General features: G+C 72.2%; 208 protein-coding genes, 4 tRNA genes and 1 pseudogene (1 of these 213 running past the window's edge). 133 read left to right on the top strand and 80 right to left on the bottom strand.

Annotated features, from left to right (window positions below):
- The 4 genes from H8838_RS13395 to H8838_RS13380 all read right to left on the bottom strand — a co-directional run.
- Positions 1–1052 carry the 5' portion of a trans-sulfuration enzyme family protein gene (locus H8838_RS13395; protein WP_185995765.1) on the bottom strand. The gene continues 58 nt to the left of window position 1, outside the view, so the window shows 1052 of its 1110 coding nt (coding positions 1–1052); its start codon is at positions 1050–1052; the stop codon falls past the left edge of the window.
- A gap of 104 nt (positions 1053–1156) precedes the next feature.
- Positions 1157–1879, bottom strand: coding sequence for a tryptophan synthase subunit alpha (gene trpA, locus H8838_RS13390; protein WP_224766123.1), 723 nt, complete (start codon positions 1877–1879; stop codon positions 1157–1159).
- A gap of 68 nt (positions 1880–1947) precedes the next feature.
- Positions 1948–3204 (bottom strand): tryptophan synthase subunit beta, encoded by a 1257-nt coding sequence (gene trpB / locus H8838_RS13385; RefSeq protein ID WP_185995767.1) that lies wholly within the window; start codon positions 3202–3204, stop codon positions 1948–1950.
- Positions 3205–3211: 7 nt separating this feature from the next.
- Positions 3212–4411, bottom strand: a complete 1200-nt coding sequence (locus H8838_RS13380) for an amidohydrolase family protein (RefSeq protein ID WP_185995768.1) — start codon at positions 4409–4411, stop codon at positions 3212–3214.
- Between the two features lie 335 nt (positions 4412–4746).
- On the opposite strand from H8838_RS13380, the gene H8838_RS13375 reads away from it, so the two are divergent.
- The 5 genes from H8838_RS13375 to H8838_RS13355 are packed head-to-tail and all read left to right on the top strand — an operon-like array spanning position 4747 to position 10883.
- Entirely contained in the window at positions 4747–6450 is a 1704-nt protein-coding gene (locus H8838_RS13375; protein WP_185995769.1) for a thiamine pyrophosphate-dependent enzyme, read from the top strand.
- A 2-nt stretch (positions 6451–6452) separates the two neighbouring features.
- On the top strand, positions 6453–7577 hold the full coding sequence (locus H8838_RS13370; RefSeq protein ID WP_185995770.1) for a Glu/Leu/Phe/Val dehydrogenase: 1125 nt from the start codon (positions 6453–6455) through the stop codon (positions 7575–7577).
- 2 nt (positions 7578–7579) lie between these two features.
- The gene (locus tag H8838_RS13365) at positions 7580–8536 is read left to right on the top strand and encodes an NAD(P)-dependent oxidoreductase (RefSeq protein WP_185995771.1); all 957 of its coding nucleotides are present in this window, start codon (positions 7580–7582) and stop codon (positions 8534–8536) included.
- Complete coding sequence (locus H8838_RS13360; protein ID WP_185995772.1) at positions 8533–9726, top strand: acyl-CoA dehydrogenase family protein; 1194 nt, start codon at positions 8533–8535, stop codon at positions 9724–9726. The genes H8838_RS13365 and H8838_RS13360 overlap by 4 nt, the downstream gene beginning before the upstream one ends.
- A 5-nt stretch (positions 9727–9731) precedes the next feature.
- Positions 9732–10883, top strand: a complete 1152-nt coding sequence (locus tag H8838_RS13355; RefSeq protein WP_185995773.1) for an acyl-CoA dehydrogenase family protein — start codon at positions 9732–9734, stop codon at positions 10881–10883.
- Between the two features lie 352 nt (positions 10884–11235).
- Here H8838_RS13355 and H8838_RS13350 read toward each other — a convergent pair whose 3' ends face one another.
- Complete coding sequence (locus H8838_RS13350) at positions 11236–11631, bottom strand: hypothetical protein (RefSeq protein WP_185995774.1); 396 nt, start codon at positions 11629–11631, stop codon at positions 11236–11238.
- A gap of 890 nt (positions 11632–12521) precedes the next feature.
- The gene (locus tag H8838_RS13345; protein ID WP_185995775.1) at positions 12522–13349 is read right to left on the bottom strand and encodes a hypothetical protein; all 828 of its coding nucleotides are present in this window, start codon (positions 13347–13349) and stop codon (positions 12522–12524) included.
- A gap of 732 nt (positions 13350–14081) precedes the next feature.
- Here H8838_RS13345 and H8838_RS13340 point away from each other — a divergent pair.
- The 3 genes from H8838_RS13340 to H8838_RS13330 all read left to right on the top strand — a co-directional run bounded on the left by H8838_RS13340 (position 14082) and on the right by H8838_RS13330 (position 17121).
- Positions 14082–14573: a nuclear transport factor 2 family protein gene (locus H8838_RS13340; protein ID WP_185995776.1), complete on the top strand. Its 492-nt coding sequence runs from the start codon at positions 14082–14084 to the stop codon at positions 14571–14573.
- A 435-nt stretch (positions 14574–15008) separates the two neighbouring features.
- Positions 15009–16262 carry an acetamidase/formamidase family protein gene (locus H8838_RS13335; RefSeq protein ID WP_185995777.1) on the top strand — a complete coding sequence of 418 codons (1254 nt, stop codon included), beginning with the start codon at positions 15009–15011 and terminating at the stop codon, positions 16260–16262.
- A gap of 43 nt (positions 16263–16305) precedes the next feature.
- Positions 16306–17121 carry a DNA/RNA non-specific endonuclease gene (locus H8838_RS13330; protein ID WP_185995778.1) on the top strand — a complete coding sequence of 272 codons (816 nt, stop codon included), beginning with the start codon at positions 16306–16308 and terminating at the stop codon, positions 17119–17121.
- A 23-nt stretch (positions 17122–17144) separates the two neighbouring features.
- Here the strand turns inward: H8838_RS13330 and H8838_RS13325 are convergent, their stop codons facing one another.
- Positions 17145–17540 (bottom strand): (R)-mandelonitrile lyase, encoded by a 396-nt coding sequence (locus H8838_RS13325; RefSeq protein ID WP_185995779.1) that lies wholly within the window; start codon positions 17538–17540, stop codon positions 17145–17147.
- A 214-nt stretch (positions 17541–17754) separates the two neighbouring features.
- On the opposite strand from H8838_RS13325, the gene H8838_RS13320 reads away from it, so the two are divergent.
- The 6 genes from H8838_RS13320 to H8838_RS13295 all read left to right on the top strand — a co-directional run bounded on the left by H8838_RS13320 (position 17755) and on the right by H8838_RS13295 (position 23428).
- Complete coding sequence (locus H8838_RS13320; RefSeq protein ID WP_185995780.1) at positions 17755–18417, top strand: TetR/AcrR family transcriptional regulator; 663 nt, start codon at positions 17755–17757, stop codon at positions 18415–18417.
- Between the two features lie 81 nt (positions 18418–18498).
- Entirely contained in the window at positions 18499–20211 is a 1713-nt protein-coding gene (locus H8838_RS13315; RefSeq protein WP_185995781.1) for a phytoene desaturase family protein, read from the top strand.
- 76 nt (positions 20212–20287) lie between these two features.
- Positions 20288–21469 (top strand): YibE/F family protein, encoded by a 1182-nt coding sequence (locus H8838_RS13310; protein WP_181312389.1) that lies wholly within the window; start codon positions 20288–20290, stop codon positions 21467–21469.
- A gap of 51 nt (positions 21470–21520) precedes the next feature.
- Positions 21521–22474, top strand: a complete 954-nt coding sequence (locus tag H8838_RS13305) for a sensor histidine kinase (RefSeq protein ID WP_185995782.1) — start codon at positions 21521–21523, stop codon at positions 22472–22474.
- On the top strand, positions 22471–22650 hold the full coding sequence (locus tag H8838_RS13300) for a DUF1059 domain-containing protein (RefSeq protein ID WP_181312391.1): 180 nt from the start codon (positions 22471–22473) through the stop codon (positions 22648–22650). The genes H8838_RS13305 and H8838_RS13300 overlap by 4 nt, the downstream gene beginning before the upstream one ends.
- Before the next feature lie 25 nt (positions 22651–22675).
- Positions 22676–23428: an MOSC domain-containing protein gene (locus H8838_RS13295; protein ID WP_185995783.1), complete on the top strand. Its 753-nt coding sequence runs from the start codon at positions 22676–22678 to the stop codon at positions 23426–23428.
- Between the two features lie 98 nt (positions 23429–23526).
- On the opposite strand, the gene H8838_RS13290 is transcribed toward H8838_RS13295, so the two are convergent.
- The 5 genes from H8838_RS13290 to H8838_RS13270 all read right to left on the bottom strand — a co-directional run bounded on the left by H8838_RS13290 (position 23527) and on the right by H8838_RS13270 (position 30452).
- On the bottom strand, positions 23527–24591 hold the full coding sequence (locus H8838_RS13290) for an OmpA family protein (protein WP_185995784.1): 1065 nt from the start codon (positions 24589–24591) through the stop codon (positions 23527–23529).
- Between the two features lie 32 nt (positions 24592–24623).
- Complete coding sequence (locus tag H8838_RS13285; protein WP_181312394.1) at positions 24624–25961, bottom strand: UDP-glucose dehydrogenase family protein; 1338 nt, start codon at positions 25959–25961, stop codon at positions 24624–24626.
- Positions 25962–26050: 89 nt separating this feature from the next.
- Positions 26051–27265, bottom strand: a complete 1215-nt coding sequence (locus H8838_RS13280; RefSeq protein WP_181312395.1) for a right-handed parallel beta-helix repeat-containing protein — start codon at positions 27263–27265, stop codon at positions 26051–26053.
- Positions 27262–29148 (bottom strand): right-handed parallel beta-helix repeat-containing protein, encoded by a 1887-nt coding sequence (locus H8838_RS13275; RefSeq protein WP_185995785.1) that lies wholly within the window; start codon positions 29146–29148, stop codon positions 27262–27264. Before H8838_RS13275 ends, H8838_RS13280 begins: the two co-directional genes overlap by 4 nt.
- The gene (locus H8838_RS13270) at positions 29145–30452 is read right to left on the bottom strand and encodes a glycosyltransferase (RefSeq protein ID WP_185995786.1); all 1308 of its coding nucleotides are present in this window, start codon (positions 30450–30452) and stop codon (positions 29145–29147) included. Before H8838_RS13270 ends, H8838_RS13275 begins: the two co-directional genes overlap by 4 nt.
- A 446-nt stretch (positions 30453–30898) precedes the next feature.
- On the opposite strand from H8838_RS13270, the gene H8838_RS13265 reads away from it, so the two are divergent.
- The gene (locus tag H8838_RS13265) at positions 30899–31885 is read left to right on the top strand and encodes a Gfo/Idh/MocA family protein (RefSeq protein ID WP_185995787.1); all 987 of its coding nucleotides are present in this window, start codon (positions 30899–30901) and stop codon (positions 31883–31885) included.
- On the opposite strand, the gene H8838_RS13260 is transcribed toward H8838_RS13265, so the two are convergent.
- The gene (locus H8838_RS13260) at positions 31870–32337 is read right to left on the bottom strand and encodes a hypothetical protein (RefSeq protein ID WP_185995788.1); all 468 of its coding nucleotides are present in this window, start codon (positions 32335–32337) and stop codon (positions 31870–31872) included. The genes H8838_RS13265 and H8838_RS13260 overlap by 16 nt on opposite strands.
- Positions 32338–32564: 227 nt before the next feature.
- On the opposite strand from H8838_RS13260, the gene H8838_RS13255 reads away from it, so the two are divergent.
- The 3 genes from H8838_RS13255 (at position 32565) to glsA (ending at position 36478) form a co-directional block, all read left to right on the top strand.
- On the top strand, positions 32565–33995 hold the full coding sequence (locus H8838_RS13255; RefSeq protein ID WP_224766122.1) for an MDR family MFS transporter: 1431 nt from the start codon (positions 32565–32567) through the stop codon (positions 33993–33995).
- A gap of 161 nt (positions 33996–34156) precedes the next feature.
- Positions 34157–35389: an IS30 family transposase gene (locus H8838_RS13250; RefSeq protein WP_185995629.1), complete on the top strand. Its 1233-nt coding sequence runs from the start codon at positions 34157–34159 to the stop codon at positions 35387–35389.
- A 147-nt stretch (positions 35390–35536) separates the two neighbouring features.
- Positions 35537–36478, top strand: coding sequence for a glutaminase A (gene glsA / locus H8838_RS13245; protein ID WP_185995789.1), 942 nt, complete (start codon positions 35537–35539; stop codon positions 36476–36478).
- A gap of 80 nt (positions 36479–36558) precedes the next feature.
- Here the strand turns inward: glsA and H8838_RS13240 are convergent, their stop codons facing one another.
- The 5 genes from H8838_RS13240 to H8838_RS13220 are packed head-to-tail and all read right to left on the bottom strand — an operon-like array spanning position 36559 to position 40511.
- Positions 36559–37419, bottom strand: a complete 861-nt coding sequence (locus H8838_RS13240; protein ID WP_185995790.1) for a hypothetical protein — start codon at positions 37417–37419, stop codon at positions 36559–36561.
- 50 nt (positions 37420–37469) lie between these two features.
- A complete protein-coding gene (locus H8838_RS13235) occupies positions 37470–38525 on the bottom strand; it encodes a sulfate/molybdate ABC transporter ATP-binding protein (protein ID WP_181312897.1) in 1056 nt (351 codons plus the stop codon).
- Positions 38522–39313: an ABC transporter permease gene (locus H8838_RS13230; protein WP_181312896.1), complete on the bottom strand. Its 792-nt coding sequence runs from the start codon at positions 39311–39313 to the stop codon at positions 38522–38524. Before H8838_RS13230 ends, H8838_RS13235 begins: the two co-directional genes overlap by 4 nt.
- Entirely contained in the window at positions 39310–40113 is an 804-nt protein-coding gene (modA, locus tag H8838_RS13225) for a molybdate ABC transporter substrate-binding protein (protein ID WP_185995791.1), read from the bottom strand. The genes H8838_RS13230 and modA overlap by 4 nt, the downstream gene beginning before the upstream one ends.
- Positions 40110–40511 carry a TOBE domain-containing protein gene (locus H8838_RS13220; protein WP_181312894.1) on the bottom strand — a complete coding sequence of 134 codons (402 nt, stop codon included), beginning with the start codon at positions 40509–40511 and terminating at the stop codon, positions 40110–40112. The genes modA and H8838_RS13220 overlap by 4 nt, the downstream gene beginning before the upstream one ends.
- A gap of 186 nt (positions 40512–40697) precedes the next feature.
- On the opposite strand from H8838_RS13220, the gene H8838_RS13215 reads away from it, so the two are divergent.
- The 3 genes from H8838_RS13215 to H8838_RS13205 are packed head-to-tail and all read left to right on the top strand — an operon-like array spanning position 40698 to position 46503.
- A complete protein-coding gene (locus H8838_RS13215) occupies positions 40698–42209 on the top strand; it encodes a DUF3375 domain-containing protein (RefSeq protein WP_185995792.1) in 1512 nt (503 codons plus the stop codon).
- Positions 42206–42985 carry a DUF4194 domain-containing protein gene (locus H8838_RS13210; RefSeq protein ID WP_185995793.1) on the top strand — a complete coding sequence of 260 codons (780 nt, stop codon included), beginning with the start codon at positions 42206–42208 and terminating at the stop codon, positions 42983–42985. The genes H8838_RS13215 and H8838_RS13210 overlap by 4 nt, the downstream gene beginning before the upstream one ends.
- Positions 42982–46503, top strand: coding sequence for an ATP-binding protein (locus H8838_RS13205; RefSeq protein WP_185995794.1), 3522 nt, complete (start codon positions 42982–42984; stop codon positions 46501–46503). Before H8838_RS13210 ends, H8838_RS13205 begins: the two co-directional genes overlap by 4 nt.
- On the opposite strand, the gene H8838_RS13200 is transcribed toward H8838_RS13205, so the two are convergent.
- A complete protein-coding gene (locus tag H8838_RS13200; RefSeq protein ID WP_185995795.1) occupies positions 46490–48553 on the bottom strand; it encodes an APC family permease in 2064 nt (687 codons plus the stop codon). The genes H8838_RS13205 and H8838_RS13200 overlap by 14 nt on opposite strands.
- Before the next feature lie 137 nt (positions 48554–48690).
- Here H8838_RS13200 and H8838_RS13195 point away from each other — a divergent pair, with 137 nt between their 5' ends.
- From H8838_RS13195 to H8838_RS13185, 3 genes are all read left to right on the top strand, one after another.
- A complete protein-coding gene (locus H8838_RS13195) occupies positions 48691–50121 on the top strand; it encodes a sensor histidine kinase (protein ID WP_185995796.1) in 1431 nt (476 codons plus the stop codon).
- Entirely contained in the window at positions 50118–50786 is a 669-nt protein-coding gene (locus tag H8838_RS13190) for a response regulator (RefSeq protein WP_185995797.1), read from the top strand. The genes H8838_RS13195 and H8838_RS13190 overlap by 4 nt, the downstream gene beginning before the upstream one ends.
- Before the next feature lie 76 nt (positions 50787–50862).
- Positions 50863–51180 carry a hypothetical protein gene (locus H8838_RS13185; RefSeq protein WP_185995798.1) on the top strand — a complete coding sequence of 106 codons (318 nt, stop codon included), beginning with the start codon at positions 50863–50865 and terminating at the stop codon, positions 51178–51180.
- Between the two features lie 14 nt (positions 51181–51194).
- Here H8838_RS13185 and H8838_RS13180 read toward each other — a convergent pair whose 3' ends face one another.
- On the bottom strand, positions 51195–52214 hold the full coding sequence (locus tag H8838_RS13180; RefSeq protein WP_185995799.1) for a patatin-like phospholipase family protein: 1020 nt from the start codon (positions 52212–52214) through the stop codon (positions 51195–51197).
- A gap of 104 nt (positions 52215–52318) precedes the next feature.
- Between H8838_RS13180 and H8838_RS13175 the strand changes: the two genes are divergently transcribed.
- Both H8838_RS13175 and H8838_RS13170 read left to right on the top strand, forming a co-directional pair.
- Positions 52319–54013 (top strand): long-chain-fatty-acid--CoA ligase, encoded by a 1695-nt coding sequence (locus H8838_RS13175; protein WP_185995800.1) that lies wholly within the window; start codon positions 52319–52321, stop codon positions 54011–54013.
- Between the two features lie 55 nt (positions 54014–54068).
- Positions 54069–56276 carry a catalase gene (locus tag H8838_RS13170; protein ID WP_181312884.1) on the top strand — a complete coding sequence of 736 codons (2208 nt, stop codon included), beginning with the start codon at positions 54069–54071 and terminating at the stop codon, positions 56274–56276.
- Positions 56277–56327: 51 nt separating this feature from the next.
- Here H8838_RS13170 and H8838_RS13165 read toward each other — a convergent pair whose 3' ends face one another.
- Positions 56328–57950, bottom strand: coding sequence for an MXAN_6640 family putative metalloprotease (locus tag H8838_RS13165; protein ID WP_185995801.1), 1623 nt, complete (start codon positions 57948–57950; stop codon positions 56328–56330).
- A 61-nt stretch (positions 57951–58011) separates the two neighbouring features.
- Positions 58012–58407 (bottom strand): adenylyltransferase/cytidyltransferase family protein, encoded by a 396-nt coding sequence (locus H8838_RS13160; protein WP_181312882.1) that lies wholly within the window; start codon positions 58405–58407, stop codon positions 58012–58014.
- 38 nt (positions 58408–58445) lie between these two features.
- On the opposite strand from H8838_RS13160, the gene H8838_RS13155 reads away from it, so the two are divergent.
- Both H8838_RS13155 and H8838_RS20000 read left to right on the top strand, forming a co-directional pair.
- Positions 58446–59732, top strand: coding sequence for a DUF445 domain-containing protein (locus H8838_RS13155; protein WP_181312881.1), 1287 nt, complete (start codon positions 58446–58448; stop codon positions 59730–59732).
- 17 nt (positions 59733–59749) lie between these two features.
- Positions 59750–59935 (top strand): annotated as a pseudogene (locus H8838_RS20000) (RNA-binding S4 domain-containing protein); the annotation flags it as partial.
- A 142-nt stretch (positions 59936–60077) separates the two neighbouring features.
- Here the strand turns inward: H8838_RS20000 and H8838_RS13145 are convergent.
- From H8838_RS13145 to aroA, 5 genes are all read right to left on the bottom strand, one after another.
- Positions 60078–60446, bottom strand: coding sequence for an FKBP-type peptidyl-prolyl cis-trans isomerase (locus H8838_RS13145; RefSeq protein ID WP_181312879.1), 369 nt, complete (start codon positions 60444–60446; stop codon positions 60078–60080).
- A 56-nt stretch (positions 60447–60502) separates the two neighbouring features.
- Positions 60503–60934 (bottom strand): CBS domain-containing protein, encoded by a 432-nt coding sequence (locus tag H8838_RS13140; protein ID WP_185995802.1) that lies wholly within the window; start codon positions 60932–60934, stop codon positions 60503–60505.
- Between the two features lie 87 nt (positions 60935–61021).
- Entirely contained in the window at positions 61022–61906 is an 885-nt protein-coding gene (hisN, locus tag H8838_RS13135; protein WP_181312877.1) for a histidinol-phosphatase, read from the bottom strand.
- Positions 61907–61915: 9 nt separating this feature from the next.
- Entirely contained in the window at positions 61916–62935 is a 1020-nt protein-coding gene (gene rsgA / locus H8838_RS13130) for a ribosome small subunit-dependent GTPase A (RefSeq protein WP_185995803.1), read from the bottom strand.
- 37 nt (positions 62936–62972) lie between these two features.
- Positions 62973–64259, bottom strand: a complete 1287-nt coding sequence (aroA, locus tag H8838_RS13125) for a 3-phosphoshikimate 1-carboxyvinyltransferase (RefSeq protein WP_224766121.1) — start codon at positions 64257–64259, stop codon at positions 62973–62975.
- A 101-nt stretch (positions 64260–64360) separates the two neighbouring features.
- Here aroA and H8838_RS13120 point away from each other — a divergent pair, with 101 nt between their 5' ends.
- From H8838_RS13120 to rsrA, 4 genes are all read left to right on the top strand, one after another.
- Positions 64361–65152, top strand: a complete 792-nt coding sequence (locus H8838_RS13120) for an SOS response-associated peptidase (RefSeq protein WP_181312875.1) — start codon at positions 64361–64363, stop codon at positions 65150–65152.
- Positions 65149–65796: an alpha/beta hydrolase family protein gene (locus H8838_RS13115; protein WP_185995804.1), complete on the top strand. Its 648-nt coding sequence runs from the start codon at positions 65149–65151 to the stop codon at positions 65794–65796. Before H8838_RS13120 ends, H8838_RS13115 begins: the two co-directional genes overlap by 4 nt.
- Before the next feature lie 66 nt (positions 65797–65862).
- Positions 65863–66477 carry a sigma-70 family RNA polymerase sigma factor gene (locus H8838_RS13110; RefSeq protein ID WP_181312873.1) on the top strand — a complete coding sequence of 205 codons (615 nt, stop codon included), beginning with the start codon at positions 65863–65865 and terminating at the stop codon, positions 66475–66477.
- Positions 66474–66734 carry a mycothiol system anti-sigma-R factor gene (gene rsrA, locus H8838_RS13105; protein WP_181312872.1) on the top strand — a complete coding sequence of 87 codons (261 nt, stop codon included), beginning with the start codon at positions 66474–66476 and terminating at the stop codon, positions 66732–66734. Before H8838_RS13110 ends, rsrA begins: the two co-directional genes overlap by 4 nt.
- An 80-nt stretch (positions 66735–66814) precedes the next feature.
- On the opposite strand, the gene H8838_RS20340 is transcribed toward rsrA, so the two are convergent.
- The 4 genes from H8838_RS20340 to H8838_RS13085 all read right to left on the bottom strand — a co-directional run bounded on the left by H8838_RS20340 (position 66815) and on the right by H8838_RS13085 (position 70037).
- Positions 66815–66889 carry a 50S ribosomal protein bL37 gene (locus H8838_RS20340; protein WP_369759046.1) on the bottom strand — a complete coding sequence of 25 codons (75 nt, stop codon included), beginning with the start codon at positions 66887–66889 and terminating at the stop codon, positions 66815–66817.
- Between the two features lie 65 nt (positions 66890–66954).
- A complete protein-coding gene (locus H8838_RS13095) occupies positions 66955–67377 on the bottom strand; it encodes a thioesterase family protein (protein WP_185995805.1) in 423 nt (140 codons plus the stop codon).
- Between the two features lie 89 nt (positions 67378–67466).
- A complete protein-coding gene (locus H8838_RS13090; RefSeq protein ID WP_185995806.1) occupies positions 67467–69125 on the bottom strand; it encodes an acetolactate synthase in 1659 nt (552 codons plus the stop codon).
- 66 nt (positions 69126–69191) lie between these two features.
- On the bottom strand, positions 69192–70037 hold the full coding sequence (locus H8838_RS13085) for a DUF2785 domain-containing protein (RefSeq protein ID WP_185995807.1): 846 nt from the start codon (positions 70035–70037) through the stop codon (positions 69192–69194).
- Positions 70038–70110: 73 nt separating this feature from the next.
- On the opposite strand from H8838_RS13085, the gene H8838_RS13080 reads away from it, so the two are divergent.
- The gene (locus H8838_RS13080; protein ID WP_181312868.1) at positions 70111–71622 is read left to right on the top strand and encodes a sensor histidine kinase; all 1512 of its coding nucleotides are present in this window, start codon (positions 70111–70113) and stop codon (positions 71620–71622) included.
- Positions 71623–71675: 53 nt separating this feature from the next.
- On the opposite strand, the gene H8838_RS13075 is transcribed toward H8838_RS13080, so the two are convergent.
- Positions 71676–71927 carry a WhiB family transcriptional regulator gene (locus H8838_RS13075; RefSeq protein WP_181312867.1) on the bottom strand — a complete coding sequence of 84 codons (252 nt, stop codon included), beginning with the start codon at positions 71925–71927 and terminating at the stop codon, positions 71676–71678.
- 219 nt (positions 71928–72146) lie between these two features.
- Between H8838_RS13075 and H8838_RS13070 the strand changes: the two genes are divergently transcribed.
- Entirely contained in the window at positions 72147–72545 is a 399-nt protein-coding gene (locus H8838_RS13070; RefSeq protein WP_185995808.1) for a hypothetical protein, read from the top strand.
- A 7-nt stretch (positions 72546–72552) separates the two neighbouring features.
- Here the strand turns inward: H8838_RS13070 and H8838_RS13065 are convergent, their stop codons facing one another.
- The 3 genes from H8838_RS13065 to sodN form a co-directional block, all read right to left on the bottom strand.
- Entirely contained in the window at positions 72553–73341 is a 789-nt protein-coding gene (locus H8838_RS13065; protein ID WP_224766120.1) for an RNA polymerase sigma factor SigF, read from the bottom strand.
- A gap of 13 nt (positions 73342–73354) precedes the next feature.
- Complete coding sequence (locus H8838_RS13060) at positions 73355–73759, bottom strand: ATP-binding protein (RefSeq protein ID WP_181312864.1); 405 nt, start codon at positions 73757–73759, stop codon at positions 73355–73357.
- A 111-nt stretch (positions 73760–73870) separates the two neighbouring features.
- On the bottom strand, positions 73871–74272 hold the full coding sequence (gene sodN, locus H8838_RS13055) for a superoxide dismutase, Ni (RefSeq protein WP_181312863.1): 402 nt from the start codon (positions 74270–74272) through the stop codon (positions 73871–73873).
- 66 nt (positions 74273–74338) lie between these two features.
- On the opposite strand from sodN, the gene H8838_RS13050 reads away from it, so the two are divergent.
- The 5 genes from H8838_RS13050 to gdhA all read left to right on the top strand — a co-directional run bounded on the left by H8838_RS13050 (position 74339) and on the right by gdhA (position 79118).
- On the top strand, positions 74339–74704 hold the full coding sequence (locus H8838_RS13050; protein ID WP_224766119.1) for a S24 family peptidase: 366 nt from the start codon (positions 74339–74341) through the stop codon (positions 74702–74704).
- Positions 74705–74775: 71 nt separating this feature from the next.
- Complete coding sequence (locus tag H8838_RS13045; RefSeq protein WP_181312862.1) at positions 74776–75963, top strand: NAD(P)-dependent malic enzyme; 1188 nt, start codon at positions 74776–74778, stop codon at positions 75961–75963.
- A 73-nt stretch (positions 75964–76036) separates the two neighbouring features.
- Positions 76037–77014 (top strand): zinc-binding dehydrogenase, encoded by a 978-nt coding sequence (locus tag H8838_RS13040; RefSeq protein WP_185995810.1) that lies wholly within the window; start codon positions 76037–76039, stop codon positions 77012–77014.
- Entirely contained in the window at positions 77011–77721 is a 711-nt protein-coding gene (locus H8838_RS13035; RefSeq protein WP_219924492.1) for an SDR family oxidoreductase, read from the top strand. The genes H8838_RS13040 and H8838_RS13035 overlap by 4 nt, the downstream gene beginning before the upstream one ends.
- Before the next feature lie 47 nt (positions 77722–77768).
- Positions 77769–79118 carry an NADP-specific glutamate dehydrogenase gene (gene gdhA, locus H8838_RS13030; RefSeq protein ID WP_185995811.1) on the top strand — a complete coding sequence of 450 codons (1350 nt, stop codon included), beginning with the start codon at positions 77769–77771 and terminating at the stop codon, positions 79116–79118.
- On the opposite strand, the gene H8838_RS13025 is transcribed toward gdhA, so the two are convergent.
- From H8838_RS13025 to H8838_RS13015, 3 genes are read right to left on the bottom strand one after another with little or no spacing between them, the layout of a single operon-like run.
- Positions 79115–79717 carry a hypothetical protein gene (locus H8838_RS13025; RefSeq protein WP_185995812.1) on the bottom strand — a complete coding sequence of 201 codons (603 nt, stop codon included), beginning with the start codon at positions 79715–79717 and terminating at the stop codon, positions 79115–79117. The genes gdhA and H8838_RS13025 overlap by 4 nt on opposite strands.
- Positions 79718–79733: 16 nt before the next feature.
- A complete protein-coding gene (locus H8838_RS13020) occupies positions 79734–79913 on the bottom strand; it encodes a DUF6104 family protein (RefSeq protein ID WP_181312858.1) in 180 nt (59 codons plus the stop codon).
- 6 nt (positions 79914–79919) lie between these two features.
- Positions 79920–83717 (bottom strand): multifunctional oxoglutarate decarboxylase/oxoglutarate dehydrogenase thiamine pyrophosphate-binding subunit/dihydrolipoyllysine-residue succinyltransferase subunit, encoded by a 3798-nt coding sequence (locus H8838_RS13015; RefSeq protein WP_181312857.1) that lies wholly within the window; start codon positions 83715–83717, stop codon positions 79920–79922.
- 194 nt (positions 83718–83911) lie between these two features.
- On the opposite strand from H8838_RS13015, the gene H8838_RS13010 reads away from it, so the two are divergent.
- Both H8838_RS13010 and H8838_RS13005 read left to right on the top strand, forming a co-directional pair.
- A complete protein-coding gene (locus tag H8838_RS13010; RefSeq protein WP_181312856.1) occupies positions 83912–84562 on the top strand; it encodes a hypothetical protein in 651 nt (216 codons plus the stop codon).
- Positions 84559–85470 carry an LCP family protein gene (locus H8838_RS13005; RefSeq protein WP_185995813.1) on the top strand — a complete coding sequence of 304 codons (912 nt, stop codon included), beginning with the start codon at positions 84559–84561 and terminating at the stop codon, positions 85468–85470. Before H8838_RS13010 ends, H8838_RS13005 begins: the two co-directional genes overlap by 4 nt.
- A 58-nt stretch (positions 85471–85528) precedes the next feature.
- Here the strand turns inward: H8838_RS13005 and H8838_RS13000 are convergent.
- Positions 85529–85601 (bottom strand) — tRNA-Arg (locus tag H8838_RS13000).
- 83 nt (positions 85602–85684) lie between these two features.
- Between H8838_RS13000 and argS the strand changes: the two genes are divergently transcribed.
- The 23 genes from argS to H8838_RS12885 all read left to right on the top strand — a co-directional run bounded on the left by argS (position 85685) and on the right by H8838_RS12885 (position 107673).
- Positions 85685–87364, top strand: a complete 1680-nt coding sequence (gene argS / locus H8838_RS12995; protein WP_185995814.1) for an arginine--tRNA ligase — start codon at positions 85685–85687, stop codon at positions 87362–87364.
- Entirely contained in the window at positions 87361–88767 is a 1407-nt protein-coding gene (gene lysA / locus H8838_RS12990) for a diaminopimelate decarboxylase (RefSeq protein ID WP_181312853.1), read from the top strand. The genes argS and lysA overlap by 4 nt, the downstream gene beginning before the upstream one ends.
- Positions 88764–90056 (top strand): homoserine dehydrogenase, encoded by a 1293-nt coding sequence (locus tag H8838_RS12985; protein ID WP_181312852.1) that lies wholly within the window; start codon positions 88764–88766, stop codon positions 90054–90056. Before lysA ends, H8838_RS12985 begins: the two co-directional genes overlap by 4 nt.
- Entirely contained in the window at positions 90053–91120 is a 1068-nt protein-coding gene (gene thrC, locus H8838_RS12980; protein ID WP_181312851.1) for a threonine synthase, read from the top strand. The genes H8838_RS12985 and thrC overlap by 4 nt, the downstream gene beginning before the upstream one ends.
- 2 nt (positions 91121–91122) lie before the next feature.
- Positions 91123–92028, top strand: coding sequence for a homoserine kinase (gene thrB / locus H8838_RS12975; RefSeq protein WP_181312850.1), 906 nt, complete (start codon positions 91123–91125; stop codon positions 92026–92028).
- A 174-nt stretch (positions 92029–92202) separates the two neighbouring features.
- Positions 92203–94251 carry a transcription termination factor Rho gene (gene rho, locus H8838_RS12970; RefSeq protein WP_185995815.1) on the top strand — a complete coding sequence of 683 codons (2049 nt, stop codon included), beginning with the start codon at positions 92203–92205 and terminating at the stop codon, positions 94249–94251.
- A 105-nt stretch (positions 94252–94356) separates the two neighbouring features.
- Positions 94357–94728, top strand: a complete 372-nt coding sequence (locus tag H8838_RS12965; protein WP_181312848.1) for a response regulator transcription factor — start codon at positions 94357–94359, stop codon at positions 94726–94728.
- 143 nt (positions 94729–94871) lie between these two features.
- On the top strand, positions 94872–95087 hold the full coding sequence (rpmE, locus tag H8838_RS12960; RefSeq protein ID WP_181312847.1) for a 50S ribosomal protein L31: 216 nt from the start codon (positions 94872–94874) through the stop codon (positions 95085–95087).
- Between the two features lie 84 nt (positions 95088–95171).
- Positions 95172–96245 carry a peptide chain release factor 1 gene (prfA, locus tag H8838_RS12955; RefSeq protein WP_181312846.1) on the top strand — a complete coding sequence of 358 codons (1074 nt, stop codon included), beginning with the start codon at positions 95172–95174 and terminating at the stop codon, positions 96243–96245.
- Positions 96242–97120 (top strand): peptide chain release factor N(5)-glutamine methyltransferase, encoded by an 879-nt coding sequence (gene prmC / locus H8838_RS12950; RefSeq protein WP_181312845.1) that lies wholly within the window; start codon positions 96242–96244, stop codon positions 97118–97120. The genes prfA and prmC overlap by 4 nt, the downstream gene beginning before the upstream one ends.
- A gap of 5 nt (positions 97121–97125) precedes the next feature.
- Positions 97126–97869 carry an L-threonylcarbamoyladenylate synthase gene (locus H8838_RS12945; protein ID WP_224766118.1) on the top strand — a complete coding sequence of 248 codons (744 nt, stop codon included), beginning with the start codon at positions 97126–97128 and terminating at the stop codon, positions 97867–97869.
- The gene (locus H8838_RS12940) at positions 97869–99149 is read left to right on the top strand and encodes a glycosyltransferase family 4 protein (RefSeq protein WP_185995816.1); all 1281 of its coding nucleotides are present in this window, start codon (positions 97869–97871) and stop codon (positions 99147–99149) included. The genes H8838_RS12945 and H8838_RS12940 overlap by 1 nt, the downstream gene beginning before the upstream one ends.
- Positions 99150–99302: 153 nt before the next feature.
- Entirely contained in the window at positions 99303–99773 is a 471-nt protein-coding gene (locus H8838_RS12935; protein WP_185995817.1) for a hypothetical protein, read from the top strand.
- 30 nt (positions 99774–99803) lie between these two features.
- Positions 99804–100058 carry an AtpZ/AtpI family protein gene (locus H8838_RS12930; protein WP_181312841.1) on the top strand — a complete coding sequence of 85 codons (255 nt, stop codon included), beginning with the start codon at positions 99804–99806 and terminating at the stop codon, positions 100056–100058.
- Between the two features lie 31 nt (positions 100059–100089).
- A complete protein-coding gene (atpB, locus tag H8838_RS12925; RefSeq protein ID WP_309136430.1) occupies positions 100090–100926 on the top strand; it encodes a F0F1 ATP synthase subunit A in 837 nt (278 codons plus the stop codon).
- A gap of 91 nt (positions 100927–101017) precedes the next feature.
- Positions 101018–101224 (top strand): ATP synthase F0 subunit C, encoded by a 207-nt coding sequence (locus H8838_RS12920; RefSeq protein WP_309136429.1) that lies wholly within the window; start codon positions 101018–101020, stop codon positions 101222–101224.
- A 47-nt stretch (positions 101225–101271) separates the two neighbouring features.
- Positions 101272–101805, top strand: a complete 534-nt coding sequence (locus tag H8838_RS12915; RefSeq protein WP_181312840.1) for a F0F1 ATP synthase subunit B — start codon at positions 101272–101274, stop codon at positions 101803–101805.
- The gene (locus H8838_RS12910; RefSeq protein ID WP_181312839.1) at positions 101805–102614 is read left to right on the top strand and encodes a F0F1 ATP synthase subunit delta; all 810 of its coding nucleotides are present in this window, start codon (positions 101805–101807) and stop codon (positions 102612–102614) included. The genes H8838_RS12915 and H8838_RS12910 overlap by 1 nt, the downstream gene beginning before the upstream one ends.
- A 60-nt stretch (positions 102615–102674) precedes the next feature.
- On the top strand, positions 102675–104315 hold the full coding sequence (atpA, locus tag H8838_RS12905; protein WP_181312838.1) for a F0F1 ATP synthase subunit alpha: 1641 nt from the start codon (positions 102675–102677) through the stop codon (positions 104313–104315).
- A gap of 3 nt (positions 104316–104318) precedes the next feature.
- A complete protein-coding gene (locus H8838_RS12900) occupies positions 104319–105248 on the top strand; it encodes a F0F1 ATP synthase subunit gamma (protein ID WP_181312837.1) in 930 nt (309 codons plus the stop codon).
- Between the two features lie 5 nt (positions 105249–105253).
- Positions 105254–106711, top strand: coding sequence for a F0F1 ATP synthase subunit beta (gene atpD / locus H8838_RS12895; protein WP_181312836.1), 1458 nt, complete (start codon positions 105254–105256; stop codon positions 106709–106711).
- Positions 106711–107106: a F0F1 ATP synthase subunit epsilon gene (locus tag H8838_RS12890; protein ID WP_181312835.1), complete on the top strand. Its 396-nt coding sequence runs from the start codon at positions 106711–106713 to the stop codon at positions 107104–107106. The genes atpD and H8838_RS12890 overlap by 1 nt, the downstream gene beginning before the upstream one ends.
- 111 nt (positions 107107–107217) lie before the next feature.
- A complete protein-coding gene (locus tag H8838_RS12885) occupies positions 107218–107673 on the top strand; it encodes a DUF2550 domain-containing protein (protein ID WP_181312834.1) in 456 nt (151 codons plus the stop codon).
- Positions 107674–107691: 18 nt separating this feature from the next.
- Here the strand turns inward: H8838_RS12885 and H8838_RS12880 are convergent, their stop codons facing one another.
- Positions 107692–108267, bottom strand: coding sequence for a cob(I)yrinic acid a,c-diamide adenosyltransferase (locus tag H8838_RS12880; protein WP_185995818.1), 576 nt, complete (start codon positions 108265–108267; stop codon positions 107692–107694).
- A 280-nt stretch (positions 108268–108547) separates the two neighbouring features.
- Between H8838_RS12880 and H8838_RS12875 the strand changes: the two genes are divergently transcribed.
- From H8838_RS12875 to H8838_RS12865, 3 genes are all read left to right on the top strand, one after another.
- Positions 108548–108859, top strand: a complete 312-nt coding sequence (locus H8838_RS12875; RefSeq protein ID WP_181312832.1) for an STAS domain-containing protein — start codon at positions 108548–108550, stop codon at positions 108857–108859.
- Positions 108860–108916: 57 nt separating this feature from the next.
- Positions 108917–110926, top strand: a complete 2010-nt coding sequence (locus tag H8838_RS12870; RefSeq protein ID WP_181312831.1) for a protein meaA — start codon at positions 108917–108919, stop codon at positions 110924–110926.
- Positions 110927–111008: 82 nt separating this feature from the next.
- The gene (locus H8838_RS12865) at positions 111009–111233 is read left to right on the top strand and encodes a hypothetical protein (RefSeq protein WP_181312830.1); all 225 of its coding nucleotides are present in this window, start codon (positions 111009–111011) and stop codon (positions 111231–111233) included.
- A gap of 23 nt (positions 111234–111256) precedes the next feature.
- On the opposite strand, the gene nucS is transcribed toward H8838_RS12865, so the two are convergent.
- Positions 111257–111949 (bottom strand): endonuclease NucS, encoded by a 693-nt coding sequence (gene nucS, locus H8838_RS12860; protein WP_181312829.1) that lies wholly within the window; start codon positions 111947–111949, stop codon positions 111257–111259.
- Between the two features lie 172 nt (positions 111950–112121).
- On the opposite strand from nucS, the gene H8838_RS12855 reads away from it, so the two are divergent.
- On the top strand, positions 112122–113306 hold the full coding sequence (locus H8838_RS12855; RefSeq protein ID WP_185995819.1) for a 3-hydroxyacyl-CoA dehydrogenase NAD-binding domain-containing protein: 1185 nt from the start codon (positions 112122–112124) through the stop codon (positions 113304–113306).
- Between the two features lie 37 nt (positions 113307–113343).
- On the opposite strand, the gene H8838_RS12850 is transcribed toward H8838_RS12855, so the two are convergent.
- Positions 113344–115740 (bottom strand): helix-turn-helix transcriptional regulator, encoded by a 2397-nt coding sequence (locus tag H8838_RS12850; protein WP_185995820.1) that lies wholly within the window; start codon positions 115738–115740, stop codon positions 113344–113346.
- Between the two features lie 279 nt (positions 115741–116019).
- Between H8838_RS12850 and H8838_RS12845 the strand changes: the two genes are divergently transcribed.
- Both H8838_RS12845 and H8838_RS12840 read left to right on the top strand, forming a co-directional pair.
- Positions 116020–116781, top strand: a complete 762-nt coding sequence (locus H8838_RS12845) for a hypothetical protein (RefSeq protein WP_185995821.1) — start codon at positions 116020–116022, stop codon at positions 116779–116781.
- 1 nt (position 116782) lies between these two features.
- Positions 116783–117607 (top strand): alpha/beta fold hydrolase, encoded by an 825-nt coding sequence (locus H8838_RS12840; protein ID WP_185995822.1) that lies wholly within the window; start codon positions 116783–116785, stop codon positions 117605–117607.
- A gap of 67 nt (positions 117608–117674) precedes the next feature.
- Here the strand turns inward: H8838_RS12840 and H8838_RS12835 are convergent, their stop codons facing one another.
- From H8838_RS12835 to mce, 3 genes are all read right to left on the bottom strand, one after another.
- Positions 117675–119033 (bottom strand): coiled-coil domain-containing protein, encoded by a 1359-nt coding sequence (locus tag H8838_RS12835; RefSeq protein ID WP_185995823.1) that lies wholly within the window; start codon positions 119031–119033, stop codon positions 117675–117677.
- A gap of 141 nt (positions 119034–119174) precedes the next feature.
- Positions 119175–120515, bottom strand: a complete 1341-nt coding sequence (ccrA, locus tag H8838_RS12830) for a crotonyl-CoA carboxylase/reductase (protein WP_181312823.1) — start codon at positions 120513–120515, stop codon at positions 119175–119177.
- Positions 120516–120651: 136 nt separating this feature from the next.
- Positions 120652–121107: a methylmalonyl-CoA epimerase gene (gene mce, locus H8838_RS12825; RefSeq protein WP_181312822.1), complete on the bottom strand. Its 456-nt coding sequence runs from the start codon at positions 121105–121107 to the stop codon at positions 120652–120654.
- A 126-nt stretch (positions 121108–121233) separates the two neighbouring features.
- On the opposite strand from mce, the gene H8838_RS12820 reads away from it, so the two are divergent.
- The 4 genes from H8838_RS12820 to H8838_RS12805 all read left to right on the top strand — a co-directional run bounded on the left by H8838_RS12820 (position 121234) and on the right by H8838_RS12805 (position 124269).
- Positions 121234–122427 (top strand): acetyl-CoA C-acetyltransferase, encoded by a 1194-nt coding sequence (locus tag H8838_RS12820; protein ID WP_181312821.1) that lies wholly within the window; start codon positions 121234–121236, stop codon positions 122425–122427.
- The gene (gene meaB / locus H8838_RS12815) at positions 122424–123401 is read left to right on the top strand and encodes a methylmalonyl Co-A mutase-associated GTPase MeaB (protein ID WP_181312820.1); all 978 of its coding nucleotides are present in this window, start codon (positions 122424–122426) and stop codon (positions 123399–123401) included. Before H8838_RS12820 ends, meaB begins: the two co-directional genes overlap by 4 nt.
- A gap of 141 nt (positions 123402–123542) precedes the next feature.
- Entirely contained in the window at positions 123543–123716 is a 174-nt protein-coding gene (locus tag H8838_RS12810) for a hypothetical protein (RefSeq protein WP_181312819.1), read from the top strand.
- A gap of 37 nt (positions 123717–123753) precedes the next feature.
- Positions 123754–124269, top strand: coding sequence for a PH domain-containing protein (locus H8838_RS12805; RefSeq protein WP_185995824.1), 516 nt, complete (start codon positions 123754–123756; stop codon positions 124267–124269).
- A gap of 12 nt (positions 124270–124281) precedes the next feature.
- On the opposite strand, the gene H8838_RS12800 is transcribed toward H8838_RS12805, so the two are convergent.
- Positions 124282–125022, bottom strand: coding sequence for an SDR family NAD(P)-dependent oxidoreductase (locus H8838_RS12800; RefSeq protein WP_185995825.1), 741 nt, complete (start codon positions 125020–125022; stop codon positions 124282–124284).
- Between the two features lie 156 nt (positions 125023–125178).
- Here H8838_RS12800 and H8838_RS12795 point away from each other — a divergent pair, with 156 nt between their 5' ends.
- Entirely contained in the window at positions 125179–126387 is a 1209-nt protein-coding gene (locus H8838_RS12795; protein WP_181312816.1) for an acetyl-CoA hydrolase/transferase family protein, read from the top strand.
- An 80-nt stretch (positions 126388–126467) separates the two neighbouring features.
- Entirely contained in the window at positions 126468–127427 is a 960-nt protein-coding gene (locus tag H8838_RS12790; protein ID WP_185995826.1) for a tetratricopeptide repeat protein, read from the top strand.
- Positions 127428–127443: 16 nt separating this feature from the next.
- Here H8838_RS12790 and ppdK read toward each other — a convergent pair whose 3' ends face one another.
- Genes ppdK through H8838_RS12760 form a run of 6 tightly spaced genes read right to left on the bottom strand, consistent with a single transcriptional unit; the run spans position 127444 to position 138068 of the window.
- Positions 127444–130134, bottom strand: a complete 2691-nt coding sequence (gene ppdK, locus H8838_RS12785) for a pyruvate, phosphate dikinase (protein WP_185995827.1) — start codon at positions 130132–130134, stop codon at positions 127444–127446.
- Positions 130135–130194: 60 nt separating this feature from the next.
- Positions 130195–130971, bottom strand: coding sequence for an NUDIX hydrolase (locus H8838_RS12780; RefSeq protein ID WP_224766117.1), 777 nt, complete (start codon positions 130969–130971; stop codon positions 130195–130197).
- A 38-nt stretch (positions 130972–131009) separates the two neighbouring features.
- Positions 131010–132881: a 1,4-alpha-glucan branching protein GlgB gene (glgB, locus tag H8838_RS12775; RefSeq protein WP_185995828.1), complete on the bottom strand. Its 1872-nt coding sequence runs from the start codon at positions 132879–132881 to the stop codon at positions 131010–131012.
- Positions 132878–134344 (bottom strand): maltokinase N-terminal cap-like domain-containing protein, encoded by a 1467-nt coding sequence (locus H8838_RS12770; RefSeq protein WP_185995829.1) that lies wholly within the window; start codon positions 134342–134344, stop codon positions 132878–132880. The genes glgB and H8838_RS12770 overlap by 4 nt, the downstream gene beginning before the upstream one ends.
- Positions 134341–136065: a maltose alpha-D-glucosyltransferase gene (treS, locus tag H8838_RS12765; RefSeq protein WP_224766530.1), complete on the bottom strand. Its 1725-nt coding sequence runs from the start codon at positions 136063–136065 to the stop codon at positions 134341–134343. Before treS ends, H8838_RS12770 begins: the two co-directional genes overlap by 4 nt.
- A 20-nt stretch (positions 136066–136085) precedes the next feature.
- Entirely contained in the window at positions 136086–138068 is a 1983-nt protein-coding gene (locus H8838_RS12760; RefSeq protein WP_185995830.1) for an alpha-1,4-glucan--maltose-1-phosphate maltosyltransferase, read from the bottom strand.
- Positions 138069–138219: 151 nt separating this feature from the next.
- Between H8838_RS12760 and glgP the strand changes: the two genes are divergently transcribed.
- Positions 138220–140802, top strand: a complete 2583-nt coding sequence (gene glgP / locus H8838_RS12755; protein WP_181312809.1) for an alpha-glucan family phosphorylase — start codon at positions 138220–138222, stop codon at positions 140800–140802.
- Between the two features lie 31 nt (positions 140803–140833).
- On the opposite strand, the gene glgX is transcribed toward glgP, so the two are convergent.
- Positions 140834–142987, bottom strand: coding sequence for a glycogen debranching protein GlgX (gene glgX / locus H8838_RS12750; protein WP_185995831.1), 2154 nt, complete (start codon positions 142985–142987; stop codon positions 140834–140836).
- Between the two features lie 119 nt (positions 142988–143106).
- On the opposite strand from glgX, the gene H8838_RS12745 reads away from it, so the two are divergent.
- From H8838_RS12745 to H8838_RS12720, 6 genes are all read left to right on the top strand, one after another.
- Positions 143107–143886, top strand: coding sequence for an enoyl-CoA hydratase/isomerase family protein (locus tag H8838_RS12745; protein WP_185995832.1), 780 nt, complete (start codon positions 143107–143109; stop codon positions 143884–143886).
- Between the two features lie 21 nt (positions 143887–143907).
- On the top strand, positions 143908–144237 hold the full coding sequence (locus tag H8838_RS12740; protein WP_185995833.1) for a hypothetical protein: 330 nt from the start codon (positions 143908–143910) through the stop codon (positions 144235–144237).
- A 163-nt stretch (positions 144238–144400) separates the two neighbouring features.
- A complete protein-coding gene (locus H8838_RS12735) occupies positions 144401–145294 on the top strand; it encodes a hypothetical protein (protein ID WP_185995834.1) in 894 nt (297 codons plus the stop codon).
- Between the two features lie 272 nt (positions 145295–145566).
- On the top strand, positions 145567–146664 hold the full coding sequence (locus tag H8838_RS12730; RefSeq protein WP_181312804.1) for an Ig-like domain-containing protein: 1098 nt from the start codon (positions 145567–145569) through the stop codon (positions 146662–146664).
- Between the two features lie 158 nt (positions 146665–146822).
- Positions 146823–147593, top strand: coding sequence for an electron transfer flavoprotein subunit beta/FixA family protein (locus H8838_RS12725; RefSeq protein WP_224766115.1), 771 nt, complete (start codon positions 146823–146825; stop codon positions 147591–147593).
- 11 nt (positions 147594–147604) lie between these two features.
- Entirely contained in the window at positions 147605–148558 is a 954-nt protein-coding gene (locus H8838_RS12720; RefSeq protein ID WP_181312802.1) for an electron transfer flavoprotein subunit alpha/FixB family protein, read from the top strand.
- 76 nt (positions 148559–148634) lie between these two features.
- Here H8838_RS12720 and H8838_RS12715 read toward each other — a convergent pair whose 3' ends face one another.
- Complete coding sequence (locus H8838_RS12715; protein ID WP_185995835.1) at positions 148635–150146, bottom strand: lysyl oxidase family protein; 1512 nt, start codon at positions 150144–150146, stop codon at positions 148635–148637.
- Between the two features lie 116 nt (positions 150147–150262).
- On the opposite strand from H8838_RS12715, the gene H8838_RS12710 reads away from it, so the two are divergent.
- The 6 genes from H8838_RS12710 to H8838_RS12685 all read left to right on the top strand — a co-directional run bounded on the left by H8838_RS12710 (position 150263) and on the right by H8838_RS12685 (position 153566).
- The gene (locus H8838_RS12710) at positions 150263–151525 is read left to right on the top strand and encodes a glutamate-5-semialdehyde dehydrogenase (protein WP_185995836.1); all 1263 of its coding nucleotides are present in this window, start codon (positions 150263–150265) and stop codon (positions 151523–151525) included.
- 33 nt (positions 151526–151558) lie between these two features.
- Positions 151559–151705 (top strand): hypothetical protein, encoded by a 147-nt coding sequence (locus H8838_RS12705; protein WP_181312916.1) that lies wholly within the window; start codon positions 151559–151561, stop codon positions 151703–151705.
- Positions 151706–151707: 2 nt separating this feature from the next.
- Positions 151708–152355, top strand: coding sequence for a nicotinate-nucleotide adenylyltransferase (nadD, locus tag H8838_RS12700; RefSeq protein ID WP_224766114.1), 648 nt, complete (start codon positions 151708–151710; stop codon positions 152353–152355).
- On the top strand, positions 152352–152792 hold the full coding sequence (gene rsfS / locus H8838_RS12695; protein WP_181312799.1) for a ribosome silencing factor: 441 nt from the start codon (positions 152352–152354) through the stop codon (positions 152790–152792). Before nadD ends, rsfS begins: the two co-directional genes overlap by 4 nt.
- Positions 152785–153411: a histidine phosphatase family protein gene (locus H8838_RS12690; protein WP_185995837.1), complete on the top strand. Its 627-nt coding sequence runs from the start codon at positions 152785–152787 to the stop codon at positions 153409–153411. Before rsfS ends, H8838_RS12690 begins: the two co-directional genes overlap by 8 nt.
- Positions 153412–153493: 82 nt before the next feature.
- Positions 153494–153566 (top strand) — tRNA-Ala (locus H8838_RS12685).
- A 139-nt stretch (positions 153567–153705) separates the two neighbouring features.
- On the opposite strand, the gene H8838_RS12680 is transcribed toward H8838_RS12685, so the two are convergent.
- Entirely contained in the window at positions 153706–154806 is a 1101-nt protein-coding gene (locus H8838_RS12680) for a phosphatase PAP2 family protein (RefSeq protein WP_224766113.1), read from the bottom strand.
- A gap of 178 nt (positions 154807–154984) precedes the next feature.
- On the opposite strand from H8838_RS12680, the gene H8838_RS12675 reads away from it, so the two are divergent.
- Positions 154985–156280 (top strand): oxygenase MpaB family protein, encoded by a 1296-nt coding sequence (locus H8838_RS12675; RefSeq protein WP_185995838.1) that lies wholly within the window; start codon positions 154985–154987, stop codon positions 156278–156280.
- 26 nt (positions 156281–156306) lie between these two features.
- On the opposite strand, the gene H8838_RS12670 is transcribed toward H8838_RS12675, so the two are convergent.
- A complete protein-coding gene (locus H8838_RS12670; RefSeq protein WP_181312796.1) occupies positions 156307–156783 on the bottom strand; it encodes a (2Fe-2S)-binding protein in 477 nt (158 codons plus the stop codon).
- 12 nt (positions 156784–156795) lie between these two features.
- Positions 156796–159093, bottom strand: a complete 2298-nt coding sequence (locus tag H8838_RS12665; protein WP_224766112.1) for a molybdopterin cofactor-binding domain-containing protein — start codon at positions 159091–159093, stop codon at positions 156796–156798.
- Positions 159094–159306: 213 nt separating this feature from the next.
- Here H8838_RS12665 and H8838_RS12660 point away from each other — a divergent pair, with 213 nt between their 5' ends.
- The 6 genes from H8838_RS12660 (at position 159307) to holA (ending at position 167964) form a co-directional block, all read left to right on the top strand.
- On the top strand, positions 159307–159684 hold the full coding sequence (locus H8838_RS12660; RefSeq protein WP_181312794.1) for a DUF4870 domain-containing protein: 378 nt from the start codon (positions 159307–159309) through the stop codon (positions 159682–159684).
- A 159-nt stretch (positions 159685–159843) separates the two neighbouring features.
- The gene (gene leuS / locus H8838_RS12655) at positions 159844–162366 is read left to right on the top strand and encodes a leucine--tRNA ligase (protein ID WP_224766111.1); all 2523 of its coding nucleotides are present in this window, start codon (positions 159844–159846) and stop codon (positions 162364–162366) included.
- 78 nt (positions 162367–162444) lie between these two features.
- Positions 162445–163302: a DegV family protein gene (locus tag H8838_RS12650; RefSeq protein WP_181312792.1), complete on the top strand. Its 858-nt coding sequence runs from the start codon at positions 162445–162447 to the stop codon at positions 163300–163302.
- Positions 163303–163424: 122 nt separating this feature from the next.
- Positions 163425–164555, top strand: coding sequence for a ComEA family DNA-binding protein (locus tag H8838_RS12645; protein ID WP_185995841.1), 1131 nt, complete (start codon positions 163425–163427; stop codon positions 164553–164555).
- Positions 164556–164692: 137 nt separating this feature from the next.
- On the top strand, positions 164693–166900 hold the full coding sequence (locus H8838_RS12640) for a ComEC/Rec2 family competence protein (RefSeq protein WP_224766110.1): 2208 nt from the start codon (positions 164693–164695) through the stop codon (positions 166898–166900).
- Between the two features lie 77 nt (positions 166901–166977).
- Positions 166978–167964 (top strand): DNA polymerase III subunit delta, encoded by a 987-nt coding sequence (gene holA / locus H8838_RS12635; protein ID WP_185995842.1) that lies wholly within the window; start codon positions 166978–166980, stop codon positions 167962–167964.
- Between the two features lie 94 nt (positions 167965–168058).
- On the opposite strand, the gene rpsT is transcribed toward holA, so the two are convergent.
- Entirely contained in the window at positions 168059–168319 is a 261-nt protein-coding gene (gene rpsT, locus H8838_RS12630; RefSeq protein WP_181312790.1) for a 30S ribosomal protein S20, read from the bottom strand.
- A gap of 147 nt (positions 168320–168466) precedes the next feature.
- Complete coding sequence (locus H8838_RS12625) at positions 168467–169426, bottom strand: phosphotransferase family protein (protein WP_185995843.1); 960 nt, start codon at positions 169424–169426, stop codon at positions 168467–168469.
- A 115-nt stretch (positions 169427–169541) separates the two neighbouring features.
- On the opposite strand from H8838_RS12625, the gene lepA reads away from it, so the two are divergent.
- The 6 genes from lepA to hemW all read left to right on the top strand — a co-directional run bounded on the left by lepA (position 169542) and on the right by hemW (position 177842).
- The gene (gene lepA, locus H8838_RS12620) at positions 169542–171410 is read left to right on the top strand and encodes a translation elongation factor 4 (RefSeq protein ID WP_185995844.1); all 1869 of its coding nucleotides are present in this window, start codon (positions 169542–169544) and stop codon (positions 171408–171410) included.
- A 2-nt stretch (positions 171411–171412) separates the two neighbouring features.
- Complete coding sequence (locus tag H8838_RS12615; protein WP_185995845.1) at positions 171413–172330, top strand: aminoglycoside phosphotransferase family protein; 918 nt, start codon at positions 171413–171415, stop codon at positions 172328–172330.
- Between the two features lie 43 nt (positions 172331–172373).
- The gene (locus H8838_RS12610; RefSeq protein ID WP_181312905.1) at positions 172374–173021 is read left to right on the top strand and encodes an MOSC domain-containing protein; all 648 of its coding nucleotides are present in this window, start codon (positions 172374–172376) and stop codon (positions 173019–173021) included.
- Positions 173022–173051: 30 nt separating this feature from the next.
- Positions 173052–174518, top strand: a complete 1467-nt coding sequence (locus H8838_RS12605; protein WP_181312786.1) for a peptide MFS transporter — start codon at positions 173052–173054, stop codon at positions 174516–174518.
- 148 nt (positions 174519–174666) lie between these two features.
- On the top strand, positions 174667–176487 hold the full coding sequence (locus H8838_RS12600) for an AMP-dependent synthetase/ligase (RefSeq protein WP_185995846.1): 1821 nt from the start codon (positions 174667–174669) through the stop codon (positions 176485–176487).
- A 128-nt stretch (positions 176488–176615) separates the two neighbouring features.
- Positions 176616–177842, top strand: a complete 1227-nt coding sequence (gene hemW, locus H8838_RS12595; RefSeq protein ID WP_185995847.1) for a radical SAM family heme chaperone HemW — start codon at positions 176616–176618, stop codon at positions 177840–177842.
- Between the two features lie 24 nt (positions 177843–177866).
- Here the strand turns inward: hemW and H8838_RS12590 are convergent, their stop codons facing one another.
- Genes H8838_RS12590 through H8838_RS12580 form a run of 3 tightly spaced genes read right to left on the bottom strand, consistent with a single transcriptional unit; the run spans position 177867 to position 179882 of the window.
- Complete coding sequence (locus H8838_RS12590) at positions 177867–178721, bottom strand: DUF3097 domain-containing protein (RefSeq protein ID WP_181312783.1); 855 nt, start codon at positions 178719–178721, stop codon at positions 177867–177869.
- Positions 178722–178780: 59 nt separating this feature from the next.
- A complete protein-coding gene (locus H8838_RS12585; protein WP_185995848.1) occupies positions 178781–179080 on the bottom strand; it encodes a hypothetical protein in 300 nt (99 codons plus the stop codon).
- A 52-nt stretch (positions 179081–179132) separates the two neighbouring features.
- On the bottom strand, positions 179133–179882 hold the full coding sequence (locus H8838_RS12580; RefSeq protein WP_181312781.1) for an MBL fold metallo-hydrolase: 750 nt from the start codon (positions 179880–179882) through the stop codon (positions 179133–179135).
- A 147-nt stretch (positions 179883–180029) separates the two neighbouring features.
- Between H8838_RS12580 and hrcA the strand changes: the two genes are divergently transcribed.
- The 12 genes from hrcA to era all read left to right on the top strand — a co-directional run bounded on the left by hrcA (position 180030) and on the right by era (position 191169).
- Entirely contained in the window at positions 180030–181061 is a 1032-nt protein-coding gene (gene hrcA / locus H8838_RS12575) for a heat-inducible transcriptional repressor HrcA (RefSeq protein ID WP_181312780.1), read from the top strand.
- Between the two features lie 37 nt (positions 181062–181098).
- Positions 181099–182268 carry a molecular chaperone DnaJ gene (dnaJ, locus tag H8838_RS12570; RefSeq protein WP_181312779.1) on the top strand — a complete coding sequence of 390 codons (1170 nt, stop codon included), beginning with the start codon at positions 181099–181101 and terminating at the stop codon, positions 182266–182268.
- 11 nt (positions 182269–182279) lie between these two features.
- Positions 182280–183026 carry a 16S rRNA (uracil(1498)-N(3))-methyltransferase gene (locus H8838_RS12565; RefSeq protein ID WP_185995849.1) on the top strand — a complete coding sequence of 249 codons (747 nt, stop codon included), beginning with the start codon at positions 182280–182282 and terminating at the stop codon, positions 183024–183026.
- A 68-nt stretch (positions 183027–183094) separates the two neighbouring features.
- The gene (locus tag H8838_RS12560; protein ID WP_181312777.1) at positions 183095–183454 is read left to right on the top strand and encodes a histidine triad nucleotide-binding protein; all 360 of its coding nucleotides are present in this window, start codon (positions 183095–183097) and stop codon (positions 183452–183454) included.
- A 97-nt stretch (positions 183455–183551) separates the two neighbouring features.
- Positions 183552–184556 carry a PhoH family protein gene (locus H8838_RS12555; RefSeq protein WP_181312776.1) on the top strand — a complete coding sequence of 335 codons (1005 nt, stop codon included), beginning with the start codon at positions 183552–183554 and terminating at the stop codon, positions 184554–184556.
- A complete protein-coding gene (gene ybeY, locus H8838_RS12550) occupies positions 184553–185017 on the top strand; it encodes an rRNA maturation RNase YbeY (protein ID WP_181312775.1) in 465 nt (154 codons plus the stop codon). Before H8838_RS12555 ends, ybeY begins: the two co-directional genes overlap by 4 nt.
- A gap of 28 nt (positions 185018–185045) precedes the next feature.
- On the top strand, positions 185046–186371 hold the full coding sequence (locus H8838_RS12545; protein ID WP_224766108.1) for a hemolysin family protein: 1326 nt from the start codon (positions 185046–185048) through the stop codon (positions 186369–186371).
- Positions 186364–186729 carry a cytidine/deoxycytidylate deaminase family protein gene (locus H8838_RS12540; protein ID WP_181312774.1) on the top strand — a complete coding sequence of 122 codons (366 nt, stop codon included), beginning with the start codon at positions 186364–186366 and terminating at the stop codon, positions 186727–186729. The genes H8838_RS12545 and H8838_RS12540 overlap by 8 nt, the downstream gene beginning before the upstream one ends.
- Before the next feature lie 79 nt (positions 186730–186808).
- Entirely contained in the window at positions 186809–188179 is a 1371-nt protein-coding gene (locus H8838_RS12535; protein WP_224766107.1) for an FAD-binding oxidoreductase, read from the top strand.
- Positions 188176–189456: an SAM-dependent methyltransferase gene (locus H8838_RS12530; RefSeq protein ID WP_185995850.1), complete on the top strand. Its 1281-nt coding sequence runs from the start codon at positions 188176–188178 to the stop codon at positions 189454–189456. Before H8838_RS12535 ends, H8838_RS12530 begins: the two co-directional genes overlap by 4 nt.
- Before the next feature lie 13 nt (positions 189457–189469).
- The gene (locus tag H8838_RS12525; protein ID WP_185995851.1) at positions 189470–190243 is read left to right on the top strand and encodes a siderophore-interacting protein; all 774 of its coding nucleotides are present in this window, start codon (positions 189470–189472) and stop codon (positions 190241–190243) included.
- Positions 190240–191169, top strand: a complete 930-nt coding sequence (gene era, locus H8838_RS12520) for a GTPase Era (protein ID WP_181312771.1) — start codon at positions 190240–190242, stop codon at positions 191167–191169. Before H8838_RS12525 ends, era begins: the two co-directional genes overlap by 4 nt.
- Positions 191170–191229: 60 nt before the next feature.
- Here era and H8838_RS12515 read toward each other — a convergent pair whose 3' ends face one another.
- Entirely contained in the window at positions 191230–192087 is an 858-nt protein-coding gene (locus H8838_RS12515; RefSeq protein WP_185995852.1) for a septum formation family protein, read from the bottom strand.
- Entirely contained in the window at positions 192084–192575 is a 492-nt protein-coding gene (locus H8838_RS12510) for an NAD(P)H-dependent oxidoreductase (RefSeq protein ID WP_185995853.1), read from the bottom strand. The genes H8838_RS12515 and H8838_RS12510 overlap by 4 nt, the downstream gene beginning before the upstream one ends.
- A gap of 182 nt (positions 192576–192757) precedes the next feature.
- Here H8838_RS12510 and leuA point away from each other — a divergent pair, with 182 nt between their 5' ends.
- Positions 192758–194530, top strand: coding sequence for a 2-isopropylmalate synthase (gene leuA, locus H8838_RS12505; RefSeq protein WP_185995854.1), 1773 nt, complete (start codon positions 192758–192760; stop codon positions 194528–194530).
- 9 nt (positions 194531–194539) lie between these two features.
- Here the strand turns inward: leuA and H8838_RS12500 are convergent, their stop codons facing one another.
- Positions 194540–197323, bottom strand: a complete 2784-nt coding sequence (locus tag H8838_RS12500) for a sensor histidine kinase (protein WP_181312767.1) — start codon at positions 197321–197323, stop codon at positions 194540–194542.
- Between the two features lie 78 nt (positions 197324–197401).
- Here H8838_RS12500 and H8838_RS12495 point away from each other — a divergent pair, with 78 nt between their 5' ends.
- Positions 197402–198259, top strand: a complete 858-nt coding sequence (locus tag H8838_RS12495; RefSeq protein WP_185995855.1) for an alpha/beta fold hydrolase — start codon at positions 197402–197404, stop codon at positions 198257–198259.
- Positions 198260–198310: 51 nt separating this feature from the next.
- Positions 198311–199039, top strand: a complete 729-nt coding sequence (recO, locus tag H8838_RS12490; protein WP_185995856.1) for a DNA repair protein RecO — start codon at positions 198311–198313, stop codon at positions 199037–199039.
- A gap of 39 nt (positions 199040–199078) precedes the next feature.
- Here recO and H8838_RS12485 read toward each other — a convergent pair whose 3' ends face one another.
- From H8838_RS12485 to H8838_RS12465, 5 genes are read right to left on the bottom strand one after another with little or no spacing between them, the layout of a single operon-like run.
- On the bottom strand, positions 199079–199855 hold the full coding sequence (locus tag H8838_RS12485) for an isoprenyl transferase (protein WP_185995857.1): 777 nt from the start codon (positions 199853–199855) through the stop codon (positions 199079–199081).
- A 9-nt stretch (positions 199856–199864) separates the two neighbouring features.
- The gene (locus H8838_RS12480) at positions 199865–200311 is read right to left on the bottom strand and encodes a Fur family transcriptional regulator (RefSeq protein ID WP_185995858.1); all 447 of its coding nucleotides are present in this window, start codon (positions 200309–200311) and stop codon (positions 199865–199867) included.
- Positions 200298–201317 (bottom strand): metal ABC transporter permease, encoded by a 1020-nt coding sequence (locus H8838_RS12475; RefSeq protein ID WP_185995859.1) that lies wholly within the window; start codon positions 201315–201317, stop codon positions 200298–200300. The genes H8838_RS12480 and H8838_RS12475 overlap by 14 nt, the downstream gene beginning before the upstream one ends.
- Positions 201314–202138, bottom strand: coding sequence for a metal ABC transporter ATP-binding protein (locus H8838_RS12470; RefSeq protein WP_185995860.1), 825 nt, complete (start codon positions 202136–202138; stop codon positions 201314–201316). Before H8838_RS12470 ends, H8838_RS12475 begins: the two co-directional genes overlap by 4 nt.
- A complete protein-coding gene (locus H8838_RS12465) occupies positions 202132–203082 on the bottom strand; it encodes a metal ABC transporter substrate-binding protein (RefSeq protein WP_185995861.1) in 951 nt (316 codons plus the stop codon). Before H8838_RS12465 ends, H8838_RS12470 begins: the two co-directional genes overlap by 7 nt.
- A 90-nt stretch (positions 203083–203172) precedes the next feature.
- Between H8838_RS12465 and H8838_RS12460 the strand changes: the two genes are divergently transcribed.
- The 5 genes from H8838_RS12460 (at position 203173) to H8838_RS12440 (ending at position 208592) form a co-directional block, all read left to right on the top strand.
- Positions 203173–203490: an antibiotic biosynthesis monooxygenase family protein gene (locus H8838_RS12460; RefSeq protein WP_181312902.1), complete on the top strand. Its 318-nt coding sequence runs from the start codon at positions 203173–203175 to the stop codon at positions 203488–203490.
- Positions 203491–203539: 49 nt separating this feature from the next.
- Entirely contained in the window at positions 203540–204937 is a 1398-nt protein-coding gene (locus H8838_RS12455; protein WP_181312759.1) for a glycine--tRNA ligase, read from the top strand.
- A 35-nt stretch (positions 204938–204972) separates the two neighbouring features.
- Positions 204973–206121, top strand: a complete 1149-nt coding sequence (gene dusB, locus H8838_RS12450; protein ID WP_185995862.1) for a tRNA dihydrouridine synthase DusB — start codon at positions 204973–204975, stop codon at positions 206119–206121.
- A gap of 217 nt (positions 206122–206338) precedes the next feature.
- Complete coding sequence (locus H8838_RS12445; protein WP_181312757.1) at positions 206339–207262, top strand: hypothetical protein; 924 nt, start codon at positions 206339–206341, stop codon at positions 207260–207262.
- 67 nt (positions 207263–207329) lie between these two features.
- A complete protein-coding gene (locus H8838_RS12440) occupies positions 207330–208592 on the top strand; it encodes a deoxyguanosinetriphosphate triphosphohydrolase (protein WP_185995863.1) in 1263 nt (420 codons plus the stop codon).
- A gap of 43 nt (positions 208593–208635) precedes the next feature.
- On the opposite strand, the gene H8838_RS12435 is transcribed toward H8838_RS12440, so the two are convergent.
- The 4 genes from H8838_RS12435 to H8838_RS12420 are packed head-to-tail and all read right to left on the bottom strand — an operon-like array spanning position 208636 to position 210703.
- Complete coding sequence (locus tag H8838_RS12435; RefSeq protein WP_181312755.1) at positions 208636–208977, bottom strand: YtxH domain-containing protein; 342 nt, start codon at positions 208975–208977, stop codon at positions 208636–208638.
- 22 nt (positions 208978–208999) lie between these two features.
- On the bottom strand, positions 209000–210034 hold the full coding sequence (locus H8838_RS12430; protein ID WP_185995864.1) for a YihY/virulence factor BrkB family protein: 1035 nt from the start codon (positions 210032–210034) through the stop codon (positions 209000–209002).
- Between the two features lie 2 nt (positions 210035–210036).
- Positions 210037–210273, bottom strand: coding sequence for a DUF3618 domain-containing protein (locus tag H8838_RS12425; RefSeq protein ID WP_185995865.1), 237 nt, complete (start codon positions 210271–210273; stop codon positions 210037–210039).
- Positions 210266–210703, bottom strand: coding sequence for a phage holin family protein (locus tag H8838_RS12420; RefSeq protein WP_185995866.1), 438 nt, complete (start codon positions 210701–210703; stop codon positions 210266–210268). Before H8838_RS12420 ends, H8838_RS12425 begins: the two co-directional genes overlap by 8 nt.
- 51 nt (positions 210704–210754) lie before the next feature.
- On the opposite strand from H8838_RS12420, the gene dnaG reads away from it, so the two are divergent.
- The 10 genes from dnaG (at position 210755) to H8838_RS12370 (ending at position 219790) form a co-directional block, all read left to right on the top strand.
- Positions 210755–212686 (top strand): DNA primase, encoded by a 1932-nt coding sequence (dnaG, locus tag H8838_RS12415; protein WP_185995867.1) that lies wholly within the window; start codon positions 210755–210757, stop codon positions 212684–212686.
- A 5-nt stretch (positions 212687–212691) separates the two neighbouring features.
- Positions 212692–213207: a hypothetical protein gene (locus H8838_RS12410; RefSeq protein ID WP_181312750.1), complete on the top strand. Its 516-nt coding sequence runs from the start codon at positions 212692–212694 to the stop codon at positions 213205–213207.
- Between the two features lie 92 nt (positions 213208–213299).
- Positions 213300–213372: transfer RNA gene (locus tag H8838_RS12405), tRNA-Asn, on the top strand.
- Positions 213373–213517: 145 nt separating this feature from the next.
- Positions 213518–215494, top strand: coding sequence for a CotH kinase family protein (locus tag H8838_RS12400; RefSeq protein ID WP_185995868.1), 1977 nt, complete (start codon positions 213518–213520; stop codon positions 215492–215494).
- Positions 215495–215543: 49 nt separating this feature from the next.
- Positions 215544–215963, top strand: coding sequence for a hypothetical protein (locus H8838_RS12395; protein WP_181312748.1), 420 nt, complete (start codon positions 215544–215546; stop codon positions 215961–215963).
- Positions 215960–216913 carry an ABC transporter ATP-binding protein gene (locus H8838_RS12390; protein WP_224766106.1) on the top strand — a complete coding sequence of 318 codons (954 nt, stop codon included), beginning with the start codon at positions 215960–215962 and terminating at the stop codon, positions 216911–216913. Before H8838_RS12395 ends, H8838_RS12390 begins: the two co-directional genes overlap by 4 nt.
- On the top strand, positions 216903–217799 hold the full coding sequence (locus tag H8838_RS12385) for an ABC transporter permease (protein WP_185995869.1): 897 nt from the start codon (positions 216903–216905) through the stop codon (positions 217797–217799). Before H8838_RS12390 ends, H8838_RS12385 begins: the two co-directional genes overlap by 11 nt.
- Positions 217796–218716, top strand: a complete 921-nt coding sequence (locus tag H8838_RS12380) for an ABC transporter ATP-binding protein (protein ID WP_181312746.1) — start codon at positions 217796–217798, stop codon at positions 218714–218716. Before H8838_RS12385 ends, H8838_RS12380 begins: the two co-directional genes overlap by 4 nt.
- A complete protein-coding gene (locus H8838_RS12375; RefSeq protein WP_181312745.1) occupies positions 218713–219420 on the top strand; it encodes an ABC transporter permease in 708 nt (235 codons plus the stop codon). The genes H8838_RS12380 and H8838_RS12375 overlap by 4 nt, the downstream gene beginning before the upstream one ends.
- A 37-nt stretch (positions 219421–219457) precedes the next feature.
- Positions 219458–219790 carry a hypothetical protein gene (locus tag H8838_RS12370; protein ID WP_181312744.1) on the top strand — a complete coding sequence of 111 codons (333 nt, stop codon included), beginning with the start codon at positions 219458–219460 and terminating at the stop codon, positions 219788–219790.
- Positions 219791–219817: 27 nt separating this feature from the next.
- On the opposite strand, the gene H8838_RS12365 is transcribed toward H8838_RS12370, so the two are convergent.
- The gene (locus H8838_RS12365; RefSeq protein ID WP_181312743.1) at positions 219818–220558 is read right to left on the bottom strand and encodes a PIG-L deacetylase family protein; all 741 of its coding nucleotides are present in this window, start codon (positions 220556–220558) and stop codon (positions 219818–219820) included.
- Between the two features lie 30 nt (positions 220559–220588).
- Between H8838_RS12365 and H8838_RS12360 the strand changes: the two genes are divergently transcribed.
- Positions 220589–220662 (top strand) — tRNA-Ile (locus H8838_RS12360).
- A 107-nt stretch (positions 220663–220769) separates the two neighbouring features.
- Here H8838_RS12360 and H8838_RS12355 read toward each other — a convergent pair.
- From H8838_RS12355 to H8838_RS12335, 5 genes are all read right to left on the bottom strand, one after another.
- Complete coding sequence (locus H8838_RS12355; protein WP_181312742.1) at positions 220770–221384, bottom strand: DUF3618 domain-containing protein; 615 nt, start codon at positions 221382–221384, stop codon at positions 220770–220772.
- Positions 221360–221809: a phage holin family protein gene (locus H8838_RS12350; RefSeq protein WP_181312741.1), complete on the bottom strand. Its 450-nt coding sequence runs from the start codon at positions 221807–221809 to the stop codon at positions 221360–221362. The genes H8838_RS12355 and H8838_RS12350 overlap by 25 nt, the downstream gene beginning before the upstream one ends.
- Positions 221806–222603: a hypothetical protein gene (locus H8838_RS12345; RefSeq protein WP_185995870.1), complete on the bottom strand. Its 798-nt coding sequence runs from the start codon at positions 222601–222603 to the stop codon at positions 221806–221808. Before H8838_RS12345 ends, H8838_RS12350 begins: the two co-directional genes overlap by 4 nt.
- A gap of 81 nt (positions 222604–222684) precedes the next feature.
- Entirely contained in the window at positions 222685–223326 is a 642-nt protein-coding gene (locus H8838_RS12340) for a NifU family protein (protein WP_191465631.1), read from the bottom strand.
- A 239-nt stretch (positions 223327–223565) separates the two neighbouring features.
- Complete coding sequence (locus H8838_RS12335; RefSeq protein WP_181312738.1) at positions 223566–225203, bottom strand: serine/threonine-protein kinase; 1638 nt, start codon at positions 225201–225203, stop codon at positions 223566–223568.
- Positions 225204–225298 lie beyond the last annotated feature (95 nt).

Below are 225298 nucleotides of genomic sequence, written 5' to 3'. Positions count from 1 at the left end.
GCGCTCAGCCGGATCAGTGTGCTCGGCGCGGTCTCGGCCGCCCAGCGGTCTCGCCTTTCCCACGCGGACTTGATGCCGCCGAAGCTCGTCGAAGGCACGATCAGCCTAGCCGCGGCCACGACGGCGTCCGCCTCGGCGACGCTGCCCTCCAGTTGGAAGGCGAGGAGGCCCCCCGCGCCGTGGGGCAGCTGCGACTTCACCAGCGGGTCGTCGTAGGTACGGGGGTAGTGGACGGAGGCTACCCGCGGGTGCGTGTCCAGGAACTCGGCGACGGCCAGGGCGTTCTCACACTGACGGGCGAGGCGGAGCGGCAAGGTCCTAAGCCCTCGCAGCGCCAGCCACCCCTCGAACGGCCCGAGGACGGCGCCGCTGGTGCTGCGCCAGCTCCGCAACGCGTCCGCCAACTGGGGGGAGCGGGTCACGAACGCGCCACCCAGGACGTCCGAGTGGCCGGAGAGCGACTTGGTCAGGGAGTACACCGAGGCGACCGCCCCGAAGTCGAGTGGCTTCTGCAGGAACGCCGTGGCCACGGTGTTGTCGACCACCAGGAGCGAGTTGGCGTCCCCCGCGATGCCGGCGAGGCGGGCCAGGTCGGCCACCCGCAGAAGGGGGTTCGCGGGGGTCTCGGCCCACAGCACCGCGGGTCCGGCGCCGAGCGCTGCCGCCACCGCGTCATAGTCGAGGAGATCGACCGTGACGATCTCGGCCCCCCCCGGGCGCACCCGGTGCGCCATGTCCCTAGTCTTGTAGTAGCAGTCGTCGGGCATCACGACGCGCGGGCGACCGTCGGCGAGGACCGCCATCGTGGCCATGGAGGCGGCCTGGCCCGACGGGAACGCCACGGCGTGGCAGCCCGGGCCCTCGAGGACGGCGAGGGCGTCCTCGAGCGCCTCCCAGCCCACGTTGGTGTTGCGACCGTACTGCGGCAGGGCGGGGTTCGGGGCGCCCTGGGACACATAGGTGCTGGTCGGCACGAGCGGCGGTCCGAACGGCGCGCCCGGCGTCCGCTCGGTCCCGGCGTGGATGAGTTGCGACTCGGTGCTGAGCTCCAAGGGTCAGACTCCTTCTGTGAGGTGGCTGCTGGGGTAGCGGCAGAGCGATCCGTCGCGCTGCGGCGGGCGGGGTCGCCGCCCGGGTCGTGCCCGGACGCCGGCCTTCACGTCGCCTCGGCCACGAGGCTGTCGAGGTACGGCTCGTAGCCGGTCAGGCCCTGCTCGAGCCAGACCTCGGTCCCGGCGGTGCCGACGATGGCGATCTCCGCCGACCCCCTCAGCGCCCGGATGTCGTCCGGGGTCCTGATACCGAACCCGACGCCCAGGGGCACCGAGGTCGCCTCCCGGCAGCGCCCCAGGAAGTCCCCCAGGCCTTGCGAGACATCCGTCTGTCGTCCCGTCACGCCCGTGCGTGCGGCGCAGTACACGAACCCCGAGGCGTGGCGCCCGATCTCCTGCAGCCGGGCCCGCGAGTTGGTGGGGGTCATGATCTGGACCGGGTCGAGCTCGAGGCTGCGGGCGACGGCGTACAGCTCGCCACCCTCCTCGGGCGGCAGGTCCGGGACGATGAAGCCGGACATGCGGCCCTTCGCCAGCTGCTCGCAGAACTGCGCGGCGCCCATCTGGACGACGCTGTTGTAGTAGCCCATGAAGAGGGTGGTCAGGTCGAGCTCTGCGGCGGCACGGCCCGCGAGGTCGAAGTACTCGCGCCACCCCGTCCCGCTGCGGATCGCCTCGTGGTTTGCCCGGACGAAGGAAGGTCCGTCGGCGATCGGCTCGCTGAAGGGCAGCTGCAGCTCGACGAGATCCACCCCGGCCCGGTCCATCGCCTGCAGCATCGACCAGTTAGCATCGAGGGAGGGGTAGCCCACGACCAAGTGGGTCATGAGGAGGATGGGCCTGGTCTCGAGCCGGGCGCGCACGTGGCGCTCGAGTGGGGAGCGCTGGTCCGCCGTCATGCGTCGTACCCGGCAGCCCGCTGCCGGAGGAACTCGCGCCACTCCTCGTCGCCGAGCGCATCGGCGACGGTGAAGATGTCTTTGTCGCCACGGCCCGACTGGTTGATCAGAACGGTGTCCTGCGGCGAGAGGTCCGGCACCTCCCTGAACGCGGCGGCGAACGCGTGGGCGCTCTCCAGTGCCGGGACCAGGCCCTCGTGGCGCATGGCGAGCCGCAGGGACTCGACCACCTCGTCGTCGGTCGCCGACTCAAAGCGGACCCGGCCGGTCTGGTGAAGGTGCGCCAGGAGCGGGCCGATCCCGATGTAGTCCAGGCCGGCGGCCACCGAGTAGGTGTCGTGCATGAGTCCTTCCTCGTTCTGCAGGAAAACCGTCCGGTAGCCCTGGGCGACCCCCGAGGTTCCCTGCCCGCCTGCAAGCCGCGACGCGTGCAGGCCCGTGTCGGGGCCGCGGCCTCCGGCCTCGACCCCGATCAGCTCGGTGGCCGGGTCGTCGAGGAAGCCCGTGAAGATGCCCGAGGCGTTCGAGCCGCCGCCCACGCAGGCGTAGACCCGGGAGGGCAGTTGCCCCGCGACCTCCAGCATCTGTCCTCGCGCCTCTTGGCCGATGATGGACTGGAAGTAGGTGACGATCTGGGGGAACGGGTGCGGTCCGCAGACGGTGCCCAGCACGTAGAGCGTGTCGTGCATAGACTCCGCCCAGTCGCGCAGGCACGCGTTGATGGCGTCCTTGAGGGTGCGGTTGCCCTCCTTGACGGCGACCACCTCGGCCCCGAGCTGCCTCATCCAGAAGACGTTCGGGTACTGACGAGCGACGTCCTCCTCACCCATGTAGATGGTGCACGCGAGCCCGAGCCGAGCGGCCATGGTCGCCGTCGCCACTCCGTGCTGGCCGGCGCCTGTCTCGGCGATTACTCGACGTTTGCCCATCCGCTGGGCGAGCAGGCCCTGTCCCATCACGTTGTTGACCTTGTGCGCCCCGGTATGGTTGAGGTCCTCGCGTTTCACGTACACCTTCGCCCCGCCGAGCAGGCGCGTGAGGCTGGGGCAGTGGGTGACGGGCGTGGGGCGCCCGGCGTAGCCGCTCATCAGGTCCGTGTAGGTGCCCCAGAACGCCGGGTCCTGCCGAGCCTCGTCGAAGGCCTCGCGCAGCTCGGCGAGCGTCTCGTGGAGAATCTCCGGGACGAAGGACCCGCCGAACTCCCCGTAGTAGCCGCCCGGGCCCGGCTCCCAAGATGCGTGCTCCGCAGCCATGGTCTCCTCAGATCGCTGTCGTGGTCGTGGTGGTCGTCGGGCGGACGTCGTCCTCCTGGCTGAAGGCGTTCCCCAGGCCGAGGAGCGCCGCTGCGTTGTCGTGCGTGAGCTTCCTGCGCAGCTCTGCCGGGAGGTGCCCCATCTGCCGCTCGATGGCCTCGCGGGAGTACGGCCAGACGCTGTCGGGGTGGGGGTAGTCCGAGGCCCAGAGGAGGTGGTCCTCGCCGAAGAACGGGATGAGGGACATCGCCACCGTGTCGTCCTGAAACGTCACGTACACCTGCCGCCTGAAGAGGTCGCTGGGCTTGGTGACCAGCTCGCTGCCCCCCTTGTTGGACCAGAACTCCTCTGCCTCCCACATCTTCCAGTGGTGGTGGTCTAGCTCCTGGACGAGCCAGGGGAGCCATCCGGCGCCGCCCTCGGCCAGCACGAGGCGTAGCCGGGGGTGCCGTTCGAGAATCCCCCACGAGAACAGGTCGACGAAGGGCTCGACGAAGTTCTCGAGGAAGAGCTTGGTGTTCTCGAAGACGCTGGCGGCCTTGCCCGCCACGCGCTCGTTCGGCCTGGCGAAGGCGGTGATGTGCCAGGAGAGCACGACGCGGCTGTCTTCGAGCGCCTGCCAGAGCGGCTCCCAGGCGGGGTCGTCCAGCTTGGGGTGGATGTTGGCCACCATAAGCACCACCTGGCGGACGCTCCCGACCGAGCGGACCCGCTCGAGCTCGGCGAGCGCCGCGTCCGGCGTCTCCGGCAGCATCGGCAGGCCGACGAGCCGGTCGGGAGCGGCCTGGCAGAACTCCAGCAGCCAGTCGTTGTACGCGCGGTAGCAGGCCGCGCGCAGCACTGGGTCGTGTGCAGCGATCTGCCGGACCGGGCCGTAGATGACCTGGGTGTGCACACCATCGCGGTCCATGTCCGCCAGGCGCAGCTCGGCCACCGCGGCGCGCCGCGGGCTCGGATCGTGGATGCCACCCCGGTCAAACGCGTCGTAGATCGCCTTCACGGGCCGCCCTTCGACGCCACCTGCGGGCGGCCGGCCCACCCACCGGCCCCAGACTTCGCCCTCACAGACCCAGACCGGCTGTCCGGCGCGCTCCTCGACGCGCGGGGCCCGGTGGCGCAGCGACTCCGGTAACCGGGTGGTCCACAGGTCGGCGGGCAGCTGGCTGAGGTCCATGTGGTCGTCGCAGGAAATGAGTCGATCGGTCATCCGGCTCTCCAGTCGTGGTCTGGTCTCGTGCCGCCACGGGAAGCGCGGGTGCGAGCCGGGTGAGCGGTCCTTCGACCCGAGTCGGACCTCTGAGCGTCCTGGGCGTTGCTGAGGAGCCTGGACTGCGGTCCAAGACCCTCCCTCTGGCGAGGAGGCTCACAGGCGACGGGGTCCGGCGCAAGGGGCCTCGAAGGTTTTTGGACAGCGCTCGTGCGCCCCCGCCCGATCCACCATGATGACCGCTGAATGGGATCAGCCGGTGCGCCGGCGGCGCATTTGCTCGCGGCTCTGGAGGGACCCGCGGGAGGGACGGAAGCGGGGGACGGGGGAAAGGGATGGCGTTTGCGCCACGGGTTGCCGACCTGATCGTGGGAGCTCTGGCCGGGCACGGCGTGGACCGGACGTACTGCGTCGCGGGAGAGAGCTTCCTGGGACTTCTGGACGCGCTGGTCGACAGCTCCGTCGACGTGGTCGCGTGCCGACACGAGGCCTCCGCCGCCTTCGCCGCGCTGGCGGACGGCAAGATGACCGGGCGGCCTGGGGTCTGCCTGGTCAACCGGGGCCCCGGAGCGTCGAACGCCGCAATTGCCGTCCACGCGGCCCACCAGGACGCCACACCCCTGCTGCTCGTGGTGGGACAGGTGACGCGCGGCGACCTGGGCCGGGACGGCTTCCAAGAGATGAACTACGACCTTGCCTTCGCCGACCAGGCGAAGGGCGTCCTCACCCTGATCGAGGGTGGCCACGCCACGGAGACGACCATCCGGGCGCTGCTACTAGCCACCGAGGGCCGGCCCGGCCCCGTGGTCCTCGTGCTGCCGGAGGACGTGCTCACCGAGCTCGCGCCGGGGGGGCGTCCCGTGCCGGCCGCCGCACCTGGCGGCTGGGTGGCCCGCCCGGACGAGGAGGCGGTGCGTGAGGTGGTCCGGCGGGTGTCACGGGCGCGCCGTCCCCTACTCTTGGCAGGCGGGGCGCTGGTCGGGGCGCGGGGTCGGCGGGTGCTCCGCGAGGCAGCAGAACGCCTGCAGGTGCCGGTCGCGGTCAGCAACAAGCACCAGGACTTGGTCGACAACGCGCACCCGCTATACGCGGGGCACCTCCACCTGGCGACCCGGCCCGAGCAACGCGAGCTGTTCGCGAGCGCCGACCTGGTCCTGGCCGTGGGTACCCGGCTCGACGTGGTGACGACCCAGGACCGGACGCTTCCGGCCCCCGGCCAGTCGTTGCTGCACGTGTACTCGGGCGAGCGCGGCACGCCCGGAGCCGCCGGACAGGTCGAGGAGATGCGCTGCGACCCGGTGCTCTTCCTGGAGCTCCTGGCGGACTGCCGACCGGACGCGGAGCCACCTCCCGGCCGCGGCGAGTGGGCCGCGTCGCTGCGCGAGGCGGAGTGCCAACTGGCGACCTGGGTCCCCGTCCCGGACCCCGGCGATGGGGTCCCGTTCGGCGCGGTCGTCGCGTCGTTCTCCTCGCTCGCCGACGACGACGCCATCGTCACCCTGGACGCCGGGAACTTCTCCAGCTGGGTACACCGGTACTACCGCTTCGGCGGTGCGGGCTCGCTCCTGGGGCTCGGTTGCGGAGCCATGGGCTTTGGGGTGCCGTCCGGCCTCGCGGCCGCACTGCGCCACCCCGCTCGGCAGGTCATCACCTTCGTCGGGGACGGCGGCTTCCTGATGACGGGCAACGAGCTCGCCACTGTGGTCCAGCGTCGTGCCCGCCTCGTGGTTGTCATCTCCGACAACGGCAGTTACGGCACCATCCGGCAGCACCAGGAGCGGGCGTACCCCGGCCGGGTCGTCGCAACCGAGCTCCACAACCCCGATTTCGTCGCGCTCGCCGACGCCTTCGGTGCGCGGGGGATCGAGATCCGTGATGAGGGGGACGTCTCGTCAGCGGTGGGGGCTGCCCTGGCCGGTGACGGGCCTGTCGTGGTCTCGGTCCGTTCGAGCCTGTCATGGATCTCGGCCCACCAACGGATCGATCTTAAGACGTCCGGCTCGATCGGACACCACGCCACGGGAGGAAACAGATGCTAGGGATGCCTGCGCGGACGGCCGGTCAGGGCGAGCCGGGGCCGCTGCTCGTGGCGGAGGTCTCGTCCCAGCCGGAGGCGCTCGCGGGATGGGTGGTCGTCGACTCGCTCGTCGATGGGATGGCGATGGGCGGCACCCGGATGACGGAGGCCGTCACCCGGCAGGAGGTCGAGCGGTTGGCCCGGGCGATGAGTGAGAAGCTCACCCTGGTGGGGCTGCCGATCGGTGGGGCGAAGGCCGGGATCGTGGCGGGCCCTGGTGAGCGCGACGAGGTGCTCCGGGCGTTCGGCAGGACCGCGGCCCCGCTGCTGCACGGTGGCATCTACCTGGGGTGCGACCTGGGCACGACGCACGAGGACCGGGACGTGTTCCTGGCTGCTGCCCGGTACGACGTGCGCGACCACCCCAGGGTGAAGCGGCTGCCCGTGGACTGGGGCACCTTCTGGACGCACCTACGCGACATCACGGGGCACGGTGTTGCGGAGGCCACCGCTGCCGCGATCACGGCTCGCTTCGGGACCCGGGGCTGCCGGGTGGTGGTGCAGGGGTTCGGAACCGTCGGACGGGCGGTGGCGGCGAGCCTGGAGCAGCGCGGCCACCGGGTCGTGGCCGTCGCGGACGTCCTCGGGACGATCGCGGCGCCCGCTGGCTTGTCCGTGGGCGAGCTCGTCGGTCGCACCACGCCTGCCGGCACCGTGGAGAGGGCGGGCCTGCCGGACGGGGTTGCCGTCCTGGACGGACCGGAGGCTTGGCTCGACGTCGACGCGGACGTGTTGGTGCTGGCGGCCGCCGGGGACGCGATCCGCGGGGACAATGTGCACCGGGTCGTCGCGGAGGTCGTCGTCGAGGGGGGCAACCTGTGTTGCACCACGGCGGCGAAGGATGGCCTCGCCGCACGCGGGGTGCTCCTGGTGCCGGACGTGGTGGCGAACGTGGGTGGTGCTGCAGTGACCGGCTGCGTGCTCACCGGGACCGTCCCGTTCGACCTTCCCCTGTCCCAGATGGTGGCGTGGTTCTTCGACTGGGTCGGGACCCAGGTGCGTGCCAACACCGCCCAGGTCCTCGAGGTCGCCCACGGCAGGGACCCGGTGGCGGAGCTGCTCGCGCAGCGGCGCCGGGCCCAGGTGTAGGCATGGGTGCAGGCACGGGTCGCCCGAGTGCGGCGCGCTGGGACGAGGTGTCCGTCTGCGTCGGTTGGTCCTCGATCGCCGCGGAGGTCGCGGAGCGCCTCGCGAGCGCGCCCGGCCTGCGGGTTCGGCTGGCGGAGGACGGAGCGCCCCCGGACCCCGCAGCCAGTGTGCTCGTCGGTCACCACTTCCCGCCCGGCAGCCTGGCCGGACTGCCACGCCTGCGCTGGGTGCACCTCACGGGGACGGGCGCGGACCACCTCGCCGCGACGGGGTTGGCGGACGGCGTCCTGGTGACCTGTTCCGCGGAGGTCCCCGTCGTCGCGGTGGCCGAGTACGCCGTGTCGGGACTGCTCCATGTGATCAAGGACCTGCCTCGACTGGCGGCGCCGCGGAGCGCCGAGTGGTTTTACTCGGAGGCGACGCTGCTCGCGGGGAGCGCCGTCGGGGTCGTCGGGGCCGGGCGCATCGGTAGGGCGGTGATCGCGCGGCTGGCGGCATGGGGGGCACTCCCCGTCGCGGTGACCCGAGACGGTCTAGCACCCGTCGTGGGGGCCCACCGGACGATCGGGACGCAGGCCCTGGAGCGCGAGGCGCGGCACCTCGACCACCTGGTTGTCTGCCTTCCAGGTGGTCCGGCGACCAGGCGGTTGGTCGGTCGTGCCGTGCTGACGGCACTGCCGGCGCACGCGGTCGTGGTGAACGTGGGCCGGGGGGAGACGGTGGCCAACGACGTCCTCTACGAGGAACTCCGGGCAGGGCGTCTCCGAGGCGCCTTCGTCGACGTCCACGAGCAAGAGCCGCTGCCGGAGGACGCCGAGGAGTGGGACGTCCCGGGACTGACCGTCTCGCCCCACCGCGGCTTCGCATTCCCGGCGGAGGCGGCCGAGGTCGCCCGGACGTTCCTCGACCGCCTGGCCGCGCTGCGGCGAGGAGCGTCCGTCGGGGAGGTGCGCCGGTGACGAGGGCCGCAGCCGCGCGCCAGGTCCGGCAACGCGCCGCCGAGCTGGTGCCGACGCTCAAGGAACGCGCCACGGTCGCGGAGCAGCTGCGCCGGGTCCCGCCGGAGTCCGTGCAGGACCTGGTCGACTCCGGCCTGCTGCGGGTGGGCAACCCGGACGGGTACGGCGGGCCGGGCCTCGACATTGACGCGGCGTTCGCTGTCGCCGCCGAGCTCGGTCGCGGCTGCGGGTCGACAGCCTGGTGCTACGCGGTGTGGACAGCGCACAACTGGTGGCTCGGGCACTTCCCGGCGCGCTGCCAGGATGAGTACTTCGCCAGCGGCCCCGACGTCCTCTGCAGCAGCGCCCTGAACCCGTCGAAGGGCGTGGCGGTGCCGGTGGACGGCGGGTTCCTCGTCTCGGGAAGATGGACGTTCTCCAGCGGGTGCGACTCCGCCAGTTGGGTGATGCTCGCCTGCCGCACCGGCACCGGCACCGGCACCGGCGCCGGCGCGGTCGTGTGGCTGCTGCTGCCCCGCGAGAGCGTCAGCGTGCTGGACACGTGGTTCGCCGTCGGGCTCCGGGGCACGGGCAGCAAGGACGTGCTGGTGGACAACGTCTTCGTGCCCGGGCACCGGGTCATCTCCCCGGACGACGCGGGCGTCGGTGACCGCACCGGCTGGCAGCTGCACCGGCGCGCCAGCTACCGCGCGCCCTCGAAGATGTTCGTCGAGTGGGCCCTCGCGGCCCCGGTCATCGGGATGGCACAGGGAGTGGTGGACGAGTTCATGGCGCAGTCGTGGCGCCGACCCGTGGCCGGGACGGGACGCGAGGTTAGCCAGACCTCCCGGCGGCTGCGCCTGGCCCGGGCCGCGGCGGAGGTCGACACCGCTCGCACGCTGCACCTGGTGCGCGTACGAGAGATCATCGACCGGGCCTCGTCGGGGGCGGCTTTTTCCCGGTTGGACCGCGCCCGGCTCTCCCGGGACGCCGCCTTCACGGTCGATCTCTGCGTCCAGGCCGTCGACGGCCTGTACGCGGCGAGCGGTGCGCGGGCGCTCATGGAGGCCGATCCGGTCCAGCGGCTCGCGAGGGATGTGAACGCCGCGGCCCACCATGCCTCGTTGGGCTGGGACGCGGCCGCGGAGCGCTTCGGAGGCCTGTCCCTGGACGGGCCCCCGCTGCCGACGACGAGGGACCGTGAGGAGTGAGGGTGATGGGTGATCCGAGGGACTGGCAGGAGCGCCTGCCGGGCGTGGTGGAGGTGCTGGCCGGGAACGCCGGGCGCCACGATCGGGAGGCTAGTTTCCCGGAGGACAGCATCCGGGCGATCCACGAGGCGGGGCTGCTGACGCTCACCGTGGCAGAGCGCCACGGCGGCCCCGGGGCCGGGCTTGCCGACACGGTCGCGGTGCTGCGTGCGCTGGGGCAGGGCGACCCGTCGGCTGGGCTGGTCGCGGCCATGACCATGTTCACCCACGCCATGGAGAGCAGGCAGCCGACCTGGCCCGAGGACGTCTACGCCGCGGTGGTACGCGAGTCCGCGATTCGACCGGTGCTGATCAACGACCTCCAGGTGGAGCCGGAGCTCGGCACCCCGGTCCGCGGTGGTCTGCCGGCCACGGTAGCGAAGCGCACCGACCAGGGACACGAGGTGACCGGGCACAAGATCTTCTCCACAGGGGGCGAGGCCCTCTCCTGGATGGTCGTGTGGGCCCGCGACGGGGACTCGGACGAGGCACGGGGCTTCCTGGTACGTGGCGGAGCGCCGGGGGTCACGGTCCGCCGTACCTGGGACCATCTCGGTCTCCGGGCGACCCGGAGTGACGACGTGGTGTTCGACGGCGCAGCCGCCGTTGCGACGGGGAAGATCGCTCCGCGTGGGCCCCTACTCAACGCGTGGAACGCGCTGGGGCTGTCAGCCCTCTACCTCGGCGTCGCGCAGGCCGCTCGGGACTGGTTGGTCAGCTTCCTCATCGACCGTCGGCCGGCCTCGCTCGGGGCCCCGCTGGCGACCCTGCCGAGGTTCCGGGCCGCGGTGGGGGAGATCGACGTCGCGCTCGGCACGTCGTGGCAGCTGCTGTCATCGCTGGCGTCGCGCGTGGACCACGGCGACGAGGCGGCGGCAGGCCAGGCCGCCTCGGCGAAGCTGGTCGCCACGCGGGCCGCGATCAGGGCGGTGGAGGAGGCGGTCGGCTTGGTGGGCAACAACGCCCTGACCCGACGCAACCCACTGGAGCGGCACCTGCGGGACGTCCTGTGCGGGCGGGTGCACACTCCCCAGGACGACTCGATCCTGTCGGCCATGGGTCGGGGCGCCTTCGCGGGCCGGCTGGCGCCACCGACCGGGCGCGATGGCCCCGGCTGATGGGCGTCCGGGGGCCTGCCCACACCGGGCGGTCGAAGCCGGATCGGTGGACCTCTGGTCCGGGGGTCTTTGTCCTTGGGGGAGGTCACAGGTCGTGGAAAAGCGCGTCATCCTGCCTGGGGATCTCGGTGAAAGGCAATCTGCTCTGCAATCCGTGTGGCCGCCAGACTGCGCGAGCGGCCCAGAGGCCATCACGCCAGACCGGGCTCTCAGTGAATGACTCCGGCGCACCGACTCGTTGGTGACGCGCACGGCGAAGAACGAGGCCAGGATCTTTATGGTCTCTGCACTGAGGCCAAGCTGTGCAGCGATCTGACGGCGCGTCAGGCCCGAGTCGTACAGGCGAACCGTTTCAGCACACCGGGCGAGACGTTCTAGGCGCACGTCGGTGTTGAACGTGTTCCGTCCCAGGGCGTCGGCGTTCGGATCTCTGTTCTTCTGTTCGCGTGCGGGCGGCTGGGGCGGGGATGAGCCGGATGCCGTTCTTTGCCGCGAGCATCTCCTTCTCGCGCATGCGGGCTGCGTACATCGGGTCGTTGGGCATGCCCCACATCTCAACGAGGGTGCCGTTGGCGAGGAGCCAGTCTCCGCGCAGTCTCGTGCGCGGGTTCAACTCCGGGTTAGGTGGGTAGAAGGGTTCGCGCTCGTGGGTGATGCCGTGCTGGTGGAGGAAGTCGTCCACGATCTTTTCCTGCATGGACAGGCACAGGTGCCCATCCATCGCGGTCATGATCGTTCCGCGTGCCATGCGGAGCCCATCCCCAAGCAGTCCGGCATCTGCGAGGAGGATGGTCCACGGCCACGTGCCGCGCCGGATCGCGAACCGGGCAAGCAGAGCAACGTCGACCTTGTCCGGCGCCCATGGTGCCTCCGGGTCGAGATGCGCGCGCTAGCTGCCTTTCGACGGGTCCGGCGCCGGCGAACTCGGTCTTGGCTAGATGCTGGAGCGATGACGGCCTGGTCCCGCTCTCCGGCGACACCGTCGTGGGCGTGGTCCAGGCGCCAGTGGCAGTACGACAGCGCGCCCGTGCATCCAGGGGTGGTGAGTTCGGCCCCGGGTGAGCCGCATAGGCGACATGCCACTACCCGGCCGATCAACTCGTGGGTGGGGAACAGTTCCTTGCGGGCCGCGACCAAGCGCTCATAGAGGAGGAAGTCAGGCTCCAGGGAGCCGCGGTATGAGGTGGTGTCAGGGGAGTGAGCGTGAATGGACTTGATCAATAAGCCAAGGTGCGCGGGTTCAAACAGTGCCCCCGCTACAAAGGACAAGGCCGGATCTGCAGAGATGCAGATCCGGCCTTGTTGCTGTTTTTGGCGGCTCCTAGAAATCCCATTGAACGGCGCGGAGTCGCGTCGTGACTCTCGGCAAACCCATGAGGTAAGCCGCTCGCGCTGGTTGCGTTCTGCGGCCGAGACACCCAGTGGCGACGTTTGTGCCTGAGTGACCCGGATTTCTGGCGGGTGCCGTCGTGATGCGAGGCCGGCACCGGTAGCGATGCGGTGACTCTGACCCTGAACCTGCGCCCCGACGTCGTCTTGATGGAGATCAGGGTGCCGACTACCGACGGCCTCGAGGCGACTCGACGGATCGTCGCTGCCGATGGATCGGACGGCGGCCGGCTTCCGACAGACGTACTCCTATCGCTCGAGCCCTGGCAGGAGCGCGACCAGCGGGGCGTTCTCCTCGTCCAGGGTGAGCGCGCCCTCCCGCGCGGACCGTCTCGTCCATCCGGCGTACTGGTTGCTGCCGTAGAGGACCCGGTCCACGAGGGCGAACTGGTACAGCACACCGAATTTGTCATGCCGATCCGACATCGGCACCCGATCCGATGCCCTGAACGTGTACGCGAAGGTGAACGTCGTCGTCCCGGCGCGAGCGTTGGCTTCGTCGATCGCGTCGTAGACCTCGGCTGAATTGGCCTCGTCGCTTGTGTAGGGGCTGCTGTAGGTGCCGCAGTCGGTCACCGCGGCGCGCAGCGCCCGGAAGGTGGCTCGTGCGGCGCTTGCGTCCGCGAAGCCCAGAATTGCGCGGTTGCGGCTGCCCTCATCGTCGGAGACGTAGGTCCAGAGCCTGTCCTGAGCGTCGGAGTGGTAGAGGATCCCTTCGTCGCAGTGGCCCTCCGGCATGAAGATGACGCCCTTGCTGGGGCCGGCGACCATGTTGCTGCCGTAGGTCTCGGCCCACCCAAGGTCGAGCGGGAACTCTGCGAACTGGAGGGTGGTTCCGCCCTCGGTCACCTCGGTCACCTCGCTCGCCGGCGTCTCCTCCGCGGCGCCGGCCCGGGGAGCGGGCTCCGTGCTCTCTGCGGCGGTGGACGGTCGGGGGTCGGGGTCCTCCTGGATCCCCGCACGCAGCGCGAACGTGACGGCGGCGATCGCGAGGACCACCGCGGCCCCCACGATCAGCGGGCGGCGTAGTCGGTTGACGTGGTCGGGACGGGTGGCCGTGCTCGGCTCTGGCTCCATGGTGGTCCTTTTCCTGGCGTGCGGCGGATGCTATCGGTGAGATGGCGTCACCGCGTTGACAGTTGCCGGAGCGAAGATTCGAACTGCCCTCGTCGCAGCCGCGGCGTGAGCGCTGGCTGCTCGGAGAGGGGCGAGTGGTCGCCTCGTGGAGCCCGAGGTGGCGGGCGACCTGGACGACGGTCGACCCGAGCCCGCCGGCGCCGGCGTGCACGAGGACCCGCTGTCCGGGTCGGACGTGAGCGACGTCGACGAGCGCCTGCCAGGCCGCGAGCGCCACCAGGGGGGCGGCCACGGCCTCGGCGAACGACAGGAGGCGGGCTCGAGCCCGTTGTCCGTGGCGTCGCTGGCGATGGACTCGGCGAAGGTCCCGATGCGGTGGTCTCGGCACGTGATTGCTCCTGTGCGTTCCAAAGCTGGGACTGTGACACGTGTAGCTCCCGTTCGAGCTCGTCACGAGCAGCGCGAGGTACGACCTGCGCTGCAGAGGGAACCAACCGAGGTGGCCGCGGTCGAATGTCCCGGCTGTGTGCTTTGATCCGGCCATGACGAACGGGTGGCAGATGCCCTGGCAGGCGCCAAGCACCGCAGGGGAGAGAGGACAGCCAACGGGACGAGCGCAAGTTTGGAGCGTCCCCCCCGCTACAAAGAACAAGGCCCGATCTGCGGAGACGCAGATCGGGCCTTGTTGCTGTTGGGGTCTCGTTCCCGAAGTCATCGGCGAGAAACTTCGCGGTGCGTCCACCTGACTGCTCGCGCAATCGCCGCGAGCGCTGGCCGCCTGCGATCGGCCAGCGGTCAGCTGCGGTCGCGGATCGACTCCCAGAACGCGCGATACTGATCGTCATGCGACCCGAGGAACCCACCGAGAGCGCGGAGCTGGAGGAGGTGGTCCGTGCGTGGGACACCGCGATGGTGAGCAACGACGCCACCTCGATCGGCGGCTTCATGACCGACGACTGGATGATTGTCGGACCGGACGGCAGTAGCGACGGACGCGAGCGTTTCCTGTCGCTGATCGCTTCGGGAGACCTGACCCACCACACCATGACCAGCGAGGACCTCGTGATCCGGGTGCTCGGGGACAGCGCGATCGTGGTCGCTGCGGGCAATTCGGCCGGAACGTTTCGAGGTCAGCCTTTCAGCGAGCGCGAGCGGTCCTCGAACGTGTTCGTCCGCCGCCACGGGCGGTGGCTCTGCGCTCACACTCACCTGTCCACGATCTAGCGCGGCTAGCGGGTCCTCAGCCCCGTCGTGGTCCGGTCATCCCGCACGGGAGTGATCTCTCGTGCGGGAGGTGAGCACGCCACGTCGTTCAGCGACGTACGCGTCGGAGCCACCCGGCCAGGAGCGGGATCACCACCGCTGCGGCGACGACGTGCAGGCCGATCAGCGCAAGGGTGGCGGTGGCGCTCGCGGCGCTCAGGCGGGGCCGATGGTCGGTTTCATTGTTCGCGGCACACCCCACGTGAACCTGGACGGTTGGCACCCGCACGAGGCTGTCACGTCCGCTGCCGCGGTCGTACTGGTCGGTACAGGCAGGTTTCCCGCTGTTTGCACTGCCGTGCCTCGGCTGAAACACCGCGACGAAAGGGTGGGGTTCCCACCAAGCGCGCGGCCCCCACCCTCGCGTCCCGCGCGCCCCTTGTCGAAGGAGTACGAGTGAGCAACCACTGGAGCTCGGCCAGTCGTCGCAGCCTGCTGGCAGCCGGAATTGTCAGCCCGATCGCCGCCGGCATCGCATCCCCAGCCCAGGCACACGGCGGCCGCGGCGGCGGACGGCCACGTCACAAGACGAAGTGGGACTACCACCTGCGGTCGACCCCCGAGAACCTGCACTGGGGCGGCTTTCCGATCGACTGGGACCCCGCGCTGGTGGTCCGATCGGGCAAGACCGTCCGCGTGGACATGCTCTCCCACCAGGGAGCCACCCAGGCGACCCATCCGCTGGAGTACTTCGCCGCCTTCGGTGCGGGCCCGAGCGCCGTCCTGCCCGATGCCGTGGAGTTCTGGAAGACGCGCGGAGAGCGCCAGGCGAGCAACCGCCAGTACGGCGGCCACGTGCTGACCGGCCCGATCTACATCGAGGACGCCGAGCCGGGCGACACCCTGGTCATCGACATCATGGACGTCGAGACACGGACGCCCTTCGGCTTCAACAACACCGCACCGACCGGCGGGGTGATGGCGACCTTCTACCCCGGGTGGCGCGAGGGGGACGTCGGGCTCGACATCCCCGCGGAGATCCCGGCGGACAAGCCGGCCGGGGTCTGGCCTGACGTCCGCACCCACATGTACCGCGTAGCCAAGCACCGTGGGGAGGACGTCGTCCACTTCTCCGACCACCTCAAGATCCCCGCCCAGCCGTTCCCCGGCATCGTCGCGGTGGCGCCTCAGAGCGGGGTGTTCATCGGCAACACCGAGGATGCGGCGCCACCGGCCACCGGCGTGCAGAACTCGACTCCGCCCTGGACCTTCGGCGGAAACATGGACGTTCGCGACCTGTGCTCAGGCTCGACCCTCTACCTCCCGGTCTTCCAGCCCGGGGCGCAGGTCTTCCTGGGAGACCCGCACAGCTGCCAGGGCGACGGCGAGGTCAGCGGCACCGCCGTGGAGCACTCGTGTGTCGGCAACTTCCGTTTCACCCTGATCAAGAGGACCGAGACCGAGCTGCCGTGGGCGGAGAACGACACCCACTGGATCATGATGGGCATCCACTGGGACCTGGACCGGGCGATGCGGATGGCCGTGGAGAAGACCGTCGACTTCCTGGTGACGACCCAGGGCATGACCGCCCCGAAGGCCTACTCCTTCGCCTCGATCGCGGTGAACTACCACAACGCCGAGGTCGTCGACCGCACCCAGGTGGTGACCGGCTACATCCCCAAGGACGTCTTCGGCCGCCGCGGCCGCTGAGCGCGGGCGGCCCCGGGGTGAGAAGTTGCCGCACACTCGAGGCATGGCCTCTCTCGGATACGACGCCGACTTCTTCGGCATCCCACTCGCGCCCCCGACGACGCCCGGGGGAGTGCTCGAGGCTGAGCTCGACGCTGAGCTCGACGCTGAGCTCGAGTACATGCACTTCACCGTCCGGATGCACCCCACGCGTCGGCTCGCGTGGTGGGTCGCCTGGAACATCGACGGCCTGCGGCTGTTCCCCGGCGACAGCATCAGCCGCGCCGGCGAGCGGTTCCGCGCCGACCCGCGCATCCCCGAGAGCGCGCAGACCCTGGAGGAGGCGTACGTCGGGAACGACCTCGACCGCGGACACGTGGCCCGTCGCTCCGACCTGCTCTGGGGCACCCTGCCCGAGGCCCTGCAGGCGAACTCCGACTCGTTCTTCTTTCCCAACATCACCCCGCAGCTCCAGAACTTCAACCAGTCCGGCCGCGGCGGCCCCTGGGGCCTGCTGGAGAACGCGGTGCTCGCCCAGGAGGGGCTCGAGGAGCGACGCCTCACCCTGTTCGCCGGCCCGGTCCTGGCAGCCACCGATCCTCCCTACCGGGGCATCGTCCAGCTGCCCCGCGAGCACTGGAAGACGGTGGTGTACCGCATCGACGGCCAGCTGCGGTTCAAGTGCTTCGTGCTCTCCCAGGACCTCGACGAGGTCTCCCGCACCTACCTCGACGAGTTCGACACCTACCTCGTGTCGCTCGACTTCCTCGAGGAGCGGACCGGCCTGACGTTCCCGAGCCTGCGCGAGCACGTCGTCCCGGAGGCCGACCGGCAGCGGAGCCCGGTCATGGTCTCGGACGTCGACCAGGTGGACTGGTAGCTCCCGGCGACCCTCGTGGGCACCTAGGCGCCGTACTCCTCGTCGCTGACGTGCTCGAGCCAGGTGACGACCTCGCCGTCGGCGGCCGCCTCCTGGATGGCGACGTGCGCCATGAAGCGCCCAGGCGTCGCCCCGTGCCAGTGCTCCTCGCCGGGCTCGATGTAGACCACGTCGCCCGGGCGGATCTCCTGCGGCGCGGCGCCGCGGGTGGCGACATACCCGAGGCCGTCGGTGACGTAGAGCGTCTGACCCTTCGGGTGGCTGTGCCACGCGGTGCGGGCGCCGGGGGTGAACCGGACGTGCCCGCAGCCGACGGCCGACTGGTCGTCCGGGTTGCGGATGCCGTCGATGAAGACGGTGCCGGTGAACCAGTCCGCGGGGCCGGTGCTCGTCTCCCCGCCGCTTCGGGTGAACTTCATCTCCAGGCTCCTCTCTGAGCCGGTCGCGGTCACCGGGTGACCACGACCCTGCCGTGGGCCTTGCCCTGCTCGACGTAGGCCGTCAGGGGACGCCTGGGTGGTGGCGCCCCGCGGGGCTCAGGCACGAGCATGCGCCACGAGGACGAGCCGCGGCACCGCCGAACGACCCGGGCACCTGGCCCGAGAGGCACGCACTCAGCCCTAGGGTGGCGGCGTGGACGACGCCGAGCGCACGGACGAGCGCAGCACCGACGCTGCTGCGCGCGGCTCCCGGCGGCGCGAGCGCACCCGAGCGCTGGTGCTGGACGCGGCCGAGCAGCTGCTCTCCCGGCGCGCCGCCGAGGAGATCCGGGTGGAGGACGTCGCCGCCGCGGCGGGGATCTCGCCCGCGTCGGTCTACGTGCACTTCGGCACCAAGGACGGACTGCTGGCGGCCGTCGCCGAACGCGTGCTGGCGGTCGCCACCGAGGCGCTGCGCACGGCGTACGCGGCCCAAGCGCCGCCGCTCGAACGGTTCGCCGGTGTCGGCGCGGCCTACCTGCGGCTGCTGCTGGACCACCCCGCGGTGCTGAAGTACCTCACCGCGACGGGGGAGCGGGGCCCGCGGACGCCGGTGGAGAGCGAGGTGGTCACCCGGTTCGGGGAGCTGCGCCGGGAGTTCGAGGAGAGCATCCGCGACGCGGTCGGCTCGGGCGCCATCCGCGAGGTCGACCCCGAGCTGATGTCCTACTTCCTGTTCGGCGCGTGGAACGGCGTGGCGGCGCTGGCGCTGCGCCGCGACGCCCTCGTGCTGGCTCCGGAGCGCGTCGAGCTCGCGGTGATCGAGGCCGGTCTGACCCTGCTCGACGGCCTGATGCTGCGTCCGCCGGCTACCTGACGGGCGCGGCGAGGTGGCGCCGTAGCCCCGCAGCGAGTTAACTGGAGTCCGACTCCAGATCACTTTCGAAAGCGGTGCGCCATGACGCAGACCAGCACGCCCCCCACCCCGGGCTCGCACGAGGACCCCGAGACCTGGGACGTGGTCGTCGTCGGCGCCGGCCCCGGCGGTCTCACCACCGCGGCCTACCTCGCGGCCAACGGCAAGAAGGTGCTGGTGCTCGAGGCCAACCAGGTCGTCGGCGGCAGCACCCAGGTCTTCCGCCGCGCCGGCAACAAGTTCGAGTTCGACGTGGGCACCCACTACGTCGGCGAGTGCGGTCCCGGCGGCCGGATGCAGACCACGCTCTCGGGGCTCGCCCTGACCGAGCGGATCAACTGGCTGCGTCAACGCGCCGAGGGCCACTGCCAGATCATGATCCCTGGGACGACGTTCCAGACCCCGACCGGCTGGGACACCTACCTCGAGCGCCTGATCGCCGCCTTCCCCGACGAGGAGGAGGGGCTGCGCCGCTGCGTCGACATCATGCGGGGCATCGCCACCAACGACCGGCGGTTCAAGCGGCCGCTGGCGCTGCTGCGCTGGGGCGTGCGACCGATCACCACGCTGATGAAGGCCTGCGGGCTCAGCGCTGACGCGCAGGCGGTGATCCTGGCGGAGAACGGCGACTACACGTGGCCGCCGCACCGGACGCCGGCCGCCTTCCACGCCGGCTTCCTCGACCACTACCTCCAGACCGGCGCCTACTACCCCCGCGGCGGGGGTCAGATGATCGGTGCCCACCTCACCGACGTGATCCAGACCCACGGCGGCCGGGTCCGCACGAAGACCCGGGTCGAGCGGATCCTGATCGAGGACGGCCGAGCGGTCGGCGTCCGGCTCCGCGACGGGGAGGAGATCCGGGCCGAGGCCGTGGTCTCCGCGGCCGACTTCAAGAAGACCTGGGCCGAGCTGGTCGGTGACGAGCACCTGACCCGCCGGCTGCGGCGCCGGGTGAAGAACCTGGAGATGACCCTGCCCATGTTCGCCGTCTACGTCGCCCTCGACGTCGACCTGCGCGAGCGCGACACCCCGCCGCTGGCCTGGGTCTGGCCGACCAACGACATCGACGGCTACTACCGCGAGGTTGCCGCCGGCCGGTGCCCTGAGCAGATGCCGGTCGGCATCAGCTGCCCGACGGCCAAGGACCCCGAGGGGACGCACTCCGCGCCGCCCGGCTACTCCACGCTCGAGCTGGTCAGCTGGGCCCCGAAGGAGTACGAGTTCTGGAACGTCGAGACCGGGCCCGCCGACGGTGGCAGCTACGGGCGCGACGAGCGCTACCTGGCGCTCAAGGAGGAGCTCACCCAGCGCGTGCTTGACACCGCCGAGCTGATGATCCCCGACATCCGGGAGCGGCTGGTCTTCTGCGAGGCCTCCACCCCGATCACCCAGGAGCGGTTCACCCTCACCACCGACGGCAACTGCTACGGCATCGCGCCGCTGCTGAAGAACCTCGGCCCGTTCCGGCCGCGGGTCAAGACCCACATCCCCGGCCTCTTCCTGGCCGGCAACAGCACCGAGCACCTGTTCGGCATCAACGCCACCATGTACGGCGGGATGGGCACCGCCGGCGCCGTGCTCGGCCGCGACCTGGTCCAGGAGGTGCGCGACGGGGCGGTCTTCGTCGACGAGAGCCGGCTCACCCCGGTCACCGAGGACTTCGACCCGCTGCTGGCCTCCAAGCCCGGCTCGGTGATCCGCCGCGCGGTGCGGCGGCGTCCCCGGGCCGAGGAGCCGCTCAGCACGCCGTGACCCGTCGCTGACGAGCCGCCGTACGATGGGGGCGTCGGCCAGTCGCATTCGAGAGAGTCCGGAGGACCGCCTCACCATGCACGTGCACTCGCACTCCGCGCGTCACGCAGCAGGGGACTCGCGACGGGTGCAGGTCGCCGCCGCGCTGGTGATCGTCCCGATCGCCCTGCTGACCCTCGTCTCGCTGGTGTGGCTGTGGCCGTCCAGCGAGCCGATCGAGACCGAGCAGGTTCCCGGGGTGACGCAGTTCGAGGGACGGGTCACGGCGATCGAGCGCGAGGCCTGCGCCCAGGAGCTGCCCGACGACGTCAACGGCTGCGGCTCCGCCGAGGTGGAGCTGAGCGAGGCCGACGACTCCGACCGCCGGGTCGAGGCGCCGCTGCCCAACGGGCCCGGTGCGCCGGAGGTCGACGAGGGCGACGACGTCGTGATGATCGTCAGCGAGACCCCCGACGGGGAGGTCTACTCGATCGTCGACCACCAGCGGGCCTCCGAGCTCTGGATACTGCTCGGTGCGTTCGCGCTCGCCCTGGTCGCGTTCGGCCGGTGGCGCGGGCTCACCGCCCTGGTCGGCCTCGCCGTCACCTTCGGGCTGCTGGTCTTCTTCGTGGTGCCGGCCATCCTGGCCGGCGAGCCACCGCTCGCGGTGGCGATCGTCGGCTCCTCGGCGATCATGCTGACCGTCCTCTACCTCACCCACGGGTTCTCGCTCTCCACCACCGTGGCGCTGCTCGGCACCCTGGCCAGCCTGACGTTGACCGCGGCCCTGTCGGCGTTGGCCGTGGCCGGGCTGCACCTGAGCGGCATCACCGACGACATCTCCACCGCGGTGGGGATGACGCACCAGGTCAACATGGAGGGCCTGCTGCTGGCCGGCATCGTCATCGGCTCACTCGGTGTCCTGGACGACGTCACCGTCACCCAGGCCAGCACCGTGGGGGAGCTGGCCCGGGCGAACCCGGCGTACACCGTCGGCCAGCTCTACCGCGCGGGCAGCCGGGTGGGCCGCTCGCACATCGCCTCGGTGGTCAACACCATCGTCCTGGCGTACGCCGGCTCCGCGCTGCCGCTGATCATCCTGCTGGTGGCGGCCAGCGAGCCGCTGGGCGGCGTGGTCACCGACCAGGTCATCGCCCAGGAGATCGTGCGCAGCGTGGTCGCGACCCTCGGCCTGGTCGCTGCCGTGCCGATCACCACCGGCCTCGCCGCGCTCGCCTCCCGCCGGGCGGCCGAGGTGGAGGAGACGGCGCGGGCCTGACCGGGCTAGCCCAGGGCTCAGGTCCGCCCCGGTGCGGCCGATATGGGACGGGTGAACGCCGCCCCTCTGACGCTCGTCCCGGAGCACGTCCCGGAGCACGTCCCGGTGGCCGAGGACCCGCGGGTGGCGGCGGTGCTCGAGGTGCTGGCCGGCAGCGATCCCAGTGCCGCGGCGCGGCGATGGGCCGTCGACCCGGCCGTCCTGCAGCGGTGGGTGCGTGCCTTCGTGGACGCCGGCACCGGGGCGGTGACCAACCGCCCGGACCCGGACGCGGCGAGGCAGCGGGACCGGTTCCTGGCCGCCTTCGCCCATGAGCTGCGTACGCCGCTGGCCGTCGCCCAGGGCTGGGTGGCGATGCTGGGGGACGAGGAGCTCGACCCGATGCTCACCCGCACCGTCGGGCGGCTGGGGGAGGCGCTGACCCGGCTGGCCGAGCGCACCTTCGACGTGGAGCTGTTGGCCGCGGCCTCCCTGGGCCTGCTGCGCCTGGCCCCGCGCACGGTCACGGTGCGCGAGCTGGTCGAGGGGCTGAGCGACGTGCCGGACGGTGCTGCACCGGAGACCGGCCTGGACGTGCCGGTCACCGTGGACCCCACCCTGTTCGCCCGGGTGCTGCGCGACCTGTGGCACGCGGGCCGGTCCCTGCCCGAGCCCCGGTCGCTGCGGCTGGAGGTCGTCTCCGTGCCGCCGTGGACCGAGCTGCGGGTGGTCCGGGACGCCGACCCCATCGACCCGGGGGTGCTGCAGGCGCTCTTCGAGCCGTTCGACCTCAACGACGACGCCACCGGCGTGACCATCGGGCTCTACCTGGCCCGCGCGCTCACCGTCGCGCACGGGGGCACGCTCGGGATCGAGCAGGACGACCGGGGCGCGGTGCTCTGGGTCCGGGTCCCGGCCAGCGTCCCGCCCGAGCCCGATTCGGAGCCCGACTTCGAGCGCGGCTCCGGGCCGGACATCAGCCAGCACGTCCAGTCCCACACCCATCAGCACGAGGAGACACCATGACCTTCACCCTGGCCTGCGGCGACGTGATGCCCGGCTGCGCCGCCCGGTTCGAGCACACCGACAAGCAGGCGCTGCTGGGTCAGGTCGCCGCGCACGCGGCCCAGGCCCACGGCCTGGTCGACCTCACCCCGGAGGTCGTGGCCCAGGTGGAGAGCCGGATCCTGCAGAGCGCCTGAGCCGTCCGGCTGGCAGAGTGCCGGCATGGAGGTCACTCGACTCGGGCTCACCCCGCTCAAGGGCGCGCGGCACGAGACCAGGCAGTCCGTGTCGCTCGCCGGGACGGGTGCCGTCGGCGACCGGATCTTCTGCCTGGTCGACCCGGCCACCCAGCGGTGCCTGCGTACCGTGGAGAACCCCCGCCTGCTCCAGGCGCGCGTGACCTGGGACGGGACCAGCCTCGGCGTCGTCCTTCCGACCGGGTCGGCGCAGGACCGACCCCGGGGCAGCGGGCAGGTCCTCGAGGTCGACTACTGGGGCCGCCCGGTCCGGGTCGAGGTGCAGGACGGTCCCTGGGCCGCGCTCTTCTCCGCCCACCTGGGTCGCGAGGTCGCGCTGGTCAGCGCGCCACCGGGTCAGGTGGTCTACGGCGGCGCGGTCACCCTGGTCACCCGGCCCTCGCTGCGCCGGCTGGGGGAGCGGGTCGGGGTTCCCGTGGCGGGCGCACGCTTCCGGGCCACGCTCGAGCTGGACGGTCCCGACCTGCCGGCCGGTGCGGAGGACACCTGGACCGGACGTCGGCTCCGGGTCGGCCAGGCCGAGCTGACGGTGACCGGTCCGGTCTACCGGTGCGCCGTGATCGACCTGGACCCGGAGACCGCGGTGCGTGACCTGACGCTGCTCAAGACGCTGGCGGGCGAGCGCCCGCCCGGCGCCGGGCTGGCCTTCGGGGTCGAGGCCGAGGTGTCCGTGCCGGGACAGGTGCGCACTGGGGACGCCGTCGTCCTCGACGGCTGAGCTCTCGCGGCCGGGACCAGCGTCGAGGCGAGGGCGACGACAGGCGCGCTGGTCGTCCGCAGGAGCGAGGCGTACCAGCAGGGGGCCATGGGAGCCCCTCAGCGCCCTGCGCCCACGACCGTGATGACCACCCGGCGGTTCCGGGCCCGGTTCGCCTCGCTGTCGTTGGGGTGGGCCGGCCGGGTCTCGCCGTACCCGCGGGTCGTCACGTCGTCCGCCTCCAGCCCTGCCTCGCGCACCAGCCAGTCCGCCACCGCGCTCGCCCGCGCCCGGGAGAGACGCATGCCGTAGGCCTCGTCACCGCGGTCGTCCGTGTGCCCCTCCACCAGCACCCGTTCGCCGGCGACGGAGCGGCCGATCTGGCGCGCCATCGCGAGCAGCGAAGCCCTGGACTCGGGACGCAGGGCGGCGCTGTCGCTGTCGAACAGGACGCCCGAGGAGGCGACGTACGACGTGGTGCCGGAGCCCTGGAGGACGCTGACCCCGTCGGCCTCACGCAGCCGGCGGGACTCCAGGCGCTCGGGATCCACGTCGACGTCCGGCACCCGCACGGGCGCCAGGCGCACGGTCGGGACTCGGTCGTCCCCCGGTCGCGCGGCTCCGTCGCGGGCGAACCCCTCGCGGACCACCCCGGCCCGGGTCACGCCGACGAGCTGGTCGTCCCGCTCGACCCGGCAGACCTGGGGGGCGCGAGCTCCCGGCACGCTCGCGCCGGGGACCAGCACCTCGGGATAGACCCGTCCGTCCAGCTCGGCCCCGGGGATCACGGCCGGGGGGATCGTGGCTCCGGTGACCTCGACCGCGCCGAGACAGCCGCCGGGCGCGTCGTGGTGGACCACGCAGCCGCCGTCGACCTCCTGGGCGGGGATCGTGAGCGCCGGGACGAGCACCTCGCCGTCCTCGCCCACCACCGCGGGGACCTCGACGGCGGGCACCAGCACGTCGGGGACGGTCTCGACCCGGCGCCCAGGCCGCGGCGTGCAGGCGGGGTCCGGCGCCGCGGTGCCGGAGGCCACGGTGGGCTCGCCGGTGGCGGGGGAGGGGACGACTCCGCGGTCCTCGCCTCCCTGGCCGTCACGGCAGGAGCCGGCCAGGAAGGCGACGAGCAGCGCGAGCAGGACCGGTCCCGCCGCCGACGGCCCGCGCCGGTACCCGTCGGGCACGTCCGGGTCCCTCCTCCGCCGCTGCACCGCGGTCAGCTCGCCCGACCCAGCGCCCGGTAGGTCCAGCCCGCCGTGCGCCAGCCCGCCGCGTCGAGAGCGTGCCGGCCGTCGACCACCGTCCGTCCCGCCACCACCTGCCCGAGCAACCACGGGTCGATCTCCCGGAAGACCTCCCACTCGGTGAGCAGGACCACGACCGCAGCGCCCTCGGCCGCCTCCATCACGCCCGAGGCGTACTGCAGGTCGGGGTAGGTGCGGCGGGCGTTCTCCATCGCCTCGGGGTCGTAGACGGAGACGACGGCGCCCTCCTGCTGCAGCATCCGGGCGACGTCCAGGGCGGGTGCGTCGCGGATGTCGTCGGAGTTGGGCTTGAACGCCGCTCCCAGGCAGCACACGCGGACACCCCGCAGGTCGCCTCCTGCCTCCTCGCGGACCAGGTCGACCGTGCGTGCCCGTCGGCGCTTGTTGATCGCGTCGACCTGGCGCAGGAAGGCCACCGACCTCCCGACGCCGAGCTCCTCGGCGCGGTGCACGAAGGCCCGGATGTCCTTGGGCAGGCAGCCCCCGCCGAACCCCAGCCCGGGCTGGAGGAAGCGACCGCCGATCCGGGAGTCGTGGGAGAGGGCGCGAGCCAGGTCCTGGACGTCGGCCCCGGTCGCCTCGCACACCTCGGCCATGGCGTTGATGTAGGAGATCTTGGTCGCGAGGAAGGAGTTGGCAGCGACCTTGACCAGCTCGGCGGTCGCCAGGTCGGTGACCACGACCGGCACCTCCTCGGCGAGCAGGGGGGCGAAGACCTCCTCCAGGCACTCCTGGGCCCAGGCGGAGGCGACCCCGAAGACCAGCCGGTCCGGGTGCAGCGTGTCCTCCACGGCGTACCCCTCTCGCAGGAACTCCGGGTTCCACGCGAGCTCGACGTCAGTCCCGGCGGGCGCGTTGTCCTGCAGCAGCGTGGTCAGGCGAGCCGCCGTCCCGACCGGCACGGTGGACTTGCCGACCACCAGGCACCGTCGGCGCAGGAACGGGGCGAGGTCGCGCGCCACTCCCTCCACGTAGCGCAGGTCCGCGGCGTCCGAGCCGGCCTTCTGCGGGGTGCCGACGCAGATGAAGTGGACGTCGCCGAACTCCCCGGCCTCGGCGAGGTCGGTGCTGAAGGAGAGGTGGCCCGAGTCGAGCGCCTTGCGCAGCAGCTCCGGCAGCCCGGGCTCGAAGAAGGGCACCTGGCCGGAGGCGAGCGCGTCGATCTTGGCCGGGTCGGTGTCGACGCCGAGGACGTCGTAGCCCAGAACAGCCATGCAGATGGCGTGGGTCGCCCCGAGGTAGCCGGTGCCGAGGACGGTGATGCGCGGTCGTTGCTCGGTGCTGCTCATGGTTCCCCCTGTGGTTGGTGCGCGCGGTCCTGGTGGTGGCACTGCTCGTGGTGGCGGTGCCGGTGGCGACGGTGCCGGTGTGCAGGCGCTCAGCCGCACGGGATGTTGCTCAGGCCCTCCCCGGCGTCGGTGAAGGTGTTGTCGCAGCGGACGACGTTGGACTCCTCCGGCCACGAGGCGATCGCGTGCCCGGGCCCCTGGACGTCGGCGTGGTTGCCGGTGAAGACGTTGTGGTCACCCCACCCGTCGAGGATCTGATGGGTCTGGAAGCCGTCCTCGGTGGCGTGGGTGCCGGTGTTGCCCTCGATCAGGTAGTTGTTGCCCTTGACGTCGACCCACGAGTCGGCGCCGCTGAGCGAGGAGCCGTCGAAGGTGTTGCCGGAGACGACGCCGCCGGTGGTGCCCTCCTTGAGGTCGATCGCCTCGGAGGTGGTCTTCGAGATCGTGTTCCCGTCGATCACGTTGCGGTCGCTCCGGTCGGCCTCGCACCCGGTGTAGGTGCACCAGTTGCTCACCGCCGAGCCGATGTAGACGCCCTCCCCGTACTCCTCGTTGCGCAGCCCGGTCTCGCGGATCGTGTTGTCGAGCACCGCGTTGTCGGTGCTGTGCGAGCGCAGGTGGATCGCCTCGTCGCCGGTGCCGGTGACGGTCAGCCCCTGGATGACCGAGCCGACCGTGCCGTCGGCCATCACGCCCTTCTGGCCGCCGGAGACGGTGAAGCCGACCAGCCGCCAGTGCGTTGCCCCGTCCAGGTGGAAGGTGTAGCCCCCCTCGACGTCGCCGCCGTCCAGCACCGCGTCCGCAGGGCCGCACAGGAAGATCGGGTCCGCCTCGGTGCCGGAGGCGGAGGCGACGAACTCGCCGGAGTAGGTGCCCTCCGCCAGCGCGATGCTGTCGCCTGGCGCCGCGTCGTCCAGAGCGGCCTCCAGCTCTTCGGCCGAGCTCACGGTCGTGGTGGCCGGCGGGCAGTCGACCCGGTCGGTCTCCGGCAGGGGACCGGTGCCGGCGGGCGCGGCGTTCGGCAGGACCGGCGCCTCGGAGGGCTCCCCACCGTCCTCCTCCTCGACCTCCTCGGGGGTGGCGGTGGGCTCGGTGGCCGCCGGGACGGGCGTGGGATCGGTCGTCGGCGCCGGGGGGACGCTCACCGCCGGCGGGGCACCGCCCTGGTCGGCGCCGGTGCGGGAGGTCTCCGGCCAGGCCAGGGCCGCGACCAGGGCCGCGACGAGGGAGGTGAGCAGGATCCCGGCAGCAGCACCGGCGGCCACGTCCCGGACCCGGTCTCGCGACCACTGCGGAGCGCTCATCGGCCGGCCTCCTGGGGCACCCGGTCCGGCACCACGACGGCCGACGGGTCGTGGAGCGGTCGCTTGTCGGCGTAGGGATGGAGCTTCTCGGGGCGGGCCCGCGCGCCTCGGACCGCGGTGAACAGCAGCAGCGCCCCCAGCAGCAGCCACATCAGCGTCAACGGCTGGAGGAAGCGCTTGAGCGTCACCAGGAACGGCGTGGTGTCGTGCCACCCGCGAGTGTCGTTGTCCCACCCGGTGCGGTCGACGTCCTCGGCCCGGTTGGTCTCGATGGCGCTGGGACCCCGGCCGGTGAGGGTGTTCGCGTCGACCACGGTGTCACCCGCCCGCCCGACGATGCTGACAGCGTGGTTCGAGGCGCCGGTCAGGGTGTTGTGCTCCACGTCGGCCTCCGAGTCGCGGATGTAGAGGCTGGTCTCGCCTCCGTCGACCAGGTTGCCCGAGACGACGCCGTCCGTCACCCCGTCCCGTACGGCGATCCCCTGGGTGCCCGAGGCGTTGACGGTGTTGCCGATCACCGAGACCTCCTGAGCCAGGTCCCGGACCACGATCCCCACCGAGTTGGCGCGCACCTGGTTGGCCAGCACCCGGACCCTGGTGCCGCCGATCACCTCGACGCCGTACCGGCCGTTGTCGTCGGAGACGCTGTTGGTGATCGTGTTGTTGCCGTAGCTGCCGACGCTGGTGCCGGTGGCGCTGGGCCCGTCGGCGAGCGGGCGCCCGGAGATGGTCACCCCGTTGCGGGCGTTGCCCTCGGTCCGCACCTCGGAGAGGACGATCCCGGTGGTGGCCCTGGCCAGCACGATCCCGTCCTGGCCGTTCTCGCCGGCCGAGGTCCCCTCCACGACCGCGTTCACGACGTACCGGTGCAGCACGAGGCCGGAGACTAGGTTGCGGTCGAACGTGCTGTCCCGGACGTCGAGCCCCGAGGCCCCGGAGACGAACAGGCCGAAGGCGCTCTGCGTCACCGACGTGCGGTCCAGGGCGGCGGAGACGAAGCTGTAGCGCGGGGCGTCCACGTCGACCACCGGCAGGGGCAGGTCTCCGGCGGGCAGCACCTCGCCCAGGGCGGAGTCGCGGTTGCCCTGCACGGTCGGTCCGGTCCCCGGCACGGCCCCGATCTCGAGGGAGTCGGCCAGCCGGTCCAGCGAGCCGCTGTTCGGCCGGTCCGTGCCGGTGAGGGAGAGGCCCCCGGTGCGACCGCTCCAGAAGCCGAGCGCCCGCAGCTCGGCGTCGGAGATCGAGACCTGCCCGCCGATCGAGCGGATGTAGGCACGGCCGTCGTCGGTCAGGGTGTCGGTGGCCTCGTCCTCCCGGTCGAAGCTGGTCACGACGGCGGGCGACCCCTCGGTGCCCGCGATGTTGAGGCGGCCGCCGTCGTTGATGATCGAGACGAAGCCGTCCGCGTCGCTGGCCAGCAGGAGCCGGAGGCCACCGGGATCGGCGAGGTTGAGCGTGGCGCCCGACTCCACGACGACGTGCTCGGAGAGCAGGAAGGCGCCGTCGGGCTGCCGGACGAAGGTCTGGGGAGCAAGGTCCAGCAGGTCCTCGACCGTGTACGGGTCGGAGCGCTCGGTGAGCACGAGGGTGTAGGCACCGCCGGTGGCGAGCCGGTAGGGGCTCTTCACGGGCTGCTGCTTCCAGCGGGCCAGGACCCCCACGGTGCGCACCTCGATCAGCCGCGAGTCCTCGGCGGCCACGAGGGCGGACTCCTTCTCCGGGTCGCCCGGATAGGCGCGGCCCTCCGAGGCGACCGGGGAGCCCTGGGTGCCCCCGTCGCTCGCGGCGGCGGCCGGGGCTGCCCCCAGGGACGGCCCGGAGGCGAGCAGCAGGGACGTGACCGCGGCGGTCAGTGGCGCGACCGCCCGGGCCCGGCGGGTCACCGGGGGCCGCCCGCGAGCTCCACGGCCCTGCTCCGTCCTTGCGCGGGCACGGCCGGCGCGCCGGCTGGGTGCTCGAGCGTCGCCGCAGTCTGGCCCTCGCCCCCGACGGTCTCCGCGCTCCGGGTCAGCCACCCCTGACGGTTCATGGTGAGGAACGCGTAGAGCTTGATCGGCAGCGCGACGAAGATGACCACCAGCGTCATCACCGGCAGCAGGAAGAGGTCGCCGGGGTGCCGCCGGAGGTGGGAGAACCCGCGGATGCCCCGCCCCACCACCAGCCAGGTGGCCGCCAGCGCGGCGCTGGTGGTGGTCGGCTCGAGCCGGCTGAGGAGCAGGTAGCCCAGGGTGATCCCCATGGTCACCGGGGTCAGCAGGATCTGGAGCACCGTCACCTTGGTGACGAACGGGACCTTCCAGAGCCAGCCCTTGTAGATCGCGGTGAGGTAGCACCGGTACGAGTTGCGGCTCCAGCGGACCCGCTGCTTGACGAAGGCCCGGAACGTGTCGGGGAACATCGACAAGGCCTTGGCCGAGGACTGGTGGACGGTCTTGTACCCCGAGGAGAGCACCAGCCAGGTGAGCCGCCCGTCGTCCCCGGCGATGCACCGCCGGCCGAGGAAGAACTCGTTCTCGAGGTTGTCCAGCACCGGCATCACCACGCTGCGCCGGTAGACCCCGGTCCGTCCGGAGATGCAGGCGACGGCGCCGGCCGCGCCCATCGCCGGGACGTAGTTGTAGTAGCGCAGGTTGACCATCCAGTCGGCGATCCGCCGCCACAGGCTGGTCCGGCGCTGGAAGACGTTCTGCTGGGTGCTCACCCCACCGACCTCGGGGTCGGCGAACGGGCGCTGGACGTTCTCCAGCAGGCCGGGCAGCCACTGGGTGTCGGAGTCGGTCAGCACCAGGAGCTCCGAGGTGGCCATCCGGATCCCGACCCCGAGCGCCGAGCGCTTGCCCGAGTGCTTGAAGAGCACCGGGCGGATCCTGGGGTCCGCCAACCGGCTCAACCGCGTGTAGGCCTCGGTGTCGGCCACGTCCAGCACGATGATGATCTCGGTCGGATCCTGGGACCGCCAGTTGGCCACGCACTGCATGAGGATCTCCGGGTCCTCGTGGTAGGACGGCACGACGACGGAGGTGGTGGTGCTGAAGTCGTTGACGACCGGCTTGGCGCGGGCCGAGAGGATGCAGCGGTAGAGCCACAGCGACCAGACGATCAGGCCGGCGACGGCGAGCGGGAACACCGCGCGCAAGGTCGCGACGTCGAGGTCCTGGAGACTGAGTGGGTCGAGCAGTGCGTCCATTGCGTGTTCCCCCGGGGATGCGTGGAGGAGCGCGCCGACCGGCACGGCCCCCCGACTGTGATGAGTGACGCTGCCCGAGCGGCGCCGTCCCATCCTGGAACTCCGGTGCGATCTGCTGGCTTCGACCGCGAGAAGCCTGGGTTAACTCCGTGTCTCCCGCGGTGACCGGCGGATTCGGACCGCCCGGGGGTCCGCGAGGAAGGGGCAGGGGACGAACATCCCCACGATGGGGTAGAGAGATCCCCAAGTTGGGTGGTCCGAGGCCCACCAGGCTTCCTGCCGACGATGCTGGGTGGGGCCTCAGGCCGGACCCCGGGTGGGCTGGTGCTGTTACCTGCCGGACACGTGAGCCCGCCGCTCGGGAGGCGACGCCGGACGCGGGGCTGCGTACGGTGTCCCTGGTTCTTCCCGGCACCTCGTGCCGGGACCACGTGGGAGGTTGCTCGATGTCGGCTGGGTTGCGTTGGGGAGTGCTGGGAGCCGGGGGAATCGCCCGGCAGTTCGCCGAGGACCTGAGGAGCGACGGCCTGGGCCTGCAGGCCGTCGGGTCTCGTACCCGGGAGGGCGCCGAGAGGTTCTCCACCCAGCTGGGCGGCATCGCGTCGGTCTACGGGAGCTATCAGGCTCTCGTCGAGGCCCCGGAGGTCGACGTCGTGTACGTCGCGACGCCGCACCCGCTGCACGCCGAGCACGCGCTGCTGGCGCTGCGCGCGGGCAAGCACGTGCTCGTGGAGAAGCCGTTCGCCCTCAACGCCGCCCAGGCCCGGGCCGTGGTCGCCGAGGCCCGGGCCCGCGGGCTGGTGGTCCTGGAGGCCATGTGGACCCGCTTCCTCCCACACATGGTGCGTCTGCGCGAGCTGGTCGCCGACGGCGCGCTCGGCGAGGTGATGACGCTGGTGGCCGACCACAGCCAGCAGCTCTCGGCGGACCCCGCGCACCGGATCCAGGACCCGGCCCTGGGCGGGGGCGCGCTGCTGGACCTGGGGATCTACCCGGTCTCGTTCGCCTGGGACCTGTTCGGCGCTCCCCTCACCATCGACAGCCGGTCCGTCCCGACGGCCACCGGCGTCGACCGCCAGACCGCCGTGGTCCTCACCTACCCCGGCGGAGCACAGGCCGTGCTGCACACCGCCCTGGACCTGGCCGGCCGCAACGACGCCGTCGTCCTCGGCACCGACGCCCGGGTCGAGATCGCCCCGACCTGGTACGCGCCGAGCACCCTGCGGGTGGTCCGGCCCGACGGCACCGTGCTGGAGGAGTTCGACGGGCGAGGGCCGGGCCGCGGCATGCAGTACCAGGCGCGCGAGCTCGAGCGGCTCGTGCGCGAGGGCCACCAGGAGTCACCGGTGCTGCCGCCCGGCGAGAGCATCGCGGTGATGGAGACCCTCGACGAGGTCCGTCGGCAGATCGGGCTCGCCTACCCGGGGGAGTGACGGAAGCCCAGCGTCAGCACCAGGGTCAAGGTGCCGCTCAGGGCCACCGCCAGGGCGACGATCCGGACGACCAGGAAGGTCGGGTCCAGCTCGGTGGCCTCCACCACGTAGCCCGTGACCAGCCAGCCGGCGAGTGCGGCGAGGAAGGACGTCGGTGCCAGGGCACCCGGGTGGCGGTCCTCGCGCAACGAGCGCAGGCCACGGGTGGCGCCCCGCGCGAGCGCCGCACAGAGCACCCCGAGCAGGGCCCCGACCAGGAGGAGCAGGCCACCGAGGAAGAGCCCGAGGCCGTCCCAGTCCTCCCCGGTCGCGGACAGGTCGGCGGCCATCACCCAGCACCCCAGACCGGCGGCGCCCAGGCTCAGCAGCGTGCCCGCCCAGCACGACCCGACGAGGACCCGGGCGGCTGCGGCGAGTCCGGGGCGGGGGCGGCCGGTCGGTGAGGTCGTCATGCCTCGGATCCTCGCAGCGGTGGCCGGGGCTGCGCCTGAGCACCGCTACCCAGTCCACGCGCTCGGGAGGAGAGGGGGAACAGAAGTACCGACCCGCGCGTTGGGCCCCTGGCCGTCCGAACAGGGCGGTACCTCGATCTCGAAGGACCCCGGTGACCTCCGTTCCCTCCCCAGACAGCACCACGTCCGATCCCCAGGCGGGCACAGACCACGCGACCCCGCCGCACGTGGGCCGCCTCATCGCCCTGCTGGTGGCTGCCGCCTTCGTGGTGATCCTCAACGAGACGATCATGAGCGTCGCGCTGCCCAAGCTGATGGTCGAGTTCGACGTCGGGGCGGCCACCGCCCAATGGATGACCACCGCGTTCATGCTCACCATGGCCGTGGTCATCCCCGTCACCGGCTACCTGATGACGCGGCTCTCGCTGCGCACGGTCTTCCTGATCGCGATGTCCAGCTTCCTGGTGGGCACGCTGATCGCGGCCTCTGCGCCGGTCTTCCCGGTGCTCGTCGCCGGCCGGGTCGTGCAGGCGGTCGGCACCGCGCTGATGATGCCGCTGCTCTTCACCACCGTGCTCAACGTGGTCGCGGTCGAGCGCCGGGGCCGCACCATGGGGCTGATCTCGATCGTCATCGCGGTCGCGCCGGCCGTCGGACCCACCATCGGCGGCGTCGTCCTCGACCAGCTCAGCTGGCGGTGGATGTTCTGGCTGGTGCTGCCGATCGCCGGCCTCGCCACCTTCTTCGGCGGCCTGTGGATCCGCAACGTCACCGAGCCCCGTCGAGTGCCGCTCGACTCGCTCTCGGTGGTGCTGTCCGCGTTCGCCTTCAGCGGTCTGGTCTTCGGCCTGAGCAGCATCGGCGAGGCCGCCGAGGGCGACCCGCTGATGCCCATCTGGATCCCGCTGACCGTCGGGGTGCTGGCGCTGGCGGCGTTCGTCGTCCGCCAGGGCGCGCTGGGCGACCGCGCGCTGCTCGACCTGCGCGCCTTCCTGACCCCGGCGTTCTCGCTGGCCACCGTCCTGGTCGCGGTCAGCATGATGGCGCTGTTCGGCACCCTGATCCTGCTGCCGATCTACCTGCAGAGCGTCCTGGGCCAGACGCCGCTCGAGGCGGGCCTGATGCTGCTGCCGGGCGGGCTGACCCTCGGCGCCCTCGGCCTGGTCGTCGGTGGTCTCTTCGACCGGTACGGCGCACGGCCGCTGGTCCCGCCGGGCGCCGCGGTGGCGAGCGCCGCACTGTGGGGGATGACCACGCTGGGCGCCGACTCGACGGTCCTCACCGTGATCGGCTGGCACGTGCTGCTCAACATCGGTCTGGCCTTCATGTTCTCGCCGCTGCTGACCGCCGCGCTGGGCTCCCTGCCCCGGGCGCTCTACTCGCACGGCAGCGCCATCGTGAGCACCCTCCAGCAGGTTGCCGGAGCCGCCGGCACCGCGCTGTTCATCACCGTGATGACCCGGACCACCGTCGACGGCGCCGAGCGCGGCGTCGAGGAGGTGACGGCGCTGGCCGACGGGATCCACGCCGCCCTCGTCTGGGGCGCGGGGATCTCCCTGCTGGCCGTGGTCGGCGCGCTGTTCGTGCGTCGTCCCGACCCGGTCGTCGAGCCGGGGCTGGAGGCCGACGAGGGCTCGCTGGTCGACTCCGCGGTCTGACTGCCCGTCGTACGCCGGCCGCGAGCTCGTCGTACGCCCGTCCGCCCCGCCCCCCACCGCTGCCCCTGCCCGACCTCGCACGTGTAACGCGGCGTTATGGCGTCCACCGCTGCGGCGGAGTCAGTCGGTCGAAGCAACGCCAACGAATGGTGGTGTTGTAGATGCCGAAGCGGCATGTGTCTTACGAGCAACGCGAAGAGTTCTTCGAGCTGGTGTGCGCGGGGCTGTCGATCAAGGCGGCCTGCCGTGGTGCCGGTGTGTCGGAGCGGGCCGGCACGGTGTGGTGGCAATCCTCGGGGCTTGTGAGTCCAGTGATCCAGTACGGCACGGTGGGTGGTCTGCCCGGCACCGCGCCTGCCCGCACGCCGGGCGGGCGCGGCGCCGACGAGCTGCCACGCCCGCGACGGCCCTTGAGTGGTGAGGACCGGGCGGTGATCGCGGCAGGTCTGCAGGCGAGCTGGTCCTACGGCCGGATCGGGCGGGCGATCGGACGGGACAAGTCAGTGGTCAGTCGCGAGGTCACGCGCAACCGTGGCCCCGACGGCACCTACTGGGGGCCGGTGGCGCACCGTGCCGCGCACGAGCGTCGTCGTCGTCCCAAGGAGTTCCGGCTGGTCGAGAACCCCGGCCTGTGCCGGCGGATCGAGGACTGGATGGACGCCGGGTGGTCCCCGCGGCTGATCGCCCGGGTGCTGGGTGAGGAGTCGCCGCACGTGATCATGGGTCGGGTGTCGCACGAGACGATCTACCAGGCCTTGTACGTCCAGACGCGTGGGTCGTTGCGCCAAGACCTGCACCGGCAGCTGTCGACCAAGCGGGCCCGTCGCAAACCCCAGGGCGGGGCCAAGAGGTCCAACAGCCCGTACCGGGATGCGTTCACGATCAGCCAGCGCCCACCCGAGGTCACCGACCGGGCCGTACCCGGGCACTGGGAGGGCGATCTGGTGATGGGCATCAACGGCGGGGTCGCGGTCGGGACCCTGGTCGAGCGGTCGACCCGGTTCACGATGCTGCTGCACCTGCCCGGCCGGCACGACTCCGAGTCGGTCGCCCAGGCGATGATCGCTGAGATGTCCGCGCTGCCCGAGCACCTGCGTCGCTCGCTGACCTGGGACCGTGGCGTCGAGATGGCCCGCTACGACCAGATCCAGCTCGCGTTGAACATGCCGGTCTACTTCTGCGACCCGCACTCACCTTGGCAGCGCGGCACCAACGAGAACACCAACCGGCTGCTGCGGCACTGGCTGACCAAGGGCACCGACCTGTCCCGATTCACCGCCGTAGACCTGCAACAGATCGCAGCCAGCCTCAACGCCCGACCACGCCCTACCCTCGACATGCGAACCCCAGCCCAAGCGCTGGACCAACTGCTGACCAAACCGGCAGCAGCCTGACCCGTTGCTTAGACCGATAGACCTCGCCTGCGCTATGACGCGTGGTCAGACGTCACAACGCAGCGTTACACGGGGTCAGGCCGGGCGGAGGGGGCGGGCAGGGCGGCTCCTCGTTTGCCCGGCCAGCAGGCGGGGCACTCGGAGGCCATGACGCAGACCGGGGACCTGGCCGGCTGGCTGGAGGCCGAGCGGGAGCGCCTCTTGCCCGAGCGTTCGGGCGAGGTGGGGGACCCGAGCGTGGACACCGAGGGCGCGGCCGACCACTTCGCCCTGGCGGTGCGGACGGTCGAGGGCGAGCTCACCGCGACCGCGGAGGGCGACGTCGAGTTCGCGATCCAGTCCGTGGTCAAGCCGTTCCTGTACGCCGTCGCGCTGTGCGACCGGGGCGAGGAGGTGCGCCGGTCGATCGGCGTCGAGCCGACGGGCGAGCCCTTCGACGCGCTGGTGCTGGAGCAGGAGACGGGCCGCCCGCCCAACCCTATGGTCAACGCCGGGGCGCTGATGGCGGCCTCGCTGGTCGCCGGCTCCGGGGTGGAGGAGCGGGTCGCCCGGGTGCTGGAGGTCTGCTCGGCCGCGGCCGGACGCGACCTGCACGTCGACGAGCAGGTGGTGGCCGCCGAGCTCGAGCACGCGGACCGCAACCGCGCCCTGGGCTATCTGATGCGCGGGGGCGGGACGCTGCACTGCGAGGTCGAGCACGCGGTCGAGACACTGGCCCGGGTCTGCTCGGTCCAGGTCACCGTGGCGGACCTGGCCACGATGGGCGCGACGCTGGCGGGCTGGGGAGAGGTCCCCGGGACGTCCCGGCGGGTGATGGAGGCCCACGCGGCCACCGAGGTGCTCAGCGTGATGGCCACCTGCGGCATGTACGACGGCAGCGGACGCTGGATCCACCGCGCCGGGATGCCGGCCAAGTCAGGTGTCTCCGGCGCCCTGCTCGCGGTCGCCCCGGGGCGGCTCGGGTTCGCCGCGTGGAGCCCTCCGCTGGACGAGCACGGGAACAGCACCCGCGGGATGCAGGCCGGGGAGGCCTTCTCCGAGGCGTGGGGCCTGCACCCCTTCGCCCAGGTCCCGCGCGACGCAGGTTGACCGGACCCAGCCAGCCGCACCAGGCCCGCCAGGGTCGCCAGGGCCGACCCGACGCCGGTTGATGGCCGGGTGCCGCGAGATCAGCTGGCGCCCGACGCGGTCGGGCTGGGGGCCGGCTCGGAGGGGGTGGGCTGGTCGGTCGGCGTCGACTCCGGGGTGGAGCCCAGGGTCGGCTCCGACGGCGTGGGGGAGGACCCGTCGGTCGGGGTCGAGCCGGAGCTGGGGCTGGGCGTCGGGGTGGCCGGGGCGCTCGGGCTGGAGCTCTCGCTGGGCGTCTCGCCCGGCTCGCGCTCGCGGGGCTCGCGTCGGGCGGGCCGGTCCACGTCGGAGACCTCACGGCTCACCTGCCCGATCGTGGTACCGCCGTCGCCACCGCCGGTGCGCGAGGAGACGCTGCGGCCGGTCACCAGCTCGAAGGCCGTGATCGCGCCCAGCGCCACCACGAAGACCAGGACGGCCATCAGGGTGACCCGTTTCCAGGGCAGGGCACGCAGCCGGTCGCCGAGTGAGGCGGACTCCTGGTCCGGGTCCGAGCCGGCTGGGTCGAGGTCGGCTGGGTCCTGGTCCTGCCGGTCCGCCTCGTCCTGCCGGTCGGCGTCACCGTAGAGGTCCGGCGCGGTCCGCCCGGCGGACCCGTCGTCCGCCGGTGGGTTCGCCGTCCCGGGCTCCGGGTTCTCGATCCGGCGCATCTCCAGTCCCGGCCGCGCGCGCAGCGCGACCGCCCGGGCCTGGGCGACCGTGTCCTTGCTCTTGGCGAGCCCGCGTGTGTAGAGGGCGGTGCCCACGGTGGCGGCGACGCTGCCCAGTGCCGCGCCGATGATCGTGCCGGCGGCGCCGAGGGTGGACAGCAGGACGGCGCTGGTCACCGCGGCCATCGCGCCGCCGACGGTACGCAGCCAGTCGATGTCCAGCCCGGAGCTCTTCTCGTCGTTCTCGGCCATCACCCTCCACCATGCCAGCCCGGTCCCACCCGCCGCGTCGGCGGTGTCTCTCACCCGGCGTAGACGGCGACCTCCTGGGCCTTGACCACGAAGACCGCCTCGGAGCCGGTGGCCAGATCGAGCTCGGTCAGGGCGCGGGCGGTCACGTCGGCGGTCAGGTCACCGGCCCGCAGCCGGACCTGCGCGCCGTGCGGCTCGAGCGCGGTGACGGTCACCGGCAGCACGTTGCGAGGGCTGCCCCCGGGCTGCTGGAGGAAGACCGAGACGGCCTGGGGGTGGAAGACGGCGACGGCGGGCTCGCCCTCGCCCGGGGTGGAGCCGTCCGGGACCCCCTCGACGCGCAGGCCGGCGGGGGAGTGGACGGCGCCCTCGCGCCACGTACCCCGGACCATGTTGAGACCCGCGATCCTCGCCGCGAAGGCGCTGCGCGGCCGGGAGAGCACCTCCTCGCACGGCCCGTCCTCGACGACCCGCCCGTGCTCGAGGACGACGACCCGGTCGGCCAGCAGCAGGGCGTCGAGCACGTCGTGGGTGACCAGCACCACGGTCCGGTCCGCGAGCACCCGGCGCAGGGTCTGGCGCAGCACGGTGGCGTGCGAGACGTCCACGGCGGCCAGGGGCTCGTCGAGCAGGAGCAGCCGGGGGTCGGTGGCCAGGGCTCGGGCCAGCGCGACCCGCTGCGCCTGGCCGCCCGAGAGGCCGGCGGGCCGCCGCCCGACCAGCGCCGGGTCGACCCCGACCTCGCGCAGCCAGTCGCGTGCCCGGACGCGGGCCTCGCGCCGGGGGGTCCCGGTGCTGCGGGGACCGAACGCCACGTTCTCCTCGACACTCAGGTGCGGGAAGAGCAGCGGGTCCTGGGCCATCAGCCCGACGTGCCGCTCGTGCGGCGGCACGTGCTTCCGGTCCTGGTGACCGGCGGCCGTGAGCACCCGCCCGTCCAGCACCACCCGGCCCCGGTCGGGGGTCAGCAGGCCGGCTGCCACCGCCAGGAGCGTCGACTTCCCGGCGCCGTTGGGTCCGAGGAGGGCCACGGTCTCCCCGGTGGACACCTCCAGGGACACCTCGACGCCGCGCTCGTCGACCACCGCCTCCAGCTGCAGGCTCACAGGCTGCTCCTGCCCTGGCGGGCCAGCCCGATGACCAGCACCGCCACCATCACCAGTACCAGGGAGAGGGCGACCGCGGCCTCCGCGTCGGTCTCGCGGCGCAGGTAGATCTCCAGCGGCAGGGTCCGGGTCACGCCCTGCAGGCTGCCGGCGAAGGTGATGGTGGCGCCGAACTCGCCCAGCGCCCGGGCGAACGCCAGCACCGCGCCCGAGACCAGGCCGGGGAGGACCAGGGGCAGGGTGACCCGCCGCAGCACCGTGCTGGGCCGGGCGCCCAGGGAGGCCGCCACCACCTCGTACTGCTGGCCGGCGGTGCGCAGCGACCCTTCCAGGCTGACCACGAGGAAAGGCAGCGCCACGAACGTCTGGGCCAGCACCACGGCGGTGGTGGAGAAGGCGACCTGGACGCCCAGCAGCTCGAAGGTCCCCCCGAGGAGCCCCCGCCGGCCGAAGGTGTAGAGCAGCGCGATGCCGCCCACCACCGGCGGCAGCACCAGGGGGAGCAGCACCAGCGAGCGCAGCAGGCTCTGCCCGGGGAACCGGGTGCGGGCGAGCACCACCGCCATCGGGCCCCCGAGCAGGACGCAGAGCAGCGTGCTGACCGCCGAGGTGCGCAGGCTCAGGGCGAGCGCGTCGCGGGAGGCCTCGGAGGTGATCAGCTCGAGGAAGTCTGCCCACGGCGTACGCAGCACCACCGCCACCAGCGGCAGCAGCACGAACGCCGCGCCTCCGGCGGCGGGCAGGTAGAGCCACCGGGGGACGTCGACGTGGCTGTGCCGACCGCTCATGGTGCGTCGGTCCTGCCGGGCGACGGGTCGAAGCCGGGGCGCGGCGGGCCGAAGCCGGCGTCGGCAAGGATCGCCTGGCCTCGCTCGCCCAGCACCAGCGCGACGAACTCCTCGGCCAGCCTGGCCCGGGCGCTGTCGGCGACGGGCGCGATCGGGTAGTGGTTGACCGACTCCTCCGACTCCTGGAAGTCGATGCCCTCGACGTGGTGGCCGGCCGCGAGCACGTCGGTCACGTAGACCAGGCCGGCGTCGGCCTCCCCGGAGGTGACCTTGGCCAGCACGTCGGTCACCGACTGCTCCTCGCTGACGGGGGCGAGCGTGACGCCCGCGGCCTCGGCCGCCTCGGTGGCGGCCGCACCGCACGGCACCTCGGGGGCGCAGACGACCAGCTGGAGGTCTGGGTCGGCGAGGTCGGCGAAGGTGGCGACGCCGGCGGGGTTGCCCGGCGGTACGGCGATCCGCAGGGTGTTGGTGGCGAACGGCTGCGGCTCCTCGGCGACCAGGAGCTCGTTGAGCAGCCTCCGCATGGTGGCGGTGTCCGCGGAGGCGAAGACGTCGGCGGGCGCGCCCTCGAGGATCTGCGCGGCCAGGTCGGAGGAGCCGGCCAGGTTGAGCTGCACCTCCACCCCGTCGTGGTCGGCCTCGAACTCCTCGGCCAGCTGCTCGAACGGCCCGGCCAGCGACGCCGCGGCGTAGACCCGCAGGGTGGTCGCGTCGGGGTCGTCGCCGTCCGGTGAGCAGCCGCCAGCGAGGAGCGCGAGCGCGAGGGCGAGCACCCCGGTCAGTACGCGGCTTCTCACCGGTCCGCCGTCGTCTCGACGATCACGGTGGTCGACTTGATCACCGCGACCGCGGCGGAGCCGAGCTCGAGGCCCAGCGCGCGCACCGACTCGCTGCTCATCAGCGAGACCACGCGGAACGGCCCGCACTGCAGCTCGACCTGGGCCATCACCTCGTCGACCTTGAGGTCGGTGACCAGGCCGACGAACCGGTTGCGGGCCGAGCTGAGGACGTCCCCGGGGGGTCCTGGGGGCGTGGCCTGCTGCCGGGCCACCTGGGCGACCTCGTAGCCGTCGACCGTCTTGCGGCCCGCCTCGTCGGTGGACTCGCTGAGCAGGCCGCGGTCGACCCAGCGTCGGACGGTGTCGTCGCTCACGCCGAGGTAGGACGCGGCGTCCCTGATCCTCATGTGCGGCATGAACGGCAGCCTAGAGCCGCATCTGCGCCATTGAACACCCCACACGGGCGCGCACCGGCGCGCGGTGGGATGCTGTCTCGTTGCCGAGCGGGCGCAGACCGGTCGCGGACCCCCGCGGACGGGCCGCGGTGCCAGCCGCACGGGCGCACGACAGGCACACGACAGCGACAGGACAGAAGGAGCACGATGAGCGAGGTGGCCAGCGAGCTGGCTCGCGTGCGCGGCGCCTTCCGCCAGCCCACGCTGACCCTCCTGCACCAGCGTCAGGCGCCCGTGGTGATCGCGGTGTTCCGCGCGGCGTTCGGACGCGACAACCGCCCGGTGCCGACCGCCCGGCTGCACGCCCAGGTCGAGGACCACCTGGGCCGGCTGCGTGGCGCCGGGGAGCCCGACGTCCCCGTGGGCAGCGGACGCGAGGTGTGCCTGCGGTGGATGCGCGGCCAGTGGCTGGTCCGGACCCTGGACGACAGCGGCCGCGAGGTCTACGCGCTGACCTCGCACGCCCAGCAGGCGCTCGAGCTGGTCAAGGCGCTCTCCCGCGACCGGGCGACGCTGAGCGAGCACCGGATCGCCACCCTGCTCAGCACCGTACGCCGGTTCAACAGCGAGGCGAACCCGGACCGGACGGCGCGGGTCACCCTGCTGAACGCCGAGATCGCCCGGCTGACCGCGGAGCGGGACCGGCTGGTCGACGGCGCCGAGCTGGAGCCGGCCACGCCCGACTACATGCTCGAGGGGTTCACCGAGCTCCAGCTGCTGATCTCCGCCCTGCCCAGCGACTTCGCCCGGGTGGAGGAGCGGTTCGCCCAGATCCGGGCCGAGATCCTCGCGTCGTTCCGCTCCGAGGCGCGTCCGGCCGGTGAGGTGATCGACGACTACCTCGCCCGCGCCGACGCACTGATGACCGCGACCCCCGAGGGGCGCGCGTTCGAGGGGGCGTTCGCCCTGCTGCGCGACGACTCGATGGTCGGACAGCTCCGCGACGACCTGGCGGCGCTGCTCGAGCACCCGCTCTCGGACCAGCTGCTGGCCGACGGTGAGCGGGCCGAGCTGCGGGGCACGGTGCGACTGATCCGCGAGGGGCTGGACCGCGTGCTCTCCCAGCGCTCCCGGGTGACCTCCACGCTCAAGGAGTACATCGTCTCCCACGACGCGACCCGCGACCGTGAGCTGGAGCAGACGCTGCGCCGCATCGAGTCCGAGCTGATGACCTGGATGGCCCACAGCGGCCCGCGCGCCACCGTCGACCTGCCGCTCCTGCCTGCCCGGGTCGAGGTCGAGCACCTGCGCGAGCGCTTCCACGACCCGGCGGACGACGTGGTGCCCACCCGGCTGGCCGACCTCGCACCGCCCGAGACCGCGGGCCCCTCCCGCCAGGACCTGATGGCCCTCGGCGGCCCCTCGCTGGCCGACCTCCGCGAGCGGCTCGACCGGGCGATGGGCTCCCCGGACCCGGCGGCGTCGCTGGGCGACCTCTTCGACTCCCTCGACCCGTCGCTGCGCCGACCGGTGGAGATCCTCGGGCTGCTCCACCTGGCCGCCGACCGCGACCTGGCCGCCGAGGAGCGCACGGAGCCCTACCGGGCCGTGCGCCCCGACGGCTCGCAGCGCACCTTCCGGGTGCCGCTGGTCCCGCTGCCCGGGACGGACCCGTCCGCACCAGACCTCGACCGCACGCCGCAGGAGGACGCACGATGAGCACCCTCGAGGACCAGCACGAGCACCTGGCCGACGACGAGTACGCGGCCCTGTCCCAGGACGAGCACGCGGACCAGGACCAGGACGAGCCGGCCCACGACACCGCGTCGGTCTCCCTCTTCGAGGGCGACGAGGGCGAGCTTGAGTACGCCGAGCGCCGGGCTCTGGTGGCGCTGCTCAAGCAGCGCTTCATCAGCGCGCGCACCCACCCCCAGGCCTGGCGGGCGCTGACCGGCAACGAGCGGGTGATCCGCTCCAGGCTGCACGAGCTCTTCCTCGACCTGCAGGTCGACCCGGTCCGCGAGGTGGCGTGGAAGCGTCAGGCCGTCCCGGAGACCGGTGGGCGCTTCCCCACGTTGCTGCACGACGTGGCCTGGTCCCGGGAGGAGACGGTGGTGCTGGTCCACCTGCGCGACCGTTACCGGGTCGCCACCGCGGCCGGGGAGGAACGGGTCTTCGTGGACCGCGACGACGTCGTCGACTACGTCGCCGGGTTCCGCCCGCCGCACGCCACCGACGTCTCCGGCGACGAGAAGCGGGCCCGCAACGCGGTGAGCAGCATCCAGAAGGCGGGGCTGCTGATCGGCGCTCCCACCGACCACCGCTTCGAGATCAGCGAGGCGATCGAGTCGCTGCTGCCGCTCGAGCGGCTCCAGGAGCTGCTGGTCAGCCTCCAGCAGACCAACGACCCCGAGGCCCCGGCCGAGGACCCCTTGTTCGCCGACGACCGGGCGAGCACGACACCGCAGGTCACGGACGAGGAGGACCGGGGATGACGCAGGGCACCGAGGTCGCGGGGGCGATCGAGCCGGACGAGCTGGACGGACTGGACGAACTGGAGTCCTCGCTCGACGAGGACGAGGACGAGGCCGCGCACAGCGACGGCCTCTTCGCCCACGAGAGCGTGGCCACCCCCTCCGACGACACCGAGCAGTGGCGGATCGAGACGTTGCAGCTGGTCAACTGGGGCGGCTTCTCCGGCCGGGTCGCGATCGACCTCAGCGGCGACACCACGATGATCTCCGGCGCCTCCGGCGTCGGCAAGAGCACCGTCCTGGACGCCTACACCGCCCTGATGATGCCCTCGGACACCAAGTTCAACGGCGCCTCCAACGACGCCACCGCGGGCCGCGCCCGCAGCCTGGGCCAGCGCAACCTGCTCTCCTACCTGCGGGGCGCCGTCGACCTGGTGGACGACCCCCGCACCGGCCGACCCACCGAGCGGCTCCTGCGCGGGCGCTCCAGCGACACCTGGGGCGCGGTCTCGGCGACCTTCGTCAACGACGGGCAGCGGCGGTTCACCGTGCTGCGCACCTACTACGTGCCCCGGCGGGCGACCAGGTCCAGCGACGTCTCCATGCAGCTGGTCACCCTGGACTCCGGCCTGGACCTGGCGACGCTGGAGGCCGCGGTCCCGGACCGCTTCCACGCCAACACCCTCAAGAAGGTGCACCCGGGGGCCCGGGTCCACCGCACGTACGCCGAGTTCGCCGCGACGCTGCACGCCCGGCTCGGGATCGGGGCCAACGGCGACGGCGCCAAGGCCCTGCGGCTGCTCGCCCGCATCCAGGCCGGCAACCAGGTGCGCAGCGTCGACGAGCTCTACAAGGAGATGGTCCTCGAGCGCCCGGCGACCTTCGCCGCCGCGGACCGCGCGGTGGAGCACTTCGACGACCTCGAGTCCGCCTACGTGGCGATGCAGACCGAGGAGCGCAAGCAGGAGCTGCTCGCGCCGGTCGTCGAGCTCGCGGCCCGCAAGAGCGCCGCGCTCTCCCAGGCCGGCGAGCTCGACGCGTTCGGGGTCACGGCGCAGGGCGACACCCCGGTGCGCCTGTGGATGCTGCGTACGCACGCGCGGCTGCTGGCCGCGGCGGTCACCGGCAACCGGCGGGAGCGCGGCCGGGTCGCCGACGAGCTCAAGACCAGCAGTCGCGAGGTCGCGGCACTGACCGCGGACCTGGAGGCAGCCAAGGAGGAGCACCGCCAGGCCGGCGGAACGACCCTGGAGCGGCTCGCCGCGGACATCGAGCGGGAGCAGGCGCTGCGGGCCGAGCGCGCGGCCCGGCGCGACGCCCTGCTGCAGCGGACCGGGGCACTGCTCGACCTGGAGACCGACGGCGAGCCCGGCGACCCGCTCGGCTCCCGGGAGGCCTACCACGCCCTCGTCGACCGCGCGGAGCGCTGGCTGGCCCAGCACCCCGCCGAGCTCGCGGGACTGGTCGCCGAGCGCGACGAGGTGATGGCCGCGCGCTACCCGCTGATGGCTCGGCGCAAGGCGCTGGGCGAGGAGCGGGCCTCGCTGGAGGGCCGGGCCGGCCGGGTGCCCGCACACCTGCACGCGATCCGGCACGAGGTGGCCCGGGCCAGCGGGCTCAGCCCCGCCGAGCTGCCCTTCGTCGCCGAGCTGATCGACGTCGCGCCCGGTGAGTCGCGGTGGCGCACCGCCATCGAGACCGTGCTGGGCTCCTCGGCCCGGCTGATGCTGGTGCCGCTGGAGCGGCTCGACGAGTTCTCCGCCGCGATCGACTCGCTCTCGCTGCGTGGCCGTCTCACCTTCGAGGGCGCCGAGCTCGACCTGGAGGAGCCGGGCACGCCGGACCCCGACCACGTGGCCGGCAAGCTGCTGCTCCAGGAGTCGCCGTTCCGCGGCTGGGTCGCCGAGCACGTGGCCCACCCCTCCCGCAACGCCCTGTGCGTCGAGGACGCCGCGGACCTGGCGGGCGGCGGTCTGCGGGTGACCCTGGCCGGGCAGACGCGCTCGGGACGCCGTGGTTCCCACGGCTCGGGGGAGCAGCGCAGCATCATCGGCTTCAGCAACCGCGACTCCCTGGCCGAGATCGACCAGGAGCTGGCCGGGATCGAGGAGTCGCTGGACGAGCTGGACTCGCGGCTCGCCGCCGTCGAGCAGGCCACCCGGTTGCTCGACCTGCGCCGCGCCGCCCACGAGGCGGTGCGCAGCCACGGCTTCGACGACCTGGACGTGCCCTCCTGCGACCAGCGGATCGAGGAGCTGACGCAGCGGCGGGGCGCGATCCTGGGCTCCGACGACCGGCTGACGATCCTCGAGGAGCAGATCGAGCGTCTCGGCGCGGACCTGGAGGAGGCGCGCCGGCTCCGCTACCAGCTCGAGGAGCGCCGGGCGGCCCTGGACGCCGAGCACGGCGAGATGGTCGAGGCCGAGGACCAGGTCAACGACGAGCTCGAGCGGATGGAGCGCGTCGGCGGGGTGCGGCTGAGCGAGGAGCAGCTGGTCCGCCTGGACGAGGAGTTCGCCGCCGCCTGCGCCCCCGAGGACCCCGACGACCTGGCCCGCTTCCACGAGAACACCGGCCGGCTCCAGGCCCGGCTGCACGCGGCCGTCACCACGGCCCAGGTCGAGGTGGAGCACGTTGACCGCGAGCTCTCCGCCATCTTCCGCGCCTACCAGCTGCAGTGGGAGGACCCCAACCTGGGCACCACCCCCGACTCGTGCGCCGACTACGCGCGCATCCTGGCCGAGATCGAGGCGACCGGGCTGGCGAAGCGGCGGGCGGAGTGGCGCCGTCGCCTCACCGAGTGGAGTGGCCAGGACCTCGTCCCGCTGGCGGGGGCGATGTCGGCCTCGGTCGAGGAGATCGAGGACCGGCTGGAGCCGATCAACGCGATCCTGCGACGCCTGGAGTTCGGCGCGGAGAAGGACAGGTTGCGGATCCGGCTGCGCCGGCTGACCCCGGCGCACGTGCAGGTCTTCGTCCGCGACCTGCGCGAGCTCTCCCGCGGTTCGGCGAAGGACCTGGACGAGGAGCAGATGGAGGCGCGCTTCGCCGACCTGCGCCGGTTCATGGCCCAGCTGCGGCCGACCGAGGCGGGCCTCGACGGCGCCGACCGCGACCGGCTGCTCGACGTACGGCGGCACGTGGAGATCAGCGCCGAGCGCTACGACCGGCTCACCGGCGAGCTCAAGTCGACCTACCGGACCCTGGGGGAGAAGAGCGGCGGCGAGAGCCAGGAGCTGGTGGCCTTCATCGTCGGCTCGGCGCTGCGGTTCCGGCTGGGCGACGAGCTGCGCTCGCGGCCCCGGTTCGCCCCGGTGATGCTCGACGAGGGCTTCGTCAAGGCCGACTCGGAGTTCGCCGGGCGCGCGGTGCAGGCGTGGACGGGGCTGGGGTTCCAGCTGGTCATCGGCGTCCCGCTGGACAAGGTCACCGGCCTGGAGCCGCACATGGAGACCCTGCTGCTGGTCACCAAGAACACCGAGACCCACCTCTCGGCGATCCACGCGATCACCGACGAGGAGTCCCTCAGCGCCGGGTGAACGACCGTGGGGGCCGCCCCTGCCGCACGTCCCCGGGCCGGGCCCGGTCCAGGTCCCGCTCGCGCCGCTGCAGGGCGGCGTGCGAGGAGCTGAGCTGGAAGGGCACCGAGGTGACCATGACCGCGGGCCGGAAGAGCAGCCGCGCCTTGAGCCGCAGCGCGGTCTGGTTGTGCAGCAGCTGCTCCCACCACCGGCCCACGACGTACTCCGGGATGTAGACCGCGACGACACCGCGCGGGTTCGCCGCCCGGAGCTCGGCGGTGTAGGCGACCACCGGGCGCACCAGCTCGCGGTAGGGGGAGTGCAGCACCCGCAGCGCCACCTCCTGCCCGGACTCCTGCCACTGCCGCATCAGCTCCCGGGTCTCCTCGGTGTCGGTGTCCACGTGCAGGCACTCGAGCACGTTGGGCCGCGTCGCCCGGGCGTAGGCGATGGCGCGCAGGGTCGGCTTGTGCAGCCGGGAGACCAGCACGACGGCGTGCACCCGGGTGGGCATCACGCTGTCCTGCTCGTCGGACTCCAGCTCCTCGGCGACCTGGTCGTAGTGCCGGCGCACCTGGAGCATCAGGAAGTAGAAGATCGCCATCGCCAGGATCGCGATCCACGCCCCGGCCAGGAACTTCGTCACCAGGATCACCACCAGCACGACGGAGGTCAGGGCCAGGCCGAAGGCGTTGATCGCCCGGGAGCGGAGCATCCGGTGCCGGGTGCGGGGGTCGTGCACCTCGCGCAGCCGACCGGTCCAGTGCCGCAGCATGCCGAGCTGGCTCATGGTGAAGGAGACGAAGACCCCGACGATGTAGAGCTGGATCAGGCGGGTCGTCTCGGCGTCGAAGGCCAGGATCAGCACGATCGCGAGACCGGCCAGGAAGACGATGCCGTTGCTGAACGCCAGCCGGTCGCCCCGGGCCCCGAGGGCGCGGGGGGCCAGGCCGTCGCGGGCCAGGATCGAGGCGAGCACCGGGAAGCCGTTGAACGCCGTGTTGGCGGCGAGCACCAGGATCACCCCGGTCATCGAGACCACCAGGTAGAACGCCGGAGGGAAGTCGGCGAAGAGCGCTCCGGCGATCTGGGCGATCACCGTGTGCTGGTCGTAGCCCGCCGGCAGCGCGGAGCCGTCGGCGGTGCGCAGCTGGTCGAGCTGGTGCGGGTCGACGTACCGCATCCCCATCTGGTTGGCCAGCACGATGATCGAGACCATCATCGACACCGCGATCAGCCCGAGCAGCAGCAGCGTGGTGGCGGCGTTGCGGCTCTTGGGCTTGCGGAACGCCGGGACGCCGTTGGAGATCGCCTCCACCCCGGTCAGGGCGGCACAGCCCGAGGAGAACGCCCGGGCGAGCAGCAGCAGGAGACCCAGGGTGGTGAGCGGCTCCTCGAACCCCGCCGCCGGCACGACCTGCAGCTCGGCGCTCTCCACCTGGGGCAGGGTCCCGGTCAGGAGCCGGAACAGTCCGACGGCGGCCATCCCGAGGAGCGCCGCCATGAACGTGTACGTCGGGACCGCGAACAGGGCGCCGGACTCCCGGACCCCGCGCAGGTTCACCGCGGCGAGCACCACCACGAGCGCCACCGCCACCGTCGGCTCGTGCCCGGACAGGGCGGGCAGCGCGGCGGCAGCGTACTGGGAGCCCGAGGAGATGGAGACCGCCACCGTGAGCACGTAGTCGACCAGCAGGGCGCTGGCCACCGTCACCCCCGCCCGGCGCCCGAGGTTGACCGTGGCGACCTCGTAGTCGCCGCCGCCGCTGGGGTAGGCGTGCACGGTCTGCCGGTAGGAGGCGACCACCGCCATCAGCACCACCGCGACCGCGAGCGCGACCTTCCACGACCAGGCGTACGCCGTCGCGCCGGCGACGGCGAGCATGATGAAGACCTCGTCGGGGGCGTAGGCGACCGAGGAGAGGGCGTCGCTGGCGAAGATCGGCAGTGCCACCCGCTTGGGCAGCATCGTCTCGTCCAGCTGCTCGCTCTTGAGCCGGGTGCCCAGGAAGAGCTGCTTGGAGCGCCGGGCCAGGGACGGTGAGGCGATGAGGGAGGAGCTGTCCATGTCGCCTCCATCCAACGCCGGGCACCGGCCGCGTGGAAGGACATGCGGTGTCAAGGAACCGTCAAGACCGGCTGGGCGGGTGCTCCCTGGCGCACAATGGTCCTCGTGACGACGCGCCCGCTGCCGACGGTGCGGACGTGAACGCCCGGGCGGGCGACGCGGGTCGCCTGGGACCGGGCCGGCACGCGGGCGGCTGGGTGCTCGCGCTGGCCGGACCGGTGGTGGTCACCGGGGCGCTGGCTCGCGAGGAGCCCGCGGCGTCGACCCTGGCCCTGGGCGCGATGACACTGCTGGCCATGACCGTGGCCAGCGCCCTGGCCGGCGGGTGGTGGCCCGCGCTGGTCAGCGCGACCACCGGGACCCTGGCCCTCAACTGGTTCCTCACCGCGCCGTCGCGGACCCTGGAGATCGACCGTCGGGTCGACGCCCTGGCACTGGTCATCTTCGTCCTCGTGGCCGTGGCCGTCGCCTCGGTGGTGCAGACCGCGGCGCGGCGCAGCGCCCAGGCGCAGGCAGCGCGCGCCGAGGCCGACAGCCTGACCGCGCTGAACACGGCGCTGCTCAGCGGTGAGCACGACCCCGCCGCGCTGCTGGCCCAGCTGCGGGGCACCTTCGACCTGGACGGGGTCTCGCTGCTGCGGCGCACCGGCCCGGACGGCTGGTACCTGGTGGCCGCCGTGGGCGACCGGCCCCCGGCGCGTCCGGACCAGGCCGGCGAGGTGGCCGAGCTGACCCCCGACCTGGTCGTCGCCACCAGCGCCCCGAGCCGACTCCCGCAGCACCACCGCAACGTCTTCACCGGGTTCGCCACCCACCTGGCGGTGGCCGTGGAGCGGCAGGAGCTCGAGCAGCGGCGGGTGGAGACCGAGGGCCTGCGGGAGGCCGACCGGGTTCGCAGCGCGCTGCTCGCGGCCCTCTCGCACGACCTGCGCACCCCGCTGGCCTCGGTGAAGGCGGCGGTCTCGAGCCTGCGCAGCCCCGAGGTGCACTGGAGCGCCGAGGACGAGGCCGAGCTGCTGGCCACGATCGAGGAGGGGGTGGACCGGCTGCACGCGATCATGGCCAACCTGCTGGACCTGGGCCGGCTGCAGGTGGGGGCCGTGCAGCGTGCGGACCAGGTCGTGGGCATGGACGACGTGGTCAGCCGGACCGTCGGCAGCATGCCGGGTGCCGGCTCGGTTCGCCTGGAGCTGCCCGAGGAGCTGCCGCCGGTGCGCGCCGACGCGGGACTGCTGGACCGGGTGGTGGAGAACCTCGTCGACAACGCCCTGCGGCACGCGGGCCCGGACGCCGAGGTGCGGGTCTCCACGGCGCCCGGCCCGGGACTGGTCCGGCTGCTGGTGGCGGACCGCGGCCCAGGGGTGCCCGACGACCGCAAGGAGGAGATGTTCCGACCGTTCCAGCGGCTGGGGGACCGGCACGGCCCCGCGGGCGTCGGCCTCGGCCTGGCGGTCGCGCGTGGCCTCACCGAGGCGATGGGCGGCACCCTGCACGCCGAGGACACCCCCGGCGGCGGGCTCACGATGGTCGTGGAGCTGCCCGCGGTGGCCGAGGAGGTGCGCACGTGACCCAGGTGCTGGTGGTCGACGACGAGCCGGCCATGCGCCGCACGCTCTCCCTCAACCTGCGCGCCCGCGGCTACGAGGTGGAGGTCGCGGGCACCGGCGAGGAGGCGCTCGCCCGGCTGCGCGCCGGCGGGACCGACCTGGTGCTGCTGGACCTCGGACTGCCCGACCTCGGCGGCCTCGAGGTGCTCACCCGGCTGCGGACCTGGAGCCAGGTGCCGGTGATCGTGGTCTCGGCCAGGCACGCCTCGGAGGAGAAGGTGGCCGCCCTGGACGCCGGGGCCGACGACTACGTCACCAAGCCGGTCGGGGTGGACGAGCTGCTGGCCCGGATCCGGGCCGCGGTCCGCCGGGTGCCGGAGCCGGAGCGGGTGGTCGAGGCCGGGGAGCTGCGGATCGACCTGGACGCGCGCCGGGTCTCGGTCGCGGGGGAGGCGGTGCGCCTGACGCCGACCGAGTGGCGGATCCTCGACGCCCTGGTCTCCCGACCGGGGCGGCTGGTGCCTCAGGGGGAGCTGCTGCGGACCGTGTGGGGCCCGGCGTACGAGAAGGAGACGAACTACCTGCGGGTCTACCTCTCCACGCTGCGGCGCAAGCTGGAGGCCGACCCCTCCCGGCCGCGGCACCTGGTGACCGAGCCCGGGATGGGTTACCGGTTCGTGCCCTGAGCGGTGGTCTGGACACCCGCCCCGCACTTCGCTGCTTTCACCGCGAGCCGGCTGGGCGGCGTTCTACCGTCCTCGCGTGACCCTTGAGATGGCGGTCCCCGCGGCCGGTGCACGCGGGCGGGAGCGGCACGTGCTGCCTGTCCGGGCGGTGCGGCGTGCCTGGGACGAGACCCCGGAGGAGACCCGCCGGACGCTGCGCAGGACGCTGCCCGCCCCGCTGACGACCGCGCTGCTGCGGCTGGTCGACCCGCACGGGCTGCACGGTCACAGTGACGCGTCGGCGCTGGCGGAGGCCTTCCGCCGGCTGGGGGAGGACGAGGTCGAGGCGCTCAGCGGTGCGATGCCGTTCTCCCTGTTCTGGGCGGTCGCCCGGCTCTCGCAGAACCTGTACTGAGGGCGGGTTCTGCCTCACCCCGGCTCGCTGGTCGATCCGGGTGCCGGGGGAGGCGCCAGGCGTGCCAGGGCGTCGGTCGCGACCGACCGGCCGAGCGCCATCATCTCCGCCGCCCGGTGGAAGTCGAGGGTCCGGCAGGAGTTCTTCGGCACCGAGATCTGCAGGTCCGGCGGGTAGCCGGCCATCTGGTACCGGGCGACCACGCGCTGCAGGGAGTCGATCGACAGCTCCATCACCCGCAGCACCCCGAGGTCGTCGGGGAGGTCGTCGTACGGCGAGACCATCTCCGGCAGCTCGGGCACGCTCCCGGCGGCAGCGGCGGGGTCCTCGCCCCGCCTGGCGGCGAACCAGCGCGAGACCCGTCGGCCGGCCTCCAGCTCGAGGACCTGCGAGGCGGTGTGCCGCAGCCGTTCGTACCACTCGCTGAGCGGCCGGTCCTCGGCGGACTCCTGCGTCGGACCGGCGTCCGGAGGGTCGGTCTCCTCGCCCGAGAGCGTCACCGCGATCCGCAGGTCGGCGGGGAGCCCGCCGAGCGGAGTCATCGGCACGGGGTTGCACATCCCGCCGTCCGCGAGCAGCCGGCCGTTGAGCATCACCGGGGTGAAGAAGCTCGGCAGGGCGATCGAGGCCCGGACGGCCACCTCCACCGGTCCGCGCTGGAACCACACCTCGCGATGGGCCAGCAGATCGGTGGCCACGGCTGTGAAGGGGATCGGCAGGTCCTCGATCCGGGCGCCGTCGAGCAGGTCGGCGACCCTCCCCATCACCCGCTCGCCCCGGATCATCCCGGGGGTGCGCAGCGCCGGGTCGAGCAGCCGCAGGACGTCGCGCTGCGACAGGTTGCCCACCCACTCGGTGTACCCGTCGAGGCAGCCCGCGGCGTGCAGCCCCCCGACCAGGGCTCCCATCGAGGTGCCGGCGATGCCCACCACCTCGTAGCCCTGCTCCTCCAGCACCTGGATCACGCCGATGTGCGCGTACCCGCGGGCACCGCCGCCACCGAGCGCGAGCACGACGCGGCCCGACCTGGTCATCCCCCGAGCCTAAGGGCCCGGGTGGGCGACGCAACCCCCCGTGGCCCGGCGTATTTTGGTGCCGTCGAGGCACGGTGCCGACGGCGGAGAGGCCAGGACGACAGATGAGTACGAAGCCGCGATGGGCCGACGCGTACGGACCCGGGGTGCCGCTCCACCTGGAGTACGGCGACACCACCGTGCTGGACCTGCTGGAGCGGTCGGTCGACCGCTTCGGTGACCGGGACGCGATCGACTTCCTCGGCCGCAGCACCACGTACGCCCAGGTCGGCGACCAGGTCGACCGGGTCGCCGAAGGGCTGCGCCGGCTCGGCGTCGGCCCCGGGGACCGGGTGGCCCTGGTGATGCCCAACTGCCCGCAGAACCTCGTCGCCTTCTTCGCCGTCCTCCGGCTCGGGGCCACCGCGGTCGAGCACAACCCGCTCTACACCGCCGCCGAGCTCCGGCCGGCCTTCGTCGACCACGGTGCCAAGGTCGCCGTGGTGTGGGACAAGATCGCCCCGGTGGTCTCGGAGCTGCGCGGCTCCAGCGCGCTCGAGCAGGTCGTCGCCGTCGACCTGACGGCCGAGCTGCCCCTGCTCAAGCGGGTCGCGCTCCGGCTCCCGGTCGCCCGGGCCCGGGCCTCGCGCGAGCAGCTCACCGGCCCCGCGCCGGGCACCATCGCCTGGTCCTCGCTGCGCGGCTCGGAGCCGCTCGACCCGGCCCACCCCAGGCCGGTCGCCGAGGACGTCGCCCTCCTGCTCTACACCTCCGGCACCACCGGCTCGCCCAAGGGAGTCGAGCTGCGCCACCGCAACCTGGTCGCCAACGTCACCCAGGGCCGGGCCTGGGTGCCCGGCCTGGTCGAGGGGGAGGAGACGTTCCTGGTCCCGCTGCCGCTCTTCCACGCGTACGGCGTGACCGTGAGCATGCTGCTCGGGGTCGCCCTGGCGGCACGCCTGGTGCTCCTGCCCAAGCCGGAGACCGACCTGGTGATGGAGGCGATCGCGCGCCGCGTGCCCGGCTTCCTGCCCGCAGTGCCGCCGCTCTACGCGCGCATCCTCGACGAGGCCGAGCGGCGTGGGATCTCGCTGCAGGGCATCCGGTTCAGCCTCTCGGGGGCGATGCCCCTGACCGCCGAGCTGATCGACCGGTGGGAGGCCGCCACCGGCGGGCTGCTGGTGGAGGGGTACGGCCTGACCGAGACCTCCCCGGTGATCGTGGGCAACCCGATGACCAAGGGCCGCCGGCCGGGGTCGATCGGGGTGCCGTTCCCCGACACCGAGGTGCGGGTGGTCGACCGCGAGGACCCGGACCGCGAGGTGGAGCTGGGGGAGAGCGGTGAGCTGCTGGTGCGCGGCCCCCAGGTCTTCTCCGGCTACCGGGGACTGCCGGAGGAGACCGCCGAGGCCTTCCACGACGGCTGGTTCCGCACCGGCGACGTGGTGACGATGTCGCCCGACGGCTACCTGACCGTGGTGGACCGGGTGAAGGAGATCATCATCACCGGCGGCTTCAACGTCTACCCCTCCGAGGTCGAGGCGGTGATCCGCACCCACGGCGGTGTGGTGGACGCCGCGGTGGTCGGGATCCTCCAGCCGGGAGGCGGTGAGGAGGTCGTGGCCGCCGTGGTGCAGGTCGAGGGGGTCTCTCTGCACGCCGACGAGCTGCGGGAGCACGCGCGGGCCGGGCTGACGCCGTACAAGGTGCCGCGCCGGGTCGTCTTCGTCGACGAGCTGCCGACCAACCCGATGGGCAAGGTGCTGCGCCGCGAGGTGGTCAAGGTCGTGACCGAGGAGGGTCCGCCTGCGGGTGCATGACTCCCCCGGAGTGGGTACGGGACCTGCCCGTCCACCTCCGGAAGGACCTTCCCGCATGAGCAAGCACGACCCTGTCGTTCCCGGCGTCCCCGCCCCGGAGCCGCCGTCCCTGACCGAGCCGACCACGCCGCGCGAGCCGTTGCCGCCCAAGCCCGACCAGCGGGCCCCGCAGGTGGAGACCGCGACCGGCCGCGCGGTGGGCGAGCCGACCGACCGCACCCAGAACGGTCCCTGGCTGACCACGTCGACCGGGACCCGGATCCGCGACACCGACCACTCCCTGAAGGCCGGGGAGCGCGGACCGACGCTGCTCCAGGACCACCACCTGCGGGAGAAGATCACCCACTTCGACCACGAGCGGATCCCCGAGCGCGTGGTGCACGCCCGCGGCGCCGCGGCGCACGGCTACTTCGAGGGCTACGGCACCGCGGAGACCATCTCCATGGCGGGGCTCTTCGCCAAGGGGAAGCGGACGCCGGTCTTCACCCGGTTCTCCACCGTGCTGGGCTCGCGCGGGTCGGCCGACACCGTCCGAGACACCCGCGGGTTCGCCACGAAGTTCTACACCGACGAGGGCGTGTGGGACCTGGTGGCCAACAACATGCCGGTCTTCTTCATCCAGGACGGCATCAAGTTCCCCGACATCATCCACGCCGCCAAGCCGCACCCGGACCGGGAGATCCCGCAGGCGCAGAGCGCCCACGACACCTTCTGGGACTTCGTCTCGCTGCACACCGAGGCGCAGCACCACACCATGTGGAACATGTCCGACCGGGGCATCCCGCGCTCGTACCGGATGATGGAGGGCTTCGGCGTCCACACGTTCCGGTGCATCAACGCCGAGGGGGGCACCTCCCTGGTCAAGTTCCACTGGAAGCCGAAGCTCGGCGTGCACTCCCTGACCTGGGAGGAGGCGCAGATGATCAACGGCATCGACCCCGACTTCCACCGTCGCGACCTCTACGACGCGATCGAGGCCGGCGCCTTCCCCGAGTGGGAGCTCGGCGTGCAGGTCTTCCCCGACGAGCCCGACCAGATGTTCGCCGGCATCGACCTGCTGGACCCGACCAAGATCGTCCCCGAGGAGCTGGCCCCGGTGCAGCCGATCGGCCGGCTGGTGCTCGACGCCAACCCGACGAACTTCTTCGCCGAGGTCGAGCAGGTGGCCTACCACGTGGGCCACGTGGTCCCCGGGATCGACTTCACCGACGACCCGCTGCTGCAGACCCGGCTGTTCTCCTACGTCGACACGCAGCTCTCGCGGCTCGGCGGGCCGAACTTCAACCAGATCCCGATCAACCGCACCCACGCGCCGGTCAACGACATGCTGCGTGACGGTTTCCACCAGCACGCGGTGCACGCCGGGGTTGCGCCGTACAAGCCGAACTCGCTGGACGGCGGCTGCCCGTTCCACGCGGGCGCCGACCTCTCCGACGAGGAGACCCGGGCGTTCGTCGACGCGGCGGTCACCGTGGCGCAGGCGGGCAAGGTCCGGGCCAACCCGGCGTCGTACGACGACCACTTCAGCCAGGTGCGGCTCTTCTGGCGGTCGATGACGCCGGTGGAGAAGGAGCACATCATCCGGGCCTACTCCTTCGAGCTCGGCAAGTGCTACGAGCAGGCGGTCAAGGAGCGCCAGCTGCAGTGCCTGGCCAACATCGACCCGGTGCTGTGCCAGGAGGTGGCCACCGCGCTCGGACTTCCTGCGCCCGAGCCCACCGTGCCGCTGGAGGACCCGGAGCCGAGCCCGGCGCTGTCGCAGGTCGGCCAGACCTGGCCGGCCGACGGCCGGATCGTCGGGATCCTGGTCGACGACGCGGACGACCTCGACGAGGTCGCGCGGGTCCGCACGGCCATCCACGAGGCCGGCATGGTGGCCTTCCTGATCGGCCCGCACGGCGGGATGATCGGGGGCCTTCCGGTGCAGCGCACGTTCGCCACCGGACGCTCGGTCGAGCTCGACGCGCTCCTGGTGGCACGCACCCCGGTGCCTGCGCCGGACGCGCTGGTCGCCCGGGACGAGAAGGCCGGGGCTCCGACGGCGACGGCGGACCCCCGGGCCGTGATGCTGGTCCAGGAGTGCCTGCGGCACTCCAAGGCGGTCGCCGCCTGGGGCGCCGGCAGCGACCTGCTGGAGCAGGCCGGCGCCACCGGTGCTGCTGGTGTGGTCGTGGCCGAGAGCGGCGAGCAGGCCCTGGCCGAGCTCACCGGGCTGATGGCCGCGCACCGGGTCTGGGAGCGGTTCCCCGCCCAGGTCGCCTGAGCACGACCCCTCGGTCCGGGCCTGGGCCGTGCGGCACTCGCGCCGCGCGGCTCAGGCCGGACGGACCACAGCGGCTGGCCGCGCCACGGCCGTCAGGGTGAACCGCTGGTCGTCGTCGACGGCCTTGCCGCCGCAGGCCCAGGCGCTCGGGCCACCGCACCCGCGGTAGCGGGTGGAGGTGTTGCTGAGCACCACCACGATCTTGCGGATCCGGCCGCGCTGGAGGCCGACCGTGCGCGAGCCCCGCCCCGAGCGGTCGAGCCGGACGTCGAAGCGCCTCAGCCCGCCGTCCGTCTTGTGCACCAGCACCCGGGCGACCGGGTCGGCGGCGCGCCCCTTGGCCGCCTCGACCCGGAGGTGGAGCCGGGCGCGGGGGTGCAGAGCCCGACCGGCGCGGAGCTGGACGGTGTGCGCGGCCAGGTGGGGGACCCGGACCGAGACCTTCCGGGTGGGACGACCCGGCTGGATCCGCAGCTTGCGGCCCAGCGGGGCCTTGCGATAGGCGCGGCCCTCGTCGTAGTACCGCCGCGGGGAGAGGTTGGACTCCACGAACCGGGCGTAGAACTTCCCCCAGCTCCGGTTCCGGCTGGCCAGGTAGCGACGGATCCCCTGGACCGAGTACTCGTCGCGACCCGCGGAGTCCAGGCGGGTCCAGATCTGCCTGATCGAGTCCTGCCCCAGCGACTGGGCGAGTCGCTGGACGAAGATCCAGTTGCCGTACATGGCCTGGTCTGCGGAGTAGCTGTCGAGCGAGACCCCGGGGCGGCCCAGCTGCCCGGCGCTGAGGAACTGCCGGTTGTCGTTGACCGAGTCGGCGAGCACCTCCTCCATCCAGGTGGCGGTCGCCTCCATCCACCAGCGGTCCTCGCGGACGTCGACGTTGAACTGCACGGCGTGGAAGAACTCGTGCACCGCGGTGACGTGCAGGCTCGCCGACGGGGTGTCGGAGAAGCCGACCATGTCGTTGTCGAGCACGCAGTACGAGGATGACTTGCCCGGCTGCCCGGGCACCCGGCCCTCCGGCACGCAGTAGCCGTACAGCCCCTGGTCGGAGATGTTGGCCAGGTAGACGTCGAACCGGGCGTCGCCGCCGGCGGTGCCGTCCGAGGCGGGCGCGGGGTAGCCCATCCGGTCCACCTGACCGGTCCAGGCCTCGTCGACGGCGGCCAGCGTCTGGTCGGCCCAGGCAGGCGTGGCCCGGTCGTTGCCCCCGGTCACGTAGGTGACGCAGATCCGGGCGTTGCAGCGCTGGGCGGTGGGCTGCTCCGGGTCGTACGAGGCCCAGGTGTCGGTGCCGGGCACCGTGGGTCGGGCGAGCAGGCGGGTCGCGAGCCGGCGGTCCTCGCGATCCATCCCCGGGCGGGCCAGGAACAGGTCGCGCAGCACCATCGTGACGTCGGCGGCGTCCTCCCGTACGTCCGGGGCCTGGGGGGCGTTGCCGTCCGGGGTGTTCTCCCCGGCGTCGGCGAGCAGCAGCTCCTGGGCCTCGGCGAGCTCCGGCGGAGGGCCGTCCCCTGCTGCGTCGCCCTCCCCGTCGGCTGTCCCGTCCACCACGTCCACCATGTCCACCACGTCCACCGCCTCGCCCGGGAGGGCGCCCTGCGCGGGAGCGGTCACGAACCCGGTCAGCAGGAGCGGCAGGGCAGCGAGGAACGCGGCGGCGGGTCGGCGCAAGGGGTGCTCTCGATCGTGGTGGAGGACTAAGCCAGGCTACGTGCCGGCCGGGGACCCGACCTCACAGGTCGGCGATGTGCTCGATGATCGCGGTGGTGGAGATGGCCGGGGTCCGGGGGAGGTAGACGACCTCGCAGATGTCGGACAGGTCGTCGAACCTGCCGGCCCAGTCGTCGCCCATCACCAGCACGTCGGCGCCGTGCTCGAGCAGGTACTCGCGCTTCTGCTCCAGGCTCTCCTCGACGAAGACCTCGTCGACGACCTTGAGCGCCGACACGATGGCCAGGCGCTCGGCCTGGCTGAAGACCGGGACCCGGCCCTTCTTGCGCTCGTTGAGGGCGTCGGCCGAGACACCCACGACCAGCCGGTCGCCCAGCGCGGCAGCACGTTCGAGGACCCGGAGGTGGCCGAGGTGGAACACGTCGAACGTGCCGAAGGTGACGACGGTGCGAGCCATGGGCGGCATTCTGGCATGCACCGTGGAAGATGGGTCCGATGAACGACACCGTGCCGAGTCCCCGCCCCCTGCCGATCGTCACGGCCGCCCCGGAGGCGGACGCGGCACGCCGCCGCGGCCTGCGCCGGATGCGGACGCTCGCCGTCTCGCTGCTGGTCTTCGCCGCCGTGGTCTACGTGGCCACGCTCGGGCAGGACGGGTTCTGGGGCTTCGTCAACGCCGGGGCGGAGGCGTCGATGGTGGGCGCGATCGCCGACTGGTTCGCCGTGACCGCGCTGTTCAAGCACCCGCTGGGGCTGCCGGTGCCGCACACGGCCTTGATCCCCAGGCGCAAGGACGAGCTGGGCAAGAGCCTGGAGGAGTTCGTGGGGGAGAACTTCCTCCAGGAGGACATCATCCGCGACCGGGTGGCCAACGCGGCCGTCTCCGCCCGGGTGGGCGCCTGGCTCGCGGAGCCGGCGCACGCGCGGCGGGTGGTCGACGAGGCCGCCGAGGTGATCGCCATCGGTCTGGCGAAGGTGCGCGACGAGCACGTGGCCGACCTGGTCACCGAGGCGTTGGTGCCCCGGTTCCGCGACGAGCCGATCGCGCCGCTGGCCGGCACCCTGCTGGCCGAGGTGGTGCACGACGGCACCCACCACGGGCTGGTGGACCTGGGGATCGAGGAGCTGCACCGCTGGCTGGTGCGCAACCCCGAGACGTTCACCGAGGTGCTCTCCCAGCGCGCCCCCTGGTGGACCCCGGTCCGGCTCAACGAGGCGGTCACCTCCCGGGTGCACGTGGAGGTGGTGCGCTGGCTGGAGGACATCCGCGACGACCCGGAGCACCAGGCACGGGTGGCGCTCGACTCGATGCTCACCCAGCTCGCCCAGGACCTGCAGTCCGACCCGGCGACGCAGCAGCGGGCGGAGTCGCTCAAGGAGCGGCTGCTGGACCACCCGCAGGTCAGCGCGACCGCGGTGTCGTTGTGGAACTCCCTGCGCCGCGCCTTCCTGGGCTCGTTGCGCGACCCCCAGGGCGAGGTGCGGGCACGGGCGCTGCGCGAGCTCGAGGCGTTCGCGCTGCGGCTGCGGGAGGACGCCGGGCTGCGGGAGCGGCTGGACCGCGGCGCCGCCGACCTGGCGGTCTTCACCGTCGAGCGGTACGGCGCGGAGATCACCGCGGTGATCACGCACACGGTCGAGCGCTGGGACGGCAAGGAGGCCGCGCGGCGGATCGAGCTGCACGTCGGGCGCGACCTGCAGTTCATCCGGATCAACGGCACCCTGGTCGGCGGCCTGGTCGGGGTGCTGATCCACACCGCGAGCGTGCTGCTGGGGCACTGATGAGCGACGATGGGCAGATGAGCGCACAACCGGTGGACGTCCCGATCCGTGACGAGTCGATCAGGCTCGGTCAGTTCCTCAAGCTCGCCAACCTGGTGGAGCACGGGTCCGAGGCCAAGACGCTGCTCGCGGCGGGCCTGGTCCGGGTCAACGGGGAGCCGGAGACCCGGCGGGGTCGTCAGCTGGTCGTCGGCGACGTCGTCCTCCTGCTGCCGCAGCGCGACGCGGAGGAGGGCGAGGCGGGGGAGAGCACCGAGCCGGGAGCGGGCGAGGACGCCGCAGGACAGGCCGCCCGCGTGGCCACGGGGGACGTGGCGGACGACCTGCCCTGGTGAGACGTACGGGTCAGCGGACCTCGAGCAGGTCCACGACGAAGATCAGCGTCTCGCCGGGGGCGATGGCGCCGGGGGCTCCGCGGTCGCCGTAGCCCAGGTGCGGCGGGATGACGAGCCGGCGGCGGCCGCCGACCTTCATGCCCTGGACACCCTGGTCCCACCCGGCGATGACCTGGCCGATGCCCAGGCGGAACTGCAGCGGGGCGCCGCGGTTGTAGGAGGCGTCGAACTCCTCGCCGGTCGAGTGGGCGACCCCGACGTAGTGGACCGAGACGGTGTTGCCGGCGCCGGCCTCGGCGCCGTCGCCCTCGACCAGGTCGGTGACCTCCAGGTCGGTGGGGGCGTCTCCCATGTGCGGGTCGACCTCGGGCTTCTGCATGGGCGTGCCTGCCTGTCTGCCGGCCCGGAGCCGGCGGTGCGGGCCGAGCGGGGCGCTCAGCTCTGGTGGACGTAGCTGTCGAGCTGGTCTCTCTCGAACTCCAGCTCCTGGATCCGATTCTTCACCACGTCCCCGATGCTGATGATGCCGACCAGTCCTCCGTCCTCGACCACGGGCACGTGGCGGATCCGCCGCTGGGTCATCAGCAGCATCAGGTCCTCCAGCGACTGGGTGGTCTCGCAGGTGTGCACGTCGGTGGTCATGATCGTCCGCACGCTGTGCGTGAGCAGGTCGGGGTCGGAGGCGAGCCGCCGCACCACGTCCCGCTCGCTGACGATGCCGTCCAGCGCCTGGCCGTCGTGGCTGACCACGAGGGCGCCGACGTTGTGCTCGGTCAGCAGGTCCACCAGGTCGCGTACCGGTGCGTCGGGCGGGACGGTGATGACTTCCTTGATCGACTTGCCGTTGAGTACGTCGCTGATGCGCATGGTGACCTCCGTGGCAGCCGGGTCGTCTGGGACGCGGCGGTGGGTACGTGGCTCCACGCTAGTGGCCGCCGAGGTGGCTGAACAGGCTCAGGACGGCGGGCGGCGCCGCAGCTCGTGCACCGAGCCGTTGCCGGAGGGGCGCGCGTCGGGGTCGGTCTCGTCGTCGGGCGAGGTGCCGAGGAAGGCCAGCGCGGCCTCGTGCAGGTGGCCGTTGGAGGCCACGGCGTTGCCACCGAAGGGGCCGTCGTCGCCGGCCAGGGAGGTGAACCGGCCGCCCGCCTCGCGCACGATGATGTCCAGCGCCGCCATGTCGTAGATCTCCAGCTCGGGCTCCGCGGCCAGGTCGACGGCACCCTCGGCGAGCAGCATGTAGGACCAGAAGTCGCCGTACGCCCGGGTCCGCCAGCAGCGTCGGGACAGGGAGAGGAAGTCGTCGAGCCGGCCGCGGTCCTCCCAGCCCGACAGCGAGCTGTAGGACAGGGAGGCGTCCTCGAGCCGGCGTACGTCGGAGACCTCGCACCGGGTGGCCTTCATCAGGGAGCGACCGGTCCACGCGCCGTTGCCCTCCGAGGCCCACCAGCGGCGCTGGAGCTGCGGCGCCGAGACCACGCCCAGCACCACCCGGCCGTCGACCTCCAGGGCGATCAGGGTGGCCCAGACCGGGACGCCGCGGACGAAGTTCTTGGTGCCGTCGATCGGGTCCACGATCCACCGGCGCTGGCTGTGCCCGCTGGAGCCCTGCTCCTCGCCGAGGACCGCGTCCCGGGACCGGACGCGCGACAGCGTGCGGCGGATGCCCTCCTCGACCGCGCGGTCGGCGTCGGTGACCGGGGTCAGGTCGGGCTTGCTCATCACGTGCAGGTCCAACGCCTTGAACCGGGACTCGGTCAGCGAGTCCGCGTCGTCGGCCAGCAGGTGGGCCAGACGGAGGTCGTCGGTGTAGTCCGGGGTGGCGTTGCCGTGGGGGGACATGGGCACAGGCTATTCCCCCGCCGCCGTCGATCCGCCAGGGTCGGCTCCGTGGCCCTCCCGGGCCGCCAGCAGCCGGCGGAAGGAGTCGACCCGCTCGGGCTCGGCCTCGCCGGCGGCCAGTGCCTCGTCCAGCCCGCACTCGGGCTCCCCGGCGCCGTGCGTGCAGCCGCGCGGGCAGCCCTCGGTCATCTCGTCCAGGTCCGGGAACGCCTCGATCAACCGCTCGGGGCGGACGTGGGCCAGGCCGAAGGAGCGGATGCCCGGGGTGTCGATGATCCAGCCCTCCCCGTGCGGCAGCGGCAGCAGGTAGGCCGAGGTCGAGGTGTGCCGGCCCCGGCCGGTGACGGCGTTGACGTGCCCCACCAGGCGGTGGGCGTCGGGCACGAGGGCGTTGACCAGGGTCGACTTGCCCACGCCGCTGTGGCCCACCAGGACACTGGTGCGGCCGCGCAGCCGGTCGCGCAGCTCGCTCAGATCGCCCCCGCGGGAGGTGACCACCCACGGCACGCCCAGCGAGCGGTAGGTGGAGAGCAGGACCTCCGGGTCGGCGAGGTCGGCCTTGGTCAGGCACAGCAGCGGGGCCATGCCGGCGTCGTACGCCGCCACCAGCGCCCGGTCGATCAGTCGCGGCCGGGGCTCGGGGTCGGCCAGGGCGGTGACCACCACCAGCTGGTCGGCGTTGGAGACGATCACCCGCTCGACCGGGTCGTCGTCGTCCGCGGTACGCCGCAGCGTGGTCGTGCGCGGGATCACCTCCACGATCCGCGCCAGCGAGCCGTCGCGGCCGCTGACGTCGCCCACCACCCGGACCCGGTCGCCCACCACGACGCCCTTGCGGCCCAGCGGCCGCGACTTCATCGCCATCACCGTGCGGTCCTCGATGAGCAGGGTGAACCGGCCGCGGTCCACGGTGACCACCACGCCGTCGACCGCGTCGTCGTAGGAGGGCCGTTCCTTGGTCCGGGGCCGGGTACGGCGCCGCGGACGCTCGTAGTGCTCGTGGTCGGTCTCGTCGTAGCGGCGGCTCATCGGGTGCCCAGCTCCCCGGCGAGCCTCGAGGACGCGGTCACCACAGGCCCGACCAGAAGGCGGCGAAGTCGGGGAAGGTCTTGCTCGTGGTGGCCACGTCCTCGACCTGCACGCCGTCGACCGCGGCCCCGAGGATCACCCCGGCGTGCGCCATCCGGTGGTCGGCGTAGGTGTGGAAGACCCCGCCGTGCAGCGGAGCCGGGGTGAGGGAGAGACCGTCCTCGCGCTCCACCACGTCGGCCCCCAGGGCCGCGAGCTCGGTGGCCAGCGCGGCGATCCGGTCCGTCTCGTGACCGCGGATGTGCGCGATCCCGCGCAGGTGCGAGGGGGAGTCGGCGAGCGCGCAGAGCGCCGCGACCGCGGGGGCCAGCTCGCCCACGTCGTGCAGGTCCAGGTCGACCCCGTGCAGGACGCCCGTGCCCTCCACCACCAGACCGGCGTCGGTGAGCTGGACCCGGCACCCCATCAGGGTGAGGATCTGGCGCAGCGCGTCCCCGGCCTGGGTGGTCCGGCGTGGCCAGTCGCGGACCATCACCCTCCCGCCGGAGACCGCGGCCAGGGCCAGGAAGGGCGCCGCGTTGGACAGGTCCGGCTCGATGGTGTGGTCGACGGCGCGGATGGCCCCTGGCCGCACCCGCCACCGGTCCGCCTCGCCGTCGTCGACCTCGACCCCGTGCTGGCGCAGCATCTGGACCGTCATCTCGATGTGCGGCAGGGAGGGCACCGGCTTGCCCTCGTGCACCACCTCCACGCCCTCGGCGTAGCGGGCACCGGCGAGCAGCAGGGCCGAGACGAACTGCGAGGAGGCCGACGCGTCGAGCACCACCCGGCCGCCCGGCACCGAGCCCTTCCCGCGCACGGTGAAGGGGAGCGAGCCGCGTCCCGCGTCCTCGACCCCGACGCCGAGGGCGCGCAGCGCCTCCAGCACCGTGCCGACCGGGCGGTTGCGCATGTGGGCGTCACCGTCGAACGTCGTGTCCCCCTGGGCCAGGGCGGCCACCGGGGGCACGAACCTCATCACGGTGCCCGCCAGCCCGCAGTCGACCTGGGCGCCGGCCACCAGGGGGGCGGCGGGGCTCACCTGCCAGTCGTCGCCGTCGGTCTCCACTCGGGTGCCGAGCGCGCGCAGCGCCTCGGCCATCAGCAGGGTGTCGCGCGAGCGGAGCGCGCGGCGCACCACGCTGGGACCGTCGGCGAGCGCGGCCAGCACCAGCGCGCGGTTGGTCAGCGACTTGCTTCCGGGCAGCGAGACGGTGAGGTCCACCGGGCGACGGACACGGGGCGCGGGCCAGGGGTCCACGTCGCGGAGCGGCTGCGAGGTCACCCGGTCACCCTAGTAGGGCCCGCTCCCGCGGGCACCTGGTGTCCGGTCGGGAGCCCCGCGCCTGCACGACGGGCTCGCCCGGCGGCCCTAGGGTGGGACGCATGTGCGGTCGCTATGCCTCCAGTCGGGCCCCCGAGGACCTCGTCGAGGAGTTCGAGGTGGTGACGCCCCGGGTCGCCGAGGCGCTGGCGCCGGACTGGAACGTGGCGCCCACCAAGGAGGTCTACGCGGTGCTCGAGCGCCCCGCCCGGCGCGACGAGGGGGAGCAGGAGCCCGAGCGCCAGCTGCGGGTGCTCACCTGGGGACTGGTCCCGTCCTGGGCGAAGGACCCGGCCATCGGCAACCGGATGATCAACGCCCGGGTGGAGACCGTGGCGGAGAAGCCCGCCTTCCGCAAGGCGTTCGCGTCCCGCCGCTGCCTGCTGCCCGCCGACGGCTACTACGAGTGGTACCCGACGTCGGTCCTGACCGCGGCCGGCAAGCCGCGCAAGCAGCCCTTCTTCATCCGGCCCCGCGACCACGGGGTGCTGGCGATGGCCGGGCTCTACGAGATATGGCGCGACCCCGCCCGGGCGGACGACGACCCGCACCGCTTCCGCTGGACCTGCACCGTGATCACCACCGAGGCCGAGGACGAGCTGGGCCACATCCACGACCGGATGCCGATGATGCTGGACCAGGCGCGGTGGTCGGACTGGCTCGACCCGGGCGCCTCCGGCGACGACCTGCGGGCGCTGCTCCAGCCGGCGTCGCCCGGGCGGCTGGAGGCCTACCCGGTCTCGACCCTGGTCAGCAACGTCCGCAACAACGGCCCCGAGCTGGTCGAGCCGCTGCCGCTGACCGACCTGGATCCGGCCGTGGTCGACGAGGTCGCGTCCCGGGAGTCGCGATGAGCGGCGCCGAACGCCTCGTGCAGACTCCGCGCGGTGAGGCACGCCTGGTCACCCACCGCTCCCGACGGCCGGTGGCGACCCTGCTGCTGAGCCACGGGGCCGGTGGCGGGCTGGAGGCCCCCGACCTCCAGGCGCTCGCGGCGGCACTCCCGTCCGTCGGCGTGACGGTCGTCCTGCTGGAGCAGCCCTGGCGCCGCGCCGGACGCAAGCTCGCCGGGCCGCCGGCCACCCTGGACGAGGCACTGCGGGTGGCCTCCGACCAGCTCCGGGTGCGTACGCCGCTGGTGGTGGGTGGTCGCTCGGCGGGCGCGCGGTCCGCAGCCCGCAGCGCCCGGCGGCTCGGCGCCTCGGGCTGCCTGGCCCTCGCCTTCCCGCTGCACCCGCCCGGGAAGCCGGAGAAGTCCCGCGTCGAGGAGCTGCTCGGGGTCGGCCTGCCCACCCTGGTGGTGCAGGGGGAGCGGGACCCGTTCGGGCGGCCGGAGGAGTTCCCCGCGGGCGTCGACCTGGCCGTGGTGCCCGACGCGGACCACTCCTTCAAGGTCCCGACCCGGTCACGGATCAGCCGGGACGAGGCCCTGGGGATCCTGGTCGAGTCGACGGTGGAGTGGATCGTCCGGGAGATCTCGGGGAATGGAGCGGGCTGAGGTCGTGTTGACCCCGACGTGCTCGCAACAGTCCCCGAATCCGGTGTCCCGCTAGTGTGGGACCCGATGAATGACGCCCTGACGGAAGAGACCGACGCGCAGCGCACCGAGCGGTTCGAGCGCGATGCTCTCCAGTACCTCGACCAGCTCTACTCGGCCGCGATGCGGATGACCCGCAACCCCGCGGACGCCGAGGACCTCGTCCAGGAGACGTTCGCCAAGGCGTTCGCCTCCTTCCACCAGTTCAAGCCGGGCACCAACCTCAAGGCCTGGCTGTACCGCATCCTCACCAACACGTTCATCAACACCTACCGCAAGAAGCAGCGGCAGCCCCAGCAGTCGATGGCCGAGGACGTGGAGGACTGGCAGCTGGCTCGCGCCGAGTCGCACAGCTCCAGCGGCCTGAAGTCGGCTGAGACCGAGGCCCTGGAGCACCTGCCCGACTCGCAGGTCAAGGACGCCCTGCAGCGGCTCCCGGAGGAGTTCCGGCTCGCGGTCTACCTGGCCGACGTGGAGGGATTCCCCTACAAGGAGATCGCGGAGATCATGGAGACGCCGATCGGGACGGTCATGTCCCGGTTGCACCGCGGTCGCCGGCAGCTGAGGGACATGCTGAGCGACTACGTGACGGAGCACGACCTGCTGAGCGCGGGCTCGGTCGAGAAGGGGAAGAAGTCATGAGCCACGAGCACGGCGAGGACTGCGCCGACTACCTCGAACGGATCGTCTACTTCCTCGACAACGAGCTCGACGACGCGGACTGCGCCGCGGTGCAGCGGCACCTCGACGAGTGCGGGCCCTGCCTGAGCCGCTTCGACCTGCAGCGCACGGTGAAGACCGTGGTGGCCCGGTCCTGCCAGGAGCAGGCGCCGTCCGCGCTGCGCGAGCGGGTGCTGATGCAGATCCGCGAGGTCCAGGTCCGGATCACCGAGGGCTGACCTCAACCCGGCGCGGACCAGCGCAGGAAGCAGCGAACCCCCGGGCCGGAACGGCGCGGGGGTTCAGTGCTAGAAAGCGCTCAGGCGTTGGGGCGCTTGCCGTGGTTCGCGCCCTTCTTCTTGCGAGCGCGGCGCTTGCGGCCGGTCTTGCCCATGGTGTCCTCCTGCGGTCGGGTCGACCCTGCGAACAGCGAAGGGCCAAGGGTCAGTCTCTCAAAGGTCACCCAGCCGGAGAAATCCGGGCCAGGAATCGGGTCGCGTCGACCACGACGCGGGTCACCTCGCCGGTGCCCACGACCGCCCCCGCCCGCCCGTCCGTGACGTGCCGGGCCGCCACCGAGAGGCGGTGCAGCCGCCCGTCGGTGTACGTCGTGGTGGCCGTGACCTCCACCTCCTGACCGACCGGGCTGGGGGAGAGGTGCTCCAGCTCGACCCGGGTGCCGACGCTGGTGGACCCCGGCGTCAGCGCCGGCTCGAGCGCCGCGCAGGTGGCCGCCTCGCACCAGGCGAGCAGGCGAGGCGTGCCGAGCACGGGCAGCGACCCGCTGCCGACCGCCAGCGCCGTGTCCGTCTCGGAGACCGTGAAGCGCAGCGTCGCGCTCCCGGGCGTCTCGGGCTGGGCATCGGGCTGACGGTCGGTCACGGGCTCTCCTGCGGTGTCGGTGTCCGGCGGGTGCCGGATGGTGTCGATCGGTGTGCGGTGTCGGGGTGGGGGGTGGGGAACGAGCCTGCTCAGATCCCGAACGTGTTGCGCGGGTACGCCGCGTCCACGTCGGTGATCACGTTGACCAGGTAGGGCACCCCCGAGGCGTACGCGCGGTCCAGGGCCGGGCCGATCTGGCGCGGGTCGGTGACGGTCTCGCCCGCACCGCCCAGCGACTTGACCACGTCGTCGTAGCCGGTCCGCTGACCCAGGTCGGCGGCCACGTCGTAGCCGTAGAGCATCTGCATCGGACCCTTCTCCAGGCCCCAGGCGGAGTTGTTGCCCATCACCATCACGACCGGCAGGTCGTGGCGGACCAGGGTGTCCACGTCCATCAGCGAGAATCCTGCGGCCCCGTCGCCCAGCAGCAGCGTGACCTGTGCCGAGGGACGGGCCAGCCGCGCCGCGATCGCGGAGCCCAGTCCGGCGCCCAGGCAGCCGTACGGCCCCGGGTCGAGCCACCCGCCGGGCCGCTGGGGCTCGACGAACTTCCCCGCGAAGCTGACGAAGTCACCGCCGTCCCCGATCACCACGGAGTCGTCGGCCAGCCGGGGGAGCAGCTCGCCGTAGATCCGCGCGGGGTGGATCGGGTCCGCCTCGGCCCCCAGCAGCGCGCGGTCGCGCTCGGTGGCGGAGGCCACGGTCGCCTGGAGGTCCGAGACCCAGGCCGACCAGTCGGGACGGCGGGGGGCACGCTCGAGCGCCGCGACCAGGCCGTCGAGGACCAGCGAGAGGTCGCCGCTGACCGAGGCGGCCAGCTTCGCGTGGCCGGAGAGCTGCCCGGGAGAGTCGGCCACGTGCACGACCTGCGCCTCGGGGGCACCGTCCTTGCCGCCGAAGGCGCCGTAGCCGAGCCGGAAGTCCAGCGGGGTGCCGACCACCACGACCAGATCGGCCTGCCCCAGGGCCTGTCCCCGGGCCTTGGTGACCAGCAGCGGGTGCCTGCCGGGGACGATCCCGCGGCCCATGCCGTTGGTCAGCGTGGGCACGCCCGTGGACTCCACCAGCCGGAGCGCGGCGTCCTCGGCCCTGTCGGCCCACACGTCGGTGCCCAGCACGAGGACCGGGCGGGACACGGCCGCCAGCAGCCCGGCGATCCGGGCCACGGCGTCGGCGTCGGGCTCCACGGGGGCGGGGCGCGCACCGGTGGGCGCGGGACCCGAGGCGGAGCTGAAGAACTCGTCCATCGGCACGTCCACGAAGACCGGTCCGCGGTGCGAGCTGCCGGCCACCCGGAAGGCCTCGTCGATCCCGCCGAGCACGTCCCCGGCGGTGTGCAGGGTGCGGGCCAGCTTGGAGACGGGAGCGATCAGCGGCGGGTGGTCCAGCTCCTGCAGGCTGCCGGTGCCCCACCGGTTCGCCGGCGCGCGGCCGCCGACGACCACCATCGGCGACCCGGCGAACTGGGCCTGGGCGATCGCGCTGATGCCGTTGGTGACGCCCGGCCCGGCGGTCAGCACGGCCAGCCCGGGGGTCCGGGTGAGCTTGCCGGTGGCCTCGGCCGCGAACGCCGCGGTCTGCTCGTGCCGGACGTCGAGCAGGCGCATCGGCGGGTCGGCCTTGACGGCGCCGTCGTACATCGGGAAGACGTGGGCGCCCGAGAGCGTGAACATGGTCTCGACGCCGTGGGCCCGGGCGGCGGCGACGGCCAGCTCGCCCGCGTGGCCGGAGATCTCTTCGTTGGTCATGTGACGCAGGTTACTCACTCGTAGAAGGCGCGGAGGGATCTCAGCCCAGAGCACCTCCTGCGCAGCTCACAGGAGATGGTCGGCGTTCGTCTCGCGCAGCGCCGCCACCACCACCAGGAGCAGGTCGGAGCGGACCGAGGGCGGCTCGGGGGCCAGCAGCAGCTGGAGGTGGAGCGCCCGGAGGAAGGCCTGGGAGGCCGCGGTCCGGGCGAGGGGGTCTCCCACGGGGCCGCCGAGAGCGCCGTACGGCGAGGCGTGCGCAGCGATCCGGGCGACCCAGGGCTCGAGCACCTTGAACGGGACCAGCTCACGGCGCAGCACCGCCATCGTGGCCCGGGCCAGGCGGTCGGTGGACCCGTCGACCGGCACCTGGTCCTGGGTCAGCACCAGCCGGTCGGCCACGACGTCGAGCAGCACGGTCTCCTCCGGCGCCCCGAGGTGTGGCGAGGCGGCCAGGGCGGCCAGTGCGTCGGCTCCGTGAGCGAGGGCCCGCGCCCACCCCTTCTCCGGCACCCAGCCGCGCAGGTCCTGCTCGCGCACCAGCCAGGTCGCCACCCGGTCGCCCCAGCGGACGACCTGGTCGGCGGTGAGCAGGCGCATCTCGTTGTCGCGGGCGAGCACGTCGCCCAGCACCCGCACCGACCAGGCGCGACGGAAGACCGAGTCGTCACCCCGGCCGCCGAGCCCGACCTCGAGCCCGGTCGCCATGCCGTCGCCGAGGCCGGCCAGCAGGTCGTCGTAGACGCCGCGGGCGATCCAGGTGGAGAGGGCGGGATAGGCCAGGCCGTCGCGCAGTGCCGGGTCGGGGGAGCCGAGCATGCTGGTCAGCTCGGCGGTCAGCTCGTCGAGCGGCCGGTCCGTCGGCACCGGGAGCCCCCCGGACATCACGTCGCGCCAGTACCCCGCTGCCATGCACCCATCCTGCCAGCCGTCCGGATCCCAGCGCGCGTGCCGGTCGCCCGTCGGCGGGGCCTAGGGTGATCGGGTGCCTTCGCTGACCGAACTGGTGCGCGCCCACACCGACCTCGACGACGACGACGTCGCCTGGCTGTCGCTGTTGATGGCCGACTGGCAGATCATCGCCGACCTCTCCTTCGCCGACCTGGTCATGTGGCTGCCGGACCGCGAGCGCCGCGGGTTCTGGGCGGCCGGCCAGATGCGGCCCACGACGGGACCCACCGCCCTGGTCGACGACGTGGTCGGGACGTTCATGCCGGCCGGTCGGCGGCGGATGCTGGACATGGCGCTCGAGCAGGGGCGGCTGGTCCGCGAGGGGGACCCGGAGTGGCGCGACGACGTGCCGGTGCGGGTGGAGACCATCCCGGTCCGGCGGGACGGCCGGGTGATCGCGGTGATCGCGCGCAACACCAACCTGCTGGGGGTGCGCACGCCGAGCCGGCTCGAGCTCGCCTACCTGGAGACCGCCTCGGACCTCACCCAGATGATCGCCCAGGGGTTCTTCCCGCCGCCGGGCCAGCGCAGCGACCACGCGGACACCCCGCGAGTGGGTGACGGGTTCCTCCGGGTGGACGCGGCGGGCAGGGTCACCTACGCCAGCCCCAACGCGCTGTCGGTCTACCGCCGGCTCGGGCTCGCCGGCGACCTGGCCGGGGTGGTCCTGGCCGACCTGACCCGGGACCTGGTGCCGCCGCGCCGCCGCCCGGACGAGGAGACGCTGAGCGCCGTGCTGGGCGGCCGCGCGCACCGCGACACCGAGCTGGGCACCGACCAGGTCTCCCTGGTCGTGCGGGCGATGCCGCTGATGCCGCGAGGCGAGCGGATCGGTGCGCTGGTGCTGCTGCGCGACGTCACCGACCTGCGGCGTCGCGAGCGCGAGCTGGTCACCAAGGACGCGACGATCCGCGAGATCCACCACCGGGTGAAGAACAACCTGCAGACGGTCGCGGCGCTGCTGCGCCTGCAGGCGCGCCGCATCGACGAGCCCGCGGCCAAGCTCGCGCTGGAAGAGGCGGTACGCCGCGTCGGCTCGATCGCCATCGTGCACGAGACGCTGAGCCAGGCGGTCACGGAGCGGGTCGACTTCGACGAGATCGCCGACCGGCTGGGCCGGATGGTCACCGACGTGAGCGTGGCGGGCGACCGGGTGCGGGTGCTACGACGGGGATCCTTCGGCAGCCTCGACTCCGAGGTCGCGACCCCGCTGGCGATGGTGCTGACCGAGGTCCTGCAGAACGCGGTCGAGCACGGCTACCCGGAGGAGGGCACGGCGTCGGGCACGATCCGGGTGGAGGCCAGGACGGGCCTGGGTCGCCTGCACGTGGTGGTGACCGACGACGGACGAGGGCTGCCCGCCGACTTCGATCTCGACGTCTCCACGAACCTGGGGCTCTCCATCGTGCGCACCCTGGTGGAGTCGGAGCTGGGCGGGCAGCTCGCGGTGGTGCGAGCCGCCCACACCGGCGGGACCCGGGTCGTGGTCGACGTCCCGGCCGAGAAGCTCCCCGTCGAGGGGGGAGCCCAGCCGGGCCGCCGGTGACGGCTCAGGTGGAGCGGACTCAGAAGTGGAACGAGCTCGGAGGTGGAACGAGCTCAGGCGGTACGGACCCGGGTGCGGGCGTTACGACGCTTGAGGGCCCGGCGCTCGTCCTCACTGAGTCCCCCCCAGACTCCGTGGTCCTGGCCGGCCTCCAGCGCCCACGCGAGGCAGAGCTCGCGCACCTCGCAACGGCGGCACACCTGCTTGGCCTCCTCGATCTGAAGGATGGCCGGACCGGTGTTGCCGATCGGGAAGAACAGCTCCGGGTCCTCGTCGAGGCAGGCAGAGCGGTGGCGCCAATCCATGGCTGAGTTTCCTCATTCCTGGGGTCGGGGGGAGGGCGACCGGTCCGAGACATCTGGTCGCACAGTAGGGGGGACTCGAACTGCGGCGCGGCAAGAGACGCCGTGACGAGCGCGACAACAAGCCTCGCAAGAGATGGCTCGCCGCACAACCCCCCGAAGTAGTCACATCCATCACAGCCGTTCCCTCTTGCCTGGAGGCCCCGGACTAGACTCGAGCCTGTGAAGAGCCCCGCTTCGACCTCCCCGACCCTCCCCGTCCCGCTGGTCATGGCGCTGGTCCTGACCGGCCTCGAGGGTGTGGTGATGCTGGGTCTGGCGGTCGTGGAGCTCTTCTCGCTCGACCTGGGGCGCCTGGCGATGGGGCTGACCACCACCGCCTTCTTCGTCGGGTACGGCGTCGGCCTGCTGTGGTGCGCCTACGGCGTCTGGCAACGCGAGACCTGGGGGCGGAGCCCGGTCGTGCTCGCCCAGCTCATCCAGCTCGGCGTGGCCTGGAGCTGGTTCGGCGGGACGCCTCGCCTCTCGGTCGCCCTGGCGGTCGTGGCGGCGCTGGTCCTCGTGGGGATCTTCGTCCCCGCCAGCCTGCGTGCCCTGGAGGAGGAGCACCAGCACGCCTGAGCCTGGCTCAGTCGCTCTCCAGCGAGCTGCGCAGCTGGTCGAGGGTCCGGGTGAGCAGGCGGGAGACGTGCATCTGCGAGACGCCGATCTCCGCGGCGATCTGCGACTGGGTCATGTTCTTGAAGAACCGGAGCAGCAGGATTTTCTTCTCCCGCTCGCCGAGGCTCTCCAGCAGCGGCTTGATCGACTCCCGGATCTCCACGTTCTCCAGGTTGTCGTCGTCGACGCCCAGGGCGTCCAGGATCGAGGGCCCCTCGTCGTCGCCCTCGCCGGCGTCCAGGGACAGCGTGGAGTAGGCGTTCGCGGACTCGATCCCCTCCACGATCTCCTCGACCGTGCAGCCGATCGACTCGGCCAGCTCGCGGGGGGTGGGGGAGCGGCCCAGGGTCTGCACCAGCTCGCCGGTGGTGGTGGCGATCTGCATCCGCAGCTCCTGGAGCCTGCGCGGGACCCGGATCGCCCAGCCCTTGTCGCGGAAGTGCCGCTTCACCTCGCCGATGATGGTGGGCGTCGCGTAGGTGGAGAACTCGACCCCGCGGTCGCGGTCGAAGCGGTCCACGGCCTTGATCAGGCCGATGGTGCCGACCTGGACGAGGTCCTCGAACGGCTCGCCGCGGTTGCGGAACCGTCGGGCGCAGTGCTCGACCAGGGGGAGATGGAGATGCACCAGCTCGTCGCGCGCCCAGGCGGCGGTCGACGACTGCGGCTCGGCGCCACGCAGTGCGTCGAAGAGCTCAGCGCTGCGACGACGGGTCAGGTCGAGCGCGGAGAGCGACGCTTCAGTGGAGTCCCCCATCTCCAGGACCATCTCAGGTGTCGGCCTCGCTCACGCTCGAGGCCACGCTCACCCGGACGGTGAACCGGTCGTCCTCGGTCGAGACCGCGATGTCCCCGGCCAGGGAGCTGAGGACCTGCCAGGCGAAGGAGTCGGGGTCGACCTCGGGCGGGTCCGAGCACTGCACCGAGATCTCGATCGTCATCGAGTGCGGCTCGAGGAAGAAGCGGCAGGTCAGGTCGGACCCGGGATCGGCCTCGGGCAGCATCATGGCGCTGGCCTCGCCGATGGCGATCCGCAGGTCCTCGATGTCGTCGAGGGTGAAGTCCAGCCGTGCGGCGAGTCCGGCGGTCGTGGTGCGCACGACGGAGGCGTAGGCGCCGTCCGCCGGGATCCTGAGCTCGACCTCGGCCTTGCGCGCCATGGTGATCTCACTCATCGCTGATGCCGCTCATCGTGATGTCAACCGTCCTTGCTCTGTCGAACGAGGCGAACCCTAGTGGGGCGGGCCACCGAGGTGGAACCCGCCCCCCTGGGGTGGACGCCGAGGTCAGGCCTTCTTGGTCTCCCAGAAGATGGCGGCGATCTCGTCGATCTTGGCCAGCAGCTCGTCCGCCTTGGCGGCGTCCAGCTCGCCCTTGGTGCCGGAGGCGCCGGCCAGCTTGGTCGCCTCGTTGACCAGGGTGTGCAGCTGCGGGTACTTCTCGAAGTGCGGGGGCTTGAAGTAGTCGGTCCACAGCACCCACAGGTGGTGCTTGACCAGCTCGCTGCGCTGCTCCTTGATCAGGATGGCGCGGGTGCGGAAGTCGGGGTCGTCGTTGTCCGCGACCTTGGCGATGATCGCCTTGATGGACTCGGCCTCGATGCGGGCCTGCGCGGGGTCGTAGACGCCGCAGGGCAGGTCGCAGTGGGCGGAGACCTCGACGGTGGGGGCGATGAAGCGGGAGAACATCAAACGTTCCTCTCGGTCGTGCAACTGACGTGCAACGGCGGATGTCGGACTGCGACACTACTCGGCGTGGACAGCAGGGCTCAGGAGGGCGGTACCCGGTCTCGGCGGGGTCATGCGATCGGGCTGGCGCGGGTCAGCGGTGCCTCGATGCTCCCGGTGCTCGCGCCCGGGGACCGGATCCTGGTCCGGTACGGGGCGCGTGTCCGGCCCGGGGACCTGGTGGTGGCCACCCTGCCGGACGGGACGCTCGCGGTGAAGCGCGCCGTCTCCCGGCGGCCGTTGCGCGACGGCCGACCGGGCTGGTGGCTGCTGAGCGAGGACCCCACCGTCGGCGTGGACTCCCGGCACCGTGGGCCGGTGGGTGACGAGGCGGTGCACGGCGTGGTCCTGGCCCGGCTGTGGCCGCGCCCGCGGTGGGGGCGTGGCCGCTGAGACAGGCGGTGTGACGGACCCGGGTGGACACCTGCGTCGAGGTCGGAGTGGCACGTGAAAGAATCTTCATCATGGTTGCCACACCCGATCCAGCCCACCCGTTCCTCGGCGATCCGGTGTTCGACCTCCACGTAGGCGGCAAGCTCGAGACCGTCTCCACGGTCGAGCTCGACGGCCCCGAGGCCCTCTCCCTGGCCTACACCCCGGGCGTCGCCCGGGTGTGCGAGGCGATCGCCGAGGACCCGGCGATGACGCAGCACTACACCTGGGTCCCGAACACCGTCGCGGTCGTCACCGACGGCACCGCCGTCCTCGGGCTGGGAGACATCGGCCCCGCCGCGGCGATGCCGGTGATGGAGGGCAAGGCCGTGCTGTTCAAGCAGTTCGGCGGGGTCGACGCGGTCCCGATCTGCCTGGCGACCACCGACGTCGAGGAGATCATCGAGACCGTCGCCCGGCTGGCCCCCAGCTTCGGCGGGATCAACCTGGAGGACATCTCCGCCCCGCGCTGCTTCGAGATCGAGGACCGGCTCAAGGAGCTGCTCGACATCCCGGTCTTCCACGACGACCAGCACGGGACCGCGGTGGTGGCCCTGGCCGCCCTGAAGAACGCGCTGAAGCTCACCGGACGCTCCGCCCAGGGGACCCGGGTGGTCATCTCCGGCGCCGGCGCGGCCGGCGTCGCGGTGGCTCGCATCCTGCTCGAGGCCGGCATCGAGGACCTCGCGATCGTCGACCGCCAGGGCGTGCTCAACTCCGAGCGCGCCGACCTCACCCCGGTCAAGGCCGCCCTGGCCCGCGACACCGCGGACCGCTTCGGGCGCACGGGCACGCTCGCCGAGGTCATGCAGGGGGCCGACGTCTACATCGGCGTCTCCGGCGGCACGGTGCCCGAGGAGGTCGTGGCGACGATGGCCGACGACGCGATCATCTTCGGCCTGGCCAACCCGCACCCGGAGGTCCACCCCGAGGTGGCGCACCGGCACGCGAAGGTGGTCGCCACGGGCAGGTCCGACTTCCCGAACCAGATCAACAACGTGCTGGCCTTCCCCGGCATCTTCCGGGGAGCGTTCGACGTCCACGCCACGGCGATCACCGAGGGCATGAAGCTCGCCGCGGCCGAGGCGCTCGCCGCCCTGGTCGGCGACGAGCTGGCGCCGGACCTGATCATCCCCTCGCCCTTCGACCCCCGGGTCGGGCCGGCGGTGTGCGCGGCCGTCTCCGCGGCCGCACGTCGTGACGGGGTCGCCCGGCGCTGACGGCCGGGCGGCGGGACGCCCGCGTGGCGTGGGTCGCGGAACGGGTGACGAAGGCCACGGGTAATCTCGAAGCATGTTCGCCGTCTACGCCGAGTCCTTCGCCCCCCGCGACGCCGCGGACCCCCTCGCCGGCCTGGTGCTGGGGGAACGCCCCGACCCGGAGGTGCCGGAGGGCTGGACGACGGTCACCGTGCGCGCCGCGTCGCTGAACCACCACGACCTCTGGTCGCTGCAGGGTGTGGGGCTGCGCCAGGAGGCGCTGCCGATGATCCTCGGCTGCGACGCCGCGGGCATCGACGAGGACGGCAACGAGGTCGTCGTGCACGCGGTGATCAGCGATCCCTCGTGGGCCGGGGACGAGACCCTGGACCCGCGCCGTTCGCTGCTCTCGGAGCGCTACCAGGGGACCTTCGCCGAGAAGGTGGCCGTGCCGCGCCGCAACGTGGTGCCCAAGCCCGCGTCGCTCTCCTTCGAGGAGGCCGCCTGCCTGCCCACCGCCTGGCTGACCGCCTACCGAATGCTCTTCACCCGCGGCGACCTCAAGGCCGGCGACTCCGTGCTGGTCCAGGGTGCCGGTGGCGGGGTCGCCACCGCCCTGATCATCCTGGCCCGGGCCGCGGGCCTGCGGGTGCTGGCCACCTCGCGCGAGGAGACCAAGCGCGCCCGGGCGCTGGAGATCGGCGCCCACGAGGTCTTCGAGTCCGGTGCCCGGCTCCCGGGCAAGGTGGACGCGGTGATGGAGACGGTCGGCCGGGCGACCTGGTCGCACTCGATCCGCGCGCTGCGTCCCGGCGGCAAGATCGTCATCAGCGGGACCACCAGTGGCCCGCAGCTCGACGACGCCGAGCTGACCCGGATCTTCTTCCTGCAGCTCCAGGTGATCGGCTCGACGATGGGGACGCGGGCGGAGCTCGCCTCCCTGCTCTCGCTGCTCGACGCCACCGGGACCAAGCCGCTGGTCGACCGCACCGTGCCCATGGAGAAGGCCCGCGACGCGTTCGAGGCGATGTCGCGCGGTGACCTGTTCGGCAAGGTCGTCCTGACTCGATGACCGTGCGCACCCACCTGCTCACCGGGGGCGGCTCGGGGATCGGTCGCGCGCTGGCGCAGCGGCTGCACGCACGCGGAGACCGCCTCGTCCTGCTGGCCCGTAGCCCGGAGCGCGCCGCCGAGCTCGGCGCGGAGCTGCCCGGCTCGACCTGCCTCGTCGTCGACCTCGCCGACCCGGCGGCGGTGACCGCCGCCGGCCCCGAGCTTGCCGGGCTCGGCCCGCTGGACTCGGTGGTGCACTGCGCCGGCGTGGTCGAGCTCGCGCGGGTCTCCGAGCTCGACGACCGGGCCTGGGCAGAGCAGCTCCAGGTCAACCTCACCGCCCCGGTGATGCTCACCCGGGCGCTGCTCCCCGCCCTGCGCGCGACCCGCGGCACCGTGGTGCTGGTCAGCTCCACCGCGGTGCGCTCGGGCAACCCCCGCTGGTCGGCGTACGCCGCGGCCAAGGCCGGCCTGGGCTCGTTCGCGGAGGCCCTGCGTGCCGAGGAGGCCGAGCACGGCGTGCGCGTGAGCACCGTCTACCCCAGCCGGACCGCGACCCCCATGCAGGAGCTCGTGCACGACCAGGAGGGTCGCCCCTACGACGCCTCCGCGTTCCTGCGACCCGAGTCGGTGGCGGCCTCCCTCTGCCACGTGCTCGACCTGCCCGCCGACGCGACCGTCACGGACCTGACCGTGCGGACCGCGCCCTCACCCACGACGGCCTAGCCGGCCGCCCAGACGATCCCCCTCCCCCCGAACCAAGGACCCTCCCCATGATCTCCCTGCACCCCTCCCTCCAGCCGGTCTACGCCGAGGTCCTGCACCGCAACCCCGGGGAGATGGAGTTCCACCAGGCCGTGCACGAAGTCCTCGAGAGCCTGACCCCGGTGGTGCGCAGACGCCCGGAGTACGTGGAGGCCTCGATCATCGAGCGGATCTGCGAGCCCGAGCGGCAGATCATCTTCCGGGTGCCGTGGGTCGACGACCAGGGCGTCGTGCGGATCAACCGGGGCTTCCGGGTGGAGTTCAACTCCGCCCTCGGCCCGTACAAGGGTGGGCTGCGCTTCCACCCGAGCGTCTACCTGGGCATCGTGAAGTTCCTCGGGTTCGAGCAGATCTTCAAGAACGCCCTCACCGGCATGCCGATCGGCGGCGGGAAGGGCGGCTCCGACTTCGACCCCAAGGGCCGCTCCGACCGGGAGATCATGCGGTTCTGCCAGTCCTTCATGACCGAGCTCTACCGGCACCTGGGGGAGTACACCGACGTCCCCGCCGGTGACACCGGCGTCGGCGGGCGGGAGATCGGCTACCTGTTCGGCCAGTACAAGCGGATCACCAACCGCTACGAGTCCGGCGTGCTCACCGGCAAGGGAGTCACCTGGGGCGGATCGCTGGCCCGGACCGAGGCCACGGGCTACGGCACGGTCTTCTTCGTCGACCAGATGCTGCGCGCGCGGGGCTCGGCGTTCGACGGCAAGCGGGTCGTCGTCTCCGGCTCCGGCAACGTGGCCATCTACGCGGTGCAGAAGGCCTACCAGCTCGGCGGCACCGTGGTCGCGGTCTCTGACTCCGGCGGCTACGTGGTGGAGGAGAGCGGCATCGACTTCGAGCTGCTGCGCGAGGTCAAGGAGGTCCGCCGCGGCCGGATCAAGGAGTACGCCGAGGAGCGGGGCTCCACGGCGCGCTACATCGAGGACGGGTCCATCTGGGACGTGCCCTGCGACATCGCCCTCCCGTGCGCGACGCAGAACGAGCTCGACGTCGACGGCGCCCGCGCGCTGGCCGGGAACGGCGTGCAGGTGGTCGGGGAGGGTGCCAACATGCCCACCACGCCCGGTGCGGTCGACCTGCTCCGCTCGGCCGGCGTGCTCTTCGCCCCGGGCAAGGCGGCCAACGCCGGCGGGGTCGCGACCAGTGCCCTGGAGATGCAGCAGAACGCCTCCCGGGACCGCTGGTCCTTCGAGTACACCGAGGAGCGGCTCGCCGACATCATGGCCGGCATCCACGAGCGCTGCCTGACCACCGCCGAAGAGTACGGCGTGCCCGGGGACTACGTCGCCGGGGCCAACATCTCCGGGTTCTGCCAGGTGGCGGACGCGATGCTGGCGATGGGCGTCATCTAGGCGAAGGCGACCGAGAAGTCGCGCAGCCGGAAGGAGACCATCGGGGAACGGCCCGCCAGCCACCCCAGGCGTCCTTCCGGCTCGAACGACCAGCTGGCCAGGCAGGGGCTCGTCCGCGCCGAGCCGCGGATGGTCGCCACCCGGACCCGGGACGTCCCGGTCGGTTGCCGGGTGCTGCCCCGCAGCGGCACGCGGGGCGCCAGCGCCGAGGCGTCCAGGAACTCCGCAGCCAGCACCGGGCCCCGCTTCTCCTCGACGCGCCAGGCGGTCCGGTGGACCGGGCCGAGACCACCGGGGGAGCGGGTGAAGGTGCCCAGCTCCTTGGGCAGCCCCCACAGGCCACGACCGCCCTCGCGCGACTCCGCGGAGTCGACGAGGAGGTCACGGACCGTCAGGGCCAGGCCCCAGCCCGACGCCAGGGCGCCGCGGTCGTCGGCCCGGCGGGCCACCACGAGCTCGGAGTAGCTCAGGGTGCCGCCGGGCCGGTACGCCACGAGGGCGACGGCGTAGAGCCCGTGGGGCCCACCCGGGGGCTGTGCCCGGAAGAGCGAGCCCCACAGGTCGCCGTACAGCTGCCACGGGGGTGACGGAAAGGCCATCGGCGGTCGACTCCCCTCAGTCGTCGTCGGGGTCGTCCTCGCGTGCCAGCCAGGTGGCGAACCGCTCCACCGCGGTCTCGAACTCCGGATGCACGTCGACGAACTGCTGCAGGCGGTCCGCGACCCACGCCAGGGTGACCTCCTCGTCACCCCGGCGCCGCTCCAGCTCCTCGATCCCGCGGTCGGTGAAGTACATCGCGGCTCAGTAGTCGGACGCGACCTGGTCGGTGGCCGGCGCGAACGCGTGACCGATCAGGTTCTTCTGCTCCTCGGTGTGCCGCTTGAGCGTGCCCACCGACGGCGAGGCGGAGGCTTCCCGGGTGACCGGCTCCACGTCGACGTCCAGCTCCGGCCACACGTTGAGCGCGTAGTGCGGCCACGGGCCCATGTTGCGGGGCTCGTCCTGGACCCAGCGCACCTTCTTGAGGTTGGGGTACTTGGCGATCTCCGCCTTGATGTCCTCGACCGGGCGCGGGTAGAGCTGCTCGACCCGGCCGATCGCGAACTTCGCCCCGTCCTCGCGCTTGCGCCGCTCCACGACCAGGTCCCAGGTCACCCGGCCCGAGCAGAGCAGCAGGGTCTCGACGGCGGCCGGGTCGGCCTCGTCGTCCCCGATGAACGGCCGGAAGGTGCCCTCGGTGAAGTCGCTCGGCTGGGAGGCGGCCTCCTTGCGCTTGAGCATCGACTTCGGGGTGAAGACGATCAGCGGACGGTGCTCCTCACCCAGCGAGTGGGTGCGCAGCAGGTGGAAGTGCGAAGCGGGGGTGGAGGGCTGGGCCACCACCATCGCGTCCTCGGCGCACATGGTGAGGAAGCGCTCGATCCGGGCCGAGGAGTGGTCCGGGCCCTGGCCCTCGTAGCCGTGCGGCAGCAGCAGCACGACGCCGGACTGCTGGCGCCACTTGGTCTCACCGGCGCTGATGAACTCGTCGATCACGGTCTGGGCGCCGTTGACGAAGTCGCCGAACTGGGCCTCCCACAGCACCAGCGTGTCGGGACGCGCCACGGAGTAGCCGTACTCGAAGCCGAGGGCGGCGTACTCGGAGAGCAGCGAGTCGTAGACGTAGAACTTCGCCTGGTCCTCGCTGAGGTTGGTCAGCGGGGTCCACTCGTCGGCGTTCTTGCGGTCGATGATCGTGGCGAACCGCTGCACGAAGGTGCCGCGCCGCGAGTCCTGGCCGGCGAGGCGGACCGGACGGCCGTCCATCAGCAGGGAGCCGAAGGCGAGGATCTCACCGGTGCCCCAGTCGATCGGGCCGTCGGTGATCGCGGCCGCGCGCCGCTGGAGCTGCGGCATCACCTTCGGGTGGACGGTGAAGCCCTCCGGCGGGGTGATGTAGGCGTCCGAGATCCGCTTGAGCACGTCGGGGGAGATCGCCGTGGTCCGTGCCCCGGCCGACTTCTCCGGGTAGTCGGGGACGGTCGTCCACTCCGAGGGGGTGGAGCTCGCCTCCCGGACCTCGGTGAAGACCCGCTCCAGCTGCTGCTGGTAGTCGCGCAGGACCTGCTCGGCCTCCTCCAGGGTGATGTCGCCCCGGCCGATCAGCGACTCGGTGTAGAGCTTGCGCACCGAGCGCTTCTGCTCGATCAGGTCGTACATCAGCGGCTGGGTGTACGACGGGTCGTCGCCCTCGTTGTGCCCGCGCCGGCGGTAGCAGACGAGGTCGATGACGACGTCCTTGTGGAAGGCCTGGCGGTACTCGAAGGCGAGCCGGGCCACCCGGATGCACGCCTCGGGGTCGTCGCCGTTGACGTGGAAGATCGGGGCCTGCACCATCCGGGCGACGTCCGTGGCGTAGAGCGACGAGCGCGATGCGCCGGGCGAGGTGGTGAACCCGACCTGGTTGTTGACCACGACGTGCACGGTGCCGCCGGTGCGGTAGCCGCGCAGCTGCGAGAGGTTGAGCGTCTCGGCGACCACACCCTGGCCGGCGAACGCGGCGTCGCCGTGCACCAGCAGGGGCAGCACCGGGTACTCGGCGCCGCGGTCCAGCACGTCCTGCTTGGCCCGGGCGATGCCCTCCAGGACCGGGTCGACGGCCTCGAGGTGCGAGGGGTTGGCCGCCACGGAGACCTTGATGGTGTCGCCGCGCCCGGAGACGAACTCGCCCTCGGCGCCGAGGTGGTACTTGACGTCGCCGGAGCCCTGGACCGTCCGGGGGTCGATGTTGCCCTCGAACTCACGGAAGATCTGGGAGTAGCTCTTGCCGACGATGTTGGCCAGCACGTTGAGCCGGCCGCGGTGGGCCATGCCGATGGTGACCTCGTCCAGCGAGGCCTCGGCGGCCGCCTCGCAGATCTCGTCGATCAGCGGGATGGTGGTCTCGCCGCCCTCGAGGGAGAAGCGCTTCTGCCCGACGAACTTGGTCTGCAGGAAGGTCTCGAAGGCCTCCGCCTGGTTGAGCTTGAGCAGGATGCGCAGCTGCTCCTCGCGCGGGGTCTTGGTGTGCGGCTGCTCCACGCGCTGCTGGATCCACCGGCGCTGCTCGGGATCCATGATGTGCATGTACTCGATGCCGATGGTGCGGCAGTAGGAGTCGCGCAGGATGCCGAGGATGTCGCGCAGCTTCATGAACCGGCGGCCCTCGCCACCGAACGAGCCGGTGGCGAACTCGCGGTCGAGGTCCCACAGGGTCAGCCCGTGCGACTCGATCTCGAGGTCGGGGTGCGAGCGCTGCCGGTACTCCAGCGGGTCGGTGTCGGCCATCATGTGGCCGCGCACCCGGTAGGCGTGGATCAGCTCGAGGATCCGGGCCTGCTTGCTGATGTCCTCGTCGTGCGAGGTGGCGATGTCGGAGGACCAGCGGATCGGCTCGTACGGGATGCGCAGCGAGCGGAAGATCTCGTCGTAGAACCCGTCGCCGCCCAGCAGCAGGGAGTGCAGGCGCTTGAGGAACTCACCCGACTGCGCACCCTGGATCACCCGGTGGTCGTAGGTGGAGGTCAGGGTCATCACCTTGCTGATCGCGTTGCGCGCGATCGCCTCGGCCGAGGCGCCCTGCCACTCCGGCGGGTACTCCATCGCGCCGACGCCGATGATGGCGCCCTGGCCCTTCATCAGCCGCGGGACGGAGTGGCTGGTGCCGATGCCGCCGGGGTTGGTCAGCGAGATCGTGGTGCCCTGGAAGTCGGTGACGCCGAGCTTGCCGTCGCGAGCCTTGCGAACGATCTCCTCGTAGGCGGTCCAGAAGCCCGCGAAGTCCATCGACTCGGCGGCCTTGATCGAGGGCACCAGGAGCTGGCGGCTGCCGTCCTTCTTGGGGACGTCGATGGCCAGGCCGAGGTTGATGTGCGCCGGGGTGATGAGGTTCGGCTTGCCGTCGACCACGTCGAAGCCGACGTTCATCTCCGGCATCGCCTTGACCGCCTGCACCATGGCGTAGCCGATGAGGTGGGTGAAGGAGACCTTGCCGCCGCGCGCCCTGGCCAGGTGGTTGTTGATGACGGTGCGGTTGTCCCACAGGAGCTTGACCGGCACCGAGCGGACCGAGGTCGCGGTGGGCACGGTGAGGGAGGCGTCCATGTTCTGGGCGGTCCGCGCCGGGGCGCCGCGCAGCACCGTGTAGGTGGGCTCGTCGCTGGCCTGGGCCGGCGCGGGCGGACGCGCGTCCTTGGCGACCGGCTTGTCCTTGCCCGTGGCCGGCTCGGCGGCCGCCGCGGCGGGCCGGGGCGTCGCCTTCGGGGTCGGGGCGGCGGACCCGTTGCCGGTGGGTGCGGGCTTGGCCGGCGCGGACTGCTGGGCGGGGGCGGCCTGCTTGGCCGGGGCGGACTCCTGCTTCACCGCCTGCTGTGCCGCCGGCTTGGCCGCGGGGGTCTGCGCCGCCGAGGACTGGCCGCTCACCGCCGCGTGATCCTTGAAGTAGTCGGACCAGGCAGGGCCGACACTGGCCGGGTCCTTCTGGTACTGCTCGTACATCTCTTGGACCAGCCACTCGTTGGCGCCGAAATCGGCGTCCGCGGAGGAGTTGGAGGACTGGTCAGAGCGTGGGGACTGCGGCACGGCTTGGTTCGCCTCTTCCGGGTAAGCGCGCGGTAACGGGATGAGTCCCGACAAGGCTAGACCCCCGCCCTCACAAATGCAGTGGCAAGGGTGGTCATTGGGGCAGGGTGTCCCCAGTGATGCTCATGACGGAGCCGCCGCAGACCCCGCCGTGCCGACCTGCCAGACCTGCCAGACCTGAAGGACACCGTCCCGTGCCACGTCCCGTTCTCACTCGCGCCCCCCGCCGCACCCGGGCTCGCACCCGGTCGCGCGCGGGCCTGCGCGCGGTCGCCCTCGTCCTCCCGCTCGCCCTGGTCCTGGGCGCCTGCTCGGGCGACGACGAGCCCGCGGCCGACCCGTCGCCCTCGCCGACCGGCGACACCGCCACCGAGGCGCAGGAGGAGGTCGTCCCCAGCAAGCACCTGCTCGGCCAGGTGGTCGGGCGGCTGCCCCGGAAGGGTCGCGAGCGGCTGCTGCGTCGGGTCACCCCGGTGGTCGACCAGTGGCTGGACGAGGGGTTCGTCGCCGGCACCTTCCCCCGGGAGGTGACCGGGGCGTGGGCGGGCTTCACCCCAGGCGCGGCCCGGTCGGCCCGGCAGGAGCGCGGGCTGACCAGCCTGGCCGGTCTCTCCGAGCGGATCGACGGGGTCGAGGTCACCAGGCGTGCCGTCCGGTACGTCGTCCTGGCACCCGGCGGCCGGGCGGCCGGGGTGACCGCCCGGATCACCCTGGACCTGCACACCTCCGGCGAGGTGGAGACGAAGGTGTCGGTGCGCGGCCGGCTCTTCCTCACCCCGGTGCGCGCGGGCGGGCGCCAGGAGTGGAAGGTCTTCGGCTACGACCTGACCCGGGGCCGGCGATGAGCGCGCGGCGGTGGGTCCGTGCCCTGCGGCTCGCGCTGCTGGCCGGCGTCCTGGCGGTGGTGGGCCTGGTGGTGCCCGACTCCACGGTCGCGCCCACGGAGGTGGCCCTGGTGAAGGTGAAGCGGGCCCAGGGGGTGGACCTGAGCCCCGACGTGGTCTGGATCCTGGCCCTGGGCTCGGACGCCCGGCCGGGACAGGTGATGACCCGGACCCGGGCCGACGCGATCCAGCTGGTCGGGATCAACTCCAGGACGGGGGCGGCCACCGCCATCGGCGTCCCCCGGGACGCCTGGGTCGACCTGCCCGGCTACGGCCGGAACCGGATCAACGCCGGCCTCGTCTACGGCGGCCCGCAGCTGATGGCCGCGGCCATGCGCAACCTCAGCGGGGTGGAGGCCGACTACGTGATGGTCACCCGGTTCCCGTTCTTCGAGGACATGGTCGACGACATCGGCGGCATCACCGTGGTCAACCCGCGCCGCTTCGCCGACCCGAACCTGAAGAAGGAGGGCTTCGCCCGCGGCCGGATCCGACTGGGCGGCTACGACGCGATGGCCTTCAGCCGGATCCGCAAGGGGCTGGTGGACGGCGACTTCGGTCGCTCGGCCAACCAGCAGCGGACCCTGCGCGGCATCCACGCCAAGATCGTCGCCTCCAAGGACCGGCCCGGGTTCCTGGAGCGCGGGGTGATGACGGTGCTGCAGCACACCGCGACCGACGCGGGTCCGGTGGAGCTCTTCCGGATCGCCCAGGCGGTGGCTCAGGTCGACGGCCGGAAGATCACCACCTGCGTGGTCCCGGGCCGGCTCGGCACGGCCGGCGCCGCGAGCGTGGTCTTCCCGGACGTGGCGGCGGCCCGGCGCTGGGGGAGGCAGGCGGGGCGGGATGCCACCCTCGCGCGCTGCTGAGACCCGCCCGGACAACGGCAGCGGCCCCGACCGATGGTCGGGGCCTCTGGCCTGATCGTGCCTCCGGCAGGATTCGAACCTGCGGCACCTGGTACCGGAAACCAGTGCTCTATCCCCTGAGCTACGGAGGCAGCGCATCACTACGTTGCGAGTGGGGAGACTACCTGTCGAACCTGCCGGAGTGGAAACCGGGCCCCGCAGATACCCTAGTCAGGTGACCCCTGACCAACTCTCCACCATCATCGTCGACGCGCTCAAGGCCCTGGTGGCCGAGGGGGCGGTGACCCTGCCCGACGACGTTCCCGGGACGGTCACGGTGGAGCGACCACGTCAGCAGGGTCACGGCGACTACGCCACCAACGTCGCGCTCCAGCTGGCCAAGAAGGCGGGCACGAACCCGCGGGCGTTCGGCGAGCTGCTGGCCGAGCGGCTGCGGCAGGTCGACGGGATCGACGCGGTCGAGGTCGCCGGCCCCGGCTTCCTCAACATCACCGTCGGTGCCGCTGCCCAGGGCATCATCGCGGCCCGGGTGGTCGCCGGCGGCGAGCGCTACGGCACCACCGACACCCTCGCCGGGCAGAAGATCAACGTCGAGTTCATCTCGGCCAACCCGACCGGTCCGCTGCACCTGGGACACACCCGCTGGGCGGTGCTCGGGGACGCGATCGGCCGGGTGCTGGCCGCGGCCGGCGCCGAGGTGACGCGCGAGTTCTACATCAACGACCGCGGCGTGCAGATGAACCACTTCGCGGCCTCGATCATCGCCGCGGCGCTCGGCGAGCCCACGCCGCAGGACGGGTACGCCGGCGCCTACATCCAGGACCTGGCCCGCAAGGTCGGCGAGGCCCAGCCCGGGATCTTCGAGCTGCCCGCCGACGAACGGCTCGCGGCGGTGCGGGAGAAGGGCTACGAGCTCCAGCTCAAGGAGCAGCAGGACCAGGTGGCCCTGTTCAACACCCACTTCGACGTCTGGTTCTCCGAGCGCAGCCTGCACGACGGCGGCGAGGTGCCCGAGACCCTGGCGCGGCTCAAGGGCCTGGGCCACGTCTTCGAGGACGGCGGCGCGCTGTGGATGCGCACCACGGACTTCGGCGACGACAAGGACCGGGTGCTGATCAAGTCCGACGGCGAGCTGACCTACTTCGCCTCCGACACCGCCTACTACCTGAACAAGCGGGCCCGCGGCTTCGACCACTGCATCTACCTGCTCGGCGCCGACCACCACGGCTACGTGGGCCGGCTCCGGGCGATGGCCGCCTGCGTGGGCGACGACCCCGACCTGACGCTCGACGTGATGATCGGGCAGATGGTGAAGATCCTGCGCGACGGCGAGGAGATGCGCCTCTCCAAGCGGGCGGGCACGATCGTCACGCTCACCGAGCTGGCCGAGGAGATCGGCGTCGACGCGCTGCGCTACTCCCTGGCCCGCTACCCGGCCGACAGCCCGCTGACCCTCGACGTCGCGGAGATCACCCGGGCCTCGGCGGACAACCCGGTCTACTACGTGCAGTACGGCCACGCACGGACCTGCCGGATGATGGAGAACGCCGGCGAGCTCGGGATGAGCCTGCCCGAGGACCCGACCGAGGGGTTCGATCCCTCGCTGCTCAGCCACGAGTACGAGGGCCGGCTGCTGCGGGCCCTGGCCGAGTTCCCGCGCGTGGTGGCCAGCGCTGCCGAGCTCCGTGAGCCGCACCGGGTCGCGCGCTACCTCGAGGACACCACCTCGGTCTTCAACAAGTGGTACGACACCCGCGAGTGCCGGATGCTGCCCCAGGGCGACGAGCCGGCCGGTCCGGTCAACCAGGCGCGCCTGGTGCTGGTGGCCGCCACCCGCACGGTGCTCGCCAACGGTCTGGGACTGCTCGGGGTGTCCGCTCCGGAGCGGATGTGAGCACCACCCACCAGGCCGGGTGGGCGCACGCCGCCGGTGCCCTGCGGGGTCCCTCGTGGTTGCGCGAGCCCGCTGACCCCAACGCCCTGGTGCCGCTCCTGTGGTCCGGCTCGGCGCGCAAGGTCGACGGCGTCCTGGAGGTCGGGGGAGTCCGGCTGACCGACCTGGTCGCCGAGCACGGCAGCCCGGCGTACGTCCTGGACGAGGCGGACTTCCGGGCACGTGCCCGGGCGTTCCGCGACGCGTTCGACGACTTCGACGTCTTCTACGCCGGCAAGGCGTTCCTCAGCACCGCCGTGGCCCGGTGGGTCGCCGAGGAGGGGCTGTGCCTGGACGTGTGCAGCGCCGGCGAGCTGCTGGTCGCCGAGCGGGCCGGCTTCGACATGGCCCGGGTGGGATACCACGGCAACAACAAGTCGACGGCCGAGCTGGCCCGGGCCATCGAGCTCGGCGTGGGCCGGATCATCGTCGACTCCTTCGACGAGCTCGAGCGGCTCGTCCGGCTGGCCGCCGACCACGACGGCGACCCGGTGCGCCTGATGGTCCGGGTCACCGCCGGTGTGGAGGCGCACACCCACGAGTACATCGCCACCGCGCACGAGGACCAGAAGTTCGGCTTCTCGATCACCTCCGGCGACGCCCTGGAGGCGGTACGCCGCGTGCTCGCCGCCCCGGGCCTGGAGCTGCTGGGCCTGCACTCGCACATCGGTAGCCAGATCTTCGACTCCTCCGGGTTCGAGGTCGCCGCCCGCCGGGTGCTCGCGCTGCACGCGACCGTGGCCCGGGAGCTCGGCGTGGCGATGCCGGAGATGGACCTCGGTGGCGGCTTCGGCATCGCCTACACCACCCAGGACGACCCGGCCGAGCCGAGCCGGCTGGCCGCGGAGATGCGGGCGATCGTCGACCACGAGTGCCGCGCCCTCGGGGTCGAGGCCCCCCGGCTCTCCATCGAGCCGGGCCGCGCGATCGTGGGTCCGTCCATGTGCACCGTCTACACCGTGGGCACGGTCAAGGAGGTCACCCTCGACGGTGGCGCCCGCCGGACCTACGTGAGCGTCGACGGCGGGATGAGCGACAACATCCGCACCGCGCTCTACGACGCCGACTACTCCTGCACGCTGGCCAGCCGCGAGTCGACTGCTCCAGGCCGTCTGTCCCGGGTGGTCGGCAAGCACTGCGAGGCCGGCGACATCGTGGTCAAGGACGAGTTCCTGCCCGCCGACGTGGCTCCCGGCGACCTGGTGGCGGTCCCCGCCACGGGCGCCTACTGCCGCTCCCTGGCCTCCAACTACAACCATGCGCTGCGGCCCCCGGTGGTCGCGGTCCGAGACGGCGCGTCCCGCGTCGTCGTACGACGTGAGACTGAGGACGACCTGTTGGCAACCGACGTGGGTGACGAATGAGCGACAAGCCGCTGAACGTGGCGCTCCTGGGCTGCGGCTCGGTGGGCTCCCAGGTGGTCCGACTGCTGACCGAGCAGGCCGACGACCTCGAGGCCCGGGTGGGTGCACCGGTCAGGCTGGTCGGCGTCGCCGTCCGGCGCCTGGACGCCCCGCGTGAGGTGGAGGTGCCCGAGGGGCTGCTCACCACCGACGCGGAGTCGCTGGTGGCGCGCGAGGACGTCGACGTGGTGGTCGAGGTGATCGGCGGCATCGAGCCCGCCCGCTCGCTGATCCTGCGGGCCCTCGAGCATGGCGCCTCGGTGGTGAGCGCCAACAAGGCGCTGCTCGCCGAGGACGGTCCCACGCTCTTCGAGGCGGCGGGCAAGGCCTCGCGCGACCTCTACTACGAGGCGGCCGTGGCCGGCGCGATCCCGATCCTGCGGCCCCTGCGCGAGTCGCTGGCCGGTGACCGGGTGACCCGGGTGCTGGGCATCGTCAACGGCACCACCAACTTCATCCTGGACAAGATGGACACCTCCGGCGCCGGGTTCTCCGAGGCGCTGGAGGAGGCCCAGGAGCTGGGGTATGCCGAGGCCGACCCGACGGCCGACGTCGAGGGGTTCGACGCCGCGGCCAAGGCCGCGATCCTGGCCAGCCTCGCCTTCCACACCCGGGTGACCGCCTCCGACGTGTACCGCGAGGGGATCTCCGAGGTCACCGCGGCGGACGTCGCCTCGGCCCGCGACATGGGCGCCGTGGTCAAGCTGCTGGCGATCGCCGAGCTCTCCGACGAGCGGGTCTCGGTGCGGGTGCACCCGGCGATGATCCCGCGCAGCCACCCGCTGGCCAGCGTGCGCGAGGCCTACAACGCCGTCTTCGTGGAGTCGCAGGCCGCCGGCCAGCTGATGTTCTACGGCCCGGGCGCGGGTGGGGCTCCCACCGCCTCGGCGGTCCTCGGCGACCTGGTCACGGTGGCCCGCAACCGGCTCACCGGCACCACGGGCGCGGGGGAGTCGGCGTACGCCGAGCGCGAGGTGCGGCCGATGGGCGAGACCACGACCCGCTACCACGTGGCGATCGACGTCGACGACCGCGCGGGCGTGCTGGCCGAGGTGGCCCAGGCGTTCGCCGCGCACGACGTCTCGATCCAGACGGTGCGCCAGGAGGGCCGCGGCGCCGACGCGCAGCTCGTGGTCGTCTCGCACCAGGCCACGGACGCACAGCTGGCGGCGACCGTCGACCGGCTCAGGCAGATGGAGATCGTCCGCGACGTCACCTCGGTGATGCGGGTGGAAGGAGACGCGGAGTGAGTGCCCACCAGTGGCGAGGCGTGATCGAGGAGTACCGCGAGCTGCTCGACATCCCGGCCGGGACGCCGGCCGTCACCCTGGGGGAGGGCGGCACCCCCCTGGTGGACTCCCAGTGGCTCTCCGGCCTCACCGGGGGACAGGTCTGGCTCAAGGTCGAGGGTGACAACCCCACCGGCTCCTTCAAGGACCGCGGCATGACCACCGCCATCTCGGTCGCCAAGCACGAGGGCGCCGAGGCCGTGGTCTGCGCCTCCACCGGCAACACGTCGGCCTCGATGGCCGCCTACGCCGCCAAGGCCGGCCTCAAGCCGCTGGTGCTGGTGCCGGAGGGCAAGATCTCGCGCGGCAAGATGGCGCAGGCGATCATGCACGGGGCGCAGGTGATCATGGTCCGCGGCAACTTCGACGACTGCCTGCGGCTCTCCCGCGGTCTGGCCGAGGAGTACCCGGTGGCCCTGGTCAACTCGGTCAACCCGGTGCGGCTCGAGGGCCAGAAGACCGCGTCGTTCGAGATCGTCGACCGGCTCGGCGACGCGCCGGACGTGCACCTGCTGCCGGTCGGCAACGCCGGCAACATCTCCGCGTACTGGCTGGGCTACCGCCAGTACGCCGAGCGCGGGGTCAGCACCCGCAAGCCGGTCATGCGCGCCTTCCAGGCCGAAGGGGCGGCGCCGCTGGTGACGGGCGAGCCCTTCCCCCACCCGGAGACCCTGGCCACCGCGATCCGGATCGGCAACCCCGCCTCCTGGAAGCTGGCCGTGGCCGCGGCGCAGGAGTCCGGCGGCCGGTTCGCCTCGCTGACCGACGAGCAGATCCTCTCCGCGCAGCGCGAGCTCGCACGCCGCGACGGCGTCTTCGTGGAGCCCGCCTCCGCGGTCGGCGTGGCCGGGATGCTGCAGGAGCTGGAGCAGGGTGAGTCCTACCGCGGCAAGACCGTGGTGATCACCGTGACCGGGCACGGCCTCAAGGACACCGACACCGCCCTGGAGGGGCTGGGCCCGGTGGTGGACACGGTGGTTGACGCCGACGTCCTCGCCGCCGCCTCGGCAGCCGGACTGGTCTGAGGGTGGCCACCTTCGTGCCGGGGCCGGTCGCGGTGACCGTCCCCGCGACCTCGGCCAACCTCGGGCCCGGGTTCGACACCCTCGGACTGGCGCTGTCGCTGCGCGACGACCTGGTCGGAGAGGTCACCGAGGGTGGTCTCCGCGTGGAGGTCCACGGCGAGGGCAGCGACGGGGTCCCGCGCGACGAGAGCCACCTGGTGGTCCGGGCGATGCGGATCGCCTTCGACGCGATGCGGGCCGACCCGCCCGGCCTCGCGCTGTCGTGCCGCAACGAGATCCCGCACGCCCGCGGCCTCGGCTCGTCCTCGGCCGCGATCGTCGGGGGCCTGGTGCTGGCCAGGGCGCTGGTGGCCGGCGGTGCGCTGCTGCTCGACGACGACGCACTCCTGACGCTGGCCGCGGACCTGGAGGGACATCCCGACAACGTGGCGCCCGCCCTGTTCGGCGGCTTCACGATCGCGGGGGCAGAGGGCGACCGGTGGTTCGCGGTGCCCGCGCCGGTGGACCCGCGGATCACCACCGTGGCGTACGTGCCGTCGGCCCCGGTCTCCACCGAGGCCGCCAGGGGGCTGCTGCCCGCCGTGGTGAGCCACGCCGACGCCGCCCGGAACGCGGGCCGTGCCGCACTCCTGGTGGCGGCGCTCGCGGGACGTCCCGAGAGCCTGCTGCCGGCCACCGAGGACCGGCTGCACCAGGACCAGCGGGAGCCCGCGATGCCGGAGTCCCTGGCCCTGGTCCGCGCTCTGCGCGCGACCGGGATCCCCGCGGTGGTCTCCGGAGCAGGGCCCACCGTGCTCGCCCTGACCGACGCCGCCTCGGTGCCGGAGCTGCTCGCCCGGTGCCCGGCCGGCTGGCGCGCCTGGCACCTCGAGGTCGACCAGCGCGGCGCTCGCGTCCTCGGCAGCTGAAGGAGTGGTAGCGTGAGCGCGCGCCACTCGGCGTACGCACCGACCGTGGACTCAACATCCCGGGTGCACCCCCTCCACGTCCAGCACCGCGCGGCTTTCCGCCGGGGCGGGCGAGGGGCCCACGAGACGCCCACGGCACGGGCCGTGCGGCACTGACACTGGGTAGGACCTCACGTGAGCGAAACCACCGACTCGACCCTCCCGGCCGGGACCCCCTCGCAGGACGCGCCGAAGAAGCGCGCGGGGAGCCTGAACGGGATGCTCCTGGCCGACCTGAAGGCGATGGCCGAGGCCCTGGGGATCGCCGGCGCCGCAGGCATGCGGAAGGCGCAGCTCGTCGAGGCGATCCGCGCACTGCAGGCCGGCGTGAGCGCGCGGGGATCCGCCGCCGCCCAGACCGCTCAGTCCGCTCAGTCCGCTGAGTCCACCCAGGCCCCCCAGTCCAGCAAGGCCGCCCCCCAGTCCGGTCCGTCCGGGGCAGGGGACCAGAGCAGCGACGCACCGGCGACAGCCTCGGCTCCGACCCGCGCGGCGAGAAGCCGCGCCCGGGCCACCCAGGAGGCTCCGGTGGAGCGCGCCGCCGAGCAGGGCCCGAGCAGGGGCGGCGATGCGCAGGAGCCCACCCGCCGGGAGCGGACGCGCCGGCGCGAGCAGCAGGACGCCTCGTCGGCGGACCGCACCGAGGACGGCGCCGCGCAGCGCCCGGGCCGCGAGCGGGCCGGCGAGTCGCGCCAGGCCGAGCAGAAGCAGGGCGACCAGAAGCAGTCGGAGCAGAAGCAGGCTCGGGAGAAGCAGGCCGACAAGCAGGCCGACAAGCAGGGCGAGAAGCACGGCGACCGGGAGAAGCAGGGCGGCCAGAAGCAGGGCGACCGGGACAAGCAGGGCGACCGCGACAAGCAGGGCGACAAGGGCGGGCGTACCCGTCAGGACCCCCAGGAGAAGCGGTCCCGTCCCGAGCACGACCAGCACGACCAGCACGACTCCCGCGACGACCTCGGCGACGACGAGCTCGGCAGCCGCCGCAACCGTCGCCGGCGCGGACGTGAGCGGAGCGCCACGGGTCGCCCCGGCCGCGGGAGCGAGCCCGACACCACGATCCTCGAGGACGACGTCCTGGTGCCCGCCGCGGGCATCCTGGACGTCCTGGAGAACTACGCGTTCGTCCGCACCAGCGGGTACCTGCCCGGCGCCGACGACGTCTACCTGTCGCTGTCGATGGTGCGCAAGTACGGCCTGCGCCGCGGTGACGCCATCGTCGGGCAGGTGCGGCAGCCCCGGGAGGGGGAGCGCCGGGAGAAGTTCAACCCGATGGTCCGGATCGACACCGTCAACGGCGCGGACCCGGAGGCCTCCCGCGACCGGCCCGAGTTCGGTGCCTTCGTCCCCGTGCACCCCGAGGACCGGCTCCGCCTGGAGACCGGCCCCGAGGACCTGCTGGGCCGGGCCATCGACCTGCTCGCGCCGATCGGCAAGGGGCAGCGCGGGCTGATCCTCTCCCCGCCGCACGCCGGCAAGACCACGGTGGTGCAGTCCCTGGCCCGCTCGATCAGCACCAACAACCCCGAGTGCCACCTGATGGTGGTGCTGGTCGACGAGCGCCCCGAGGAGGTCACCGACTACCAGCGCTCGGTGAAGGGCGAGGTGATCGCCTCCACCTTCGACCGTCCCGCGACCGACCACACGATGCTGGCCGAGCTGGCCATCGAGCGCGCGCAGCGCCTGGTCGAGCTGGGGCACGACGTGGTCGTCCTGCTGGACTCCCTCACCGGCCTGGGCCGGGCCTACAACCTCGCGGCTCCCGCCAACGGCCGGGTGCTGGAGGGCGGGGTCGACGCCAGTGCGCTCTTCCCGCCGAAGCACTTCTTCGGGGCTGCGCGCAACGTCGAGGACGGCGGGTCGCTGACCATCCTGGCGACCGTGCTCGTCGAGACCGGCTCCCGCACCGACGAGGTGCTGCTCGAGGAGCTCGCCGGCACCGAGAACATGGAGCTGCACCTGCACCGTGCGCCGGCCCGCAAGGGACTCCTGCCCTCGATCGACCCGGTCCGCTCCGGCACCCGGCACGAGGACCGGCTGATGGGGGAGCAGGAGCTGGCGATCGTGTGGAAGCTGCGCCACCAGCTCGCCGAGCTCGACCAGCCCGAGGCCCTGGCCCTGCTGACCGAGCGACTGGGCTCCTCGCAGAACAACATCGACCTCCTCACCCGGGTGCAGAAGTCGTAGCCCTCCGGGGTGGAGAGACGGTCCGGACGTCGTCGTTTCGGCCCGCCGCAGGCGCGGAGCGCCTAGGCTGGGTCGGACATCCCTGCAGGAGGACCGAGAAGAGACATGGCACGCATTCTTGTCGCTGACGACGACGTCGACATCCGCGAGCTGGTGGAGTTCAAGCTCTCCACCCTCGGCCACGACGTGGTCGCCGTGGCCGACGGGGCCTCCGCGGTGGACGAGGTGCAGCGGCAGCGGCCGGACCTCGCCGTCCTGGACGTGATGATGCCGGGGATGTCCGGCCTGGACGCCGTCCGGGTCATCCGCAGCGACCCGGCGCTCTCCGACCTGCCGGTCATCCTGCTGACCGCGCGGGCCCAGGAGTCCGACGTGGAGACGGGCTTCGACTCCGGCGCGGACGACTACATCACCAAGCCGTTCAGCCCCCGCGAGCTCGCCTCGCGGGTGCAGGCCCTGCTTACCCGCACCCGCTGACCCACGCCCGCCGACCTTGCTTCTCCCCGGGGGAATGCCCTGATTTCCCCCGGCGTTGGCGAAGGTGGCACACTTGCACGTCGGTTCCGGTTCACGTGCCCGCACCAGGCGACACGACCCGGCGACCCCGAGAGGACACGGACATGAAGAAGGACATCCACCCGGCGTACGTCGAGACCCAGGTGACCTGCACCTGTGGCGCGACGTTCACCACCCGCAGCACTGCCACGTCCGGCAAGCTCCACGCCGACGTGTGCTCGCAGTGCCACCCGTTCTACACCGGCAAGCAGAAGATCCTCGACACCGGTGGCCGCGTGGCCCGGTTCGAGGCGCGCTACGCCAAGGCTGCCAAGAAGTAGCTGCTCTCCGGACGCCGGTCCCCACCGTGAGGTGGGTGGCCGGCGTTCGTCATTTCGTCGTCGGCACCAGGTGAAGGAGCAACAGTGTTCGAGGCAGTCCAAGGCCTCGTCGAGGAGCACGCACAGCTGGAGGAGCAGCTCGGCGCGCCCGAGACGCACGCGGACCAGCGGCTGGCCAAGCGGCTCAACCAGCGCTACGCGGAGCTGTCCTCGGTGATCAGCGCCTGGCGCGACTGGAACCGGTTGGGCGAGGACGTCGTCGCGGCCCGCGAGCTCGCGACGCAGGACCCGGACTTCGCCGCCGAGGCCGACGAGCTGGAGGACCGGAGGCTCGCCGCCGAGGAGCGGCTGCGCAGGCTGCTGGTCCCGCGTGACCCCGCCGACGCCAAGGACGCGATCCTCGAGGTGAAGTCGGGGGAGGGCGGCGAGGAGTCGGCGCTGTTCGCCGGGGACCTGCTGCGGATGTACACCCGCTTCGCGGAGCAGCGGGGGTGGCGCACCGAGATCCTGGACGCCACCGAGTCGGACCTGGGCGGCTACAAGTCGGTGACCGTGGCGGTCAAGGCGAAGGGCACGCCGGAGCCCGGCGAGGCGCCGTACGGGATGCTGAAGTTCGAGGGCGGCGTGCACCGGGTGCAGCGGATCCCCGTGACGGAGTCGCAGGGGCGGGTGCACACCTCCGCCGCCGGCGTCACCGTCTTCCCCGAGGCCGAGCAGGTCGACCTGGTCGTCGACGACAACGACCTGCGGATCGACGTCTTCCGCAGCTCGGGGCCCGGCGGTCAGAGCGTCAACACGACCGACTCCGCGGTGCGGATCACGCACGTGCCGACCGGGATCGTGGTGAGCTGCCAGAACGAGAAGTCCCAGCTCCAGAACAAGGAGCAGGCGATGCGGATCCTGCGCTCGCGGCTGCTCGCCGCGGCCCAGGAGGAGGCCGACGCGGAGGCCAGCGCGGCCCGCCGTACGCAGGTGCGCACCGTCGACCGTTCCGAGCGGATCCGTACCTACAACTTCCCGGAGAACCGGATCAGCGACCACCGCACCGGCTACAAGGCGCACAACCTCGACCAGGTGCTCGACGGGGACCTCCTTCCGGTCCTGTCCAGCTCCCTGGACGCCGACCTGGCGGCGCGCCTGGACGCGCTCGAGCAGTGAGCGCCGACCACGACGGGGGAGTCAGCGCACGCAGCCTGCGTCGCAGCGCCGGCGCGCGGCTGTCCCGGGCCGGCGTGGCCAGCCCCGAGCGCGACGTCGACGAGCTGCTGGCCTCGGTGCTCGGCCTCTCCCTGGGGCAGCTCCCGCTGGCCGAGGAGGTGAGCGCGGACCAGGTGGCGCGCTTCGAGGAGCTGCTCGCGCGGCGCGAGGCGCGTGAGCCGCTGCAGCACCTGCTGGGCACCGCGGCGTTCCGCTACGTCGAGCTCGAGGTGGGGCCCGGGGTCTTCGTGCCGCGGCCCGAGACCGAGCTGCTGGCCGGCTGGGCCGTCGACCAAGCACGCGCCGTCGAGGCGGAGCACGGACGCGGTGCGGTCGTGGTCGACCTGTGCACGGGGTCCGGGGCGATCGCCCGGGCGGTGGCGCACGAGGTCCCCTCCGCCCGCGTGCACGCCGTCGAGCTGGACCCGGCCGCGCTCCGGTGGGCGGCGCGCAACCTCGCCGAGACCGGCGTCGACCTGCGCCAGGGCGACATGGGGGAGGCCTTCGACGACCTGCTCGGCGAGGTCGACGTGGTGGTCTGCAACCCGCCGTACATCCCCCTGGAGGCGTGGGAGTCGGTGGCCCCCGAGGCCCGGGACCACGACCCCCACCTGGCCCTCTTCTCGGGCGCCGACGGACTGGACGCCTTCCGGGTGCTGGAGCGGCGCGCCGCCCGGCTGCTCCGTCCGGGAGGGGTGGTGGGTGCCGAGCACGCCGACGCCCAGGGCGAGAGCGCGCCGGCCGTCTTCGCCGGCACCGGGCGCTGGTCGCAGGTGCGCGACCACCAGGACCTGGCCGGGCGTCCGCGCTATGTGACGGCGCGACTGGCACGATGAGCACCATGCGATTCCCGACCTCCACCGACCAGGCTCGCGAGGAGGCGGTCGAGGCGGCCAGTCTGGCGGTCCGGCGTGGCGACCTGGTCGTGATCCCCACCGACACCGTGTACGGCGTCGGGGCGGACGCCTTCGACGAGGCGGCGGTGCGCGCCCTGCTCGCGGCCAAGGGCCGCGGCCGGGAGAAGCCACCCCCGGTCCTGGTCAGCAGCCCGACCACCCTGCAGGCGCTCGCCAGCCGCGTCTCGCCGTACGCCCAGGCGCTCGTCGACGCGTTCTGGCCGGGGCCGCTCACCCTGGTCTGCCACCAGCAGCCGTCGCTGCAGTGGGACCTGGGGGAGACCCGCGGCACGGTCGCGGTCCGGATGCCCGACGACCCGGTGGCCCTGGCGGTGCTGGAGCGCACCGGTCCACTGGCGGTGAGCTCGGCCAACCTGACCGGTGAGCCGGCGGCGCGCGACGCCGACGAGGCGGAGCGGATGCTGGGCGAGAAGGTCGCGGTGGTCGTGGACGCCGGGCGCACCGCGGGCGCCGCGCCCTCGACCATCGTCGACGTCACCGGGCCCCGTCCGGTGGTGCTGCGCTGGGGTGCCCTGGGTGCCGACGAGCTCAACGTCGTCCTCGAGCCGCTCGGTCTGGCGGTCGCCTCGCCGGAGCAGGTCACCGAGCCGGTGCAGCCCCAGCAGCAGACCCCCGAGCCGGAGCAGCCCCAGGAGCCGGGCGCCCCGGCCGAGCGAGACGGAGACTGATGCGCGAGTACCTGCTGGTCTTCCTGGTCGCCGCGGCGAGCACCTACCTGCTCACCGTGATCGCCCGGGAGATCGCCCTGCGCACCGGCGCCGTGGCGGCCGTGCGCGACCGCGACGTGCACGCCGAGCCGATCCCCTACCTGGGCGGTCTGGCCATGCTCGGCGGGCTGGTCGCGGCGTACCTGGTCGCGCGCGAGCTCCCGTTCCTCTCCCGCAGCGACCCCTTCGTCTTCCGCGACGCCGCCGTCGTGCTGGCCGCGGGCGCACTGATCTGCGCCGTGGGTGTCCTCGACGACATCTTCGACATCGACGCCCTCACCAAGCTCGGCGGCCAGGTGCTGGCCGCGGGACTGCTCGTCTACTTCGGCGTGAAGTTCTACTTCCTCCCCGACTCCGGCGGGGGCCAGCTCATCCTGGACCCGGCGCAGGGAGCGTTGATGACGGTGGTGGTGGTGATCGCCACCGTCAACGCCGTCAACTTCGTCGACGGCCTGGACGGCCTGGCCTCGGGCGTGGTCGGCATCGGCGCGTGCGCCTTCTTCCTCTTCTGCTACCAGCTCTCCGACATCAACGGGGTCACCCTGGCCACCACCGGCGCCCTGCTCAGCGCTGCGCTGGCGGGGGCGTGCGCGGGGTTCCTGCCGCACAACTTCAACCCCGCCCGGCTGTTCATGGGCGACAGCGGGTCGATGCTGATCGGGCTGGTCCTCTCGGCCAGCGCGCTGACCCTGACCGGGCAGTTCGACGGCACGGAGGTGACGATCGGGCGTGACGGGACGGCAGCCGGCTGGGTGGTGATGTTCCCGCTGCTGCTCCCGGTGTCCCTGCTGCTGGTGCCGATGGCCGACCTGGTGCTGGCCGTCGTACGCCGCACCCGCGCCGGCCGGTCGCCGTTCGCCCCGGACAAGCAGCACCTGCACCACCGCCTCCTGGAGATCGGTCACTCGCAGCGTCGCGCCGTCTTCATCATGTGGACCTGGGCGGCCCTGCTGGGCTTCGGGGGCGTCGTCGCCACCCTCTACTCGGGTCCGGCGGTCTGGGCGGGGCTCCTGGTGGCCACCCTGCTCGCGGTCGGGCTCACCTTCCTGCTGCCCAACGTCCGCGCGAGCGTGCTGGAGCCGACCGGCGCGGACGGAGCCGTGCCGGACGCCGGGGTGCCGGACGCTGCCGTGCCGGACGATGTGGTGTCGGAGGGCGGGGCGCCGGACGGTGCCGCACCCGAGGGCGTCGAGGCGCAGGACCCCGTACCTCCCGACGGCCCCCTGCCCGACCAGTCCTGAGCCCGGGGCGGGCGGCGATGGAGCGTCGATGGAGCGTCGACCAGCGCCGGTACCGCAGATTTCGGCCACCCGGAGCCCTTGTGATAGTTTTCACGAGCGCTCGGACCTGGTCCGGACGCCCTTCTGACTGACCTCCACAGGAACGGCCGCCACATGTCGACCGAGACGACGCAGGACCATCGGGACCCCGGTCTCGCAGTCCTGCTCGCGGCGGCTCTCGCCGCGGTCGGTGTCGGTCTGCTCGCCGTGGCCGCGGCCGCCGTGGTCGATGGTCGTCCCGCCGCCCTCGGCGCTGCGGTCGGAGCGGGAGCGGTGCTCACCGTCCTCGTGTTCGGCTCGTTCGCCGTGCACGTCGTGGCGCAGGCGATGCCCTCGGCCTCTCTGCTGGTGGCCATCCTCACCTACGGGCTCCAGATCGTCGCGCTGACCGCGGTCATGACGTCGCTGGACCGCAATGGCAGCCTGGGGGAGACGGTGTCCGGCGGATGGCTGGTGGTCGGTGTGGTCGCCATCACCCTGGCCTGGGTGATCGCCCAGGTCTGGTTCGGCGCCCGCGCCCGGATCCCGGCCTACGACCTCCGCGAGCCGGCGACCGACGACCGGCAGGAGGCGGGTGCGAGGTGACGTCTCTCGACTGCTATTGTCCGGATCGCGATGGCTCAAGAAGACACCCCCAAGAGCCGCGCCGAGGAACCGAGCGGACCGCCGAGCCAGGACCCCTGGCGGGCGTTCAGCTATGTGCTCACCGGCGTGATGTTCTACGGACTGGTGGGTTGGGGCCTCGACCGGTGGTGGGGAACCACGTACCTGGTCGGCATCGGCATCGTCGTGGGAGCGGTCCTGGGTCTGTACCTGACCTGGAAGGCCTTCGCGGCGCCCGGTGCGCAGGACCAGAAGGACACGAAGTGAATTCAGCAGCGCGGCAGACACAGGAGACAGCGTGAGTGCGATCGCGATGAACGCGATTCCGACCGAGGGGTTCACTCCTCCGGGCCCGGGCGACTTCAACCTCCCCCCGATCGGTTACACCCAGGAGAACGCTCCGACGTTCAACTTCCTGGGCGAGACGATGTACTGGGGCGTCACCAAGCCGATGCTGCAGCTCGCGCTGTCCGTCGTGGTGATCTTCGCCTTCTTCTACTACGCCTCGCGGAAGCGGGCGATGGTCCCCGGCAAGCTCCAGTTCGTCGGTGAGATGGGCTACGGGATGGTCCGCAACAGCCTCGCCCGGGACAACATCGGCAGCCACGACTTCATGCGGTTCGTGCCGTTCCTGGTCTCGCTGTTCTTCTTCATCCTGGTCAACAACTACTTCGGGCTGATCCCCTTCATCCAGTTCCCCTCGATGTCGCGGATCGGCATCGCCGCCACCCTGGCCGTCATCGCCTGGGGCGTCTACAACTGGGTGGGCGTGCGCAAGCACGGGTTCCTCGGATACCTCAAGCTGCAGACGGTGCCCAGCGGCATGAAGGGCCCCGTCCTGGCGCTGCTGATCCCCCTGGAGTTCTTCTCCAACATCCTGGTCCGCCCGGTCACGCTGGCTCTGCGTCTGTTCGCGAACATGTTCGCGGGCCACATCCTGCTGCTGCTGTTCGCCCTCGGCGGCGAGTACCTCATCGCCGAGATGGGCGGCATGTACATCGGCGCGGGCATCCTCTCGTTCGCCATGTTCATGGTCATCTGCGTCCTCGAGATGCTGGTCATGTTCCTGCAGGCCTACGTCTTCGTCCTGCTGACGTCGATGTACATCGCCGGCGCCCTGGCCGACGAGCACTGATCCTCCAGACCCAGGTCCGGCTCGCCGGACCGGTAGAACCAACCGAACACCAACACACTCCCAAACCTGGGAACTACGAAAGGAAGAAGCCGTGGGTGGCTCTCTCAACATGCTCGGTTACGGCGTCGCGACGATCGGTCCCGGTCTCGCCGTCGGCCTGATCTTCGCCGCGTACATCAACGGTGTGGCCCGCCAGCCCGAGGCTCAGGGTCGCCTGCAGCCGATCGCCATCCTGGGCTTCGCCCTCGCGGAGGCGCTGGCCATCATCGGCATCGCCCTCGCCTTCGTGCTCAGCTGACGCTGACCACACCGTTAACCGACTGATCCGAACCAAAGGACCTGCCCATGCAGAATGAGGTCATCCGGGCGGCGGGTGGGGAGCTCAACCCCCTCATCCCGCACCCGATCGAGATCGTCCTCGCCGCAGTCTTCTTCACCATCCTCGTGGTGCTGGTGAAGAAGTTCGTGATGCCTGCCTTCGAGGAGACGTACGCCCAGCGCACGGCTGCCATCGAGGGTGGACTGTCCGCGGCCGAGACCAAGCAGGCCGAGGCCGACGCCAAGCTGGCCGAGCTGGAGAAGCAGCTCGCCGACGCCCGGCACGAGGCCGCGCGCATCCGTGAGGAGGCGCGTGAGCAGGGTGCTGCGATCGTGGCGGAGATGCGGGAGCAGGCCCAGGCCGAGGCCACCCGCATCGTCGAGCACGGCAAGACGCAGATCGAGGCCGAGCGCCAGCAGGCGGTCACCTCCCTCCGCGCGGAGGTCGGGACCCTGGCCACGGGTCTCGCTGGTCGGATCGTCGGTGAGAGCCTGGACGACGAGGACCGGCAGCGCCGGGTCGTCGACCGCTTCCTCGCTGAGCTGGAAGGCGCCAGCTGATGTCCTTGCGAGGTGCTTCTGCCGAGACGTACGCCGCACTGTCCGGGGCGGTCGACACCGCCCTGGCCGGTGGGGCGGACGCGGCGCGGGTCGGCGACGACCTGTTCTCGGTGGCCGAGGTGCTCCGCAGCGAGCCGGGCCTGCGCCGGATCGCGACCGACGTGTCGGTCGACTCCTCGGCCAAGGCCGGGCTCGCGCGGCAGATCTTCGGTGGCAAGCTCTCCGACGACGCACTCGTCGTCGTGGAGTCGGCCTTCGCCCGCCGGTGGACCCAGGTCCGCGACCTGGCCTCCGCGCTGGAGGAGCTGGGTGTCCGTGCGGTCGTGACCTCGGCCGGCTCGGACTCCGGTCGGCTCGCCGACGAGCTGTTCGCACTCTCCGAGCTGCTCGACGCCAACCCCGAGCTGCGCAGCGCGCTCGCCGACCCGGCCCGGAGCCGGGAGGACAAGCGGGCGCTGCTCCGCGGTCTGCTGGAGGGCCGGACGCTGCCGTCCACCCTCACCCTGGCGGACCAGGCGCTGGCCGGGACCTACCGCACCGTGGTCGCGGCGCTGGACAGCTACCAGCAGCTCGCCGCCTCGATCCACGGCCAGAAGGTCGCGACCGTGCGGGTGGCCAGGCCGCTCGACGAGCGTGACACCGAGCGTCTGGAGGCGGCACTGCGCCGCCAGTACGACCGCGAGATCCACCTCAACATCGTCGTCGACCCCGAGGTCATCGGCGGGATCCGGGTCGAGATCGGTGACGACATCATCGACGGCACCGTCTCCACGCGTCTGGACGACGCTCGTCGCGCACTCGCCGGCTGAGCCGGCCCACCAGGGCCAACACACCAAGAACTTCGAGCACACGAAAGTTAGGATGAGGAAATGACGGAGCTTTCGATCCGTCCGGACGAGATCCGGGACGCGCTGCAGCGCTTCGTGTCGGACTACAAGCCCGAGACTGCAAGCCGCGAAGAGGTCGGCACCGTGGCCGAGGCCGCGGACGGTATCGCCCGCGTGACCGGCCTCCCGTCCGTCATGGCCAACGAGCTGCTCGAGTTCGAGGACGGCACGCTCGGCATCGCGCTGAACCTCGACACCCGCGAGGTCGGCGTCGTGATCCTGGGCGACTTCGACAAGATCGAGGAGGGCCAGCCGGTCCGCCGCACCGGGGAGATCCTCTCCGTGCCGGTCGGCGACGGCTACCTCGGCCGCGTGGTCGACCCGCTCGGCAAGCCGATCGACGGGCTCGGCGACATCGAGACCTCCGGTCGTCGTGCGCTCGAGCTCCAGGCGCCGGACGTGATGCAGCGCAAGTCGGTGCACGAGCCGCTCGCCACCGGCATCAAGGCGATCGACGCGATGACCCCGATCGGCCGCGGCCAGCGCCAGCTGATCATCGGCGACCGCGCGACGGGCAAGACCACCATCGCGATCGACACGATCATCAACCAGAAGCAGAACTGGGAGTCCGGCGACCCGGACAAGCAGGTCCGCTGCATCTACGTCGCCATCGGTCAGAAGGGCTCGACCATCGCCTCCGTGCGTGGCGCCCTCGAGGAGGCCGGTGCCCTGGAGTACACGACCATCGTGGCCTCCCCGGCGTCCGACTCGGCCGGCTTCAAGTACCTGGCGCCGTACACCGGCTCGGCCATCGGCCAGCACTGGATGTACGACGGCAAGCACGTCCTCATCGTCTTCGACGACCTGACCAAGCAGGCGGAGGCCTACCGCGCCGTGTCGCTGCTGCTGCGCCGCCCGCCGGGCCGTGAGGCCTACCCGGGTGACGTCTTCTACCTGCACTCGCGGCTGCTCGAGCGTTGCGCCAAGCTCTCCGACGAGATGGGCAAGGGCTCGATGACCGGCCTGCCGATCATCGAGACGAAGGCCAACGACGTCTCGGCGTTCATCCCGACCAACGTCATCTCGATCACCGACGGCCAGATCTTCCTGCAGTCCGACCTGTTCGCGGCCAACCAGCGCCCGGCGATCGACGTGGGTGTCTCGGTCTCGCGCGTGGGTGGCTCGGCGATGACCAAGGCGATGAAGGCCGTCACCGGCTCGCTCAAGGTCGACCTGGCCCAGTTCCGGGCCATGGAGGCGTTCGCGATGTTCGCCTCGGACCTCGACGCCGCCTCGCGTCAGCAGCTCGACCGCGGTCAGCGCCTGATGGCCCTGCTCAAGCAGCCGCAGTACTCGCCGTACCCGCTGGAGGAGATGACCGTCTCCCTGTGGATCGGTACGTCGGGTCGCCTGGACAAGGTGCCCACCGACGACGTGCTGCGCTTCGAGACCGAGTTCCTCGACTACCTGCGCCGCTCGCACGAGGGCATCCTCGCGGGCATCCGCGAGACCCAGAAGTTCGAGGACTCGACCGAGTCGCAGCTGGCGTCGGCCTACGACTCCTTCCTCGACCAGTTCGAGACCTCGGACGGCCAGTCGATCAAGGCCGGCAAGGAGGAGCACGTCGCTCTCGAGGACGAGGACGTCGAGCAGGAGCAGATCGTCAAGCAGAAGCGGGGCTGAGGCATGGCTCTCTCGGTACGCGAGTACCGCGCGCGGATCAAGTCGACGGAGTCGATGAAGAAGATCACGCGTGCCATGGAGCTCATCGCCGCGTCTCGGATCATCAAGGCGCAGCAGCGGGCCCAGTCGGCCGCGCCGTACGCCCGGGAGTTGACTCGTGCGGTCTCGGCGGTGGCGACGTTCTCCAACGTCGACCACCCGCTCACCACCGAGCCGGCGGAGGCCCGGCGGGCTGCGGTGCTGGTCGTGACCAGCGACCGCGGCCTCGCCGGGGCGTACTCCTCCAACGTGCTCAAGGAGGCCGAGCGCCTCGTCGAGCGGCTCCGCGAGGAGGGCAAGGAGGTCGACCTCTACGTCACCGGTCGCAAGGCGGAGGGCTACTACAAGTTCCGCCAGCGTGAGGTGGCGCAGGCCTGGACCGGCTTCTCGGACCAGCCGACCTACGACGCGGCCGCCGAGATCGGCGCCACCCTGATCGGGGCGTTCCTCAACGAGGATCCCGACGCCGACGGGGACGTGGCGAAGCCGGTCGACGAGGTGCACGTGGTCTTCACCCGGTTCCGCTCGATGCTCATCCAGGAGCCGCAGGCCGTGCGCATGCTGCCGCTGGAGGTCGTCGAGGGCGGGGAGCCGGGCTCGCACGTCGAGCTGCTGCCCCTCTACGAGTTCGAGCCCTCGGCCTCGGAGGTGCTGGACGCCCTGCTGCCGCGCTACGTCCAGAGCCGGATCTACTTCGCCCTCCTGCAGGCGGCCGCCTCCGAGCTGGCCGCACGGCAGAAGGCGATGAAGTCGGCGACCGACAACGCGGACGAGCTCATCAAGAAGTACAAGCGAATCGCCAACCAGGCACGCCAGGCTGGCATTACCCAGGAAATCAGCGAGATCGTCGGTGGCGTCAACGCCCTCGCCGACGCCAACGCCGGGAGTGAGTGAGAAGAATGACTGCCACTGTGGAAGAGACGAACGCCACCGGCGCAGCCGGCGGCATCGGACGGATCTCGCGCGTCATCGGCCCGGTCGTGGACATCGAGTTCCCGACCGACGCGATGCCGGCGATCTACAACGCGCTCAAGGTCGACCTGACCCTGGGTGACCAGACCCAGACCATCACCCTCGAGGTCGCTCAGCACATCGGGCACGGCATGGTCCGTGCCATCTCGATGAAGCCGACCGACGGCCTGGTCCGCGGCGCGCAGGTCACCGACACCGGGGGCCCGATCTCGGTCCCCGTCGGCGACGTGACGCTCGGCCGGGTGTTCAACACCACCGGTGACTGCCTGAACCTGGCCGAGGGCGAGACCCTCGAGGTCAAGGAGCGGTGGGGCATCCACCGCAAGGCGCCCGCGTTCGACCAGCTCGAGTCGAAGACCCAGATGTTCGAGACCGGCATCAAGGTCATCGACCTGCTCACCCCGTACGTGCAGGGTGGCAAGATCGGCCTGTTCGGTGGTGCGGGCGTCGGCAAGACCGTCCTCATCCAGGAGATGATCGCCCGCGTCGCCAAGGACCACGGCGGCGTCTCGGTGTTCGCCGGTGTCGGTGAGCGCACCCGTGAGGGCAACGACCTCATCGTCGAGATGGAGGAGGCCGGCGTCATCGGCCAGACCGCCCTCGTCTTCGGCCAGATGGACGAGCCGCCGGGCACGCGTCTGCGGGTCGCCCTCGCCGCGCTGACCATGGCGGAGTACTTCCGCGACGTGCAGCAGCAGGACGTGCTCCTGTTCATCGACAACATCTTCCGGTTCACCCAGGCCGGCTCCGAGGTGTCGACGCTGCTCGGCCGGATGCCGTCCGCGGTGGGCTACCAGCCCAACCTGGCCGACGAGATGGGTCAGCTCCAGGAGCGGATCACCTCGACGCGTGGTCACTCGATCACCTCGATGCAGGCGATCTACGTGCCGGCCGACGACTACACCGACCCGGCGCCGGCGACCACGTTCGCGCACCTGGACGCCACGACCGAGCTCTCCCGTGAGATCGCGTCGCTCGGCATCTACCCGGCCGTGGACCCGCTGACCTCGACGTCGCGGATCCTCGACCCGCAGTACATCGGCAAGGAGCACTACGACTGCGCCATCCGGATCAAGCAGATCCTGCAGCGCAACAAGGAGCTCCAGGACATCATCGCCATCCTCGGTGTCGACGAGCTGTCCGAGGAGGACAAGGTCATCGTGTCCCGGGCGCGCCGCATCCAGCGGTTCCTGTCCCAGAACACCTACGTGGCCAAGCAGTTCACCGGCATCGAGGGCTCGACCGTCCCGGTCAAGGACACCATCGAGGCGTTCAACAAGATCGCCGACGGTGACTACGACCACGTGGCCGAGCAGGCGTTCTTCATGTGCGGCGGTCTCGACGACGTCGAGGCCAAGTGGGCCGAGATCCAGAAGAACCTCTGATGGCTGACTCGCTGCTGCAGGTTGAGCTCGTCGCCGCCGACCGCCTCGTGTGGTCGGGCCAGGCGAAGATGGTCATCGCCCGGACCACGGAGGGTGACGTCGGCATCCTGCCGAGCCACGCCCCGATGCTGGCGCTGATCATCGAGGGCGTCGTCGACGTGCAGACCGCCGAGGGAGAGACGTGGGTCGCGGCTGTCGACTCCGGCTTCCTGTCGGTGGCCGACAACCGGGTCTCGATCCTGTCGGAGCGCATCGAGCTCTCCCACGAGATCGACCTGGAGAAGGCACGCCAGGACTACGAGCGGGCCAAGTCCGCCGGCGAGAACGACGACGAGGCGGCCGAGGCCGTGCGTCGCGCCGAGGCTCGGATCCGCGCGGTGGAGAGGGCTTCCTGACGGAGCCGAAGTACGTCCCAGTAGGGTGAGCACGCACGGGTGACCGGTGTGCTCACCCTGCTGCATTTGGTCCAGCAAGACGACGGGGTACAGCCCCCGCAAGGAGGTGGGATGCCGGCCTGGCTCGTGGCGCTGGACGTCGTGGGCGTCCTGCTGCTCCTGGTGCTGTGCTACGGGATCGCGCTGGTGGTGCGACGGCGGACGCTCTCGCGGCACGGAGGCACGTTCGAGCTCAGCTACCGCGCGCGCAGCACGGACCGGCAGGGCCGGGGCTGGGTGCTCGGCATGGGCCGCTACACCGGTGACTCGCTCGAGTGGTTCCGGATCTTCTCCCTCTCGCCGCGTCCCTCTCAGGTCTGGCAGCGCGACCACATCAGCTACGCCGGGCAGCGCCGGACCGAGGGTGCGGAGCAGGTGTCGCTCTACGCCGACCACGTCGTGGTCTCCTGCAGCACCACGCAGGGGACGGTCGAGCTGGCGATGAGCCCCTCGTCCCTCATGGGCTTCCAGGCATGGCTCGAGGCGGGACCGCCCGGGACGAACTGGGACCTCCGGCCGGTCCGCTGACCGGCCGGGCCCTCCGCCTCAGTCGCGCTCGCCCCCCGGCACCCACAGCACGTCGCCCTGGGCGGTGTTGGCGTGCCGGGCCAGGATGAAGAGCAGGTCCGAGAGCCGGTTCAGGTACTTGATGGCCAGCACGTTCATCGTCTCCTCGTGCTCGGCCCAGGCCGCCCAGGCGGAGCGCTCCGCGCGGCGAGCGACGGTGCGGGCCAGGTGCAGGTACGCCGCTCCCGGGGTGCCCCCGTTGAGGATGAACGAGCGGAGGTTGGGCAGGTCGGCGTTGAACTCGTCGCACCACGCCTCCAGGCGGTCGACGTACTCCTGCTCGATGCGCAGCGGCGGGTACTCGGGGTCGGGGACGACGGGGGTGCAGAAGTCGGCGCCGACGTCGAAGAGGTCGTTCTGGATCCGGGTCAGCACCCGCTGGACGGGCTCGTCCAGCCCGCCTGCGGCCAGCGCGACGCCGATCGCCGCGTTCGCCTCGTCGACGTCGGCGTACGCCGCCAGTCGAAGGTCGGTCTTGGAGGTCTCGCTCATGTCTCCGAGACGGGTCGAGCCGGCGTCGCCGGTGCGGGTGTAGATGCGGGTGAGGTTGACCATGGCGTTGAGCGTACCTGCGCGAAGTGCGGTCCCGAACACCTGAGAGGGCACTGTCACATACGCCTCGTCCGTCCCAGTATCGCCCGAGATCGGGGATGTCTGGTCGGTAATCGGACGGGGAGTTCCGCCGACGAAATTACTTGGTGGCGGCGGACAACCCAAACAGGGTACGAACACGTCTAGGTGATTGAGTTCACATTGCTGAGTGGGCGGTGACCGGGGGCGCGGTTCCCGGGACGGCTCCAGCAACCGGCGATCGGGCGCCGGGAAAGGGGTGACCATGGAGATCATGGCGGAGGGTGCGACGCTGGTGCTGAGCGGGGACTTCGACGTACGCAGCACCTGGGAGGTGCGCGACGCGGTGTACCGGCACCTGGAGCAGTACCGGGACCAGGACGTGGTCGTGGACCTCTCCGGCGTCCGCTCGGTGGACGTCACGGCCCTGAGGCTGCTCGCGGTGGCCACGCGCCAGGCGGTCCGGGACGGTCATCGGCTCACGCTGCGCGGGTGCGGTCCCGCGGTCCGGCGGATGCTCCACGTCTCGCGGCTGATCCGGGTCGTGGAGGTCGAGCGGGGCGCGGTCACGGCCTGAGCGCCGGAGGAGCGAGACTGCGCGCGCACGCGCGTGAGGTGGTCGTAGCATCCTCCTATGACTGAGCCCCAGCACGCCAAGGACCGTCCCTGGGTGATGCGCACCTACGCCGGCCACTCGACCGCCGCGGCGTCCAACGCGCTCTACCGCAACAACCTGGCGAAGGGTCAGACCGGTCTGTCGGTCGCCTTCGACCTGCCGACCCAGACGGGCTACGACCCGGACTCCCCGCTGAGCCGGGGCGAGGTCGGCAAGGTGGGCGTGCCGGTGCCGCACCTGGGCGAGATGCGGCGCCTGTTCGAGGACATCCCGCTCACCGCGATGAACACCTCGATGACCATCAACGCCACCGCGATGTGGCTGCTGGCGATGTACCAGGTGGTGGCGGAGGAGCAGAACCCCGAGCTCGAGCCCACCGAGGTGGCCGCCCAGCTCGCCGGGACCACCCAGAACGACATCATCAAGGAGTACCTGTCCCGGGGGACCTACGTCTTCGGGCCCGAGCACTCGCTGCGCCTGACGGCGGACATGATCGCCTACACCGTCAACAACATCCCGCAGTGGAACCCGATCAACATCTGCAGCTACCACCTGCAGGAGGCCGGGGCGACGCCGGCGCAGGAGCTGGCGTACGCGTTGTGCACCGCCATCGCCGTCCTCGACCAGGTGCAGGAGAGCGGCCAGGTCTCCGAGGCCGACTTCGAGCGCGTCGTCGGGCGGATCTCCTTCTTCGTCAACGCCGGGGTGCGGTTCGTGGAGGAGACCTGCAAGATGCGGGCCTTCGTCCAGCTCTGGGACGAGATCACCCGGGAGCGCTACGGCGTCCAGGACCCCAAGATGCGGCGCTTCCGCTACGGCGTCCAGGTCAACTCGCTGGGGCTGACCGAGGCCCAGCCGGAGAACAACGTGCAGCGGATCGTGCTGGAGATGCTCGGCGTCACGCTCTCCAAGAACGCCCGCGCCCGGGCCGTGCAGCTGCCGGCCTGGAACGAGGCGCTCGGCCTGCCGCGGCCCTGGGACCAGCAGTGGTCGCTGCGCCTGCAGCAGGTGCTCGCCTTCGAGTCCGACCTGCTGGAGTACGAGGACATCTTCGACGGCAGCCACGTGATCGAGGCGAAGGTCGCCGAGCTGGTCGCCGGTGCCCGGGCCGAGATGGACCGGGTGCAGGCGATGGGCGGCGCCATCGCGGCCGTCGAGTCGGGCTACATGAAGTCCGAGCTGGTCTCGGCACACGCCGCGCGCCGGGCCCGGATCGAGGCCGGCGACGAGGTGATCGTCGGGGTCAACAAGTTCGAGACCACCGAGCCCTCCCCGCTGACCGCGGACCTCGACGGCGCCATCCAGACCGCGGACCCGGCAGCCGAGCAGGCCGCGCTGGACAGCGTGCGGGCGTGGAAGGCGGGGCGCGACGAGGCCGAGGTGGCCGAGGCGCTCCAGCGTCTGGCCGCCGACGCCAAGACCGACAAGAACCTGATGGAGGCCACGCTGGCCGCGGCCCGGGCGGGTGTCACCACGGGGGAGTGGGCGGGCACGCTGCGCGAGGTGTTCGGCGAGTTCCGCGCCCCCACCGGTGTGACCGGGGCCGTCGGCGTGGCCGAGGCGGGCGACGAGCTGACCGCGGTACGCGACCGGGTCGCGGCGACGGGGGAGGAGCTGGGCGGCCGGCTGCGGCTGCTGGTCGGCAAGCCGGGGCTCGACGGTCACAGCAACGGCGCCGAGCAGGTCGCCGTCCGGGCCCGCGACGCGGGGTTCGAGGTGGTCTACCAGGGGATCCGGCTCACCCCGGAGCAGATCGTCGCCGCGGCCGTGGCCGAGGACGTGCACTGCGTGGGGCTCTCGATCCTCTCGGGCTCGCACATGGAGCTGGTCCCGGCCGTGCTCGAGGGGCTGCGCGAGGCCGGCCTCGGCGACCTGCCGGTGATCGTGGGCGGGATCATTCCTGAGTCCGACGGCAAGGCGCTGATCTCCGCGGGTGTTGCGGCGGTCTACACGCCCAAGGACTTCGGGCTCACCGAGATCATGGACGGCATCGTCGACGTGATCCGGCGCGCGAACGACCTGGACTGACGCACCGGGCTCACCTGCGCGGACCTGAGACGGTTCGCGCAGGTGAGGTTAGGCAACCCTTCTCTCTGCTACCGTCGGGGGCATGGGGAAGAGCAAGCAGAAGCGGGCCGACGAGTCCGTGGCGCGCCTGCCCAAGAAGAAGTGCTGCGAGTCCAAGGACCGCTGCGGCCGCTGCCCCCTGCGGATGCTCAAGGAGGGCACGCTGCCCGAGGGCTTCACCGTGCACAAGCGTCGCCTGGTCCGGGTCGAGGACAAGCCGGTCAAGGGGAGCAAGAAGAGCAAGTCCCCCAAGAAGACCGCGGCCTGACCCGGCGGCCGGCCGCCCGGAGCTCAGAAGAGCCGGTGCTCCGCGTCGTCCATCCCACGCAGGGCGTCGTAGTCGACCACCGCACAGGCGATGCCGCGGTCGGTGGCGAGCACCCGCGCCTGGGGCTTGATCTCCTGGGCCGCGAAGACACCGCGGACCGGCCCCTTGGCGGTGAGCAGAGGGTCGCGGTTGAGCAGCTCGAGGTAGCGGGTCAGCTGCTCGACGCCGTCGATGTCGCCGCGGCGCTTGATCTCCACCGCCACGCTGAGACCGTCCCGGTCCCGGCACATCAGGTCCACCGGACCGATGGCGGTGGGGAACTCCCGGCGTACCAGGGTCAGGCCGTCCTGGAGGGTCTCCGGGTGCTCGGCGAGCAGCTCCTGCAGGTGCTTCTCCACCCCGTCCTTGACCAGGCCGGGGTCGATGCCGAGCTCGTGGGTGGACTCGTGGTGCACCTCCTCGATCAGGATCCGCAGGGTGTCGCCGTTCTTCCCGGTCACCGTCCACTCCAGCCGCGGCTCGCCGTCGACCTCCGTGGTGCCCTCGCGCACCGTGCACGGCGGCGACATCCAGTTCAGCGGCTTGTAGGAGCCGCCGTCGCTGTGCACCAGCACCGAGCCGTCGGACTTCAGCATCAGGACCCGGGTGGCCATCGGCAGGTGGGCGGTCAGCCGACCGGCGTAGTCGACCTGGCAGGTGGCAACGACGAGTCTCACGGGCGTGCAATCTACCCGCCCTGGTCCGGGAGCCCGGCGCGGGCAGGTGAGGCGGCACAAAAGTGTGGGCCATCGTCGACTATGTTCGTTTATCGGACAATAGGTGGCAGTGATCTCCGTCCACCAGGTGATTCATCGCTACTGGCCAGTAGGTGCGTGTCATCATGCCGCCATGACTGAGACCGCCGCCTCCCACGAGCAGATCAGCAGCACGCTGGTCCTGCCCTACCTGAACCACGCGCTCCGGATGTTCGCCGAGGGCTACGCCTCGCGCGCCGACATCGACGCGGCCATGCGCTTCGGCTGCGGCTACCCCCAGGGCCCCCTGAGCACCGTCGAGGAGCTGGGCCTGGAGAGCGTCCGGGACCAGCTGGCCGCGATGTACGCCGACTCCGGGGACGAGCTGCACCGGCCGGCGGGCCTGCTGGAGAGCCTGGTCGCCGCGGGCGGTGGCACGGTGGAGTCCCAGGACGGGGCTGCCGTCTCCGCGGAGCCGCAGCTGCGGCACGAGATCCGCACGGTCGGCGTGGTCGGCACCGGCACGATGGCCTCGGGCATCGTGGAGGTCTTCGCCAAGAGCGGCTACGACGTGGTCTTCGTCGGCCGCAGCCAGGAGAAGCTCGACGGGGTGCTCGCGCTGATCGCCAAGTCGCTGGACAAGGCGATCTCGCGCGGCAAGCTCGACGAGGCGACCAAGGGCGACGTGCTCGGCCGGCTCACCGGCGCGACCGAGCGCGAGGCCCTGGCGGACGTCGACCTCGTGGTCGAGGCGATCGCGGAGGACCTGGCGATCAAGACCGAGCTCTTCGGTGACCTGGACCGGATCTGCAAGCCGGGGACGATCCTCGCGACCACGACCTCCTCGCTGCCCATCTCCGCCTGTGCCGCTGCGACGTCGCGTCCGGAGTGGGTCATCGGCATGCACTTCTTCAACCCGGCGCCGGTGATGAAGCTGGTCGAGGTGGTCACCACCGAGCTCACCGACGCCGACGTGGACGAGAGCGTCCGGGCGCTGTGCGCCAAGGTCGGGAAGGTCGCGGTCTCCTGCGGCGACCGGGCCGGGTTCATCGTCAACGCGCTGCTCTTCCCGTACCTCAACGACGCGGTGAAGATGCTCGAGAGCGGCCAGGCGGACATGACCACGATCGACACCGCGATCAAGGAGCAGGCGGGCTTCCCGATGGGGCCCTTCGAGCTGCTCGACGTCGTCGGCAACGACGTCTCGCTGGCCATCCAGAAGGAGCTGCACGCCGAGTTCAAGCACCCGGGGTTCGCGCCCGCCCCGATGCTGGAGACGGTCGTCGCCGACGGGCACCTGGGTCGCAAGACCCGCCGCGGCTTCCACGACTACTCCTGATCCGCGCTCCTGGTCGTGACCGACGCCCGGGCTGGGATCAGCGCCGCGCGTCGGTCACGATCGCGGCCAGCCGAGCCCGGGTGTTGATGTCCAGCTTGCGGTAGATGTGCGTCAGGTGGGTGTCCACCGTGCGCGGGGAGACGAAGAGCTCCTCGGCGATCTGCCGACTGGTCAACCCGTCGGCGACCCGCTCGGCCACGATGAGCTCGGCCTTCGTCAGCGCGGCCAGCGCCGAGGAGGTCGGCGACGCCCCGCTGGACGGGACAGGAGCCGACCGGCCCAGCACCAGGTCCGCGACCTCCGCGACCCCGGCGGGCGTGAGGTGGCCCTGCTCGAGCCACCCGGCGGGGAACGTGCGGGCCGGCGTCGGCCGGCGCCGGGCGGTGAGCCCCCACGCGGCCGCCTGGCGGTGCTGACGGATCTGTGCCGCGGCGGCGGCCAGGTACGGGGCTTCGGGCTGCCCGGTCTCCTCCGCGAGCCCGGCGAGCCCGTCCAGGGCGTCGGCGACCCGCAGCGGCATCGGCATGCTGGCGGCCCGCTCCAGCGCGGCCAGGAAGGTGTGCGCAGCCTGCACGAGGTCGCCTTCGGCGAGCAGGGCGTGAGCGAGCATGAGGCGGGCTTCGACGCCGTCGCGGCCGAGCTGACTGCCGTCGGCCAGGACCACCACGTCGGCCGCCAGGCCGGCGGCGTGCGAGGCGTCGCCGGCCTCCAGCAGGTCCCGTGCGTCCTGGGCCAGGACCGGGAGCCGCACCGCCCAGGGGAGGACCTCGCGGTCGACCGTGGTCACCGGCGCCGAGGGGTCGACCTGCCGCAGCAGGGTCTCGGCCAGCAGGCGTACCCGGTCCTCGGCGAGCTGGCGGGACTCCGCGATGGCGGTGCGCGCCGCGGCCTCAGCCTCTGCCAGGCGGCCTCGTTCCAGAGCGACCCGGCCGAGCAGGGTGCGGGCGGAGAGGCTGATCCAGCGCTCCTCGTTGCCGTCGTGGGTGGGGATGATCCGGGCCGCCAGGGTCGCGGCCTCGGCGAGCTCGCCGCGCGCCACCAGGACGTCGACCAGGGTGCGGGTGGCCTGCCGGACGATGGAGCGGCCGCTGGGGTCGAGCTCGATCGCCCGGCGTGCCTCCTGCCGGGCGCGGGTGAAGTCGCCGGCGTCCAGGTGCATCTCCGCCCGGATGGAGGCGGTGCGCGCCAGCTCCAGCCCCGGGTCCGTCGCGGCCCGGGCGTGCTCGTCGGCACGGTCGAGCAGCCACAGCCCCTCGTAGGTGCCGCGCACCTCGGAGGCGGCGATGCCGGCGCGGCGGGCCACCTGGGCGCCGATCGCCCCCGGACCGTCACCACTGACCAGGACCCCCTCCAGGATCTCCACCGCCTCACGGGCGCGCATAGCGGTGTAGAGGGAGGAGAAGACCCGGTTGGCCAGCTCGTAGCCCAGGTCCCGTGTCTCCGGCTCGGAGGCCGCGGCCTGGATCGCCGCCCGCATCGCCGGCAGGTCGCGCAACCAGGGCGCGTCCCCCGCGCCGAAGTTGGTGTCCTCGGGGGCGACGGAGTCGGCCCACGCGACCAGCGCCCGGCGGGTGGCGGGGCCGTCGCCGTGCTCCTCGCCCAGGGAGGCGCCGTGCTGACGGATGGGGGAGAGCATGTCGAAGCGGCCGTCCGGCAGCAGCTCCACCAGGCTGCGACGGACCAGGGCGGCCGCCAGCTCGCCGGTGCAGCCCCGGTCGACCTCGGTGATCGCGGCGAGGACGTCGATCGAGATCGGGAACGGCACCTGGGCCAGCCGGCGGAAGCACCGCTGCTGCTGCGGGCGGAGCAGGTCGTAGGAGGCCTGGACGGCGGTGGACAGGGTGGTCGCGGGGGCGGCGTTGGCCGCGCCGAGCAGCGCGATCTGCACCGCGGTCTGCTCGATGATCAGCGGCAGCCCGCCGGTCGCGCGCAGGAGGCGGCGTACGGCGTCGGGGTGTGCCAGCAGGTCCTCGGTGCGTCCGCCGGCGGCGGCCACCCGGGCGGTCAGCAGCTCGACCGCGGGCCCGGTGAGCGGGTCGCCCCGGCCGGGGACCGGCAGCGGGCCGAGGCGGAGGACCCGCTCATGCGCCTGGCCCGAGGAGGCCCGGGCGGTCACGGCGAGCCGGCCGCCGCTGGTCGCCTCCACCACCTCCTGGAGCAGCGGGCCGAGGTCCTCGTGCTCGAGCTCGAGGCCGTCGACCACCAGGACCGACCCGCTCCCGTCCAGGGCGCGGCCCAGGGCTCCCTCGGCGCTGTCGCCGGGGGCGGACTCCGCGTCGAGCTCGCGCAGGCACGCGGCCAGCACCTCGTCGCTGCTGCGCAGGCCCGCGGCGTTGACCCAGGCGACGCGCTCGTGGTCGGCCAGCGTGTGCCTGAGCAGGAAGGTCTTGCCGCAGCCAGGCGGCCCCACGAGGCTGACCCAGCGCGAGGACACCAGCGCGGACTCCAGAGCGCTCCTGGCCCTGGATCGTCCGAGACACGGTGTCAGCACCCTGCAGAACCTATCGGTACTGCTGACGCGATTACGTAGGACTACCGATGTCCGAAGGTCCCGAGTCGGGGGAGAGTTGGGGCAACGCTCGCCAGAGCCGGCCCGATCGGGGGACAGGCCGGCCCGGGGGAGTCGTGACAGGTGGCCGCGGGCGTCGGGGGGATGGCCGCGGCCACCTTGCGGTCCGGTGACGGCCCTTCCCGCGCCGCGTACGCTTGGGCCATGGAATACCTCCTCCTGGTGCTCGTCGTGGTGGCTGCCGTGGGTGTGGTGGCAGCGACGTCCCGTTCCTCGCGCCGGCGCGCCGAGGAGCGGGCCGCGGCGGAGCTCGCTCCCGTCCGGCGGCTGGTCGACGAGGACGTCACCGCGCTGGGGGTCGAGCTGCAGGAGCTCGACCTGGAGATGGCCGGGCGCGAGCTCGAGGCGGGGGCCAACGCCGACTACCAGCGGGCCCTGGACGCCTACGAGTCGGCCAAGCTGGCCGCGGAGAGCCTCACGGCGCCGAACCAGGTGCGACACGTGACCGAGATCCTCGAGGACGGCCGGTACGCGATGGCCTGCGTGCGGGCCCGGGTTGAGGGCGAGCCGCTGCCGACCCGACGTCCTCCCTGCTTCTTCGACCCGCGCCACGGCCTCTCGGTCGCCGACGTCTCGTGGACCCCGCCCGGCGGAGCGACCCGCGACGTCCCGGCCTGTGCGCTGGACGTCGAGCGTGTTCGCGCCGGGGCCGAGCCCGACATCCGCAAGGTGATGGTCGGCGCCCAGCGCGTGCCGTACTGGCAGGGGGGCAAGGCCTACCAGCCCTACGCGATGGGCTACTACGGCTCGTTCGGACCCATGCAGTGGATGTTCGTGGGCATGCTCTTCAGCGGTGGGCTCGACGGCCTGGGTGAGGGCCTGGGCGCCCTGGGCGAGGGTGTCGGCGACATGTTCGACGGCCTCGGCGAGGGCCTGGGCAACATGTTCGACGGCTTCGACTTCTGAGGTGACTCGGACGACAGGGCCCGCGCCGGCCCGCACGAGCCTGCACACGACCGTCCTGGGCGAGGGGGAGCCCCCCGTGGTCTTCTGCCACGGACTCTTCGGCCAGGGACGGAACTGGACCCAGATCGGCAAGGAGCTCGCCGCCGACCACCACCGGGTCACCCTGGTCGACCTGCCCAACCACGGACGCTCCGGCTGGACCGACGAGGTCGACCTGGTCGCGGACGCGGACCGGGTGGCCGACCTCCTGGCCGAGGGCCCGCCCGCCGTGCTGGTCGGGCACTCCATGGGCGGCAAGGTGGCGATGCTCACCGCGCTGCGGCACCCCGAGGTCGTGGAGCGGCTGTGCGTCGTCGACATCGCTCCCGTCTCGTACCGCCGGGTGGGCGAGTTCGCCGGTTTCATCGAGGGGATGCTCGGGCTCGACCTGACCAGCGTGGAGCGACGCAGCGACGCGGACGAGCAGCTGGCGAGCCACGTCGAGGACCCCAGCGTGCGGGCCTTCCTCCTGCAGAACCTCCGCCGCGAGGGGGACGGCTGGCGTTGGCAGGCCAACCTTCCGCTGCTGGGGGAGCAGCTCGGGGCGATCGGTGGCTGGCCCGAGGATCGGCTCGGCGACGTCTCGCCCTATCCAGGCCCGGTGCTCTGGCTGGCAGGAGCGAACTCCGCCTACGTCCGTGACGAGCACGCCCCGGCGATGGAGCGGTGGTTCCCCCGCGTGCGCCGGGTGACGGTGAAGAACGCAGGCCACTGGGTGCACTCCGAGCAGCCCGAGGTGTTCCTTGCCGTGCTGCGGCGGTTCATCGCCGCCGGCCGCGAAGACTGACCGGCCCGGCCCCCGCGGGGGGCCGGGCCGGTCGATCGGGTTCGTCCGACGCGCTCGGCGGTTCCGCTCAGTCCTCGTCGGCGAAGCCCGCGACCACGTCGCGCAGGGCTCCGAGCTGCGCGGTGATGGCGTCCCGGCGCTTCGACATCCGGTCGACCTCGGCCCTGATCGCGGCCAGCTCACGCTCCGCCTCGGCGTGACCGCTGGTGGCGATCGACTCGGCCTGGGTCTTGGCGGAGGTCACGATCTGCTGGGCCTCGCGGCGGGCCCGGGACAGCATGGCGTCCGCCTCGTGCTGCGCCTGCTGCCGCTGGCTGGTGGCCTGGGTGATGGCCTCGCGGGCCCGCTTCTCCGCGGCCTCGGCCCGCTCCTCCGCCTCCTTGACCAGCCGCGCGGTCTCGGCGGTGGCGTTGGAGTGGTGCTCGGTCGCCTCGCGCGCCAGCCGCTCCTTCTCCACGGCCAGGGTGCGGCGTGCCTCCTGCACCTCCCGGTCGGCCGCAGCACGCGCCTGCTCGGCCTCCCGCTTGGCGGTGGTGCGCAGGTCGTTGGTCTCCTGCTGGGCGGCCAGGCGCAGCTGCTCCGCCTCGCGCTTGGCGGCGGCCCGCAGGTCCTCCGCCTCGGCCCGGGCGAGCGTCCGCTCCTGCTCCGCGTCGGCCATCATCCGGGTGCGGCTCTCCTCCAGCTCCTTGAGCTGGACGATCCGCATGTCCTCGGCCTCGCGAGCGGCCTCGGCCTTGATCGCGCGGGCGTCGCGGTGCGCCTGGTCGCGGATCTCCTGGGCGTCGCGCTCGGCCGCGGCGCGGACGTCGGCGGCCTCGTCCTCGGCCAGCTTGAGCATCGACGCGGCGCGCCCGCCCAGACCGGCGTACGTCGGGGTCTCGACCTCGGCCAGGGAGCGGCGCACCTGCTCGAGCTCGGCCTCCAGGCTCCTCATCCGTTCCTGGGCCTCGCTGAGCCCGGAGACCGCGGAGGTCCGTTCGGCCAGCAGGCTGCGGACGGCGCGGTCCACGGCGTCCTTGTCGTAGCCGCCTCGCCGCACCATCGGGAACTCGGGGGCGGACAGGGCGGCGGTCGGTGCCTGACGCGCTGCTGCCCCGGCCTGGATCCCGGTGCTCTGGGTCGCGATGGCCTGGGTCGCGGTGGCCTGGGTCTCGGTGGCCTGACCTCCCGCGGACTGGCCACCGGTGGGCCGGCTCGCGGAGGCGGCGGGCGCCTTCGCTGAGGGCGTCTTGGCTGCCGGCGTCCTGGTGGTGGACGGCGCGGCCGGGGCCGCCTTCACGGCGGGCTGGACCTGGGTCCGTTCGGCGGCGGACTCGGACGACGCTTTCGCGGTCGCGGGCGTCTCGAGACGCTGGGTGGGCTGGTCGTCGGGGAGCTCCCCGGACTCGTCCTGGTCGAAGATGGACAGGCCCTCGTCGCGGCTCATGTGCAGGGCACCCCTTCTGGGTTCGGCGCGGTTGTGATGCTCGGTCCAGTGTGACTGATGCAGACAACGAAAACACCCCGGCTCGCGGGACTTCCAGGGCAGGAGGTCCCCGGGCCGGGGTGTTCTCGGTAACAGTCGGGATCAGACGCCGCGGAACCGGTTGATCGCGGTCTCGTGCTCGGCCCGCATCTCCGGGTTCCGGACGCCCATGCCCTCCTCGGGGGCCAGGCAGAGGACGCCGACCTTGCCCTGGTGGGAGTTCTTGTGCACGTCGAGCGTGGCCTGCCCGACCTCGTCCAGGGTGTAGGTCCGCGACAGCGTCGGGTGGATCTTGCCCTGGGCGATCAGGCGGTTGGCCTCCCACGACTCGCGGTAGTTCGCGAAGTGCGAGGAGATGATCCGCTTGAGGTTCATCCACAGGTAGCGGTTGTCGTACTCGTGCATGTAGCCCGAGGTGGAGGCACAGGTGGTGATGGTGCCGCCCTTGCGGGTGACGTAGACGCTCGCGCCGAACGTCTCGCGGCCCGGGTGCTCGAAGACGATGTCGATGTCCTCGCCGCCCGTGAGCTCACGGATCTTGGCCCCGAACCGCTTCCACTCCTTCGGGTTCTGCTGGGTGCCCTCCTCGTTCCAGAACTTGTAGTCCTCCTCGGAGCGGTTGATGATCAGCTCGGCCCCCATGGACCGGGCGATCTTCTCCTTCTCCTCGTTGGAGACCACGCAGACCGGGGTGGCGCCGCCGTTGAGGGCGTACTGCGTGGCGAAGCCGCCGAGGCCGCCCGAGGCGCCCCAGATCAGGACGTTGTCGCCCTGCTTCATGTTGCCGCCGTTGGCGCTGACCAGCTGGCGGTAGGCGGTGCAGTTGACCAGCCCGGGGGAGGCGGCCTCCTCCCACGTCAGGTGCTCCGGCTTGGGCATCAGCTGGTTGGCCTTGACCATGGCGACGTCGGCCAGGCCGCCGAAGTTGGTCTCGAAGCCCCAGATCCGCTGCGAGGGGTCGAGCATGGTGTCGTTGTGGCCGTCGGGCGCCTCGAGCTCCACCGAGAGGCAGTGCGCCACGACCCGGTCGCCCGGCTTCCACTTGGTCACGCCGGCACCCACCGCGAGCACGACGCCGGACAGGTCGGAGCCGACCACGTGGTAGGGCAGGTCGTGCCGCGCGCCCAGGTCGGACTCCCGGCCGTAGCGCTCCAGGAACCCGAAGGTCGAGACCGGCTCGAAGATCGAGGTCCACACCGTGTTGTAGTTGATCGCGGAGGCCATGACCGCGACGAACGCCTCGCCTGGCCCGAGCTCGGGCAGGGCCACGTCCTCGACGTGGATCGACTTGCGGGGGTCCTTGTCCCGGGTGGCGATGCCCTCGAACATGTCGACCTCGTCCTTGTGCACCGTGGCGGCGCGGTAGGACTCGGGGAGCTCGAGGTTGGCGAAGTCCTCCGGGGCCGTGTCATCGGCGAGGATCGCGTCGAGGATGTTCTGCACTGGATTCGTCTCCTAGGGCGGGTGGTGAGGTGCGGCGAAGATTACCGGTCGGTAACCGGACTGGAACCGATTGTGCGTCAGGTCATACCCATTTCTGGGTGACAGCCCGCATGGATGGCCGGGCGGCGAGGCGGAATCAGTGCGCGGCGGGGTCCGCAGCGGGCTCGACGAGCTCGACCAGGACGCCGCCGGCGTCCTTGGGGTGGACGAAGTTGATCCGGGAGCCGGCCGTGCCCCGCTTGGGTGCGTCGTACAGCAGGCGCACGCCGCGGCTGCGCAGCACCTCGCTGACCGCCTCCACGTCGGTGACCCGGTAGGCCAGCTGCTGCAGGCCGGGGCCGGAGCGGGCGAGGAACTTGGCGATCGTGGAGCTGTCGTTCAGGGGCGCGAGGAGCTGGATGGCGGAGCCGGAGTCGCCGACGGCGACCATCGCCTCGCGCACGCCCTGCTCCTCGTTGGTCTCCTCGTGCGTGACGTGCATGCCGAAGGTGTCGCGGTAGAACGCGATGGCCTCGTCCAGGTCCGGCACGGCGATGCCGACGTGGTCGATGGCGGTGAACAGGTGGTCCGGGATCTCCAGCGGTGTGCTCATGGCGCCTATGGTCGCCTCTCGTCCCGGGCCACGGACAGTGGGTCCACATCAGGGACATCCCGGGCACCCCGCGGGGACCGGGTTAGGCTCGCTTCATCCACACGCCAGCACAGGAGGCATCTGAGCATGTCAGGCACCACTTCCGTCATTGTCGCGGGGGCGCGCACCCCGATCGGTCGCCTCCTGGGCGGCCTGAAGGACCAGAGCGCGGCCGACCTGGGCGGCGTCGCGATCAAGGGCGCCCTGGAGAAGGCCGGTGTCTCCGGTGACCAGGTCGAGTACGTCATCATGGGCCACGTGATCCAGGCCGGCACCGGCCAGATCAGCGCTCGTCAGGCGGCCGTCAAGGGTGGTGTGCCGATGGCCGTCCCCGCGCTGACGATCAACAAGGTGTGCCTCTCCGGCATCAACGCGATCGCCCTGGCCGACCAGCTGATCCGCGCGGGCGAGCACGAGATCGTGGTGGCCGGCGGGATGGAGTCGATGACCCAGGCCCCGCACCTGCTGCCGAAGTCGCGCGAGGGCTTCAAGTACGGCGACACCACGCTGGTCGACTCGATGGCCTACGACGCCCTCTTCGACCAGTTCACCAACCAGGCGATGGGGCTGCTCACCGAGGAGTGCAACGCGGCGAGCGCCAACCTGACCCGCGAGGAGCAGGACATCTTCGCCGCGCGCAGCCACCGGCTGGCGGCCGAGGCGCAGAAGAACGGCGTCTTCGACGCGGAGATCGTGCCCGTCACCGTCAAGTCCCGCCGGGGCGAGGTCACCGTCGACACCGACGAGGGCGTGCGGGCCGACACCACCGCCGAGTCGCTGGCCGGACTGCGTCCCGCGTTCTCCAAGGACGGCACCATCACGGCCGGCACGGCCTCGCAGATCTCCGACGGCGCCTGCGCCGTCGTGGTGATGAGCAAGGCCAAGGCCGAGGAGCTCGGGCTGACCTGGCTGGCCGAGATCGGCGCCTCGGGCCAGGTCGCCGGCCCCGACTCGACCCTGCAGCTGCAGCCCGCCGCCGCCATCGCCAAGGCGGTGGAGAAGGAGGGCATCTCCGCCCAGGACATCGACCTGTTCGAGATCAACGAGGCGTTCGCAGCCGTGGGGATCTCCTCGGCCCGCGAGCTCGGCGTCGACGAGGAGAAGGTCAACGTCAACGGCGGCGCCATCGCGCTGGGCCACCCGGTCGGCATGTCCGGGGCCCGGATCGTGCTCCATCTGGCGCTGGAGCTCCAGCGCCGCGGCGGCGGCACCGGCGCGGCCGCGCTGTGCGGCGGCGGCGGTCAGGGCGACGCGCTGATCATCCGGGTCCCGCAGGCGTGACCTCGCAGACCGGGGGCCGACGCCGCACGGCGTCGGTCCCCGATCTCGTCTCCGGGGCCAGGGCCGGCGACCCCCGGGCGGTCGCCCGGCTGGTCTCGCTGGTCGAGGACGAGTCGCCCTGGCTGCGCGAGGCGATGGCGGCCCTGGCGCCCCACGCCGGCCGGGCACACGTCGTGGGGATCACCGGCTCGCCGGGGGTGGGCAAGTCCACCTCGACGAGCGCGCTGGTCGGGGCGCTGCGGCGGGCCGGCAAGCGGGTGGCGGTGCTCGCCGTCGACCCGTCCTCCCCGTTCTCCGGCGGCGCGCTGCTGGGGGACCGGGTGCGGATGGCCGACCACGCCACCGACCCCGGCGTGTTCATCCGCTCCATGGCCTCCCGCGGGCACCTCGGCGGCCTCTCCTGGGCCACGCCCCAGGCCGTCCGGGTCCTCGACGCGGCGGGCTACGACGTGGTGCTGGTGGAGACCGTCGGGGTCGGTCAGAGCGAGGTGGAGGTGGCCGGTCTGGCCGACACCACCCTGGTGCTCCTGGCCCCGGGCATGGGGGACGGGATCCAGGCTGCGAAGGCCGGGATCCTGGAGATCGGTGATCTCTACGTGGTCAACAAGGCCGACCGGGACGGAGCGCACCAGGTACGCCGCGACCTACGCACCATGCTCTCGCTCGGTGACCGGCGCGAGGGCGACTGGAAGCCCCCGGTGCTGAGCACGGTCGCGCGCACCGGCGAGGGGATCGACGAGGTGGCCGAGCAGGTGCGGGCACACCTGGAGTGGTCCACCAGCACCGGGAGCCTCGCGGCGCGTCGCCGGCGACGGGCCCGGCGCGAGGTCGAGGCGATCGCCGTGGCCTCGCTGCGCGGCCGGTGGGCCGGGCTGCACGGGCACGCCTCGCTCGACGCCCTCGCCGAGGAGGTGGCCGACGGGCGCACCGATCCGTACGCCGCCGCGGACCGCCTGCTGGACGCGGTCCCCTGACTAACGGGGCGCCGACCGGTACCTGACGGGTGTCCGCCTGCTGATCAGGCGCGCAGATTGCACGCGCGCCTGCAGACCGGGATGCCCGCGAGGTGGTAGCAATGGCTCGTTCTGTGGTCTGGACCGGATGGAGACTCCGACATGAACGCCAAGAAGGCGATCCTCGCGCTGCTCGTGGTCTTCCTCGGGTTCTGGATGTTCACCGACCCCGACGGCCTCGCCGAGGCCGCGGAGTCGACGGCCAGCACCCTGTGGGACCTCCTGATCGACCTCTTCGAGGCGGTCATCGCCTTCTTCGGGGAGCTGGGGCAGTGAGCCCCGCGCCTCGCCGCCGGGCGCGCCCGAGGCCGTGATGGGCGGGCTCACCGACCCCGACATCGGGCAGTACCTGCTGCGGGACGAGGGCGAGGTGGTGGTCGACGAGGTGCGCCACCACTGGACGGCCTACGTGCGCGCCGTGCTGGAGCTGGCCCTCGCGGGAGCCCTGCTGGCCACCACGCCGTTCGTGCACATCGACCTCGCCTGGCTGCCGATGCTGGTGGCCGGGGCGATCGCCCTGCACGGGACCTACCTGGCGCTGGGCGAGCACATGGACCGGTTCGTGATCACCAACATGCGTGTCTTCCGGGTGCACGGGGTCTTCTCCCGGCAGCACGCCACGATGCCGCTCTCCCGGATCCTCGACATCACCGTGAGCAAGCCGTTCGTGGGGCGGATCTTCGGCTACGGACACTTCTGCTTCGAGTCCGCCGCCCAGGAGCAGGGACTGCGGGACATCCGGTTCGTGGGGCGGCCCAACGAGCGGGACCACGCGATCCAGCGGGTGGTGCAGCGCTCCGGGCTGCGGGGCCCGAAGGTCATCAACTAGCCCGGGGGACGGCTACCTGTCCTGGGTGAAGATGGTCTGCCCGCTGACCGCGGCCGAGCCGCTGCTGGCCAGGAACAGCGTGACGGTCGCGACCTGCTCCGCCCGGGGAGAGGCGGAGATCCGGCGCAGCGTCATCAGCGACCCCTCGTCCGCGGCACTCGTCGATGCGGCGTGCGGCCGGGGCTGGGCGGGGACGGTGAGGCGTCCGGGGGAGAGCACGGTGTTGACCCGAGCCCCCAACCGGGACCAGGCACGGCCGGCGCGCTCGGTGTGCGCGACCAGCTCGGACTGGGCGTCCGCCGGGGTCTGGGTCAGCTCGAGCCAACGCAGGGTGGCGGCGGTGTGGATCACCGCGCCGCCGCCCGGGGCGGCGGAGGAGTAGAGACGCTGCCTCAGCTGCTGGGTGAGTCGCATCGGGCCGACGAACCCGAGGCGGGCCGAGTGCGCCATGAACTCGCGCTCGTGCTCCTCCAGGGTGTTGTCGAGCCGGGCGCCGGCGGCGTTGACCAGGACGTCGACGGCACCGATCCGGTCGACGAACGAGTCGATCGCATCGCTGCTGGTCAGTCGCAGCTGGTGATAGTCGAAGCGGGACAGGTCCGCGTCGTAGAGCGACGGCAGGATCTTGCAGCCGGTGATGGAGACGCGGGCGCCGGTCTCCAGGAACGCCTGCGCGATGACGAGGCCGAGGCCGCGCGTCCCGCCGGTGACCAGCACGTGTCTTGAGCTGAAGTCAAACCCGACGTCGATCACGACATCCCCTCCAGGAACGACGAATGACGCAGGGCGGCATGGCCAACCCTGCGGCTATGAGAAGACCCACCTTGCGGCAGTAGATGGGCTCGGGAGTTTCTACCACTCTGGGAGGGTCGCTGGGAAGGGTCGGTCCAGACCTGATGGAATGAGTCGGTGGACCTCTCCCAGCTGCTCGCCGACCTCCCCGACAACCCTCGCGTGGTGGTCACCGGCAACCACGCCACCCCGTGGCACCTGCTCGAGCAGGTGGACGCGGCGCTCGAGAGGTACAAGCTCTGGGCACTCAACGGTCAGCCCCGGCTGCCGGACCGGCCCGGGGTGGTCCTGGAGACCTCGTTCGTGGGTCCCGGCCAGCGTCGCCGGGCCGGCCTGCGCTACATCCCCTCGCGGCTCTCCCTGGTGCCGATCCAGTTCCACGGGCTGCTGCCCCCCGACCTGGTGGTGCTGCACACCACGCCCCCGCGGGACGGGTTCGTCTCCCTCGGCGTGGAGGTCAACGTGCTGCCCGCCGCGATCGAGGCGGCGCGCGCCCGGGGCGGGAAGGTGATCGCGCAGGTCAACGACCAGATGCCCTGGACCTACGGCGACGCGATGATCCCGGTCGACCACCTGGACCTCCTCGTTCCCGCCGACGGCCCGCTCCAGACGGCGCCCGCGCTGCCGATCGACGAGGACGCCGCCCGGATCGGGGCGAGGGTCGCGGAGCGGGTCATGGACGGGTCGACCCTCCAGGCAGGCATCGGTGCGGTGCCCGACGCCACCATGCGCGGGCTGACCGGGCGCACGGGCCTGAAGATCTGGACCGAGATGTTCTCCGACAGCGTGCTCGCCCTGGAGCGCGCGGGGGCCTTGGACACCGAGGTGCCCGTCCGCTCGTCGTTCCTGTTCGGCTCGCCCGAGCTGCTCGAGTGGGTGCACGACAACCCGCGGGTGGAGATGCTGCGCACCGAGACCACCAACGACCCGGCCCGGATCGCCCGGAACCACGCCATGACCAGCGTCAACACCGCGCTCCAGGTCGACCTGTTCGGCCAGGCCAACGCGTCGCGGATCAACACCCGGATCCACTCCGGCTTCGGCGGCCAGACCGACTTCATCGTGGGCGCCCTGCACGCGCCGCGCGGGCAGGCGCTGATCGCCCTGCGCTCCTGGCACCCCAAGGCCGGCGTCTCGACCATCGTGCCGATGGTGGAGGACCCGCTCACCTCGTTCCAGATGAGTGCGGTGGTCACCGAGCAGGGCGTGGCCGAGGTCTTCGGTCACGACGAGCGGGACCAGGCGAGGAACATCATCGAGCAGGCCGCTCACCCGTCGGTGCGCGACGAGCTCTGGGAAGAGGCCGCGGAGCTCGGCCTGGCCTGATCCGTGCCTGGTCCGCGCCTGATCCACCGGGTGGACGACCCCGGGTGGCGTCTCAGGCGCCGTCCGCGACAATGGGGCGCATGACGCAGCAGCCGTTCTCCCGCCCCGGTGCCATCGACCTCTCCGCGCTCAAGCGCCCCGCACCTCCGGCCGGTGCTCCCGGGGCAGGCGCCCCGGGTGCTCCGGGAGCAGCCGGTGCCCCGGGTGCCTCGGCAGCCGGCTCGGCGTACGCCGTGCAGATCGACGAGGCGAACTTCCAGCAGGTGCTCGAGTCCTCGATGACCGCGCCGGTGCTGCTGGTGTTCTACTCGCGCACCCGGATGCCGGAGAGCGGTCAGCTGGCCGACGACCTGACCATGCTCTCCGACGAGCTGGACGGTCGGTTCCTGATCGGCCTGGTCGACGTGGACGCGGTGCCGCAGATCGCCCAGGCGATGCAGATCCCGACGATCCCGCTGGTGGTGGCGGTGATCGACGGTCGTCCGATGCCCCTCTTCCAGGACGTCGTCCCGCTCGACGAGCTGCGTGCCGCGCTGACCCAGGTGGCCCAGCAGCTCACCACCCAGGGGATCACCGGGCGCCACCAGCCCCGGCACGCCGTCGCGGACTCCGAGGACGGACCGGTGGAGGACCCGCGGTACGCCGCGGCGCAGGACGCGCTGGGGGAGGGTGACATCGACCGGGCGGTCGCGGAGTACCAGAAGCTCGTCGACGGCAACCCGGCCGACGTGGAGGCGGCCGCCGGGCTGGCGATGGCCAAGGTGCTCCAGCGCACCCAGGGCGTCGACCTCAACGCCGCTCGCCAGGCCGCGGCCCAGGCCCCGGACGACGTGGACGCCCAGACGATGGTGGCGGACCTGGACATGCTCGGGGGCCACGTGGAGGACGCCTTCGGCCGCCTGGTCGAGCTGGTGCGCCGCACCTCTGGCACCGACCGGGACCGGGCGCGCGACCACCTCCTGGGCCTCTTCGCCGCGGTGGGCAACGACGACCCGCGGGTGCTGCGCGGCCGGCAGAACCTGGCCTCGGCCCTGTTCTAGGCCGCGCCGACCCCCGCTACGGCTGGTCGAGCACGGCGGCTCGACCAGCCTCGAGCCGGGCCACGGGCACCCGGAAGGGTGAGCAGGAGACGTAGTCGAGACCCGTGCGGTGGAAGAAGTGGATCGACGCCGGGTCCCCGCCGTGCTCCCCACAGACCCCGACCTTCAGGTCGGGCTTGGTGCTGCGGCCCTTCACGGTGCCCATCTCCACCATCCCGCCCACGCCGAGGGTGTCCAGGGACTCGAACGGGGAGACGTCGAAGATCCCGTGGTCGAAGTAGCGTGCGAAGAACGCCGACTCGACGTCGTCGCGGGAGAAGCCCCACGCCATCTGGGTGAGGTCGTTGGTGCCGAACGAGAAGAAGTCCGCCGAGCGGGCGATCCGGTCGGCCAGGAAGGCGGCGCGCGGCAGCTCGATCATGGTCCCCACCTGCACGTCGACCCGGACCCCGCGGGCCGTCTGCACCTCCTCGGCGACCGCGAGGATCTGGCGCCGGACCACCTCGAGCTCGCGCACGCTGGCCACCAGCGGCACCATGATCTCGGGCAGCGGCGTGCCGCCGGCGGCCACCCGGTCGGCAGCCGCCTCGACGATCGCGCGGGCCTGCATCACGAACAGCCCCGGGATCGCGATGCCCAGCCTGACCCCGCGCAGGCCCAGCATCGGGTTCTGCTCGTGCAGCCGGCGGACGTGCTCGAGCAGCCGGCTGCGGTGCTCGTCGACCTCGCCGCGCTCGGCCGCGACCGCGACCTCGACCGCGAGGTCGGTGAAGTCGGGGAGGAACTCGTGCAGCGGCGGGTCGATCAGCCGGATCGTCACCGGCAGCCCGTCCATCGCCTCCAGGATGTCGACGAAGTCGCGCCGCTGCAGGGGCAGGAGGGCGTCCAGGGCGGCCTGCTGCGTCTCCTCGTCCTCAGCCACGATCAGGCGCTCCACCAGCTCGCGACGGTCGCCGAGGAACATGTGCTCGGTGCGGCACAGGCCGATCCCCTCGGCGCCGAACCGGCGGGCCCGGGCGGCGTCCTCGGCGGTGTCGGCGTTCGCGCGGACCTGGAGCCGCCGGCGTACGTCGGCATGCGCCATCACCTGGGAGACCGCCTGCACGACGTCCGCGCCGGCGTCCTGCTCCGGGTCGCCGACGGTCTCGTCCCCCTCGAAGTGACGCACCACCAGGGAGTCGACCACCGGCACGTCGCCGAGGAAGACCTCGCCGGTCGCTCCGTCGATCGAGATCACGTCGCCCTCCCGCAGCACCCCGCCGTCGCGCACGCGTGCCTCGCGGGCGGCGGCGTCCACGTCGAGCGACTCGGCGCCGCACACGCAGGTGCGGCCCATGCCGCGCGCGACCACGGCGGCGTGGCTGGTCTTGCCGCCGCGACTGGTCAGGATGCCCTGGGCGACCATCATCCCGGCCAGGTCGTCGGGGTTGGTCTCCTTGCGCAGCAGGATCACCTGCTCGCCGCGCTCGGTCCACTGCACGGCGGTGGGGGAGTCGAAGACGACCTTGCCCACGGCGGCGCCGGGGGAGGCGTTCATGCCCCGGGCCACCAGCCTGCGCTCGGCCGAGGAGTCGAAGCGGGGGAACATCAGGCTCGCCAACTGGTCGCCGGTGACCCGGCGCAGCTGCTCGTCGGCGTCGACGAGGCCTTCGTCGCGCATGCTGCTGCCGATCCGGAAGGCGGCCTCCGGGGTGCGCTTGCCCACCCGGGTCTGCAGCATCCACAGGGTGCCGCGCTCGACGGTGAACTCGATGTCGCACATGTCCCGGTAGTGACGCTCCAGGGTCGCCATGATCTCCATGAGCTGGTCGTAGGAGCGGGGGTCGAGCCGGGCGAAGTCCGCCAGGGCCACGGTGTTGCGGATGCCGGCCACCACGTCCTCGCCCTGGGCGTTGGCCAGGTAGTCGCCGTACACACCGTGGCTGCCGGTCGCCGGGTCACGGGTGAAGGCGACCCCTGAGCCGGAGTCCATGCCGAAGTTGCCGAACACCATCGTCTGCACGTTGACCGCGGTGCCGAGGTCCTCGGGGATGCGCTCCTGGCGACGGTAGAGCCTGGCCCGCGGGGTGTTCCAGGAGTCGAAGACCGCCCGGACGGCCAGCTCGAGCTGCTCGCCGGGCTCCTGCGGGAACTCCCGCCCGCCGTGCTCGGCGATGACCTGCTTGAACTGCTCGACCAGGCGCTCGAGGTCGTCGGCGTCCAGGTCGAGGTCGGAGTCGGTCCCCTTGTCGGCCTTGGCGCGGTCCAGGAGCTCGGAGAAGCGCTCGGCGTCGACGCCGAGCACCGTGGCGCCGAACATCTGCAGCAGCCGGCGGTAGGAGTCCTGGGCGAAGCGGGGGTTCCCGCTCTGCTCGGCCAGGCCGCGGACCGACCGGTCGTTGAGACCGATGTTGAGAACCGTCTCCATCATGCCGGGCATGGAGAACTTCGCGCCGGAGCGGACGCTGACCAGCAACGGGTCGTGGGCGTCGCCGAGGGTGCGGCCCATCCGCCGCTCGAGGCCACGCAGGTGCTCGGTGATCTCCTCGCCGAGCCCCTCCGGCTCCCCGCCCGCCTGGAGGTAGGCGCGGCACGCCTCCGTGGAGATGGTGAACCCCGGCGGCACCGGAAGCCCCAGGTTGGTCATCTCCGCCAGGTTGGCGCCCTTGCCGCCCAGCAGGTCCTTCTGGCTCTTGTCGCCCTGGCTGAAGTTCGTCACCCATCGCATGGACCCATGAAACACCCCGTGGGGCTCCGTAGGCAGCGGACGCTCAGGAAGGGACGAGGGTCACCGACCGGACTCGGTGTACGTCGTCCCGTCGACCAGCGCGGCGAGCGCGGCCTCGACCCGTCGGGCGGTGAAGTCGGCGGCGTGCGCGCGCACGTCGGCGGGGTCGCAGAACTGGACCCCGGCGATCTCCCGCTCCTCGCGCACCACCGCGTCCAGGGCGGAGGTCGACACGACGCCGCCGTCGAAGACCAGGCACAGCGCGTCGTCCCAGCCGCTCCACGACGGCAGCCAGTCGGTGAGCAGGAGCCGGCCGGGGGTGACCTCGAGCCCGAGCTCCTCCAGCACCTCGCGACCCGCGGCCAGCTGCGGGGACTCACCGACCTCCACGACCCCGCCGGGGAGGTCCCAGTCCTTCTTGTAGGTCAGCCGGCACATCAGCACCCGGCCGTCCGGGTCGCGCACCAGGAGCTGGCTGATCGCCCGCTTGCGGGGGAGGAAGGAGTTGAGCAGGGCCCGGAACCCGGCCGGCTCGCCGAGCGGGGCGTCGCTGGCCAGCCGGGCGTAGACGATCCGGTCCCGGTGCTCGCCGTCGGCCAGCACGCCGCCGCGCATCACGCCCTCGCGGTGCATCCCGGACCAGGTGGCCAGCCGGTGGCTCACGGTGTCCTCGGGGTCGAGCCACGCCTCGACGCGACCGTGGTCGGCCAGTGCGCGCTCGACCGCACCGCTGATGCTGGCCACGGCCGCGCGGAAGTCGCCCTCCTCCGGCATGGCCGGCCAGGAGACTCGCGCCACCCCGTCGCTCACGGTTCGCACGGTCGGCTCGGGGATCACGGCGTCACCCTAACCTCGCCCCCCCAGCCGACCGGCGCTCACTGCGGAGTACGGCGCAGCCAGACCGTGCCCAGCGGTGGCAGCCGCAGCACCACGCTGGCGGGCTGGTCGTGCCACGGGTCCTCGGTGGCCTCGACCGTGCCGAGGTTGCCGACGCCGGAGCCGCCGTACGGGTCGGCGTCGGTGTTGAGGACCTCCGACCAGGTGCCGGCGGTGGGCAGCCCGAGGCGGTAGTCCTCGTGCGGGACGGCGGCGAAGTTGGCCACGCAGACCAGGTCGTCCGCGCCGGGGGTTCGGCGCAGGAACGCGAAGACGTTGCGCCCGGCGTCGTGCGACTCCAGCCAGCTGAACCCGTGCGGGTCGTTGTCCTGCCCGTAGAGCGCGGGGGTGTCGCGGTAGACCTGGTTGAGGTCGCGGACCAGGTCCCGGACGCCGCGGTGCTCCGGGTGGTCGAGCAGCCACCAGTCGAGCTCGCGGGACTCGGCCCACTCCGCCTCCTGGCCGAACTCGGTGCCCATGAAGAGCAGCTGCTTGCCCGGGTGCGCCCACATGTAGGCCAGGTAGGCCCGCAGGTTGGCCAGCTGGCGCCAGCGGTCGCCGGGCATCTTGCGCAGCAGCGAGCCCTTGCCGTGCACGACCTCGTCGTGGCTGATCGGCAGCACGTAGTTCTCCGACCAGGCGTAGACCAGCGGGAAGGTGAGCTCGCCGTGGTGGTGTGCGCGGTAGATCGGGTCCCGCTGCATGTAGGAGAGGGTGTCGTGCATCCAGCCCATGTTCCACTTGAAGCCGAAGCCGAGGCCGTCGTCCGAGGTGGGGCGGGTGACCCCCGGCCACGAGGTGGACTCCTCGGCGATGGTGAAGGCCCCGGGGACGCGCTTGTAGACGGTCGCGTTCATCTCCTGGAGGAAGCCGACCGCCTCCAGGTTCTCCCGGCCCCCGTGCACGTTGGGGGACCACTGGCCGGGCTGGCGGGAGTAGTCGAGGTAGAGCATGGAGGCCACGGCGTCCACCCGCAGCGCGTCCACGTGGTACTCCTCGAGCCAGAACAGGGCGTTGGCCACCAGGAAGTTGCGCACCTCGCGCCGGCCGAAGTTGAACACGTAGGTGCCCCAGTCGGGGTGCTCGCCCCGGCTCGGGTTCGGGTCCTCGTAGAGCGGGGTCCCGTCGAAGCGCGCCAGCGCGAACTCGTCCTTGGGGAAGTGCGCGGGCACCCAGTCGACGATCACGCCGATCCCGGCCTGGTGCAGCCGGTCGACCAGCAGGCGGAAGCCGTCCGGGTCGCCCATCCGCGCGGTGGGGGCGAAGTACGAGGTCACCTGGTAGCCCCAGGAGCCGCCGAACGGGTGCTCCATCACCGGCATCAGCTCCACGTGCGTGAAGCCGAGGTCCTGCACGTAGGGGACCAGGCTGTCGGCGATCTCCTCCCAGGTGTAGATGCGCCCGTCGGGGTGGCGTCGCCAGGAGGCCAGGTGCAGCTCGTAGACCGACATCGGCCCCTCGACCGGCTGCCGCAGCCCGCGGGTCTCCATCCACTCCTGGTCGCCCCACTCGTGCCGCGAGGTGTGCACCACCGACGCGGTCTCCGGCGGGACCTGGGTGCGGAAGGCCATCGGGTCGGCCTTGTCGCGCCACACGCCGTCGGCGCCACGGATCCGGAACTTGTACAGCGCCCCGTCGCCGACGCCGTCCACGCGGGTGTACCAGATCCCCGAGGAGCCGATCGGGGCCAGCGGCGCGGAGCCGCCGTCCCAGCCGTTGAAGTCGCCGACGACCTGGACCTCCTGAGCGTTCGGCGCCCAGACCGAGAACGTCGTCCCCGTCTGGTCGGCCTGGGCCCCGAGGACCTGCCACAGCTCCTCGTGGCGGCCCTCGTTGATCAGGTGGATGTCGAGCTCTCCAGGTCCACTCATGCAGTCGCTCCGCTCGGGTCGGTCGGGTCGGTGTGGTCAGTGGGGTCGGTGGGGGTGGAGTCGCCGGTCCGGGCGACCCGCTCGGCGAGCTGGTCCAGGCCCGAGAGCGGGATGTCGACCCACCCGGGACGGTTGCGTGCCTCGTACCCGGTCTCGTAGACCGCCTTGTCCGCGACGTACGCCGCCAGCAGCACCCGGTCCTCGGGGGAGAGGCCCTGGTCGGCGTAGGCGTCGAGGAAGGCCGTCTGGTTGCGGGCCGACCACTCCTTGGCCCGGTAGGCACGCTGCTCGCGTCCCTCGTCACCGGGGTGGTTCATCGCCGCCACGCGCGGGGCGTAGTCGAAGGAGCGCAGCATGCCCGCGACGTCGCGCCAGACCGAGTCCGGGCGCAGCCGCTCGGCCAGCGGGCGGGCGGGCTCGCCCTCGAAGTCGACGATCTTCCAGCCGCGCACGGTGCGCAGGGTCTGGCCCAGGTGCAGGTCGCCGTGGATCTGCTGCACCCGAAGGCCCGGCAGCTGGGCCAGGCGGTCGTAGGTCTCACGGACGAAGGCCTCGTGCCGCGCCAGCTCCGGATAGACCGCCAGCGACTCGTCGAGCCGACGGCGGAGCTGGTAGGCGAGCACCGCCAGCTGCGCCGCGTCGTGCTCCTGGACCGGGAAGTACTCGGCCAGCACCTCGTGGGTCTCGCGCAGGGCGGTGCCCAGGCGGGCGGCCTCCCCGGCGAAGTCGCCGCCCACCTCGTTGGGGTGCAGGTCGCCCTCGGCGAACAGGTCCCGCACGCTGACCTGGGCCAGCTCCCAGCCGTCACTGGCGGTGCGCAGGTACTGCTGGAGCATCGCCAGCTGGATGATCGAGTCCGCCTCGGTGTCGAGCACGTCCAGCCAGCCGTAGAGCGCGGCCACGTGGTCCGAGCCGGCCTGGGTGAGCACCTCGTGGACGGCGATGTCGGGGTTCACCCCCGGGGTGACCTTGCGGAACACCTTCATCACGGTGTCCTCGCCGAAGCGCACCGAGGAGTTGGACTGCTCGCCGGTGAAGAGCGTCGAGTGCGCCTCGAGGTCCAGCTCGTGGTCGCCCACGCTGTGGAACAGCAGCGGGCCGGGGGACGCCTGGCCCTGCGCGGTGCCGGCGAAGGCCTCCAGCCACCGCGCCATCGCCTTGCGGTCGTGCAGCGCGTCGTAGGCGTGCCGCAGGCGGCCGGAGTCGTCGGGGTGCGCCCAGGTGCCGACGTGGGCGTGCCCGATCCGCTCCTCGGGGTGGTCGTAGTAGGCCAGCGGAACCTGGTAGAGCTCCGGCTGCCCGCCGTCGGCGTAGGCCACCTCGACCAGCAGGATCTCGACCTCGGGCTCCTGGCCGGGCAGGACCCCGGCGAGCCGGGTGCGGGAGACGGAGAAGTCGCGGCCCTTCCCGGCGAACCACCGGGCTCCTGCCATCATCTCGGCCAGGTCGTCGTACTGGGTCATGAGGTGCTCTCCTCGCTCGGCGCGTTCAGGACGAACCAGTAGAAGCCGTAGCCGCCCATGGTCAACAGATAGGGCATCTCGCCCACGGCTGGGAAGGGCACGCCGCCGAGCAGCTCGACCGGGGTCATCCCCTCCCAGCGGCGCAGGTCCAGCTCGACCGGCTGGGGGAAGCGGGAGAGGTTGTTGACGCAGAGCAGCACCTCGCGGTTGCCCTGCTCGTCGACGTGCTCGCGGGCGTAGGAGAGGACCGCGGGGTTGGAGCCGCCCAGGTCGGTGAAGTCGCCGAGGCCGAACGCCGGGTGCTGGCGACGGGCGTGGATCATCCGCCGCGTCCAGTGCAGCAGGGACGAGGAGTTGGCGAGCTGCGACTCGACGTTGACCGACTGGTAGCCGTAGACCGGGTCCTGGACCGTGGGCAGGTGCAGCTTGCCGGGGTTGGCCGCGGAGAAGCCGGCGTTGCGGTCCGGGGTCCACTGCATCGGGGTGCGGACCCCGTCCCGGTCGCCGAGCCAGATGTTGTCGCCCATGCCGATCTCGTCGCCGTAGTAGAGCACCGGCGAGCCGGGCAGCGACAGGAGCAGGGCGGTGAAGAGCTCGATCTGGTTGATGTCGTTGTCCAGCAGCGGGGCGAGCCGTCGGCGGATCCCGATGTTCGCCTTCATCCGGGGGTCCTTGGCGTACTCGTCCCACATGTAGTCGCGGTCCTCGTCGGTGACCATCTCCAGGGTCAGCTCGTCGTGGTTGCGCAGGAAGATGCCCCACTGGCAGTTGTCCGGGATCTCGGGGGTCTGCTCGAGGATCTCCGAGATCGGGAAGCGGGACTCCCGGCGCACCGCCATGAAGATGCGCGGCATCACCGGGAAGTGGAACGCCATGTGGCACTCGTCGCCGCCGACGGCCGGGTCGCCGAAGTACTCGACCACGTCGCTGGGCCACTGGTTGGCCTCGCACAACAGCACCCGGCCGGGGTAGTTCTCGTCGACGAAGCGGCGGCACTTGCGCAGGAACTCGTGGGTCTCGGGGAGGTTCTCGCCGTTGGTGCCGGGCCGCTCGTAGAGGTAGGGCACCGCGTCGAGCCGGAACCCGTCCAGGCCCATGTCGAGCCAGAACCCCATGGCGTCGAGCATCGCCTCCTGCACCTTCGGGTTGTCGAAGTTGAGGTCGGGCTGGTGGGAGAAGAACCGGTGCCAGTAGTACTGGCCGCGGACCGGGTCGAAGGACCAGTTGGAGGGCTCGGTGTCGACGAAGATGATCCGCGCGTCGGCGTACAGCTCGTCGGTGTCGGACCACACGTAGAAGTCGCCGTACGGGCCGTCGGGGTCGGTGCGGCTGGCCTGGAACCACGGGTGCTGGTCGCTGGTGTGGTTCATGACGAAGTCGATGATCACGCGGATGTCGCGCTTGTGGCACTCGTCGAGGAACTGGTGGAAGTCCTCCACCGTGCCGCACTCGGGGAGGATGTTGTTGTAGTCGGCGACGTCGTAGCCGCCGTCGCGCAACGGCGAGGTGAAGAACGGCGGCACCCACAGGCAGTCCACGCCGAGCCACTGCAGGTAGTCGAGCTTCTCGATCAACCCGCGGAAGTCGCCGGTCCCGTCGCCGTCGGAGTCGCGGAACGAGCGGACCAGGACCTCGTAGAAGACCGCGCGCTTGAACCAGTCGGGCTGCTCGGCGGTGTTGCTGGTGTCCTCGAAGTCGTTGGTCGCCCCTCGCTCCTCGATCGTGTCGGTCGAGATGTCGGTCACCGGGGGCTCCTCAGGTGGAAGATGTGGGCGGGTTCGTGTCCGGGGTCGAGCCGGACGTAGTTGTGCTGGTTCCAGCTCCACTCCTGCCCGGTGAGCTCGTCGTGGGCGATGAAGGAGTCGTGCCAGCCGAACCCGAGGGCCGGCATGTCCAGGTGGACCATTGTCTCCCGGGTCGCGTGCGGGTCGAGGTTGACCACCACCAGGACGGTGTCCTCGCCGTGCTCGTCGGCGCGCCGCTTGCTGTAGACCAGGATCTGGTCGTCGTCGGAGGCGTGCACGCTGAGGTTGCGCAGCAGCTGGAGGGCCGGGTGCCGGCGGCGCAGCTCGTTGAGCCGGGTCAGGTACGGCGCCAGGGTGCGGCCCTCCTCGGCCGCGCCCTCCCAGTCCCGGATCCGCACCTGGTACTTCTCCGAGTCCAGGTACTCCTCGCTTCCCGGCCGGACCGCCACGTGCTCGAACAGCTCGTAGCCGGCGTAGACGCCCCAGGACGGGGAGCCGGTGGCCGCGAGCACGGCGCGGACCTTGAACGCCGGCGGGCCGCCGTACTGCAGGTAGGCGTGCAGGATGTCGGGGGTGTTGACGAAGAAGTTCGGCCGCATCAGGTGGTCGGACTCGTGCGAGACCTCGCGCAGGTAGTCCTCGAGCTCGCGCTTGCCGGTGCGCCAGGTGAAGTACGTGTAGGACTGGTGGAACCCGATCGCGCCCAGGCCGTGCATCATTGCCGGCAGCGTGAACGCCTCGGAGAGGAAGATGACGTCCGGGTCGGTGCGGCGGACCTCCTTGATCAGCCACTCCCAGAACGCCAGCGGCTTGGTGTGCGGGTTGTCGACCCGGAAGATCCGCACGCCGTGCGCCATCCAGTGCCGCACCACCCGCAGGACCTCGCGGCAGATGCCGTTCGGGTCGTTGTCGAAGTTGATCGGGTAGATGTCCTGGTACTTCTTGGGCGGGTTCTCCGCGTAGGCGATGGTGCCGTCGGCCCGGGTGGTGAACCACTCCGGGTGACTGGTCACCCACGGGTGGTCGGGGGCGGCCTGCAGGGCGAGGTCGAGCGCGACCTCCAGGCCGAGCTCGCGGGCGCGGGCGACGAAGGCGTCGAAGTCCTCCAGGGTGCCCAGGTCGGGGTGGACGGCGTCGTGGCCGCCGTGCCGGCTGCCGATCGCCCACGGGGATCCCGGGTCGTCGGGGCCGGGGGTGAGGGTGTTGTTCGGTCCCTTGCGGTTGACCTCGCCGATCGGGTGGATCGGCGGCAGGTAGACGATGTCGAAGCCCATCTCGGCGACCGCGTCCAGCCGCTTGCTCGCGGTGGCGAAGGTGCCGCTGGTCACCTTCCCCGTCCTCGGGTCCCGGGTGGCGCCCTCGGAGCGCGGGAAGAACTCGTACCAGCTGCCGTAGAGCGCAAGGGTCCGGTCGACCCACAACGGGTAGGGGCCCTCGACGGTGGCCAGGTCGCGCAGCGGGTGCTCGCGCAGCACGCGCGTCAGCTCGGGGGAGCGCAGCAGGGCGAGGCGGGCCTCAGCCGGGCGGGCCTCGTCCTCCGCGCTCCGCGCCGCCGAAGCGACCAGCGACCGGTCGGCGCCGGTCAGGTCGCCCGCCTCCAGGACCCGCTCCAGGAGGAGCCGCATCTCGGTGAACATCAGCTCGACGTCCACGCCGGCGGGGATCTTCAGCGACGCGTCGTGCTCCCAGGTGGCGAGCGGGTCGGACCACGCGTGGATCTCGAAGCCCCACGCGCCGACCTCGTCGGGCACGACCTCGGCGCCGTAGCGGGTCCGCCCCTCGGGGAGCGGGCTCATCCGCACCGGGCGGCGCCGGGTGCCGTCGGGGGCGACCAGCACCACCTCGGCGCCGAGCTGGTCGTGACCCTCGCGGAACACGGTGGCGCGGACGGGCAGGGGCTCGCCCACGGTCGCCTTGGCCGGCTGACGACCGAGGTCGACCACCGGATGGACTGCCATGACGGGAATTCGACCAACCATGTTCCCCACACTCGTCGAGACCAGGAGCCCACGCAAACCGCGTGGGGCACGGATATCGGAACGGTCGTCCTGCTCCGAGAACAGGCTGGTACCCAGATCCCCGGGTCCGGTATGCGTTGGATCGATCAAAGAAATGGCCTACGGTCGGAACATGCGTGCGATTCGTCGAATCACCGTCCGTCCCGTCCTGCCCGAGCCGCTCGCCGACCTGAGCGTGCTCGCGCACAACCTGCGCTGGTCCTGGCACCCGCCGACCCAGGACGTCTTCGCCGCCGTCGACCCGGTCCTGTGGGACCGCGTCGGCCACGACCCGGTGCGGCTGCTGGGGGAGGTGGGCCGGGACAGGCTGGACCAGCTCGCCGCCGACCCGGAGTTCACCGACCGGCTGGCGCAGGCGCGCAGCTCCTTGGACGACTACCTGCGCGGGGACCGCTGGTACGGCCGGCACGCGGGGCCGGACGCGCCCCGCTCGATCGCCTACTTCTCCCCGGAGTACGGCATCACCGCGGTGCTGCCCCAGTACTCCGGCGGCCTGGGCATCCTCGCGGGGGACCACCTCAAGGCGGCCTCCGACCTCGGCATCCCGTTGACCGGCGTGGGACTGCTCTACCGGCACGGCTACTTCAAGCAGTCGCTCAACCGCGACGGCTGGCAGCAGGAGACCTACCCGGTCCTGGACCCCGACGAGCTGCCGCTGGTCCCGCTGCGCGAGGCCGACGGGACGCGCACCACCGTGCGGATCGACCTGCCCGACGGCCCGCTGCTCGCGCGGGTGCACGTGGCCCAGGTCGGCCGGGTCCCGCTCCTGCTGCTCGACTCCGACATCGAGGAGAACCCCGAGCACTACCGGGACGTGACCGACCGGCTCTACGGCGGCAACTCCGAGCACCGGCTGCGCCAGGAGCTGCTCCTGGGCGTCGGGGGAGTGCGGGCGCTGCGCGCCTGGTCGCGGATCACCGGGGCGCCGGAGCCGGAGGTGTTCCACACCAACGAGGGACACGCGGGCTTCCTGGGCATCGAGCGGATCCGCGAGCTCACCTCGGCCGAGGCGGGGCCCGGCCTGGACTTCGACGAGGCGCTCGAGGTGTGCCGGGCCGGGACCGTCTTCACCACCCACACCCCGGTGCCGGCCGGCATCGACCGGTTCCCGCGGACCCTGGTCGAGCAGTACTTCGGCGGCGGCTCCAGCCCGGCCCCCGGGGTCCCGGTCGAGCGGGTGCTCGCCCTGGGCGCCGAGGACTACGCCGGGGGCGACCCGGGGGTGTTCAACATGGCGGTGATGGGATTCCGGCTGGCTCAGCGCGCCAACGGCGTCTCCCGGCTGCACGGGCATGTCTCCCGGGGGATGTTCAACGGCCTGTGGCCGGCCTTCGACGAGGCCGAGGTGCCGATCACCTCGATCACCAACGGCGTCCACGGACCGACCTGGGTGGCGCGGGAGATCTTCGAGCTCGCCGCCGAGCTCGGCGCCGACGTGGACGACGACGACACCGACAGCCTGTGGCCGCTGGTGGACCAGGTCCCCGACCGCCGGCTGTGGGACCTCAAGCGCACCCTGCGCGCCCGCCTGGTCGCCGACGCGCGCACCCGGCTGGCCCGGTCCTCGGCGAAGCGGGGGATGGCCCCCGCCGAGACCGGCTGGGTGGAGGACGTGCTCGACCCCGACGTGCTCACGATCGGCTTCGCCCGACGGGTGCCCTCCTACAAGCGCCTGACGCTGATGCTGCGCGACCCGGAGCGGCTCAAGCGGCTCCTGCTCGACCCGGAGCGCCCGATCCAGCTGGTGATCGCCGGCAAGTCGCACCCGGCCGACGACGGCGGCAAGCGGCTGATCCAGGAGATGGTCCGGTTCGCCGACGACCCTGAGGTGCGCCACCGGGTGGTCTTCCTGCCGAACTACGACATCGCCATGGCGCTCCCGCTCTACCCGGGCTGCGACGTGTGGCTGAACAACCCGCTGCGTCCGTACGAGGCGTGCGGCACCTCGGGCATGAAGGCGGCGCTGAACGGCGGACTCAACCTCTCCATCCTCGACGGCTGGTGGGACGAGTGGTACGACGGCAGCAACGGCTGGGCGATCCCGTCGGCCGACGGGATCGACGACCCCGACCGCCGCGACGACCTCGAGGCGGCGGCCCTCTACGACCTGATTGAGCACGAGGTGGCACCGCGGTTCTACGACGTGGACGACGACGGCGTGCCCACCCGCTGGCTGGAGATGGTGCGGCACACGATCACCTCGCTGGGCCCGAAGGTGCTGGCCACCCGGCAGGTGCGCGACTACGTGCGCGAGCTCTACGCGCCCGCGGCCCGGCAGGCGAGGCTGCTGGACGGGGCGTACGAGGGCGCCCGGGACCTGGCCTCGTGGAAGCAGCGGGTGCGTGAGCAGTGGCCCTCGGTGCACGTGGAGCACGTGGAGTCCGTCGACCCGGGGGACTCCGCGGAGGTGGGCAGCGAGCTGAGCCTGCACGCCTACGTCGCGCTCGGCGGGCTCGCTCCGGACGACGTCGAGGTCCAGGTCGTGCACGGCCGGACCGGCCACGAGGACGAGCTCACCGACTTCTCGGTCGTCCCGATGAGCCTGGTGGAGTCCTACGAGAACGGCCGGCACCGGTTCGACGCGGCCCTGGCGCTGGACCACGCGGGTCCGTTCGGCTACACCGTCCGGGTGGTGCCGAAGCACCGGGCACTGGCGTCGGTGGCCGAGCTCGGCCTGGTCGCCCTGCCCGGCTGAGGCCCGTTCGCCCGCCCGGCGCCGGTGCTGCTCAGACCTCGCGCACCACCAGCGCCGAGCGGGCCTCGAGCTCGACGACGTCGCCGGCCAGCACGACGCTGCCCGCCGGATGGGCGGCGTCGGTGGAGAGCACGACCTCCCCCTTCTGCACCCACTCGTTCTGGGGGAGCGTGACCCGTACCGGGTCGGCGGAGCTGTTGAGCCACATCATGAACGACCGGTCGTGCAACTGCTCCCCACGCGGCCCGGGGGAGCGCAGGGGGTCGCCGGAGACGAACATCCCGACCACCTTGAGCGAGCGGTCGTGCCAGTCCTCGGTGGTCATCTCGCGACCGTCGGGGTGCAGCCACGCCAGGTCCCTCGGCCCGCCCTTGATGGTGGGACGTCCCTCGAACCAGTGCCGCTGCCGGAGCGCGGGGTGCTCACGGCGCAGCCGCAGCGCGGCCTTGGTGTGCTCGTAGACGTCGAGCCACGCGTCGTCGGGGTTCCAGTCGACCCAGGAGACCGGGTCGTCGTGCACGTAGGCGTTGTTGTTGCCCCGCTGCGTGCGGCCACGCTCGTCGCCCATGGTCAGCATCGGGACGCCAGCGCTGAAGCAGAGCGTGGTCAGCAGGTTCTTCGCCTGGCGCCGGCGCAGGGCGCGGACCTCGGGGTCGTCGGTCTCGCCCTCGACCCCGCAGTTCCACGAGCGGTTGTTGTCGGTGCCGTCGCGGTTGTCCTCGCCGTTGGACTCGTTGTGCTTGCGGTCGTAGCTGACCAGGTCGCGCAGGGTGAAGCCGTCGTGGGCGGTGACGAAGTTGACCGAGGCGTACGGCGAGCGCCCGTCGTCGGCGTACAGGTCGCTGGACCCGGCGAGGCGGGTGGCGATCGTGCGGATGCCGTCGCTGTGCCCGCGCCAGAAGTCGCGCACGGTGTCGCGGTACTGGTCGTTCCACTCCACCCAGGGCGGGGGGAACCGGCCGACCATGTAGCCGTCCATGGAGGCGTCCCAGGGCTCGGCGATCAGCTTGACGTGCCGCAGCAGCGGGTCCTGGCCGATGGCGGTGAGCAGGTGGCTGCCCATGTCGACCGCCTGCTGGGTGCGGGTCAGCGCGGAGGTCAGGTCGAAGCGGAACCCGTCGACGTGCATCTCGGTGACCCAGTAGCGCAGCGAGTCCAGGACCAGCCGCAGCGACTGGGTGTGGGTGGTGTCGACGGTGTTGCCGCAGCCGGTGACGTCCCAGTAGGTGTCGGGCACCGCCGGGTCGCCGTGGCCGTCCAGCACCCGCTGGTAGTAGCCGAGGTCGTCGAGCCCGCGGAAGCTGAGCGTCGGCCCCTGCGGCCCGCCCTCCGCGGTGTGGTTGTAGACGACGTCGAGGATGACCTCCAGCCCGGCGCGGTGCAGGGCCTTGACCATCTCCTTGAACTCCGTGACCTGCTGGCCGCGGTCCCCGCTGGCGGAGTACGCGTTGTGCGGGGAGAAGTAGTTGAGGGTGTTGTAGCCCCAGTAGTTGACCTGCCCGCGGGCCGCGACCCCGGGCTCGGTGGCGAACTGGTGGATGGGCAGCAGCTCGACCGCGGTCACGCCGAGGTCGCGCAGGTAGTCGGTGACCGCCGGCGTGGCCAGGCCGGCGTACGTGCCGCGCAGCTCCTCGGGCACCCGGTCGTGCAGAGCGGTCATGCCCTTGACGTGCATCTCGTAGATCACCGTGTCGCGCCAGCGCCGGCGCATCGGGACGTCGCCCTCCCAGTCGAAGTCGCGGGCGACCACCACGCTGCGCGGCACGTACGGGGCGGAGTCCGCCCGGTTCGGGAGGGAGGGGTCGTGGAGCTCGTGTCCGTAGACGGCCGGGTGGTCCTGCACCGTGCCGGAGACCGCCAGGGCATAGGGGTCGACGAGCAGCTTGTGCTGGTTGAAGCGCAGGCCGCGCTCGGGGTCCCAGGGGCCCTCGACCCGGTAGCCGTAGCGGGCGCCGACCGGCACCCCGGGGATCTCGGCGTGCCAGATGCCCAGGGACTGCTCCAGCAGCTCGACCCGCCGCTCCGTGCCGTCGTCGTCGAACAGGCACAGCCAGACCCGGTCCGCCCGGGGGCAGTAGACGGCGAAGTTCGTCGCCTCGGGGGTCCAGGTCGGACCCAGGGGCCAGTTGCGTCCCGGCCAGACGCTCGCCTGCTCGTCCTGGTGGTTCCACATGCGCGGTGTCATCTCCTCCATTGTGTCCGATGGGGTGGTCTCGCGGAGCGGGAGCGCGGGATGACACGATCCCGGGACCGATCACCAAGGCAGCCACTACGGCAGATCACAACGACTGAGCGGAGAGACAGATGGGCGAGTTCGTCAACCTCGAGGTGTCCGACGGTGTGGGGACGATCCGGCTGGACCGTCCGAAGATGAACGCCCTCAACATGGTCGTGCAGGAGGAGATCCGTGCGGCTGCCCAGGAGGCGACCGACCGCGACGACGTGAAGGCCGTGGTGGTGTGGGGCGGCGAGCGCGTCTTCGCCGCCGGCGCCGACGTCAAGGAGATGGCCGAGATGTCGCACACCGACATGGTCAAGCGCTCCGGCGGCCTGCAGTCGGCGATCTCCGCCGTGGCGCGGATCCCGAAGCCTGTCGTGGCCGCCATCACCGGCTATGCGCTGGGCGGCGGGTGCGAGCTCGCGCTCTGTGCCGACGTGCGGTTCGCCGCCGACAACGCGGTCCTGGGTCAGCCCGAGATCCTGCTCGGGATCATCCCCGGCGCCGGGGGCACGCAGCGGCTCGCCCGTCTGGTGGGTCCGGCCAAGGCGAAGGACCTGATCTTCACCGGGCGGTTCGTCAACGCGGACGAGGCCCTGGCGATCGGGCTGGTCGACCGCCTGGTCCCCGCGGACCAGGTGTACGCCGAGGCCGTCGCGTGGGCCTCCCAGTTCTCGAAGGGCGCGACCTTCGCGCTGCGCGCCGCCAAGGAGAGCATCGACCGAGGGCTCGAGGTCGACCTGGAGACCGGGCTGGAGATCGAGCGCCAGCAGTTCGCCGCCCTCTTCGCGACCGAGGACCGTAGCCTCGGCATGGGGTCCTTCGTTGAGCGTGGTCCGGGCAAGGCCGAGTTCGTCGGCCGCTGAGGACCGACGAGAGGAACCCGCGTGACCGAGGGCAACGGGCTGGACCGGCGCGTCCCACGGGTGCGTCAGCGGCTGGGCCTGCTGGTCTGGCTGGTGTGCGCGACCTGTGCGCTGGTCCTGGCCCTCGGCGCGTTGCTGGTCGCCCTCGAGGCGGACCAGCGCCTCGTCCTGGTGGACGCCGTGACGTCGGGGGCCGCCATGGTCGACCTGGCGGTCTTCGACGCCGGCTCCGGGGTGGTGCAGTTCACCGGGGAGGACGCGGCGGTCAAGAACGCCCTGGTCAACTGGGGCCTGGCCGCCGCCGTGTGGCTGCTGCTGGGCCGACTGCTGGACGGTCTGCTCAGCCGATGAGGTGGCCGGGAGCCCGGGGTCGGCGGCCGAGAGTCCTTTTCTGAGGACCTTGGTCCCGTGACGCGCGCCACGTTTGGCAACGGGCCCATGCGTGATTAGAGTCACCCGAAGTTACGGGAGGGTAACCGGACTCCCGTCCTCAACGCCTTTGGGAGGCACCCACATGCACCAGTCTGTTATTCGCCGCACCCTCGCCGCCGGCGCGTCCGCCGCCGTCGCAGTCACCGGCCTGGCCGCCTTCGCGGCCCCGGCCAGCGCCCAGAGCGCTCCCATCACCTTCAACTGCAACCTGTACGGGGGGCTTCTCACCTCGCAGTTCACGGCCGTTGCCGACACGAACGTGCCGGCCACCGTCGCGACCGGGTCGAGCACGGCGATCGACTTCACCGCCACCATCACGGTCCCCGTGGAGACCGCGACGACGGCCCGCGCCCTGGGTAGCAGCGTCTCCGGGACCGCGAAGACGGCCACCACGATCGACGGCGCCGCGGCGCCGGCCACGGCCACCTTCTCGCAGTCCACGGGTACCTCGGGTCCGCTCGAGATCAAGGTCGCGGGCAAGGGCGACGCCCCCTACGTGGCGGCGACCGCGGGCACCAAGGCGATCAAGCTGGCCGGCTTCACGGCCACGCTGGCGCTGAAGAACGACGCGGGCACCGTCACCGAGGTCCCGGTCGACTGCACGGCCGTGTCGGGCGCCGACACCACCGTCGACACCTTCACGGTGGCCGACGGCGCGACCCCGCCGCCGCCGCCCGCGGCCGAGGTCCAGGCGACCAAGACCAAGGCGACCGCGACGTACAAGAAGAAGGCCAAGAAGGCCGTCGTCAAGGTCTCCGTGGCCAACGCTGACGGCACCGCCGCCGCCGGCGACGTCAAGGTCGTGATGAAGAAGGGCAAGAAGAAGTTCAAGTCCACCGTGACCCTGAACGCCAAGGGCAAGGGCAAGGCCGCCTTCAAGAAGGTCGCCCCGGGCAAGTACAAGCTGACCGTGAAGTACACGGGCAGCGACGCGTCGAAGAAGTCGCAGAAGAAGAGCAACGTCAAGATCAAGTGATCTGACTGATCCAGGCCCCGTCCCCGGTTCTCCGGGGGCGGGGCCTGCTGCTTTCCCGACGGCATCGGACGGTGCGGCCGAGCCCCTGACGACGTCGTGGCGGCGCGCTCAGGTGCATAACCGAGCGTTGCCCGCTTGTCATCAGATTTTGGTAATCGGTCCATTTCTGTGATGGAGGTCTCGTCAACGGAGCGCGATGTGGCTAGTGTCACAGCCGAGTTACGGTCGAGTAACCTACCGACTCGTAACGGATTCCTTGGGAGGGAAAACACATGCGGAACCGTTCCTTCAAGCGCCCCATGGCGCTGGCTGCCTCGGCAGCCATCACCACGGCCGGACTGGTCGCGTTCGCGCCCAGCGCCACCGCCGTGAGTGCCGAGCTCAGGTTCGACTGCCAGACCGCGGCCGGTGCCTCGGTGTTCACCAACGTCACCGACACCGACCTGCCCGCCTCGGTGCCGTTCGGCAAGACCGTGCCGGTCAACGTCACCTCCAAGGTGACCGTGCCGGAGAACACCGTCCAGCTGCTCCGTCTTCTCGGTGCGACCACCGTGCAGGGGACCTCCGTGAGCGAGTCCACCCTGAACGGCAGCCCGCTGACGACGACCGTCAACGTGCCGACCACCCAGGTGGGCACCGCCGGCGCGCTGGTCGTCAACGCCGCGGGCAAGGGCGCCGACTTCACCGCCAGCAAGCTGGGTGCGAACACCCTCGCGCTGGTCCGCTACACCTCGACCCTGCGTTACCTGAAGGCGGACGGCACCGAGCTGTCGATCGGCAGCGGCACCCCGGTGCCCTGCGAGCCGCAGCCCGGTCAGAACATGACCATCGACACCGTTGAGGTGGTCCAGGCCACCACCACGACCGCGCTGGCGATCGCCGGCAAGACCGCCACCGCCACCATCACCTCCAACGGCGGCACCCCCGCCGGCTCGGTGGACTTCGTGGTCAACGGTCAGACCGTCAACGGCACGGTCTCCGGCGGCAAGGCCACCGCGACCCTGCCCGACCTGCCGGCCGGGTCCTACACCGTGACCGCCAACTTCAAGCCGGCCAACGCCGAGGGCTACAAGGCCAGCAGCGGCACCGCGTCCTACCAGGGCACCGTGACCCCCACGCCGACCCCGACGCCTACCCCGACGCCGACGCCGACCCCGACGCCGACCCCCACGCCGACGCCGACCCCCACCCCCACGGTGACGCCGACGCCGACCCCGACGCCGACCCCCACCCCCACGGTGACGCCGACGCCGACCCCGACGCCGACCCCGACGGTCACCCCGACCCCGACGCCCGACCCGATCGGTGACTTCTTCGCCAACCTGCTCAAGCTCCTGAAGAAGATCGGCTGCAAGATCTTCAAGTGCTGATCAGCACCTGAAGGAGCGACACCGCCCCGAGATGCGGTGTGAGAGACCCCATCGTGGACCTCCGTCCACGGTGGGGTCTCGTGCTTGGTAACCTCGCGAACACATTCGAGTGCACAGGAGGGGCCCCCGGGCCACACACCATGAACATTGTTGTCTGTGTGAAATACGTCCCCGATGCAACCGCTGACCGCCACTTCGAGGGCGACAACACCGTCGACCGCGTGGGCGTCGACGGTCTGCTGTCCGAGCTCGACGAGTACGCCGTCGAGCAGGCCCTTCAGATCAAGGAGAAGGCCGGCGACGACGTCGAGGTCACGGCGCTCTGCGTCGGCCCGGAGAAGGCGGTCGACGCGGTCCGCAAGGCTCTCCAGATGGGCGCCGACAAGGGCGTCCACGTGGTCGACGACGCGATCGCCGGATCCGACGCCATCGCCACCTCGCTGGTGCTGGCCAAGGCCGTCGAGAAGATCGGCCCCGCCGACCTCGTCATGTGCGGCATGGCCTCCACCGACGGCGCGATGAGCGTCGTGCCGGCCATGCTGGCCGAGCGGCTCAACCTCCCGCAGGTGACCCAGGCCTCCGTCGTGGAGACCCAGGGCGACCAGGTGCGGATCAAGCGCGACGGCGACTCCGCCACCGAGGTGATCGGCGGCACCATGCCGCTGGTGCTCTCGGTGACCGACCAGTCCGGCGAGGCTCGCTACCCGTCCTTCAAGGGGATCATGGCGGCCAAGAAGAAGCCGCTCGAGACGTTCAACCTGAGCGACCTGGGTGTCGACGCCGGCGAGGTCGGCCTCTCCGTCGCCTGGTCCGCGGTCGAGGAGACCAACGCCCGCCCGCCGCGCACCGCCGGCGAGATCGTCACCGACGAGGACGGCTCCGGCGCCAAGGCGCTGACCGACTTCCTCGCCTCGAAGAAGTTCATCTGAGGAGCTGAGCCATGTCTGAAGTTCTCGTTGTCGTCGACCACGTCGACGGTGCGGTCAAGAAGCCGACCTACGAGCTGCTCACCCTCGCCGCGCGCCTCGGTGAGCCGTCCGCGGTCTTCATCGGCAGCGCCGACCAGGGTGCCCAGGTCGCCGAGGCGGTCAAGAAGTTCGGTGCGGAGAAGGTCTACGTCGTCGACGACGCCCAGATCAAGGGCTACCTCGTCGCGCCGAAGGCCGAGGCCCTGCAGCAGCTGGTCGAGAAGACCTCGCCTGCCGCGGTGCTGATCCCGTCCACCGTCGAGGGCAAGGAGGTGGCGGCTCGCCTGGCGATCAAGACCCAGTCCGGGCTGATCACCGACGCCGTCGACGTCCAGGAGGGCCCGGTCACCACCCAGTCGGTCTTCGCGGGCAACTACACCGTGACCGCGAAGGTCACCAAGGGCACGCCCATCATCACGGTGAAGCCGAACTCAGCCGCTCCCGAGGAGAAGGCCGGCGCCGGCGCGGTCGAGGAGTTCGCCGCGACGATCTCCGACGCCGCCAAGTCCGCCCAGATCGTGGCCTCGCAGCCGCGGCAGGCGACCGGCCGCCCCGAGCTCACCGAGGCCGCGATCGTGGTCTCCGGTGGTCGTGGCACCGGTGGCGACTTCGAGCCGGTGGAGAACTTCGCCGACGCTCTCGGTGCAGCGGTCGGCGCCTCGCGTGCCGCCGTCGACTCCGGCTGGAAGCCGCACACCTTCCAGGTGGGCCAGACCGGCAAGACCGTCTCGCCGCAGCTCTACGTGGCGGCCGGCATCTCCGGGGCGATCCAGCACCGCGCCGGCATGCAGACCTCCAAGACCATCGTGGCGGTCAACAAGGACGAGGAGGCCCCCCTCTTCGAGCTGGTCGACTTCGGTGTCGTGGGCGACCTGCACTCGGTCCTCCCGGCGGCCACCGAGCAGATCAACGCCCGCAAGGGCTGAGCACCAGACGCTCGACGTACGACGCCCCGCCACCTTCGGGTGGCGGGGCGTCGTGCCGTTCCGGGGACTGTGGACCTCAGGGGGTCGTGGCCTCCTCCCGGACCTGCCCGACCGGGGGCACCTTGACCGTCCGGGCGCCCGGACGTCCGCCCAGGTGCAGTCGGCGCAGGCTCACGTTGTCGGTGGTGTCGTGCTCCACCAGCCGGCCCGACGGGTTCGCCTCGACCGCGATCCAGTACCAGCCGTTGGGCAGGTCCTCGATCCGGAACGCCTGGCCGGCCCGGAACTGGGCGTAGGTGTCGCCCGAGCCCGAGGCCAGGACCTCGCGGATGGCCAGGGAGCCCGGGTCGCCGCACGCGGTGCTGAGGTCAGTGCCCTCGGGCTGCCAGTCGGCGCCCGGCACGGTGTAGTCGATCGCGTCGGTGTTGGCCAGGCAGAAGGAGACCTTGCCGGAGGTGGCGGCCTGCGACCCGTCGGCCCGCAGCAGCCGGTAGCGCGCGAAGTCCTGGAAGTGCCAGTGCTGGTGGTTGGCGCCGTGGAAGAGCATCTCCCCGACCACCTGGTGCCCGACCTGCTCGCCCTCAGGGTCGAAGAAGTACTGGTAGGCGTCCATCACGTCACCCCGGCCCCGCCGGAAGCCGTCGACGACCAGCGGGGAGTCCCCGGCGTTCCACACCGTGGCGGAGAACCGGAGGTGGGTGCTCTTGGCGTTCAGCTCGATCCCGAAGGCGGGCAGCGAGCGCAGGTCCGGCCGCGGGCCGTCGGCCCGTCCGGCCGACTCGGTGGTCGGCGCCGAGGCGGCCGGCCCCGCGAGGAGCTTGCCGACGCCCGGGGAAATCGCCCGCCTCGGTGCGTCGCCGTGGCGGTGCGTGTGCCCGTCCGCCTGGGTGACGGTCAGCCTCGTGGACAGGGAGCGATCCTCCGCGGCGAGCCCGAAGGCGTCCGCCCAGCGCGGGTTGACCTGCACGCCCACGTCGTACCGTCCCGGGGACAGGCGCAGTGGCCGGAAGTCCCAGGCCAGCGGGGCCGCCCAGCCTGCCTGGATCCCTTGCACGGACCCGACCGTGAACGCGTTCATCGGGCAGCCGAAGGGGTAGGGCGACGTGGCCGGGGCGTCCGGGCGGGCTCGTTCGCCCCCGTTGTTGAAGCAGACGTCCATCCGGCGGGTCTTCACCACCCGGCCGCGGCGGTCCCGGTACTCGACCTTGAGGAAGTTCGTCAGGCCGCTGAAGTCCCGCTGCAGTCCCGGCGGCAGGGTGCCGCCGAGCGGGCCGGCGCTCCACGTGCCGGTGAGCGGCGACTTCCAGTCCGCCCGGTGGCTGCGTACCTCGACCGGGTGCGCGCCCGCGACCGCGCGGACGCCCAGGTCCAGCCACACCCGGCCGCCCGGCCCTTCCGCGGTGGCGCTGAGCCTGCGCGGGATCCACAGACGGAACGGCGGCTCCTGCTCCACGCCCTGCCGGGCGGTGCCGCCCTCGTCCCTCGCCCCGTCGGCGCCCGCGCCGGCCGTGGCGGTGCCGCCAGGTGCCAGCAGCACCACGGCGCAGCCGGCCAGGGCCGTGCCCAGCGCGGTCAGTCGTCGCCGCATCGTCGTCCTCATTCGTTCCCCTGATCGCTGAGGCGCGCGCCGGGACGGTTCGCCCGGTGTCCGCCGCCGGCAGGTGCCGGTCCGCTCATCATGGCGGCGGTCCTAGGCTGAGCGCCATGAGCAAGGCCGACGAGATCCACGACGAGATCCGCCAGGTGGCGCTGCGCGCCCGCGAAGCGAGCCACGACCTGGCCCTGGCCACCCGGGAGACCAAGGACCGGGCGCTCCGCGCCATGGCGGCCGCGCTGGAGGCGCGAGCCTCCGAGGTGCTGAGCGCCAACGGCGAGGACGTGACGCGGGCAGGGGCGCAGGGCGTGCCGGACAACATCGTCGACCGGCTCCGGCTCGACCGAGGCCGGCTCGGCGCGATGGCCCAGGGACTTCGCGACGTCGCGGGGCTGCCCGACCCGGTGGGGGAGGTGGTGCGCGGCGGCACGCTGGCCAACGGCCTGGAGCTCCGGCAGGTCAGGGTCCCGTTCGGCGTGGTGGGGATGATCTACGAGGCGCGGCCCAACGTCACCGCGGACGCCGCAGGCATCTGCCTCAAGGCGGGCAACGCGGTCCTGCTGCGGGGCTCCTCCAGCGCGCGCTCCTCGAACGCCGCCATCGTGGCGGTCCTGCGCGACGCCCTGGCCCAGGAGGGACTGCCGGCCGACTCCGTGCAGCTGGTGCCGGGGGAGAGCCACGACAGCGTCAAGGCACTGATGCGGGCCCGTGGCCTGGTCGACGTGCTCATCCCTCGGGGCGGCGCCGGGCTGATCCGCTCGGTGGTGGAGGAGTCCACGGTCCCGGTGATCGAGACGGGGACCGGCAACTGCCACGTCTACGTGGACCGGGCCGCGGACCTGGACCGGGCGCTGGCCATCGTGCTGAACTCCAAGACGCACCGCACCAGCGTGTGCAACGCCGCGGAGTCGCTGCTGGTGCACCGCGAGGTGGCGGGGGAGTTCCTCCCGCGGGTGGTCGAGGCGCTCCAGGCGGCCGGCGTGACCATCCACGGGGACGAGGCGTTCGCGGGGCACGACGGGGTCGTGGCCGCGACCGACGAGGACCACGCCGCGGAGTACCTGTCGCTGGACATCTCGGCGCGCGTGGTCGACTCCCTCGACGAGGCTGTGGAGCACATCCGCCGGTTCTCCACCGGCCACAGCGACGCGATCGTCACCGACGACCTGGAGGCGTCCCGGAGGTTCGTGGCCCGGGTGGACTCGGCCGCCGTGCTGGTCAACGCCTCGACCCGGTTCACCGACGGCGGAGAGTTCGGGTTCGGTGCCGAAATCGGCATCAGCACCCAGAAGCTGCACGCCCGGGGGCCCATGGGGCTGCCGGAGATGACCTCGACCAAGTACGTGGTGACCGGCGCGGGGCACGTGCGGTGACGGCCCGGAACCGGGGACGGTAGGATCGCCGCCATGTTCTTGAACGACCTGATCATGGCCGCGTCCGAGCACGGCGAGCCCGGCATCAACCCCATCTGGATCGGGGTCGTGACCCTGGTGATCCTGCTCGGGCTGCTGGGTGCTCTGCTCGCCTTCGGCGCGGGACGCGAGCACAGCTGAACGTGGGGCGGTCTCGCCGGGTCGGGGTGATGGGCGGGACGTTCGACCCCGTCCACCACGGGCACCTGGTGGCTGCCTCGGAGGTCCAGTCCTGGTACGGCCTGGACGAGGTCATCTTCGTCCCCACCGGGGACCCCTGGCAGAAGTCCGAGCGGGCCGTGTCGCCCGCCGAGCACCGCTACCTGATGACGGTCATCGCGACCGCCTCCAACCCACGGTTCCGCGTCTCCCGGGTCGACATCGACCGGGAGGGGCCGACGTACACCATCGACACGCTCCGCGACCTGCACGCCGAGCTGCCGGACGCCGAGCTCTACTTCATCACCGGCGCGGACGCCCTGGCCGACATCTTCACCTGGCGTGACGCCGACGAGCTCTTCTCGCTGGCCAGCTTCGTCGGGTGCACCCGCCCCGGCTACGAGATGGACGCCAAGACGCTGGCCGCCATCCCCGCGGACCGGGTCGAGATGGTCGAGATCCCCGCGCTGGCCATCTCCTCGACCGACTGCCGCCGCCGCACCGGCCGCGGCGAGCCGGTCTGGTACCTGGTGCCGGACGGCGTCGTCCAGTACATCGCCAAGCACCACCTCTACACCTCGCAGCCCGACCCGGGTCTCTCCGAGGTCCCGCCGCACAAGGAGTCCTCGTGACCGCCACCGACCACGCCCAGCAGCTCGCCCGCACCGCCGCGGTCGCGGCGTCCGACAAGCTGGCCACCCAGATCATCGCCTTCGACGTGAGCGAGCAGCTCGCGATCACCGACATCTTCCTGATCGCCTCGGCGAGCAACGACCGCCAGGTGCGGGCCGTGGTCGACGAGGTGGAGCGGAAGCTGCGCGAGGACGGCGCGAAGCCGATCCGTCGCGAGGGCGAGCGGGACGGCCGCTGGGTCCTGCTGGACTACGGCGACATCGTCGTGCACGTGCAGCACGAGGAGGAGCGCGCCTTCTACGCCCTCGAGCGGCTGTGGCGCGACTGCCCGGCCATCGACCTCGGAGACCTGGGCAACGCCGCCGGCCACGTGGACCGCACCAGCCGCGAGGACCGCGACGAGCAGGTCGACCAGGGGCCCCTCGACGGTGCCTGAGCCGCGCACGCTGCTGCTGCTGCGGCACGGGCGGACGGCGTACAACGCGGCCAAGCGGATCCAGGGCCAGCGGGACGTCCCGCTGGACGCCACGGGGGAGTCCCAGGCCGCCCGGGCGGCCGCTGTGCTCGCTGCCATGGAGCCGACGTTCGTCCGGACCTCCGACCTGGCGCGCGCCCGCGTGACCGCCGAGCAGGTCGCCGGGGCGGCGGGTCTGCCGGTGCTCGCCGACGCGAGGCTCCGCGAGTTCGACCTGGGGGAGCGGACGGGCTGGACGCACGACCAGTACGCCGAGGCGTGCCCCGAGGAGTTCGCCCGCTTCCGTGCGGGGGAGTACGACGTGGCTCCCGGCTCGGAGACGGTGTCGACCCTCTTGGGGCGCACCCTGCCCGCACTCGACGAGGCCCTGGCCCAGGTGCCGGCCGGCGGGCTCGGGATCGTGGTCTCGCACGGGGCCGCGCTGCGCGTCTCGGTCGCGGAGTGGGTGGGCCTGCCCCGTGGGTCGGCGATGGCGTTCGGGGCGCTCGGCAACTGCCACTGGGCCCTGGTGCAGGACGCTCCGGCAGGCGGTGGAGCTCCCGCGCCGCAGCGTCTGGTGGCATGGAACCGACACGCCTGAACGGTCGGGAGGACCCCGGATTTCGCATCCGCCGAGGCATTGGCTAAAGTTCTCGCGTTGCCACCGCACCGGTGGAAACGATGGGGCTGTGGCGCAGCTGGTAGCGCATCTGCATGGCATGCAGAGGGTCAGGGGTTCGAGTCCCCTCAGCTCCACAACACAGAGTCGGCGGTCTCCCTGCGGGGAGGCCGCCGATTCGCATTTCTCCCTGGTCGGCCCGGGCTGATCACGCGGACACGAAAGAACCCGACGGCCGAGGCCGTCGGGTTCTTTCGTCGTCCCAGGGCTGGCCCGTCAGGACCGCGCGGGCTCCAGGTCGCGGGCTGTCCCCGGGTCGTCCGCGGGCTCCGGCGCCGGGGAGCGCTCGGCAAGCCGGCCCGGGACGAACCGGTGGCCGGTCGCCACGGCTCCGAGGTAGAAGGCGACCAGAGCGATCGCGATGCCGCCGAGGTCGTCGCCGATGTAGTGCCAGCCGAAGTAGAGGGTGGCCACGACGGTGAGCCCGAAGTTCACCCAGAACACCACCCGGATCGCCCGGCTGCGCACGGTGTACTGGACCATCAGCGCCCACAGCAGCGCGATCGCGGTGTGCAGGCTCGCGAACCCGGCCACGCCCTGGTAGTCGGCGTCGGCCCACAGGAAGCCGTGCCTGGCGTAGACCAGGGAGTCCATCAGGTCGGAGGCGCCAGTGGTCGTCAGATCGCTGACCAGCGAGGGGTACATGATGCCCGGGCCCAGGGTCGGGAGCATGTAGTAGGAGACCGTGCCCAGCGTCCAGGCGATGCCCTGAGCGGTCACGAACCACCAGCCGTAGCCGATGTTGTTCGACCAGACGAGCCAGACGGTGACCAGGATCGCGACGAGCGGGATGTAGGCCAGGTAGACGGCAGACAGGACGTGTGCCGACAGGTCGGTCCCGAGGAGGTCGTGCAGAAGGCTCGCGGGATCTTCGCCGAAGAGCATCGCGCGGTCCAGCACCCGCAGCTCGCGGTCGTACTTGACGTCGCGCAGCAGCGGGAGCAGCGACTTGAGGTTCCGGTAGCTGACGTAGATCACGTAGAAGCAGGAGATGCCGAGGACGACCAGCTTGAGCCGGGCGCCCGTCCAGTGCGTGCGCACGCGCTCGCGGACCGCGGCGACCGTCCGGCGCGGACGCAGCCGCCCCTGCCACAGCGCACGCGGCACCAGGTCCAGGATGATCGCGCCGCCGCACAGGACCGGCAGCCGCACCCACGACGGGCCGAGGAAGCTCCCCTCCGGGTCGGCGATCGGCTGGTCGAGCGCCACGCTGGCCACCAGGGCCGTCACTCCGATCACCACGGCGAGGACCACCAGCAGGAGGTAGTCGCGTCGCCAGCCGGCGCCGTCTCTGGTCGGCGCCACCAACTGGCTCACTGCTGCTCCTTGCGATCGTGCTGAACGGTCGGCAGCGAAGATACCTGGGAGCCCCCAGTGGCTCGTGACCCGCTGCGCGCTCACCTCCCTCAGGGCACACTGAACCCGGGACGTCCTCGTCCCCGGCACCCCGCAGCGACCGCCGAGTCGCAGGTGCCGTCGAGCAGGGGGGTGCGCGATGGGTGACCAGGAGCTCTCGGAGCGGGTCCGTCTCCAGCGGCAGCAGCTGCCGGCGCTGTACGCCGTGCTGGACCCCGACCACGTGCCGGAGCGGCTGGCGCTGTCCCTCGAGGACCCCAGCGACCTGGACGACGTACGAGGCGCCGACCGTGCGGAGCTCCTCGCCGACGCCGAGCTCGTCGACCTGATGGTGACGGCGACCCGGCTCGGCGACGTGGTGGCGGACTCCTACGCCAGCCTGCTCCCCGAGCTGGGGATGCGTCGCCTCGTCTCCATGCTGCGCACCGCGTGCCAGGAAGGGCTGGACGCCGTCGACGACGCGCCCGAGGAGCTGCGCCGGTTCATCGAGGCGATGGAGGCCACCCCTGACTGGGTCGACGTCGACCAGGTGCGCGAGGGTGCCCGCTGGGAGCGGATCGACGCCGCGCTGCTCACCCCGTTCGTGATCCGAGGCGCCTTCCTGGCGACCTTCCTCAACGCGTACGCCGCCCTGCCGATGGCGCTGACCGGCACCCTGACCGGCGAGACCTCCGCACGGCGGGTCAAGGAGACGGCGTCGTTCTTCGGCGCGACCGTGCTGCCCGGGGGCACCGACCGTCACGGTCCCGGCTTCGAGGCGGCCGCAATGGTGCGGCTGATGCACTCGGCCGTCCGGGTGCACGCCGTCCGTTCCGGCAAGTGGAACCACAAGACCCACGGGCTGCCCATCCCGCAGGTGGACCAGATGCCTGCCGGGCTGATCAACAGCTTCCTGATCTCGGTCAAGGCGGTCCGCCAGGGCCGGGACACCTTCGACGAGCGCGAGCGGGCGATGATCGAGCTCGCGCGCTACCGGTGCTTCCTGCTCGGCCTGCCGCCCGAGCTGCTGCCGCTGGACCCGCACGGGGTGATCCGGGTCTTCAAGGCCCGGGCCGCCACCCTGCGCAGCGCCTTCGACGACGAGACCTGCGGCGCCCTGGTCCGCTCCACCCTGGCGGCGAGGCTGCATCCCGACGCCGGGCCCTGGGGGAGGGTGGCCGAGAGGTTCGAGCGCAGCTTCGCCACCATCACCTTCGTCCGCGCCTTCCTCCAGGGAGACTTCGACCGGGCCGCCCGGATGGGCGTACGGGTCTCGCGGGCCGACCAGTGGCGCGCGGTCCCGATGCTCCCGTACCTGCTCGGTCGGGTCCTGCTGGTGCGTCGCCTCTCCCGGGTCCCCGGGCTGGAGCGGCTCGTCGACCGGTACGTCGTCGCCCTCCTGCAGCGGCGGCTCCGCGGCTACGGCCACCCGGAGTACACCGCCCGCGTGGGCTGAGGGCGCACCGTGCGAGTCCGGACGCGTCACATGCGCGCGGCCCCGGACCTGATCGCCTCGCGGATCCGCGGGTAGGTGCCGCACCGGCAGATGTTGCGGATCCCGTCGAGGTCCGCGTCGGTGATGGCGCGCCCCTCCGCCGCGACCCGGCGTACCAGGGCGACGGCGGTCATGATCTGGCCCGGCTGGCAGTAGCCGCACTGAGCGACGTCCTGCTCCAGCCACGCCTCCTGCATCGGGTGCAGATCGGCGCCGACGGTGGCCGGCAGCCCCTCGATCGTGGTCACCTCGTCGGCCGGTGAGAGGTCGGAGACCGGGATGGCGCAGGGGTTCACCGCCTTGCCGTTGAGGTGGCTGGTGCAGGCCTTGCAGACGTTGATGCCGCACCCGTACTTCGGGCCGGTGACGCCGAGCAGGTCGCGCAGCACCCACAACAGGCGGACGTCGTCCTCGACCTCGACGGTGATCTGCTCGCCGTTGAGGCGGAAGGTGTGCTCAGGCATGGGATGGCTTCCTCACTGGGCCCAGGTCAGGCCGTCGGTGGGCGAGGCCGGGACCGGGGGGACGGTCGGCTTGGGCTCGAAGGACAGTGTCTGGTGGTTGATCGGGAAGTCGGTGGGCATCGTCCCGGTCGCCCGCCCGTAGGCGCAGGCCACGGCGGCCGCGGAGGCGGCGACCCCGAGCTCGCCGGCGCCGCCGGGCTTGTCGCGGGTCGAGGGCATCACGACGACCTGGATGTCGGGCGGGGTGTTCCACTGCCGGGTGTAGAAGTAGTTGTCCCAGCTGGCTTCGAGGAAGTGTCCGTCGCGCAGGTGCAGGCTCGAGGTCAGCGTGAGCGCGATGCCGTCCATCAGGCAGCCCAGCATCTGCGCCTCCAGGCCCTTGGGGTTCACCACCCGCCCGACGTCCACGGCGACCACCGCGCGGGTGACCCGCGGGCCGGTCACCGCGTCGCGGATCCGGCGCCCGGTGGTCTCGGGACGGGTGTCGAGCTCGACCAGCACCGCGTTCATCGAGTGGTACTCGCCGTGGAAGGAGATCCCCTGGGCGACGCCCGGGGGCAGCGACCGTCCCCAGCCCCCCACCTCGGCGACCTTGTCGAGGACCGCACGCGCACGGGCGTCGCGCAGGAAGCTGCGCCGGAACCGGTAGGGGTCCTGGCCGAGCTTGCGCGCGAGCTGGTCGACGACGAGCTCGCGGGCGCAGACCATGTCGGGGGAGTAGACGTTGCGCATGCTGCCGGTGTTGAAGCCGTTGTCGGTCTCCCGGAGCTGCCGGGTGCTGGCGCCGAAGTTGTAGGGCATGTTCTGCGAGAGCTGGAAGAACGTCTGGGAGAACGCGACGTCGCCCACCGGCAGGCTCGCCGCGAGCGCGGTGATCACCTCGCCCAGACCGTGCCCCAGGTCGGTGGAGACGCTGGTGTGCAGCTGGCGGAAGCTGAGCACCTTGCCGGCGAGGTGGGTGGCGCGCACCCGGGACGTGGCCATCGGGTGGGTCCGGCCCTGGCGCGAGTCGTCGGCCCGGTGCCACATCAGCTTCACCGGCTTGCGGAACAGCCGGGAGGCCTCGGCCGCCTCGAGCGCGGCGTCGAAGAAGAGCTTGCGGCCGAACGAGCCACCGCCCTCGGTGACGTGCACGGCCACCGCGCTCGGAGCCAGGCCGAGCCGTGCCGCGATCGCCTTCTTCGCCACGATCGGGGACTTCAGCGACGACCAGATCTCCGCCCGGTCGGGACGGACGTCGGCGACGGCGCAGTTGGTCTCCAGGGCGCTGTTGCTGCGGAACCGGAAGGTGAAGGTGGCCTCCACCGACGGGACGAGGGGGCGCAGGCCCATCGGGGCCTCGGCCCGTCGCAGCTCCCGGAGCACGTCGTCGTCCGACTTGCCCTCGGCGGTCCCCGGCTTCCACGAGACCTCCAGGGCCCGGACCGCGTCGATGCACTGGCCGAAGGTCCGGGCCCGTACGGCAACCCCGGTGGAGACCACGCCGACGTCGGAGACCCCGGGCATGGCCCGGACCTGGGCGAGGTTGCCGACGCCCGCGACCTTGCCGTTGATGGTGGGCGCCCGGCAGATCATCGTGGGCCAGGCGTCCGGCACCTGCAGGTCCATGGCGAACTGCTTGCGCCCGGTCACCGCGGCGAGGGCGTCGACCCTGGTCCGGGGGGTGCCGATGACGGTGAACTCGTCCTCGTCCTTGAGGGTCACCGCGACCCGCACGGTGTCGAGGGTGGCGGCGCGCTCGGCGAGGGCGCCGATGTCCACCCGGGCGAGGCCGTCGGTCACCGCGCCGTCGACCAGTCGCAGGCGACCGACGTCGACGCCGAGCTCCTGCGCACCGGCCCGAAGCAGGCGGGTCCGGGCGACGGCGGCGGCCACCCGGATCGGGGTGTAGGTGGCGATCGTGGTGTTGGAGGCACCGGTGAGCTGGTTGAAGAGCAGCTCGGGTCGCGCGTCGGCCAGGCCGACCCGGACCCGGTCCAGCGGGACCCCCAGCTCCTCGGCGATCAGCATCGCCGAGGAGGTGGTGATGCCCTGGCCCACCTCGGCCCGGGGCAGGGCGAACGAGACGGTTCCGTCGGCGTGCACCTCGACGGTGATCAGCTGCGAGGTCGGCAGCGCCGCCACGGTCATCAGGTCGTTGAGGTCGGCGATCTCGGTGATCTCCGGCGACGGCAGCCCGGCGGTGGCGACCCGGCCGGAGGCGGGGGCCGTCAGCCCCAGCTCGGCCGCGGCCACCAGCGTCGGCGCGGCGACGACGTACCCGACGAAGTGGCGACGGGAGAGGGGGGCGGCGCGGTGGGGCTCGGGCACTCGACTGCTCCTCCTGGATGGCTGCATGTGTCGCAGGTCACGCACAGCAGACCAGACGACGGCGGCGGACGCCACCCCCCCGGGGTCGTCCCGGGGCCTCCCCGGGGCCGGCCCTGATCTCGGCGGCGGACGGGAACCGATGGGGCTGCTGCGTGGTTGAGTGGAGTGAGGGTGGGCACGAGCGTCCGCCCAGGAGAAGGAGGAAGAGGAGGAATGGACGACTACGCCGCACCGAGAACCGTCATCTCGCCCGGCCAGGAGCGGACCTGGGGCGCTGCGGCCCACGTGGTCCCGCTGGTGGCGATGGTGCTCTCCGCCGGGACGCTGGGGTTCCTCGGCTCCCTGGTGATCTACCTGCTCTACAAGGACCGCGGCCCGTTCGTCCGCGCCAACGCGGCGAACTCGGTCAACGTCCAGATCGTCACCGCCATCGTGCTGCTGATCTCGATCCCGCTGTTCTTCGTGCTGATCGGCTTCATCACCTACCCGCTGGCCCTGCTCTACGCGATCGTCATGCACCTGATCGGCATGGTGAAGGCCAACCGGGGGGAGTGGTGGCAGCCGCCGATGACTCCGCGGTTCGTCAGGTAGTCACGGCGCAGCGCGGCTCGGCCGGGAGGAGGAGTAGGATGACGCTCATGCGTACCGCCCTCCTTCTTGGCCAGCCGCGCTGATCTGCACGATCATCGCGGCCACCCTCCCTGCCCGGAGGGTTTTTTTGTGCCTTGCAGGAGCCGACCAGGAGACATGATGAGCGAGCAGCCGACCCCCCCGTCCGACCAGCGCGAGGAGCGCGAAGAGCGCGAGAACTCCTACGACGTGGCCTCGGTCGAGGCCAAGTGGCGCGGTGTGTGGGACGAGTTGCAGCCCTTCAAGGCCGACGACGAGGCGGTGGCCTCGGGGCGCAAGGAGAAGCGCTACGCGCTGACGATGTTCCCCTACCCCAGTGGTGACCTGCACATGGGTCACGCCGAGGTGACCGCGCTGCACGACGTGATCGCCCGCTACTGGTGGCAGCGCGGGTACGAGGTGCTCAACCCGATGGGTTGGGACTCCTTCGGCCTGCCCGCGGAGAACGCCGCCATCCGCAACGACGCCCACCCCGCCGACTACACCTACGGCAACATCGCCACCCAGCTGGAGTCGTTCCAGCGGTACGCGGTGAGCTTCGACTGGTCGCGGCGCTTCAACACCTCCGACCCCAGCTACTACCGGTGGACGCAGTGGCTGTTCCTGAAGTTCCACGAGAAGGGCCTGGCGTACCGGAAGAACTCTCCGGTCAACTGGTGCCCCCAGGACCAGACCGTGCTGGCCAACGAGCAGGTCGTGGACGGGGCGTGCGAGCGCTGCGGCGCCGAGGTGACCAAGCGCGAGCTGACCCAGTGGTACTTCCGCACCACCGCCTACGCCCAGGAGCTGCTGGACGCGCTCGACGACCTGCAGCCGACCTGGTCGGACAAGGTGATCAACGCCCAGCGCAACTGGATCGGCCGCTCCGAGGGCGCGCACGTGACGTTCACCGTCGAGACCGCCGAGGGCGCGCGCGACCTGGAGGTCTACACCACCCGGCCGGACACGCTGTACGGCGCGACCTTCATGGTCGTGGCCGCGGACGCCGCGCTGGCTGCCGAGATCGTCGCGCCCGAGCGCCGGGAGGCGCTGGAGGACTACCTGGCGCAGGTGCGCAAGGCCAGCGACATCGACCGGCTGGCCACGGACCGCCCGAAGACCGGCGTCGACCTGGGCGTCACCGCGACCAATCCGGTCTCCGGCGAGCAGGTGCCGGTCTGGGCCAGCGACTACGTGCTGGCCGACTACGGCACCGGCGCGATCATGGCCGTGCCCGCGCACGACCAGCGCGACCTGGACTTCGCCCGGGCGATGGGGCTGCCCGTGCGCCGGGTGATCGACACCGGCGAGGAGAACCCCGAGGAGTCGGGCGTCGCCACCACCGGGAACGGCACCTACGTCAACTCCGGTCCGCTGGACGGCCTGACCGACAAGGCCACCGGGATCCGGACCATCATCGAGCGGCTCGAGGCCGAGGGTCGCGGCTCCGGGGCGGTCAACTTCCGCCTCCGCGACTGGCTGCTCTCCCGTCAGCGCTACTGGGGCGCGCCCATCCCGATCATCCACTGCCCGGTCGACGGCGAGGTGCCGGTGCCCGAGGACCAGCTGCCGGTGGAGCTGCCGGAGCTGCGCGGAGCCGACCTGAAGCCCAAGGGCAGCTCGCCGCTGGGCGCGGCCGCCGACTGGATGCACGTGACCTGCCCGCGGTGCGGCGGCCCGGCGACCCGCGACACCGACACGATGGACACCTTCGTCGACTCCTCGTGGTACTTCCTGCGCTACGTCTCCCCGCACGACGACACCCAGGCCTTCGACACCCGGCTGGCCGACATGTGGGGCCCGGTCGACCTGTACGTCGGCGGCGACGAGCACGCCGTGCTTCACCTGCTCTACGCCCGGTTCTTCACCAAGGCGCTGCGCGACATGGGCCTGGTCTCCTGGGACGAGCCGTTCTCGGCGTACCTGTCCCAGGGCAAGGTGATCAACAACGGCCGCAAGATGAGCAAGTCGCTGGGCAACGGCGTCAGCCTGGGCGAGCAGCTGGAGCTCTACGGGGTGGACGCGGTGCGGCTGACCCTGGTCTTCGCCAGCCCGCCCGAGGACAACATCGACTGGGCGGACGTCTCGCCCGGCGGTGCGCTGAAGTTCCTGCAGCGTGCCTGGCGGCTCAGCGGCGACGTCGCCAGCGAGGTCGGCAGCGACCCCGCCGCCGGGGACCTGGGGCTGCGGCGGGTCACCCACAAGACGCTGCGCGAGGCCGAGAACCTGGTGGAGAACCACCGGTTCAACGTGATGGTCGCGCGCACCATGGAGCTGGTCAACGCCACCCGCAAGGTGATCGACGCCGGCGCGGGGCCCGCCGACCCGGCGGTCCGCGAGGCGGTCGAGGCGGTCGCCATCCTGCTCTCGCTGGTCGCGCCGTACACGGCCGAGGAGATGTGGGAGCGGCTGGGCCACGAGCCCACCGTGGCGCGTGCCGGCTGGCCGACCGTCGACGAGGCGCTGCTGGTCGACGAGACCGTCACCGCGGTGGTCCAGGTGCAGGGGAAGGTCAAGGCGCGGCTCGAGGTCGCGCCCGACGTCTCCGAGGCCGACCTGGAGGCGGCGGCGATGGCCGACGAGGCCGTCGTCCGGGCCATCGACGGGCGCCCCGTGCGCAAGGTGGTCGTCCGGGCGCCCAAGCTGGTCAACATCGTCGTCTAGGAGTGCTCGTGGGCACCGGACGGTCCGCGGCGGTCGCGCCCGCAACCGTCCGGTGCCGACTTCGCTAGCCTTCGGTCCGTGCCCGGTACCGTGATCGTCACCGACTCCACCGCCAGCCTGTCGCCGGAGGTGGCGGCCGCCCACGGCATCGTGGTGGTCCCGCTCCAGGTCGTCATCGGGGCCCAGGTCCACGACGAGGGCTCGGACGGTGCCACGCCGGAGATGGTGGCGGGCGCGCTGCGCGACTTCGTCCCGGTCTCGACCTCGCGTCCGGCGCCCGCCCGGCTGCTGGAGATCTACGAGGAGCTCGCGGCCGGCGGTGCGGAGTCGATCGTCTCGATCCACCTCTCGGGCGAGATGAGCGGCACCTTCGAGTCAGCCCAGCTCGCGGCCGCGCGCGCCTCGGTCCCGGTGATCCCGGTCGACAGCCGGCAGGTCTCGGCCGCCACCGGGTTCGCCGCGCTCGCGGCCGCCGAGGTGGCGGCGGCCGGCGGCAGCGCCGAGGAGGCGGCGGAGGCCGCGCGGCGCCGTGCCGCGGCTGCCCACTCCTACTTCTACGTCGACACCTTGGAGTATCTGCGGCGCGGGGGCCGGATCGGCGCGGCGGCCGCCCTGCTCGGCGGGGCCCTGTCGGTCAAGCCGCTGCTGGAGATCCGGGAGGGTCACGTGGCCTCCCTGGAGCGGGTGCGTACGGCGGGCCGCGCCCTCCAGCGTCTCGAGGACCTGGCGGTCGCCGCGGCCCAGGAGCGCCCGGTCGACGTCTGCGTGGCCCACCTGGCGAGCCCCGAGCGGGCCGCCCAGCTGGCCGACCGGCTGCGGCAGCGCCTCGCCGACCAGCTCGAGGGCCGGGACATCTGGTGCACCGAGCTGGGCGCCGTCCTGGGCGCCCACGTGGGCCCCGGCATGGTGGCCGCGGCGGTCTCGCCCCGGGAGTGAGGTCGCTGGCGGGTCCGCCGACCGGGGACGCGACGTCACCCGGGGTCTGTGCGGAACCGGCGTTCTCCACAGGTCGGCGTCGGCCCCGCACGCGGCGGCCGCGAGTTCCCTAACGTCGGAGCATGCGATCGCGCCGCCCCCATCCCGAGCACGAGCAGGCGGTGGCGCGACGCCTGGCCCTGCTCTCCGCCGAGCTCGCGTCGGTCCGGGCCGAGCACGAGGTGCCCGCCGCCCCGGGGACTGAGGACAGGACGGGGGACGGGCCGGGGGAGCCGGTGGCCGTCTCCGATTCCGGTGCCTGGCCCTGGGACGAGTACACCCGGGTGCGGAGCGCGGCCACGCACCCCGGCGCGGACCCCGGATCCCAGCCCGGGGTGGACCTCGGGCCCGACCTGGCAGTCGACGGGGCTGCCGGATCGCAGTGGGGCGCGGGGCCCGGTGCCGGGGTCGCCCCGGCGAGACCGGGGCTGGTGCTCCCGGTGCCGGGACGGCACGCGGCCCGGCGGGGCCTGGGCAGGGGACTGCTCCTCCCCGGCCTGCGGGGGAGCGTCGCGCTGAGACCTGCACACCTGACCGTGGTGGCGGTGCTGGCGGTCGTGGCGCTGGGGTGGACGACGTGGTGGGTGGTCTCGGGCGAGCCCGAGTCCACCGTCCTGCCGGTGCCCGCCGGGGACACCAGCCCGGTGGCGGCTCCGTCCACGACTGCGTCCACGGCTCAGGCGCCGGGCCCGGGTTCCCCGGGAACCGGTGTCCCGTCCGCCCAGGCCGGCCCCGCAGGCGCCGCCTCCGGGGCTTCAGGTGGTGGCCCGGCCGCCGAGGTGGTGGTCGACGTGGCGGGCAAGGTGCGTCGCCCCGGTCTCGCGGTGCTGCCGGTGGGGTCCCGCGTCGCCGACGCCCTCGCCGCGGTCGGAGGTGCCCGGCCGGGCGTGGACCTCACCAGCCTCAACCTGGCGCGGGTCCTGGTGGACGGGGAGCAGCTGCTGGTCGGGGTCGACGTCGCGGCGGGACCGGCAGGTCCGGTCGGGTCGCCTCCTGCTGGCGGCCCGGCCCCGTCGCCCGGCGGCCTGGTCAACCTGAACACCGCCGACGAGGCGTTGCTGGACACGCTGCCGGGGGTCGGGCCGGTGACGGCGGCGGCCATCGTCGCCTGGCGCAGCGAGCACGGAGGCTTCAGCGCGGTGGACCAGCTGCTGGACGTCAACGGCATCGGCGAGGTGACGCTGTCCGAGCTGACCCCGCTCGTCACCGTCTGAGCGTGCCGGCGCTGGAGCGGAGCGGCCGTAGACCCGGGGAGCAGGAGCAGTCGCGACCACTGCCCGACCTGCGGACGACCTGGCTCGCTGCGGCCGCCTGGGCCGGAGGTCTGTGCGGCCTCCGCGCCCCGGAGCCGGTGGTCGCCGTCTCGGCGCTGGTGCTGGTCGCGCTGCTGCTGCTCGCACTGCTGGGCCGTGGACCCGCGCGCTCGCCGGCTCGTGCGGCAGCGGTGCTGATGGTCGCGGTGGTGCTGGTCGGTGGCTGGGCCCGGACGACGTCGGCCACCCACGGGCCGGTGGCCGAGCTGGCGGCCCAGCGCGCCTGGGTCGAGGCCGAGCTCGTGGTCACCTCTGACCCGCGACCCGTCGCCGGCCGGTTCGGCGAGCAGGTGCTGGTCCGTGGCACGGTCCGGGAGGTGGCGGGCGGAGGCCGGCACTGGCAGGTGCGCAGCCCTGTGGTCGTGGTGGCGGACCCGGACTGGCGCGGGGTCGCCCTCGGCTCCACCGTGAGCCTCTCCGGACGGCTCCAGCCTGCCGAGGGAGACGTCGCGGCCCTGCTCCGACCGCGCGCTGGACCGCCGAGCACCGTGGCCGAGCCGGACGTGTGGTGGCGGGCGGCCTCGGTGGTGCGAGCCGGCATCCGCCGCGCGGTCGAGCCCAGGCCCGAGGACCAGCGGGTGCTCGTGCCTTCGTTGGTGGTCGGCGACGACGCCGGCCTCGATCCCGGCCTGGCCGACGACTTCCGGACCACCGGTCTGACCCACCTGCTGGCCGTGAGCGGCACGAACCTCACCCTGATGGTCGGCTTCCTGCTGGTCGCCGGACGCTGGCTGGGGGTCCGGGGTCGGGGGCGCTACGTCCTCGCCGCGGTCGGGATCGTCGGCTTCGTGCTGCTGGCCCGGACCGAGCCGAGCGTCGTCCGCGCGGCGACCATGGGGTCCATCGCTCTGCTCGCCTTCACCAGCAACGGTCGGGACCGGGGGATCCGGACGCTGGGAGCGGCCGTCGTGGTGCTGCTGATGTGGGACCCCACCCTGGCCGTCACCGCGGGATTCGCCCTCTCGGTGCTGGCCACCGCGGGGATCCTGCTGCTGGCACCCGGCTGGCGCGACGCCGCTCGCCGGTGGCTGCCGCCTCGGGTGGCCGAGGCGGTGGCGGTGCCGGCGGCCGCCCAGCTCGCGTGCACGCCGGTGGTGGCCGCGCTCTCCGGGGAGGTGAGCCTGGTGGCGGTCCTGGCCAACGTGCTGGTCGCGCCCGCCGTCGCGCCCGCGACGGTGCTGGGCCTGCTGGGCGGACTCTGTGCCGTGGTGTGGCCCGCGCTGGGGCAGTGGGTCGCCTGGCCGGCGGCGCTCTCGGTCGGCTGGGTCATCTCGGTGGCCCGGTGGGGCGCCGGGCTGCCGGTCCCGGCGGTGACCTGGGGCACGAGCCTGTTCGCGCTCGCGCTGCTCACGGGGCTGTGCGTGCTGGGTGCGATCCTCACCCCGCGGCTGCTCGCGCGGCCGGTGCCCACGCTGCTGCTGTGCCTGGCGGTGCTGCTGGCCGTCGTCGTCCCGCGGCCGATCCGGGGGTGGCCCCCGCCCGGGTGGCTGCTGGTCGCCTGCGACGTGGGCCAGGGCGACGCCCTGGTGGTGCGCTCCGGACCCGGCTCCGCCGTCGTGGTCGACGCCGGCCCGGAGCCTGCCGCCGCGGACCGGTGCCTGGACCGGCTGGGCGTGCGGGAGGTGTCGCTCCTGGTGCTGACCCACTACCACCAGGACCACGTCGGCGGTCTGTCCGGCGTGCTGGACGGGCGGCGGGTCGCCCAGGTCTGGGCCTCTCCGCTGGCCGACCCGCCGGAGGGAGCCGCCGAGGTCGCCCGCACCCTGGGCGCGGCCGGGCTGCAGGCGCTGCCCGCGCCGTACCTGGAGATCCACCAGGTCGGAGCGGCCTCGGTCCAACCGGTGTGGCCCGGCCCCGGCCTGCCGCTGGTCGTCGCCGACGGCGATGGCGCCAACGACGCCAGCGTGGTCCTGCTGGTGGAGGTGGACGGGGTGCGCCTGCTGCTCACCGGAGACATCGAGCCGCCCGCCCAGGCGGGCCTGGGACGCGCCGTGGCAGGCCTACGGGTGGATGTGCTCAAGGTGCCGCACCACGGCAGCCGGGCCCAGGACATGGAGTTCCTGACCTCGTTGGGCGCCCGGGTCGCGCTCGTGCCGGTCGGGAAGGACAACGGCTACGGACACCCGGCGCCGGAGCTGCTGGCGGCGTTGACCGAGGGTGGGACCCGCGTCCTGCGCACGGACACCTCGGGCGACCTGGCTGTGGTGCAGGTCGACAGCGGGTTGGGTGTGGCGAGCCTGGAGTGACGCGGCCGCCGGGGGCGGCGAGCGTGCCGACGGCGGCCGCCGGGACCGTCGTCGCGGTGTGGGAGGCTTGGCGCACCATGGCTCAAGGTCCCCGTGCTTCCCAGGTCCTCGGACGCGTCACCCTGGTGACCGGCAAGGAGGAGTTCCTCAACGAGCGCACGGTCACGGCGGTGCGCCAGGCCGTGCGTCAGCACGACGCCGACGCCGAGATGGCCGAGTCGCTCGCCTCGGCCTTGACCGCCGCCGGGCTGGAGGAGATGTGTGCGCCCTCCCTCTTCTCCGCCACGCGCTGCGTCGTCGTGCGCGGTCTCGAGGAGCTGCCCGACGAGCTGTACGACCCGGTGCTCCGGCAGGCCGCCGCGCCGGTGGAGGACATCGCCCTGGTGCTGATGCACGGGGGCGGGCCTCGGGGGAGCGGGCTGCTCGCCAAGCTGCGCAAGCAGCCGGCGGTGACCGAGGTGAAGGCCGCGGAGGTCAAGTACGCCTCGGGCTTCGTGGACTTCGTCCGCGGGGAGTTCGCCCAGCTGGGCGCCCGGGTCGCCCCGGAGGCGACGGAGTTCCTGGTGCAGGCCGTCGGGCACGACCTGCGCTCCCTGGCGGCCGCGGCCTCGCAGCTCACCAGCGACTTCCCCGGCGAGCAGGTCACCCTCGAGCTGGTCAAGCGCTACTTCGGCGGGCGCGCCGAGGCCAAGTCGTTCGCCGTCGCCGACGCCACCATGGCCGGCGACGCCGACCAGGCGCTGGAGGAGCTGCGCTGGGCACTCGACGGGGGCACCCCCGGCGTGCTGGTCACCTCTGCGTTCGCCCAGTCCGTACGCGGTGTCGCTCGCTTCCTCGGGGCCGGCCGCGGACTCCGCGACGGCGACCTGGCCCGGGAGCTCGGCGTTCCTCCGTGGAAGGTCAAGACGATCCGGTCCCAGGCTCGCAGCTGGGACGACGCCGGCATCTCCCGCGCGCTGCAGGAGGTGGCCCGGGCCGACGCCGACATCAAGGGCGCCGCGCACGACGCGAGCTACACCCTCGAGCGGCTCGTGCTCACCCTCGTCGCGCTCCGCGCGCGCTGACCCGCCGTACGGAGGGTGGGAACGACGAAGGCGCCGTACTCCGTGAGGAGTGCGGCGCCTTCGGCAGCTTCAGGAAGCCAGGGTCGAGAAGACCTCAGAGAGCGGAGGCCTTCTTGGCGATGGCCGACTTGCGGTTCGCCGCCTGGTTCTTGTGGATGACGCCCTTGGAGGCCGCCTTGTCGAGCTTGCGGGCGGCGTCGCGACCGAGGGTGACCGCGGTCTCCTTGTCGCCGGCAGCCGCAGCCTCGCGGAACTTGCGCACGGCGGTCTTCAGGCCGGTCTTCACGGCCTTGTTGCGCTCGTGAGCCTTCTCGTTCTGCTTGTTGCGCTTGATCTGGGACTTGATGTTCGCCACGGAAGAACCTTCGGTCTCGGTCTGGTCAGAAAGGAAGAATGAGGTGTGTCGGCTGCCTGGCAACCCCAGAGAGGGTCGGGCGCCGGACATGCAAGCCAAGAGATTACCAGTGGCGTACGGGGCGCCCAAATCGCCTCGGTCGACGACTCAGGCCCAGCCGCGCCGCTGCGCCAGCCACAGCCAGCAGACCTCACCCTGCCACCACTGGTGAGCGCGGATCCACGGGGAGCTGGGCGGCACGGACTCGCCGCCCATCCGCAGGAAGTAGCCGCTGAGCAGGGCGAGGAACGCGTCGAGGTGGTCCGGGCGGACGGCGCGGAGCAGTGGACGCGTGGCGAGGACGTCGGCCACGTCGAGGCCGTCCCCGAGCGGCCCGAGCAGGGTCATCACGGAGTCGATCCAGGCGGCGCCCAGCACCGGCCAGTTCCAGTCGCACAGCCATGCGGTGCCGGTCCCGTCGAGCAGCACGTTGTCGGCGCGGACATCGAGGTGCACGAGCGACTCGCCCCGGCATCCCGCGGTCCAACCGGCGGCGAGCGAGGCGGCCTCGTCGCGGTACCGGTCCCAGCCCGGCAGGGAGGTCTGTCGGCTGCGCAGCGCCTGCCAGTGGGTCGGCCAGTCAGCCAGCTCGTCCTCGATCGGGGTCAGCTCCATCGAGGCGACGCTCGAGCCGGGCGCGGCAGCGACCCGCTCCAGCATGTCCAGGGTGGCGGCCAGGTCGCCGGGGGACCACGGGCGGGCGGGGTTCGTCGCCTCGACGTGCTCGATGCCCAGGACGACCCAGTCGTCGTCCAGCAGCCACGAGAGCCTGGGTGCCGGCACCCCCTCGGGCAACGAGGCGAGCCTGCGCGCCTCCTCGCGGTAGGCGTCGGCGAACGGACGCTGTGCCTTCGTCGAGGCGGCCTTGACGAAGTGCCGGGACCCGTCCTCGCAGGCCAGGACGCTGGCGAACCCGGGGGTGAAGCCCGCCCCCTGGGAGTGGGCCGCCACGACCGGCGAGCCGCACCTGCGCTCGACGTACCGTCGAATCCCGGGCGGCAGGAAGGCCCACTCCAGCCGACGTGCCGTGGCCAGCGGGGGAGCGGGGTACGTCGTCACGGGGCGCATCCTCTCTCATCCGGGCCGGGGACCGCGCGCGGGTTACTCGCTGGCTTTCGGTGGCACGGTGCCCCCGTGGAAGAATGGGTCGACCACGCTCTGCACGCCGTACCGAAAGTCACCTGTGTCCAAGACCGCACCGCAGCCCGGCCAGACCGATCCGTCGATCATCCGGAACTTCTGCATCATCGCCCACATCGACCACGGCAAGTCGACGCTGGCGGACCGGATGCTTCAGCTGACCGGCGTGGTCGACGCACGCGCGGCCCGCGCGCAGTACCTCGACCGGATGGACATCGAGCGCGAGCGCGGCATCACCATCAAGAGCCAGGCCGTGCGCATGCCCTGGACGGTGCCGGCGGACAACGCCGAGCTGGCGGAGCCCGGCACCTACGTGCTGAACATGATCGACACCCCTGGCCACGTCGACTTCACCTACGAGGTCTCCCGCTCGCTGGAGGCGTGCGAGGCGGCGGTGCTGCTGGTCGACGCCGCCCAGGGGATCGAGGCCCAGACCCTGGCCAACCTCTACCTGGCGATGGGTGCGGACCTGCACATCATCCCGGTGCTGAACAAGATCGACCTGCCGGGCGCGAACCCGGAGAAGTACGCCGCCGAGCTCGCCGGCCTGGTGGGCTGCGAGCCCGAGGACGTGCTGCGGGTCAGCGCCAAGACCGGCATGGGCGTCGAGGGGCTGCTCAACGAGATCGTCCGGCAGACCCCGGCCCCGGTCGGCGACGCCGACGCCCCGCCGCGGGCGCTGATCTTCGACTCCGTCTACGACACCTACCGCGGCGTGGTCACCTACGTCCGCGTGGTCGACGGCAAGCTCAGCCACCGCGACCGGATCAAGATGATGTCGACCGGCGCGGTCCACGAGATGCTCGAGGTCGGCGTGATCAGCCCCGAGCCGGTCAAGGCCGCCGACCTCGGCGTGGGGGAGGTCGGGTACCTGATCACCGGTGTGAAGGACGTGCGTCAGTCGCGCGTCGGCGACACCGTGACCAGCCAGCACAACGGCGCGACCGAGGCGCTGGGTGGCTACAAGCACCCCAACCCGATGGTCTACTCGGGGCTCTACCCGATCGACGGCGACGACTACCCGACGCTGCGCGACGCCCTCGAGCGGCTGCAGCTCAACGACGCGGCGCTGACCTTCGAGCCCGAGACGTCGGGCGCGCTGGGCTTCGGCTTCCGGATCGGCTTCCTGGGGCTCCTGCACATGGAGATCACCCGGGACCGCCTCGAGCGCGAGTTCAACCTCGACCTGATCTCGACGGCCCCCAACGTGGTCTACGAGGTGCAGATGGAGGACGGCTCCGAGGTCGTGGTGACCAACCCGAGCGAGTATCCCGAGGGCAAGATCGCCGAGGTGCGCGAGCCGGTCGTCAAGGCCACGATCCTGAGCCCCAGCGACTACATCGGCACGATCATGGAGCTGTGCCAGACCAAGCGCGGCAACCTGCAGGGCATGGACTACCTCTCCGAGGACCGGGTGGAGATGCGGTACACCCTGCCCATGGGCGAGATCGTCTTCGACTTCTTCGACCAGCTGAAGTCGCGGACCAAGGGCTACGCCTCGCTCGACTACGAGCGCTCCGGCAAGCAGGCCGCCGACCTGGTCAAGGTCGACATCCTGCTGCAGGGTGAGCCCGTCGACGCGTTCTCCGCGATCGTGCACCGCGACGCGGCGTACTCCTACGGCGTGATGATGGCCGGGAAGCTCAAGGACCTGATCCCGCGCCAGCAGTTCGAGGTGCCGATCCAGGCGGCCATCGGCGCCCGGGTGATCGCCCGGGAGAACATCCGCGCCATCCGCAAGGACGTGCTGGCCAAGTGCTACGGCGGCGACATCAGCCGCAAGCGCAAGCTGCTGGAGAAGCAGAAGGCCGGAAAGAAGCGGATGAAGAACATCGGCACGGTCGAGGTGCCGCCGGAGGCGTTCGTCGCCGCGCTGTCGACCACGCAGCCGTCGGAGAAGACCAAGAAGTAGGCGTGAGCCAGCACGCGGCGGTGCGGGTCCCCGACGGGCTGGAGGCCCGCCGCGCCCTCGGCGAGCCGTGGGTCTCCTGGCTCGACCGGCTGCCCGGGCTCGCGCGCGAGGTGCTGGCGGAGTGGGAGCTGTCGCCGGACGGACCGGCGATGCACGGTCACTGCTCGCTGGTGCTGCCGGTACGCCGCGCCGAGGGGGAGCTCGGCGTCCTGAAGCTCGCGCTCCCGGACGCGGAGTCCGAGCACGAGGCGCTCGCGCTGCAGCGCTGGGCCGGCGACGGGGCGGTGCGGATGCTGCGCGCGGATCCCGCCCGGCGCGCGATGCTGCTGGAACGACTCGGTCGGCGCACCCTGGCCGAGGAGTGGGACGTGCAGGCCTGTGAGCTGGTGGGCCAGCGCTACGCCCGGCTGCACCTGCCCGCGCCGCCCCAGCTGCGTCTGCTCAGCGACCAGGTCGCCCGGTGGACGGCGTCGCTGGCGGCGCTGCCGGCCGGGGCGCCGCTGCCGCACCGCCTGGTCGAGCAGGCGGTCTCGCTGGGCCGCGAGCTGACGTCCGACCCGGGTGAGCGGCGCCTGCTGCACACCGACCTGCACTACGACAACGTCCTGGCCGGGGAGCGCGAGGAGTGGCTGGTGATCGACCCGAAGCCGCTGGCCGGGGACCCCCACTACGAGGTCGCGCCCCTGCTGTGGAACCGCTGGGACGAGCTGGCCGGCGACGTGCGCGCCGGGGTGCGCCGCCGGTTCCACGCGGTCGTCGACGCCGCCGGGCTGGACGAGGAGCGCGCGCGGGACTGGGTCGTGGTGCGGATGCTGCACAATGCCCTGTGGGGCCTGAGCGACGACCCGGGGCAGGTCCGGCGCGGGACCCGTGAGCTCCTGACGGTCTGTGTCGCCGTCGCGAAGGCCGTGCAGGACTGAGAGCCGTGCGCGACGCAGGGCCGACCAGCTCGAAGGAGGCGTGATGGACGCGCAGGTGCTCGCGGTCAACGTCGGCAAGGCGGAGACCGGGCCGTGGACCGGCCGGGTCGGACGCTCGGGGATCCGCAAGCTGGCCGTCGACGGCCCGGTGATGGCCCGACGTACCGGGATGGCGGGGGACACGGTCTGCGACCGGAAGTTCCACGGCGGGCCGAACAAGGCGGTCTATGCCTTCGCCCGGGAGGACCTGGACCACTGGCAGGAGGAGCTGGGGCGTCCGGTGCCCGACGGTCACTTCGGCGAGAACCTGACCACCTCGGGCATCGACCTGAACGCCGCGCTCCTCGGCGAGCGGTGGCGGGTCGGCGCGGCCCTGCTCGAGGTCTCCACGGTGCGCACCCCGTGCCGCGTCTTCGCGGGCTGGATGGGGTTGACCGGCTACGACGACACCGCCTGGATCAAGAGGTTCACCGCCCACGGACACCCGGGCGCCTACCTGCGGGTGCTCGAGGAGGGGGCCGTCGAGCGCGGCGACGGGATCGAGGTCGTCGAACGCCCCGATCACGACGTGACCATCGAGCTGGCCTTCCGGGCCTTCACCACCGAGCGCGCCCTGCTGCCGGCCCTGCTGGTGGTGGAGGACCTCTCGGAGGACCTGCGGCGCAAGGCGGTCGCCTACCTGGCCCACTGACCGGCCGAGGGGCGGAGTACCGTCGAGGGAGTGAGTACTCGGCACACGGCACGCGTTCCTCAAGGCACGGACCGCTCATTCTTCGGCCAGCCGCGGGTGCTGGCCAACCTGTTCGGCGTGGAGCTGTGGGAGCGGTTCAGCTTCTACGGCATGCAGGGGATCCTGCTGATCTACCTGTACTTCAGCGTCTCCGACGGCGGGCTCGGGATCGACCGCGGCGTCGCGGCCGGCATCGTCGGCGCCTACGGCGGGTCGGTCTACCTCTCCACGATCCTCGGCGCGTGGTTCGCGGACCGGCTCTTCGGGGCCGAGCGGACCCTCTTCTACTCCGCCGTCATGGTGATGGCCGGGCACGTGGCCCTCGCGCTCCTGCCCGGCCTGGTCGGGGTGGGCGTGGGCCTCGTACTCGTGGCGCTGGGCAGCGGCGGGGTCAAGGCGAACGCCACCTCGCTGGTCGGGTCGCTCTACGGCGAGCACGACGAGCGCCGCGACGCCGGCTTCTCGATCTTCTACATGGGGATCAACATCGGTGCGCTGGTCGGCCCCCTGCTGACCGGCGTGCTCCAGAAGGAGTGGGGCTTCCACTTCGGCTTCGGCCTGGCCGCCCTGGGCATGGCCTTCGGCCTGGCGCAGTACGCGCGTGGACGCAGCCGGCTCCCCGAGGAGACCCACCACGTGCCCAACCCCCTGCCCGCTGGGCGGCTGCCGCGGTACGCCGCCGCCGCCGTCGTGGTGGTCGCGCTGCTGGTCGTCCTGTCGGTGACCGGGGTGATCACCGCGGGCCGGCTCGACGACCTGGTGATCGGCGTGACGGTGGTGGCTGCCGTCGCCCTGTTCTCGCTGATGCTGCTGGACCGGTCGGTGGTCGGGGCCGAGCGGAGCAGGGTGTTCTCGATGATCCCGCTCTTCATCTGCAGCGCGGTCTTCTGGTCGCTCTACCAGCAGCAGTTCACGGTGGTCACGATCTACGCCGACGAACGGCTCGACCGGAACCTGTTCGGGTGGGAGATGCCGATCTCCTGGGTGCAGTCGATCAACCCGGTCTTCATCATCGCGCTGGCCGGCGTCTTCGCCGCGCTGTGGACGAAGCTGGGGGACCGGGCCCCGGGGACGCCGGTCAAGTTCGGTCTGTCCGCCGTCGTCATGGGCCTGGCCTTCCTGGCGTTCCTGGCGATGCCGTCGGGGCCGAGCTCGGCGCCGCTGCTGGGCCTGGTCGCGATCCTGCTGCTGTTCACCGTCGCCGAGCTGCTGATCTCCCCGGTGGGGCTCTCGGTCTCCACCAAGCTCGCCCCGACCAAGTACCGCACGCAGATGGTGGCGCTGTTCTTCCTCTCCGTGGCGCTGGGCTCCGCGATCTCCGGCACCCTGGCCGGGTACTACGAGCCCGAGGACGACACCGGGTTCTTCCTCATCGTGGGCGGCGTCTCGATCGTCGTCGGTCTGCTCGTGCTGGCGGCCCGTGGCCCGATCCAGCGGCTGATGGCCGGGGTGCGCTGAGCGTTCCGTCCGCGGATTTCCTGCCACGCTCCACGCCTGAAACGCCGGGATTCGCTACCGGTGAGTCACTTAGTGATCTACGTTACTCCCAAGCAGTCAGTCGGCGGACGCGTTCGCGCCTCGCGCCACGAACCGAAGTCAGGGAGAAATGCCGAACAACGACACCAGCTTCATGGCGGACATGCACCCGAACGTGGCGGTCCAGTTCTACGACCGCGTGGCCAAGTCCCCGGAGCGTGAGGCGTTCCGCTACCCCACCAAGGCCGAGACCTGGGAGTCGGTCACCTGGGCGGAGGCGGGGGAGATCGTCCGCAACCTCGCGGGCGGGCTGCTCTCGCTCGGGCTCCAGCCCGAGATGCGCGTCGGCATCGCCTCGGGCACCCGCTACGAGTGGGTGCTCGCGGACCTGGCGATCATGTGCGCCGCCGCGGCGACGACCACGGTCTACCCGACGACCAACGAGGAGGACACGGCGTACATCCTGTCCGACTCCGAGTGCCGGGTGGTCTTCGCCGAGGACGACGCCCAGATCGCCAAGCTGGTGGCCCGCAAGTCCGAGCTGCCCTACGTGGCCAAGGTCGTCACCTTCGAGGGCAAGACCGAGGACGACTGGGTGATCAGCCTTGACGACCTCTCCGCCCTGGGTGAGTCCTACCTGGCCGCCAACCCGGGCGTGCTGGAGGCGAAGGCCGAGGCGATCCGCCCCGAGCAGCTGGCCACCCTGATCTACACCTCCGGCACCACCGGCCGCCCCAAGGGCGTGCGGCTGCGGCACCAGTCGTGGGTCTACGAGGGCAGCGCCATCGCCTCGCTGGGCATCCTGAGCGAGGACGACCTGCAGTTCCTCTGGCTGCCGATGGCGCACTCCTTCGGCAAGGTGCTGCTCTCCACGCAGATGGCCTGTGGCTTCCCGACCGCCATCGACGGCCGGGTCGAGCGCATCGTCGACAACCTGGCGATCGTCAAGCCGACCTTCATGGGAGCCGCTCCGCGGATCTTCGAGAAGGCCCACGGCAAGATCGTCACCATGCAGGCCGCCGAGGGCGGCGCCAAGGAGAAGATCTTCAAGAAGGCGTTCGAGGTCGGCCTGGAGGTCGAGCGGCGCAAGCGGGACGGCGAGAGCATCCCGTTCGGCCTCGGCCTCAAGCACAAGGTGCTGGACAAGCTGGTCTTCTCCAAGATCCGCGACCGCTTCGGCGGACGGGTCCGCTTCTTCATCTCCGGCGCTGCCGCGCTCAACCAGGACATCGCGGAGTGGTTCGGCGCCGCGGGCATCAAGATCCTCGAGGGCTACGGGCTCACCGAGACCTCGGCCGGCACGTTCGTCAACCACCCGGACGCCAACAAGTTCGGCACCGTGGGCCCGCCCTTCCCGGGCACCGAGGTCAAGCTGGGCGAGAACGACGAGGTCCTGATCAAGGGTCCCGGCGTGATGGAGGGCTACCACAACCTGCCCGAGGAGACCGCCAAGTCGCTCACCCCCGAGGGCTGGTTCCACACCGGTGACAAGGGTGCGCTGGACTCCGACGGGCACCTCAAGATCACCGGCCGGATCAAGGAGCTCTTCAAGACCTCCAACGGCAAGTACGTCGCGCCGCCCGCGGTCGAGTCGAAGTTCAAGGCCGTCTGCCCCTACGCCAGCCAGTTCATGGTCTTCGGCAGCGAGCGCCCGTACTGCGTCGCGCTGGTCACGCTCGACCCCGACGCGATGGCGAACTGGGCGGAGGAGAACGGCATGTCCGGCGCCTCCTACACCGAGATCGTGCGCAGCGACGAGGTCAAGGAGATGGTCCAGGGCTACGTCGAGCAGATGAACTCCCAGCTCAACCGGTGGGAGACCATCAAGAAGTGGGAGCTGCTCGACCACGACCTCACCGTCGAGTCCGGCGAGCTCACGCCGTCGATGAAGGTCAAGCGCAACGTGGTGGAGAACAACTACACCGACCTGATCGAGAAGATGTACGTCTGAGGTCCGGCGGCTCGGCCGCCTCCTCCACCAGGGCCCCGCGGGAGACCGCGGGGCCCTGGTGCGTCCTGGTGCGTCCTGGCAGGGTCCTCGTTTCCCCCTCGCACCCAGCCGCGTGGTGGGATGGCGACGTGCCCTCTGCGTTGCCTGCCGGCGAGCCCGCCCCCGAGGACGGGTCCCTGCCCCCCGAGTCCCTGGTGGGCGCCGGGGAGCGTCCCCTCGGCGTCTACGTGCACGTGCCCTTCTGCCGGGTGCGGTGCGGCTACTGCGACTTCAACACCTACACGCCCGGCGAGCTGGGGGAGGTGGGCGGCGCCACGGTCGCCTCGTACGCCGACTCGGTCGTCGCCGAGCTGCGCCTGGCCGGCCGGGTGCTCGGCGAGGAGTCGGCGCGCCGCCCGGTCAGCACGGTCTTCCTCGGCGGCGGCACCCCGACGCTGCTCCCGCCCGACGACCTCGCGACGGTGCTCGCGGCGATCGACCGGGAGCTGGGCCTGGCGCCCGACGCCGAGGTGACGACCGAGGCGAACCCCGACAGCGTCACGCCGGCCGGGCTCGCCCGGCTTCGCGAGGCCGGCTACACCCGGGTCTCGTTCGGCATGCAGTCCGCCGTCGGTCACGTGCTCGAGGTGCTCGACCGGACCCACGACCCGGCTCGCGTGCCGCTCGCGGTCGAGTGGGCCCGGGCAGCGGGCTTCGAGGAGATCAGCCTCGACCTCATCTACGGCACCCCGGGGGAGTCGCAGCAGGACTGGGCCACGTCGCTGGACGCGGCGCTCGCGTCCGCACCCGACCACGTGTCGGCGTACTCCCTGATCGTGGAGCCGGGCACCGCGCTGGCCCGCCGGGTCCGTCGCGGCGAGCTCCCGGAGCCGGACGACGACGACCTGGCGGACAAGTACCTGATGGCCGACGAGCGCCTCACCGCAGCCGGGCTGGGGTGGTACGAGGTGTCCAACTGGGCGCGTCGCCCGGAGAGCCGGTGCCGGCACAACCTGCTCTACTGGACGGGCGGCGACTGGTGGGGTGCCGGGCCCGGTGCTCACTCGCACGTCGGTGGGGTGCGGTGGTGGAACGTCAAGCACCCGGCGGCCTACCAGCAGCGGCTGGCCGCCGGGCTGAGCCCCGCCCACGGCCGCGAGCTGCTCACCGACTCCGAGCGGCACCTCGAGCGGGTCCTGCTGGAGCTGCGGCTGGTCGACGGCCTCGCGCTGGACGCCCTGGGCGAGCCCGAGCGCGACCGGGTGCCCGAGGTGGTGGCGCGGGGTCTCGTGGTGGTCGACGGCGACCGGTTGGTGCTGACCCGCGAGGGCAGGCTGCTGGCCGACGGCGTGGTCCGCCACCTCCTGGACGACTGAGCCGGAGGCTCCGGATCCGCGCCCTCAGGGGGCGGTGACGAAGTCGATGAGCTCCTCGACCCGCCCGAGCAGGGCGGGGTCGAGGTCCTGGAAGCCGCGTACGCCGCCCAGGATGTGCTTCCAGGCGCGGGCGATGTCGGCCTGGTCGCGGTGTGGCCAGCCGAGCTGCTGGCAGGTGCCCTTCTTCCAGTCGATGTGCCGCGGCACGTCTGGCCAGCGGTCGAAGCCGAGTCGCTGCGGCTTGACCGCCTGCCAGACGTCGATGAACGGGTGGCCCACGATCAGCACGTGCTTGCCCACCGCGGAGCGCATGATGCCCTGGGCGATCCGGCTCTCCTTCGACCCGGGGACCAGGTGGTCGACCAGCACGCCGACGCGGCGGTCGGGGCCCGGCTTGAAGTCCTTGAGGTGGTCGGCCAGGTCGTCGACGCCCCCGAGGAACTCGACCACCACGCCCTCGATCCGCAGGTCGTCGCCCCAGACCTTCTCCACCAGCTCGGCGTCGTGGCGGCCCTCGACGAAGATCCGGCTCTGCCGGGCGACGCGGGCCTTGGCCCCGTGCACGGCCACCGAGCCCGACGCGGTGCGGGTCGCCTTCGCCGGGGCCGCGCGCTGCACCGGCGGAGTGAGCACCACCGGGGCGCCCTCGAGCAGGAAGCCGGGGCCCATCGGGAAGGTCCGGCGGGTGAAACGCCGGTCCTCCAGGGTCACCGTCCGCAGGTCGCGGTCGATCCCGACGATCTCGCCGCACCAGCCGGTGGTGACCTCCTCGATCACCAGGCCGACCTCGGCGGGCCTGTCCTGGGCTCGCCCGCGCGCGGGGGCGCGCCAGTCGGTGGAGAGGACGTCGGAGCCGTAGCGGTCACTGGGGGAAGGCACCGGACCACGCTAGAACGGCGGCCCGGCCAGCCCGGGAAGGACGCGCGGGCAGGGGCGGATCAGCCCTCGGGAATGCCGGCCTGACCGTCCTCGCCGGCACTGTCGCCCGAGCTGTCGCCGGCGCTGTCGTCCTGGACGTCGTGCATGCCCAGCTCGTCGGGCGACCTGGTCTCCGGGTCGTCGGGGTCCAGGGGCTCGGCCAGCGGGTTGTCCTCGCCGGGTCGCACGTCCTCGGGCAGCTGGTCGTCGTCGATGCCGGCGACCGAGCGCTCGTCGGGCGCGGTGTCGCCGGCGCCGTGGTCGGCGTCCGCCTCGCTGGACTCGCTGCTGGCCTGGGGCAGGTCGGTGGGGTCGCTCATGGTCGCGTCGTACCCCGCGGTGAGGGTGGTCACACGGGTCGCGCGGCCTGGGTCAGACCAGCGGGAGCGTGCGCCGGGCCTGGGGGAGCTGGTCGTAGGCGCGGGCGACGCCCTCGGCGATGTGCTCGGGCGGGAACGGCCACGACGCCGCGGCCAGGGCCTCCGCCCGCGGAACCCCTCGTCCGGCCAGGTCGCGCAGGGTCTCCGCGACGATGCCCACGTCGCCGCGCTGCTGCTCGACGAAGTCGCGGTCCACGGGGATGCCGTGGCCGGGAACCACCACGGTGCTGCCGGAGGCCAGCCCGAGGACCATGTCCAGCGCGATCGGCCAGTCCAGGGGCCACGAGTCCGCGCCGTACCACGGCGGGGTCGCCTCCTCCACGAGGTCGCCCACGACCAGGAGGTCGGCGTCCGGCACGCGGACGACCAGGTCGCCCGCGGTGTGGGCCCGTCCGGGGTGGAAGAGCTCGACCACCCGGTCGCCCAGGTCCAGGGTGCTGACCGAGGAGAAGGTGCGGGTCGCGGTGGGGACGTCCGCGTCCTCGTGGGCGACCACCTCGGGAGCGCCCAGCGCCGTGTTCCCGCCCACGTGGTCGACGTGGTCGTGGGTGTTGACGACGGCGACCACCTCGCCGCGGCCGAGCGCCGCCACGTCGGCCGCCAGCTCGCGGCCCGCCTCCACGGACTCGCGGCTGTCGACGACCACGAGGCCGCGCTCCCCGCCGAGCACTGTCACGTTCACGTCGTAGGCGGCGTACCGTGCCACCCAGACCCGGTCGGCTACCTCGACGAGCTGCGTCATGCCGTCGAGCCTAGTCGGCGCTCGCGGGCCTAGTAGACTTGGCACTCGCGGAAGCAGAGTGCCAGCATCCGGACCGGGACAGACCCGACACCAGCGACCGCGGCACGGAGCCCGTGCCCGGCGCGAGACACCAGGATTGGAGGAGCCATGTCGGACGACCGCAAGCTCGCCGTCCTGCGTGCGATCGTGGAGGACTACGTGGCCACCGAGGAGCCGGTCGGCTCCAAGGCCCTCGTGGAACGGCACGGGCTGGGGGTCTCGCCCGCCACGGTGCGCAACGACATGGCCGCGCTGGAGGACGAGGGATTCATCCACCAGCCGCACACCAGTGCCGGCCGGGTGCCGACCGACAAGGGCTACCGCCTCTTCGTCGACCGGCTGACCACCGTCAAGCCGATGACCGGGGCGGAGAAGCGCGCCATCGCCTCCTTCCTCGACGGTGCGGTCGACCTCGACGACGTGGTCCAGCGCTCCGTGCGCACCCTCTCCCAGCTCACCCGCCAGGTGGCGGTCGTGCAGTACCCCACCCTGTCGCGCAGCACCGTGCGCCACGTCGAGGTCGTGCTCCTGGCGCCGGGCCGCCTGCTGCTGGTGCTGATCCTGTCCACCGGCCGGGTCGAGCAGCGGGTGGTCGAGCTGCCCGACGGCACCGGGGAGCTCGACGACGACCGGCTGGTCGACCTGCGCCAGCGCATCGCCCGGACCGCGTCCGGCCAGCGGATCGCGGAGGCCGCGACCGCGCTGTCGGCCCTGCTGGGCGAGGTCCCCGCTCCCGACCTGGCCCTGACCACCGCGGTCGTCGAGGCGCTCACCGACGCGATGTCCGACCACCGCCGCGACGAGCGCGTCGCGGTCGGGGGTGCGGCCAACCTGGCGCGCTTCGGCCAGGACTTCGACACCACCGTGCGGCCGCTGCTGGAGGCGCTCGAGGAGCAGGTCGTGCTGCTCAAGCTCCTCGGCGAGGTGGCGGACGCCGGTGCGGTGACGGTCCGGATCGGCCACGAGGGCCCGTACACCGAGCTCGCCGGCACCAGTGTGGTCGCCACCGGCTACGGGCCGGGCCAGGACGCCCTGGCCAGCCTGGGCATCGTGGGGCCCACCCGCATGGACTACCCCGGCACCATGGCAGCGGTCCGCGCCGTCGCCCGTTACGTCTCCCGCATCCTGGACGAGGCCTGAGCGCCCCGCCCATTCCCACCCACGACGAAGGACGAAGTTGAGCCAGGACCTCTACGAGTTGCTCGGTGTGCCCAAGGACGCCGATGCCGACACGATCAAGAAGGCCTACCGACGGCTGGCGCGCCAGCTGCACCCGGACGTGAACCCGGACCCCGAGACCCAGGAGCGGTTCAAGGAGGTGACCGGCGCCTACGAGGTCCTCTCGGACCCGCAGAAGCGGGCGCACTACGACCGCGGCGGCGACCCCTTCGGCGGCGCCGGGGGGTTCGGCCAGGGAGCGGGGTTCTCGTTCACCGACATCATGGACGCGTTCTTCGGCGGCGCCGGACCGGGCGCGGCGACCGGTGGCGGCCGCGGACCCCGCCCGCGCACCCGGCGGGGCCAGGACGCGCTGATCGCCCTCGAGATCGAGCTGGCCGAGGCCGCCTTCGGCGTGACCCGGGAGATCAAGGTCGACACCGCGGTGGCGTGCACCACCTGCCACGGCGAGGGCACCGCCCCGGGCACCCACCCGACCACCTGCGAGACCTGTCGCGGCGCCGGTGAGGTCGCCCAGGTGCAGCGCTCGTTCCTGGGCGAGATCCGCACGCTGCGCCCGTGCGCCGCCTGCCGTGGCTTCGGCACGGTCATCGCTGACCCGTGCCGGGAGTGCGCGGGTGACGGGCGGGTGCGCTCGCGGCGCACCCTCACCGTGAAGATCCCCGCGGGCGTCGACGACGGCACCCGCGTCCAGCTCGCGGAGCAGGGCGAGGTCGGCCCCGGCGGCGGGCCCGCCGGGGACCTCTACGTCGAGATCCGGGTCGCCCAGCACCCGACGTTCATCCGTGCCGGCAACGACCTGCACTGCACGGTCTCGGTGCCGATGACCGCGGCCGCGCTGGGCACCACCGTCGTCCTGCCGCTGCTGGAGGCCGACCTGCACGAGGAGGGCGAGGACAAGCCCACCACCTTCGACCTGGAGATCCGGCCCGGGACCCAGTCCGGCACCGAGCAGGTGATCCGCGGCGAGGGCGTGCCGGGCCTGCGCGGCGGGCGGGGCGACCTGGTCGTCACCGTGATCGTCGAGACGCCCACCCGCCTCGACGCCCGCCAGGAGGAGCTGCTCCGCGAGCTGTCGCAGCTGCGCGGCGAGGAGTCTCCGGAGGGCACCGTGAAGGCGTCCGGCAAGTCGGTCTTCGGCCGGCTGCGCGACGCCTTCGGGCACTGACGGCGCTCGCGATGTCGCTGCCCGTGCACCGGGTCCCCACGCTCGCCGGCGTCCGGGTCGGGGAGGTCGTCGAGGTCACCGGTGCCGAGGCTCACCACGCGGTCGCCGTACGCCGGCTCCGGGTGGGCGAGCAGGTGGTGCTCACCGACGGTCTCGGCCTGGCCGCCCAGGGCGAGGTGACCGGCACCGGCAAGCGGCTCCTGGCGGTGACCGTCTCCGCGCTGGAGCAGACGCCGCGACCCAGCCCGGCGTTCACCGTGGTGCAGGCCCTGCCGAAGGGTGACCGCGGCGAGCTGGCGGTCGAGGTGCTGACCGAGGTCGGGGTGGACGTCGTCGTCCCGTGGGCGGCCGCTCGCAGCGTCGCGGTCTGGCGCGGGGAGCGTGCGGTCAAGTCGCACGCCAAGTGGGTGGCCACGGCCGCCGAGGCGGCGAAGCAGGCGCGCCGCTCCTGGTTCCCCGAGGTGCGGGAGCTGGCCACCACCGCCGAGGTCTGCGACCTCGTCGCGGGGCTGGGCGCAGACGGCCTCGCCGTGGTCCTGCACGAGGACGCCGCCGACCCCTTGCCCGCGCTGCCGGACTCCGCGCGCGAGGTCCTGCTGGTGGTCGGCCCGGAGGGCGGGATCTCGCCCGAGGAGCTGGCGGCGCTGACCGACGCCGGGGCGCGGGTCGCCCGTCTGGGGTCCGAGGTGCTGCGTACCTCGACCGCCGGGGTCGCCGCGGTGGCGGCGCTGATGGCGCGCTCGGCGCGCTGGCGGTAGCGACCCGGTCGCCGGGGCCGACGGGCCGGCGGCAGACAGCTCGGGCCGCCGCGTGGGAGAGTGCGCTCATGAGCGATCCGAGTCCCTCCGAGACGTGCCTCTTCTGCCGGCTGGTGGCCGGTGACGTGCCCGCCGAGGTCGTCCACACCAGCGACGGCTCCGTGGCGTTCCGCGACATCAACCCCCAGGCGCCCACGCACGTCCTGGTGGTCCCGCGCGAGCACCACGCCAACGCCGTCGAGCTGGCCACCCAGGCACCCGAGGCGCTCGCGGACCTGGTGCGGGTCGCCGACGCGGTCGCCGAGGCCGAGGGGCTGGCCGGCGACTACCGGCTGGTCTTCAACACCGGGGCGGGCGCCGGCCAGACGGTGTTCCACACCCACCTGCACCTGCTCGGCGGGCGACCGCTGACCTGGCCCCCCGGCTGAGCGGGCGCCCGGGCGAGAACTCGCTGGGAGGCGTGCCCGGCCCCGACGTAGCATGGGGTGGCCAAGCCGCCATCCGAAAGGCCACCCCACGGGGAACATGACTGACTCGCCACTCATCACCAAGCACACCGTCGTGGTGCCCAACAGCATCAACATGGTCAGCCTCCTGGGACCGGGCGACGAGCACCTCGCGCTGATCGAGGAATCCTTCGACGCCGACGTGCACGTCCGCGGCAACCGCGTCACCTTCCACGGTGACGCCGCCGAGATCGCCCTGGCCGAGCGGCTGCTCGACGAGGTCGTCGCGATCCTGCGCACCGGGCAGGGCGTCACCTCGGAGACCATCGAGCGGATCGTGTCGATGCTGCGCCAGGAGACCACCGAGCGCCCGGCCGACGTGCTCTCGCTCAACATCCTGTCGAACCGGGGTCGGACGATCCGGCCCAAGACGCTGAACCAGAAGCGCTACGTCGACTCGATCGACAAGCACACCATCACCTTCGGCATCGGCCCGGCGGGCACCGGCAAGACCTACCTGGCGATGGCCAAGGCGGTCCAGGCGCTGCAGGCCAAGGCGGTCACCCGGATCATCCTGACCCGTCCGGCGGTCGAGGCGGGGGAGCGGCTGGGCTACCTGCCCGGCACGCTGAGCGAGAAGATCGACCCGTACCTGCGCCCGCTCTACGACGCGCTGCACGACATGATCGACCCCGAGACGATCCCCAAGCTGCTCGCCGCGGGCACGATCGAGGTGGCCCCCCTGGCCTACATGCGTGGCCGGACCCTCAACGACGCGTTCATCATCCTCGACGAGGCGCAGAACACCTCGCCCGAGCAGATGAAGATGTTCCTGACCCGGCTGGGCTTCGGCTCCAAGATCGTGGTCACCGGTGACGTCACCCAGGTCGACCTGCCCGGGGGTGTCAAGTCCGGGCTCAAGGTGGTCGAGAGCATCCTCACCGGGGTCGAGGACGTGGTCTTCAACCGGTTGACCAGCCACGACGTCGTCCGGCACCGGCTGGTCGGCAAGATCGTCGCGGCGTACGACGAGTTCGACGCGCGCGCCGAGAGCGCCGGCGCCGGGACCAGGGAGCGCCGATGAGCATCGAGATCCTCAACGAGTCGGGCCTGCCGCTCGACGTGCGCCGGCTCGCCGCGCTGAGCCGGTTCGTGATGGACAGCATGCGGGTCCACCCGCAGGCCGAGCTCTGCATCAAGGCCGTGGACGAGGAGACGATCGCCCAGCTCAACGGCCAGTGGATGGAGAAGGAAGGGCCCACCGACGTCCTCGCCTTCCCGATGGACGAGCTGCGTCCCGGTCTGGTCGACGAGGAGCCCGAGGAGGGTGTCCTCGGCGACCTGGTGCTGTGCCCCGAGGTGGCCCGGCAGCAGGGTGAGACCGCCGGCCACGGCACCGAGGCCGAGATCGAGCTGCTCACGGTGCACGGCATCCTCCACCTCCTGGGCTACGACCACGCGGAGCCGGAGGAGCACAAGGAGATGTTCGACCTCCAGGCACGGCTGCTGGAGCACTGGCGCGCCGCGGCGTCTGCCGACCAGTGAGTTCTGCGAGCGTCCGAGGAGGTCTCCGGTGAGCGCCCTGTGGGTCCTGGTGGGGGCGGCGGCGATGGTGTTCGTGGCCGGGGGCTTCTCCGCCGCCGACGCCGCGCTGAGCGGCTTCTCCCGCGCCCGTGCCGAGGAGCTGGTCACCGAGGGGCGCACCGGCGCCCGCCGGGTGCTGCAGATCCTGGACGACGCCCCGCGATACCTCAACACCGTCCTGATGCTGCGGCTGCTCTTCGAGACGGGCGCGATCGTCCTGGTGACGCTCACCGTCTCCGACCTGCTCGGCGGGCGGTGGTGGCCCACGGTGGCGACCTCGCTCGGCGTCATGCTGCTGGTCTCGTTCGTGGTGGTCGGCGTGGCGCCGCGCACGATGGGACGCCAGCACCGCGTCGCGGTCGGCCTGGCGCTTGCCGGTCCGGTGGTGGCGGTCACCCGCATCCTCGGACCGGTGCCGCAGCTGCTGATCCTGCTGGGCAACGCGATCACCCCCGGCCGCGGCTTCCGGCGCGGGCCGTTCTCCACCGAGACCGAGCTGCGCGAGCTGGTCGACCTGGCCGAGGCCTCCGCGGTGATCGAGGAGGGCGAGCGGAAGATGATCCACTCGGTCTTCCAGCTCGGCGACACGATCGTGCGCGAGGTGATGGTGCCCCGGCCGGACATCGTCTACCTGGAGCGGCACAAGAACCTGCGCCAGGCGATGTCGCTCTTCCTGCGCAGCGGCTACTCCCGGGTGCCGGTGATCGACGAGAACCTCGACGACGTCGTCGGCATGGCCTACCTCAAGGACATCGTCCGCCGTGACTTCGAGGACCCGGAGGTCGAGACGACGCAGCGCATCGACGAGCTGATGCGCCCGGTGCACTACGTCCCGGACTCCAAGCCCGCCGACCAACTGCTCGCCGAGATGCAGGCCTCGCGCCAGCACATCGCGGTCGTGGTCGACGAGTACGGCGGCACCGCGGGACTGGTGACCATCGAGGACGTGCTGGAGGAGATCGTCGGGGAGATCACCGACGAGTACGACGAGGCGGAGGCCGGGATCGAGACCACCGACGCCGGTACCAGGGTCTCCTCCCGCTTCCCGGTGAGCGACCTCGGCGAGGTCTTCGGCGTGCACGTGGTCGACGACGACGTCGACACGGTGGGCGGCCTGATGGCCAAGTACCTGGGGAAGGTGCCCATCCCCGGCTCGGCGGTCGAGGTGCACGGGCTGCGCTTCGAGGCCGAGGGCCCCTCGGGGCGGCGCAACAAGGTCGGCACGGTGCTGGTGAACCGGGTCGGCGAGTGGCTGGACCAGGACCAGGACGAGTCGGCCGACCGGGCCGGGACACAGGAGCGGGTCGATGGCTGAGCACGGGTTGAGCGCGGAGGACGCCAAGCTGGTCACGCTGGCCCGGTCCACCCGGGCCAGGGTCGGGGCCGCCGAGGGAGCCGCCGTCCGCGACAGCGACGGGCGCACCTACGCCGCGGCCACCGTCGACCTGCCCTCGCTGCGCCTCTCCGCCCTGCAGGTCTGCGTGGGGATGGCGGTCGCCTCCGGCTCTCGCGGCCTGGAGGCAGCCGTGGTGCTGGGTGCCGACGGGGCGTCGGCCGGGTCGGCCGAGGACGTGGCGGCGCTGCGCGACCTGGGCGGGCCCGACGTCGTGCTGCACCGGGGCGACGCCCGCGGGGCGGTCGCGGAGACCACCGCGGTGGGCCCCGGGGCCTGAGCGCACCGCCCGGTCCGCCTGCGAGTGACCTCGCCCTGGACCCTGGCGCCTCCGGGGCACCTGCCCTAGCGTGGGCCGGGTGAGCCTCGTCGTGGCTCCTCGGGAGGGCCGACGTCATGCGGCCGCCGTCGCCCGTCTGCAGGCGTCGTACGCGGCTCTGCCGCCTGGCGCCCCCGTGCGGCTGGCGAAGACCACCACGAACCTGTTCCGACCCCGCGTCGAGGTCGGCACGGGGCTCGACGTGAGCGGCCTGGACGGCGTGCTCTCGGTGGATCCCGAGTCCCGGCGGGCCGAGGTGCAGGGGATGTGCACCTACGAACGGCTGGTCGCCGCCACCCTGCCGCACGGTCTGATCCCGCTCGTGGTGCCCCAGCTGCGCACCATCACCCTGGGCGGGGCGGTCAGCGGGCTCGGCATCGAGTCGACCAGCTTCCGCTCCGGGCTTCCGCACGAGTCGGTGCTGGAGATGGACGTGCTCACCGGCGGCGGGACGCTGGTCACCTGCCGGCCGGGGGACGACCTCTTCGACGCCTTCCCCAGCTCCTACGGGTCGCTGGGCTACGCGACCCGGCTGCGCATCGAGCTCGAGCCGATCGGCACCCACGTGGCACTGCGGCACGTCGAGTTCCCGGACGCCGGCAGCCTCGCGGCAGCGGTCGAGGAGGTGGTCGCGACCCGGCGCTGGGAGGGCGAGCGCGTCGACGGGATGGACGGGGTGGCCTTCACCCCCACGCAGCTGCGCCTGACCCTGGCGCGGTTCGGCGCGGAGCCCGGCCCGGTCTCCGACTACACCAGGACGGGCGTCTACTGGCGCTCGGTGCAGGAGCGGGAGACCGACCTGCTGACCGCCGCCGACTACGTGTGGCGCTGGGACACCGACTGGTTCTGGTGCTCGCGCGCCTTCGGCCTGGGGCATCCGGTCGTCCGCCGGCTGTGGCCCCGCCGGTGGCGGCGCTCGGACGTCTACCAGCGGCTCGTCGCCCTGGACCGCCGGGTGGGCCTGGTCGATCGCCTCGACGCCCGGGCCGGCCGGCCACGGCGTGAGCGCGTCGTCCAGGACGTCGAGGTGCCCGTCGAGGCGCTCGGGGAGTTCCTGGCCTGGTTCGACCGGGAGGTCGGGATGCGGCCGGTGTGGCTGTGCCCGCTGCGGCTGCGCACCTCGCGCGCGTGGCCGACGTACCCGCTCGAGCCGGGCAGGACCTACGTCAACGTCGGCTTCTGGGGCACCGTCCCGGTGGGACCCGGAGCCGAGGACTCCCCGCTCAACCGGGCGGTGGAGACGAAGGTGAGCGAGCTGGGCGGGCACAAGTCGCTCTACTCGGAGGCCTTCTACGACCGCGAGACCTTCGACGGGCTCTACGGCGGACCGGAGCTCGCGGAGGTCAAGCGCCGCTACGACCCCGACGACCGGCTGACCAGCCTCTACGACAAGGTGGTGCATCGACGATGAGCCTGCTCACGACCCGACAGCTGAGCGTCGCCGAGGCGTTCGAGTCCCTCGTCCGCGGAGCCCTGCCGATCCGGTTCACCGCGTACGACGGCAGCGCCGCCGGTCCGCCCGACGCCGCGCTCGGGCTGCGCCTGACCAGCGAGCGCGGTCTCTCCTACCTGCTCACCGCCCCCGGGGACCTCGGCCTGGCCCGCGCCTACGCCGCGGGCGACCTCGAGCTCGAGGGCGTCCATCCCGGCGACCCCTACCCGGCCCTGCGCGAGCTCAAGCAGGTGCGCTTCCACACCCCCGGCCCAGCGGAGATGATGGCGCTGCTGCGCTCCCTGGGCGTCGCGCACCTGGTCCCTCCCCGACCCCCGCCGCAGGAGCGGCTGCCGCGCTGGCGTCGCACCGTCGAGGGGCTCCGCCACAGCCGGAGCCGCGACGCGCGGGTGATCGAGCACCACTACGACGTCTCGAACCGGTTCTACGAGCTGGTGCTCGGTCCGTCGATGGCCTACACCTGCGCCGTGTTCCCGCACGAGAGGAGCACGTTGGAGGAGGCGCAGGCCGCCAAGTTCGACCTGGTGGCCCGCAAGCTGGACCTGCAGCCGGGGGAGCGGATGCTGGACGTCGGGTGCGGGTGGGGCGGGCTGGCGATGCATGCCGCCCGGGAGTACGGCCAGCAGGTGCTGGCGGTCACGCTCTCCCCGGGGCAGGCCGAGTGGGCCCGGCAGGCGGTGGCGCAGGCAGGGCTCTCGGACCAGGTCGAGGTCAGGTGCCAGGACTACCGCGAGGTGACGGAGAGCGGGTTCGACGCGGTCGCCTCGATCGGGATGCTGGAGCACGTCGGAGTACGCAACTACGCGCCGTACTTCGAGCACCTGCGGGAGCGGGTCCGGCCCGGGGGCCGGCTGCTCAACCACTGCATCACTCGGCCGCACAACCGGCGTACCGAGACGGGGGCGTTCATCGACCGCTACATCTTCCCGGACGGGGAGCTCACCGGCGTGGGCCGGATCATCGTCGCCGGGCAGGACTCAGGGCTGGAGATGCAGCACGCCGAGAACCTGCGCCCCCACTACGCCCGGACGCTCGCCGCCTGGGGCAGCAACCTGCGCGAGCACTGGGACGCCTGCGTGGCCGAGGCCGGCCTGGCCACGGCGAAGGTCTGGGGCATCTACCTGGCAGGGTCCCGGCTGGGCTTCGAGCTCAACGACATCGAGCTGCACCAGGTGCTCTTCACCCGGACCGAGCCGGACGGGAGCGGGGGATTCGGGCTCGAGACGCACTGGTGACTAGCCTGGGGGCGTGAGCACCAGGGCTGAGCAGCACGACGCGACGGTGCTCTCCCGTGAGCACCTCTCCGAGCACCTCGTCCGGCTGGTCCTCGGCGGGCCCGGGCTCGCCGGCTTCACCAGCACCGGCATCCCGGACGAGTGGGTCGGCCTGGTGGTGCCCGGTCAGTTCCAGAGCAGGTACTACACCGTCCGCCGGTGGGCCGACGGTGAGCTGGTCCTCGACGTCGTGGTGCACGAGACCGGGCTGGTCACCGAGTGGGCCAGCGGCGACTGCGTCGGCGACACGGTGACCGTCACGGAGCCCAAGGGCTCCTTCGACCTGCCCGAGGGGGCGGGGTGGCTGCTCCTGGTGGGCGACCTGACCGCTCTGCCGGCGATGGCCCGGATCGCCGAGACGGTCGACCTGCCCACGCGGGTCTGGGCCGAGGTCCCCGACGACCTGACCGACTACCTTCCCGCCGGCCCCGAGGTGACCTGGTCGGCTCCGCCGGCCGCGGGCGCCTCCGCGCTCGCGGAGATGGTCGAGGGCATCGACTGGCCTGAGGGCGAGGGCTACTTCTGGATGGCGGGGGAGTCCGCCCAGATGCGGGCGATCCGCAAGCACCTGATGCGCGCGCGCCGCCTGCCCAGCTCGGCGTACGACGTGATGGGCTACTGGCGGGCCAACGCGGTGCGCCAGCCCCGGGCCGTGGACCCGGGACCGATCTACCGGGCCGGCAAGGCTGCCGGCCAGCCCGACGACGAGATCTGGGCGGCCTACGACGCCGCCCGGGAGGAACGATGACCCAGACCAGCACGCCGCACCGCAGCGGTTTCGTCTCCTTCGTGGGCAGGCCCAACGCCGGGAAGTCGACTCTGACCAACGCGCTCGTCGGCAGCAAGGTGGTCATCACCTCCTCCAAGCCGCAGACCACCCGGACCGTGGTCCGGGGGATCGTGCACCGCGACGACGCCCAGCTGATCCTGGTCGACACCCCCGGGCTGCACCGTCCGCGGACGCTGCTCGGCGAGCGCCTCAACGACCTGGTGAAGACCACGTGGGCCGAGGTCGACGTGGTCGCCGTCTGCTTCCCGGCCAACGAGAAGATCGGTCCCGGGGACCGGTTCATCGTCAAGGAGCTCGGCAAGGTCCGCCGGACGATCAAGGTGGCGATCGCGACCAAGACCGACCTGGCCACCCCGGAGCAGATCGGGCAGCACCTGCTGGACATCCAGACCCTGGGGGCCGAGACCGGCACCGAGTGGGCCGAGATCGTGCCGGTCTCCGCCGTCGCGGGCAGCCAGGTCGACCTCCTGGCCGACCTCCTGGTGGGCCTGCTGCCCGAGGGGCCGCAGCTCTACCCGGACGGCGACCTCACCGACGCCCCCGAGGAGGTGCTGGTGGCCGAGCTGATCCGGGAGGCCGCCCTGGAGGGCGTGCGGGACGAGCTGCCGCACTCGATCGCGGTGACGGTGGAGGAGATGGGCCTGCGCGAGGACCGGTCCGAGGACCGGCCGCTCCTGGACATCCACGCCAACCTCTACGTCGAGCGCGACTCCCAGAAGGGGATCATGATCGGGCACAAGGGGGCGCGCCTGCGCGAGGTGGGCAAGGCCGCCCGGCTGCAGATCGAGGCTCTGCTCGGCACCCCGGTCTACCTCGACCTGCACGTCAAGATCGCCAAGGACTGGCAGCGGGACCCCCGTCAGCTGCGCAAGCTCGGCTTCTGACACCAGCTCGCCGGTCCGGTCGGCGCTGCTCCATCGGCGCCTGCGTCCGCGCCGCCCCGGTCAGCGCTGGACAGCGGTCCAGCACAGGCCGTAGCGCCGCCCGGCGCTCCACTGCGCCCGGGTGGGGCGCTCCTCGGCCCAGGTGAAGCTGAACTTGTTCCGGGCACGTGCCCTGGCGGCGGCGGTGCACCGGGGATCCATCCGACGGAAGATCTGCGCCCGCGGCGGGTAGGCGCCCTGGCCCAGGCTCACGCTGGCCACCGCCCGCCAGCTGTGCCGGCGGGAGCAGGCCACCCGGCGGAAGGCCGGGGTCCCCGGCCGCGCGGTCCCGCAGGTGGCGAAGGCGTTGCGCGGACCGGGGGCCCGCAGGATTCCCCGCAGCCGGTTCGGGCGGGGCAGGGCCAGCAGCCGGTCGTCCGACTGCGCCGCGATCACGTCGCACCGGAACCACCGTGCTCCCTGCTCGACCTGCGCGGGTGACGGGGTGAACCACACCCGGGTCAGCAGCGAGAGCCGCCGCTGCTCCAGGGAGCCGCCGAGGAACCGTGCCAGCCGCCGCTGGCAGGTGGGGGCGACCTGCCGGCGTACCCGCGGGCTGTCGAGCGCCCCGGCGGGATCGGCGGGGTCCAGCTCCAGGAACCCGGTGGAGTAGGTCACGGCCGTGTGCGCCGAGCGGCAGGAGACCGGGGGAGCCTCCGCTGCGGAGGCCAGGGCCTCGCGTGAGTCCAGCCGGTAGCAGCGCCCCGCCCGGGGCCGGGCCGGTGCCGCCGAGGGGGTCTCGGGCGGTGCGGCTGAGGGGGAGGACGAGGACGACCGGGACTCCGACGGCTCCGAGGGCGAGGAGTCCCCGCCGCCGGAGGTGCAGCCGACCAGGGCCAGCGCGACGGCGCAGGCCAGGCTCGGCAGCGCGCCTCTCACCCCGGCCCCACCAGGGCGGCCAGGGTGGCGCCCAGCTCGTGGCCGGCAGCCAGCTCGGGCTCGCCCACGTCTCCCACGACCTCGAGCACCGGCGCGGCCTGTCGCCAGGGCAGCGCCTGCGCGAGCGAGAGCACCGACCGGGTGGCGCCGGTGGTGTCGTAGCGGCCGTGCACCCACAGGCCGAACGGTCGTCGGCCGCTGCTGCTGGGGCCGGCCGCTCCTTCCGCGTCGAGCGCGCCGCCGGCCTCCAGGAAGATGGTGTCGAAGAAGTGCTTGAGCGCCCCGCTCATGTAGCCGAAGTTGGCGGGGGTGCCGAGGAGGTAGCCGTCGGCGGTCAGCACGTCGGCAGCCGTCGCCTCGAGGGCGGGCCGCACCACGACGTCGACCGTGCCGTCCAGGGCGTCGTCCCGGGTCCCCTGCACCACCGCGTCGCCGAGGGCGCGGACGGAGTCGGTGGGGAGGTGGTGGACGACCAGGAGGCGGGGCACCTCTCCAGCCTAGGTCGGGCCTGTGAGACGCGGCACCTGGACGGGAGGGCCATGGTCTAGACTGCGGGGGTCATGATGAGTCGACTCCTCCTTCGCTGCCGCAACGAGGCCTGATCACCGGCCACCTCGTTGCGGGGAGCGTGCTGCGTGCCGGACGCCCGAGCCTCGCAAGGAGATAGACCATGACCGACCTGAGCAACATGCACAACAACCAGCAGCAGTCGCCGATGCCGTTCGACCGCTACCGGCCCTTCGTCCCGGTCGACGTGCCGGACCGGACGTGGCCCGCCCGCCGCATCACCCACGCGCCCCGGTGGCTCTCCACCGACCTGCGTGACGGCAACCAGGCGCTGATCGACCCGATGACCCCGGCCCGCAAGATGGCGATGTTCGACCTGCTGGTCTCGCTGGGCTACAAGGAGATCGAGGTCGGCTTCCCCAGCGCCAGCCAGACCGACTTCGACTTCGTCCGCCAGCTCATCGAGGGCGACCGCATCCCCGACGACGTGCAGATCTCGGTGCTGACCCAGGCGCGTGAGGACCTGATCGAGCGGACCGTGCAGTCGCTGGTCGGGGCCGACCGGGCGACGGTCCACCTCTACAACGCCACGGCGCCGCTCTTCCAGCGCGTCGTCTTCGGGGTCACGCCGGACGAGTGCCTGTCGATCGCCACCCGTGGCACCGAGCTGGTGGTCAAGTACGCCGAGGAGCTGCTCGGCGACCTGGTCGGCACCGGCGCGTTCGGCTACCAGTACAGCCCCGAGATCTTCACCCAGTCCGACACCGACTTCGCGCTGCAGGTCTGCGAGGCGGTCTCCGACGTGTGGCAGCCCGAGGCGGGCCGCGAGATCATCCTCAACCTGCCGGCGACCGTGGAGATGTCCACGCCCAACACCTACGCCGACCAGATCGAGTACTTCTCCCGCGGGCTCACCCGGCGTGAGCACAGCGCCATCAGCCTGCACCCGCACAACGACCGGGGCACCGCCGTGGCCGCGACCGAGCTCGGCCTGATGGCCGGTGCCGACCGGGTCGAGGGCTGCCTGTTCGGCCACGGCGAGCGGACCGGCAACGTGGACCTGGTGACCCTGGCGATGAACCTGTTCAGCCAGGGCATCGACCCGCAGATCGACCTCTCCGACATCGACGAGGTGCGGCGCACGGTCGAGTACTGCACCAACCTGCCGGTGCACCCGCGTCACCCGTACGCCGGCGACCTCGTCTACACGGCGTTCTCCGGATCGCACCAGGACGCGATCAAGAAGGGCCTGGAGGACCTGGAGCGCCGCGCCGAGGAGCAGGGCGTCCCGGTGGACCAGATGCCGTGGGAGGCGCCGTACCTGCCGATCGACCCCAAGGACGTCGGCCGCAGCTACGAGGCGGTCATCCGGGTCAACAGCCAGTCCGGCAAGGGCGGCGTGGCCTACCTGCTGAAGTCCGAGCACAACCTGGACCTGCCGCGCCGCGCGCAGATCGAGTTCAGCCGGGTGATCCAGCAGCGGACCGACGCCGAGGGCGGCGAGGTCACCCCCGAGGAGATCTGGTCGGTCTTCCGCGGCGAGTACCTGGACCGGACGTCGCCGCTGGCGCTCGACTCGGTGCACACCTCCTCGGCGGCGGGGCAGAAGGACGAGCTCACCGTCAGTGTCCGCGTCGACGGTGAGCCGGTGACGCTGACCGCGGAGGGCAACGGGCCGATCAACGCCTTCACCCACGCGCTCAACGCCCTGGTCTCCGAGCGTCAGGCGGCGTGCGACCCGGCCTTCGCGGACCGGGGAGACGTGCGGGTCCTGGACTACCACGAGCACGCCCTGTCGGCGGGCGGCGACGCGATCGCGGCGGCGTACGTCGAGTGCGCGGTGGGTGACCAGGTGCTCTGGGGCGTCGGCCTGGACCCGAACATCGTCTCGGCGTCGCTCAAGGCGGTCGTCAGCGCGGTGAACCGGGCCCGCTGAGCCGGTCCCTCACTCCCGGGAGGCCGGGAGGCGGATGGTGGCGACGGTGCCTGCGAGGTGCTCGGACTCCAGGGTCACCGTCCCGCCGTGCGAGGCCACCACGGTCTGCACGATCGTCAGGCCCAGGCCGGTGCCCTGGATGTGCCGGGCCTGGGCGGTCGAGCTGCGCCAGAACCGCTTGAACAGGTTCTCCTGCTCGTCGCGAGGGATGCCCAGGCCGGTGTCGGAGACCTCGACCACCGCCTCGCCGAGCGTTGCGTCGTAGGTGAGCACGCAGGTGACCTGTCCACGCGGCTCGGTGAACTTCATCGCGTTGCTGAGCAGGTTGCTCAGCGCCCGCTCGAGCTGCGACCAGTCGCCCTCGACCAGGATCGGGTGCTCGGGCACGCGGAAGCAGAGCTGGAGACGGCGGGCGGCCTCGCTCGCCACCGTGGTGTGCTCGAGCGCGTGGACGAGGTCGACCAGGTCGATCCGCGCACGCTCCCACGCGGGCAGGTCGGCGGCGAGCCCGTTGAGCGCCAGCAGGTTGTCGACCAGGTTGACCAGGCGCTGGCCGTTGCGGTTGATCGCGTCGACCACCGGTGCCTGCTCCTCGGCGATCTCGCCGAAGTCGCCGTCCTGGAGCAGCTCGGTGTAGCCGACGATGCTGGCCACCGGGGTCCGCAGCTCGTGGCTGACGGTGGAGACGAACTCGTCCTTGGCGACGTCGAGGTGGCGTAGCCGCTCCACCACGGTCCGCTCCTTCTCCAGGGCGGTGGCGAGCACCTCCTGGTTGTGGCGCGCCTCGGTCACGTCGTTGCCCAGGCACAGGTAGCCGATGAGCAGGTCGTTGTCGTCGGTCACCCGGGTCAGCGACATCGACACCAGCGTCCGGCTCCCGTCGGAGCGTCGCCAGGTCCAGTCCTGGGCCTGCTGGTCGAGCAGGTGCTCCAGCACGGTGGGGAAGGTGGGGGCGCTGTCCCGTTCGGCGGCCCAGGTGGCGAGCTCGTCGGGCACCAGCAGGTCGACGAACGGCGTGCCGACCGTCGCGAAGGCGGGCGCGGAGAGCAGCTTCTCCGCGCCCGAGTTGAACAGGGTGATCCGGCCGACGGGGTCGATGCCGATCAGCGCGGTGTCCAGGGCCGCCGCGAGCAAGTGCTGGGTGAGCCCGGCGGCGTTGCGCTCGGCGGTCACGTCCAGCCCGGTCATCACCAGGTACGTCGCCTGGCCCTCGGGGTCGCTGACCACCCCGCTGGTCCAGGCGATCCGGCGCTCGTGCCCCTCGGCGTCGAGCAGGGTGCTCTCCACCGCGGACGGGATCGGGTCCGGATCGTGCTCGGCGAACATCCGCTGCGCCAGGTCGCGGTGCTCCTCGGGCACTGCCACCTCCCAGACGGGCCGTCCGACCAGCTCCTCGGTGCAGGCGCCGACGAGGGAGGCGAGCGCGGGGTTTGCCCGCAGCACCGTGCCGCGCAGGTCGCAGACCAGGATCAGGCACGCGGTGGTCGCCAGGGTGATGTCGCTGAGCCGGCGCTCGGCGTCGAGGTCGGCCCGGGCGACGCGCTCGTCGGTGAGGTCGAGCAGCTGGGCGCTGAACATCGGTTCCCCGCCCGAGCCCGAGAGGGGGGCCACGCTCAGGGCGATCTGGCGCTCGGGACGGTGGGCCATCCGGCCCTCGCCGCGCCATCCGTCCAGCGTCCCGGCCACCATCTGGTCCAGGATCCCCGAGAGGGGGGTGGTGGTCTCCAGGAGCGTGGAGAGCGGTTGTCCCACCACCTGCTCGCGGTCCAGGCCCAGGAGGGTGGTCGTCTGCTGGTTGGCGTCGAAGACCTCGAAGTCGTCGTGTCCGGCGCGCAGCACGAGCATCGCGACCAGGGACTCGGAGAAGTTGCGCCGGAACAGGTCGCCGGTGGCTCGCAGCTGGTCGTTGAGGCGCATCGTCTGCTCGACGTTGATGGCGAGCGGGACACAGATCAGCACGATGCACATGAGGAAGGTCTGGACCAGGGAGGTCGCCTCCCAGGGGCCGATCGCGTCGGCCCCGGTGTTCACCGCGAAGGGTCCGAGACCCTGCGAGGTGGCCCCGGAGACGATGGTCGCGATCACCGCGATCTGCACGGCGACGACGCGCAGGCCGAACTTGAAGGCGGCCCAGACCAGGAAGGGGATGGGCACGAAGGCCATGGCAAGCACGTCGCTGACCCCGAAGACCAGCAGGGTGGTGAAGGTCAGGGCACAGGTCTGGAGGACCAGCTCGCCCATCCGGACGGGGACCAGCGGCCGGCGCAGGCTCAGCAGGACCGGGGCCAGGACCAGCACCGCCGCCGCGTGCGAGGGGGCGATCGCGAGCAGGTAGGCCCGTCCGCTGTCGGGGCCGCCCACCAGGGGCAGTGCCACCCCGGCGACCGCCCCGCCGATCCCGGCGGACAGGGCCGCAGCCGCGATCAGGCGCAGGAAGTCGACCTGGGTGCCGAGGACCGCCAGCCCGCCGCGGCGCAGGCGGATCACGCACGCGAAGATCACCGCCTCCAGCGCGACCACGACGCTCAGCGTGACCGCGAAGGGCACGGGGCGGTCGAAGAGCACGTTGGCTCCGGTGTTCGCGGCGACCACCGTCGGCACCACCCACCACCACCAGCGCCGGGGGGTGACGGTCAGCAGCGTGCAGGCGATGCCTACCGGCGGCCACCAGGGTGACAGGGACCAGGCCGAGACGGCGGTGACGGCGAGTGTGAGGACCCCGGCGAGGAAGACGAGTGCCCCGACTCCCAGCGCGGACCCGCGCCGCTCCAGTTCCCTCACCCGAGTGGACATGGCGCACAGTGTTCCAGTCCGCGAGCGGCTTGGTGGTCATTCGGTCCACTCGGCACGCTGGTGGCTAGATTGCCTGACATGTTGGTCTCGGAACGCATCGGTCAGCTCTTCCTGTCCTCGGGCGACCGGCTGGAGTTCACCGAGTACGGCGGAGGCGAGCGCTGGGCCGTGCTGCTGCACGCCGAGCTGATGACCAGGCGGATGCACCAGCCGCTCGCGCGCAGGCTGGCGAGCGAGGGATTCCACGTGCTCGCCCTGGACCTGCTGGGGCACGGCCGGTCCGACCGGCCGAGCGACCCGCTGGCCTACTCGGTGACCGCGTACGCCGAGCAGGTGGAGGCGCTGCTCGACGAGGTCGGCGCCGAGCAGGCGCTGCTCGTCGGGGTCTCGCTGGGCGCCAACGTCGCGCTGGAGACCGCGGTGCGGTCGCCGGACCGGGTGCGCGGCCTCCTCCTGGAGTCCCCGGTGCTGGACAACGGCTTCGCGGCCGGGCTGCTGCGGATGGCGCCGCTGATGCTGGGCGCCCGGGTGGCGCCGCTGGCCTTCTCCGGGGTGCGCAGGCTGGTCCGCGCCGTGCCCCGCGGCGTGATGCCGTTCTGGGTGGGGGTCGCCCTCGACACGTGCAACCAGCGTCCCGGGGCGCTCGCTGCGATGGTGCACGGCGTGCTGTTCGGGCGGATGGCGCCGAACGCGGGCGAGCGCCGCGGGATCGGGGTCCCGGTGCTCCTGGTCGGCCACCGGGCCGATCCTGCGCACCCGTGGGCCGACGTGGAGATGCTCGCCGCCGAGCTGCCCCAGGCCACGGTCGTGCGGTCGCGCGGGCCCCTGGAGTGGCGACTGGACCCGGCCCGCCTGGACGGGGCGGCGATCTCGTTCGCCCTGGACTGCTGGGACGCGCGCAGCACCCGGAAGCGGCAGCGGCGCAGCTCGACCTGACCGAGCGGGCGCCAGGAGGCATCAGCAGGCACCAGCAGGCACAATGGGGGAGTGCCCCTCTACCGCGACGAGGCCGTCGTCCTGCGCACCCACAAGCTGGGTGAGGCGGACCGGATCATCACCCTGCTCACCCGGCACCACGGCCGGGTCCGCGCGGTGGCCAAGGGCGTACGACGCACCACCTCGCGCTGGGGCTCGCGGCTGGAGCCGTTCACCCACGTCGACCTCCAGCTGGCCGAGGGTCGTTCGCTCGACACGATCACCCAGGCCGAGACGCTCACCCCGTTCCACTCCGGCATCGGCCTGGACTACGACCGCTACACCGCGGGCACGGTGATGCTCGAGACGGCCGAGCGGCTGGTGGTGGAGGAGAAGGAGCCCGCCCTCCAGCAGTTCCTGCTGCTGGTCGGGGGTCTGCGGGCGATGGTGAGCGGCGAGCACGGTCCGGGCCAGGTGCTCGACTCCTACCTGCTGCGCTCGTTGGCGGTGGCCGGTTACGCACCCTCGTTCGACCACTGCGTGCGCTGCGGCACCGAGGGGCCGCACCGGTTCTTCAACCCGGCGGCCGGCGGCGTGCTCTGCACGGTGTGCCGGCTCCCGGGGTCGGCCACCCCGGCGCTGGAGACCCTGCAGGTGCTCGGCGCGCTGCTGGCCGGCGAGTGGCCGGTGGTGCACGGCGCGGAGCCGCGCCACCTCCGGGAGGCCAGCGGCCTGGTCGCGGCGTACCTGGCCTGGCACGTCGAGCGGGGCCTGCGCTCCCTGGAGCACCTCGAGCGCTGACCCGGCTGCGGGCGAGCCCGGTCGGGCTCGGCCGCAGGCTCAGGCGGACCCGTAGCGCCGGTCCCGGTGGGCGTACTCCTCGATCGCCGCCCACAGGTGGGTGCGGTCCACATCGGGCCACAGGACGTCGGAGAAGACGAACTCGCTGTAGGCAGACTGCCAGGTCATGTAGTTGGAGAGCCGCTGCTCGCCGGAGGTGCGCCAGACCAGGTCGGCCTCGGACCACTCCGGCACGTACAGGTGGCGGGCGATCGTCTTCTCGTCGATGCGGTCGGGCTTGATCCTGCCGGCGGCGACCTCGTGGGCGATCGAGCGCACCGCGTCGGCGATCTCGGCGCGCCCGCCGTAGTTGACGCACATCGTCAGGGTCAGCACGTCGTTGTCCCGGGTCAGCTCCTCGGCGACCTGCAGCTCCCGGATCACCGACTTCCACAGCCGGGGCGCCCGCCCGGCCCAGCGGACCCGGACCCCCAGCTCGTGCATCTCGTCGCGGCGCCGGCGGATCACGTCGCGGTTGAACCCCATGAGGAAGCGCACCTCCTCGGGGGAGCGCGACCAGTTCTCGGTGGAGAACGCGTAGGCGGAGATCGCCTTCACGCCGATCTCGATCGCGCCCTCGACGACGTCGAACAGGGACGTCTCACCCTGCTCGTGACCGCGGGTGCGGGGGAGCCCCCGCTCCTTGGCCCAGCGCCCGTTCCCGTCCATCACGATCGCCACGTGCCGCGGCACCAGGTCCGCGGGCACGGCCGGAGGGCGGGCACCCGAGGGGTGGGGCGTGGGGGGTCGGACCTCTCGCTTCGCACCGGTACGCACAGCGGGAGCCTAGTCGTGCGTGTCCGCGCGGTCGGGCGCACCCGGAGCGCGGCAGGACGGACACGTCCCGAAGATCTCGAGGTCGTGGCTGATGTCGGCGTAGCCGTGCTCGCGCGCGATGCTCTGGGTCCACCGCTCCACCGCCGGGCCCTCGACCTCCACCGTGGCCCCGCAGACGCGGCAGACCAGGTGGTGGTGGTGCGTGGTCGAGCAGAGCCGGTAGAGCGACTCCCCGTCCTCGTTGCGCAGCACGTCGACCGCGCCGACCTCCGCGAGGGCGGCCAGGGTGCGGTAGACGGTCGCCAGGCCCACCCGCTCGCCGCGCCGGGTGAGCAGCTCGTGCAGCTGCTGGGCCGAACGGAAGTCGGAGAAGGTGGAGAGCGCCTCGGTCACGGCCGTCCGCTGGCGGGTGGGCCGCAGCGCGGGCTCGGGCCGGGTGCGGTCAGTGTTCGTCATAGTGGGCCCCGTGCGGCGCGTGCCGGTGTCCGTCGTGCAGGTAGTCGACGTGGTTCCCGTGCTCGACCCCCCGGTGCCCGCAGCCCTCTCCGTGCTGGTGCGGATGGTCCTCCGGTCGCAGGTGGGCCGTCTCCTCGGCTGAGGGGGCCTCGTCGGCGAAGGGGACCCGGAGCCGCTGCCGTCGGCGTAGCAGCGCCCCAACCGGCCAGGTGAGCACGAACAGCAGCAGGCTCAGCAGGACGATGGACGCCCCGGGCGCCACGTCGGCGCGGTAGGAGGCGGCAGCCGCGAGCACCAGGCCGCCGAAGGAGGCGGCCAGGCCCAGCCCCATGGCCAGCATCAGGGTGGCACGGAACGAGCGGGCCAGCTGCTGGGCGGTGGCCACCGGCACCACCATCAGTGCGGAGACCAGGAGGAGCCCCACCGTCCGCATCGCGACGGTGACCGAGACCGCCGCCAGCACCGCGACCAGCAGGTTGTAGGTCCGCACCGGCAGGCCCGCGACCCGGGCGAACTCCTGGTCCTGGGAGACCGCGAACAGCTGGGGTGCGAGGCCGAGGCAGAGGAAGGTCAGGACCACGGCGAAGGCGAGGGTGAAGAGCACGTCCTCGGCCGAGACGCTGAGCAGCGAGCCGAACAGGTACTGCTGCAGCTTGGCGGTGCTCTCCCCACCCACCCCGGCGACGAAGATGCCGCCGGCCAGGCCGCCGTAGAAGAGCAGTGCGAGGGCGACGTCGCCGTTGGTGTGGCCACGCTCGCGGATCACCTCGATCGCGATGGCACCGAGGACGGCGGCGATCACCGCCGTCCAGGTGGGGGCGAACCCGGTGACCAGGCCGATCGCGACCCCCGTGACCGCGACGTGGCCCAGGCCGTCGCCCATCAGCGCCATCCGGCGCTGCACCAGGTAGGTGCCGACGGCCGGGACGGCGAGCCCGGTGAAGATCGCCGCGAGCAGGGCGCGCTGCATGAACGGCAGCGAGAACAGCGAGACGAGGTCGTTCATCGGTCGCCCTCCGGCGTGTCCAGGGGCGAGGCCACGAAGGGCACGTGGTCCTGCTGGGGCTCGACGTGGTGGTGGGTGTGCGCCTCACCGAGATGAGGGGAGTGCACCTCGTGGTCGTCGAGCGGCGCGCCGTCGTAGACGATGCGCCCGCTGCGCATCACCACCGCGCGGTCCACCAGTGGGCGCATGGGGCCGAGCTCGTGGGCGACCAGGACGATCGTGGCGCCCCGACCGGCCAGGGTCCCCAGCGCGTCGGCCAGCGCCTCCTGGTGCGGCAGGTCGACGCCCGCGGTCGGCTCGTCGAGCAGGAACAGGTCCGGCTCGCCGGCCAGGGCGCGGGCGATCAACGCGCGCTGCTGCTGCCCGCCGGAGAGGTTGCTGATCCCCGAGCGGGCGAGCTCCCGCAGCCCCACGACCTCCAGGGCGTCCTCGATCATCCGGCGGTCCTCGCGGCTGAGCGGCCGGAACAGGCGCCGGCGGGTGAGGCGTCCGGAGGCGACGACCTCCCAGACCGAGGCCGGCACCCCCGAGCCCGCCCCGGCGCGCTGCGGGACGAAGCCGACCCGCTGCCAGTCGCGGAAGGACGGCAGGGGGGTGCCGAAGAGGGACGCGGTGCCGGCGGCGAGTGGCCGCAGCCCGGTCATCGCCCGGACCAGGGTCGACTTGCCCGACCCGTTGGCCCCCATCAGCGCGACGAACTCCCCGGTGCGCACCATGAGGTCTGCGCAGCGCACCACGGGACGGCCGTCGATCGAGACCGAGACGTTGTCCAGGGCGACCGGAGGCTGTGCGCCGGCGGAGGACGACGGCGCGCTCAGCATCCGTCGGCCTTGCGCAGCGCGTCGAGGTTGTCGCGCATCAGGGAGAGGTAGTCCGCCTGGGAGCCGGAGCCGGAGAGGCCCTCGATCGGGTCGAGGGTGTCGGTCCGCAGGCCGGTGTCCTTCGCCAGGGAGCGCGCCGGGGCCGACGACCCGAGCGTCTCGCTGAACACGGTGGTCAGGCCCTCGTCGCGGATCAGCTCCTGCAGGTGCTGGAGGTCGGCGGCCGTCGGCTCGGCGTCAGGCGAGAGCCCGGCGATCGGCTCGAACTCCAGGCCGTACCTGCCCAGGTAGCCGAAGGCGTCGTGGCTGACCACGACGACGTCGCGCTCGCACCCGGCCAGACCGGCGGTGTACTCCTGGTCCAGCTCCTCCAGGCGCCCGCGCAGTGCCTCGGCGGAGTCGGCGTACTGCTCGGCGCCCTCGGGGTCGATCTCGGAGAGCTCCTCGGCGACCGCGTCCCCGAGATCCGCCATCAGCAGCGGGTCGAGCCAGAAGTGCGGGTCCTCGTCCCCGTGGTCGTGGCCGTCGTCCTCGTGCCCCTCGTCCCCGTGGTCGTCGTGCTCGTCGTGGTCGTGCCCCGTGCCGGCGGGGGCCAGGTCGACGACGTCCTCGACGTCGAGGACCTTCCCCTGGGTGTTGGTCTCGGCGGCATCGAACACCTCGGGCTGCAGGGCCTGGTGGGTCAGCGCCAGGTCGGCCGAGGCGAGGTCGGCGGTCTTCTCGATGGAGAGACCGGCCTCGTGCGCCTCCTGGCCCGGCTTGGTCAGGTTGACCACGTCCGCGCGGTCTCCCGCGACCTGCTCGGCCACCCAGGCCAGGGGGTAGAAGCCCGCGGCCACCTGCACCCGGTCGCCGTCCGAGCCGCTCTCGTCCGACAGTGCGCCACAGCCCGGGGCGACCAGGACGAGCGGGACGAGGAGAGCGAGCCAGGGGGAGGTCTTCATGAGAACGATTCTCACATCCGGGGCCTCCGTCTTCAACACGAGGGTCGCCGGCCGACCGTGCCGCGCCTGCGCGCCTAGGCTGACGGGGTGATGGTGATCAACAGGTTCCGGGTGCCCGCGTCGGCCGGCGAGCAGTTCCGCGCCGACCTCCAGGTGGCGCTGGAGACGCTCGCGGCCCGCCCCGGTCACGTCCGTGGCGCCATCGGGCGCAACCTCGACGACCCCGAGCTGTGGGTTCTGCACACCGAGTGGCGCGACGTGGGCTCCTACCGGCGTGCGCTCTCCTCCTACGAGGTCAAGCTCACCGCGGTGCCGATCCTGAGCCGGGCGATCGACGAGCCCAGCGCCTACGAGCCGGTGCTGCCGGGAGCCGCCCTCAACGAGGCACGTAGCCGCTCGTTACCCTGATCCTTCGAGGTCGGCAGCCAGCCGGCCGTGCGCAACAGGAGCTCTCACCGTGGCCAAGCCGCCCCCCTCGCCCGTCGACAACGTCGTCTCGCTCGCCAAGCGGCGCGGCTTCGTCTACCCCTGCGGGGAGATCTACGGCGGTACCCGGTCGGCCTGGGACTACGGCCCGCTCGGTGTCGAGCTGAAGGAGAACATCAAGCGCCAGTGGTGGCGCGCGGTGGTGCAGCGTCGTCAGGACGTGGTGGGTCTCGACTCCAGCATCATCCTGCCGCGCCAGACCTGGGAGGCGTCCGGCCACGTCGACACCTTCAACGACCCGCTGACCGAGTGCCAGTCGTGCCACAAGCGCTACCGCGCCGACCACCTCCAGGAGGCGTACGCGGAGAAGAAGGGCCTCGACGACCCCGACCAGGTCGACCTGCGCGACGTCGCCTGCGCCAACTGCGGCACCCGCGGCGCCTGGACCGAGCCGCGCCAGTTCTCCGGCATGCTCAAGACCCACCTCGGTGTCACCGAGGACGAGTCCGGCATGCACTACCTGCGGCCCGAGACCGCCCAGGGGATCTTCCTCAACTTCGCCAACGTGGTGACCTCGAGCCGGATGAAGCCCCCGTTCGGCATCGCCCAGATCGGCAAGAGCTTCCGCAACGAGATCACGCCGGGCAACTTCATCTTCCGCACCCGTGAGTTCGAGCAGATGGAGATGGAGTTCTTCGTCAAGCCGGGTGAGGACGAGGAGTGGCACCAGTACTGGATCGACGAGCGCACCCGCTGGTACACCGACCTGGGGATCAACCCGGACAACCTGCGCCACTTCGAGCACCCGAAGGAGAAGCTGAGCCACTACTCCAAGCGGACCGTCGACATCGAGTACCGGTTCCGTTTCGCCGGCTCGGAGTGGGGCGAGCTCGAGGGCGTCGCCAACCGCACCGACTTCGACCTCTCCACCCACTCCCAGCACTCCGGCCAGGACCTGAGCTACTTCGACCAGGCCGCCAACGAGCGCTACGTGCCCTACGTGATCGAGCCGGCAGCCGGGCTCTCGCGCAGCCTGATGACCTTCCTGGTCGACGCGTACGCCGAGGACGAGGCGCCCAACACCAAGGGCGGCGTCGACAAGCGGACCGTGCTGCGGCTCGACCCCCGCCTGGCCCCGGTCAAGGTCGCGGTGCTGCCGCTGAGCCGCAACGCCGACCTGAGCCCGAAGGCCAAGGGCCTCGCGGCCGAGCTGCGGGAGAACTGGAACGTCGAGTTCGACGACTCCGGCGCGATCGGTCGCCGCTACCGCCGCCAGGACGAGATCGGGACGCCGTACTGCGTGACCGTCGACTTCGACACCCTCGAGGACGGCGCGGTCACCGTGCGCGAGCGGGACTCGATGAGCCAGGAGCGGATCAGCCTGGACGGGATCAGCCGCTACTTCGCCGAGCGGCTGCTCGGCTGCTGAGCGCGGCGCCTGCGCCGGCGAGGAAGGAGGGCCGCGTGGTCGGCTCCGCACTGCCCACCGAGCTGGTCCTGGGGGACCTGCGGATCGAGACCCCGGTCGTGCTCGCCCCGATGGCCGGCATCACCAACGCGGCCTACAGGCGCCTGTGCGCCGAGCAGGGGGCTGGTCTCTACGTCTGCGAGATGATCACCTCCCGCGGGCTGGTCGAGGGTGACGAGACGACCCGGAAGATGCTCGTCTTCGACGAGCTCGAGACGGTCCGCTCGGTGCAGCTCTACGGCACCGACCCCGTCTACGTGGGCAAGGCCGCCGAGATCCTCTGCGCCGACTACGGGGTCGCGCACGTCGACCTCAACTTCGGCTGCCCGGTGCCCAAGGTGACCCGCAAGGGCGGCGGCGGGGCGCTGCCGTGGAAGCGCGGCCTGCTGGGGGAGATCCTCGAGGCGGCAGTGACGGCCACGGCGCCGTACGGCGTCCCGGTGACGATGAAGACCCGCAAGGGCCTCGACGAGGACCACCTGACCTACCTGGACGCCGGCAGGATCGCCCAGGAGACCGGGGTGGCCGCGATCGCGCTGCACGGCCGCACGGTCGAGCAGGCCTACTCCGGCGAGGCCGACTGGGACTCGATCGCCCGGCTCGTGGAGCACATCGACATCCCGGTCCTGGGCAACGGGGACATCTGGGAGGCCGGGGACGCCGTCCGGATGGTCCGCGAGACCGGAGCCGCCGGCGTCGTCGTCGGACGCGGGTGCCTGGGCCGGCCCTGGCTCTTCCGCGACCTGGCCGCGGCGTTCTCCTCCACCCCCACCGAGACCGTCCTGCCCACGCTGGGCGAGGTCCGCGCGGTGATGCGCCGGCACGCCGAGCTGCTCTGCCGGCACATGGGGGAGGAGCGCGGCTGCAAGGAGTTCCGCAAGCACGTGAGCTGGTACCTCAAGGGGTTCCGGGCCGGCGGGCCGCTGCGCCACTCGCTGGCGCTGGTCGACTCGCTGGCCGACCTCGACCGGCTGCTCGCCGAGCTGGACCCCGACGAGCGGTTCCCGGTCTCCGAGCTGGGCGCGCCCCGGGGTCGCCAGGGCTCGCCGCGCAAGCGTGTGGCCCTGCCGGAGGGGTGGCTCGACGACACCGACGGACGGGGCGCACGGTGGCGCGAGGACGCCGACGAGGCCACCGGGGGCTGACGCCGGCCGTCACAGCAGTCGCAGGAGGGTGCGGTCGTCACCTACTGCCCGGTCGTGCGGGGCCCTTGTCCGGATAACGGAGGGGTGAGGGGTGACACCCCAGAATGGGCGATTGAAATGTCTAGTTCCTGACGGCATTGTGCTTGACTCAACGACCACGTCCGGGGCACGACCTGCGCCGGACGTATCTTGTCAGCAACAGCTAAGGATCAGCGCTGTGGCACAGCATCGCCACAAGCGGGTCACCGACGCCCGCACCCCCCTGGCCAGAGCCGCCCTCGTGGCCGCTCCGGTCGCCTTCCTCACCACCGTCTCCGCGGTCGCTCTCGGCGTCGTGTCCCAGGACCAGCCCCCCTCCCGGGACCTGTTGGCCGGCACGGCCCTGGCCAGCAGCATCGGCGAGCGCTCCGCCCCCGTGAGCCGGAGCTCGTCCCGTGCGGCCGACGAGGCCCGCAAGGCCGACCGCAAGGCCGACCGCAAGGCGGAGAAGCAGGCCGAGCGGAAGGCTGCGAAGAAGGCCGCCCGCAAGCAGCAGCAGAACGCCGCCGCGGCGGCCCGGGCCGCCGACGTCGCCGTCCGGCAGGCCGACACCCGGCTCTGGACCACCGAGGCGCTCAACCTCTGGACGTCGGCCGACGGGTCCGCGCAGAAGGTCGGCGTCGTCGACGCTGCCACCAAGGTGCTGGTGACCGGCCGCGAGGCGCAGGGCCGCACAGAGATCGTGATGGGCGGCAAGGCTCGCTGGGTGACCAGCGGCTACCTCGACGAGGAGAAGCCGCTGACCGGCATCGCCGGGAGCTGCACCAACGGCACCTCGGTCCCGGCCGGCGTCGACCCGGACATCACCGCCGTGCACCGCGCGGTCTGTGCCCGGTTCCCGGAGATCACCTCCTACGGCACGTTCCGCAGCGACGGCGAGCACGGCCAGGGTCGCGCGGTCGACGTGATGGTCAGCGGCTCCCGCGGCTGGGAGGTCGCGGAGTACCTGCGGGCCAACTACGCCGACCTCGGCATCGAGTACCTGATCTACTCCCAGAAGATCTGGTCGGTCGACCGCGCGGGCGAGGGATGGCGCGGCATGTCGGACCGTGGGTCGGCCACCGCCAACCACTACGACCACGTGCACGTGACGGTCTACTGAGTGCTGCCGCGGACACCGGGACCCGCACGGGTCCCGGTGTCGGCAGCGACGGGTAGCGTGCGACCCGATGGACCACCTGTACGACGACGCCGATCGCGAACGCCTCGTCCCCGAGCCCCCCAAGCGGGTCGACGCCCCGGTGCGTCGCGCCTTCGAGCGAGACCGGGCCCGCGTGGTGCACGCGGCGGCCACGCGGCGGCTCGCGGCCAAGACCCAGGTGATGGGTCCCCAGGCCGACGACTTCGTCCGCAACCGCCTGACCCACAGCCTCGAGGTGGCGCAGGTCGCCCGTGACCTGGCCCGAGCGCTGGGCTGCCATCCCGACCTCACCGAGACGGCGGCCCTCGCCCACGACCTCGGGCACCCGCCGTTCGGCCACAACGGCGAGCGGGTGCTGGCTGACCTCAGCGAGGCCTGTGGCGGGTTCGAGGGCAACGCCCAGACCCTGCGCCTGCTCACCCGGTTGGAGGCCAAGACCTTCGACGGGCAGGGGCGCAGCGTCGGCCTCAACCTCACCCGGGCCACGCTCGACGCCTGCACGAAGTACCCCTGGACCCGGGGGGCCGCCCTGCCCCCCGCGGGGGTGCACAGCGACGGCACGGTGCGCACGGTGCTGAAGTTCGGCGTCTACCCCGATGACGAGCCGGTCTTCGACTGGATGCGTCGGGGAGCTCGCGGTACCGCCCAGTGCCTGGAGGCCCAGGTGATGGACCTGGCCGACGACGTCGCCTACTCGGTGCACGACGTGGAGGACGGGGTGGTCGCCGACCGGGTCGACCTGACCCGGCTGGACCGTGCGGGCCTGTGGCAGACGGTGCGCGACTGGTACCGGCCGGACGCCGACGACGACCTGCTGGACGACGTCCTCACCGGGTTGCAGACGGTGGAGAGCTGGCCCACGGAGCGCTACGACCACAGTCGTCGCGCACTCGCGGCGCTGAAGAACCTGACCAGCGACCTGATCGGCCGCTTCTGCGGCAGCGTCCAGGAGGCCACCTTCGCCGCAGGCGAGGGGCCCTTCGTGCGCTACCGGGCGGACCTCGTCGTGCCGGAGCACACCCAGCTGGAGATCGCGGTGCTCAAGGGGATCGCCGCGCACTACGTGATGAGCGCCGACGACCGGGTCGCGCTGATGTCCCGGCAGCGTGAGCTGATGGCCGAGCTGGTGGAAGGGCTGCTGCTCCGTGGTCCGGACGCACTCGACCGCCCCTTCGCACAAGACTGGGAAGAGGCGGTCGACGAGAGCGGTCGGCTGCGCGTGGTGATCGACCAGGTGGCGTCGTTGACCGACGCCAGTGCCGTGACCCGACACGCAGCCGTCAGGGGTTAGGCCCCCCGTCAGGCCGTGCTGGCCCAGCAGGAGGCCAGCGGCCTCACGGCAGGTTGCCCTTGGGGTACGGGTCGTCCTGGAGGGCGATGCTGTCGGGGTTCAGCTGGTCCTGAGCGCTGCTGTGGTCCGTGCCGCTGCTCTGGTCCTTGCCACCCCCGGGGCGGACCTTGCCGGCCGCAGCCGAGGCGGCCGTGCCCACCTTGTCCGCGACCGTGGGGGCCTTCTCCTTGGCCAGGTCGGCCGCCTGCTGGGCGCCTGCCTGCACCTTCGGGTTCTTGCGGAACGAGTCGAACCCGCTGGCGATCTGGTCGTAGCGCTCGCGTCCTGCCTTCGCGCCCAGGACGTACCCGGCTCCGGCGGCGAGCAGCAACATGCTCTTCTTCATCAATGTCTTCCCTTTCGTTGTGTCAGTCCGACGTGCGACTGGCGGCTTCGGGCTCGGTGTAGGGGTCTTCGTGAGGGTTCTCGCCGGAGGCGAGCCTGATCGCCCGCCCCTCGTCGATCTGCTTGCGCTCCTTGTCGGCCGCCTTCTCGACGTTGCGCGAGTCGCGCAACGGCAGCTGCAGCTCGATCTCGGCGGGCACGCCCTCCTCGAGCTCGCGACCGCGCTCGAGCTCGGAGTCGATCTCGGCGCCGAGGAGCAGCGCGAGGTTCATGATCCACAGGAACAGCAGGGCGACGATCACGCCCGCCAGGGACCCGTAGGTCTTGTTGTAGCTGGAGAAGTTGGCGACGTAGAAGGTGAAGCCGACGGAGGCGATGACGCCGGCCACCACGGCGACCACGGCGCCGGGGGAGAGCCAGCGCATCTTGGGCTGCTTGACGTTGGGCGTGAAGTAGTAGATGAGTGCGATCAACAGCATCACCACCAGCGCCATCACCGGCCACTTGGCGATGTTCCAGGCGGTCACCGCGGTGTCGCCGAGGCCGATCACGTCCCCGACCGACTGGGCGACAGGGCCGGAGATCACCAGCATCAGGATGAGCGCGGCCATCAGCACCAGGCAGGTCGCGGTGAGCAGCAGCATCTGCGGGCGGAGCTTCCAGAACGGGCGCCCCTCCTCGATCTCGTAGATCCGGTTCATCGCCCGGGAGAAGGCGCCCACGTAGCCGGACGCCGTCCACAGGGCGCCCGCCAGACCGGTGATCAGGGCCACGCCCGCACCCGGCGCGGCAGCCAGGTCGCGCAGGGTCGGCTCGATGTCGCCGAGCATGCTGTTGGAGACCAGCGGGGCGAGGATGTCCAGCAGCGTGTCCACCGTCTGGTCCGGGTCCTGCCCGACGAGGCCGAGCAGCGCGGTCAGCGCGATCGCCGCGGGGAAGATCGACAGCACGGCGTAGTAGGTCAGGGCAGCCGCCTGGTCGGTGCACTGGTCCTTCGAGAACTCCCGGACCGACCGCTTGAGGACGTACTTCAGGGAGCGCCCGTCCAGCTTCTTCATGCTCACCGGCGTCGCCGCCACACGACGAGCGCCACCAGCACCACCACGACCGCACCGGCCACGGCGAGCTGCCGCGGCTCCACCCGGTCCACCCGCTCGGAGACCTGGCGCTTCACGTCCAGCTTGGTGCCGAGGGCGTCCAGCGTGTGCGCGAGCTCCTGCCGCTTGCGCTCGATGTCGGCCTCGATGTCCGCGGGGGTCGCCGCGCTGCCGTCCTTGCCGGGGTCCTGGTCAGCCACGGTGTCCTCCCTTGACGGTGTCGATGTCCTCCTTGATGCCGCCCAGGGCCCGTTCGGGCTTGGCCGGCGTCGCCTGGTCCACCCGCTTCTTGCCGAGCAGGCCGATGACACCGGCCAGCACGAAGAGCACGGCCGCGACGATCAGGGCCGCGGCCCAGGTCGGCAGGACGAGCGCGAGGGCGGCGATGGCGGTGGTGATCAGCGCCGCCAGGCCGAAGAAGGCGAGCAGCCCGGCTGCGCTGAACATGCCGAGTCCGAGCCCCGCCTGCTTGCCCTTGGCGGTCATCTCGGCCTGGGCCAGCCGCAGCTCGGAGCGGATGAGGTCCGGGACCTGCTGGGTGAGATCGTGCACGAGTGCGCCGACCGTGGGCTCTGGTGCCTGCCCGGGCGTGACCGCGCCGGGCGTCAGGGGGGTGTGCGGGTCGGTCATGACGCCCCCGTGCCCCAGCCTCCGGAGGGCCAAACCCCGTAGACTCCGCTCGTGGCCGGCCGGATTCGAGAAGATGACATCGCGGAGGTGCGCGAGAAGGCCCGCATCGACGACGTCGTCTCCTCCTACGTCACCCTGCGCAAGGCCGGCGGCGGCTCGCTGAAGGGCCTGTGCCCCTTCCACGACGAGAAGTCGCCGTCGTTCCACGTCACCCCCTCCCGAGGCTTCTTCCACTGCTTCGGCTGCCAGGAGGGCGGGGACGTCATCAGCTTCCTGATGAAGATCGACGGACTGGGCTTCTCCGAGGCCGTCGAGCAGCTGGCCGACAAGTACGGCGTGCAGCTGCGGCGGGAGGAGGGCGACGAGCCGGCCCAGCGTCCGCGCGGCCCGGCTCGGGGGCGGCTGCTGGAGGCGCACAAGGTGGCCCAGGAGTTCTACGCCGACCAGCTCGGCGGCACCGACGCGCTCACCGCCCGCCGGTTCCTCTCCGAGCGGGGGTTCGACCAGGCTGCGGCCGAGCTCTTCGGCATCGGCTTCTCGCCGCGGGACGGGGAGGCACTCACCCGTCTGCTGCGCCAGCGCGGCTTCTCCGAGGAGGAGATGACCACCTCCGGGCTGGTCGCGGTCGGCCGTTCGGCCTACGACCGCTTCCGCGGCCGGCTGATGTGGCCGATCCGCGAGGCCAACGGCGACACCATCGGCTTCGGGGCCCGCCGGATCTTCGACGACGACCGGATCGAGGCCAAGTACCTCAACACCTCCGAGACGCCGATCTACAAGAAGAGCCAGGTGCTCTACGGGCTCGACCTCGCCCGTCGTGAGATCGCGCGCAGCTCCCAGGCGGTCGTGGTCGAGGGCTACACCGACGTGATGGCCTGCCACCTCGCCGGGGTCGGCACGGCGGTCGCCACGTGCGGCACCGCGTTCGGTGACGACCACGCCCGGGTGCTGCGGCGGTTCATGCACGACCACGAGGAGTTCCGTGGTGAGGTGATCTTCACCTTCGACGGCGACGCGGCTGGCCAGAAGGCTGCGCTCCGCGCCTTCGGCGGCGACCAGAACTTCGTCTCCCAGACCTACGTGGCCGTCGAGCCCTCGGGTCTGGACCCCTGCGACCTGCGGCTGCAGGCCGGGGACGAGGCGGTGCGCGAGCTGGTCGCCCAGCGGCAGCCGCTGTACCGGTTCGTGCTCGGCAACGTCGCGGCCCGCTACGACCTGGACCGCGCGGACGGCCGGGTCGACGCACTGCGGGAGGCCGCACGGCTGGTCTCCAGCATCCGCGACCGGTCGAAGGTCGACGCCTTCACCCGTGAGCTCTCCTCGATCATCGGCGTGGACGTCGACGAGGCCCGCGCCGAGGTGCGTCGCGCCTCGGCGCGCGGTCGACCCGACGAGCGCAGGGGGAGCGAGCGGCGGGCGAACGAGACCAGGGCGAGCGAGCGCGGGGTCGCGTCCGAGCGGGGCGCCGCTGTGCAGGGGGAGGCGCCTCCTCGGCGCCAGCTGCCCAACCTTCGCGACCCGCGGTTCGCGATCGAGCGCGAGACGCTCAAGCTGGTGCTGCAGTACCCGGCCGCGGTCGGGCGCGTGGTCGCCGGCGTGAGCCCGGGCGACTTCAGCCACCCCGTCTACCGAGAGGTCTGGGAGGCGGTGCTCGCGGCCGGGGGCGCCGCCCAGGGGGCCGCCGACCCCGGCTGGGCTACCCGGTTGCGTGCCGGCGTGGAGAACCCGTTGGTCTCGTCCGCGATCAGCGAGCTGGGGGTGGAGCCCGTGCGGTCCGCGGGGGACCCGACGGAGTCCTACGTGAACGCCCACGTCTACCGGCTGCTGGAGCTCTCGGTGCTGCGGCGGGTCACGGAGCTGAAGTCCAGGCTGCAGCGGACCAACCCGGTGGAACAGGCCGAGGAGTACCGGCAGATGTTCGGTGAGCTGGTCGCGCTCGAGCACCACCGCCGTGACCTCCGGGACAAGGCCGTGGGAGCCTGACGGGCGTGAAGCTCACGTTGCGTCGAGACAAGCCGCCGACCGCGATCCACGTCCAGGCGGGCGAGAAGGTGCTGGCCTGGTGCCAGTCCTCCGACGGGCGCGTGGCAGCCGGCACCAGGGACGCGTTCTACCTGGTCGGGCCCGAGCCGGACGAGGTGCGCCGGGTGCCCTGGGAGCAGGTGGAGTCGGCCGACTGGCAGGCGGACACCTCCACCTTCCGGCTCCTCGAGGTGGGCTCCTGGGGGCGTCCTCGGGGGATCCACGAGCTCGACGTGCCCGACCCCAGGCTGCTCCCGGAGCTGGTCCGTGAGCGGGTCACCGCGAGCGTGGTGCTCCAGCGCCACGTGCCGGTGAGCGGTCGGCGGGGCGTCCGGGTGATCGCCCGCCGGGCGCCGCGGGGGGACTCCCCGATCTTCTGGGTCTACGAGTTCGACGAGGGCATCGACCCCGAGGACCCCCAGGTCAGGTCGTTGGCCGAGCAGGCGCTGGCCGACCTCCAGGACGAGGTCGGGCTCGACTGACCGACCGGGCATTGCTCGTGTGACGGGGGCCGATTCGCTCACCGCAGGCCTCCTTGCTAATCTTCTCTGGCGTTGCCCGCAAGGGCGGCCGATCCCCTGTAGCTCAACTGGCAGAGCATTCGACTGTTAATCGGAGGGTTGTTGGTTCGAGTCCAACCGGGGGAGCCGTCCGAGAACCCCCCGATCGCGCAAGCGATCGGGGGGTTCTTGCATTTCCCATGCCACCCCGGCAGTGTGTGTCTGCTCGCGATGCGTCCCACCGGGGGAGGACCGCGAGCAGGGGGAGACAGCGGTGCGTAGTCAGCAGGGTGTGTCGGTACGTCGGGCAGTCGGGATCGTCGCGATCCTCACCGCGGGGGCGCTGGGGCCGTGGGCGCACGGCGCCGCAGCGGCCCCCCGGGCTCCGGAGCCAGCGGCTGCGGAGGTGGCCGACCCCGGGACGTGGGCGGTCCCGGCCCGTCCCGAGAGGCTGGTGGTCGACACCGAGCAGGCCGCTCCGGTGGTGAGCAAGGACGACTACGTCGCCGGCTCGCTGTCGCTGGCCGGGGCGTCGTACCCGATCGAGATCAAGGGGCGCGGAAACTCGACCTGGAAGTGGCCCAAGAAGCCCTACAAGGTCAAGCTCGCGGCGCCGACGAGCCTGGGCGGCATGCCCGCGGCGGACGAGTGGGTGCTGCTGGCCAACTACGCCGACCGCAGCGCCCTGCGCAACCACCTCGCCCTCCAGCTGGGCCGGCAGACCCGGCTCGCGTGGACCCCTGACAGCCGGTTCGTCGACCTGGTGCTCAACGGCCGGTCGCAGGGCCTCTACCTGCTCACCGAGCAGGTGGAGCAGGGCCCGACCCGGGTGGCGCTGCCCGAGGGCGGCTACCTCCTGGAGGTGGACCAGCGGTTCCGGGCGAGCGGCGACCCGGGCTTCCGCACCAGACGCGGCACCCCGGTCTCGTTCAAGGACCCCGACGAGCTGGAGCGGCCGGAGAGCCGTCGGATCAAGAAGGCCGTCAACGCCTTCGAGGACGTGCTGTACGGAGACCGGTTCACCCACCCGGTCCGGGGCTACGCCCCGCTGGTCGACGTCGACTCGTTCGTCGACTGGTACGTCGTCCAGGAGCTCTTCCGCAACCAGGACTCCAACTTCCACTCCAGCGTGCACGTCTCCTGGACGCCCGGCGGGCGCTTCACCCTGGGGCCGTTGTGGGACTTCGACCTGAGCGCCGGGACGAAGTGGAACATCGAGACGACCCCCGAGGGCTGGCACACCCGGCTAGGCAAGCACTGGATCGCCCGGATGCTCGAGGATCCCGCGTTCTCGACCGCGGTGAAGCAGCGGACGATCCAGCTCGCGCCCGTGGTCGAGCAGCTCGTGGCCCAGATCCCGCCGGCCGCCCAGGCGGTCCGCCCCGAGGCCCTGGCCGACTGGCAGCTCTGGCACGTCTCGCACGCCGCGGTGGTGGGCAGCGTGCACGCCGACGACCTGGACGGCGAGGTGGAGTTCCTCCGCACCTGGCTCGCCGGGCGGTTGGCGTGGATGACGGCGCCGGAGGTGATCTTCGGCCGGCCGAGCGGCTCGCTGCGGGAGAAGGACCAGGTGGTCCAGGTGCCGGTACGGGTGCTGGCGAGCGACCGCGCGGTCACGGTCGACTACGCCCACGTCGGCGGCAAGGCCACACCCGGCGTCGACTTCACGCTGGTGCCCGGGACGCTCCGGTTCGCCCCGGGGGAGACGGAGAAGACGTTCCCGGTGACCATCCACGGCGACGCCGTGCCGGAGACCGCGGAGCGGGTGCACCTGGCCCTGCGCAGTCCCGACGGCGCCCGGCTCGGTGACCCGCAGGGGCTCAGCCTGGAGATCGCCGCCAGTGACCAGCGTCCCGACGCCCAGGTGCGGGTCGCGTCCCGCGGGCGGTACGCGGGCGTCGGGGTGCTGCACGCGAAGGGTCGCGGTCAGCACGTGCGCACCGAGGTGACGCGGTCGGGCTCCCGCACCGTCGAGATGCGGGTCCACAACCCGGGTCCGGTTGCCGCCGAGTACCGGCTTCGCGGTCGTGGGGGCGGCCGCGCGCTGCAGGTCCGCTGGTTCCGCGGGAAGGTCGACGTCACCGAGGAGCTGCGCTCCGGCCTGACGGTGCGCGTCGGGGCGCGCGGGAACCGCCCGCTGCGTGCCGTGGTGCGCGCCCGCCCGGGTGCTCGCCCGGGCAAGGCCGGGACGCTGCGGCTCACTGCGGTGTGGCGGGGCGAGGGCCGGGTCGTCGACACGGTGCGCGCGACCGTGCGAGTCGCCCGCTGACCGCGCCGGGGCGAGTAGGCTCGTCCTCTCCGGAGTGAGAGGGGGAGAGATGGGCGACGGCATGGTTGCGCTGCTCTTCGTGTCGGTGTTCTTCCTGGGTCCGCCGTTCCTGGTCGGTCTCGCGGCCGGTTGGTTCGCCCGGGGCCGCAAGGAGAAGGGCGCCACCGCGATGGCGTTGGCGGAGGTGAGGCGCCTCGACGCCCTGGTCGAGCAGATCAGGCACGACGCCTACGAGCACATGACCCTCGACTCACGGCTGGCCCCGATCGTCGTCGACACCATCCGCTCCAGCGACCTGGAGCGGCAGCGCAAGGTCGCGAGGTCGCGGACGGCACCCCCGCTCGACCTCGGCAACCCGTACGGTCAGCCGGCGTACGGTCCGCCGACGTACGGCTCGACCTCCGCCACGCCCGATCCGCGGGTCTCGCCCCCGTACCCGTCCGAGCAGGAGTGGGACGAGCGACGGTGAGCGCCGACGGGGCCGGCGCCGCGGGCGACGCGGTGATGGTGACCAGTGGGCTGTCAAAGCAGTACGGCGCGGTCCGTGCCCTGGACGCCCTCACCGTGGAGGTGGGCCCCGGGATCACCGGGCTCGTCGGCGCCAACGGCGCGGGCAAGTCCACGCTGATCAAGATCCTGCTGGGCCTGGTGAGCCCGACCGGTGGCTCCGCGAGCGTCCTGGGCCACGACATCGCCACCCACGGGCGGGAGATCAGGTCGCTGGTGGGCTACCTGCCCGAGCACGACTGCCTGCCTCCCGACGTGAGCGCCAGCGACTTCGTGGTGCACCTGGCGATGATGTCGGGCCTGCCCCGGGTCTCCGCCCGGGAGCGCACCGCCGAGGTGCTGCGGCACGTCGGCCTGGCCGAGGAGCGCTACCGCCCGATGGGCGGCTACTCCACGGGGATGAAGCAGAAGGCCAAGCTGGCCCAGGCGCTGGTGCACGACCCCCGGCTGGTGCTGCTCGACGAGCCGACCAACGGCCTCGACCCCGCCGCCCGCGACGAGATGCTGGAGCTGGTCGAGCGCATCGGCCGGGACTTCGGGATCGCGGTGCTGGTCACCTCCCACCTGCTCGGGGAGCTGGAGCGGGTCAGCGACCACGTCGTGGTGCTCGACGGCGGACGACTGCTGCGCGCCTCCCGGACCGACGAGTTCCTGGACGCGACGGGCTCCCTGCTGGTCGAGGTGCTCGGGGACGACGCCCAGCGACGTACCGGGGAGGCACTGGCCGCTCGTGGCCTCGCGGTCCGGCCCCGGGGACAGATGCTGGTGATCGACGCCTCGGGCCGCGCCGACGTGCACGACCTGGTGCGCGACACCGCCTGCGAGCTGGGCGTGGGCCTGGTCCGCGTGCAGGCCGACCACCACCGGATCGAGGACGTGTTCATGGCGGCAGGGGACTCCCGTGGCAGGTGACGGCGAGCGCGGCAGCGGGTCCCGGGGCGTCATCCACGACCTGGGCTACCTGCCGTACCGGGGGCCTCGGCGCGGTGAGGGGGCGATCGCCTGGGCGCTGGTGCTGACCGGCCTGCGCAACGCCTTCGGCATCGGTCGCTCGGGCCGCTCCAAGGTGCTGCCCTTCGTGCTCCTGTCGCTGAACCTCCTCCCGGCCGTGATCGTGGCCGGGATCCTGGTCTTCATCGGCCTGGACGACCTGCCCATCGGGTACGCCGCGTACGCCTCCACCACCCAGGTGCTGCTCGGCATCTTCGTCGCCGCCCAGGCGCCGGTGCTCTTCTCCCGGGACCTGCGCTACGGCAGCATCACCCTCTACCTGGCGCGTCCGCTGCGCTCCAGCACCTACGCGCTGGCCCGTGCGGGGTCACTGCTCGCCGCGACCCTGGTCTTCCTGCTGCTGCCGATCCTGGTCCTCTACGCGGTGGCGCTGCTGGGCGAGCTCGACTTCGGCGAGCAGACCCGGGACGCGGCGGTGGCCGTGGTGCTGGTGGTGCTGCTCGCCCTGTCGCTGACCGGGGTGGCCGGGCTGATCTCGGCGTGGTCGACCCGACGCGGGTTCGCCGTCGTGGGCACCATCGCCGTCCTGCTGGTCGGCAACGGCCTGGTCAGTGCCGTCCAGGGCGTGGCGGTCTCGGAGGGCGACCGCGAGGTCGCCGAGGTCGCGGGGCTGTTCACCCCGTACTCCCTCTACCGGGGCCTGGTGGGTGCCTGGGCCGACGAGGGCGGCGTCGCCCCGCCGAGCAGCGGGGGGATGGAGCTCCTCTACGTGCTGGTCTTCGTCGGGCTCTCGCTCGCCTGCCTGGCCGCGTTGGTGCTGCGTTACCGGAAGGTGGCCCGGACATGAGCGTCCTCACCCTGAACGGGGTCTCCCGCTGGTTCGGCAACGTCGTGGCCGTCAACGGGGTGAGCATGACCATCGGGCCCGGGATCACCGGGCTGCTGGGCCCCAACGGCGCCGGCAAGACCACGCTGATCGCGCTGATGTCGGGGTTCCTCGCGCCCTCCGCGGGCACCGCCACCCTCGACGGCCGGACGCTGTGGCGCAACACCGACGTCTACCGCACCCTGGGCCTGGTGCCCGAGCGCGAGCTGAGCTTCGGGTACCTGACCGGGCGGCAGTTCGTGCGTGCCAGCGCCGAGCTCCAGGGACTGGACGACCCGGGGGCCGCCACGGAGCGCGCCCTGGCCACGGTCGACATGGTGGAGCCGGCCGCACGCCGGGTCGACACGTACTCCAAGGGCATGCGGCAGCGGGTCAAGCTCGCCTCCGCTCTGGTCCACGACCCCGGCGTGCTCCTGCTGGACGAGCCGTTCAACGGGGTCGACCCGCGTCAGCGGATGCACCTGATGTCGCTGCTGCGGCGGATGGGCGAGGAGGGACGGACGGTGCTCTTCAGCTCCCACATCCTCGAGGAGGTCGAGCAGGTGGCTCGCCAGATCGAGGTCGTGGTCTCGGGCCGGCACGCCGCCTCGGGTGACTTCGGCCAGATCCGCCGGCTGATGACGGACCGGCCCGTGCGCTACGTCGTGGTCAGCGACGACGACCGGGCCCTGGGGGGCGCCCTGATCGGAGAGCCGTCCGTGCTCTCGGTCGGGCTGCGGCCGCGCGGCGGCCTGGACGTGGCGGTCTCCGACTTCGGCACGTTCGCCGTCCGGCTTCCGCTGCTGGCTCGCGAGCGGGGGCTGCGGATCCGGGAGCTGGTGCCCACCGACGACTCGCTCGAGAGCGTCTTCTCCTACCTGGTGGGAGGCCGAGGATGAACCCGACGATCGTGCGACTCTCGGTCCAGGCGCTGCTGGGACGCCGCCGGGGTCTGGTGCTGGTGATCGTGCCCGCGGTGCTGCTGGCCCTGTCGGTGGTGATCCGGGCGTTGACGGACGAGGGGGTCGGGCAGGACGCCGTGCTCGAGCTGGGCTACACGCTGGCGATGCCGCTGGTCTGCCTGCTCGCGGCCAGCGCCGTGCTGGGCCCAGAGGTGGACGACGGCTCCGTGGTCTACCTCCTCGCCAAGCCGGTCAACAGGCACGCGATCGCGCTCAGCAAGTACGTCGTGGCGTGGATCTGCGGACTGGTCCTGGGAGCTCTGCCGCTCACGCTCTGTGCACTCGTGCTGAGCTGGTCGGCACCTGAGGAGGCCGTGGCCTGGGGCGTGGGCGGGGCGGTGGCCGCTACGGCGTACGTGGCGCTCTTCCTCGCGCTCGCGGCGCTGACCAAGCACGCGGTCGTGGTGGGCCTGCTCGTGGTGCTGATGTGGGAGGGGCTGCTCGGCAACCTCCTGGTCGGGATCCGCTGGGTCTCGATCGGCTCCTGGGGCCGGGAGGTCGCGGCCTCGGTCAGCGACCTCCTGTGGTCCCCGGAGGTGGGGCTCGGCTACGCCTTGGGGGCCGCGGTCGTGCTCGCGGTGGCGTCGGTCTGGTTCGCCGGGGACCGGCTCCGTTCGTTCACCCTGCGAGGGGACGAGTAGCCTGCGACCGTCGTTCGAACACGTGTTCTAATGAGGTATGGCGCGAGGCGGGTACGGAACAGGCAGCGGCATCCCGCTGCAGGACCGGGTACGGGGCGGTTCGCGTCCCGCGTCGCCTCCGGAGACCACGGACGGGCAGGCGTCCGGAGCTGCTCCGGGCGCAGGGGAGCAGGGTGGCTCGCCGTCCCGGCACTGCTGGGTCACGGTGCCGGTCGACGGTCCCGTGCCCCGGCCGGGCCTGCTGCTGGAGTGGCGTGCGGCCGGCCGCGGGCGCTGGGAGGGACGGGTGGTCTACCTCGCCCAGCTGCGCCCCGAGCGTTGGTCGCTGGTCGAGGAGTGGGTGGCCGCCGAGCTGCTGACGCCGCCCTGAGTGCTCTGCCGGGTCGCGGGTCCGGGGTCAGTCGCCCCAGCCCATCGGGAAGACCTCGAACGGCGCGGCGAACGTGACGCCGAGCGCCCCGCCGGCGGAGCGGGCCATCCCCTCCAGGAACTCGCGCGGGTCCCAGTTCTCCCAGCCCAGGCCCTGGATGTACGCCGCGTGCGCCTCGAGCGAGGCGACGCCGGCATCGAAGGTCTCCGTGGTGTCCACGGCGTGGCCGGCCTGCGGGGAGCCGAAGGCCCAGACCTCCCGGACCCCGCCCCAGGGCTGCAGGCCCTGGGCGACCTGGTCGTGGAAGACCCACCGGTTGCCGGCGTCCCGGACGGCGTCGAGGACGGCGCGCCCGGTCGCGATGTGGTCGGCCTGGTTGAGGTTGCGTCCGCCCCAGGTGTCGCGGAAGTTCCCGGTCACCACGATCTCCGGCTGGTGCCGGCGGACCATCGCCGCGATCGCCTGCCGCAGCTCGACGCCGTACTCCAGGACGCCGTCGGGCAGGCCGAGGAACTCCACGGTGTCGACACCCACGATCCGGGCCGACTCGACCTGCTCGGTCTCGCGCACCGCCCGGCACTCCTGCGGAGGGAGGGCGTCGATGCCCGCCTCGCCGCTGGTCACCATGCAGTAGACGACCTGCTTGCCCTGTCCCGTCCAGCGGGCGACTGCGGCCGCGGCGCCGAACTCCAGGTCGTCGGGATGCGCGACGACGCACAGCATCCGGGTCCAGTCCTCGGGCAGGGGAGTCAGCTCGGGTCGCTCCATCTTCCGAGGATAGGCTGCCGCAGCACACCAGGGGCGGTAGCTCAGCCGGTCAGAGCAGAGGACTCATAATCCTTGGGTCGTGGGTTCGAGCCCCACCCGCCCTACGCACCCGTCGACCGTTGCGGACCGACGGTCCCGGCGAGGAGAACGTGGACGTCCGACCGGCCGGTGGCGCAGAAAGCGCCACCGGCCCTGGTCCGGAAGGTGTTCTTCAGGTGCCGGGAGCCTCGTTCCGGACGGTCTGGGCGGAGGACTGGCCCTCCTCCTTGACCGTGCTGGCCGAGTCCGCAGCCGTGGACCTGACCTCCTCGACCGCCTGCTGGGCGGACTCCTTGAGGTTCGCCCCGACGTCCTGCCCCACGGACTTCGCCTGGTCCATGACCGGCTGGCCGTGCTCCTTCGCCGCGTCCATTCCTTGGCCGGCCAGCTGGGTCTCGCGCTGGCTGGCCGGCAGCAGGCCGGAGATCAGCATGCCGGCACCGAAGGCGACCAGCCCGGCAGCGAGGGGGTTGCCCTCGGTCCGCGACTGCACGCTGCCGACCGCGCTCTGCGCGCCGCCGGTCACGGAGTCCTTGGCTCCACTCACGGTGTCGCTCACCGAGCCGGTCATCGACCCGCCCCCCGAGCCGCTGCCGACGGACGGGACGGAGCCCATCACCTTGTCGCGCAGCGAACCCATCCGGCCCTTGACGGCCTCCGTGCGGCGTTCCATCACGCGCTGGGGGCTCACCTTGTCGCCGAGCTCGTCGAGGTCGCGCGACAGTGCCGCACGGGTCTGCTCGATCTCGGCCTCTCGTACGTTCAGCTCTTCTGTTCCTTCGCCCATCGGACGTCCTCCTTCAGAGTGGCCTGGGTCGCGGGTAGTTCGGGGCTGGCCTCCTTGACCTCCTGGCGTCCGAGCACCGCCAGCACGGCGGTGACGACGCCCCACAGCACACCGACGATGAGCGCTGCCGCCCAGGCCGGCATCCAGAGGTCGAGCAGGTAGACCAGGAAGAGGGACAGGAAGATCAGGGTCAGGAGCCCGGCGACGCCGGAGCCGCCGAAGAGCCCCGCGCCCTTGCCGAGCCTCCTGGCCTCCTGCTTCATCTCCGTGCGCGCCAGGTCCATCTCCTGACGCACCAGGTCGCTGAGATCCCGGCTGATGTCGCCGACGATGTCGCCCAGCGACCGGGTCTCGCCGCTCGCGGACGAGGCGCCGGCGGGAGGCGGCACGGGCGGGGTGCTCGGGGTCACGGGGGGCTGGCTCATGGCAGGGTCCCCGGTCGCGACGTCTCCGGGCCGGTGGCCGGAGGCATGGGGAAGGGCGCCTCTTCGGTTCCCTGGCCCGTGCCGGACGGCGCGGTGACCCCCGGCGCACCGTACGTCGGAGCCGTGCCGGAGCCGCTCGTCTCCTCGGTCCCGGGCACGTGGGGCGTGCCCGTGCTGTACCCCACGGCCGAGTCGGTGGTGTAGTCGCTGCTCGCCCCTCCGGCGGCCGGCACCTGGGTCGAGGACGATCCCTGCTCGTCCCGGGCCGCCTTCGTGCCACGTGCCACGCGTCCGGCGACCAGACCGGCGCCCAGGGCGCCGAGCAGGAAGGTTCCGGGACTGCGCCGGGCGTAGTTGCGCACCTCGTCCAGGAGGTCCTGCGGGGACTTGTCCTGCAGGCGGGCCGCGAGGCTGCGCGCGCGCTGGGCGACCTCCTGGGCGACGTCCGCCGCCAGCCCGGTGCTCTCGCTGGCCATGGACGCGAGGTCCTCACCGAAGGTGTTCAGGGTCTCCGCGAGCCGGTCCTTCTGCGCCCGGGACTGCTCGTCGAGCTGGCTGGTCGCCTCCGAGAAGAGGGCCGACGCCTGATTCTTCGCCTCGGCCGCGACGTTGGCGGCCTCGTCCTTCGCCGTGCCCGCGACGTGTTTGGCCTGCTCGCCGGCTGTGCCGGCGACGTGCTGGGCCTGTGCGCTCATCCCTGAGTCGCCCTGGGAGTCCGGGGCGCTGCCGGTCGCGGTCGCAGGGGTGTCGGAACGGTCGTCGTCGGAGCTTCCTGGGAACTGTCCTGTCGTCATGGTGCCTCCTTGGTGGGGTCTGATGGTTCGTACCCAGCGCTGCGGGGGACACGCACACGGTGCGCGAAGCGCTCAGGCCTCCTACGGCGTCGCTGCCCAGTCGGCGTGCGCGGGGCGCGCGATCTCGACCTTGACCGTCCAGCTCGTGCCGGCGGGAAGCAAGGGAACGGGGGTCAGGGCGGCGCCCTCGTCGTGCACGGGACGACCTGCCCGGTAGCCGTCGAAGGTGGTGCCGCAGCCGCAGCGCAGGAGCTCGCCCACCAGGACGCCGCCTTCGCTGAGCGGCGCGTCGCAGCGCGGGCACCGGTCCTGGTACGCGACCAGGGTCCCGGCCAGGCCGGCGACGACGAGCCGCTGGCCCTGCACCGACACCTGGGTCAGCACCCCTGCGGGCACGTGCAGGTCGACCGCGACCCAGGACGACCTCGTCCCGGCCTGACGTGCGCCGGCGTCGGCGCGCAGCGCGCCGCGTCGCTCGGAGGGCCCGCGGGGCTCGACCATCTCCTCCGCCCGGACCGCGGTCACGCCCGGTGTCGACGCCAGCACCGCGTGCTCCAGGGTCTGGCGCACGGTGGCGGCGGAGGAGGGGCAGCCGGCGCACGTGCCCTCGAGCCGGAGGTGGGCTACACCGTCGTCGTCGACGCGCAGCAGGGAGACGCCACCGCCGTGCGACCCCAGGTAGGGGCGGACGCGGTCCAGCGCGGACTGCACCCGCAGGTGCATGCCGTCTCTCGAGGGGAGGTCTATGTACGCCGAGGCTTCGGCGGCGGTGCGTCTGCGGGCGCCTCGTCGCTGCCAGGCCATCGGACACCTCCTCCGCGTCGCCCCGGGGCTGGGGCCGACGTCACGGGTCGCGCGGACCGCGTGTGCGGCCCGGCGATCCGACAGTAGGCATCCGCGTGGCCCGGGTCACGGGGCCGTGGGCCCTTGTGGATCCGGGGTTCCTGTGGTCGCCGACGCGGTCAGGACTCGCCGGCCACCTGGAATCCGTCGGCGTCGGGCTCCAGGCTCAGGGTCACCGAGTCGGTGGTGCTGCCGCCGCGCTTGAGCACGTACCGGACGGTGTAGGTCACGGTCAGGGCGTCGGGATCCGCCGCGATGTCGACCACCTCGGCGTCCTCGACCGTCCGCCAGAACCCGTTGTACCGACCGAACCCGCCACTCTGCTCCTGGAAGGCCGGGGTGAGCTGTTGCCACGTGACCCGTGGGTCGCTGGTCACGGTGTCCAGGTAGCCCGCCACGAACGCCTCCATGGCCTGGGGGTCCGGCGCGCTGGGAGCACTGGGACTGGGCGTCGGGGTCGGCGCGGGGGACGGGGCGGTGGTGCCCTCCTCAGCGTCGCTCGGCGCACTGGTCCCGGGGTCCGCGGCGGGGGAGTCCTGGCCGTCCGGGTCGTCCTGGTCGTTGAGCGCGCTCAGGCCCAGACCACCGCCCAGCAGCAGCACGACGACGGCCGCGGCAGCACCCCAGACCCACCGGGGGGTGCGGCCCTGTGGGCGGTCTCTGCCGCCGGCGGGGGCGAGGCTCGGTGCGCGCTCGCCCTGCTCCGGCGTGGTCGGCCCGCTCGATCCGGCGGCGGGCGCGGGCGCCTGCCGGGTGCCGGCCCGCGGAGCGCGAGCCGGGGGAGCGGTCACGGGTGGGAACGCCGCGGTGTGCTCGGTGGGGGCTGAGGGCGCGGCCTGCTCGGCTCCGTCTCCTGCGGCATCGTCCACCAGGCGCTGAGCAGGCGTCGTGGCCAGCCGCGAGGTGGGGACGTCGGTCGCGCCCGCTTGCTCCCCGGCCCGCAGGAAGTCCCGGACCCGGCCAGCCTCCCACCGGTCGGCGGGGTCGGTCGCCATCGTGTGGTGGAGCACGGAGGCGGGCCAGCCGACCCCGTCCAGCCGCGGCGGAGCCTCGTGCACGATCTTGTACAGGGCGCCGAGCACGTTGTCGCCCACGTCGTACGGCGGTCGCCCGGCCAGGGCGTGGAAGAGCGTGGCGCCGAGCGCCCACACGTCGCTCGCGGGCGTGGCGGAGGCTCCGGAGGCGACCTCGGGCGCCAGGTAGGCGGGGGAGCCGGTCACCAGCCCCGTCTGGGTGAGGGAGGCGTCCGCCTCGGCCTTCGCGATCCCGAAGTCGGTGAGCTTCGCATGGCCGTGGGGCGAGACCATGATGTTGGACGGCTTCACGTCGCGGTGCACGATCCCGTGCGCGTGGGCCGCCGCAAGGGCGTCGGCCACCTGCTCGAGGATGGAGGCGGCGGCCTCCGCCGGGAGGGGGCCGTCGCGCCGGATCAGCGCGGCGAGGCTCTCGCCTTCGACGTACTCCATCACCAGCCAGTGCTCGTCGCCCTCGGCGACCAGGTCGTAGACGGCCACGACGTGGGGATGGCTGAGGGCGGCCGCGAGCCGCGCCTCGCGCTCGGCCCGCTCCAGGTCCGGCGCTGAGCCGCCGGGGACCAGCCCGACGCGCTTCATCGCGACCTGGCGTCCCAGCACAGTGTCGCGACCCAGCCACACGGTGCCCATGCCGCCGCGGCCGATGACGCGCTCGCGCACGTACTTTCCTGGTGTGCCGGCCCGGGCTGACGGGTCCGGCGTGTCCGGGGTCTCTGCGCTCACGCGCCCCACCCTAGGTGGCGGCGGGAGCGGCGCCACCGTCTGGCAAGGTGGGGTACGCCGGCTGACGGTGGCCGGTGTAGCCAGAGAGGGACGAA

The organism is Nocardioides campestrisoli, from assembly GCF_013624435.2.
In the GTDB taxonomy this organism is placed as follows: domain Bacteria; phylum Actinomycetota; class Actinomycetes; order Propionibacteriales; family Nocardioidaceae; genus Nocardioides; species Nocardioides campestrisoli.
Note: the sequence above shows the minus strand (reverse complement) of the source record. Positions and strands in the feature narration are given on the sequence as shown.

What these genes read in the sequence shown, in the direction of transcription:
- trpA (WP_224766123.1), bottom strand. Translation starts at nt 1,879, where the DNA reads ATGACCCACTTGGTCGTGGGCTACCCCTCCCTCGATGCTAACTGGTCG.
- trpB (WP_185995767.1), bottom strand. Translation starts at nt 3,204, where the DNA reads ATGGCTGCGGAGCACGCATCTTGGGAGCCGGGCCCGGGCGGCTACTAC.
- H8838_RS13380 (WP_185995768.1), bottom strand. Translation starts at nt 4,411, where the DNA reads ATGACCGATCGACTCATTTCCTGCGACGACCACATGGACCTCAGCCAG.
- H8838_RS13375 (WP_185995769.1), top strand. Translation starts at nt 4,747, where the DNA reads ATGGCGTTTGCGCCACGGGTTGCCGACCTGATCGTGGGAGCTCTGGCC.
- H8838_RS13370 (WP_185995770.1), top strand. Translation starts at nt 6,453, where the DNA reads ATGCCTGCGCGGACGGCCGGTCAGGGCGAGCCGGGGCCGCTGCTCGTG.
- H8838_RS13365 (WP_185995771.1), top strand. Translation starts at nt 7,580, where the DNA reads ATGGGTGCAGGCACGGGTCGCCCGAGTGCGGCGCGCTGGGACGAGGTG.
- H8838_RS13355 (WP_185995773.1), top strand. Translation starts at nt 9,732, where the DNA reads ATGGGTGATCCGAGGGACTGGCAGGAGCGCCTGCCGGGCGTGGTGGAG.
- H8838_RS13350 (WP_185995774.1), bottom strand. Translation starts at nt 11,631, where the DNA reads ATGGCACGCGGAACGATCATGACCGCGATGGATGGGCACCTGTGCCTG.
- H8838_RS13345 (WP_185995775.1), bottom strand. Translation starts at nt 13,349, where the DNA reads ATGGAGCCAGAGCCGAGCACGGCCACCCGTCCCGACCACGTCAACCGA.
- H8838_RS13330 (WP_185995778.1), top strand. Translation starts at nt 16,306, where the DNA reads ATGGCCTCTCTCGGATACGACGCCGACTTCTTCGGCATCCCACTCGCG.
- H8838_RS13325 (WP_185995779.1), bottom strand. Translation starts at nt 17,540, where the DNA reads ATGAAGTTCACCCGAAGCGGCGGGGAGACGAGCACCGGCCCCGCGGAC.
- H8838_RS13315 (WP_185995781.1), top strand. Translation starts at nt 18,499, where the DNA reads ATGACGCAGACCAGCACGCCCCCCACCCCGGGCTCGCACGAGGACCCC.
- H8838_RS13310 (WP_181312389.1), top strand. Translation starts at nt 20,288, where the DNA reads ATGCACGTGCACTCGCACTCCGCGCGTCACGCAGCAGGGGACTCGCGA.
- H8838_RS13300 (WP_181312391.1), top strand. Translation starts at nt 22,471, where the DNA reads ATGACCTTCACCCTGGCCTGCGGCGACGTGATGCCCGGCTGCGCCGCC.
- H8838_RS13295 (WP_185995783.1), top strand. Translation starts at nt 22,676, where the DNA reads ATGGAGGTCACTCGACTCGGGCTCACCCCGCTCAAGGGCGCGCGGCAC.
- H8838_RS13285 (WP_181312394.1), bottom strand. Translation starts at nt 25,961, where the DNA reads ATGAGCAGCACCGAGCAACGACCGCGCATCACCGTCCTCGGCACCGGC.
- H8838_RS13280 (WP_181312395.1), bottom strand. Translation starts at nt 27,265, where the DNA reads ATGAGCGCTCCGCAGTGGTCGCGAGACCGGGTCCGGGACGTGGCCGCC.
- H8838_RS13270 (WP_185995786.1), bottom strand. Translation starts at nt 30,452, where the DNA reads ATGGACGCACTGCTCGACCCACTCAGTCTCCAGGACCTCGACGTCGCG.
- H8838_RS13265 (WP_185995787.1), top strand. Translation starts at nt 30,899, where the DNA reads ATGTCGGCTGGGTTGCGTTGGGGAGTGCTGGGAGCCGGGGGAATCGCC.
- H8838_RS13260 (WP_185995788.1), bottom strand. Translation starts at nt 32,337, where the DNA reads ATGACGACCTCACCGACCGGCCGCCCCCGCCCCGGACTCGCCGCAGCC.
- H8838_RS13250 (WP_185995629.1), top strand. Translation starts at nt 34,157, where the DNA reads ATGCCGAAGCGGCATGTGTCTTACGAGCAACGCGAAGAGTTCTTCGAG.
- glsA (WP_185995789.1), top strand. Translation starts at nt 35,537, where the DNA reads ATGACGCAGACCGGGGACCTGGCCGGCTGGCTGGAGGCCGAGCGGGAG.
- H8838_RS13240 (WP_185995790.1), bottom strand. Translation starts at nt 37,419, where the DNA reads ATGGCCGAGAACGACGAGAAGAGCTCCGGGCTGGACATCGACTGGCTG.
- H8838_RS13230 (WP_181312896.1), bottom strand. Translation starts at nt 39,313, where the DNA reads ATGAGCGGTCGGCACAGCCACGTCGACGTCCCCCGGTGGCTCTACCTG.
- H8838_RS13220 (WP_181312894.1), bottom strand. Translation starts at nt 40,511, where the DNA reads ATGCCGCACATGAGGATCAGGGACGCCGCGTCCTACCTCGGCGTGAGC.
- H8838_RS13215 (WP_185995792.1), top strand. Translation starts at nt 40,698, where the DNA reads ATGAGCGAGGTGGCCAGCGAGCTGGCTCGCGTGCGCGGCGCCTTCCGC.
- H8838_RS13210 (WP_185995793.1), top strand. Translation starts at nt 42,206, where the DNA reads ATGAGCACCCTCGAGGACCAGCACGAGCACCTGGCCGACGACGAGTAC.
- H8838_RS13205 (WP_185995794.1), top strand. Translation starts at nt 42,982, where the DNA reads ATGACGCAGGGCACCGAGGTCGCGGGGGCGATCGAGCCGGACGAGCTG.
- H8838_RS13200 (WP_185995795.1), bottom strand. Translation starts at nt 48,553, where the DNA reads ATGGACAGCTCCTCCCTCATCGCCTCACCGTCCCTGGCCCGGCGCTCC.
- H8838_RS13180 (WP_185995799.1), bottom strand. Translation starts at nt 52,214, where the DNA reads ATGACCAGGTCGGGCCGCGTCGTGCTCGCGCTCGGTGGCGGCGGTGCC.
- H8838_RS13175 (WP_185995800.1), top strand. Translation starts at nt 52,319, where the DNA reads ATGAGTACGAAGCCGCGATGGGCCGACGCGTACGGACCCGGGGTGCCG.
- H8838_RS13170 (WP_181312884.1), top strand. Translation starts at nt 54,069, where the DNA reads ATGAGCAAGCACGACCCTGTCGTTCCCGGCGTCCCCGCCCCGGAGCCG.
- H8838_RS13160 (WP_181312882.1), bottom strand. Translation starts at nt 58,407, where the DNA reads ATGGCTCGCACCGTCGTCACCTTCGGCACGTTCGACGTGTTCCACCTC.
- H8838_RS13155 (WP_181312881.1), top strand. Translation starts at nt 58,446, where the DNA reads ATGAACGACACCGTGCCGAGTCCCCGCCCCCTGCCGATCGTCACGGCC.
- H8838_RS13145 (WP_181312879.1), bottom strand. Translation starts at nt 60,446, where the DNA reads ATGCAGAAGCCCGAGGTCGACCCGCACATGGGAGACGCCCCCACCGAC.
- H8838_RS13140 (WP_185995802.1), bottom strand. Translation starts at nt 60,934, where the DNA reads ATGCGCATCAGCGACGTACTCAACGGCAAGTCGATCAAGGAAGTCATC.
- hisN (WP_181312877.1), bottom strand. Translation starts at nt 61,906, where the DNA reads ATGTCCCCCCACGGCAACGCCACCCCGGACTACACCGACGACCTCCGT.
- rsgA (WP_185995803.1), bottom strand. Translation starts at nt 62,935, where the DNA reads ATGAGCCGCCGCTACGACGAGACCGACCACGAGCACTACGAGCGTCCG.
- H8838_RS13120 (WP_181312875.1), top strand. Translation starts at nt 64,361, where the DNA reads ATGTGCGGTCGCTATGCCTCCAGTCGGGCCCCCGAGGACCTCGTCGAG.
- H8838_RS13115 (WP_185995804.1), top strand. Translation starts at nt 65,149, where the DNA reads ATGAGCGGCGCCGAACGCCTCGTGCAGACTCCGCGCGGTGAGGCACGC.
- H8838_RS13110 (WP_181312873.1), top strand. Translation starts at nt 65,863, where the DNA reads ATGAATGACGCCCTGACGGAAGAGACCGACGCGCAGCGCACCGAGCGG.
- rsrA (WP_181312872.1), top strand. Translation starts at nt 66,474, where the DNA reads ATGAGCCACGAGCACGGCGAGGACTGCGCCGACTACCTCGAACGGATC.
- H8838_RS13090 (WP_185995806.1), bottom strand. Translation starts at nt 69,125, where the DNA reads ATGACCAACGAAGAGATCTCCGGCCACGCGGGCGAGCTGGCCGTCGCC.
- H8838_RS13085 (WP_185995807.1), bottom strand. Translation starts at nt 70,037, where the DNA reads ATGGCAGCGGGGTACTGGCGCGACGTGATGTCCGGGGGGCTCCCGGTG.
- H8838_RS13075 (WP_181312867.1), bottom strand. Translation starts at nt 71,927, where the DNA reads ATGGATTGGCGCCACCGCTCTGCCTGCCTCGACGAGGACCCGGAGCTG.
- H8838_RS13065 (WP_224766120.1), bottom strand. Translation starts at nt 73,341, where the DNA reads ATGGGGGACTCCACTGAAGCGTCGCTCTCCGCGCTCGACCTGACCCGT.
- H8838_RS13060 (WP_181312864.1), bottom strand. Translation starts at nt 73,759, where the DNA reads ATGAGTGAGATCACCATGGCGCGCAAGGCCGAGGTCGAGCTCAGGATC.
- sodN (WP_181312863.1), bottom strand. Translation starts at nt 74,272, where the DNA reads ATGTTCTCCCGCTTCATCGCCCCCACCGTCGAGGTCTCCGCCCACTGC.
- H8838_RS13045 (WP_181312862.1), top strand. Translation starts at nt 74,776, where the DNA reads ATGGTTGCCACACCCGATCCAGCCCACCCGTTCCTCGGCGATCCGGTG.
- H8838_RS13040 (WP_185995810.1), top strand. Translation starts at nt 76,037, where the DNA reads ATGTTCGCCGTCTACGCCGAGTCCTTCGCCCCCCGCGACGCCGCGGAC.
- H8838_RS13035 (WP_219924492.1), top strand. Translation starts at nt 77,011, where the DNA reads ATGACCGTGCGCACCCACCTGCTCACCGGGGGCGGCTCGGGGATCGGT.
- gdhA (WP_185995811.1), top strand. Translation starts at nt 77,769, where the DNA reads ATGATCTCCCTGCACCCCTCCCTCCAGCCGGTCTACGCCGAGGTCCTG.
- H8838_RS13025 (WP_185995812.1), bottom strand. Translation starts at nt 79,717, where the DNA reads ATGGCCTTTCCGTCACCCCCGTGGCAGCTGTACGGCGACCTGTGGGGC.
- H8838_RS13020 (WP_181312858.1), bottom strand. Translation starts at nt 79,913, where the DNA reads ATGTACTTCACCGACCGCGGGATCGAGGAGCTGGAGCGGCGCCGGGGT.
- H8838_RS13005 (WP_185995813.1), top strand. Translation starts at nt 84,559, where the DNA reads ATGAGCGCGCGGCGGTGGGTCCGTGCCCTGCGGCTCGCGCTGCTGGCC.
- H8838_RS12985 (WP_181312852.1), top strand. Translation starts at nt 88,764, where the DNA reads ATGAGCGACAAGCCGCTGAACGTGGCGCTCCTGGGCTGCGGCTCGGTG.
- H8838_RS12965 (WP_181312848.1), top strand. Translation starts at nt 94,357, where the DNA reads ATGGCACGCATTCTTGTCGCTGACGACGACGTCGACATCCGCGAGCTG.
- rpmE (WP_181312847.1), top strand. Translation starts at nt 94,872, where the DNA reads ATGAAGAAGGACATCCACCCGGCGTACGTCGAGACCCAGGTGACCTGC.
- H8838_RS12945 (WP_224766118.1), top strand. Translation starts at nt 97,126, where the DNA reads ATGCGATTCCCGACCTCCACCGACCAGGCTCGCGAGGAGGCGGTCGAG.
- H8838_RS12940 (WP_185995816.1), top strand. Translation starts at nt 97,869, where the DNA reads ATGCGCGAGTACCTGCTGGTCTTCCTGGTCGCCGCGGCGAGCACCTAC.
- H8838_RS12935 (WP_185995817.1), top strand. Translation starts at nt 99,303, where the DNA reads ATGTCGACCGAGACGACGCAGGACCATCGGGACCCCGGTCTCGCAGTC.
- H8838_RS12930 (WP_181312841.1), top strand. Translation starts at nt 99,804, where the DNA reads ATGGCTCAAGAAGACACCCCCAAGAGCCGCGCCGAGGAACCGAGCGGA.
- H8838_RS12915 (WP_181312840.1), top strand. Translation starts at nt 101,272, where the DNA reads ATGCAGAATGAGGTCATCCGGGCGGCGGGTGGGGAGCTCAACCCCCTC.
- H8838_RS12910 (WP_181312839.1), top strand. Translation starts at nt 101,805, where the DNA reads ATGTCCTTGCGAGGTGCTTCTGCCGAGACGTACGCCGCACTGTCCGGG.
- atpA (WP_181312838.1), top strand. Translation starts at nt 102,675, where the DNA reads ATGACGGAGCTTTCGATCCGTCCGGACGAGATCCGGGACGCGCTGCAG.
- H8838_RS12900 (WP_181312837.1), top strand. Translation starts at nt 104,319, where the DNA reads ATGGCTCTCTCGGTACGCGAGTACCGCGCGCGGATCAAGTCGACGGAG.
- atpD (WP_181312836.1), top strand. Translation starts at nt 105,254, where the DNA reads ATGACTGCCACTGTGGAAGAGACGAACGCCACCGGCGCAGCCGGCGGC.
- H8838_RS12890 (WP_181312835.1), top strand. Translation starts at nt 106,711, where the DNA reads ATGGCTGACTCGCTGCTGCAGGTTGAGCTCGTCGCCGCCGACCGCCTC.
- H8838_RS12885 (WP_181312834.1), top strand. Translation starts at nt 107,218, where the DNA reads ATGCCGGCCTGGCTCGTGGCGCTGGACGTCGTGGGCGTCCTGCTGCTC.
- H8838_RS12880 (WP_185995818.1), bottom strand. Translation starts at nt 108,267, where the DNA reads ATGGTCAACCTCACCCGCATCTACACCCGCACCGGCGACGCCGGCTCG.
- H8838_RS12875 (WP_181312832.1), top strand. Translation starts at nt 108,548, where the DNA reads ATGGAGATCATGGCGGAGGGTGCGACGCTGGTGCTGAGCGGGGACTTC.
- H8838_RS12870 (WP_181312831.1), top strand. Translation starts at nt 108,917, where the DNA reads ATGACTGAGCCCCAGCACGCCAAGGACCGTCCCTGGGTGATGCGCACC.
- H8838_RS12865 (WP_181312830.1), top strand. Translation starts at nt 111,009, where the DNA reads ATGGGGAAGAGCAAGCAGAAGCGGGCCGACGAGTCCGTGGCGCGCCTG.
- H8838_RS12855 (WP_185995819.1), top strand. Translation starts at nt 112,122, where the DNA reads ATGACTGAGACCGCCGCCTCCCACGAGCAGATCAGCAGCACGCTGGTC.
- H8838_RS12845 (WP_185995821.1), top strand. Translation starts at nt 116,020, where the DNA reads ATGGAATACCTCCTCCTGGTGCTCGTCGTGGTGGCTGCCGTGGGTGTG.
- H8838_RS12835 (WP_185995823.1), bottom strand. Translation starts at nt 119,033, where the DNA reads ATGAGCCGCGACGAGGGCCTGTCCATCTTCGACCAGGACGAGTCCGGG.
- mce (WP_181312822.1), bottom strand. Translation starts at nt 121,107, where the DNA reads ATGAGCACACCGCTGGAGATCCCGGACCACCTGTTCACCGCCATCGAC.
- H8838_RS12820 (WP_181312821.1), top strand. Translation starts at nt 121,234, where the DNA reads ATGTCAGGCACCACTTCCGTCATTGTCGCGGGGGCGCGCACCCCGATC.
- H8838_RS12810 (WP_181312819.1), top strand. Translation starts at nt 123,543, where the DNA reads ATGAACGCCAAGAAGGCGATCCTCGCGCTGCTCGTGGTCTTCCTCGGG.
- H8838_RS12805 (WP_185995824.1), top strand. Translation starts at nt 123,754, where the DNA reads ATGGGCGGGCTCACCGACCCCGACATCGGGCAGTACCTGCTGCGGGAC.
- H8838_RS12790 (WP_185995826.1), top strand. Translation starts at nt 126,468, where the DNA reads ATGACGCAGCAGCCGTTCTCCCGCCCCGGTGCCATCGACCTCTCCGCG.
- ppdK (WP_185995827.1), bottom strand. Translation starts at nt 130,134, where the DNA reads ATGCGATGGGTGACGAACTTCAGCCAGGGCGACAAGAGCCAGAAGGAC.
- glgB (WP_185995828.1), bottom strand. Translation starts at nt 132,881, where the DNA reads ATGAGTGGACCTGGAGAGCTCGACATCCACCTGATCAACGAGGGCCGC.
- H8838_RS12770 (WP_185995829.1), bottom strand. Translation starts at nt 134,344, where the DNA reads ATGACCCAGTACGACGACCTGGCCGAGATGATGGCAGGAGCCCGGTGG.
- H8838_RS12760 (WP_185995830.1), bottom strand. Translation starts at nt 138,068, where the DNA reads ATGGTTGGTCGAATTCCCGTCATGGCAGTCCATCCGGTGGTCGACCTC.
- glgP (WP_181312809.1), top strand. Translation starts at nt 138,220, where the DNA reads ATGCGTGCGATTCGTCGAATCACCGTCCGTCCCGTCCTGCCCGAGCCG.
- glgX (WP_185995831.1), bottom strand. Translation starts at nt 142,987, where the DNA reads ATGACACCGCGCATGTGGAACCACCAGGACGAGCAGGCGAGCGTCTGG.
- H8838_RS12745 (WP_185995832.1), top strand. Translation starts at nt 143,107, where the DNA reads ATGGGCGAGTTCGTCAACCTCGAGGTGTCCGACGGTGTGGGGACGATC.
- H8838_RS12735 (WP_185995834.1), top strand. Translation starts at nt 144,401, where the DNA reads ATGCACCAGTCTGTTATTCGCCGCACCCTCGCCGCCGGCGCGTCCGCC.
- H8838_RS12730 (WP_181312804.1), top strand. Translation starts at nt 145,567, where the DNA reads ATGCGGAACCGTTCCTTCAAGCGCCCCATGGCGCTGGCTGCCTCGGCA.
- H8838_RS12720 (WP_181312802.1), top strand. Translation starts at nt 147,605, where the DNA reads ATGTCTGAAGTTCTCGTTGTCGTCGACCACGTCGACGGTGCGGTCAAG.
- H8838_RS12715 (WP_185995835.1), bottom strand. Translation starts at nt 150,146, where the DNA reads ATGCGGCGACGACTGACCGCGCTGGGCACGGCCCTGGCCGGCTGCGCC.
- H8838_RS12710 (WP_185995836.1), top strand. Translation starts at nt 150,263, where the DNA reads ATGAGCAAGGCCGACGAGATCCACGACGAGATCCGCCAGGTGGCGCTG.
- H8838_RS12705 (WP_181312916.1), top strand. Translation starts at nt 151,559, where the DNA reads ATGTTCTTGAACGACCTGATCATGGCCGCGTCCGAGCACGGCGAGCCC.
- H8838_RS12675 (WP_185995838.1), top strand. Translation starts at nt 154,985, where the DNA reads ATGGGTGACCAGGAGCTCTCGGAGCGGGTCCGTCTCCAGCGGCAGCAG.
- H8838_RS12670 (WP_181312796.1), bottom strand. Translation starts at nt 156,783, where the DNA reads ATGCCTGAGCACACCTTCCGCCTCAACGGCGAGCAGATCACCGTCGAG.
- H8838_RS12660 (WP_181312794.1), top strand. Translation starts at nt 159,307, where the DNA reads ATGGACGACTACGCCGCACCGAGAACCGTCATCTCGCCCGGCCAGGAG.
- leuS (WP_224766111.1), top strand. Translation starts at nt 159,844, where the DNA reads ATGAGCGAGCAGCCGACCCCCCCGTCCGACCAGCGCGAGGAGCGCGAA.
- H8838_RS12645 (WP_185995841.1), top strand. Translation starts at nt 163,425, where the DNA reads ATGCGATCGCGCCGCCCCCATCCCGAGCACGAGCAGGCGGTGGCGCGA.
- holA (WP_185995842.1), top strand. Translation starts at nt 166,978, where the DNA reads ATGGCTCAAGGTCCCCGTGCTTCCCAGGTCCTCGGACGCGTCACCCTG.
- H8838_RS12625 (WP_185995843.1), bottom strand. Translation starts at nt 169,426, where the DNA reads ATGCGCCCCGTGACGACGTACCCCGCTCCCCCGCTGGCCACGGCACGT.
- H8838_RS12610 (WP_181312905.1), top strand. Translation starts at nt 172,374, where the DNA reads ATGGACGCGCAGGTGCTCGCGGTCAACGTCGGCAAGGCGGAGACCGGG.
- H8838_RS12600 (WP_185995846.1), top strand. Translation starts at nt 174,667, where the DNA reads ATGCCGAACAACGACACCAGCTTCATGGCGGACATGCACCCGAACGTG.
- H8838_RS12585 (WP_185995848.1), bottom strand. Translation starts at nt 179,080, where the DNA reads ATGAGCGACCCCACCGACCTGCCCCAGGCCAGCAGCGAGTCCAGCGAG.
- H8838_RS12580 (WP_181312781.1), bottom strand. Translation starts at nt 179,882, where the DNA reads ATGACGCAGCTCGTCGAGGTAGCCGACCGGGTCTGGGTGGCACGGTAC.
- hrcA (WP_181312780.1), top strand. Translation starts at nt 180,030, where the DNA reads ATGTCGGACGACCGCAAGCTCGCCGTCCTGCGTGCGATCGTGGAGGAC.
- H8838_RS12565 (WP_185995849.1), top strand. Translation starts at nt 182,280, where the DNA reads ATGTCGCTGCCCGTGCACCGGGTCCCCACGCTCGCCGGCGTCCGGGTC.
- H8838_RS12560 (WP_181312777.1), top strand. Translation starts at nt 183,095, where the DNA reads ATGAGCGATCCGAGTCCCTCCGAGACGTGCCTCTTCTGCCGGCTGGTG.
- H8838_RS12555 (WP_181312776.1), top strand. Translation starts at nt 183,552, where the DNA reads ATGACTGACTCGCCACTCATCACCAAGCACACCGTCGTGGTGCCCAAC.
- ybeY (WP_181312775.1), top strand. Translation starts at nt 184,553, where the DNA reads ATGAGCATCGAGATCCTCAACGAGTCGGGCCTGCCGCTCGACGTGCGC.
- H8838_RS12540 (WP_181312774.1), top strand. Translation starts at nt 186,364, where the DNA reads ATGGCTGAGCACGGGTTGAGCGCGGAGGACGCCAAGCTGGTCACGCTG.
- H8838_RS12530 (WP_185995850.1), top strand. Translation starts at nt 188,176, where the DNA reads ATGAGCCTGCTCACGACCCGACAGCTGAGCGTCGCCGAGGCGTTCGAG.
- era (WP_181312771.1), top strand. Translation starts at nt 190,240, where the DNA reads ATGACCCAGACCAGCACGCCGCACCGCAGCGGTTTCGTCTCCTTCGTG.
- leuA (WP_185995854.1), top strand. Translation starts at nt 192,758, where the DNA reads ATGACCGACCTGAGCAACATGCACAACAACCAGCAGCAGTCGCCGATG.
- H8838_RS12500 (WP_181312767.1), bottom strand. Translation starts at nt 197,323, where the DNA reads ATGTCCACTCGGGTGAGGGAACTGGAGCGGCGCGGGTCCGCGCTGGGA.
- H8838_RS12495 (WP_185995855.1), top strand. Translation starts at nt 197,402, where the DNA reads ATGTTGGTCTCGGAACGCATCGGTCAGCTCTTCCTGTCCTCGGGCGAC.
- H8838_RS12480 (WP_185995858.1), bottom strand. Translation starts at nt 200,311, where the DNA reads ATGACGAACACTGACCGCACCCGGCCCGAGCCCGCGCTGCGGCCCACC.
- H8838_RS12475 (WP_185995859.1), bottom strand. Translation starts at nt 201,317, where the DNA reads ATGAACGACCTCGTCTCGCTGTTCTCGCTGCCGTTCATGCAGCGCGCC.
- H8838_RS12470 (WP_185995860.1), bottom strand. Translation starts at nt 202,138, where the DNA reads ATGCTGAGCGCGCCGTCGTCCTCCGCCGGCGCACAGCCTCCGGTCGCC.
- H8838_RS12465 (WP_185995861.1), bottom strand. Translation starts at nt 203,082, where the DNA reads ATGAAGACCTCCCCCTGGCTCGCTCTCCTCGTCCCGCTCGTCCTGGTC.
- H8838_RS12460 (WP_181312902.1), top strand. Translation starts at nt 203,173, where the DNA reads ATGGTGATCAACAGGTTCCGGGTGCCCGCGTCGGCCGGCGAGCAGTTC.
- H8838_RS12440 (WP_185995863.1), top strand. Translation starts at nt 207,330, where the DNA reads ATGGACCACCTGTACGACGACGCCGATCGCGAACGCCTCGTCCCCGAG.
- H8838_RS12435 (WP_181312755.1), bottom strand. Translation starts at nt 208,977, where the DNA reads ATGAAGAAGAGCATGTTGCTGCTCGCCGCCGGAGCCGGGTACGTCCTG.
- H8838_RS12430 (WP_185995864.1), bottom strand. Translation starts at nt 210,034, where the DNA reads ATGAAGAAGCTGGACGGGCGCTCCCTGAAGTACGTCCTCAAGCGGTCG.
- H8838_RS12420 (WP_185995866.1), bottom strand. Translation starts at nt 210,703, where the DNA reads ATGACCGACCCGCACACCCCCCTGACGCCCGGCGCGGTCACGCCCGGG.
- H8838_RS12395 (WP_181312748.1), top strand. Translation starts at nt 215,544, where the DNA reads ATGGGCGACGGCATGGTTGCGCTGCTCTTCGTGTCGGTGTTCTTCCTG.
- H8838_RS12380 (WP_181312746.1), top strand. Translation starts at nt 217,796, where the DNA reads ATGAGCGTCCTCACCCTGAACGGGGTCTCCCGCTGGTTCGGCAACGTC.
- H8838_RS12375 (WP_181312745.1), top strand. Translation starts at nt 218,713, where the DNA reads ATGAACCCGACGATCGTGCGACTCTCGGTCCAGGCGCTGCTGGGACGC.
- H8838_RS12370 (WP_181312744.1), top strand. Translation starts at nt 219,458, where the DNA reads ATGGCGCGAGGCGGGTACGGAACAGGCAGCGGCATCCCGCTGCAGGAC.
- H8838_RS12365 (WP_181312743.1), bottom strand. Translation starts at nt 220,558, where the DNA reads ATGGAGCGACCCGAGCTGACTCCCCTGCCCGAGGACTGGACCCGGATG.
- H8838_RS12355 (WP_181312742.1), bottom strand. Translation starts at nt 221,384, where the DNA reads ATGGGCGAAGGAACAGAAGAGCTGAACGTACGAGAGGCCGAGATCGAG.
- H8838_RS12350 (WP_181312741.1), bottom strand. Translation starts at nt 221,809, where the DNA reads ATGAGCCAGCCCCCCGTGACCCCGAGCACCCCGCCCGTGCCGCCTCCC.
- H8838_RS12345 (WP_185995870.1), bottom strand. Translation starts at nt 222,603, where the DNA reads ATGACGACAGGACAGTTCCCAGGAAGCTCCGACGACGACCGTTCCGAC.
- H8838_RS12340 (WP_191465631.1), bottom strand. Translation starts at nt 223,326, where the DNA reads ATGCACCTGCGGGTGCAGTCCGCGCTGGACCGCGTCCGCCCCTACCTG.